A 230686-nucleotide genomic window follows, 5' to 3' on the forward strand; every position below is an offset into this window, starting at 1 on the left:
ATTATGTATGTCGTACGCTTATTTATGAAATAAATTCCGGAAATTCATCCATGTCCGATCATCAAGCGCTAGGAATGCTTCCGGCTGGACCGAATGACCTCTGCGCACAGCACAAACAAAGAAAAAGCCGGGCCGCAAGGGCACCGACTGCGTGAAAGGCTGCTTTACATAAGAAATTCCAGACTTTTCGTGAAAATGAAGGGCACAGTGAATCAAAGAGCTTCAAGAGCAGCCTTATATTTATTATAATCTTCTTCCGGAAGATCCCCGTTTAGCTGCACAAGAACATTACCATGAGCGATGGTCCAAGAAAACAATATGGCTGAACTTTTTCCTAGCTCATCATAGTAATTCTTCATTTCCTTCAAGTCTTTCTCTTTGTCGTAGATTAAAATACGACCGCCGGAGTCGTCACCTAAGGATGGAATGATGAATCGAACAGCTTCCTTTGGCTTCATTGGTGCTATACCGAAGTCATCTTTTGTCATTTTGCGCGGTTCATCGGCAGCAAGCCCCGCATCTTTAAAGGCTTTGATTACATCATCGGTAGATATAGCTTTCGTCGATGAATCCCCTGCACAACCAGTTAAACCAACAACTATGAGAATATAAAACAAAATAATCGATAAACGCTTCAAGCACATCTCTCCCCTTTTACATATCCTGCTATTCTACTATAGATGTCACCATTTGGAGATAGATAGTAATAGAGAACGATGAATATGATTCGATTATTGAAGCAAAATAAGATGTCTCTCCAAACAAATCCAAGGGAGTGTTGAATGTGCGCGAAGGATTGATTCCTGCTGTTCTTGGAACCGTGGTATCTGCTTCCGGTGCAACACTGCTTAAAAGCAAGTACAAACTTGTTGGTACTGGTGTTCTGGGCTTTGGTCTTGCCCACATTGTGCTCGGCACAATAGATTTGATCGAACATCGGTAGGTTTGGCGAGGCATTTGAGGGGGTATGGGTATGAGCCTCCCCTTCCCTAAGATTTGGAAGCTTTTCCGAGCAATGACTCATCCGATCCGATTTATCCATACCCGATTGCTACCTACCTCGCAATCTGAGGGATAATACAGCTGACAGCCAGCCGCTATCTGATGCATGTGTGCATATTGATGAAATTGTATGGACCACGCCGCTATAATGAGTTAAGGGACTGCTGCATGCAGTCCCTTTTCTAGTTCCATCAACTATGAAACGGGATGATTCTCGTCCTCATGTGTAAGGTAACGGGTCTTCATGATTCCATCCCATCTCAATTTTTCAATTATATGCAACAATATGGACAGTGTCTGCGTCTGAAGGGTACATACGTATGACAAACAATTCTAAGAGGTGATATCCATGAGAAAAAGACTGTTTCTCTCCGCCGTGATTATGCTGCTTGTACTTGCCGTCGGACAGAACGTTTGGGCGTTCTCGGATACGAAGAATGATCCGAATGAAGCGAAGATTAACGAGCTGCAGAAGCAGGGCATTGTAACCGGTGATAAGGACGGATCGTTCAAGCCGCAGGATAAGCTGACCTATGCCGCAGGCGTATCAATGATCGTTAAAGGTCTAGGTCTGAATATCGACAATCTGAGATTCATCAAGAAGCCGGAAGCTAGCGATTACTTCACAAAGGCTAAGGACGGCGCATGGTATTCCGATGCCTTCATCATCGCCTACCATAACAATCTGGATATCGATAAGGATGTCGATCCTTCAGCATTTATGACACGAGAGCAGTTTGCCCATCATTTATTCCAAGGGATCTTGAAGAAGGGCGATTATGCGTTCATCCAAATTTATATGGAGCTTAAGGATGAGGCTGATGTAACGCCTGCTTATATGGAAAGCATTCAAAAACTGCTCATTACAAAGATTGCTGAGCTCGATAAGAACAATAAGTTCTATCCGAAGGAAACCATTAAGCGCGGTGAAGCTGCAGCATGGCTCCATGATGCCATCTTGTTTGTGAAAGATCAGGCTTTGAAGCCGGATCCTGGCATTGAGCCAGAGCCATTCCCGTACACTGATATGAAGCTCACTACAAAAGCCGTGAATGATCAAATTCAAGAAGTAACCGTATCCGCTATGGCGCCGCATCCTGGCTACGGCATGCGGATTGCTTCCATCACATTTGACGGCGATCAGGCCATCATCCAGATTGAAGCCGTTCATCCGGAAGAAGATCGCATGTACCCGCAAGTCATCACCGAAGTCAAAGCGACGACTTATGTCGCCTCAAGCTACAAGCCGGTCCTCAGCCAGACCGGGGCCTCGACAGACGGTTCGGATGCGGTGGATAATTCTTCATCAGCGCCGGCAGTGATCGATCCTGGCATGAAAGCACAATAAGACAAACGAGAACCCTTAGAGCGCCGTATCGGCTTTCTCTAAGGGTTCTCGTTTGTCCAGGCACTCTTTCCCATTTATATCCGCTGGCGCCATTTCAGGCGGTATCAGCGCCGCGAGCACGGCTCTACGCCATATTCATCCTCCCGGCCCTTCCTTCTAGCGGTTACATAAGCGTTTAACGAACCTGTTATTCCAGATCCGCAGCCACTTCAAGGCTAGCCAGCGACGGGATACACCAATCGATTTCCGGGCTGCCGATCCGTCTTAAGAATGCGTTCGTTCGGGAGAACGGACGGCTGCCGAAGAAGCCTCGATGCGCGGCGAATGGACTCGGATGCGGTGAAGCAATGATACAATGGCGGTCCGTATCGATCGAAGCCGCTTTCTCCTGCGCATGCTTACCCCATAGTATGAAGACGACTGGCCGCTCCCGTTCGTTTAACGACATGACGACAGCATCCGTGAATCTCTCCCAGCCATTCCCCTGATGAGATGCCGCTAATCCTGCTTCTACGGTCAGCACATTGTTCAGCAGCAGAACGCCCTGCTTCGCCCATGGCAGCAGATGACCGTGATCCGGTATTGGACATCCTAAATCTTCTTTAAGCTCTTTAAATATATTTTGGAGCGACGGTGGAGACTTCACACCCGGTTGTACGGAGAAGCTAAATCCATGGGCTTGACCTGGACCATGATAGGGGTCCTGGCCCAATATGACAACACGCGTATCCTCATAGGACGTATAATGGAGCGCATTAAAAATATCATGCATATTAGGGTAAACTGTTTTATGACGATACTGTTCAGCCAAAAAAGCACGCAGTTCTTTATAATAAGTCTGCTCCAGTTCCTGGTTTAATACAGATGCCCAATCATTCTTAAAAATTACACTCATTATGTACCCTCCTGCAGCGGTGACGGCTTCCTTCCAACACAAAAAACGCTTTTCCGCCGGAACGGAAAAGAGTCGTGGACATGCACGTCTTATCTATAAAAGTATCATATCGCAATGGTGTTTCGATGTCACGCGATTAATCGCACACCTGAATACGCATTCTAAATTTGAACCGTTGAAAACTTGTCACATCTGCCAGGAAAGAGTAAAGTGAATAGTATTAAACCGATAGGAGTTCTGTAATGGCTAAAAAACACAAGAAACTGACACTCTGGGATTATTTTGTACGATTCTTTTTCATTACTCTCGGGGCTGTCATGATGGCAGTCGCACTCGAAGTTTTCCTTGTCCCCAACGAAGTTATCGACGGAGGTATCACAGGGATCTCCATCGTTGTATCGTCTGTAACCGGCCTGCCGTTAGGTCTATTCATCTTTATTCTTAACGTACCGTTCCTTCTGATTGGATACAAGCAGATCGGTAAAACCTTCGCCTTCTCTACCCTGTATGGGATTATTGTCATGTCTTCTATGACCGCTTACCTCCACCACGTTGAACCGTTTACGAACGAGAAAATATTAGCTGTATTATTCGGCGGACTAATACTTGGCTTCGGCATCGGCTTGGTGCTGCGATATGGCGGATCCCTGGATGGCTCCGAAATCGTAGCGATACTCATCTCCAAGAAAACCAGGATGCCCGTTGGTCAAATCATATTGATCTTCAATGTGTTTATCTTCGCAGTAGCAGGCTTCGTCTTCGGATGGGATTCGGCCATGTATTCCATCTTTACGTTCTACATTGCCTCTAAAGTGATGGATATCGTCGTCGAGGGCTTGAATGAATCCAAATCGGTCACGATTATATCCAGTGATTTTGAAGAAATATCCGAGACCATCATGGAGCGCTTGGGACGGAATACGACGTTTCTCCATGCAAGAGGCGGCTACAGCAAAGAGGATACGCAGGTCATCTACTGTGTCGTGACGCGTCTAGAGGTCGCCAAGCTGAAAGCCATCGTGCAGGAGATTGATGCCAACGCCTTTATTGCAATCGAGCATGTGTCCGATGTGCTCGGTGGTAACTTTGAGAAATCTTCTATTCATTAAGCCAGGTTGCACTCCAAACCAATGCGACCGCTAACGCTTCTCCAGAAACATTCTTCCATATCATATACGATTCTTAAGCAAGGAGGATGCTCGGTTCGAGCATCCTCTTTTGATGTACGCACATAATGGAGCTTCCATGCGCAGCACATACCCCAAGCCTCACGCCGCAGGGCTACATAAACTCTACTGGATGTATCTGTATTTGAGCACCAGGATCAGCCCGATCCAACTTGTTTCTGCTACTATACCCAACCGAGTTTATAAATACTTGAGCATGATACGTCCACCTCTGCGGGAGCCGATTATCCATCTGGCTCCTCTCACGCATTGTAGGAATCGGGGGATGCCGAGCATTGTATATTAGATCCTGCGATAATGAAAAAAAGCCCTGGAGGGCTTAATTACCTCAGGACTCTTTATGTACGTTGATTACATGCTAACACTTGCGTTATGTGTATAAAACGAGTAATGCCGAGGACGGGGGTCGAACCCGTACGGTAGTCACCTACCGCAGGATTTTAAGTCCTGTGCGTCTGCCAATTCCGCCACCCCGGCATGATGATGACGTTTGTGAGAATGGTGGGCCCTGAGGGACTCGAACCCCCGACCAATCGGTTATGAGCCGACCGCTCTAACCAACTGAGCTAAGGGCCCTAAAGAATGAATCGATAGGTTGGGTTGGTTGCGGGGGCAGGATTTGAACCTGCGGCCTTCGGGTTATGAGCCCGACGAGCTACCGGGCTGCTCCACCCCGCGAAAGTACCATTTCATCAACACGTCATTGAATGGCGACAAAATTAAATATACTACAGGTAGGATGCGAAAGTCAACCTGTTTTTTTAAAATTATGGCATAAATCTCACGCCGTACCGCCCCTTGCGAGATTGGAAGACTTCGATCTCCCGGGGGCATTCATAACCGTACACCCACCAATCGTTCTCCATTCGTTGCACCAGACAGCCCGCCTGAAATTTAGTTTCATACAATCTGACCCAATATACCCAATTCATGACGAATCCCTCCATCGCCGTTTTGCTTAGATTACCCCATTGATGGCAAATGCAAGCATTCCTCATGAAGAAAAAACTCTGCGTTATGCACATTCATGCATAACACAGAGCACTTAGGTTATTCAGCGTATACTTGGGTTGAAACATTGCCTTCTATCGGATTAAGCGTTCCATTCGGATTGTCTTTGATTTTCTTGAGGATTGCGTTACCCTTCGTTTCCCATTCCTTAAGAGCGTTCTCAGTCGTCTTCTTGCCCTCAATCACTTCTTGGAACAGCTGTTGACCGATATAACGGGCTTCATCAATACCCGGCTTCTCACGATACAGCTTCTCCGTATCCGTGCTGGAAGGCGGAACTGGCTTCAGCTTGTAGAATGCTTCGATGTTGAAATCTTGACCTTCTCTAAGCTTAAGCATCGATTTGCGCGATACCATCTCGTACATGCTGCGGGATTTCAGCTTCGCCCATTCCTTGCCATTGTTGAAGGCAATGAAATTCCACGCATCTTCGCTATTGGATGCTTTCGCATTAATGCCCATCAGGCTGCTCAAGTACACGTTCCCGCCGATACCTGGATTATCTGTATGCTGCGGCATTGTGACAACATCCCAATCGACGGAAGGAATTTTGCTGTTTTTCGCGTTCTGGTCCTTCGCCCGTGTCAGCTCCGTTACATAATCATAGCCGCCAATGGTCATGGCAACTCTGCCATTGATGAACAAATCGCCTTGGTACGGGTTAAACACACGCTTGCCGTTTCCGGGTTCATCCATCCCGCTGTTGATGTCTTGACTTGTAGGCACAATCTTTTCTTTATATATAGAAGACATCGTTGTAAATACTTTAGCCCACTGTGGCGAATTGACCGTCATTTTCTCGCCCTTGTCATCATAAACCTTCAGCTGGAGTGCTGGCAGGTAGCTGTTCTGCATATCCCAGAACGGATCTCCGCCCCAGCGGCCGAACGATAGGCCGAATGTACGCTTCGCGCCTTCACCCTTGGAAACCAGCTTAGCCTTGGCCAATACATCCTCCCACATCATGTCGTCTGTCGGAGGCGCAACGCCCATATCGGTAAAGATCTTCTTATTATAGTATAAGGCCGAGGAGTTAAAGGTCGGCGTCAGCGCATAGATCGAATTGTCGCCTGCTTCCTTGATGCCATCGATAACTGCAGGAACGAAATCCTCGATGTCGAACTCGTTCTCTTGTATAAGCGGATCCAGCTGTTTCAGCATATTATCCTGGACTAGACGCTTCAAATAGCTTGAGTTGGAATCCAGAACGACCACGTCAACCGGATTTTTGCCATTCAGCATCTCGGTCAGATTCTTGTAAGGATCGGGCTGCGTGTTCGGTTTGCCCTCCTCCTGCTCCTGGAAACGCATGTCGTCATAATTCACAGCGCCGACAATTTGAATATCCAGCTCAGGATGGAGCAGCTCATAGCCATCCGTATACAGCTGACGGAGATACTGCTCATTATCCGGGCTTGAATAAACAAAGCCGATGCGCAGCACGCGTTTCTCTGCGCTGCTATCGCCGTCTCCCTTGCTGCAGGCAGCCAGCAGCGATCCCATCAAAGTAAGCGACAAGCACAACGCAGCGCCCTTACGCATCATGGAACCAAATGTTGATTTCTTCTTCATACGGTTTTTACCCCTCCAATGATTTTGGCTGCGTAATAATAATACGCTCGCCGTCGAATTCCATTGACGCTTTATCTGTAATCTGTAAAGCGCTCAAGTAAACCTTTGGTATTTGCAGACGACCAACGCGGTCGACAACAACATATTCTTCGTGGGCGCTGTTGATTCCGGCTTGCAGCCCGCTGCCCTCCGCATCCAAATTCGGATTGCGTTTAATAAACTCGGTGCTGGTCAGTCCATCCCGAATGGCCACCACCCGGTCCACTTTCCCGGCTAAAGACAAATCATGCGTTACGATCACGATCGTAATTCCGATCTCTCTGTTAAGCCGGCGGAAGATGTCCATGATCATATCCGATGTCCGTGTATCGACTGAGCCCGTCGGCTCATCGGCTAGAAGCAGCTTAGGGCGATTGGAGAGCGAGATCGCAATGGCAACCCGCTGCTGCTCGCCACCCGAAAGCTGATGCAGCTTGTTATGCATGCGGTCCTTCAAGCCGACCCAATCCAGCAGCTGCTTGGCATATGCCCGGTCCAGCTTAGAGGAGAGCATCATCGGCATCTCAACATTCTCTAAAGCAGTCAAATAAGGAAGCAGGTTGCGCGCATTGTTCTGCCATATAAAACCGACCGTGTCACGCTTGTATTCGACAAGCTGCTCATCTGTAATCTTGAGCAGATCCCAGGGGCCGACACTCACGGTACCGGCGGAGGGGCGGTCCAGCCCCCCCAGGATGTTAAGCAAGGTCGATTTGCCGCTGCCGCTGTTGCCGATAATCGCCATCATCTCGCCATCCTGCACCGACAGGTTAAGTCCCTGCAGAGCAACGACCTCGAGATCGTCCGATTTGTATATTTTTACAAGTCCTTCGCATTCTATCATGACCGCTTAACGCTCCTCTCCCATCTTAACGGCTTGATGGACACGAAGTCTGCGGATATGAATCAACAGAAGCGACGCTCCCATCAGCATCATGCATCCTACGACGATGTACAGCTGCATCGTATCCTTAGAGTCGAAGACGACTCTAAACGGCGGAACGGAATTCGCTACATTATCGGTCGTTTGCAGGAATGGCAGGAACAGCAGACTTGTTATTTTACCTATGACAATCCCGAGTATAATCGAAAGACCGGCGGTAAAGATCTGTTCCAGGAGCAGCATGCCCGTCAACTGTCTACGGGATAGCCCCATCGCCCGCAGAACGCCGAACTGTACAATCCTGCCTGACAGGTTAAAGAACCAATAGAGCACGTAACCGACAAGCGAGACGATAATCGAGACGAAGAAGCCTAGACTGAGGATACCAAACACGCCTCCTCGGGTCGGATGCTTCGACTGCGTCAGCAGCTCCTGACGAACGTCCTCGACGGATGCAAGGTCTATGCCTTGCTTCTGCAGCTCGGTGATGAGAGGACCCGTCTTGGCATCTGGCTTCATCTTCAGCCATACATCATACTGCAGGAGCGGAACCTGATCATAGATATAGTCCAGGTTCGCAATGATGAATGGCGACTTGTCGGGATATTGGCTCGGCCAATAAGGCACGATCCCGACGACGACAAAGTCGATCATCCCGTCAGTTAACCCAACGGAAACCACATCGCCAAGCTTAAGCTGGTACCGTTCGGCAATCTTCGAAGGAATGACTGCCGCTTGTTCGTACAAGCCCATGTTGTTCAAATAATTGAACGGATGAGCCGGGAACAGGTCAGAACGGAACCAGGCGACCTTCGAGAAATCAACATTGTCGATTCCCATCAGCGTACCTTGGCCAATCGACCGGCCGGATACGACGACATTACCCTTAGCCTGAAGCACTCTAGCTGCGGCTTCAACACCGTCTAATTTGCGGAAAATCTCGAATGGCGGTTCCGTGTAGATCATACGCGTCGGAGTCGTACCTCCTCCTCCTCCACCGCTTCCGCCTCCGGAGCCTCCGCCTTGGCCGCCACCGCCGCCGCCTTGGCCGCCGCCATTGCCACCTTGACCGCCGCCATTGCCACCTTGACCGCCTTGGCTGCCATTATCGATGATTTCGGCTTGCCCTTCCCAGACCGTCTTGATCACAACGTCAGTTCCGTATTTATACAATGTCCGCTCCGTCGAGTTCAAATCGATCGTCCGGGCAGCAGACGCGTTATATACGCCAAGCCCGAGTGTCAGAATAAGTAAAATCATGAGCGGATAATAGCCTTTGGATGACCGGGACAGCTGCGTCAAGGTCAAGTAGACCGGAACGGGCAGCAGTCTCTTTCCAAGCCAGTTGCACAGCTTCAGCAGCCAAGGGAACACCCGCAAGAAGAACAGCCCCAGCGCGAATATCGCGATAGCCGGAACGAAGAATAGAAACGGCTGGACGTTCAACTGATCGGTTGTCATTCCGCTCTTGAACGAGATCATTTGGCGTTCGTTGAACAAATACCAGCCGTAGCCCGCTATGCCAAGCAGCACCACATCGAAAAACCAACGCTGCCAAACCGGCTTCCGGTCAGACCGGGCAAGCTGCTGCTTGTAATTGACGATCGATGCGCGAGCGTACATGATAGCCGGAATGATCGTTGCCAATAAAGCCAGCACTACGGCACCGACGCCTGCGATAATCGCTTCCGTCGAGAAGCCGATCGGAATCGATTTGCGGTTCACGAATGTGAGAAACCCGTTAGCGGAACCGATGCTCTTGGCCATAAACCAGCCAATTAAAGGCCCGATAACGAGTGCCACTGCACCGAGCAGGAGTCCTTCAAGCAGGTACATCCATATAATTTGCCTCGTCCCTGCCCCCCGGCTTCGAAGCACGGCAATATCGCTTCGCTGCTTATCGAGTGACTGGCGCGCATTCATCGCAATAAAATAGAACACCATCGCGATCATTGGAGCAGCCAATGTGAACAGCAGCATCTGCAGCTGCAGGCTCTGCTTGCGGAATTCATTCAATAGCTTCTGGAACGAAATCTCGACCTTCGTATCCTTGAGCTTCTGGTACAGCTCAATGTTCAGCCGGTCCAAGGTCCGTCCGAGCGGTGCCAGCTGACTGGTTTGAATGTTTTTCAGATCGAAGGCATAGTACCAGTTGGCGGTATGAACGGGAATCTTCCGATCCGTCACAAGCTCCTTCTGGAACGCTTGCTCGCCGATGACGAGCGTGTTCATAATGCCTTCCATTCCTTGATACCAATATGGATCCGTATCGCTGAGAGGCTTATAAGCGCCTACGATTTTGACGCGAAGCGTCAAGTTCAGGCCCCCATAAACCGGATATAAGAGAACATCGCCGATATGAAGATCGCTTCTGTACATGGCTTCTTCCATCATGACAGCTTCGAACGTTTCGTCGGCGCCGATTTCATCTTTAAACCAGCGGCCCTGCGAGATCTCGGACTTCTTGTCTAATCCGGATAACGTCATCAGCGACATCTGCCGCACGCGGCTTGGATCCACTTTACTTGGATCCTCCGGTGCGATTTCTGTACTGCGGATCATCATGTTCTGCACGAAAGTGGTGAACGGAAACCCGATGTCAGCCGGCACATCGTCCTTCACATACCGTGCGACTTCTTTCAATGACGCCGGATCCGTCTTCCCTCCCGTAGCCTGATAGCGCATCAGCAGGGAACCTGCGGGCAATCCCGTGCTTTCTTGCTTCAATGACTCTGCAACAACCCGCTTCAGCGCTCCGTCGGCATACATGGGGATGCTCGTCGCAAACGCCACTGCTATGATAAGTCCGGCTAACGAACTAAGCGTCAGCCAGCGGGTATTCCACATCTTGCGGAACAAAAAACGAAATAACGGCATACCCATCGACTATCGACCTACGACTTTCTGTCCCGGCGTCAAGCCTTTCAGGATTTCAATCTCCGTTGGCGTTTGCTCTCCGACCTCTACATCCACCTCACGCTTGCCTTCGCTGTCGACCACCTGCACATACGTGCGGGATCCGATTGTACGAAGCGTAGAAGGAGGAATCACGACGACGTTCTCCTTACGCTGCGTAATAATGTTGATCGAGAGCGGTGTTCCCCGGGATAGCCCCGCAGGCGTTTTGTCCAGCTGGACGATCAGGAAGTCTTCGGGACGCTCCGGCTTCTGGCTTCCGTTGCCGCCTCCCGGCATTCCGCCGTTGCCGTTTTCGTTCTCGTCCTCTTGAACGACTGGCAGCTGCTTCACCTTGCCCTTCACTTCGCCTACATTATTAATGTCGACGACGACAGGCATTCCCACTGCAACACCCTTCAGTTCGTCCAGCGTCATCTTTGCAGCCGCTGTCAAACTGCCGCTGTCTGCTATAACGCAAATCGGGTCATAAGCCTTAATCAAGTCCCCCTTAAGTACGTTCAGCGTTACGACTGTACCTGTGAACGGCGCTGTCAGCGTCGCCTTAGCGATCTCAGCCTCCTTGTCGACAAGATCCTGCCGCTTCTGTTCAAAGTCGATTACGGCCATCTCGAATTCAACGGGGTCCATTTCATCGCGCTTGCGAAGCTTTTCTTTCATTTGAACTTCAAGCGTCTTGAACGCGAGCTTCTCCGTCCGCAGTGCCTTCTGCAGATCCTCCACATCCAGCTGTCCAATGACCTGCCCGGCCGTTACCTTCTGTCCGACTTTGACATTCAAAGTCTTCAGGCGTTTGCCATCGAGAGTGTAGTATAACGTTTCTTCCTGCAAGGAGATGATCTTACCGATCGCTTGAACCTTCGTTTCCAGCGTTGTCGTCGTTACTTCATACTCCGGTTTCTTCGAGATAGCAGGCGGCGTAATCGACGGCAGTACTTCCTCCTCCTCCTCCTTGGGCAGCAGCGAGCAGCCGCTGGTGAATACCAGCGATACACCCAGAACTACTGCGGCCACTCGTTTAAATGAACCTTCCGTCAACCATTTCGTAAACATGATCGGCAACCTCCAAAATCGTAGGATCGTGCGTTGTCATACAGATTGTAACTTGTTCAGTTCGAATGATATCTTGGAATACCGACATAATTTGCGCGGCCATCTGCGAATCAAGCTCAGCGGTCGGTTCATCAGCAAGCAGCAGGCGAGGCTTGTGCGCAATTGACTTCGCGATTGCAACCCGCTGCTGCTCACCGCCCGACAGCTCGAATGGCCTGTGACTCATCCGCTTCGATAAGCCAACGAGATCCAGACAGTGCGTGACGCGTTCCTTCCATTGACTGCCCGGCACCCCGGCCATACGGAGCGATAGCTCGACATTCTCATAGGCGGATAACAGCGGCATTAATGCGAACGCTTGAAAAATAAAGCCCATTTGCTTGCGTCTTACAAGTGTCCGATCATTGTCTCCCATCGTATGAAACGGCAAGCCCTGAAAAAAAATATGTCCTTTCGTCGGCTGATCCAGACCGCCGATCATATTGAGCAGCGTCGTCTTACCGGAGCCTGACCGCCCGCGCAGCATAACAAGCTGTCTTGGCTTCAGTTCCATATCGATGCCTTTCAATACATGCAGCGGCTGCCCGCCAACCTGGAATGTCCGTTCAACAGACTCGACCGTGAGCAGCGGTTCGCCTTCTTGGATCGAGAGATCGACAGTAGGCTGAATAAGAGCAGCTGCCACCGGTTCAGCAGCGGCAGCCGACTCAAGAACGGCTTCTGTTTCGTCCTCAGCGACCTCCGTTTGTGCAGCATTACGTTTCCACCATGCCATGGCTGTTTATCTAGACCCCCTGCTCCATTAAAATTTTTTCATTTTTCCAATATACCGTATAGACGGCGCACGCAGTGAAAAAGTTACACATTATTTGGATCAAAAATATAAATATTTCATAAAGACAGTAACAAGAAAGCTCCGGACACAAGTATACGGAGAACCGTTATTCCTGCAGTCAGGAGCATTCTGACTCATGATTAATTCACTTTAAAGGTGGCTACCGATTTATCCAGCTCAAGAACGATAGAACGCAGCTGTTCGGAGGCACTCGCAATATCCTCCATCAAGGCCAGCTGCTCCTCCGTCGCCGCTGCAACGCTTTGTGTGCTGGCCATATTCGTCTGTGCCATGTGCGCTGACTGCTCCATCGTCGCGCTAATCTCCTCCGAGCTGGCCGACAATTGCTGCGCAATCGCCGAATTGTCATGAATTTGAGTCGTAATATGCTGGATCGAGCCTCGGATCGACGCAAAGCTCTCACTCGCATCCACCATCAGCCGGCTTCCCTGGTTAACTTCGTTCAGCGTCGTCTCCATAACCAGGGAGGCGTTCATCACCTCACCTTGCGTTTCGCTTACGAGCTGATTAATGACAATGGCGGACTGCAGGGATTGCGCAGCCAGCTTGCGTATTTCACTTGCCACCACGGTAAACCCGCGGCCATGCTCTCCTGCGCGGGCAGCTTCGATGGAAGCGTTCAGCGATAGTATATTAGTCTGATTCGAGAATGTCGTAATGTTCTCCGCGATCATGCCTATCTCATTTGACCGTTCGTTAAGCTTGGCAATGATCACCGATAATTGGCTGATGACCGCTTTTATTTCTTCCATTTGTTTGTCCAGCTGGTTGAGCTGATTCTGGCCTTGCTCGGCATTCACCGAGGTCGAGCTGGAATATTCAAATATCGACGTGGTGTTTACTGCGATGCGTCCAATACCGGCGGCCATCTCCTCCATCGAACGAGAGGTTTCCTCCGCAGCGCGGGCTTGGACTTCCATGCCATTGTTCACTTCCTGTATGTCGGCTGCAACATATGCTGCCGCTTCCACAGATTGCTGCGACGTATCCTGCATCTGGGCAGAGGCGGCACTAACTTGATTCGAATTATGGGAGATCGAGGAGACAAGCTGCCTTAGCCCGGCAATCATGGCTTCTATGGAGTAGGCAATCTGCCCGAGCTCATCCCGGCTGTGCCGGACGGCAGGCTGCTCCCGAAGATCGCCCTTCGCTGCGGCGGTCGCTAACGAGACGACATAACGTACCATCCTCGATATGCCACGAACGATAATGGCTGCAATCAGACAGACCGCAATCAGACAGAAAATGATGCCAATGATGCTCGTCTTCTTCATCACATCGGTTTCCTGGATAATTCGAGACGTTTGTGAATTCGCGTATTCATCCATAATCTCACCAATGACATTTAATTCCTCACGGGCTTCCTCGAACTGCGCCAATAAAGCCTCACTCTTGCTGCTTTGACCGTTGTTCATCTCTTGCTGGGCCTGATCGACCCAGATCGGGAACGCCCGGCGGAAGCCTGCGACAATCGCTCGTATGGAATCGCTGCCGGCCAGCTTCGTTAACTCGGACAATCCTTCCTTCTCAATATAGCCATAGGTTTCCTCGACCCGGCTGACCGCTTGCTCCGCATTCATGATCATGTCCGCTTTCATCTGCTTTGCGGCTTCTTCATCCAGCAAGCCGGATTCAACGAATTGAAAAGCGGTGAGGGATTGATACATGTCCCGATCCCCGTTCAGCACGAGAGTACTTACTTTATTAGTCGTTTCGAATAGCGTCTTCGACAGCAGCTTCACATCGGTTTCGTATCGGTTTATCCAATAGACCGAGCTAAATACATAAAGGGCAACTGGAAAAGAAATGAGAATCAGCAGTTTTGCGCGCAAAGATAAAGCCAACCTGTTATTAATCATGCGATCACCTTTTCTAAAGTCGTATAGGTTAGCCCGGATAGTGCACCCTAACTGCTTTATCGACCGTTACGCCTCAAAAATAAAGTGATTTCAATAAATAGATGAACGCCGCCGAAACGGACAAAAAATAATGGAACACCCGATTTCGGGTGTTCCATTATTGTTATATTATGGATTAATATCATCTAAGAAAAATCCCGCCTTGAACACGCACTTATCTGGCTGCAGCTGTCATCAGCCTCTCATGACAATGGCGTTGCCGGATGCATATCGCCTCAGACCGACATGAAACACAATGGTGCTGAATACGCCCATCCCAATCGTTACCGCTGCTGCGCCGGCAATAAAACCGGGATTTTGGTCACGCAGCAGCCCGATAGGCAAATAGCTAATATAGCCGGCAGGGACAATGGTGAATAAGAATACTCTTGCAGCACCACGGAATATATCTGCCGGGTAAGTGCTCAGCGAGACGAAGCTGTTGAAGACTTGCTGGACGATCCCTTCTGCGTTGCCGAAGAAGAAAGCAAGGCTGCCCGCTGCGATCATGAGAAACATGAAGATGCAGCCGCTAATAACCAGGCCAAGCGTGAACAGTAGAGCGCCTTGAATCGTATGATCACCGGCCCATCCATAGATCGCAAGCCCGAATGCGAAATCTCCGATTGCCGTTAAGGACATCCTGCTGGCGAGCAGATGAAGAAGTACCGGCTTCGGTTGCGTCAAATAAACATCCAGTTGTCCGGTAGCCGCAAGGGAGGGAATACGGTGAAAGTTGCCAAATAGCATATTCGCCCAGCCAAAGCCTCCAGCACTTACGGCCCACAGCATCATAATGTCGTTTAATTCCCATCCATTAATGACAGGGAAGCGGTGAAAGAACAGACTCCAGAAGAAGAGCCACATCAAGTTATTGATGAACATCATTCCAGCCATGAGCAGAAAGCTGATTCGATATTCCAACGACGAAGCCAGATTGACTTTCCATATCGTGAATAGAAAGCGGAGCATGATCCACACTCGTTTTCCCGAAATCCTACTTTCCTCAGCCTCCATTGACATGAAGTCTGGTCACCCCTCTCCGGTAAATCGTCCATATCCCTATACCCAGCACAACGATCCAAGCAGCCTGCACGGCAAAATATTGAAGCATCGACACTTCCTCATAAGCAACGGCCGTGCGGGCGGGGATGTACAGCACGGCCTGAAACGGCAGCCATGCGCAGATGCGCTGCAGCCATTCCGGCATCAGATCGATGGGCAGCAGCATTCCGCCCACAGTAAACTTCAGCTTTTGCAGCACAAATTCCAGTCCTCGCGTTTCTTCTATCCAGAATGCGCACATTGCGACGATTCCATTGAGCAGAAAAGCAATCGTAAGCGCACCAGCGCTAAGAGACAGCAGCCCCAGCCAACCGAATCCGAAGGTTGGAGGACCGACGAATAGCCATGCAATGAAGCTGCCGACGACCAGATGAATCCCAAACCGGAACACAGCCTCCGCCATATACGATGAGTAATGATAGCTCAAATAGGAGAGAGGACGAATGAGCCGTATCGCAATATCCCCGTTCTTCACCTCTTCCTCGATCCGCAGACTTAACTGGGGACTCGCCATCGTCAACGCTTCGGTGAAGACCAAGTACCATATGATCTGCTTTAACGAGAACCCTGCAATCAAACGTTCCGTATCGCCCTCATAGGCCGCGGACCACAGCTGGATGAAAACATACAGGATGAGCAGCAGGAAGGAAGCCCTTAGCATAAAATCGACTTTATAGGCCAGCTGCTGCCGAAGTGTGATTCGATAGATGGCCTCGATCTTCCTCCCCTTCGCTGACAAGAAGGACAGTCTTCCGTTCATAGACGCCGCCCACCTGCCCCGGCACCGGCTTGTCGTGATGCTTCGAGCCCGGATTCCGGACCTGCTCCGCCCGTTCTCATGCCATAGATATGCTTGATGATTTCTTCCAGCGGCGGATCTTCAACCGTTACATCCTCCAATCGAAATTTACCGACGAGCGCGCTAAGAACCAGATCGATATCTGTCTGGCTCAAATCCACGGACAGCTTCATTCTCCGCCCTTCGTTCGATACGATTTCGGTGCCGGCTATACGGGCTTGAATGGCTGAGGGAGAGTCTGGTTTCAAGGTGAGCGTGATCGTCTTCCGGTTTAAGATATCCCGCTTCAGCTGCTCAACCTTGGCATCCAACAGAATGCCTCCGTGATGAATGACGACTGCTCTTGTGCACAGTTCTTCTACATCGCCTGCATCATGAGAGGTTAAGAAGACCGTGGTTCCCTCCTTGCGGTTCAGCTCGCGAATGAGCTCGCGGATACGCTGCTTCACAAGGACATCGAGACCGATTGTCGGTTCATCGAGAAAGAGCAGCTGAGGTCTATGGAGGAAAGAAGCCGCGATTTCACAGCGCATGCGTTCACCAAGTGACAGCTTGCGAACCGGTGTATGCAAATAAGGCTCCAGCTCGAACCGTTCGATTAAATCCTTGCGTCGTGCCTTATAATCACTTTGCTTCAGCTCGTAAATCCGGCTTATTAAATCGAACGTGTCCATAGGCGGAAGGTGATACCACAGCTGGGACTTCTGTCCGAATACCGTGCCGATCCGGTAAGCAAGCTTCGTTCGATCACGCCAAGGGGTAAACCCCAGCACCTCGGCGTTACCGGAGGTTGGGTGCAGAATGCCGGTGAGCATCTTAATCGTCGTTGATTTCCCTGCGCCATTCGGCCCTAGAAAAGCAACCGTTTCTCCAGCGTGAACCGTTAGATTAATGTCGCTTACAGCCGTTCTCTCCTCCCATTCCGGCCGGAATAACGACCGGATGCTTCCGGATAGACCCGGCATCTTTCGTTTGACCCGGAATGATTTACATAAGCTCGCTGTCCGGAGTGCGATCATACTCCTGTCCCCCTTCTATGCTTTATGTTGGTAAAGCAAAAAAGCCTCCGGCAAGTCCCGCCATGTTAGGCGGAACTTGCCGGAGGTCTTTTATCCCCACGGTGTAGCATGACTATCGTCCACTGCCGGTTTCGCTTGGTTCGAGCCGATCACTCAACATATGCGAGTCATCCTCGGATCCCTAGAAACCCTTCCGTTTGATGTAATACTTTACCATCTTATCAATTCGTTAGCAAGACAATTCTAGTGATTTGTAACGCAATCTCCATTGTCCAACTATTGAAACAGACACGCTGAAAATAAAAAACGTCAGGACATAGCGCCCTGTCGTTCATTAAGACTGTTCGTATAGCCTTCTAAGATCGTCAACAGCTTGTATTCCATACGTCTTAGCCGATCGATCGTCCATTGCCGAAACAAATCGCTATCCTGCAGCCATTTCGCCTTGCTTATGACACTATAGGTTTCATTCATAGCCATGATCGATTCTCGGTGAATAGGATCCCGGTTGTACTTGCGAACGCGCTGCAGCAGGTCTCCTGTCGATTTGAAAAGCTGTTCCAGTGATCGTTGCATATTCGGATACCTCGCATTCATCTCGTGTAATTGTAACTATTCATAATTACCCCGCTCACCAGGTTTGAATCATCAAAAAAAGAGGCCACCGGCCATAATTGCCCGGATAGCCTCTTCCCACTCACCGTTATTGCATGAAGCTTATACGCCGAATGACTGTGGATTCTCTCGCCAGGACTGGAGCAGCGCAACATCCTCGCTCTGAACCACGCCATTCTCGACAGCGGCCTCGATAAGGGCCGTGTAATTGGACAAGGTGTCCAGCGGAATATGCTCCTCGGCAAACGCAGCTGCTGCGTGAGGGAATTGATAGGTGAAGATCGCCACAACGCCTTGGACCACGCATCCGGCTTCCCGTACAGCAACTGCAGCCTTCAGGGAGCTGCCTCCGGTGGAGATTAAATCCTCGATGAGGACCACTTTCTGTCCCTCTTTAAAGTGGCCTTCGATTTGGTTCGTTTTGCCGTGCCCTTTGGCTTTGTCCCGTACATACAGCATCGGCAGGTTCAGCTTCTGGGCAACCCAAGCAGCGTGCGGGATCCCGCCCGTTGCAATGCCTGCGACGGCTTCGCAATCGGGGTGGCGTTCCCGTATTACAGCAGCGAAGCCTTCCGCGATTAGCTCGCGAATTTCGGGATAGGACATCGTCAAACGGTTATCGCAATAAATCGGTGATTTCAACCCGGATGTCCAGGTAAACGGCTCATTCGGACGCAGCGCGACGGCCCCGATCTTCAGCAGCCCTGCCGCGATTTCGCGCGGCAATTGTTCCAATGCCGGTATACTCATATTAAATCAGCTCCTCAATGATAGATTCCAACGCCGACCTTGGGTCTGCGGCAGCGGTAATCGGTCTTCCGATAACCATATAATCGGTCCCTTGCATAAGCGCTTCACGAGGGGTCATAATCCGGGACTGGTCACCCACATCTGCACCGGCCGGCCGGATACCGGGGGTTACCGTCTTGAAGGTGCTTCCGCATGCCGCTTTGATCATCTGTACTTCCTGAGGCGAGGCTACAACACCGCCCAGCCCTGCTCGTTTGGCGAGTCTTGCATAACGGATGACGGCATCTTCTGTCGGACCGGTAATGCCGATTTCGTCATTAAGCACGGATTGGCTTGTGCTGGTCAACTGCGTGACGGCAATGACAGCCGGCTTGACTCCGCTTGAGGAAACCGCCGCATCTACCCCCTCCAGCGCCGCCTCCATCATGCGCAGTCCTCCGGCTGCATGAACGTTGAACAGATCTACACCGAGCTTCGTTATGCTGTTAGCGCCGCCCTTAACGGTGTTGGGAATATCATGCATCTTCAGATCGAGAAATACATTATAGCCCCGTTCCTTCAAGCCCGCCACGAATGCCGGACCAGCCGTATAGAACAGCTGCATACCGACTTTCATATAGCAAGGAATTCCTTGCAATGCGCTCAGCAGCGCTTCGGCTGCAGCTGCTTCCGGATAATCCAGCGCGACCATAATTCGGCCTGCCGCCTCTTCCCTTGTCAGCTTACCCATATCGACGCCTCCTTTATTGCTTGATTACATGGCGAAAGCCTGCTTGTGGGCAGGCTTCCGCAGCCGGTTAAGGCTATAACAGCGCTTCTTATATTACTTCTTCTGCAGTACCGGCATCGGACGCGAGGAGAAGTTGATGGTGATCAGCATGTTGAGCAACGCGCGGACCGTATCCAGCGAGGTCATGCAGACGACGCCGTTCTCGACCGCTTCGCGGCGAATCCGGAAGCCGTCCCGTTCAGGAGTCTTGCCCTTGGTCAGGGTGTTGACCACAAAGTGTGCTTGACCGTCGCGAATGAGATCAAGAATGTTCGGCGATCCTTCACTCAGCTTGTTGACGCGTTTTACGCGCAATCCAGCCTCTTCAAGCGAGTCGGCCGTTCCGCCCGTAGCGATGATGTTGTAGCCGAGCTCATAGAAGCCGCGCAGAATTTCTAGCGCTTCTGGCTTATCTTTATCCGCGACCGTGGCGATGATTGCGCCTGTCGGCGGAATGCGCATACCCGCGCCTACCAGACCTTTATAGAGTGCCTTCGCATATTGCATATCGCGGCCCATGACTTCGCCGGTCGATTTCATTTCCGGCGTCAGCGTTGGGTCTACGCGGCGAAGCTTCGCAAACGAGAAGACCGGCACTTTAACGGAGACGTAATCATCCTCCGGCCATAGACCCTCTGTATAGCCAAGCGATGCCAGCTTCGTGCCGAGTATCGCCTTCGTTGCCAAGTTCGCCATCGGAATGTTCGTTACTTTGCTCAGGAACGGAACGGTACGCGACGAACGCGGATTAACCTCGATGACGTATACTTGATCCTGGTAGATGACGAACTGGATATTGACCAGGCCGACTACTCTCAGTTCCTTCGCGATCTTGATGGTGATGTCGATCATCTGCTGCTTCAGCTCATCCGACAACGATTGCGGCGGATACACCGCAATGGAGTCGCCCGAGTGTACGCCCGCGCGCTCGACATGCTCCATGATGCCCGGGATGAGCACCGTCTCGCCGTCGCAAATCGCGTCAACCTCTGCTTCCTTGCCAAGCATGTAGCGGTCGATCAGAACCGGATGCTCCGGATTGATCTTCACTGCCTGCTCCATGTAGGTCAGAAGCTCCTCGTCGGAGTAGACAATTTCCATCGCGCGACCGCCAAGGACGTACGACGGACGGACAAGAACCGGATAGCCCAGGCTTTGCGCCGTCTCGACCGCCTCGCCTACCGAGATGACCGTTTTGCCTTTTGGCTGGGCAATGTCCAGCTTACGAAGCAGCGCCTCGAATTTTTTGCGGTCTTCGGCCGCATCGATGCTCTCCAGATCAGAGCCCAGAATGCGAATGCCGGCTTTCGTCAGCGGCGCGGCCAGGTTGATCGCCGTTTGGCCGCCGAACTGGACGATGACGCCGATCGGCTTCTCCTGCTCGATGACGTTCATGACGTCTTCGAAGAAGAGCGGCTCGAAGTACAGACGGTCGGACGTAGAGAAGTCCGTCGATACAGTTTCCGGGTTATTGTTAATGATAACCGCCTCATAACCCGCATTCTGAATCGCCCATACCGCGTGAACCGTTGAGTAGTCGAATTCGATGCCTTGACCGATCCGGATCGGTCCGGAGCCAAGCACGAGAACTTTCTCCTTCGCCGTCTCGGTTACTTCGTTCTCCGTCTCATAGGTCGAATAATAGTAAGGTGTCGTCGCTTCAAATTCAGCGGCGCAGGTGTCGACCATTTTGTAAACCGGCTTGAGCCCTTGCTCATGACGATAAGCACGGATGTCATGCTCGTTCGTTAGTGTCGAGTGGCCGCCTTCTTGGCGAATTTCTCCGATGGAGCGGTCAGAGAAGCCTTTGCGCTTCGCGCTGTAAAGCAGCTCATTCGTAAGGACAGCTGCACGGCGCAGCTCGTCTTCGAACCGGACAATGCCTTCGATCTTGTCGAGGAACCACCAGTCGATGCTTGTCAAATCTTGAACGTCCTGCAGCTGATAGCCGCGGCGGAACGCTTCCGCCACCAGGAACATCCGCTCGTCGTCCGGCTTTTGCAGACGGTGGCGCAATGTTTCATCGTCAAGTGAGGCCGCATCCTGCAAATGAATCCGGTGTGCGCCAATCTCGAGCGAGCGAACAGCTTTGTGAATGGACTCTTCGAAGGTACGGCCGATTGCCATAACTTCCCCTGTCGCTTTCATCTGCGTACCCAGCTTCCGGTTGGCGGAAATAAATTTATCGAACGGCCAGCGCGGAATCTTCGAAACGATATAATCCAGCGTCGGCTCGAAGCATGCATAGGTTTGTCCCGTTACCGGGTTGACGATCTCATCAAGCGTATAGCCAACGGCGATCTTCGCAGCCATCTTGGCAATCGGATAGCCTGTAGCTTTGGAAGCGAGCGCCGAAGAGCGGCTTACCCGCGGATTAACCTCGATTACATAATATTGATAGCTTTGCGGGTCGAGCGCGAACTGTACATTGCAGCCGCCTTCGATATTCAGCGCGCGAATGATCTTCAGCGAAGCCGAGCGCAGCATTTGGTATTCTCTGTCGGACAGCGTCTGGCTTGGCGCCACGACGATCGAATCGCCGGTATGAACGCCTACCGGGTCGAAGTTCTCCATGTTGCAGACCACGATACAGTTATCGTTCGCATCACGCATGACTTCGTATTCGACTTCCTTCATGCCCGCAATCGATTTCTCGATCAGACATTGGTTAATCGGGCTGTAACGGATACCCGAAGCAACGATTTCAAGCAGTTCCTCTTCGCTTGTGCAAATACCGCCGCCAGTTCCGCCAAGTGTGTAGGCTGGACGGACAATAATCGGGTAGCCAATCTCATTTGCGAATACAACCGCTTCTTCAACGGTAGTGACGATCACACTCTCTGGAACCGGCTGCTCAAGCTCGCGCATCAGGTCGCGGAACAAATCGCGATCCTCCGCTTTCTCGATGGCAGACAGCTGCGTACCGAGCAGCTTGACATTCTCACGCTCGAGCACGCCTGCACGTGCCAGCTCAACGGCCATGTTCAGGCCGGTTTGTCCGCCAAGCGTCGGCAGCAAGCCGTCCGGACGCTCCTGGCGAATAATTTGGGTAACGAATTCGAGCGTAATCGGCTCGATATATACTTTGTCAGCCATGTTCGTATCGGTCATGATCGTCGCTGGATTGCTGTTGATGAGGACGACCTCATAACCTTCTTCCTTCAACGCTTGGCATGCTTGTGTTCCTGCATAGTCGAACTCTGCTGCTTGTCCGATCACGATCGGGCCGGAGCCGATCACGAGAATTTTCTTAAGTTCATTATTTCTGGGCATACTGCAGCTCTCCTCTCAATGACTCTGCAAGCTGGGCTTGCCGCGGTTTCTGTGGATTATTCTTTTTGTATTCGCGGATCATCTCCAGGAATTCGTCGAACAGGTAGCTTGAGTCGAAAGGACCTGGCGCCGCTTCCGGGTGGTACTGCACCGAGAAGGCCGGATATTCGGTATGCTTCAGCCCTTCAATTGTACGGTCGTTATTGTTAATGTGCGTAACTTCGAGCTTCGTGCCCTTAACCGATTCCTCAAGAACCGTGTAACCATGATTCTGCGAGGTGATGTAGCAGCGGTTCGACTTCAATTCTTTAACCGGGTGGTTGCCGCCGCGGTGGCCGAACTTCAGCTTCGAGGTGTCAGCGCCGCAAGCTAGTGCGAACAGCTGATGGCCGAGGCAGATTCCGAAGATCGGATATTCACCGAGCAGCTCTTGAATCATCTTCACGGCATGCGGCACATCCTTCGGATCCCCAGGGCCGTTGGACAGCTGAATACCGTCCGGGTTCAGGCGGCGAATCTGCTCAGCCGTCGTATCGTGCGGAACCACGACAACGTCGCAGCCGCGTTTCGTCAGATCGCGCAGAATACCGCTCTTCGCGCCGTAATCGACGAGTACGATGCGTTCACGTTCGCCTGGGCTCGAGAAGATGCTTGGCGTGGAGGTGCGGGCAACTTGATCGCGCATGAGCGGCGAGGAAGACAGCCGTTCCTGCAGCTCTTCCACGCGCTCTGCTCCCGTTGTGAGAATGCCCTTCATCGTACCGTGATGGCGAAGGATGCGGGTTAGCATGCGCGTATCGATTTCGCTGATTCCGATAATGCCGTATTCCTTAAGCAGCCGATCCAGCGTGTATTCTGCACGCCAGTTGCTTGGCACCGGCTCGTGACGGCGTACGACAAAGCCGTGAATGAAGGGGCGCACGGATTCAAAATCATCGCGGGTTATTCCATAGTTCCCGATCAGCGGGTAAGTCATGGTTACGATCTGTCCGCAATAGGACGGGTCGGAGAGCACCTCCTGATAGCCTGTAATACCGGTGTTGAACACCACTTCACCGCTCGACTGTCCTTCCGCGCCAAAAGCGAGGCCTGTGAACAACGTTCCGTCTTCCAACAACAATCTTGCTTGCATCCGTCTCACTCCTTGTAAAAGTTTTCTGCGATTACTACTTGCGTGGACTACTGTGTGAGCAGAAAACTTGCCTCGGGAGCGTTACCCGTTTTCTGCGATTACTACTTGCATGGACTATTGTGTGAGCAGAAAACCTGCTTCGGGAGCGTTACCCGTTTTCTGCGATTACTTGCTTATATTGACTTCTTATCCGAGCAGAAAACTCAATTCAAGAGCGCTGCGCCTTTTCTGCGATAACTGGCCGGGTTGGATGACATCTACGTAAGTTAAACCTACCCTGTCTTTCTGTGAACAAACCCTGCGGCTGTCCTTTATTCCGACCAGACGACAGCGCCGTTAACCACCGTGAGTACCGGCCAGCCGTACAGCTTCCAGCCGCCGAACGGTGTATTCGTTCCTTTTGAAACAAAGGTTTCCGGCTTGACCTCGCGCTCGCCTTCCAAGTCGACGATCGTCAGATCCGCAGGCTTGCCGACAGCGATGCTGCCTTCCGCAAGGCGGAATACGCGTGCCGGATCCTCCGTCATTCGCTTCAGCAGGAAGCCAAGCGTCCACTTGCCCGTCCGTACAAACTTCGTGTATAAGAGCGGGAAGGCCGTCTCGAATCCGACGATGCCGAATGGTGCCAGATCCACGCCGCGCGCTTTCTCCTCCGCACTATGCGGTGCGTGGTCGGTGACGACCATATCGAGCGTGCCGTCTTCTAGTCCCTCAATGACCGCTTGCACATCGCGAGGCGTACGGAGCGGAGGATTCATTTTCCAATTGGCATCCATTCCCGGAATATCTTCATCGGACAAAATCAAGTGATGCGGGCAAACCTCAGCCGTCACATTGATTCCGATCTGCTTCGCCATCCGGATAAGCCGTACCGATTGTTCGGTGCTTACGTGGCAGACGTGGTAGTGAACCCCTGTCGCTTCCGAGAGCAGAATGTCGCGGCCGACATGAATGGCCTCCGATTCATTCGGTATTCCCTTCAAGCCGTGCTTCTGCGCAAACTTGCCTTCTGTCGCCCAAGCCCCTTTGACTAACGAATCGTCTTCACAATGGGCAATTACCGGCATGTCGAGGGAATGGGCCAGGTTCATGGCATCCTTCATCATTTGCGCATTCTGAACACCTACACCGTCATCCGTAAACCCGATCGCGCCCGCTTCCTTCAGACCGGCGAAATCCGTCAGCTCACGTCCAAGCTCGTTCTTCGTAATCGCCGCATAAGGCAGCACCTTCACGATTCCTTCGGTCGCCGCCTTGTCCAGTATGTACCGGATCATGTCAGGCGTATCAGCAACCGGCCGGGTATTCGGCATGCAGGCAATCGTCGTGAAACCGCCTTTAGCTGCCGAGCGTGTACCGCTCGCGATATCCTCTTTATATTCGAAACCAGGCTCGCGCAGATGAACGTGCATATCGATAAACCCTGCGGACACCAGTTTTCCTTCTGCATCTATCGTGTCATGTCCAGCCGTATCCGGTTGGCCGCTTTCTCCGTCCACGATCGCCTGAATAACCCCATCACCGACTTGTATATGCTTGGTTGCGAGGCTGCCCGCCGATTCGTCCCACAGCTTTCCATTCAAAATCCATAATGCCATAATCGTCATTCTCCCTTCGCTATCCAGCCTCCGGCCGAACACCGGCTTAGTAAGATCTTAGTTGAGTGCCCGCTCGATAACGGCCATTCGAATCGGTACGCCATTCTGCATCTGCGGGAAAATTCTCGATTGCGGATGCTCAACCAGCTCATCGTCGATCTCCACACCTCGGTTAATCGGCGCCGGGTGCATAATGATTGCATGCGGCGCAAGACGCTGCGCACGCTCCACAGTCAAACCATAATGTTCCCGATAATCCTCGGCCGATTTAATCATGCCATGCTCATGCCGTTCCAGCTGAACGCGCAGCATCATAACCACATCGGATTGGAGCGCTTCGTCCATGGAGATATAAGGTGCATCCAATTCATCGGAAGCCATATTGCCCGGCGCGCAAAATCTGACGTTGGCACCAAGCTTCCGCAGTGCCCACAGGTTTGAACGCGCTACGCGGCTATGCAGCACGTCGCCGATAATGGTGACGGTCAGGCCTCTCAGCTCGCCGAATTGCTTGCGCATTGTGTATAAGTCAAGCAGCGCCTGTGTCGGGTGCTCGTTATTGCCGTCTCCGGCATTAATGAGCGGAACTTTGATTTTCGTTGCCAGGTCGGCGAGAACGCCGATCGGCTTCAATCGGATCACGCCCACATCGATCCCCATGGATTCGAGTGTCCGTACCGTATCGTATATGGATTCGCCCTTCTGAACACTCGATACCGCTGCGGAGAAATTAAGCACCTCGGCGCCTAGCCGTTTCTCGGCAACCTCGAACGAGAAGCGCGTTCGTGTGCTGTTCTCGAAAAACATGTTGGCAACGAATTTTCCTGGAATGACGGGCTGAACTTTAGCCGGCTGTGCTTCCCAGTATGCTGCGCGGTCCAGAATCGAGATAATCTCTTCCTTGTCGAGCTCCTTCAGTCCGAGCAAACTCCGCTCTTTTAAGGTTGTGATGGTCATATCAACCTGCCCCCTTTAATGGATTATCGTTACTTTATCCTCATCGTCCACTTCGAGCAGCGATAATATAATTTGTTCCTGCTTGGAGGTCGGCACGTTCTTGCCGACATAATCCGGCCGGATCGGTAGCTCACGGTGACCGCGGTCTACCAGTACAGCCAGTTGAATCGATTGCGGCCTCCCGCAATCCATCAACGCATCCATGGCAGCCCTAATCGTGCGGCCTGTGAAGAGTACATCGTCGAACAGAATGACCCGCTTGTCCTGCACAAGGAGCTTTTGCCTGCCATCGTCTTTGCTGGCGCCTGATTCAACGCCCCGGTCATCCCGGTACAGCGTGATGTCGAGCTCATTCACTTCCACCGGCAAGCCTTCGATTTCTCGAATGCGCGCGGCGATTCTTTCTGCGATGTAGATGCCCCGCGTTCGGATGCCGACCAGGACACAGCCTTCAATCCCTTTGTTTTTTTCGACAATTTCATGCGCGATTCGCGTGAGTGCCCGGCGGATCGCCGTTTCGTCCATTATGATGCGGCCTTCATTCATGCGTGTCCTCCGCCTCCTTAACGTTTCCACTTGCTCCGAAGCCATAAAAAAAACTCCCTGCGGGATGCGCAAGGAGTGCGAGTACATGAACCGTTAGCCGTAATGGTGACAAGCCCAATATGAGCAGGTGCTGCTCATGGCGGTCTTCTCCCCCATACTGCCTGTAAGTTCAACTATTCACGCTACCTTGCCAGCCTCTCTGGACTGTCATTAAAGGTACTGTTGTTCATTAACAAGAATTATCCCACGTTCGACAATTGATGTCAAGACCACAGAAGGTGAATTGTCGGAATTACAGACTAAGCTTAGTGAAGCGTTCGACGGCTTTCTCCGTGTTCTCACGGCTGCCGAACGCCGTAAGGCGGAAATAGCCTTGGCCGCTTTGACCGAAACCGACGCCTGGCGTACCCACGATGTTCGCTTCGGAAAGCAGCTTATCGAAGAATGCCCAAGAGTCAAGCCCTTGCGGAGTTTTCAGCCAAATGTACGGCGCGTTCACGCCGCCATATACTTGAAGACCGAGCGACGCTAGTCCGTCACGGATGATGCCTGCGTTCGTCATATAATAATCAATGATGGACGCGATTTGTCCCTTGCCTTCCGGCGAATAGATCGCCTCTGCACCGCGCTGCGTCACGTAGGAAACCCCGTTAAACTTCGTTGTGTGCCGGCGGTTCCACAAATCGTTCACAAGAACGGCATTGCCGCTCTCGTCCTTCGCCTTCAGCTCGCGCGGAACGACCGTGTACGCACAGCGCAAGCCGGTGAATCCGGCCGTTTTGGAGAAGCTGCGGAACTCGATCGCCACTTCCTTGGCTCCTTCGATTTCATAGATGCTGCGCGGTACGTCTTCTTCTTGGATGAAGGCTTCGTATGCAGAATCATATAGAATGATGCAATCATTCTCCTTCGCATAATCGACCCAACGCTTCAACTCTTCCTTGGACAGCGTCATGCCGGTCGGGTTATTCGGATAGCAGAGGTAGATCAGATCCACTTTGCGATCCGGCAGGCTTGGCGTGAAGTTGTTCTCGGCACGGCATGGCAGATAGACGATGTTCTCGTACTGCTTCTTCTCGGCATTGAACTTGCCGGAGCGGCCTGCCATGACATTCGTGTCCACATAGACCGGATAAACAGGATCTTGAACAGCTACTACGGCATCTTGACTGAAGATTTCTTGAATGTTGCCCACATCGCATTTGGAACCGTCACTGACAAAAACTTCATTCATCCGGATGTCAATGCCGCGTGCCTTATAATCATTGTCGATAATCGCTTGAATGAGAAAATCATAGCCTTGCTCTGGGCCGTAGCCCCGGAACGTGCCGGGAACCGCAAGCTCATCCACTGCGCTGTGCATGGCTTTGATAACAGCTTCGGGAAGGCCGCGGGTAACGTCGCCGATTCCAAGGCTGATCATCTCGGCTGCAGGGTTGTCTTGCATGAATTTCGTACGCCGTTTGGCGATTTCAGAGAACAGGTAGCTGCCTTGCAGATTTGTATAGTTGGGGTTAATTAGTGTCATGGGCACAAACACTCACCTTTCGGAATTCATATGATGTTCAACAGTTGCCATAATCATAGCGTAAGTTGACCAATCAGCTTAATAAAGAAAATGGTGAAAAGTTTGCACTTTTCACCATCTTCGCTAAGATGTCTTCCTATTCGGTTAACTCAACATGCTCCAGGACGAATTATTGGCAGTCAGCGCTGCTGCAGAATCAATAATTCATGTGCCATGTCCCCGGGGATCGGCGCTTCAAACTCCAAATATTCACCGGTTCTCGGATGATCGAATCCGAGCACAGCCGCGTGAAGCGCTTGCCCCTTCATCCCGATCGGTTTGTTGCGTCCGTACAAGGGGTCGCCCGCAAGCGGATGTCCGATATATTTCATATGCACCCTGATCTGGTGGGTACGGCCGGTTTCCAGCTTAAGTTCCAGAAGCGTATAGTCCCCCAGCCGTTCTATAACCGCAAAATGCGTTACCGCATGCTTGCTCCCGCGCTCCGTTACCGTAAACAGCTTCCGGTCGTTCGGATCGCGTCCGATCGGCGCATCGACTGTGCCATGATCATGCGGCATATTGCCGTGAACAAGCGCGACATACTTCCGTGTCACGGTATGCGCCTTGAGCTGCGCGGCTAGTGATGCATGAGCAAGATCGTTCTTCGCTGCCATTAGAAGGCCGGACGTATCCTTGTCAATTCGGTGGACGATACCCGGTCTCATCACGCCATTAATGCCGGACAGGTCCTTACAATGATGCATGAGCGCATTCACCACCGTGCCCGATGCATGTCCCACGGCCGGATGAACGACCATTCCCCGCGGTTTGTTAATGACGATGACATCCGCATCCTCATAGACGATCGACAGAGGGATGTCCTCCGGCTCGATGATCGCATTCTCCGGCTCCGGCACCGTAACGCCAACGGTATCATTCTCGGCTAGCTTATAATTGGCCTTGGCCGGTTTTCCGTTGACCAGCACAGCAGCCGCTTTGATCCAATCCTGGATCTGGGTTCTCGAGAACGCACCGTCCTCCATGCTTTCCGTTACATACTTGTCCAAGCGTTCGCCTGCCTGTTCCATACCGACGACGAACTCGAATGAATCCTCATTATTGTTGTGCAGGCTGCTGAGGCTGCTGCCCGTCTTGTCCATTTGATTCATGCTTTTCTCCGTTCTCGTTCTTTATTGATCGAAGCGAGTCGATCAGAATTAACGCGACACCGCATACAATGCCGGAATCGGCTAAGTTGAAGATCGGATATACGTAAGTGCCGAACGTAAATTGCAGGAAGTCTACAACCTCGCCTTTTAAAGCCCGATCCAGGAAGTTGCCGAATGCGCCGCCCAGCACGAGCCCGAGGCCGATGAGCAGCAACGGCTTGCCGGTATGGCGGTTTTTCTGAATATACCAGACAATCCCGGCTACCACCAGAAGTGTGATGATGATAAAGAACGCGGTTTGCTCTTGAAGAATACCGAATGCTGCGCCCTTGTTCCTGTGCGAAGTAATGACAAAAAAACCGCCCAGTATTTTTATTTCCTGATAAAGTTCCATCTGGGTTTCAACGATTTTCTTGGTAACAAAATCGATTGCGAAAACAAATAATGCGATCCAATAGTAATAAAACCGCAACTCATCACTCCCCTTCATCCCAAACATTGTAGCACATCCGCCTTTTTCTTGACCAGCAAATCCCATGGCCGTGCCGTTAAGAGTTTCGCTTGTTAGCAATATTTGTAATCACTGCCTTGAACATGTTGATCCGGCGCTTTGTAAAATCGGACGAAGGAGCTCAAACTAACGGCATCGGCAACCATTTTGCACAGAAGGAAGGGACCCGCTCCAATGACAAACTTGACTAAGCAACAGCTTCACAAGCTTCGTAAGCAGCTTGAAGGGGAGAAGTCCGAAATCGAGCAGCGCCTGGCGGAGAGCGATCACTACGGGCTAGCCAGTTCTCAGCGCGAGGAGACAGGCGAGCTGTCCACGATTGATAATCACCCTGCTGATATGGCAACGGAGACGTTCGAGCGCGGCAAAGACATCGCCTTGCTCGAGCACGAGGACCTGCGGCTTAGCCGAATCGATTCTGCTCTGGACGCCATGGATAACGGCGAGTACGGACAATGCCTGACTTGCGGCAAGCCAATCCCGCTTGAGCGGCTTCAAGCTTTACCCGATACGTTGTATTGTGTGGATCATTCGCCCCGGCAGCAGGTTTCGGATCGCCGTCCTGTCGAAGAAGTGTTCTTAACTCCGCCATATGGCCGATCAAGCTTGGACGAGGAGGGTGGCTACAACGGCTTCGATGGAGAAGATGCCTGGCAAATTGTCGAGAGTTGGGGCAACTCGGATTCACCTGCCATGTCTGAGAATCCGGACGTTGAATCCTATGATTCAGTTGGTATTGAATCCGAGGAACCTGACGGCTATATCGAAGCGATCGAGAGCTTCCTGGCAACGGATATTACCGGCACCACCGTCAGTGTGATTAGAAACCGCGCTTATTATGATTATATGCATCAAGAAGAAGGCGACCATGAGCTGGAATCCTTATAAAAAGCCTTAGTCTTCTATTCCATGTGCCTGCCTTGACCTTGAGCCGCTAATAAGCTTTGCCCTCCAGCTGATGCTGGACAATCCGAACGATATCCGCGATGTAATCGCCGATAATAGGCAAATTAAGCGCACCGAGCAATTGAAGCACATAAAGAATGGTTGCGGCGAAGAAGGTAAAGCCGATCGCGATGCCGACGCCTCTTGCCGTTCCCGCTACCAAATTGCGCCAAATAAGCGACCAGGGACGGTTAAGCAAATCAACGTATTCTGCGATTTGCGAACGCTCCATGTCATCGGCTACTTTGCCCAGGCGGCGGTCCAGCATATCCATGGAACGCCGCAAGGCGCTTAAATCTTTCGTTTCCTCGCTCATGGTCTGGCCATTCCCTCCGGCAAGGCGATCAGCCCGGACGCTCTTAGGAAGAACTTGGGGCAGGTCGCGGAAAATAACGAAGCCCATGCTTCGCTGCAAAGAAAGCGGCCTCGCCGCTCGCCAGCAGCGTTTGCATGGGCGTTCGTTTTGTTGTTGTTGCTATTTACTATTCCCTTAATCGGCGAATAGAATCCCGATTTCCTTATCCCCCAGCGCAACCTGTTCCATTCCTTCGCGGCTGCCGTACTCAACGCCGCTCAGCAATACATTCTCGAACAGAACCGCTTCGAAGGCTTGAAGCGCGGAACGCAGATCTTCATCGACCTGTAGCACCAGATTAACGCGTTTCTCGATTGGCAGGTCCAGCTTCTTCCGCGTATCCTGCACGGCCCGAATCACTTCACGTACCAGACCCTCTTGCTCCAGCTCAGGCGTAATGTCCGTGTTCAGCGCGACAGTCAACTGATAGCCGGAAGCCGACGCGAAACCGGATTTGGCTTGTTTCTCGACAAGCAGCTCCTCGACGGCAATTGTCAGCTTCTCGCCATCCTGCGTTTCGAAGACGAGCTCGCCCTGACGGACGGCCTCACTCGTCTGCGCGGAAGTGAGCGACTTTAGATGAGTTTGGATTGGACCCACGTTCTTGCCAAATTTCTTGCCGGCCACCTTCAAATTCAGCTTGAAGGTCAAATCGACAAATCCGCTGTCCCCGCTTGCGATCGTAATCGACTTCACATTGATTTCTTCCTTAATGATGTCCTCATAGGAAGCGAGATCGAAATCACGGTCCAAGGCGATAATCAGTTCCGATAACGGCTGACGCGTCTTGATCCCGGTTTCGTTGCGTACGTTGCGGGCCAGCTCGACGATTTGCCGCGCGGTTTCCATATCGCGCTCCAGCGTCTCATCGATGGCTGCCTCATCACTCTTCGGATAATCGGCCAGATGCACGCTTCCGCTTCCGCCGAGATTAACGTACACATCTTCCGCAAGAAGCGGAGCGAACGGGGCAATGAGACGAGACAACGTCAACAGCACATGACGCAGAGTTCCGTATGCATCCAATTTGTCATCACTCAAGCCGCTTCCCCAGAACCGGTCGCGCGAACGGCGGATATACCAGTTGCTGAGCTCGTCAACGAACGTCTCAATCGCTTTGGCCGCATTCAGGAAATCGTTGACTTCCAACCCTTTGTTCACTTGACGAATCAGACTGTTCAAGCGGGATACGATCCACCGGTCAAGCTTGACATTGGATACGCGTTCCGGCTGCTGCTCAGGATCATAGCCGTCGATCGACGCATAAAGCGCGAAGAACGCATGCGTATTGACGATCGTATCGATAACCTTCGACTTGGCTTCGCCAACTATTCCGCGCGAGAACCGTTTACTGTTCCATGGCGCGCTGTCAGCCAGAAGCGCCCAGCGGAACGCATCCGTACCGTATTCGTTGATGATTTCCCAAGGATCGATGACATTGCCTTTCGACTTGGACATCTTCTGGCCGTTCTCATCGAGGATATGTCCCGTTGAGATGACGGCTTTATAGGGCGCTCTGCCGTTATACAGTGTCGATACGGCCAACAAGCTGAAGAACCAGCCGCGCGTTTGGTCAATTCCTTCGCAGATGATGTCTGCCGGATATTGATCGGCGAAAGTCGTTTCATTCTCGAAGGGATAATGATGCTGCGCGAACGGCATGGAGCCGCTGTCGAACCACACGTCGATGACTTCCGATGTCCGCGTCATGATGCCGCCATCGCAATGCGGGCAATTTAGCTTCACTTCATCGACATATGGCTTGTGCAGCTCGATATCCGGCGAGATCGGCTCTACCGATCTTGCGACCAGGTCGGCCCGGCTGCCCGGCGCATGCTGGCCGCCGCAGCTGTCGCATACCCAAACATTGAGCGGCGTTCCCCAGTAGCGGTTGCGGCTGATGTTCCAATCCACCAAATCCTCCAGAAATTTACCGAAGCGTCCTTCACGGATATGGCCCGGGTACCAATTGACCTCGCTATTGTTCGCGATCAACTGATCCTTCACGGCCGTCGTTTCGATAAACCAGCTGTCCGTCGCATAGTAGATTAGCGGCGATTTGCAGCGCCAGCAGAATGGGTAGCTGTGCTCGTAACGCTCTTTGGAGAAGAGCAGTCCCCGCTCGCTGAGCATTTTCACGATATCAATGTCGCAATCCTTCACGAACCGTCCCGCAAGATCAGTCACGGCGCTCACGTATTTACCCGCATTGTCGACAACGTTCAGGAAGCTAACGCCATTCTGGCGTGCCACCTTATAGTCGTCGTCACCATGAGCTGGCGCGATATGAACGATACCCGTACCGCTCGTATCACTGACGAAATCGCCGGGGATAATCATATGGCCTTTCTCGATGGACACGTAGCGGAACGGCGGCTCGTAGTTCAGGCCAACAAGCTCGGAGCCTTGAAGCGTCGATAGGATCTCGTACTCGCCCTTCATGACGCTCTCCACGAGTCCGGAAGCGATGATGTAGACTTCACCATCCTGCTTGACACGAGCATATTCCAGTGACGGATTAACGGCTAGCGCCGCATTGGCTGGAAGCGTCCACGGCGTGGTCGTCCAAGCCAGCACATAAGCATCATCGCTCACCAGCTTAAATTTGACCGTCGCGCTTAAATCTTTAACATCCTCGTAGCCCTGTGCCACCTCGTGAGAGCTTAGCGTCGTTTGGCAGCATGGGCAATACGGACTCACACGGTGACCGCGATACAACAGGCCTTTGCCGTGAATGGTCGATAGGATGTGCCATACGCTCTCGATATAGTCGTTGTTCAACGTAATATACGGATCGTCCATGTTCGTCCAATAGCCGATCGCTTCGGTTAATTCACGCCATTGCCGCTCGTATTCGAAGACACTGTCCTTACACTTGTTCACGAACGCTTCAATGCCATACTCCTCGATATCCTGCTTGCCCGAGATGCCTAGCTGCTTCTCAACGCCGAGCTCGACGGGCAATCCATGCGTATCCCATCCGGCCTTGCGGACGACACGGTATCCGTCCATCGTCTTGTAGCGGCAAATAAAGTCTTTAATAACCCGACCGAGTACATGGCCAATATGCGGAGCTCCGTTCGCCGTAGGCGGCCCTTCATAGAATACGAAATTCGGGCGGCCCTCCCGGTTCTCGATCGACTTCTTGAACGTCTCTTCCGTTCTCCACTTGTCAAGCACTCTCAGATCGCGGCTTCTCGCCTTTTCCTTCACATCTACACGCTGCATGGCTGCACACCCCTCTCGATAAATAAAAACAAAAAAAGCCGCATCCCTGTAAAGGGACGAGGCTTGGCTCGCGTTACCACCCTTGTTCCGCATCGTCAGCAGCAATCCCCTTTCACTTGCGAAAAGGTCTTATGCTTCCGGCCGAGCGGCACCTTGATCACAGATGCGGACATCTGCGTTCCCTGTAACGGTGGACATCCGGCAGCGCTTATCTCACCTGTGAGTTCGGCACTGCATCTCAGAGAGGATATTCGGCTAAGGTCTGTACACCGGCTTGCAGCAAAGCACCGGCTCTCTGGAGTACAAACGGCATCAGCTTACTCGTTCTCGTCAACGATGATACACAAATTATAATTATTATTTCTAGTTATACGCCAAACCTTATCAAAAGTCAATGCGAGCGAAAGCCCCTTGCTTTAAGATCCACGAACGATTTCACTCTTCACTTGCCCGCTGCCTTCCAGCGAGTCCCAGCCCTCTAAGCTGAGCAGATCGAGCTGCGCTTCGACCAGCGTTTTGAACCGTGCGCGGTAGATGGAGGCCTGCTTCTTCAATTCCTCTACTTCTAACGCGACTTTGCGTGATTTGGAGAGCGACTCGTTGATGATGCGGTCCGCGTTCTTCTCCGCTTCCTTCACGATCAGCTGCGCTTCCTTCTTCGCATTGTTCTTCAAGTCATCCGCCGCTTCCTGCGCAACGATGATGGTTTTGCTGAGCGTTTCTTCAATATTGGAGAAATGGTTCAGCTTCTCCTGAAGGGCCATCGCCTGATTCTGCATTTCTTTATTCTCGCGGATAAGCAGCTCGTAGTCCTTAATGACTTGATCGAGAAACTCATTCACCTCGTCTTCATCATAGCCACGAAGACGTCTGCCGAATTCCTTGTTGTGTATGTCCAATGGCGTTAACGGCATTGGCGCACCTCCTAAACGTTATAAGGCGAAGTAAAGATTTTATTTGTAAATTTCGACAGATTCGCTTAAATTCCTGCAATCCCTTATATAAATTTACCGATCTTTACGCGCATCCGGCCTTTCTTCGTCATTCCTTCGACGATTAACACTTTGAATCGGCCTAAACCCTGCATGGATACGACATCGCCTTCCTTGAGCGGCGTGGACGGATCTTCTTCCACCTTCCAATTGACTCTGCACCGTCCGGCACGGATGGGATCGACGATCTTGGTACGGCTGATCCGGTGAACGTCGCTGGCGATGCCGTCAAGACGCAAAGAAGCCACCGATAGGTTCATCTCCTCCAAATCCGCTTCGGCGATGCGCAAATCGGATAAAGGGATAATGTCCGTTAAGACGTGAACCCGGTGGACTTGCCGCAAATGAATATTCAGATAGTCGGCGATCTCCTCTGCTACCAGGCAGTGACAGAAATCTTCATGGATATGAAGATCGCCGATGCGGTCACGTTTAATGCCAAGCCCGAGAAGAGCGCCCAAATAATCGCCATGCTCCAGCTCCAGGTGGCCTTGCGACCCTCCGCTAATACGCAGAAGCGCAATGCCATCCGGCTCATCGTCAAGTATCCGGTATTCGGGTGCGATAAGAGCTCGCTTCCGCTCCGCACCTTCGTACCCGCCTGAAAGCTTCAGCTGCACTTCCGGCTGGCGGTTCGCCAAGCTGACGACAATCTCCGCTTGTCTGGGATCGAGAAAATCGGTCCGCTTCAGCTCATGCCCGTAGGCAGCACGTTCCAGCCATTCCGAAGCCCGGTCGACGAATGGCCGCTCGTCCGGATGAAAGTGAATATAAAGATTCTGCTTCATACGAAGACGTCGATGACCGCGATAATCCCGTATGCAACGAATTGGAGCGCAAATATCGCAACGATTGGCGAAATATCAAGCATCCCGCCAATCGGCGGGATAAACCGGCGGAATGGCGACAGATAAGGCTCGACCAGCTTGCCCAGCCATTCGCCAATGAAGCTTTCACGTGCGTTCGGCAGCCAAGAAAGCAGCACGTAACCGATAATCATGAAGGTGTAAATTTGTTCAATCATCCATATAAACCGCGAAATTTCCGCCAATCAAGGTCACCTCATTTTTTTGTAATCAGACTCTTCTGTCAGCATTTCCGAAATGGTGCCTTGAATTTCAACTGAATCCGGCGTGCACAAAAAGATATTCGGTCCTAGCTTCGAAATCCCGCCGCCCAATGCGTAAACAGTTCCACCCAAGAAATCGACAATCCGAACCGCGATGTCAAGCCGGACACGCTGTAAATTCACAACGACCGAACGACGGTTCTTTAGATGGTCGGCTATTTCCTGTGCCTCATCATAGGACCGCGGTTCATGCAGAATGACACGAATGTTCTTCTGTGAATGAATGCTGACAACATTGTTTGCTTTCGTTGTTTGTTTACGTGCTTCGAACGGAGAAGTTTCAACGTCCTGCTCTTCTTGCTGTTGACTCTGTGCTACCCGCTCGCGCTCGACGATCTCCTCTTCCTCCTGAAGCCCGAAAAAGTTCATGAATTTATTCATTACGCTCATCGTATTCGCCTCCTTCTCTAGCTCTGCTTCATACTTATCTTATCCATTACCCTTTTCCCACCAATATTGTACCCAACCGCAGCCAATTTGCGCCTTCTTCGACGGCAACCTCGAAATCTCCGGACATCCCCATCGACAGCCCGTTGACCGGCTTTCGCAGGATCGCTTGTTCATTCAGCTCATCCCGCAGATGGCGAAGTCCCCGAAACGTTGGCCTTGACTGCTCACCATCTGAATCAAGCGGGGCCATGGTCATAAGACCTACGGGCTCGATATGCGGCAGATCTGACAGCTCCCGTGCGAAAGACTTCAAGGATTCAGGGGCTAGTCCATGCTTGCTGTCCTCTCCCGATACATTAACCTGAATGAAGCATGGCACGACGATCCCGAGCTGCTCGGCACGCCGTTCAATAGCCTGAGCGAGCGAAGAACGGTCCAAAGCGTGAATGTATGTAAACTTTCCGATGACGTCCTTGACTTTATTCGTTTGGAGAGAGCCGATAAAGTGCCATACGGCCTGTCCTTCGGAAGAAGACCTTCCGGCCTCCTCGCCCGTGATTGCGTGCCACTTCTCAGCAGCGTTCTGCCAACGGTTCTCACCCAGGTGAACAAGTCCGTGCCGCAGCACGTTCTTCGTCTCCTCCGTGCCGACATACTTGGTTACCGCAATCAATTGAATTTCATCCCGCTGTCTGCCGCTTCGGCGGCATGCTTCAACGAGACGCTGCTCCACCGCTTCCATTCGTTCCGACAATGTCACGCGAGCGCTTCACCTCTTCCCATACCGATCCAGCTGACCATCCGTCCGGTTTGTCCCCCTTCCATGCGATGCGAGAAGAAGAGATCCGTCCGACAGCCTGTACACCACTCTGATAATTCGATACGTGTCGGCAAAATTCCTGCTTTTATCATAATCTGTCGGTTCAATTCTTTCAAGTTTATCCTTGCTTTACCTTCCGAGGCGGGCAGCACCACTTGCTCTCCAGCAAGTCCCCGCGTCTGCATGAGCTCATCGAGCTCCCGAACCAGCGGTTCAATCTTGCTCAGCACGACACCGTCGACCTCGTAACAGCATTGTCCGATCGAAGGTCCGATTCCGCCGCGTATATTCGCAGGCAAACAGCCATAGGCCTCTGACATAGCTTCTACGGTATGATGCGCAATCTCCAGCGCCGTCCCTTTCCAGCCGGCATGCGCCAGCGCGATTACCTCTTCTGCCGGATCGTAGAAATACAGCGGCACGCAGTCCGCATAAAAAGACGTCAGCAGCACATCCTTCTCCGCCGTCATGAGCGCATCGGCTTCCTGAATGGCAGATTCCCGGTCTAGCCTTCCTCTGCCCCGGTCTTCCCGTTTCACCTGATAGACCCGGTTCCCATGTACCTGTTCTCCGCATGTCCATGCTTCATAGGGCCATTGAAGCGCCTCTGCAAGGCGGCGCCGGTTGTCCAAGACCGCCGCGTTCTCATCCCCCACATGAAGGCCGCAGTTGAGCGACTCCCACGGCGTGGTACTCTCCCCGCCCTCGCGGCCAGTAAACCCAACCGTTAGCCCTTCCGAAATTTCCATCCATTCCGGCAACAAAAAAAGCGAAGGTCCCTTCGCCGTCTCGAATCGTTTAAACGGTTCCATCCGAAATTCACCTCGCCAACAGTGTACCACAGCAGTGGATCAGCATGCGAACACAGCAATGAATCCGAGGACGGGCTGAATGCTTTTTGACGCAAACCCAAACAGGCTGCCCGCAGTCTTGACCCTTGCGCAAGATCAGCGTCAGCGGGCAGCCTGTTCCTCTTCTTCCGCCCGGTAGGCTTTGGCGTCGTCGATGCGGACAAGCACGACGTCAGCACCAATCTTCACGATATTCCGCCAAGGGATAACGACATCTGTTCCGCCGCCGAACAGTCCGAAGAACTTCGTAAAATTGGGTACTACAATCGAATCGATCCGACCTTGGCGGAGATCAAGCTCAAGATCGCTCACTTGGCCGAGTTTGCGGCCATCGACGATATTAATGACGTCCTTCGTTTGAAAATCGGATATTTTCATACGCCGATCACCACTTTTCCATCGGGATTGTCGTCCAGTTAACCTTTATTCTTAGTATATGTTGATTTCGGGCAAAATGTCCTGATGCGCGGAAATTAACCCTTTGGGATAACCGCTCGATTGTTTTCACCGCCTATGGGTCCTGCCTGCCGCAGCAAATGAAAATAAAAAAACGGCGCTGGCTGCGCCGTTAGACTTTGACATGCTTTTGCATCTGTTGAATAGCCGACTTCTCGAGCCGCGAAACCTGTGCCTGTGAAATTCCGATTTCGTCCGCGACTTCCATTTGGGTCTTCCCTTCGAAGAAACGCATCGACAGGATCATTTTTTCCCTATCATTGAGCTTGTGCATGGCTTCCCGAAGCGCGATTTCCTCGATCCAGGAGACGTCCTTGTTCTTGTCATCGCTTATTTGATCCATCACATAGATCGGGTCGCCCCCATCGTGATAAATCGGCTCGAACAAGGATACAGGGTCCTGAATGGCATCAAGCGCAAAAACGACGTCTTCCTTCGGTACGTTAAGAGCTTCGGAAATCTCAAAAATCGTCGGTTCCCGTGAATTCTTGTTCGTTAAGCTGTCTCGTACCTGCAGCGCCTTATAGGCGATATCCCGCAGGCTGCGCGAGACCCGGATTGGATTGTTATCCCGCAAATACCGGCGGATCTCACCGATAATCATTGGCACGGCATATGTCGAAAATTTAACGTTCTGACCAAGATCGAAATTGTCGATCGCCTTCATCAGTCCGATGCAGCCGACTTGGAACAAATCGTCGACGAACTCACCACGGTTATTAAACCGTTGAATGACACTGAGCACTAGCCTCAGGTTGCCATTGACCAATTTCTCTCTGGCTGCCCATTCATTCTTCGTCTGCAGTGCGGTAAACAGCTCGCGCATCTCGGCATTCGTCAGAACAGGCAGTTTCGCGGTATCCACTCCACAAATCTCGACTTTGTTTCGGGTCAACGTGATTACCTCCCAAGGAGAAACATTAATGTTCATTATCTCCTCGAAGCCCCATTTTATTCCCCATAAAAAAACGGCCCCGTTCCCTCGCGAATGAAGGTCGAAGCCGTGTGTTGACGGGCAAAAATCAGGTTCTTGTCCCCTTTCAAGGGGGTGGTCTTGACAAAATATTTTCAGTTGTTCTCAGGCTCGGAACAGCCCTCAAACCATTTTGTTGAACTCTTTGCGCAGCCGTTTGATGATTCTTTTCTCGAGTCTCGAGATATACGATTGCGATATCCCGAGCAGATCCGCAACATCCTTCTGCGTCTTCTCCTCGCCATCCGCAAGACCGAACCGGAGCTCCATAATAATCCGTTCCCGCTCTGTCAGCTTGTCGAGCGCCTTGTGCAGCAGCTTACGGTCGACCTGCTCCTCGATGTTGCGGTAGATTGTATCGTTCTCGGTCCCGAGCACGTCGGACAGAAGGAGCTCGTTACCGTCCCAGTCGATATTCAGCGGCTCATCGAACGACACTTCCGTGCGGGTCTTGCTGTTGCGCCGCAAGTACATCAAGATTTCATTCTCGATGCAGCGCGATGCATACGTCGCCAGCTTGATCTTCTTCTCGGGATCGAACGTATTCACGGCTTTGATCAAACCGATCGCGCCGATCGACACGAGATCCTCAATATGGATGCCCGTGTTCTCGAATTTGCGGGCAATGTACACGACCAGCCTCAGATTGCGCTCGATGAGCATCGCACGGATCGCAGAATCGCCGGAGGGCAGCTTTTCCAGCAAATATTCTTCTTCCTCCCGCGTCAGAGGAGGAGGCAGCGCTTCGCTTCCGCCGATATAATAAATTTCTTCGCTCTTTAACCCGAATAAAAACAAAACGCGATAATAATATAACTGCAGGATCAATTTCCATTTGACGAGCATGATGCTCCATCCCTCCTCGGAGAACTGTGAACGGCTTCATTCGTGACGATCCGATTTTGCAGCAGCGACGGATGGATAATTGCCTGATAGGCCCCATCTGCGACAAGCTTTCCGGCATCGAGGCCGATGAGCACTTTCGTTGATTCGAATGTTTCACCTTCCCGGTCGATCACAACAAGGTCCGGTTTAATCGCGAGCATGAACTGCGCGCCGCGGTTTATTCCCCGGTAAGGAACCAGTCGAAGCCGATCCTGCCATGCGAACGTGCCAGCGTCCATATGAGCGATCAGCTTGTCGACCTGCGCTTCCTTGATGCCCTTCAACCAAGAGGGAGGCAAATCTGCCTGCCAAAGCGAGGCTTCCATCACCATAACTGGCGTTCTCGTTAGCGGTTCATAGAGCTGGTTGCCCGTATCGATCAGACCCGTGCATCGCAGCATTCGGTCGCCGATCGTCACGCACACCTCCGCAAGATGGCTCTCCACGAGCGTTTTCTCCTTGCGGAAGACCATGACCGATCGATAAATATACAAGCCGATACAGACAGAGGACAACAGAAATACGGAACTTAGCTTAAGCTCGGTGTGAATATTCCCATTGACCATCCACATGGAATCCCAGAGTCGATTAGAGCCGTTCATCAGCAAGTACTGCAGGCCGAATACGGTTCCTCCTGCCGCGAAGTTGACGGCATAGAAAGCGCCGACATAACGAAGGAAGACCTGTATACTTCCAAAACCGAAAGCTGCCAGAAGCATCATGATGGAGAAAAGCAATTTAAGCGGGATAGAAAATAACAGGGATAACGATGGAAACACGAGCATAACGGCGTAGCCGGCGCCTAGCGAAGCGGACAGCAAAACCCGCCACCACGTGGCACGAACGCCGCGAACCCAAGCGGTGAGCAGCAAGGTGGAGCCATTGATGAGCACGTTAATCATGAATAATACATCGACATAGACCGCATCCAGGGCGTTCACCCTCCTGCTGCAAAGCCCCAATGTCACCGGATCGGCGCCTTGCGCCAAGGGGTCCGGCGGCTTGTGTCTAGTATATTTAAATCCTATTACAATGTCTGTCTAAACATGCCGTCAGCAGCGATCTTTTTTTGTCGAGGGTGTCGATTGGGGATTAATCGGCAAGGGCCGGCTTCTGCCGCGTGTTCGCGTAATCCGTATGCTATTGCTGGATATCGAAAAAGGCTGTCCAACCGGTCTCTATTCGACCTTATCGGACAGCCTCGCAATTTCTATTCTTCTAATTGAATGACCAGAACTGTATCGGCTTGATCCGGAAGGCGATATGTGAAATGGGCCACCCACTAACAGCAGGTTCGGACATGTCGTACGCCATTCGTACAATCCGATACGAAAAAAAGAACCAATTGCTCCCTTACGGAAGCGGTTGGTTCCTTGATCGTTATCGGGTTCTAGCGGTCGTTGTTGCGGCGGTTACGCAGGAATGCCGGGATGTCCAGCTGGTCGCTCGCTACAGAGCCGCTGAATGTCTTCGGCGTGGAGCCTGCTGCCGATTGGCGCGTCTCACTCGTCTCGCCTGCTGCCTGAGTTCCAGGATTACGGATAATGCTCGGCGCGCTGCGATGCTCGAAGCCCGTGGCAATAACCGTTACCTTGATCTCTTCCTTCAGGTTCTCGTCGATGCTGGCGCCGAAAATCATGTTCACTTCCGGATCGGAGGCGGAGATGACGATCTCGGCTGCTTCATTGACTTCGTAGAGCGACAGATTCGATCCGCCGGTAATATTCATAATGATCCCGCGGGCGCCATCGATGGATGTTTCCAGCAATGGACTTTGAATGGCTTTGCGTGCCGCTTCCGCAGCGCGGTTCTCGCCTGTTGCCGCGCCGATACCCATCAAGGCAGAGCCGCGCTCTGTCATGATCGTTTTCACATCGGCAAAGTCGAGGTTGATCAGTCCAGGAACGGCGATCAAATCGGAAATGCCCTGTACAGCCTGCTTCAACACGTTATCGGCTTCCCGGAACGCCTCCAGCATAGGGGTTTTCTTATCGACAATTTCGAGGAGACGATCGTTAGGGATCACGATCAGGGTATCTACTTTCTCTTTCAGTGCTTCGATGCCCAGCTCAGCTTGTCCGGAACGCTTGCGCCCTTCGAACGTGAACGGACGCGTGACAACGCCGACCGTCAGCGCCCCGCACTCGCGTGCAATTTCAGCGATGACCGGAGCTGCCCCGGTACCCGTACCGCCGCCCATGCCGGCCGTGACGAACACCATATCCGCGCCCTTGAGCGTATTCATCACGCTGTCGCGTGATTCCTCCGCCGCTTTCTTACCGACTTCCGGATTGGCGCCGGCACCCAGTCCGCGGGTAAGCTTGTCCCCAATTTGCAATTTCTGCTCGGCTTTCGCCATATGGAGCGCTTGCGCGTCCGTGTTTACGGTTATAAATTCGACGCCCTTGACGCCGTTCTCAATCATTCGATTGACAGCATTGCTACCGCCGCCACCGACGCCAATGACCTTAATTTGCGCCAGCTGCTCCATTTCAAAATCAAACTCCAACATTCTGTTGTTTCCCCCGATCAAATAAATTCACTAAACATATTTTTCAGACGTTCGAATAGTCCTGGCTTAGTCGACGCAGTTGATCCCGCTTTCTTGTTCGTACTTTTCTTCGGAGCGCTGGCGGTGCGGTTACGCATATACTTCGAAACGTATTGGATCATTCCTACGCCGCTTGTGAATGCCGGATCTCGAACGCCGATGTAATCGGGTACGGCAATGCGTACTGATGATTCCAATTCGGCTTGCGCAAGCGCAAGCGTGCCTGGCATCGTAACGGAGCCTCCGGTGAGCACATAGCCGTTCACCTTGTCCCCGTACCCAAGCCGGCGCACTTCTTGACGGATGAGGTGAAAGATCTCCTGCATCCTGGGCTCAATAATATTAGCCAAGTCGACCTGCGAAAACTCCTTCTCGACATTGCTGCCCATACGCATCACTTTGAACTTCTGGTCTTCTGCGGCATCGTCTATAAGTGCGCAGCCAAACTTTTGTTTGATTTTCTCCGCTTGCTCCGTCTGTGTGCGAAGCCCGTAAGAAATATCGCTTGTTACGTACTCCCCGCCGATCGGCAGCGTCGCAGTGGCCGTTATGCTGCCCTGATCGAAGATCGCAATCGTGCACGATCCTGCGCCAATATCGGCAAGAACGGTGCCCATCATTTTCTCATCCTTGGTTAAACACATTCGACCGGAAGCAAGGGACATCAAGATGATTCCCGAAATGCGGAGATTCGCCTTCTCGACGCAGCGTACTAAGTTATGTATCGCTGTCTTCGCTCCCGTAACGACTGTTGCTTCTACTTCCAGGCGGACGCCGATCATCCCGCTTGGATCTGAAATTCCTTCGAGACCATCCACTAAAAATTGCTTCGGCACCAGATTGATAATTTCTCTCTCTGGCGGAAGCGCGACTACCTTAGCGGCTTGCAGCACTCTATCAATATCGTCTTCGCCGATTTCCCGGTCTTCATTAGACACGGCCACGACGCCATGATTCGTTTGTAATCCGATATGATTGCCTTGAATGCCGACGTAAACGTCGCTTATTTGAATGCCAACCATGCGTTCCGCATGATCCACCGCATTGCGGATGGATTGCACGGTTTGGTCAATATCCACGATGGCTCCTTTACGAATACCTTCCGAGTCGGCAGATCCAACTCCAATAATATTAATGGCTCCGTTCTGCACTTCGCCAATAATAGCACGAACTTTGGATGTACCGATGTCCAAACTGACGATGATGTCGTTGCTGCTCAACCCGTGGCACCTCCGTTTCAACGATAATGGGAATAGTCACCAATGCCATTCGCCTTGCATGCATCTCTACTTATTCAACGCTTTTTATATTTTCCCTCTTTTTCTACAAAATTTTCGCTATATGAAAATGTTCTCAGCCCTATATTTATCCAGTTCCAGAGCTGTTCTCAACGGAGCTCAAATGAAAAAAGAGTTACAAAAGCTACATAAATAAAATTCTATCATTCTTTGGGGCTATTGAGTAGTCTCTTTTTACTCAGAATCCTCATTTTCCGCCTCTTCCGGAACGAACGGAACATATGTGTCAGCCAGAAGCATGGTAATGATTCCCGGCTCCTGCGTTTCAATAACGGCATCAAGTGATGAAATCTTATCCTGCAGCACGGAGATGGCCGTTACGACCTCGAATCGGGTCCTCGTATAGATCTTGATCCGGTCGGGATATGCCTTCGAAGGCGACGGGATGATTTCAGAGAAATCAGAGAGCGACTCCGCAGGCAATTCCGCTAGCTTCTTGCTGAGCTCCACCTTATGCGGATCATCGGCCTTCCAGCCCGAGAGGATCGGCTTGTCCACAACGATATCGGATCCTGCCCGGACAATCGCGCCATTGGAGAGCATTGCGGTCAATTCACCCTTCGGAGACAGCTCGAAGGCGACGGTCGAATATTCGCTGACCACGATACTGACGCTTCCTGGAAACTTCTTCACAACCTCGACCTTCTCGACCGGCTTGATGGCCTTCACCCGATCTTCCACCGTCTTAGCCGACGTACTGAAGAAAGCATCGCCTACTTGGATGCCCGCAGCCTTCTGGATTTCCTCCCTGCTTGTGTACCGCTGGCCTTCGACGACGATAGAGGAAATTTTGCTGATAGAGGAATTAAAAAACAGGACACATAATATAACGATAAAAAGCAGTAAAAGGACAGCAAGCAGTTTTTTGCCGCCCCGTCGTTTTCGGACAGGTTCCCGCAGAACAGGCACTTTGTCTTGCATGGCTTGTCTCCTCTTCGTGCAAACGCAAAACGGCAAGCCGTCCTGCCGGGCAACCATTAGTCGCATGATATGCGGCTGAACGATTGCAAGCTAACATCGCCGTTTGCGGATATGATCATTCAATCTATTCGAACAGCTAAGGAATAATAATGGAATCATTAGGTACCGGAGAGTGCCGCTTTATTCGCGCTCCCAGGCGACCCAGCATCGATTCAATCCGGGCGTACCCGCGATCGATATGATGGACCTGCTCGACCACCGTCTTTCCGTGTGCGGCCAGGCCGGCAATGACGAGTGCAGCTCCCGCACGAAGATCGGTTGCTTCCACTGTCGCCCCGTACAAGCGGGGCACGCCGCGTACGATAGCCGCATTCAGATCGACCCGAATATCTGCACCCATACGGGATAATTCGTCGACATGCTTGAAGCGCCCTTCAAAAATCGTTTCCTTCATAATACTTACCCCGTCTGCGAGCGCTAGCAACACCATCACCTGCGATTGCAAATCAGTGGGGAAGGCCGGATAAGGCGATGTAACGATCCGGTCAATCGCTTTCGGCCGAATAGCGCTTCCTACCTTAATTATATCACCGTCAACCGTAATTTGAACACCTGCGCGTCTGAGGACATGAATGAGTGAGGTAAGATGGGCCGGGTTCGTATTCTGCAGCGTCACTTGGCCGCGCGTTGCCGCAGCGGCTACCATGACGGTGCCGGTCACAATGCGGTCTGGAATGACTTGGTACCGGCAGGGCGTCAGCCTCTCGACCCCTTCAATCGTAATCGTATCCGTGCCGGCGCCGATGATCTTCGCACCCATGGTATTAAGAAAACGCTGTAAATCTTGGATCTCAGGCTCGCGTGCGGCATTGCTGATGGTCGTAAAGCCTTCTGCCAGAACAGCGGCCATCATAATGTTCTCCGTCGCGCCAACGCTCGGGAAGTCCAAGTGAACTTCCGCTCCTCTAAGCCGTTTGGAATAACAGATGATGCGGCTTCCCTCTTCTTCGATTTGCGCGCCGAGCGCAATCAACCCTTGTAAGTGTAGATCGATTTTCCGCTCACCGATCGCACAGCCTCCCGGCTGATAAATCGTTACCTCACCGAATCTAGCCAGAAGCGGTCCCATAAGAAAGATAGATGAGCGCATTTGACGCATGAGCGCTTCCGGGACGTGCGACGAATTGGCGCCGGATGTATCCAGCATGACGGTTTCGCCTGTATGCTCCGCTCTGCAGCCGAGATCGCGTAGGATGTTTAGCATCACATCGATATCGAGCAGCCTTGGCACATGATCGATCGTCACTTTTCCATCCACCAGCAAGCTGGCGGCCAAAATCGGCAAAGCGGCATTTTTCGCTCCTTGGATAACAATGGTTCCTGAGAGAGGTTTCCCGCCTTCAATCACCAATTTGTCCAATGTATCACCTCCGAATTACCGCTCACCCACCACCAATACCTCTGGCACCAGATCAATTCCGAATCGGTCTTTCACGGTGCTTTTAATAGTTGCCATGAGGGTGAGGACGTCATCAGCTGTTGCCTGCCCGGTATTAACAATGAAATTGGCATGCTGCGTTGAAACCACGGCGCCTCCGGATCGAAGTCCTTTCAGGCCTGCTTCTTGTATGAGCCGCGCGGCAAAGTCATTCGGCGGATTGCGGAATGTACTGCCTGCGGTTGCCAGACTCAGCGGCTGGGTGCGCAGCCGCCGGGCTTTAAGTACGGCCATCGAAGCCGCGATTTCTTCCCGGTCACTTTCCTGGAGCTGGAACGTCGCACTAACGATGATTCCAGGCTGCTCGTGAAGCACCGAATGTCGGTAAGAGAATTTCATATCCTCTGGACCGTAGTGAACCAATTCCCCTGTTTCCAGTACAATCTCGGCTGATTTGAAAATACGAGACACATCCGACCCGTGGGCGCCGGCGTTCATATAGACGGCTCCTCCGACTGCTCCTGGAATCCCCCCTGCAAATTCCAGACCGGTCAGTCCTTCCTTGCCCGCCATAACAGACAGCTTGATGAAGGAATATGCGGCGCCTGCATGAACGAGCGTACCGTCGAACTGCACATAATCGAATTGTTTGCCCGGTTTGATAACGACTCCCCGAATCCCTTTGTCGCTAATGAGCATATTGGAGCCGCGGCCGATATTGGTCCATGGAACCCCATGTTTGCGCAGCAATCGGATGAGCGTGACGAGATGTTCCTTGCTGCCCGGAATAACGAGGACATCGGCCGGACCGCCAATTTTCCATGTCGTATATTCTGCGAGTGACTTCTGCAGGAAAACATCGCCGACTTCCGTCTGCTTCAATTCCGCTATAAACTGTTCCATCTGTCGTACCTCCTTATGCTACAGCGATTGTCAAGACCTTGGCCTCGTTGTCTTAACCGGGCAGCCCACCTGAATCCGTGCTTGCGGGCCCGCCGGGTGACGGTCACGATTATAGGGTATACTATGCCCTCTACCACAGGTGTGTGACAATCGCCTATATGATGATCTATCTGTTGTTGACAAGCTTGAGCAGCTCTGCGGCAATCAGCGATGAGGATTGCGGAATGCCCAGCGATAATGAAGCCTTCCCCATCTGTGAGAGCCGGCTCGAATCGTTCATGATCGCTTGGATCCGCTCGAACAGCATCTCCCCGTTCAGGTCCCGCTCCACGATCATTTCCGCTGCCCCGGCATCCGCTATGCTTCGCGCATTCGCCTCTTGATGGTTATTCGTCACATTGGGTGACGGTATGAGGATCGAAGGGATCCCCAGGGCCGTTACTTCCGCAAGTGAAGAAGCGCCTGAGCGGCTGACGACGAGCGTCGTCGCCGCCAGCACCTCCGGCATATTATGCAAATACGGCAGGATATGGATATAGTTGGATAATTTCGGTATAACCTTCTTCATCCGTTCCATCGTCTGCTCGTAGTAGCTTTCTCCCGTTACAAATACAAAATGGACGTTAGGCAGCCGCTGTAGCAGAGGCCCCATGTCCACCATTGCGTCATTCATAGCCTTCGCACCGCGGCTTCCGCCAACCATGAGCACGATGCGGCTTCCTTGCGGAAGACCAAGCGAGGCATAGCCTTTCTCTCTATTTGCGCGCACGACATTCGACGCGCAAGGATTGCCGGTGTGGACAATCCGCTTTGCTTTATTGAAGGAAGGAATCGATTCCTTGAAGCTGACTGCCACGCAATCTACATAACGGGCAAGAAATTTATTCGTCAATCCGGGATCCGCATTCTGCTCATGAATGATCGTTGGGATGCCAAGCTTCGCTGCGGCATATACGACCGGACCACACACATATCCGCCAGTCCCGACCACGACGTCCGGCTTGAAGCTGCGAAGCAGCTCCTTGGAGCGCCGGACGCCTCTTAGAAAACGCATGACCGTCTTGAAGTTCTCAACCGACAGCTTTCTTCTAAACCCGGTAATTTCAACCGATTCGAATTTGATTCCTTGCTCGGGCACGATGCGGCTCTCCATTCCCTTCGGCGTACCAATATAGAGGATGGACGTGCCTGGCTCCTCCTCCGCCGCCTGTTTGCCGATTGCTAATGCCGGATAAATGTGGCCGCCGGTTCCGCCGCCGGTCAATACAATTCGCATGAAAAGGTCACCTCGAATAACGGGATATATTAAGCAAAATTCCGAGCGATGTTAAGAGCAGCGTGAGCGATGATCCCCCATAGCTGACTAGCGGCAGGGTGATGCCCGTTACCGGCATCATGCCGATCACGACTCCAATATTAATGAATACCTGCACCGCCACAATGCCGACGATGCCAACAGCCAATAAACTGCCGAACGTATCGGGTGCCGCGATGGCCGTGCGCATTCCGCGCCAGACGAGAATCGCGAACAATATAATAATCGCCGCGCCGCCGATAAACCCGAGCTCCTCAGCCACGATGGAGAAGATGAAGTCGGTTTGCGGCTCGGGAAGATAATTGAATTTCTGACGGCTCATGCCAAGGCCGAGGCCGACGAGGCCCCCTGGGCCGATGGCATACAGCGATTGAATGGCCTGATAGCCTGCGCCGAGCGGGTCGGCCCACGGATCGAGAAAGGCGGTTATGCGCTGCAGCCGGTATGGAGCTGCGAGAATTAAACCGACTAATCCGGCAACGCCTATTAACGCCAATGAACCAAGATGCGCAAGACGCGCCCCGGCGGTGTAGATCACGAGCATCGATGCACCGACCATAACGGCACCGCTGCCCAGATCAGGCTGCAGCATTATCATGCCGAAGGCAACCCCGAGGATGCCTAGCGGCGGCAGCAGGCCCTTCATAAACAATGTCACCGTCTGCTGTTTCTCGGAGAGCATCTTCGCCAGAAAGACGACCATCGCCAGCTTCATGAATTCGGATGGCTGAATACCGAATGAGCTGATGCCCAGCCAGCTTCGCGCGCCGCCGCGAACGACCCCGATTCCGGGAACGAGTACCATGACAAGCAGGCAGAAGCATACGATTAGCCCAAGCTTCGACCATTTCTTCCACATCCAATAATCGGCGTTCATCGTGACGAACATGGCGCCGATTCCAAGCGCGGCAAACAGCAGCTGCCTTTTGACATAATAAAACTTATCGCCGAACTCATGGAACGCGAGCACCGCGCTCGCGCTGTAGACCATCACGAGTCCGATGGCAAGAATAAGAAAAATCGAGACAATCATCCAGACATCCGGAGCGGACCTGGCTTTAACCATAGCGCAAACACCTCTGCATCGGTAAGTAGGGACGAGCCCCCTACTTACAACGTATGCGCCGATTGTTTAAAAATGCGCCCCCGCTGCTCGTAAGACTTAAACATGTCCCAGCTCGCGCAGGCCGGAGACAACAGAACGGTATCTCCCGGCTCCGCAATGGAGGCTGCTTCGCGCACCGCTAGGCGCAGCGTCGCTTCGGCGTCCTCCTCAGGTTCGACGATTTTCACTGCCGTTAAACCTGCCAGCCTTGCCACGCCTGCAAGCTTCTCCCGGGTCTCGCCAATGGTCACGACCGCCTTTACTTGATCGCGCATATGCGGCACCAGTTCCATGAAGTCCAAGCCCCGGTCGCGACCGCCTGCGATGAGCACGATGCGGCCAGGGAACGACCGTAGTGCAATAACCGTCGCGATTGTATTGGTCGCCTTGGAATTGTTGTAATATTTAACCCCTCTCCGTTCACAGACGAATTCAAGGCGGTGCTCGACGCCGTTGAATTCACGGAGCGGCTGCAGCAGCGACTGCAGGTCGGCCCCTGCAGCGATGCAAGCCGCTATTGCAGCAAGCGCATTAGCCGCATTATGGCGTCCGGGAATGCCGAGCTCGTTCACAGGCATCAGCGTCTGCATCACACCATCCTGCTTCACCCATACGATCTGCCGGTCTACAGCGCCGTCCGGCTCCGTTAGATCGGGCGGGAACGGTGGTGAGACGAAGATGCCCTGCGAAAGCTCCTGCGTCGTGGAGAACGGCAGGATCGAAGCGCGAATTCCCCCTTTGTCCATCAATTGACGGCAAACCGGGTCGTCGGCGTTCAACACGGCGGTATCGGCCTCCGTTTGATTCGCGAATATCTTTGCTTTGGATGCGATATAATCGTCGAGGCTGCCATGATAGTCCAGATGCGTCTCGGCTAGATTCAGCAGCAGTGCAACACGCGGACGGAACGCTTGCGTGCCTTTGAGCTGAAACGAGCTGAGCTCGGCGACGATCCAATTGCCAGGCTCTGCGGTCTGTGCCGCTTCGCAGAGAGGCGTACCGATATTGCCTGCGACAATCGGCCTCATCTGCGCGGTATCGAGCATTTCGCCGATCCATGTCGTCGTTGTCGTCTTGCCATTCGAACCGGTTATGCCTATAATCGGCGCGGGCGACAGCCAATAGGCGACCTCCACTTCGGTCACCACATCGAGTCCAAGCTCCATCGCCCGTTGTACAGGCGCTGCCGTATACGGGATTCCCGGATTCTTGACGACCAATGCCGTTTCCTCTGTAATGAGTGAATCCGGATGTCCCCCGCATATGACAGAAACACCCAAAGCGTCCAGCTCGTCCGCTTCGGGGCATAGATGACGTTCCTGTTGATCGTTAACGGTCACCAGCGCGCCGAGCTTATGAAACAGCTTGGCAACGCTAACCCCGCTTCTGGCAAGACCGAGTACAACGACACGCCGGTCCTTATAAGATTTCGGGTCATTCATGGTGATTAAGTCCCCCTCGGTCTATCCATTTTCTACACTTGCAGGATACATTAGTAAATCTGCGCCCTACCATCGCAAAGGTAGACGCCTGTCATCCTTATCGTCCCAACAGCAGACCGATCGCGGCGAACAGTATACCTACCGCCCAGAATGTGATGACGACGCGCCATTCATTCCATCCGGAGAGCTCGAAGTGATGATGGATCGGACTCATCTTGAAAATACGCTTGCCTCTTAGTTTAAAGGAGCCTACCTGCAAAATAACCGATAACATCTCGATGACGAATACGCCCCCGATGATGACGAGTAAAAATTCAGTCTTCGTCAGGATCGCCACGGCCGCCATACCGCCGCCGATGCCCAGCGATCCGGTATCGCCCATGAAGACCTTCGCCGGGTGGGCATTGAATACAAGGAATCCTAGCAGTGCCCCGATCATCGCGGCGGAGAATATAGCCGATTCATGCTCGCTTGCATGCATGGCCAGCAGCGTGAATGCGCCGAAAGCGACAGCGCCCGTACCTGCCAGCAAGCCGTCAACGCCGTCCGTGAAGTTAACCGCGTTCGTTGTGCCGAACAGCATGATGACAACTAAAGGATAATAAAACCAGCCGAACTCCAGATCAATGGACGTACCCGGGATGTTGACCATCGTGCTGTGGTTCATCTGATAGAGAAGGAAGCATATAATAACCGCGAACAGAAATTGGCCGATCAGCTTCTGCTTGGCTGTCAGACCGAGCGACCGCTTAAATACGATTTTGATGTAATCATCCAAAAATCCGATAAGTCCAAACCCGAGCGACGCGATGAGCAGCACCCAAAATTCGGCCGTTTTATCCGAAAATTTAAGAAAGGCAAGTAGTGTCGCCAGCATTATGATGATGCCGCCCATTGTCGGCGTGCCCTTCTTCTTCAGATGGCTTTGCGGTCCGTCCGACCGGATTTGCTGGCCGAACTTCAGCCGTCTTAAGAGCGGAATGAACAACGGTCCGAGTAAAACCGCAAGCAGAAAGGAAGCGCCTATTGAGAGCAATATGACCTTGATGTCCATTTTCTCACCCCACTATACGCGCTGCAGCGCTTGGATGATCTCTTCCATGCGCATGCCACGCGAACCTTTCACAAGGACGAGATCCTCCGGTGCGAGCCTTGCCTGCAGCCATTCGATCAACGCGTTCTTATCTTCAAATGCGATAACCGGCTGGTCGCCGGCTTCACCAATTCCGAAATTTTTGGCAGCAGCTTCAGCCGTATGACGGGACAAGGCTCCATATGTGAGTACGGCATCCGCTTTATCCGGCAGTACATATTCCCCGATGCCGGCATGCAGCTCGGCCTCCTGAGGGCCAAGCTCCAGCATGTCGCCGAGAACCAGCCACTTGCGCCGGTAGCCCGATAAATGGGCGACCAGATCGACCGCTGCGCGAACCGCAGTTGGATTGGCGTTATACGCATCGCTTAGCAGCAGCGCTCCATTGGCTGCGCGTAACGGCTCAATGCGCATACCGGTCAGAGTCAATCCGCTGAGCCCTTCCTGAATGCGCACTTGCGGAACGCCGAGCAGCATTGCTGCGGCAATTGCCGCAAGGGCATTAGCTACATTATGCTGTCCGAGAACCGGAATGCGAAGCCCCTTTATCGATCTGCCCGGGTCCTGCTTCGAAACCATATCGAATCGTGAAGCGTCTGCACCTAGTTCCACGTTCTGCGCTGACCAGTCATTATCTGATCCGATACCGAATGTTTGCGTGGCGATTGACTCCGGCAAGCCTAATGCCTGTACGCCGCTTCGCAGCAGGGGTTCATCCCCGTTATACAGCAGGATGCCGCCAGGCGTAAGGCCGCTTGCAATTTCCAGCTTCGCCTTCGCGATTCCCTCGCGCGATCCCAGTTGAAGCAGATGCGCATCCCCAATATTCGTAATAATTGCGATATCCGGTTTTGCGATCCGGGTTAGAAGCTCAATCTCGCCGAAGTCGCTCATGCCCATTTCGATAACGGCGGCTTCGACGGTTTCATCCAGCTGCAGTACCGTCAGCGGCAGGCCGATGTGGTTGTTTAGGTTACCTTCCGTTTTGTGCACGCGAAAAACGCCGGCCAATACCGACGCCGCCATATCCTTGGTTGTCGTCTTCCCGTTGCTGCCGGTTACGCCTATGACCCGTACCTTTAATTCCTGTCTATAGGAAGATGCCAGCCGTTGAAGGGCAGTAAGTGTATCCTCAACGAAGATGAGCGAGGCTTCAGCCAGCTCTTTCGGAACTTCCCGGTCGGATTGCCACAGAGCGGCTCCCGCTCCAGAAGCAAATGCGCCTTGAACAAAATCATGTCCATCATAATGCTCTCCGACAAGCGGAATGAACAGCTGACCCTGCTGAACGCGGCGTGAATCCGTCGTCACGCCTACCAGTTCCGTCCCGGGGAGACTTGCCTTTGAATTCGTTCCGCCGCTCATGACGGCCATATCGCCTAACGTTCGTTTTATCACTTTTCCAGACTCCTTATCGCTTCTTTGGCCACTTCACGGTCATCGAAATCATGTGTAACACGGCCAATGATCTGATACGTTTCGTGTCCCTTACCCGCAATTAATACTACATCTTCATGGCTGGCCATTTCAACCGCTTTTTGAATCGCCAAGCGGCGGTCGGGCTGCAGCTCATACCTTTCCTGCGGCACGCCGTCGCTTTGCAGCCCGGCTTCAATGTCGGCCAGAATACGAATCGGATCCTCTGTACGAGGATTATCGGACGTGACGATGACGTAGTCCGAGTAAGCCGCGGCGATGCTGCCCATGATCGGCCGTTTCGTCTTATCGCGGTCGCCGCCGCAGCCGAAGACGGTAATAATCCGGCCATCGGCGATTTCTTTGACGGCTTTCAACACATTGTCCAAACCGTCGGGCGTATGTGCGTAGTCGACAATAACCGCGAATTGCTGTCCGGCATGCACGGCCTCAACCCGTCCCGGTACGCCTGGAACGGCCTCGAGGCTCAGCTTGATCCGCTCCAGCGGAATCTGCTCCACAAGCGCGGCGGTTATGGCGGCTAACGCATTATAGACGTTAAAGGTTCCGGCCATTCGCAATGTAATATCCGTTTCTCCCCGAAACGTCTTTACATGGAATGAGGTCCCGTGAGCGGTAACCTTGATGTTCGATGCACGTACGTCGGCTTCTTGCTTCACTCCGTAGGTCAGCACTTCGGCAGCCGTTAAGCGCGCGAAAGTCTCTGAAGCCGGATCATCTGCATTCAACACCGCGTACGACCGTTCTTCCTGCGTGGCCCCGAAATCATTACCGAGTCTCCCGAACAGAAGTCCCTTGGCAGCGGCGTATCGCTCCATCGTACCGTGATAATCAAGATGATCCTGCGTCAAGTTGGTAAATACGGCCGTCCGGTAGCGGCATCCCTTCACACGGCCCTGCTCCAGCGCATGCGAGGATACCTCCATCGCGCAGTAATCCGTTCCCTCTGCGACCATAGCCGCGAGGTAACGCTGCAGCTCAAGCGCTTCCGGCGTCGTCCCGGACATCGGGTAGGTCTTTCCGCCATAGCGCATTTCAACCGTGCCGATCACCGCTGGCCGATGCTCGGCATCAGCCAGTATCCGTTCGATCAAATAGGTCGTCGTCGTCTTGCCATTCGTTCCCGTAATTCCAATGAGCTTAAGTAAGCGGCTCGGATGTCCGAAATATTCGTCCGCTAAGACAGCCATGGCGAAACGGCTGTCCTTCACAATCAGTTGCGGAATATCGATGGCAAGCCTCCGCTCGACAACGAGCGCTTTGGCTCCGCGTTTCTGCGCTTCCCCGGCATAATCATGCCCATCCATATTATGGCCAACTAAACAGATGAACAAGTCGCCCTCCGTCACCTTCCGGGAATCCGTCTGAAGACCTGTTATCTCTGCATGGCCATCACCTGCGACTACCGCCGTTTCCAGCAGCGCCGCCAATTGATTCAGTCGCATGTGCCTATTCCTCCTACCGGGACCGCTCAAGCCTGCTGCTCAAAGCGTAACCCTATATCTGCTTGATGATATTCTCCATTATGGTCAATGATGATGGCTTTCATCATCTTCTTTGGCTAAATAAATGCGAATCGTCGATCCGCGTTCTACGCGCGTACCTGCAGCCGGCGCTTGACGAATGACCGTATTGCCGCTTCCGGCCGAGGTTAGGTTGAAGTTCATGTTCATATCTTCATAGATATCGGATACCGTTTTGCCAACGAGATTCGGTACCACAACGATCCGCGGCGCCGCATCTCCATATTTATACTCCCGTTCGATCTGCTTCGCACGCGGCGTAATTCCCATATATGGCAGCGCATCTGCCAAAATCGCTTGAACGATCGGCGCTGCGACGACACCGCCGAATTGAATGCCCTGCGGATTGTCTACAGCGACATACACGACGATCTTGGGATCGTCGGCCGGCGCGAATCCAACAAAAGAAACGATGTGCTCGCTTGGCGAATATCTGCCGTTAATGACCTTCTGCGCAGTCCCCGTCTTGCCTCCTACACGATAACCGTCGATAAAGGCGTTCTTGCCTGTGCCTTTGGCCACGACACTCTCGAGCGCCTCGCGAACCTGCTGGCTCGTCTTCTCCGACACCACCTGCCTAACCGCCTCCGGCTCAACCGTCTCCACGGTTTCCCCGTTCTCAGGATTGACCCATGACTTGGCAACATGCGGTTTATAGAGGACGCCGCCGTTGATTGCGGCCGATACGGCTGTAATTTGTTGAATCGGCGTCACAGAAACACCCTGGCCGAAAGCTGTAGTCGCCAGTTCCACCGGTCCTACCTGCTTTAGCTTGAACAGGATGCCATTCTCCTCGCCGCCCAGATCAATACCTGTTTTCGTGCCAAAGCCGAAGTCGCGAATATACCCGAACAGCTTTTCTTTTCCGAGGCGGTTGCCGAGTGCGACGAATCCGGGGTTGCATGAATTTTGCACAACCTCCAGGAATGTCTGGCTGCCATGTCCGCCCTTCTTCCAGCAGCGCAGCCGGGCACCGCCGATCTCAACTGCGCCAGGATCGAAGAAGTGCTCGTTCTTGAGGTTCACCTTGTTCTCTTCGAGCGCCGCGGCTAATGTAATGATCTTGAAGGTCGACCCGGGCTCGTAGGTCATCCATATAGGGAGGTTGCGGTTATAGACCTCGGGCTCCGCGTCCCTGAATTTATCCGGCTCGAAAGCCGGGCGGCTGGCCATGCCTAATATTTCACCGTTGGTTGGATCCATGGCGATCGCCATAATATTGTCCGCTTGGAACTTCACCATCGCCTGGTCAAGCTCCCGCTCCATGATCGACTGGATTTGTTTGTCGATCGTCAGCACCATGTTCAGCCCGTCCTTGGGCTTCAAATACGTATCGGACGAACCGGGCATCACTCTGCCCTTGGCATCGGATAAAAAAGAGACGTTCCCGTTTATGCCTTCCAGGAATGAATTGTATTTGGCTTCGACGCCTGTTAAACCGCCGTCCAGGCCAACGATTCCAAGCACATGCGATGCAAAATCCCCAAAGGGATAATAGCGTTTATTATCCTCGGCTACGACAACGCCGGCCAGATTCAAGTCTCTGACCTGCTGTGCCTTCTCTGTTGTTATTTTGCGGCCGCCGGGCTGGACATTGACGATCATCTGTTTCTTCGTAACGAATCCGTACAGCTTCTCTTCCGTCATCCCCAGCACGTTGGCCAGCTGCGCAGCCGTTCCTTTGGCATCCTTGATCTGCGCGGGAATCACCATAACGGTAGGTGAACTTATATTATACGCAAGCCGGACGCCGTTTCGGTCCCATATCTCGCCCCGTTTGGCTGAGAATGGAATTTCCCTGCGCCACGAATCCTCTGCTTTCGCGGCAAGCTCCTCACCTGTCAGCAGCTGGACATAACCGAGACGAACGGCAAGCAGCGAAAAAGCCAAGATAGACACGATCAGCGCGATAAAAAGTCTACGCCGGACGGTTACATTCGATACTTTCACTTGTCTTTCCCCCTCCACAAGGCGCTTGAACGAAGGAACATGTCCTTCATTCTATCTAATCCAAGCCTATTCGGAATAAAAAGGGGTTAGAACAAGCCTTCACTTGCTCCGGTGTACGAGCTGCCGCTATGCCGGGATGGATGCCGGCTCTGTAAAACCATAAACCGGCGTTACAGGCCGTTCCTTCGGCGCCTCATCCAGCTGTAACGCCGGTTTCCGGCTCTACAGCTGCTCCGTATGACGCCGGACTTGCGGTGCCGGCTCTGTAAGACCATAAAGTGGCGTTACAGGCCGTTCCTTCGGCGCATCATCCTGTTGTAACGCCGGTTTCCGGCGCTACAGCTGCTCTGTATGGACGCCGGTCTTGCGGTGACGGCTCTGTAAGACCATAAAGCGGCGTTACAGGCCGCAACTTCGGCGCCTCGACCTGCTGTAACGCCAGTTTCCGGCGTTACAGCTGCTCCTTATGACGCCGGACATGCGAAGTCGGCTCTGTAAGACCATAAACCGGCGTTACAGGCCGCACCCTCGGCGCATCATCCTGCTGTAACGCCAGTTTCCGGCGCTACAGCAGCTCCGTATGACGCCGATCTTACGAATCCAGCTCTGTAAGACCACAAACCGGCGTTACAGGCCGTTCCTTCGGTGCCTCATCCAGCTGTAACGCCGATTTCCGGCGCTACAGCTGCTCCGTATGACGCCGGTCTTGCGATGACAGCTCTGTAAGACCAAAAAGCGGCGTTACAGGCCGTTCCTTCGGTGCCTCATCCAGCTGTAACGCCGGTTTCCGGCGCTACAGCTGCTCAGCCCGAACCGCTGACGAGCGTATCCGGATCACCACTACGGCACCGGAACTCAAGCTGCTTCCTCTTACAGCAGCAGAGGAGCCATATCGACATAAATCCATTTCAGACATTACTCACGAGGACAAGGTCGAATCACTCACTTTTACCCTCTTCCGCTTTATTACCGGCATCGGAACCATCTCCACTTTCGGCGTTTGTATCCGGTCCCGGAGGCGTCAGCACCAGCTTCAGCACCCGCTCACCATTTTGCATCGCAGCGACTTGAGCCGTTACGAAGCCCTGTCCCTCTGTTACGCAGCGAATGTTCAGCAGCGTACAAATTTCAAGCGCGTCCCTCAGCGGCAGGCCTCTCATGTTCGGGATCGGCAGCTTGTCGCGATCCTCCGTGATGAGATACACCTTCTGATTCAAGCTCGTCTCCGTGCCCAGCTTCGGAATTTGCTGCTTGACCGCCGTACCGGAGCCCACGATCTCCGCAACGAGTGAACGCGATTTCAGCTCCGCCTTCGCTTGACTCAGGCCAAGACCGGACAGGTCGGGAACGGTAACTGTCATTTCCTTCTGCTTGGTCGTCGACTTCGATCCTGAATTGGCAGGCAGCACGGGCATGACATTCATCTTCCGCAAGCTCTGCTCCACGATCTTCTTGAATACCGGCGCCGCAACCGAGCCGCCGCCAGCATATCTGTCATTCGGTTCGTCCACGACAACGTAAACGATGATTTTGGGATTGCCAACCGGGGCGAACCCGATGAAGGACACGACGTATTTCTCGTCGGAATACCCTTTCCCGTCGGTAACCTTCTGTGCGGTACCGGTTTTGCCTGCTACCCGGTAGCCCGGGATGTACGCGTTCTTACCCGTACCGATCTTCTGATCGGAGACGACCTGCTCCAAATATTCGCTTACCTGCTTGGATGTCTCCTCAGAGATAACTTGACGGACCATCTTCGGCTGAACGACCTCTGTCTTATTCGTGACAGGGTCCTCGATCTCTTTGATAATATGCGGCTGCATGAGTTTACCGCCATTCGCAACCGCGGCTACAGCCGTAATTTGCTGGATTGGCGTGACCGAGACCGGCCCCTGCCCGAAGGATGCGGTAGCAACCTCTACTGCCCGGTTGGGGTTAATGTTCATAACCCCGTTAATTTCGCCTGGCAGCTCTATGCCGGTCTTCTGGCCGAACCCGAAATCTTTAATATACTGGATCAGCTTATCCGCCTTCAAGCGCTCGTACCCCATCTTAACAAAAGCAACGTTACTGGAACGCTTCAGCCCCTCCAGAAAACTAATCGAGCCCCAGCCCTCGCGCTTAACATCGCGCAACCAACTTTTTCCAACTTTTATTTTTCCCGACATGTATTCTTCATTGGGGTTAAACACGCCTTCTTCCACAGCGCCTGCCAACGTAACAATCTTAAACGTAGACCCCGGTTCGTAGCTCGACTTGGTGATATGGTTGTAGAAGTTGATCTGTGGAGCCTTCCCGAATTCGTTCGGGTTGAATGTCGGCATATTCGCCATCCCGAGAATTTCCATCGTCTGCGGATCTGCCGCTATGGCGGTAATGCTCTTCGGCTGATACTTATCGTACGCTTCTTGTATCGCTTCTTCAACATAATGCTGAATGTCAGCGTCAATCGTCAGCTTTACGTTCTTTCCATCGCGAGATGGCTTGAACTCCACCTTCTCATTCTCAAGTATGATGCCGTTGCCGTCGCGCTTGTACTGAATCTTGCCCTCTACGCCTTTGAGCTCGTTGTCGTAATAGGCTTCGAGACCTGTAATGGCCTTGCCGTCCTTATCTACATAGCCGATTAAATGCGCGGCCAGCTTATTCTTGGGATAATAGCGCTTTTGCTGGTCGATCAAATAGATGCCCACGTCAGTTTTCTTGGTTTGCTCCTTCAGCTCTTCCCGAAAGTTGATGATCCGGTCCCTGACCGACTTATCTATCTTCCAGCCTTCTTTCCTAACCTCCCGCTGCGTGAAGAAGGTTCCGTCATCCTTCTTCGCCGTTACGATTTCGCGAAGCTCCGATTCCGATTTTCCTAGGATCGTATGGAGTTTACTCACCACGAAATTTTCGATACCCAGCTCATGAATAACCTTCGGGTTCACAGCCACGGTATAGGCGGCCGTATCCATGGCAAGCACATTGCCCTCCCGGTCGCTTATCGTGCCGCGTACCGGTACGAGCGTCTCCGATTTGGACCACACGACACGCGCCTTCTCTGTCCAGTAATCAGCCTTGACGACCTGCACCCAGTAGATTTTGCCCACCAAAACAACAAAAAAGAGGGTGATAAGCCCTCCGACCAGCAACGTCCGTAATTTGATTCTCTTTGTCATCGCGGTCACCTTATTCCTTAGGAGCCGTATCGGTCGGTTGTTCTTTTTTGTCGACCATAACATCCTGCTTGGATGCCGACATGTTCATGCTCTTCGCAATTTTATTGATACGATCCGGGTCGCCCAAGATTTGAACCTGCTTCTGCAGCTCTTTCATCTCGACAGACATCTCGTTATACTCGTTGGTTAGATTCCGGATTTCGAGATTCATCTTGTACACCTCCGCATAGCGGAAGATGATGACCCCTGCAATCAGTACGCCGACGATGATCGTGAATAACCAGAGCAGTTTCTCCTGTACCGGAAGCGACTTCCGTTTAACGACGACCGTTCTTTTCTCCCGGTAGACTTGCTCCTCCGGTTTGCGTTTCGGTTGCAGCGCCAAATTGCCGTTTTGATATGCCAAATGTTTTCCCTCCCATGATTCGTTTATATAGGATAAAATTTGTTGTAATTGTCGAATGCTGCCTAGTTGTAGTTACACGGCTATAGCTTCTCTGCAACTCTTAATTTCGCCGATCTCGATCTCGGATTCAGCGCCAGTTCCTCTTCGCCGGGAACAATCGGCTTGCGGTTGACCAGCTTCAGCACACCTTTTGATCCGCATACACACATTGGAAAATCCGGCGGGCAGGTGCATCTTTCAACAAATTTCGCAAAAAATTGCTTGCAAATCCGGTCTTCCAAGGAATGAAAGGTGATCACGGATGCCCGGCCGCCTGGCTTCAACACTCGTACCGTCTGTTCAAGCGCCGCTTCCTCCGCACCCAGTTCATCGTTAACGGCGATCCGCAGCGCTTGAAAGGATCGTTTCGCCGGATGGGGTCCTGTCCGCCTTGCGGCAGCAGGAATGCCGGACTTGATGAGCTCTACGAGCTCTCCGGTCGTCTCGATCGGCTGTTCTTCCCTGGCTGCAATAATCTTACGGGCAATGTTCCTGGCGAAACGTTCCTCCCCGTAGTCCGCCAGAATGCGAGAGATCTCCCGCTCCTCCCACGTATTAATGATGTCATGTGCCGTTAACATGCCATGCTGATCCATCCGCATATCAAGCGGCGCATCGTGATTATAACTGAAGCCTCGTTCCGCCTCGTCCAGTTGAGGACTTGAAACGCCTAAATCAAACAACACACCGTCTACCTGCGTAACGCCGATCTCGCCCAGCATCCGCTCCAGATGGCGGAAATTGTTCTTAACGAGCGTTACCCGGTCCAGATATGGAGCCAGACGGACGCGCGCGTTATCATGCGCCCATTCATCCTGATCGAACGCGATCAGCCGTCCCTCGAGGCCAAGCCTTGACGCGATGAGCTCGCTGTGGCCGGCACCGCCTAACGTACAATCGACATAAATGCCATCCGGTCGGATGGCCAGCCCATCGACCGCTTCTTCCTTGAGCACCGTAACATGTTGAAACAAGCTGTAACCCTCCCGGCTCTATGGTCGACTGGCACGACCGGTAAACCGGTGGCCTGCGATCTAGAAATTAAAATCGAAATCAACCAATTTCTCGGCGATCTCGTTGAATGTTTCTTCGGATTGATTGAAGTACCCTTCCCATGTCTGTTTGCTCCATATTTCCACTCTGCTCGAAACCCCGAGCACGACACAATCTTTGTCCAGTTTGGCATAATCACACAAGGTGTTAGGCAAGTTTACCCTTCCCTGTTTGTCTAACTCGCATTCCGTTGCCCCCGAGAAGAAAAACCTCGAGAACGCACGGGCATCCGATTTCATGAGCGGCAATGACTTCAGCTTTTGTTCCAGAACGCTCCACTCGCTCATAGGGTAAACAAACAAACAGTTGTCGAGGCCCCGGGTAACGATAAACTTATCGCCCAGGCTGTCGCGGAATTTAGCTGGGATAATGATACGGCCTTTATCGTCGATGCTGTGTTGATATTCACCCATGAACATACGGCCGCTCCACCCCTTCCCTCTAAACCTCCACTTACCCCCACTTTTCACCACTAGTGTTGTTCAATTCGCCACCGAGAATGAAATTCCTGCATCATTGCAATGAATTTATAAATATTTCACGGGATTAATCTTGTAATACTTTTGAAACCTTTTCCTCATCCCATTCGTGTAAGCTAGGATTAACAGATACATACAGCAAGCTGCCTGCGCCTGTTCGGCTGGTGCCGGCAGCCAGATTATCGGATAAAGGAGAAAGCTATGAACGCCGTCGCCTCACATAAATTCGAGCTATTGCGTGCTGTCGAACAGCTCTGTTACCAGGTTGCTCACTACTTGCTCGGCAATGAACGCGATGCCGCGGCTGCCAGTGAGGACGCGCTGCTCGAGCTGTATCAAATGCCATCGTTTGTATCCGGCTCGGAGGAAGACCGCCGAAGACTAGCCAAGGCAGCCGCCATGCGATTCGCCATGCAGCGGGCAAGCTGCCAAATCGGCACGACAAAAAGAGCCGCATCCGGAAGCCTATCCTAAAGGCTTCAGACGCAGCTCTTGCGCTCACTCCTTCACCGTGCTCGCCCACGATTACATACACGCATAACCTTTTCAATGATCGGCTACAGTTCTTCCTCTTGATTGACCGACTCGGGTGCTTTATTCGCTAGCTGCCCGTTTTCCTTATTCTCTGCTTGCACCTGAATGCTTCTTCTCACAGGACGGCCCTTATGTCTTTGCCGGTAGGCAATGTATACCGGGATACCAAGCAGCGCAAGAACAATCAGGATCGGTAGCGCACCGGCAAGCAGAACTAACAGTCCTTGTGCAAATTCATACAGAAACGTCGTGCTTCCAGATAATGCATTCGTCAATCTCTCCTGAAAGAACGGCTTCTCTTTCGTTGCCGGAGCGACTGCTTCAATACGCTCATACATGCGCAGCTCTATAGTGGAGAAAGCCACATTCTGTTCCAGATAACGCATTCTCCCTTTAATCCGCTCGATTTCCATTTGAACCTCGCCCAGCTCTGTCGAAAACTTCAGCAGATCGTCGGCGCGGGTTGCTTTATCCATAAAGGCCAATAGTCTGGCTTCCACCACTTGACGCGCTTTCAGACGCGATTCCAGATCGACGTACTCCTCAGTTACATCCGTTCCCTGCATATTCGTCTCGTAGAAAAGATGCTTGATCTTCTCAATTTCACCCAAGAAAGACATGAAGCCCCCGGCCGGAACTTTAATTGTGTAGGTTCCGCCGAGCTCTGCTGTCGACTTCTGATCTGAGAACTGCAGAATGTATCCGCCCGAAAGATGAATAGCGTTTCTTAGCAGCGTCTGAGCTTTCGCGTACTCTTCCACCTCCATGGAAACATTCGCCCGGTAGATAACCTTGCGGCTGAAACCATCCGCTTCAGCACCGCTCTCCGCTACGGCCCCGCTGCCATACCCAGTGCCTGCTTGAAGTGCCTCGCTCGCCTGTGTAGTTTCGTTCTCGGCCGGACGTTCACCGGCTGCAGCCTTATCTTCCGCGGTTGCTTTGGAATAAGACGATATTTCTGTTGTAGCGGAACCTGCGTTGCTCTTCATGGCACTGTCGCTCGCGCTATTATTCGAGCTTCCCGAGCAGCCTGCTGCCGCTGCAAGAATCAACACACTGAAGAATAGCGTGTACAATCGGATCCAACCCTGTTTTTGTCTATATGCCCCCTTGATCACCCGCATAGCCCCCTTGTTTGTTTGCCTTTTCCTCTAGACGCAAACCTTTTGGAAGAAGTTGCAAGTAATGGGGCGATACGTATAATAAAAAGCCGTTTGAGCCATGGATTCATGTTGAATCCCGCTCAAACGGCTGCTATTTTAAGACCGGCGCATTAATGCTCCGTCCAGCTATCCAGATATGCTTTCTGTTCCTCGGTCAGACGGTCGATCCCGATACCGAGCGAAGACAATTTATAATGAGCGACTTGCTCATCCAGCTCATACGGCACGTTGACTACTTTCGCGCCGATCGTCTTGTAATTATCGTTCACATATTTGAGCGACATGGCTTGGAGAGCGAATGTCATATCCATAATTTCAGCCGGGTGGCCATCGCCCGCCGCCAGGTTTACAAGCCTGCCTTCGGCAAGCAGATAGATGCTGCGTCCATCCTTCAGCTGATATTCTTCAATGTTGCGGCGAACGACCCGTTTGCCGCTCGAGAGCGCCAGCAGCTCCGGCTTGTTGACCTCGATATCGAAGTGACCGGCATTCGACAAGATCGCTCCGTTCTTCATCACTTCGTAATGCTCGCCCCGGATCACATCGCGATTACCCGTCACGGTAACGAAGATATCACCAACTTTAGCCGCTTCGATCATCGGCAGAACCGTAAATCCGTCCATGTAGGCTTCTACCGCTCTAATCGCATCGATTTCCGTCACGACTACGTTCGCGCCAAGACCCTTCGCACGCATCGCCACACCTTTGCCGCACCAGCCATAGCCTACTACGACAACGGTTTTGCCTGCGGCAACCAGGTTTGTCGTCCTGTTAATGCCGTCCCATACCGATTGCCCGGTTCCATAACGATTATCGAACAGATATTTACAGAACGCATCATTGACGGCGACCATCGGAAATTTGATGGTGCCTTCCTTCTCCATCGACTTCAGGCGAAGAATACCAGTTGTGGTCTCTTCGGCACCGCCGCGGACCTGGGTCATTAGATCGGGCCGCTCCGCATGCAGAATCGATACGAGGTCGCCGCCGTCGTCGATAATCAGATCCGGTTTCGTTTCGAGCGTCTTGACCATCAGGTCCTTGTATTCCTTAGGCTCCGGGTTGTACTTGGCGAATACGGTAATTCCGTCTTCGACCAGTGCGGCGCACACGTCGTCCTGCGTCGATAACGGGTTACTGCCCGTAATCGTCACTTCCGCTCCGCCTGCTTGCACTACTTTCGCCAAGTAAGCCGTCTTGGCTTCCAAGTGCAAGGAGATTGCTACTTTCAAGCCTTTGAATGGCTGTTCCTTCTCGAACTGCTCGCGGATCCGGTTCAATACCGGCATGTGGGCTGCAACCCAACCAATTTTCAGATGGCCTTCCGGTGCTAACGCGAGATCGGTAACAATGCTATTTTCTTTTGCACTCATCTTCGTTTCCTCCTGTTGCTTACCTACATATTTTTTTATAAATAGATCAGACGGTGACTGCCCGAAGGGACGTACGGCACTTCTAACAATGTATCGATCCAGCCCGTTCCGTAACGGTTCCAATACACGGACATGTTGACCACCCGCTCCTGCGGCTTGCCGCCCGGCCAGAGTGACAGCGAGATGCGTTCGAGCTGGCGCAGGGCCGCATCGAACCGCGATGCATGCGCATCCTTCGTTCGCATCTCCATATAAGCGATCTGCTCAACGATCCTTCGTTTATTCTTCTCCCCAAGGTCGGCAAGCCCGGACTGGACTGATGCGGCCATCTCGATGAGCGGGTCATACAGCTGGGCGAACTTCTGCTTGATGTCCTCGAACCGCTCATCAATGGACAGCTCGTCCCGCTCCTTAAGCCACGCCTGCTTACGCGCTTCGAAGCGGAACACGACATCCTCAAACGTCAAGTCATACTTTAACATATGCTTGGCTATCGTGCCTTCGACCATGGTAAACGACATGCGGGGCACAATAATCGGCATTTGCATACCGAATGTGCGGAATGCCTCAGCCGTAAGCGCCCAGTATGCGATCTCGCCATGCCCGAGGACCGTGCCCAGGACAGGCAGGACATAATCCTGCATAAGCGGTCTGGTCAGCACATTGTTGCTGAATCGCTCAGGCGTCTTCTCGAGGATGCCAAGCAGCTCCTCACGCGACAAGGATACGGTTCCTTTACGGTTCTTAAATCGGCCGTTACGCTTGAACAGAAGCGTCCGTTCACCAGCCTGCTCTCCCTCTTCTGCAAGAAAGAGAAATAGATTGGCGCCGCCCTGAGCAACCTCGGCTTGCTCGACATACCCGAGCTCACGAACCGCAGCAGCTCCTCGTACATAGGCCTCCTCCAGCTCGTCGTTCTGCTCCACCATCCGATGGAACATCGGGGCTTCCAGACGGCGAATGGCCGGGTCATCGGAATCCAATAATACCAAGCCGTATTCGCCGAACAGTTCTCCCATGACAAAAGCAAACCATTCCGTCAGCGTTTCCGAGCCCGCCGCATGCTTCGTTAGCTGCTCGATCAGCCTCTGTTTGAATTCCGTATCCTCAAGCGAAACGCTAAGCTGCCGAATGGCCTCGCTCATCGCTTCTTTGGCCAGTTTGGTCTGGCTGACCGAGGTCCGGACTCCAGGGGGGCGCTCCACAGCGATCTTCATAAGCCCTTGCTCCGCGGTGACGACCAGAGCATGGTTCACTTCGTCCCAATCATGGTCCTCGCCTGCGATCCAGAACACGGGAACAACCGGTTCACCGATCGCTTCAGCCGCGAAACGTGCCGCTTGGATGACGGTAACCGCTTTATGAATGACGAGCAACGGTCCGGTCCACAAGCCTGCCTGCTGTCCGCCGACAATAACCGGTGCGCCTTCTCCGATCGCATCTATTCCTTTATGAACCTCTGTAGAATCATTGAAGCGCGCATTAAAGGCGCGCAACGTATCGGCAAGTGCCTTCGCAGGCACCCGGTTGCCCGTATTCCCGGCAAGCATAGCCGCTCTTTGGCGCCAGCTCTCTTCATTCTCGGGATGACTCCCGAATACGTTTATCACATTCCTGTCTGTGCGATTTACATAAGCATCCGCTAAGGGTTGACCGACAGGCAGCTGAAACATTTCGATATCCATGGGTAACTTTCAACCTCTCCAGAATCAGCAATAGGAGTTTTTCTCATTTTACACAACGATACGCGCACCGTCAAAACAAATCGGCCCTCCCTTGGAAGACCGATTCGGCTAGTCCATATGTAAGCGGTCCTAACGCTTCAAACCGTAAAAAAGCTTTTTCCAATTCCGATGCACATCAGTACAAAATAAAACACGCTCATTAGAATAAACCCAAGGCGCCAAATCGCGCGTAAAATTTTCTTGACGTCAATCATTCCTCTTACCCTATACTGGACGTTACCCAGCAGGCCTCCCCCGAGAAGGAGAATGAGCACGATGCCGTAAAGGCCGAAGGAACTGTTGAAGATATCATTAAATAACACGGCCACACAGCCGATCAGCAGCGCTGTCGTCACGTCCATGGCGGTCCGAAACGCTTTCTTCCGGTCTCCCGTATAGGCGCCGAGACCGAAATATACGAGCAGGAAAGGAATAATCGGAATAACGGCCAGAACCGCATAGAGGTGTTTTATGCTTTCCCAGAGCAATTGCATGACGGACCGCTCTCCTCGCAATTTATTTCGGATGTAGAGCCTTTATAATAATCGTGACGGCATCGTTCAGCGGGGAGGGCATCTTCATGCGCTGAGCCAAGGTAGCTATCCCTCCGTTAATCCAATCGATCTCCGTGGATCTTCCTTCGCGCACGTCCTTCAGCATCGACGATTCATTGCTTGCGGTGTGCTCGCATACCATAAGCAAGCGCTGCCAAGCTTCCCCATCGTCAAGCATTCCCGCCGCTGTTAATATCGTCAGACATTCGTCATGAAGAGCAGCCATCATGGTCATTCTGAGCGGATCCTTCGGCAGTTCTCCATTCTTAACGCCATACAAGGCGGTGAGTGGATTAATGACCGCATTGATCAGTAATTTCGTATAGGTGCGATTATCCATTTCATTCGACAGCGAAGCCTTTATTCCTGCCGACTGAAGCGCATGAAGCAACATTTTCTGCGATAATTCCTCTGCTTCGGTCTTATTCGGCAAAATTTCCGAATCATTCGTTCCGAAGGCTATTTCTCCCTTCCCCGTATAACGGATCGTGCGCGCATCCACCTTAAGCGCCCCTTCAGTCGTGATCGCCGCATACAAGGGATTACGGGGCAGCGCTGCTCGCAGCCGCGGCATATGACCGATTCCATTCTGCAGGCTTAGAACTGATGCCCCTTGCCCAGCCAGCTTGGCTACCCCGTCTATGAACGAGTCATCCATATGGGTTTGCTTGACGGTCAACCAAATCCAATCGCCCGGCGAGGCCGTAACCCGTCTATCCGATAACACGTCTGCCTGCAGACGCACGATAAAGGTCTGATCACCTTCTAATAATGCCGCCCCTTCAAGGTTTAATCGCTGCGCTTGCGCTGAGGTTCTGGTCAGCATCCTGACAGCAATTCCTGCCCTAGCCAAGCGTGTTCCATATAAAAGCCCGATAGCCCCGGCTCCGACGATTAGAATGCGCAATCGAAACTCTCCTTTATCTCTTGTTTCTTTCTTGATCTATTGTTTCTTATCGTAACAGAACGAGTCCGTCCTCGGATACACAATAAAAAGTCCCGGCCTCCTTATTAAGAAAGGTGGCGGGACTGTTTTATTTCAACCAGCGGAACGATCCATCCTACTCGATTCGTTCCAGATTACCGTTCGCATCCATTTTGAAGCGCGGCCTCGTTTCGTCTTCTTCTGTTAATACAGTTAGACGCCGTGCGCGATCCATGATTTGAATAAGCGTCTTGTAATCGTCGTTGACGGCCCGGTAATCGGTTTGGGCGCTGTTTACTTCATGCGAGAGCTTCTCATTTTGGCCCCGCAGAGTGAAGAGCTCTTCATCCCGATCCCGCAAATCGCGTTCCAGCGCTTTGATTTGCCGAGTCAACTCCTGATACGTCGCTTTCCACTGACGAAGGAAACGAATGACCGTATCGACCGAAAGAGACTCTTCCGTGATCGAATCATTTTTATAAGACCGTTCCTCGACATCCATTGTACTGACCGATGAAACTTGAGAAGTTGCGACAAAGGACTGTTTTTTCATATAGTTGCGTTTTTGCCGCTGTTGTTTTGCAATTTGAATCGCATCTTCATAACGCTTGCGGACACAACTGTTCCATCGAAACCCGCAAGCGGCGGAAGTCCGTCCGATTCGTTCACCGACTTCCTCGAATGCGGCGAGCTGTGTACTGCCCTCCCGAATATGCCGCAGGGTCACTTCGGCGAGGATGAGATCGTCATCCGGGCTCCACGCATCTTGTCTGACTGCTGTCATGCAACCAAAACCTCCTAACGTTAGGCGCTTACTTTATCTCTATGCCCTTGGTAGAGTTCATAGAATCTATCGGATACTAATTTGTATATCCATTTTTTTAAAGGCTCATACATATTTTCTTTTTCATCCGCACAAACTTGTATCAACGGCTTCAGAGCCGTCAAAAAGTTTGCCATTTCGTCACGTATGGCGGTTTACAGCAGTTTCCGTAAACGTTATAATGGGCAATAGTAATCGGGTCAAGACTGACGAGAGGGGGATGAAATTGTGGCACGCATGTTTCGGGTGCTCGGCTTTTGGACGCTTGTAATCGCGCTTATGGCGTTTGCTGGCGATATGATCGAGATGGCACTCTTGTTCTTTATCCAAACGGCCGTATTTGTCCTGTTAGGCTATTTGAACTTTTCCGAAAGAACATACATACTCATGTTCTGGGGATATATGGTGATCTCATTCGTTGGCTTCACCTATTGGACCGTTTTTGTAATGGGCAACCCGTTCTAAAACGGTATTTCAAGAACAAATCAAAAAAAGGCTGTTCCAGGCACGACTCGTGCTGGGGCAGCCTTTTCTCGATGGCAAAGGAAATTATCCCTTGCTCAAGATCATCACTTTGAAGGTCTCGCTCATCCCGTCGCTCAATAGCAATTGACGGATACTGCGGTTGCGTTTGGCCGCTTCGCTGAACGGATCCGAACCGTCATGGGCCATCAGATCACCTAAAATGCCCTGATCCACGAGAAATTGCTTCTGCGTGTTGTAATAGGCAACGTTCCAGCCGGAAGCTTCAGCGGCTCGTCTGCAGGCCGTAAAGTTGATATGGGCGGTGATGTCCTGCTCTCCCGGCTGCAGGAACGGATTGTCATGCGCACGATGCCCGTTGTAACAGAGAAGCGAACCGCGCATCCTGTGCGGTGCCGTCAATTCACGGGCCTCATGCCCGTAATCGATCAGCATCAGCGAGCCTCTGGTAACGAGCCCCCCCGCGTAAGCCAGCCAACGTTCAGCTTCTAAATTGACCTCCGTCTCTTGCCCTTCCAGCAGCGCAATGCCATCGGCTGCAAGCGAGCGTTCGATCTCGGGATCGCTGAGCGCCATATAAGCATATTGAAAGTCGGGTGTTTCCGTTGTATCCGAATGCTGGAGCGCCACACCCAGCTCATATAATTGCCCATCTTGACGGATCACACGATGAACAGGGAACGCATCAAGCAGCTCGTTGGCCACGATAATAAGCGGGTTATCGCCCCCCAGCTTACTTGAGTCGACCTCCTCCGGTTTAAGAAACAAGAGCTCGGGACCGTCTGGCCCCGAACTCAGCGTTGCCCGGGCCTCCTGCAAATGAACGGGACTGCTGTCGATAACGGCGTACGTCATGCGGGGCAGCCAGCCGCAGTCCAGCTTATGCCAAGCGGCGAGGATTTGAGCGGACATCTTCCCTGTCCCCGCACCCCATTCCGCGGCATCTACAGGCCCTTCGTAGGTTGAGATCAGCTCCGCCGCATAACTGGCTATCTTCTCCCCCATGACGGAACCTACCGATGAGCTCGTATAAAAATCGCCCGACTTGCCGATGCGAACCGAGCCTGCCCGATAGTAACCGTAATCGGGATCGTACAAACACATCGCCATATAATCGCGAAAGGAAATGCAGCCGACCTGCTTCTCCCCGCTTACTTGCGCTCTTACCTCTCCCACCGTGTTCACATCTCTAATGCGATCCGCAATTCGCCTCGCAAGTTGTCCCGAATGATTCATCGCATAGGCCTCCTATCGGAAGGACAAAATCCCCTTTTAAAGATATAATAGACTGATTGTGCGCATATAGTAGTGCTGCATAGATTGTCCGGGTAACGCGGACGGAACTAAGATTGACAGAAAGGAGCGCGAATGTGAAAGGAACGATGCGTCGCCGGATCGGTGCCGCCGCGCTGGTCGCATTAGCCGTATGGCTGTCCGTATATCCGGTACTTGCCCAATCGCCAGAAGACGAAGAAGTCAGACGGATTCTTGAGAAAAGCTTATCTGTGGTCGAGCTTGACAAGGAAATCGCCCACATCGCCGAGCAAAAAAAAACGGCCGGTAAGCAGCTTGATCGCTCCCGCACCGAGCTGCAGCAGCAGGAGCTCACCATCCAATCCAAGCGCGAGGATGCCGGCAACGTGCTCAGGGCTTACTATATGGGCGAGCGGGACATTCTGCTGACAGCCCTGCTCTCATCAAACTCTATAGGCGACTTGCTGGCCATGTTGGATTATTTCGATATCATCTTCGCCAATGACCAGCAGCTGCTGAATACATATGTCACACAATATCGCAGCATCAAAAAAACAGTCGCTAAGCTCGATGAAGAAGCCGCCCAGCTAACCCAGATCGAGAATCGGCTAAAGGAGCAGCGCGACCGTGTGCTCGCCCTTCAGCAGGATGTGGATGACCGAATAAACGGACGTTCCGATGAGGAGCGGCTTCGGCTCATGATTCAGGAAATGACCGACTTCTGGAGCAACGTTGGCTTCTACGAGGTGAAGCGGTATTTCAAGGCACTTGCCCAGGCGATGAAAGACATGCCGGATTGGGTTCAGAATAATAAAGATATGCTGAGCATCGACGGTCTTAACTACACGCTTACCATTCCGGAGGAGAAACTTAATGAATTCCTTCGGGAGCAGAACGAGATGTTCAACAACTTCGAATTCGTATTCGAAGACGATGCGGTATCCGTCTCCGGCAAACGAGATGGACTGGAAGTTGCCATCACCGGTCATTATACCATCGAAAATAATCCCAACAACGGCATCCTCTTCCATGTCGATGAGCTCAAATTTAATGGATTGGCTCTGCCTGACACAACGAGACGATCGCTTGAAGAAGAATTTGATCTCGGCTTTTATCCCCAGAAGATCGTATCGTTTCTGAAAGCCAACTCCGTCTCGGTCAAAGACGGTCAATTAACGGTCAAGCTTTCGGTCAGTTTATAAATTGCCAGCGGCGCCTTTAGCGCCGCTTTTTTGTGCCCCGTTCCACGCGCGGATCAGATTGTCAATCTCCTTGAGGCCAAGCGGCTTCGATGCCTCAAGTCCCTTCCATAAATCAGACCAGCGATTCCATCTGGCCGACCAGTCCGGATCCGGTGTAAACAACGGCTGATCCAGCACATCGAGCAGCCAATTCGGTGGTCTACTAGCGGAATACTCCCATTCAAATCCGCTTTGATAAACGGATTTGCGGGCAGGAAGCTTCCCAAGCTCCGTATATCTGGCCGACTGCATGTCGGGGAGCGTCATCGCGCTCATCCATTCCTTCGCTGCTTCCTGCTCCTTGGATTGTGCGGTTAGAACGAAGCTTCTTCCCCCGCTCCATGCCAGCGAGCTCGCACTGTCCGCAATCGCGAGCTGCTTACGGGCCGTATCGGGAAGTCCATTGTAGAACGACCAGGAGAACACCGCAGACAGCAGCTCCTGCTTCTTCAATCGTTCCACCCATGAATTTAATTCCCCTGCTGTATGTTGGACGGAGAGCTTCACGTCCTGCTCGGCAAGAAAGCGAAGCTGCTGCTGCGCCTGATCACTTAATACGGTCATATTGGAGGCATCTTTCGCATTCCCGCCAAACACCCCCAGCCAAGCCGTCCAATGCCTTCCATCCATTGGATTCAAATCAATCAGCTGCAGCGCCGGATTATTCGACTTCAGAGTTTCGATAACTGTTAGCAGTGTGGTCCAGCTGACGGGAGGCTTGTCCAATCCTGCTTTCCTCAGCAGCTCATCCTGCCAGACAACGAAAAGGGGGTCGCTATCAACCGGCACACCCCATAGAGACCCGTTCCATTTCAACGAATCTGTTAGCGCTTCCAATTGATCTGCAAGGGTGTCGCCCGCATAGAGGTCATCAACAGGAGATAAATAGCCCGTCACGGCGAACTCACGGATCATTGTATTATCCATGAGTATAATATCGATCGGCGACCCGACCTGCGACTGCCTGATCCACTCCGGATAAGCCTCAGCCTGCGGATAGTTCATCAGCTCAACATGAATTTCAGGATGCCTCGCGTTGAATTCATCATTCAATTTGCTCCAATATATAAATTCCGCATCGCTCATCGAGAGCGCAACATGTATCGTCGTAGTGGTATCTTGTCCATTGATAATTTCGGGAGTCTGCTGCGACCTCGGCTGTCCTCCGAACGACGGAACGGTCGTTCCTGGCTTGACCAGCTTCGGGAGCGTCAGCGCCATGCAAACCGTAAACACGCCAAGCAGCAGTATGACATATTTCCTGCGTGACATTTTACTTACCCCTCCAACTTTTGTCCTAAGTTCCATTGTAACAAGAATGCGGACCGTTGTCGCCTGTGAAATCCCAATCCTTGCTTAATCTGCTGTAAACCCAGCATAATGGATGTTAAGACCCGACACGTGAGGAGGAGGATCTCATTTGCGCCCTTTATTCAGCGTTGAGCTTCATCTGCCGCCCAATGATCATTACACAGATTTAGAACTCCTTATTCAAGAAATCGCCTCAACGGTTCCTCTGCTGGACTGCGATCATACGCTTCTCTTCCTATCGAGCCAAGCGGATGTTCATGCGGTAGAAGCCATAATTCACCCCCACAATATCCCATGCGAGCAAGGCAGCTGGCTAGCCCTGGAAGATTCCTGGGAAGCCGACCATAGGATCATGACGGATTACGGCGTCATTACTCCTGCTGGGCATTCCTATATCGATATGTCACTGTGCATGGTTGTTCAGCTAGCCGTCGTTGATGACACCTCCGAGCTGGAGCTTGCGGTGCTGCAGGCTGCGGAGCATGCAATCGCCGCTCGACGCGAAGACGGCCGACAGCTATTTGCCATCGACCGCCAGCAGGAAGAATTATTAGAAGGAATTGCACGGGCTTATCATTGCAGCTGCAACCGGATCATCTGACGTCGAGCTCTCTCTTAACCATTAGCGCTGCAGCATATCTGCCCGCTTATAATAGATCCGCCGCCAACTGTGCCAGCTTCGAGCGCTCTCCCTTCTCCAGCGTCATATGACCGCTGCTGCTCTCCTGCTTGAACCGTTCCACAATATGGGTCAGACCATTGCTGACGGCATCCAGATACGGATGATCGATTTGCTCCGGATCGCCCATGAGCACGATCTTGCTGCCCTCCCCGACCCGCGATACGATGGTTTTCACTTCATGCCTGCTTAAATTCTGCGCCTCGTCAATAATAATAAATTGCCCCGGAATGGAGCGGCCGCGGATATAGGTTAACGCTTCGACCTGGATGCTTCCGAGGCCCATCAATATTTTATCGATATCACCTGATTTTTTCGTATCGAATAAATATTCCAAATTATCATAGATCGGCTGCATCCATGGGCGGAGCTTTTCCTCTTTTTCCCCCGGCAAATAGCCGATATCTTTACCCATTGGCACGACCGGACGCGCTATAAGCAGCTTTTTATATTTATGCTCATCTTCGACCTTGGACAGCCCCGCTGCCAGCGCAAGCAGCGTCTTGCCTGTTCCCGCTTTTCCCGTCAAAGTCACGAGTGGAATGTCGTCATTCAGAAGCAGCTCTAGCGCCATGCGCTGCTGCGCGTTCCGGGCCGTGATCCCCCATACGGGCTCGTTGCTTAAGTACAACGGCTCCAGCCTCACCCCGTCCTGACTGACTTTCAGAAGGGCGGATTTCGACGTCCCCATCTCATCCCTCAGGATGACGAATTCATTCGGATGCAGCTTGGTATGCAGCTGCAGTGTCTTGATCGTCAAGAAACGATACGTATAAAATTCATCGATCACCGAGGGGTGAACGAATATGGTCATATAGCCTGCATAAACTTCCGATGGTCTCACGACGCGGTCAGATAAATAATCTTCTGCCATGATGCCGAGCACATCCGCCTTGATACGGACAAGCACATCCTTACTGACGATCACCACCGGCCGCGGCTCTTCCTTGCTCTGCTCCTCCAGGAAATAATTGAGCGCCACAGCTAATATTCGGTTATCGTTGGACATCTCTCCGAACATCTCCTGCACGCGCACGAAGCTGCGATGATTCAGCTCCACCTTAAGCAGCCCTCCGCCGCGCAGCGTGATTCCGGCATGCAAATGCCCATCCACCCTCATCCCGTCCAGCAGACGGGATACAGAGCGCGCGTTGCGGCCAATTTCATCGGCCAGCCTCTTCTTCGAGTCCATCTCTTCCAACACCACTGCAGGGATGATTACTTCGTTATCATCAAAGGCATAGATCGCTTGTGGATCATGAAGAAGCACATTGGTGTCGAGCACGAATATTTTTTTCATCGTGAGACCTCCCGGCGTTGGAATTTCGTTTGAACGGCATACATAGCCAAACCTGCCCTGAGACAAACTAGGATAGAAATGACGAAACGTGAAACAGGAAAGGTCAGGTGGGAATAATGGGTAAATGGCTGGTGTCGGCTATGATCCTTTGCTTGCTAGCGACAGGATGCGGTACCGTCGCCCGCAACGAGACATCACCCTCTCCGCAAAATGATGATCGCGTACGTGCGCAGCAAAGCGAACCGCGCAACAAAGAAATCCGAAGTTCGAAGCAAGTGGCATCGCATCTGGAAACACTGGCGAGCCAAATCCCTGGCGTTAAGGGCGCTAACTGCGTCGTATTTCAAAATACGGCTGTTGTTGGAATCGATGTTGACGGGAAGCTGGACCGCTCGCGCGTCGGCACCATCAAATATGCCGTAGCCGAAGCATTCCGCAAAGATCCCTACGGCGTAGACGCGATCGTCACAGCCGATATGGATCTGGCTGAACGCATTCGTGAAATTCGGAGCGATATTAACCGTGGCGATCCTATTACAGGATTCGCCAATGAGATGGCCGATATCATCGGGCGAATTGTTCCTCAGATGCCGCGTGATACGATGCCCGATGAGCCGGGCCGAACAAACCCGCGTTAACTAAGAAATTGTAAAGCATGCAGCCCTAAGAACACAAAAAGCCTAGTGTAGGTACACTAGGCTTTCTTCATGGCCGCAAACACTTGTCCATCCAGCTTGTCTGCAGCGCGTTTGTCGTATGTTTTCTCAAATGCCGGTAAAGCGGACAAGCGGGCACCGTAGAACATGGCATCGCGGATCGCTGCAATTTCAATATCATAGCAGGTCAACTTGAATGGCACATTCTCAAGAGCATCCACAATCAGCGTCACTTTGCCGTAAACCGTCTGCACGGTTCCTGAAGCAAATAATGTCACACTTACATCAGGGTTGGCAGCCATGTTGGCTACCAGCCGAGAACGGCCGTCGATTGCAAACCGAATCGAATCCTTCTTTACCGCATGTACCCACGATATGGCGCTTGAAGTCGGATAGCCGCCGTCCGCATCGACGGTATGCAGAAGCACGAATGGTTCGCTTTGTAATTGGTTGAACAAATCTTCAGACAATGCCGTGACGTGTTCGGGCATCCACATGGCCTCCTTACGCTAGTCTCGCGGATATTTGGGTGCCTCTATTATAGCATAGGTTAGGCCGACCGACCACTAGTCAATCCGCCAGTTTTGCTTGAAGCGCAGCACTGGCAGCTTGTAAGCTTTTGTCGCTCACCCGTATATAAGGGCTTCGCCATGAGCCTTCCAGCGGAACAAATTCGATGTCGCTTCGATCAGTTCTAAAATAGGTTTTGAGCAGATTCTCCACTTCGCTGCTTGGCATGTCCATTCTCATATTGCTGCCAACCGCACCGATCACGCCGGCAAGCTTGGTGACGCCGGAGAACGACTTCATCTTATCTGTTATCGCTCCGATAACTTCGCTCTGCCGTTTATTGCGGTCTAGATCATTGGACATATTCGTATTGTCGTTTGATTTGCGATATCGCACAAAATCGAGCGCCTCGTCACCATTCAGTTTATGGCGGCCTTTGGTCAGACTAATATCTGTACCATCGGCTTTATCGACATAACGCATATCCATATCGACGTCGACCTCTACACCGCCAAGAGCATCGACAACATCGGAGAACCCTTTGAAATTAATCGTAGCCGTATAAGAGATGTTTATGCCGAAGTATTTGCCCAGCATTTTCGCAAGATCCTGCTTGGCTTGCTTCTCCGCTGCCTTCACATCCAATTTCTGCTCATGAATGGCATTATAGCGGAATTTCGCATAATATGCATTTGCTTTGCGGCTTTTATAACCATCCAGCTCTATCTTCGAATCCCGCGGAATCGAGACGATTGTTACCTTCTTCGTCTTCGGGTTGAGCGCAGCTACCATCATGACATCCGTGTTCAAGGTGCTGGTTTCTTTCCGTGAATCGACGCCAAGCAGAAGGATACCGACCGGCTTGACAGATACCGATTGGTCCGCCGGCACGACCAGTCCTGGCTCTGCATCGGCCGTTGCCGCTTGCAGCGCATCCTTGGATTGCTTGTACAAGTAACCGAGATAACCCGCGATGCCGATCAGAATGACCAACACCAGCATCATAAATCGGCGCAGCCAGTATACGGTCCTCTTCTGCTTTTTCGGTTTTTTGGGCGAACCCGATCCTCGCGAGCCCGATCTGGACGGCAAAGAAGTTTGCCTGCTCATCAATTTCCACCTTCATCAGTTGTATTTCGGATTCGAGTTGATGTCGACCAGCAGCTGCTCCCCCACTTCGCGAGGGTACATCTTCAGCTTGGAACGACCTTCCTGCTCGTACCTGACATGAATCATCGTTTCATCGGTTTTCTCGATCCGCAGGCCGGCAATGTTGTGATCCTCCGTAAGCATCAGCTCAAAGAAATCGCGTGTGTCCGCAGCCGCTTGGTCATCCGGTCTTGCTTGTGCAACCACTTGGATCTGCAGCCAATTAAACAATGTGTCATCAAAGCGCATGACCCATCCTCCCCGCCAATGAAAACTGCCTCCAGCTTGTTCCATGCCCTTTCATGTATACGACGATCTTGCTTCCCAGAAAGTTTCACTGACTCGGTTGAATGAAACCTGCATTCTAGCTGGAAGGCGTTCCTGGCTCGGCTTCTGCGCTATCTTTACCTCTGCCCTTCCACTTATCGTACAATTGACGGCCGCGCAGCAGCAGCATCATCGCCACCGCTACCGACAAGCATTGAATAATGGGCAGCTTATCGATTTGGAGGATGAAGAGAACGAATGAACCGATCGCCATCACGAGATGGACGAGAATTTCTTTCAAGATGGGCAATCTCTGCACCCGGAATACGGCATTAAAAATATACAAAACTAAACAAAAGATTAAGATATACGCAATTAGGGGATGGTCCGAAAGCCAATCCTGCACGTTGCAACAACCTCACTTCCATGGTGAATATTCGGGCCCAATATGCAGCAAACGGGCTGTTAAACGTTATTATACTACTAACGTCAGCCCGATGCCTAATATTGATGTTACGATTAAACGCCTAATTGAGCCGTTTTGCGATGCTTCTCTGCCCGCTCGCGCTCGCTCTTATTCAAGATTTTCTTGCGAAGACGAATCGATTTCGGTGTGATTTCGCAATATTCATCGTCGTTCAAATACTCAAGTGCTTGCTCAAGAGAGAAAAGCACCGGTGTTTTCAGACGTGTCGTATCATCCTTACCCGCAGAGCGAATGTTCGTCAGCTGCTTCTCTTTACAGATGTTGACGATAATGTCCGTATCCCGGTTATGCTCGCCAACGATCATTCCCTCGTAGACTTCCGTACCCGGCTCCATGAATAGAAGACCTCGGTCTTCGACCGACATCATTCCGTAGAATGTGGAGGTACCGTTCTCACTAGAAACAAGAACGCCTTGATGACGTCCGCCGACTGAGGAACCTACAAGCGGTCCATAGCTGTCAAACGCATGGTTCATGATGCCATAACCGCGTGTTAGCGTCAGAAATTGCGTCCGGTATCCGATCAAGCCGCGAGCCGGGATAATGAACTCGAGACGGACTTGGCCATTCCCGTTGTTGATCATGTTGACCATCTCCGCTTTGCGCGTTCCGAGGCTTTCCATGACCGAACCCATGCTCTCTTCCGGCACATCGATGATCAGCCGCTCATAAGGCTCCTTCTTCGAGCCATCGACTTCCTTCACGATAACTTCCGGTTTCGAAACCTGCAGCTCAAAGCCTTCGCGGCGCATGTTCTCGATTAGAATACTAAGGTGAAGCTCTCCGCGTCCGGAAACGATGAAAGCATCCGGGCTGTCGGTTTCGTCTACGCGAAGGGCAACGTCAGTCTCCAATTCCTTGAATAGACGCTCACGCAGCTTGCGGGATGTCACCCACTTGCCTTCGCGGCCGGCGAACGGGCTGTTGTTCACGAGGAACGTCATCTGCAAGGTCGGCTCGTCGATCTTCAGTACCGGCAAAGCTTCCGGATTCGCCGGATCAGCGATTGTTTCTCCGATGTTAATCTCTCTAATGCCTGCGATTGCGACAATATCGCCTCCGCCCGCTTCTTCTACCTCAATCCGCTTAAGGCCCTGGAAGCCGAACAGCTTCTCGATCCGCGCTTGCTTCGTTGCCCCTTCGCGTGTTATAACGGCAACGCTTTGCCCTTGACGAATCTTGCCGCGATTAACGCGACCGACTGCGATACGTCCGAGATATTCGTTGTAGTCAAGCAGTGTCACAAGGAACTGCAGCGGCTCGTCAACGCTCTCTGTAGGCGATGGGATATGACTTACGATGGTTTCGTATAGGTCCTGCATATTGTCGGCTTGGACGTCTGGATCAAGGCTGGAGGTACCCATAAGGGCCGATGCGTATACAACTGGGAAGTCAAGCTGTTGATCGTTAGCGCCGAGTTCGATAAACAAATCGAGCACTTCGTCGATCACTTCGGAAGGGCGGGCATTCGGACGATCGATTTTGTTTACTACGACAATCGGGGTTAGCTGATGCTCAAGCGCTTTGCGAAGTACGAACTTTGTCTGAGGCATGCAGCCTTCGAATGCATCGACTACGAGGAGAACTCCGTCAACCATCTTCATAATCCGTTCTACTTCGCCGCCAAAGTCAGCATGGCCTGGCGTATCCACAATATTAATCAGGAAATCCTTGTACGTTATTGCGGTGTTCTTGGCCAAGATCGTAATACCGCGTTCGCGTTCCAGATCGTTTGAGTCCATCGCCCGCTCTTGAACGGCTTCGTGATCGCGATAGGTGCCTGATTGCTGCAGCAGCTTATCGACGAGCGTCGTTTTACCGTGGTCAACGTGGGCAATGATTGCGATATTACGTATGTTTTCTCTTGCTTGCATGATTCTAATCCACTCCAACTTGTTTTATAGTCTGTTTCCGTTTACCTAGGGTGCCTTGTCTTACCAACGTACCTTTCTGCCTGTAACCAGCCATGCCCCGATTGCGATTAATACCGCTGCAATCAGGTAAACTCCCCAACCCCACAAAATCATAATGATAAAAAACGATACCGCGACCAGCGCCAATATGATCGCCGCCGTAAGAATCTGCTTCGGATGAGGAATTTCGAACAAATGATATTCATACAGACCGACAGCGATCCCCAAAATAAAAAAGGGCCATAAGTACTGCAGTTTGTTCCATCCGAACGCGATACAGAAGAAAAAAATCAAGGCGTATATCGTCAAAATCGCTCCTGGAATCAAAACCGCCGCTGGCAGCAACCGGCCAAAAAACAGCACATGAAGCAAAATGCCCGGTATAAGGACGAAAAGCGGCCAGAAGTTTGTTCCAAGGAACGAAAACAATCCGAGCCTCCCCAGCATTATAACCACTCCGGCAAGCAAAAAAACGATTCCGATAGCGAATTGATTTTTCGACATGCAAAATTCCCTTCTCTCGACACTTTTTTATCATTACTAGTGTAAAGGAACGAAAGACAAAAAACCAGCAAGTTTTATGTCCTCCACAAAAAAAAAATACCGCCGCACGCTCATCTTCGCAGACGGAGCAGGGCGATAGCGATTACAAATGGAACAGAAAGGATCGGAACCGCTTCTTTAAATGTAGCGTAATGGTTCATCAGCAGCTTGATTATTCCCGGGTCGTGCACCAGCATTTCACCAGCTGCGTAGCCCAGAAGACCGCCTCCGATATATACAAGCGGAGGGAATTTCTGAAGCAGCCTGCTGAGCAGCTGGCTCCCCCAAATAATCATCGGTATGCTGATCGCAATGCCGAGCAGAATAAGAACTGGTTCACCTTCAGCAACCGCGGCGATGGCCAGCACGTTATCCAGACTCATGACGAAATCCGCCGCTATGATCGTTCGCACAGCTTGACCGAGCGTCCTTGCCTTGCGGACATGATGCGACTGCTGACCGCCTCCAGCCGCATCGGCTATAAGCTTGATGGCAATTATAAAGAGAAGCAGCGCTCCTGCTGCCTGAAGGTAGGGCACCTGCAGCAGCGTCAGGGCGATAAGCGTCAGCAAGCACCGGAGTCCAACCGCCAACGCCGCGCCCCACCAAATGGCTTTGCGCCGCTGCTCCTCCGGCAGTTGTTGGCTGGCTAATGCGATAACGACCGCATTATCGCCGCTGAGCAGCACATTGATAAACACAATTTCAAGAAAGGTAACCAAGCTATCCAAACTATCCCGCCTCCTAACCAAACAACCGCTTAAGAAACGGTATGATGGCGCGGGACGAGTTATGTGTCTAAAAAAAAATATGAATCCTTCTTCCGTTATCCGCGTAATTATTGTAGACTTTGTTGTGTTGTTTATAGAAAGGAGAGGACAAGCATGGATTTCTTTTCACTTGAATTTTTGTCCGCTCTTCTTACGATTGTTTTTATCGACTTAATTCTTGCAGGTGATAATGCGATTGTTATCGGCATGGCCTCGCGGAATTTGCCGAAGCATCTGCAGAAGAAAGCGGTCATACTGGGGACAGTTGGTGCGGTTGCGATTCGGGCTGTAGCCACCATCCTCGTCGTATATTTACTCGATATCCCTTGGCTGCTTCTTGCCGGCGGTATTCTGCTGCTGTGGATCGCATACAACCTGCTGACATCCAATGACGATCATGGGGACATTAGAGCAGGCAGTACACTGGGAGCAGCCGTCCGGACGATTATTATCGCAGATGCCGCGATGGGACTGGATAACGTCATTGCAGTGGCCGGTGCGGCACATGGGAATTACGTGCTGGTCATCCTGGGTCTAATCATTAGTATCCCGATCGTCGTATGGGGCAGCACCTTATTCATCAAGCTGATCGGCCGCTTTCCATGGATTGTCTACCTGGGTTCGGGCGTTCTGGCCTATACAGCAGCGAAAATGATCACCCATGAACAGAAAATTGCCAGTTTCTTCGACCAAAGCGAATTGGTCCGTTGGTCCTTCATGATGCTGGTCGTCATTTTGATTATTGCAGCAGGCCTGTGGACGAACATGATGAGAGCAAGAAGAACTGCAGCTGGAAAAAGCAGGGAAACCCACTAAGGGCCCCTGCTTTTTATTTTGTATGAGATCATCCGACCAGTCGGTCGCTGCTTCAGAACCAATCGTCCTTGCCGGCCTTTGCGGTTTCTGGAGACTCGCCAGGCGTAATGACGAGGGTTTCCGTCTGCGCGATCGCTTCCTCGATCATTTCATCCAGTCTTGGAACGAAGGATTCGACCTTCCGCACCACATTCAAATTTGGATTCGTGCTAGGCGATTTCGGAATGAACAAGGTGCAGCAATCCTCGAATGGCAGAATGGAGGTCTCATAGGTCCCGATCTGCTCTGCCATTCGTATGATGTCATTCTTGTCCGTCGTAATGAGCGGCCTCAGCAGCGGCAGCTCCACCGTTCTTCCGATGACGTTCATGCTCGGAAGCGTCTGGCTCGCCACTTGACCCAGGCTGTCGCCGGTAACGATGCCTATCGCTCCCGATCGCTCTGCCAGCCGCTCTGCGATTCGCAGCATCGCCCTTCTCATAAGCGTAATGATCAAATGATCCTGATTGCATTGCGTAAACGAGGTCTGGATCTCGGTGAAGGAAACCATATGCAGCTTGAACGGCACTCCATTCATCTCCGCCAGCATTTGCGCTAGCGTAATAACCTTCTGTTTGGCCTGTTCACTCGTAAACGGGAAGCTGTGAAAATGGATGGCTTCCAGCTCCAAGCCCTTGCGCATCGCTAAGTATCCGGCAACGGGGCTGTCGATTCCGCCCGACAGCAGCAGAACGGCTTTTCCGTTCGTACCGTAAGGAAATCCGCCGGCTGCAGGCACCACTTCACTGAATACGTACGTCCCTTCCGGCTGAATCTCAATTCGCAGCTCCACCTCCGGCTGCTTCACATTCACCTTCAAGTCCGGCATTGCGCGCAGCACATGACCGCCTACCAGATGATTCATTTCCTGTGAATCATGCGGAAACGATTTATCGACGCGCCGCATCGTAACCTTGAATGTGGACGGCTTTCTCGGCAGCGCGGCCATCACTTCAAGTGCCGTCTCGCGGATCGTCTCAAGCTCAGATGCGCATTTGCGGACCGGACTGAACGACATAATGCCGAATATATGCTTCAGCTTGGCGGAGATGAGCTCGTAAGACTCTCCGTTGAGCGTAATATAAATACGTCCAAACGCACGCGTAATTTGCAAGGCAACGAAGGGACGCAGCATTCTTCGCACCTGCTCCACGATCCGCTTCTCAAAGTGGCCGCGATTACGGCCCTTTATGGTGTATTCCCCGAACCGTACCATGATCATATCAACTTTCATTACTTTATTCCTTCCTCTCGAACGGCTTTAGCCTCGCAACGACCTCATTGAGCTTGCCGCATAAATAGTCTACATCCGCTTCCCCGTGCTCATCGCCAAAGCTGATCCGGATCCCGCTCGAAGCACGTTCTTTACCAAGCCCCATTGCGAGCAGTACTTGACTTGGTTTATCTTCCTTGGAAGAGCATGCCGATTTCGTCGAAGCAAGAATCCCGTTCTCTTCCAGCGTATGGATAAGCACTTCGGGTTTCATACCCGGGTAGGAGAAATTGACAATATGCGGAGCCATCACCGCCGTCATAGAGAGCTCTTCATCCGATACAGCCGCTCCATTCAGAACAAGCTCCGGAATTTCACCGATACAACGGACTAAACGGCGGCGCAAGCCAAACATCCTCGCGCTGCGAGCTTCTCTAGTCTCGAGCGCAAGCCGAAATGCTTTGGCGGATGCGACGATAGCGGCTACGTTCTCCGTTCCCGGCCGCAAGCCTTGCTCCTGTCCGCCTCCGGCAAGCAAGGGCTCCAACTGCACGCCATGGCGTGTGTACAGCAAGCCAACGCCGCGGGGCCCCCCTACTTTATGTGCAGATGCGCTAAATAAATCGATGCCCCATTCACGAAGAGCAATCGGCAGTTTGCCTACGCTTTGAATGCCGTCTACATGAAACAATACTTTTCTGTGTTTGTTTAGCATCGCACCAATTTCTGCAATCGGCTGTATGGACCCGACTTCATTATTGACATGCATCACGCTAACCATAACCGTATCTTCGGTAAGCGCGGCTGCAACATCTTGAGCTGCTACCGTCCCCTGTTCATTAACGGGTAAATAAGTAACCCGAAACCCTTCGTTGCTCAATCTTCGAAACGTATCGTAGACGGAAGGATGTTCGATTTGCGTCGTTATGAGGTGTTTTCCCTTATTGCGGTAACGTGCTGTTGCGCCAATGATCGCGGCATTATTACTCTCCGTCCCGCCGGAGGTAAAGGTCCACTCCGCTTGTGAGGTTCCGAATGCCGCTGCGACGACAGCACGGGATCGTTCCAGCAGCTTACCCGCTTCCACACCGCCCTGATGCAGCGATGACGGGTTAGCATAATGCTTAGCCATCACTTCCATCATGGTACGAATCACGTCTTCACGGGGCGGCGTGGAAGCGCAATGGTCAAAATATAACAACCTGATCCACTCCCCTTATAAATCAAATTATGAACAACAGAAAAAGATCATCGGATACAGCCCGTCCGCATACGGTGCAGAGCGTCCCCGTGATCTATTCGTTTAGTTGTTATTATCGGCCCAATCTTGATTATACAGACATGCTGTAGCTGCCGAGAGTGCCCAATACTTTGCCCACATAACGCTGTGTTTCCTTCGGAAGCTGCCCCATCAGTTCGTTGAAATCTGCATCCGTACGGATACCGGTACGATCCACACGCCCTGGTCCTGCATTATAGGCTGCAAGAGCGGCTTGTATGTTCCCGTCGTACTTCTCCAGCAGATGGGAGAGATATCGGGTGCCTCCCTCAATATTCTGCTGCGGGTCGAAGGAATTGCTGACTCCCAGCCCACGAGCCGTGCCATCCATCAGCTGCATAAGTCCCTTAGCCCCGGCTGAGGAAACCGCATTCGGATTAAACGAAGATTCCGTATCGATAACGGCTTTAATAAGTGCAGGCTCTACGCCATATCGGGCTGCAGCTTCGTTTATGTAGGCATCATAGTCTGTAGAGCTTCCATAGGAAAAATCCGTCTCGCTCATTAAGACTGGCCATGCCGTTTGCTGGCGGAACATTGAACTCGCCCCGGTTGTACCGGTTAACGGCATGATATCTGCCGCAGGAATAAGAGTCCCGTCACCCCCTGCAAGCAGCTGCTGCAGAAGTGAACCAAACATGGATGAGCCATCCTGATTGTCGGGTGAAAGAATATTAGAACCACTTCCGCTGCCTTCTAAACTAGGCATGAACTGTAATTGCAGCAATGTACTCATAATACGCGGATCGATGCTCATCATTTGCCCCCATACGTGTTAGAAATCCGTTCTTAATCGACATACTTTGCTTTTATTCTACATGGTTTAGGAAAGAATCGCCAGTGGGCCAATGGTCCTAATCATTGTTTGCTGCACGAACATAAGAGAAACCGGCGAACAATTCGCCGGTCTCCTCAATTGACTTGCTTCAGGTCACTGCGTAATAAAGTGGAATAAGCACCAAGTATGCTGCTGCGGCAATCAGCCCCAGCGTGATCGACCAGACGCCTAATCCGCGGCTTCCTTGACGGTAGGCCATAAAGCCAATTACAGCACCCGTTATCCCTAACAGAACGGGCCAGACAAACCATGACATAATTGAAATAATTAGAGCTGCCCATCCTGTCGCACGGCTGGCTGAGCGTATTTCCTGATCCGCATCATTGCGAACGTCTGAACGGCTGTTCACCGGATGTACCGGTACGGCTAACTCAGCTGCCGCTTCTTCCTTATAACGTTCCCGGTCCAGATCAGACGGCCTGGTTTCTGCCTCATCATGCAATTCGGAATCATGTTTCTTGCTCATCCTCATTACTCCTTTGGTTTAAAGGTATGGCAGCATGTGAAGGCAGAATCAGCAGCGGTATCCTTGTGCGAGTCCCCCAAGCTTTCCGAAGCGAACTCGTTATCGAGATTCTTGCTGGCATGACTGTCGATATCGATGTGAATCGCATTGGCATGGCATTCATTACCTTGTCCCCAGAAGGAACAGTTGGCTACACTGCAGCTTACGCCCTTTGGCATAAAAATCACCCCCGGTATCAAGTTGCCCGACCCGGGGGTGTGCTATGCCTGCCTTATTTTTGTCCTTGCATGCGGCGCTGTGTCATGTAGTCATTCTCGTAATAAGCGAGGTCATCGCGCAGCTCCTCGTACACTTTGGAGACGGTTAGCACGATATCGCGAGCCGAATTGATCGGCTTTCTGCGGAAACGGATAGCATCCTGACCTGTATATGCATAGCGGCCATCTTCCGAATAGCATTCATTTTTGGGGTAGAAAAATGCGTTCACACATTGATGATACACTTCGTACAAGATCCGTTCAGCAAATTCATTGTCGAAATTAGGTCGTCTAATCGCCACGCCCAGCTTCTCGTACGCCACTTCCGAGAACGCCAGCAAATGACGAAGATCGGACAGCAACCCTTTATAGAAAAGCTCCGTTTCTTGGCTTTGATCATCAACAGCAAGCATCGGGAGCGTATGCTGATTCAGAAAGGCTTCCAAGTGGCCAATTCCCTGTTTTAGTTTGTCCTTGGTCGATTCACTGAGCGCTTTCACGTTGGTCGATGGCATATAAATCCCCTTTCATCGTTACAAAACAAAAAAATTTCAAACCATGAACATCGTACCACAAAATGCTTGTCAGTGATACTCCAGATTGGGTCGAACAGGTGTATATTTTCACGGCGACGGCCTAATTCTAAGCGTGAGACAACCCGGCGTTATTTTTCAGAAAAAACGAAGACAAATCGTATACACACTCTTAAAGGAGGGGCTCTTCACGATGCGACGAAAATGGATCGGCTGGTTCGCGGCACTTGCGGTCGCCGCATTCCTCATCCCTTTTATGCCATGGTTTGGTTCAGGGCCACGGGTACCAGGCAAAACGGATGAAGGACAGCAGCAGCAAAATCAGATCGCCATGAAAAAGACAGCAGCTACGCAGGAGCACACGATGAAGCTGAGGTCGGTTGAACGGGATAAGAACGCCACAGCCAAGCTTTGTAAAACAGAATGTTCAAGAAACTTTCATAAACTGATGATGACACCATCCTCGACTTCCCGCACGAAAGAATCCAATCTGCGAAGCATGATGGATATGCACAAGCAAATGGTTTACGTCTATTGGAAGCACAATGGACAAGCCATTAAACGGGGGCAGGTTCCTTCCGGCGGCAACGCGAAATTAAACGAGCAGGTAGCCATTGCCAAAACGCACTTAAATAAAGGCAAATCTTATACATCCGAAACGCTCGAGTTTAACGGCCATCCCTATATCGTGCTGACTGTGCCCAACACTAAGAAGAAGGGCGACGGAATCGTCGGGGTCGTGGATCAGGACGTCGTCAATCATGTCGAGGCGCATCAGCGCCGTAACCTTCGTATCGTTCCTTATCCAAGTGAAGGCAAATACAAAATCGAATCCGTTCTGCCCAATACGATGAAGGATACGACGGTTACAAGCGGCAATGACAACGGCAATGCCAGCCATTACCACATCAATGAGGTCGTCGTTAAATTTCAACGCCAGCCATCCGAGCGGGATTTCAGCCAGATCAAGCACGCCATATCGGCTTTGTCGATTAGAAAGCTGGGAAAAACGGAAACTTATGTATTCCGTTCGAACCAAAAAGATGCCGAGAGCATGATGAATTACTTCAAAGTAAATTGGAATCCCTATTATGTTGAGCCGCATTATTTGTATCTCACCAACGATACGGCGCCAATCGTACCGAACGACGTCCTATATTCGGAGTATCAATGGAATCTGCCCTCCATTGAAACGGAAAAAGGCTGGAGCGTCTCGAAGGGAAGCGATAAAGTTCTTGTAGCCGTGCTGGATACAGGCGTGCAGGCTGATCATCCCGATCTGGCCGGCAAGCTTAACGCCGGCAACAATATCGTCACACCGAATACAGCACCTGAAGACGATGTCGGTCATGGCACTCACGTCGCCGGCATCATTGCGGCCGTTGTGAATAATGGCGAGGGCGTGGCTGGCTTGTCATGGTACAACAAAATAATGCCGGTAAAAGTGCTCGACAGCAGCGGCGCCGGATCCACCTACTCTGTTGCTGAAGGGATTATATGGGCGACGGATAACGGCGCGAAGGTTATTAACATGAGCCTTGGCAATTACGCGGAAGCCGAGTTCCTGCATGACGCGATCCGCTATGCGTATGACCGCGACGTCGTTCTCATCGCAGCCAGCGGCAACGATAATACAGAACGGCCCGGTTATCCTGCCGCCTATCCGGAAGTATTCGCTGTCGCTTCAACGGATCCCGATGGAGCCAAATCGTCGTTCTCCAATTATGGCGACTATATCGACGTTGCCGCACCCGGAGCAAGTATAGCCAGCACCTATCCTGGCAGCCAGTATGCCGCTTTATCAGGCACATCGATGGCCAGCCCGCATGTCGCGGCGCTCGCCGGGCTCATCCGTTCCATCAATCCCAAGCTGACTAATGTCCAAGTCATGGACATCATGCGCAAGTCAGCCACTGACCTCGGAACCGAGGGCAAGGACAAATATTTTGGACACGGACAGATCGATGTCGTTCGGGCCTTGGAGGCAGCTCGTAAATCGACCAACGTATCCCTTCAACGCTTTCAAGAGCAAGTCGAAAGCCGTCTTGCCGAAATAGCCAAGAAATACAACAATACTGCAGCGATGAAATAAAATCATGGCCAAATAAACGGAAGATAAGAAAGACGAAGAAAGGCTGTTCCCGCATCGATCCGCAAGTACGGATTCGAAGGCGAGAACAGCCTTTTGTAAATATAAGAAAGTATTGGTTCCGTCAAAATTTGCTTTTCTTAGAGAAGAAATTAACTACGCCGCCAAAGGATGGCATTAGCCGTTTCTTCTTGATTCATTGAAATCGTGTCGGAAAGTTTGCCGTAAGCCGGGTTCTGTACTTCTAGTGGTGCAATCGGGAACGACCCTCCCACGCATGAAGCGACAATCATCTATCTAGGCCGGCCATTGCTGGCAAGCTCAAGCGACCAACCCGAACGCGCCCCGGGCAAGGGTGCGGCTCGAAGCCGCTGCGTTCTCTTAGGTCTTGCTCCAGATGGGGTTTACCAGGACCGAAGTCACCAACGGTCCTCGTGGTCTCTTACACCACGGTTCCACCCTTGCCTGTGCCGGCGCGAAGCCGGCCATCGGCGGTCCATTTCTGTGGCACTATCCTTCGGCTCGCGCCGACTGGACGTTATCCAGCATCCCTGCCCTATGGAGCCCGGACTTTCCTCTCGCGGCTGTTAGGCCGCCAGCGATTGTCTGTCAAACTTTCCGGTGTATTAGCTAGTATACTAGGAAAGGCGGCAAAGCTCAAGTGAGAGATCTTCCCTGCTAAACGAATTGAAAAGGTTCTGTAGGTATGGCAGACGCTACCGCAACCGTGCCATATTTGCGTTCTGCCAGTTCACGGTTCAACCACTCTGCAACCCGAGGCTTCATTATCTTCTCGATGTTATGACCGGGATCAATAATCGTCATCCCTGCAGCGATGGCATCATGCGCGGTATGATAGTCAATATCGCCTGTGATAAGTACGTCAGCCCCTGCAAACGATGCATGGCGGACATATTTGGAGCCTGCACCTCCTAGTACGGCGGCTTTGCGGATCATTCGCTCCGTGTCGCCTACGACGCGTACGAACGGAACGTCGAAAACGTGTTTCACTTGCTGGGCGAGCTCGCCCAGCTTAACAGGCTCGTCAAGCTTGCCGACGCGCCCTAGACCGAAGGTGCGCCCCTTGAGATCGACAGGATAAAGGTCATAAGCGACTTCCTCATATGGATGCGCCTTTAACATCGCTTGAACGACACGCCGATGTACACTGTGCGGAACGATAATTTCAATTCGCATTTCCGCCACGCGCTCCAGCCTTCCCTTCTCTCCAATGAACGGCTGCGCATCTTCGCCGGGCAGGAATGTTCCTGTTCCTTCACTATTAAAGCTGCAGCAGCTGTAACCGCCGATACCGCCTGCGCCTGCGTTCCACAATGCCTGCAGAACTTGTTCATGATGGCTATGGGGTACAAACACGACAAGCTTGTACAGCTTGTCCGTGTGCACATCCTCCAGGCATGCACGTCCATTCTTGGCCATGCCTATCAAGTCGCCCATCCAATCATTAATGCCGCCTTCGGCAACATCCAGGTTCGTATGCGCGATATATACGGCAATATCATGCTTGATCAGCTTTTCATACAATTTCCCGGCAGGCGTGGATGTATCGAGCTTAGCGAGCGGGCGGTAAATAATGGCATGGTGAGCCACGATTAATTCCGCACCGGATGCGATCGCCTCGTCCACGACTTCATCTGTAACGTCCAGAGCAACTAGAACCTTCTTAATTTCTTTCTGCAGTGTGCCAAGCTGCAAGCCGATCTTGTCATTCTCTACCGCATAATGCTTCGGTGCTAGCTGCTCCATGATTTGAACGACGGTTTGTCCGTGGGCAAACATGCGAGCACCTCCTTTATTTGATTCATTTCTTCGCGGATCGCAGCTTCTTTCTCACGCGACTCCGGCGATTCCGATAATGAGACCTGATGACGGATTCGCTCCAGTTTCTGCAGCTCCAGCTCCCACTTCTTGATCAATAAACCGCAGGGCTTCCGCAGTAAATAAGGACCCATCCGATACAGCCAACCCGCCTTTTTGTGTGATTCCATAGGGAGAGGCAGCACAGTCAGATCGTATACCCCTATATTTCGGATTTCAGCATCCTCCGCGTACACGGCATGAAGCACTTCATAGATACGGCCATCCTCTTCAAGGATGGCTTCATCCGCAAGAACCCAGCCGCGCCGTACAAGCCACCTCCGAACGATGTCTTCCCCCACGTTAGGCTGCAGGACAAGCTCTTGCACGCCAGCCAGCTTACCGCTCTGCTGCCCGGATTCGAGTATATCGGCCATCAAGCTGCCGCCCATCCCCGCAATCGTAATCGCGTCCACCTCTCCAGGCTGTAAGACAGCCAATCCGTCACCTTGCCGAACCGCAATTTTGCCCGTCAATCCGGCATCTGCGGTCTGTTTCCGAGCGGCTTCACAAGGCCCCGAATTCAGCTCGCCGGCAACAGCGGACGGAATCCGGCCGGATTGTATAAGATAGACCGGCAATAACGCATGATCCGAGCCGATATCAGCAACTCGCGATCCAGCCGTTACCCGGTCCGCAATCGTTTGCAAACGTTTCGATAACTTAATCATATCAGGCAACCCACGCAATCCATTTTTTTCGCAGCGAAAAGAGTATAGCGCCTCCCGCCATAATTTTAACGATTAACTGCAGCTGCAGCCACAGCCAGTCTTCTACAAACAGCTTGGCATACAGCTCCGGCATGAACCAGATCAGCGCACCGGCAACAAATAATACAGCTGATATCGGCCTGGACCATCTGTGAAAGAACCAGCTGCACCAGCCGAATACGAACGAGGCCGGCAGCCAGTAGAGCTGCACCTCATACCATTCCGGGGATTGGGTGTTATTCGATAACAGCCAGGCATACACGAGAAACGAAGCGATCCAGCCGCAAAGATGAAGAATGGGAATCCGCGCTGCGATCCCGAATATGACCCAGAACAGCGCGCACACGGCAAGCAGTCCCGCCTTCCATCCCCAACGCTCGAGCTCGTGCAGCTGCAGCATGTACAGACCTGCCCCCAGCATGAGCAGCATGCCGCTTCCAATTAACGCCAGTCCGGCAGACTCGCTTTTGGCACGGTATCGTTGACCGAATAGGAGCAGCAGCAGTACCCCGGAGAGCGATACCGCGATTTGCAATACCGGATGAAAAGCGCTAAAATAAAGTATAACAAAACAAATCAAGGAAAAAATTCCAAAAGTAAGGAGCCAATGCTTCCATGTTGCAAGTTTGATCGCTTTAACCGCTTTGCCGCTCAAATTTGCCGGTTCACGCTCTTCCCCCGATTCCAGGTACAAATTCAACAAAAAATCACAGTATTGATCGGGAAGCAGCTTGCTTCGCTGCCAATGCTCGATCTCTTTAATAATTATTTTGCGTCGATCCTGATCCATGTCGGCCGTTCCTTTCGGTCGCGCGAGTAAGTTGATGGAAAAAAGACCTCGCCGCTCTCGCAGAAAGGTCCTTCCAGCTTATTCAAGGAAATCTTTAAGCCGTTTGCTTCGGCTTGGATGACGAAGTTTGCGCAGCGCCTTCGCTTCAATCTGGCGAATCCGCTCACGGGTAACACCGAACACTTTCCCTACTTCTTCCAGCGTCCGCGTGCGGCCATCGTCCAGCCCGAAACGAAGTCGAAGCACGTTCTCCTCGCGCTCGGTCAAGGTATCGAGCACATCCTCCAGCTGCTCCTTCAGCAGCTCGTAAGCCGCCGCGTCAGCTGGCGCGAGCGCCTCCTGATCCTCAATGAAATCACCCAAATGCGAATCGTCCTCTTCACCGATCGGTGTCTCGAGCGATACCGGCTCTTGTGCAATTTTCATGATTTCTCTTACTTTTTCGGTGCTCAAGTCCATCTCTGCCGCAATCTCTTCCGGGCTTGGTTCCCGTCCAAGTTCTTGCAGAAGCTGACGCGATACGCGTACCAGCTTATTGATCGTCTCTACCATATGAACCGGAATACGAATGGTGCGCGCTTGGTCGGCAATCGCGCGCGTGATCGCTTGACGAATCCACCATGTCGCATAGGTACTGAATTTATAGCCTTTGGTATGGTCGAATTTCTCAACCGCTTTAATAAGTCCCATGTTCCCCTCTTGGATGAGATCCAGGAACAGCATGCCGCGGCCAACATAACGCTTGGCAATACTGACGACCAGACGCAGGTTAGCTTCAGCTAGACGCCGCTTCGCTTCTTCGTCGCCTTGCTCGATCCGCTTCGCGAGTTCCACCTCGTCATCCGCCGACAAGAGCGGGACGCGTCCGATTTCTTTCAAATACATCCGTACCGGATCATTGATCTTTATGCCTGGCGGGAGTGCCAAATCATCATCGAAATTGAAGTCGTCATGCTCGCGTTCCTGATCATCCCTCCCCACCGGGTGATCGTCGCTTTCATTCACCACTTCAATGCCGTGATCGTCGAGCTGCTCGAAAAACTCGTCGATTTGTTCCGGATCCTGATCAAACGGCGAAAGCTTCTCCATAATCTCTTTGTACGTTAAGGAGGATCTTTTCTTCCCTTGTTCGATCAGCTGTTCTTTAACCAGATCCAGCTTCTGCTCGGCATCCAATTCAGTATGTTGATCATTCGCCATATTCCGACTCCCTCCTCCCTAGAAACGATCATCCTGCCGATCTTTAAGCTGTCTCTCTAGGGCGATAATCTCACTTGCAATTTGTGCAGCCAACATCATGTCGCCGGATCGCTCTGCGCGCACCATGTTCTCTCTCTTTTGTTCGATTTCACGAAATCTCGGCACTTTGCGTATTTCCCTCACATATTCACCCAGCAGGTGTTCATCGAAAGGAAAATCATCGTCCGTCATCAAAATCGAAGCGGTTGTCCGCTCAAGACGGTCGTCTTGGAGCGACGCGATAAACCGGCTTACATCCGGATCATGGCCTTGCGCGTAATAAGCGTATAAGTAAGCAGCAAGCGCTGCGTGATCCTCTACGTTAAAAGCTTCGCCGAGCTGATCATGTACCATCTGCGCCGTTTCCCCATCCTGCAGCATGCGCGCCAGCAGCCTGCGCTCAGCTACTTGGTATGCGGGCAATATTGGAGGCGTAGAAGGCATACGACGGTTTTCATTCCTACCATTATTCCACGAATTGTCGTTATTATCCCTTTGCGGTTTCGATTTATGCTTCTTCTCCCGCACCAGATAACAGTCCTGCTTCAATGACTCCAAGGAGAGATCAACCTCTCGGGACAGTTCCTTCAGATAAAACTCGCGTTCGGTTGGAGAATCGAGCTCTGCGATAATGGCAACAGCGTCGAGCGAGTAATTCTTCCGACCCTCTTCTTCTAGGAGTATATGGTTTTTCTTGGCATATATTAGTTTAAATTTCACTGACGATGCAGGATGCTCGATAATTTCGCGAATAAACGTCTGCGCACCGTTTCGTTCAATGAAATCATCGGGATCCATTCCCTTAGGGAGCATCGCAACCTGTGTGCGAAGACCCGCCTTCTCAAGCAAGGGAATCGTCTTCAATGCCGCGTCTTGCCCGGCGTTATCGCCATCGTAACAGATAACCGCTTCCTCCACATTACGCTGCAGCATCGTGGCATGCTCCTCTGTCAAGGCGGTTCCCATCGAAGCAACACCATTATGAACGCCAGCACTCCATGCTTTGATAACATCCATATATCCCTCGAACAGAACGACCCGTCTGCTCCGCCGCATGACGACGCGGGCTTGATGGAAGTTATAGAGGTTGCGGCTTTTGTTGAACAGCACCGTCTCCGGCGAATTGAGATATTTCGGTTGACCTTCTCCGAGAATACGGCCGGCGAAGGCGATCACTTTGCCGTCCCTATTCCAGATCGGAAACATAATACGGTCACGAAAACGGTCGATATGGCCGCTTCCATCCTGTTTCGCGATCAGAAGGCCGCCTTTCTCCATCCGATCCGCCTTAAACTCCCGCTTCTCCAGGAAACGTACGAGCGTATCCCATTCTGGAGGCGCATATCCGATCATGAATTGATCAATCTGCTTGTCCGTGACGCCTCTGGAACGCAAGTAGTCCATGGCGGGCTGTCCGTGCGTTGTGTTCTTCAGCAAATAATGATAGAACTTCGCGGTCAACTCATGAGCGGCAATCAGCTTCTCGCGCTCTCCATCTTCAGCAGAGGATCTGCCGGATGTTGGGGAGGTGAAAGGAATGCCCGCGTCTTCAGCCATAAGACGAACGGCCTCAGGAAACGAATATTCTTCGATTTCCTCCACGAATTTGATGGCGTTTCCGCCCTTACCGCATCCATAACAATAAAAAATTTGCTTTTCCGGCGTTACGGTGAATGATGGCGTCTTCTCCGAATGAAACGGACATAAGCCTTTCATATATTTGCCCTGCTTGGAAAGATGAACGTACTTACCGACTGTTTCTACAATGTCATGATGCCGAAGTACCGCTTCAATAACGGAATCCGGAATTTTATCGTAAGCCATCGAACCTTCACCTTCATCCTAATGACACGTAATACTATTCGCTAATGTTCACGATTCTCCTGCCGACTGTTCAAAACTTTTGTCAGCTTTTGCTGAAAACAGACGCGATCTTCACTGGTCATCGCTTTTGGACCTTTCGTCCTGCCCCCGCTTCGGCGGCGTTTCGCAAGCACATGTCTGCGTTCCATCAGGAAATCGATATTGTCGTCATCATACTGCTGGCCTCGCGGCGATAAGGCAATCGCCCCTTTGGCCAGCACAACCGTAGCCAGTCCAAAATCCTGGGTTACGACGATATCTCCCTTAGATACATGATTCGAGATGTACAGATCCACAGACTGATCGCTTCGATCGACTTGAATCACCTGCACGCCATCCTCAGGCTCGAGATAATGATCATACGAGGCGACCATCAGGACCGGGACGGACCATTTGCGGGCAGCTTCGATAATTTCGCGTTTTACCGGACAAGCATCAGCATCGACAACGATGGACCGCTGGTTCGATTTGATTATGCATCACCGCATTTTCTGGTAAAGTACCGTACTATTATATACGGCATATGACGAAAAAATCCTGCTTGTCAAGGTCTAAATTCTAAAGTTTCTTTTAAAAATCAAGGTTTGGCATGCCATGCCGGTATCCCGCTTGTTTGCTGATGTTTCTTAGCTTCTCCGCGTCACATACTCCATGATGAGACTGGCTGTCTCTTCGACGGCTTTGTGGGAGACATCGATGACGACGCAGCCCAGCTTGTCCATAATTTCCCCTGCATAGGTAAGCTCCTGCTCAATACGGGAAGTCGTTGCATAGGATGCGCTATCGGGCAGTCCCAGCGCCTTCAGCCGTTCTTTGCGAATGACGTTCAAATAATGCACACCGATCGTAAGGCCGATGATTTTGTCCTTCCGCAGCTGGAACAGCTCGGCAGGTGGCTTCAACTCCGGCATCAGCGGCACATTCGCCACCTTGAACTTCTTATGGGCCAAATACATCGACAAAGGTGTTTTGGAGGTGCGGGATACGCCGACAAGGACGATATCAGCTTTAAGTATCCCAGTCGTATCCCGCATATCATCGTATTTAACGGCAAATTCGACTGCCTCGACCTTACGGAAGTAATCTTCATCCAGGGCATGGTTGAGCCCGGGCTCCTGCCGCGATTTGCGGCCGGTCTTCTCTTCGAGGCTCGAGACGAGGGAACCCAGCAAATCGATCGTGACGACGCCCTTTTCCGCAGCTAAACGGGCTAAGCCGCTTCGAAGCTGCGGGAGAACAAGCGTATACAGGATGATCGCTCCCTGCTCCTTGGCCTGCTCGACCACTCGCTCGAGCGCCGGCTCATCCTGAATGAAGGGCGCTCGGCGGATGTCGGCATGAATGGGATGGAACTGGGCGACTGCCGCCCTTACAACCAGCTCGCCGGTGTCCCCGGCAGAATCCGAAACGACATAAATGATCACGTCTGAATGTGCAGCGGCTGTCATTGGCTCATCCTCCTGTTAGCTCAATAGAAGCTAGTCTTCTTGTACATCACGCGGCAATACCCATTACGAAGCCTAAGCCTACCACACCAATTTGGACAAATCAGCCAGGCGCTCTACGGAATCGGCGATGGCAGCTAACGTTGCCAGCCTGTTCGCACGCAGCGCTTCATCTTCCGCCATGACCATAACATGGTCAAAGTAAGCATTGATCACGTCCTTGAGCTCGGACAGCTTCGCGATTGCGCCAGCTGCATCCCCAGCCGCTATTGCGGCATCGATAGCCGGGCCAACGGATTGCCAAGCAGCATAGAGCTCTCCCTCCGCTTGCTCCACGAACCGTGCTGGATCGACATGCTTCGAGGTCGCTTTCGCAGCCAGATTGCCGACACGCGTGAGCGCGTCTACGACCAGCTTGAAATCGTCACGGCGTTCGCCCGCAGCCGAAGCCGTCAAGGCAGCCGCCCGATTAACGGTCTGGCTCAAATCATTGTAGCCTGCAGCCATTACCGCATCGACCACGTCGTACCGGATTCCTTGCTCGGACAGGACATTCTTCACACGCAGCGAGAAAAACTCATACAGATCCTTACGTATTTGCGAGGCATCGCGTTTCAAAGTTCTTCCACTATGCACATCGATTGCCAAGTCAAACAACACATCCAGCGGCAGTTTCATGCCATGGGCCAGAATGATCTGAACGATACCGGCCGCTTGACGGCGAAGCGCATAAGGATCCTGAGATCCGGTCGGAATAATTCCGATCGAGAAGCAGCCGACGATGGTGTCGATTTTATCCGCTAAGCTGACGACGGCGCCGATCAGCGAGGCCGGTGCGCGGTCTCCCGCGAACCGAGGCTGGTAATGTTCATTGATCGCCTCTGCCACGGATGGGCGTTCTCCTGCTTTACGGGCGTAATCTTCACCCATAATGCCTTGAAGCTCTGGGAACTCGTATACCATCTGAGTAACAAGGTCGAATTTGCAAATCGCGGCGGCGCGGGCAATTGCGTCTCCTGTCTCAGAGTCCGTATCCAACGCTTTAGCTAGCTTGCTTGCCGTAATTTGAATGCGGCGCACTTTGTCCGCCACCGTACCGAGCTCCTCATGGTATACGATGGTTTCCAGCTTCGCGAGCGCATCGGTTATGGCCAGCTTCTGGTCTTCCTGATAGAAAAATTTGGCATCCGACAGACGGGCACGAAGCACCTTCTCGTTACCTTTGGCTACCTGCTCGATCGATGTCCGGTCACCGTTACGAACGGTTACGAAGAACGGAAGCAGCTTGCCTTTGTCGTCCAGCACCGGGAAATACCGCTGATGCTCCCGCATGGAGGTGATCAGCACCTCTTGGGGAATGTTCAAGAAGGACGGATCAAACGTGCCGAACAGCACGCTCGGATATTCGACAAGGAAAAGCACTTCCTCGAGCAAATCTTCCTTCACGGCAATATGCCAGCCCTTCTCAGCTGCAAGTCCATCGATCTGCTCGACGATCAAGCGCTCGCGCTCGGCGACATCAACGATTACATTCTGCTCGCGCAGGCGTTCCTCATATTGGGAAGGACTTGTAATTTCGGTTTCGGAACCGAGAAAACGATGTCCGCGTGTCATCTTGCCGCTTGCCACATCTGTAATTTCGAGCGGAATGACATCATTCCCGAACAGCGCGACAAGCCAACGGATCGGCCGGACAAAACGCAGCTCGTGACTGCCCCAACGCATGTTCTTCGGGAAAGACATGGATGTGATCAGCGAGGTCAGACCTTCCGGCAGCACATCCATCGTTACCGTTCCGATACTGCTCTTGTTGGCATAGATATACTCCACGCCCCCGAGCTCCTTGAAATAGAACGACTCCGGCTCGACGCCTTGACTGCGCGCGAAGCCAAGAGCGGCTTTGCTCCAATTCCCCTGCTCATCGAGTGCGATTTTTCGCGATGGCCCCTTCACTTCCTCATTCAAATCGGTCTGCTTCTCTTCTACATCGCCGATGTGAAGCGCGATCCGGCGAGGCGTCGCGTAGGCTTTCACTTCACCATGGGAAATACGGGCCGTCTCCAGCCATTTCACGGTCTTATCCTTCAACTGATTCATCGCACCGCGTACAAAACGGGCGGGAACCTCTTCCAATCCGATTTCTAGCAGCAGATCCTTAGCCATTCGCGCTCACTCCTTTGTTCAGCAGTGGGAATCCAAGACGTTCACGTTCCTCCAAATACGTCGCCGCACAAGCGCGGGCCAGGTTACGGACACGCGTAATATAACCGGTTCTTTCCGTTACGCTGATTGCCCCGCGTGCATCCAGCAGGTTGAACGTATGGGAACACTTCAGCACGTAGTCGTATGCAGGGAAGACGAGCTTGTTATCCATCGTCTTCTTCGCTTCCTCCTCGTACATGTTAAACAGGGAGAACAGCATCGCCGCATCCGATGTTTCAAATGTATATTTCGAATGCTCGAATTCCGGCTGCAGAAATACATCGCCGTACGTAACGCCATCGACCCATTCCAGATCAAACACATTTTCTTTATCTTGAATGTAGGAAGCAAGGCGCTCCATGCCATACGTAATTTCTACCGCTACCGGGCTGACGTCGATGCCGCCAACCTGTTGGAAGTAGGTGAACTGTGTAATTTCCATGCCGTCGAGCCATACTTCCCAGCCAAGCCCCCACGCGCCGAGTGTCGGGGCTTCCCAGTTATCTTCGACAAATCGGATATCATGATGCTGCGGGTCCAGCCCCAGGCGCTTCAAGCTTTCCAGGTATAGTTCTTGAATGTTATCCGGTGAAGGCTTGAGAATGACTTGGAACTGATGGTGCTGGTACAACCGGTTCGGATTCTCCCCATAGCGGCCGTCAGCCGGGCGCCGGGATGGCTCGACATAAGCCACATTCCATGGCTCCGGACCGATCGTGCGGAGGAAAGTCATGGGATTCATCGTGCCTGCGCCCTTCTCGACATCGTAAGGCTGTACGAGAATGCAATTTTGTTCCGCCCAGAATTGCTGCAGCGTCAAAATCATGCCTTGAAAATTCATGGTTCACGTCTCTCCTTTAACTGAATAGGTTCATTCATCCGTCTCACCAGAAGTCGGGCAGGCAACAAAAAAAGCTCTCATCCCTACGTCTGCTGATACAGACATAGGGACGAGAGCGTATCTCCCGCGGTTCCACCCTACTTGGTTCCCGATCCGCCACCGCTAATGGGGCTGAGCGAAAAACCCACTTTCTGACTGCTGAACTCCGGAGCGCCTTTCAACGATCAGTCCGTCCGGGCTTTCACTGTCCCCGGAATCGCTAATGACAAGACATCTTGATCATTTACTCTCTCCATCATCATTCCTTATCTAATGTTATATCATAGCGTTTTTCCAACTTCATGTCAATGTTGTCCAACCACAGAGCTTCTCATTCATGAACGCTGCTTTTCCGTCACCTTACTTTTGTCCGGATAGATGGCTCCGCAGCGCCAGACTGGCCTTCACGGTCTGAATAATATCCGGAAGAAGAATGCAGGCTGGAGATTGTCCTCTGCATGCCGCTGCCCATGCTGCCAATTCACTTGTCAGGCTATCGGGATTGGTTCTGCCGAACGACTGCTTCCCATCCTTCGTAAAGACCTGTCCGTCCGTATGGTCCTGCTGCACCCTGATCGCGCCATGCGTGCCGATAACTTCAATCTCATTCGCGGGATACGGGTAGGAAACGTTGAACAGAACATCGAACGATCCGAGCGTTCCACCGGATAATTTGCAGACAGCCTTCAGAACGTCTGCATGCGGACTTTCATGGTCGACCGTGTTCCCGGCAACCCCAAAGATATCGCCGATTTCCTGATCGGAAAGCCAGCGCAGCAGATCAAGGCAGTACCAAGCCAAGAAATGCTCGATCCCGCCTTCAGCCTTCTCGTAATACCAGCTCTTGGCTGGCCAAAATTTCAACATGCCGTGCTGATGCAGCATACGGATCGCTGTAGGTGCACCGATTTCGCCTTTTCGGATTCGTTCGCGAGCTTGGACGAAAGCCGGTTCAAATCGTGCGGTCAAGCCGGCGGATACGATGGTTGAAGAAGGCTTCTCAATCGATTCAAGCAGCTGCAGCCCTTCTGCATTGACGGCTGCGGGTTTCGAAGCAAACACGTGAATGCCGGCTTCAGCCAACCGTTTCACGATGCCTGGAATCGTTGATGGACGAGTCGTAATGCAGACCGCTTCGACTTGTTCCTTCTCCAGAAGCTCTTCCAGCTGCGCATATACCGGAATATTGAATTTCACCGAGAATTCAGAAGCCGAAAATCCTGAATTATTCACGATCTCATCGTCGCTGACGCCCAGTGTAGTACAACCTGCGACTTCCACGTCAGGGATGGATTGCAGGGCTGCAGTATACATCTGACTGAAGAAGAAGCTGTCTAGTCCAGCTATGCCTACCCTCATTGGTCTAACGCCCCCTAACTTGCTTGTTCGATCGAATCACTCGGGAAAAATGCTTAAGGGTGTACGCGACACCACTCTCCGTCAATGCAGCAAGATCCGCCCCAGGAGGAGGCTCTATCTCCAAAGTATAAGGCAGATCCTCCACTTCCGGACAATACTTGGATAAAATATCGACGATCTGCGGAAAATCAACGTCCCCTTCTCCGATTCCACAGCCCTTCACTTTAATCCACTCCCCTTCGGTTAGCGGACGGACGGTCATATCTTTAATATGGGTCGATATGGTGTAGGGAGCCAATGTAAAGGCTGCGTCCAACGGATCTTCGGCAACCGAATAAGCATTGCCTGTATCCAGCTGCGCTCGCAGTGCCGGGTGATCCACCTGCCTAAACATTTGCACAAGGTCGCTCCCGCGATAATCGGCATGGTTTTCAACCGCCAGACGGACGCCGTATGGTTCCGCCGCTTCACATAGATTCCGCAGCGCGGAGCCCATCCGGTCCAGCTGCTGCGCAAGCGGCGGATCCTGTCGCCAGCGGTGATGCGTCGAAGCCGTCGGAATCCGCGTCACCTTCAGCGGCATACAGATCGTCTCGACGAGCCGGACGAACCGGTCTGTCGGCTGCTTATCGGCATGCTCAATGTAACGGTCGCCAAAACCAATTATTAATTCAATCCCCGAATCTTCGATAATGGCTTTCACCTCATCGAAATAAACCGGGTTCAGCAGCGGTTCCGTCCCGCATTGGAGCGCCATGATGCCCAGCTCCTGACAGCGGCGCAGCGCGCCGACAATGTCATGATGGGGCAGACCCAACGAATGAATAACGATACCCAGACGCATGATTAGCGCTCCTTCACGATTGGATTTGATACTTCAGAAGCTCGAACAACGGGTTATGCTCCTCCGCAAGCGGAAAATACACGATTTTCCGTTCCTGCGCCGATTGGTAGATACCGACAATGACCTCCAGTGCCGCCCGGCCTGATTGAGCCTGAAGCAGATGGGGCTTCCCTTCCTCCAAGCCTTGGATCAAATCCGTGATGACCCGTTCAATGGAGGAAATCGACTTAAACGGAATCTCGAAGCCCTCTACTTCATCCCCCCGGTGAATACGCACGATTGGCTGGCCGTTGACGACATCATCACCATCGATTTCAATTCGTCCGGTCGTTCCGTGCAGCACGATCCGGTGGTAGCCGGCTGGTGATACAAGGCTGCCTAACGATTCGGCATCAGGGGCTGGATAAGGGGCATGAGATTTAGAGAATCCCCCAGTCGTCAACGTCGCTCGAACACCATTATCGAAAGCAAACATGGCCAGGGAAGCGGCTTCATTCGGATGCCCGAAACGGAAGCTTCCACCCGAAGCATCAACCTGGCCAAGAACCCAAGAAACGGGGATATCGTTATTATAGAACCGCAGCAAATCTATGGAATGCGTGCCATCGACAAGTAAACTTGTCCACGGATGACCATAAGACTCCATCTGCGTCAGCTGCCCGATCTTCCCCTGCTCCAGCAGCTCCTTCGCTGCTGCGTACTGAGCGCCATATCTTCGTTGATGTCCGATAATTAACAGCACATTATTTTGCTGGCAGATCTCCGCCATCTCATTGGCTTCTGTCATCGTAAGGGCCATTGGTTTTTCGCAATAAATCGCTTTCGGTTGATAAGCCGCCAGCTCCATTGTTATCAGATGATGCAGATGATGATGTGTGCAAACGCTGACGATGTCCGGCCGCACCTGCTCCATCATCTCCTTATAGTCGGTATAGACATGAGGGATGCCAAATTGTTCCGAGAAGCTGTTCGCGGAATCCTGGTAAATATCCGCACAAGCCACTAAATCACATCGCCCTGTGTCTGCGTACCCGCGCGCATGCGCCCTGGCGATGCCTCCGCAGCCAACGATGGCCGCCTTATACGTGATGCTCATCGATATCACTCCACCCTTTTTAGTAAAATCCAGTAATTCATGGATTCAAGACTACTTCCCGGGGAATGCTTCTCTTCTCAATATGACTTGTTCTTGTGCCCGGAAACGTTACCTAAGCATGGACCTCCTCCCTTATATATAGTCGCAACACCTTCACTATATCTGCTTGCATATGAATTTGGAGTGAATTTCCGTTCCAGGCTATCCCGCTCTGGAACATTGCCGATCATGATCCGCAGACAGCAAAAAGCCAAGCCCATTGTTAGGGCTTGGCTGTCGGTCAGTTGGTCAGTCGATCGCGGGTCCGCGCGAATTATTCAGGCTTCTCTCGTTCAATGAGTGGTGTTGAAGCGTATTTATCCAGCTGATCCAAGAAAGCGCGTGATTTCAGCGGGAGCCCAATATGGGCGTCCATTAGCTGCCGCATGACCTGCTTCAGCTGTTTTTTCGTCTCGTCCTTCACCTGAATGCTGCCAAGTCGGCGCAAGTCCATCCTTCGGAATACGCGCAGCAGCTTCAGTGCCCCGTCGCTAAGCTCGAACGCCGACGGATCACGATGCTTGCAGCGGCTGCACAGCACGCCACCCGATCTTGCGCTAAGCCACATCGAGCCTGCAGCGTTCTCGCACACCGTGCATGCATCAAATTCAGGAGCATAGCCGGCGGTTTGCAGCATTTTTATTTCGTAGAGCTGAATCGTAATCTCGGGATCCTTGCCTTCTGATAAGGCCGTTAAGCACGCTTTCAGCTGTTCGAAAATATATCCGCTCGCTTCATCCTCGTGAAGTACCCGGTCGGTTAGCTCAGCCGCGTAGGAAGCATAGGCGACAAGCTCCAGCTGTTCACGCAAAACATGGTGAGATTCGATGATCTCACCATGTGTCAGTGTGCCTAATCCGCTATTCCGGAAAAAAATATATTCACCATGCGTAAACAGATGGGCCAGCGATCCGTGACGGCTTTTTATTTTTTTAGCGCCGCGTATAATGATGCCCACTTTGCCATGCGTACTCGTAAGCAGGGTCACGATTTTATTGCCTTCCCCATAATCCATGCTCCGGATAATAATCCCTTCGACCCGGTATTGCATCTCCAATCTCCCCTTACCCGCGGGAATGCCTGCCCGCACTTCCCTCCAGCTTGCACTCGCCGGTTACAATGGAATGTCATCCCCGTCGGAGTCCGCCGTTCCAAGACTCTCATCCCCATCTTGCATCGTATCGGAAGCAGCCATTTGATCCATTTCCTTATACAGCAAGAAGGCATCCACATCCCCGGTCAGCGTAAAATACTTCCACGAAAAATCTCGCACCCGTATTCATCCCTTTCCATCACTGACGAAATGATATCAGAGATAGGATGCGGAATTACGGGCACTCCTATGCTAAGCATAAACGGGTATTCTGTCCTGAATTTGGTTAATCGTTCCGGAAGCCGAGATCCTTCAAGGTCCGTTCATGATTCCGCCAATCCTTCTTCACCTTCACCCAGAGCTCTAGGAAGGAACGCGAGCCAAGAAGCAGCTCGATATCGCGCCGCGCCAGCTTGCCTACTTCCTTGAGCAGCGCCCCCTGCTTGCCGATCACAATCCCCTTCTGAGAATCGCGCTCTACATAGATGACGGCTCCGATATAGACGACGCCGTTCTCTTTCACGCGCATATCCTCGATGGCCACCGCAATGGAATGCGGCACCTCTTCGCGGGTGAGATGCAAGATTTTCTCGCGAATGAGCTCTGCGCAGACGAACTGCTCCGGGTGATCGGTGACTTGATCGGCAGGATAATATTGAGGTCCTTCCGGCAAATATCGGGTGAGCACATCCAGCAGCGTCTGAACATTGTTTCCCTTTAAGGCGGAGATCGGAATCACTTCAGTGAATTCATGCAGCTCCTTATACTGAGCGATCAGCGGCAGAAGCTCTTCAGGGTGAATCTTATCTATTTTGTTCATGATGAGAAACACAGGCGTCTGTACTTTCTTTAACTGTTCGATGATATAGCGGTCTCCGCCTCCGAGTCCTTCCGAAGCGTCGATTAGAAACAAGGCCGCATCAACTTCACCGAGGGTGCCAACGGCCGATTGGTTCATAAAATCACCGAGCTTGTGTTGAGGCTTATGAATGCCCGGCGTATCCAGGAAAACGATTTGGGCATCATCCGTTGTATACACGCCATGGATTTTGTTCCGGGTCGTCTGCGGCTTATCGGACATGATCGCAATCTTCTGTCCGATCATCTCGTTAATCAAGGTCGACTTGCCCACATTGGGACGGCCGATGATCGCCACGAATCCGGAGCGATAGGGTTGTTTCTTATTCGTTTGACTCATGCTGCTCGGTATGTCCCCTTCCTTCAATCAATGAAAAAGCGCCCGGCAGCAGCTCCGATACGGTCGAAACGCGCCAGTCGCCGTTTAAATTCCCCATAATGACAGGCATGTCGGGCTTGCATAGCTCAACCATTACCTGCCGGCATACCCCGCATGGTGTAATCGGGTCGCTAGTATCGCCGATAACTGCGATCGCCTGAAACGATCCCGGCTGCCTGCCGTCAGCAATCGCACGGAAGAATGCCGTACGTTCTGCGCAATTGGTCGGGCCGTATGCCCCATTCTCTACATTGCAGCCGTAATGGACAAGGCCTTCACTGTCCAGCAGTGCTGCTCCCACTTGAAAGTGGGAATAGGGCGTATAGGCACGCTTGCGTGCCTCCAGCGCCTCTGCCAGCAGTGTCTGCCATTGTTCAGGCAATCGTTCTAGAGATTTATTCATCGTCGCGCAATCCTCCAACTATGCCATAGTGTGCAGCTCTGGCTGCCTTTCAGCCTCCGCCTACAACTTCCCAGATACGGGGGCCGAACAACAGAAGTCCGGCCACCACAGCGGCGACTGCTGTTACCAGGACAGCTGCCGCTGCCGTGTCTTTGGCTGCCTTGGCTAACGGATGCCGATCCGGACTTGCCAGATCGACAACAGCCTCGACTGCCGTATTGAGCAGCTCAGCCGCAATGACCATTGCGATGACAAGAATGAGAATGATCCATTCCACCCGTGATAATTGACAGGCCGCCCCGGTTGTTAAAGCCACGGCCGCGGCTACGAGATGAAACTTCATATGCCGCTGCGTTTTGACCGCGTGTATGATCCCGGTCACTGCGTAACCAACGTTATGGAAAAACCGCTGCATTAGCGGGACAAGCCTGCCTTGCTCAGGACGGCTTCCTGTTTCTCCGTCATGACAGCTTCACTCGCCTCGTCTCCATGGTCGTAACCGATGAGATGCAGAAATCCGTGAACGAACAGAAATCCGATTTCACGCTCCAGTGAATGCCCGTATTCTTCACTCTGCGCTTTCGCCCGCTCAGCCGAAATAATAATGTCCCCAAGCATCCCTTCGAAGGGGAAAGCCTCGTCCTCGCTTTCCACCTCATACAAGATGTCCAGCTCCTCGTCGGTTTCCTCCTGCATCGCGAAGGAGAGAACGTCCGTCGGACGGTCGATCCCCCGGTACTCAAGGTTTAACTGATGAATGCCCGCGTCGTCGACGAATGTGAGCGCCACATCGCCTTTGGTAATCCCTTCCGCTTCAGCCGCTATATCGAGCAGCTGCTTTAGCCGCTCCATATAGGAATCCGGAATCGTGATTCGGTCTTGATCATTGCTCCATTCCAACTGCAAACTCATGCCAGCCGCTCCTTTGGTTTCACATCTTCCGGATACTCAATTCGGGAATGGAAGATGCCTATTACCGTTTCCTTTAAGATTTGTGCAATTTTGTTCAGTTCTTTCAAGGTCAAATCGCAATCGCTAAGCTGACCGTCGTCGAGCCGGTCCTTAATGATCTTGTTGATCATGGATTCGATTTGCTCCACGGTCGGATTGCGCAAGCTCCGGACTGCGGCCTCCACGCAATCGGAAATCCCGACAATGGCCGCTTCCTTGGATTGCGCTTTGGGTCCCGGATACCGGAAATCGTCTTCCGTGAAGTCCGGCTGCTCACCGGCTGCTTCCGCTTCTTTCAATGCTTTGTAATAGAAAAACTTCAAGAACGTCGTCCCATGATGCTGCTCGGCTATATCGCGGATCCGCTTCGGTATATTGTGGCTCTTCAGCATGTCCACGCCGTCGCGCGCATGTGCGACAATAATCGATTTGCTCAGCATCGGATCGATGGAATCATGCGGATTCTCCATATTGGACTGATTCTCAATGAAGTAGCTTGGGCGCTTCGTCTTGCCGATATCGTGATAGAACGATCCGACGCGGCATAGCAAACCGTTGGCACCGATCGCCTCCGCGGCAGCCTCGGATAAATTCCCGACCATTACACTGTGATGGTAGGTACCCGGCGTCTCCGTCAACAATTTGCGCAGCAGCGGGTGGTTCGGATTCGACAGCTCAACCAGCTTAAGCGCCGACAGGATCCCGAAGGAGACCTCGAAGAATGGCATCAAGCCAATGACGAGTATCGCCGTAAGCAAGCCTCCGGCGAATGCGAAAGCCACCGTTGCGATTATCTCAGTCTTGCCGGGCAGTTCGCCAATCAACAATATGGAGAGCACCGAAGCCGAGCCGAACAGGCTGACCATAATGCCGGCCTTGAGAATGGTGGACCGCTGACTCGCCCGATGAATGGCGAATATCGCAGCGAATGAGATGACAGCCGTCATAAAGCCGTAATTAAAATCGAATATACGACCTGAACTCATATTGAATATGATGCTGCTTAATATTGCAAACAGGAAGGAACAGACCATAGCCAGCTGAACGTCTAGCAGCATCACGATAAGCATCGTGCCCATTGCCGTTGGAGCCAGGTAGCCAACATAAGGCATCGATTCTGACTGTGTCAGCGCGACAATCTGCATCGCGAGCACATTAAGAAGGAAGATCACCCACAGCATGGCCAGCTGAGCGTTATTGTAGCGGTTCTTAGCGTCGTCGCTCATGCTGGACGCCTTCTCCAGATAGCTATAGATAACTAGCAGGAATAAGATCGATAGCAGCAGCAGACCGAGCTGCGGCAAATACGATCGTTTATCCTGCAGCAAACCCAGACCGGACAGCCTATCGTATACTTCCTTCGTTACCATATCGCCCTTATGCACGATCACATCGCCCTGCTTAATAACTACTGGCGGAGTATTCTCTCTTGCTTTGACGCGTGCTTCATTGGTCGCTTCTTTATCCAGAAATTTATTCGGCATTAAGGCGAACCTGGCGAGTTCCTGCACGATTTCCCGCGTCTTGCGTTCGGACAGCGAGCTGGCATTAACGAGCTCCGCCACCTTAGTTCGCGCGGTCTCCGCTTCACGAAGTGGATCGCCCATCAGTTTACGGACAATATCAACTCCAACCTTGCGCATGTCCGACAATTGTGTGCCGCTTAGCGATGGAAGCTTATAGAAGGTCTCCTCCGGGATTCGGTAGGCTTGAGCTTTGACCATATTGGATATTTCTTCGAGAAGCGTATCGTTGTAGGCCTCGTCTCCGCGATTGGCTTGAACGAAATTAGCAATGAAGTTCGTATAGGATTCCGGAATTTCATTCCGGTAAATATTGACCTTGCTCTGCTCTGTTACTTGGTCGTCTTGATTCAATTGCTCCAGTCTTGTAAAGAGCTGCTCCAGCAGCGATTCGGGGCGCAGGGCGACGATCGAATAAATCGGCTCAACCCGTTCGGCAGCCGCTTCCTGCGCTTCCAAGGTTGCTTTCTTATCTTCGCTGGGACCTTGCGCTGTAATGTCACGGTCGCTCGGCTTACCGGGCTCAATGTCATACGTCTTCGGCAGCAGGTGCGGCGCAAGACTGAAGTAAAATAATAAGACAAACAGAAGCAGCAGCACCCAGCGGACGGCTGGGCTGTGCTTCCATCCAGTTGACATGGTTATCATCCCCTCCTCCTGAGTCATCCCCTTCGCTTATCTGCAGCTGAATCCGGTGAATATCACGCCGGAACGATAAGGGGGGATGCCAAAGGTTACAGACTGCCCTATGGGTTACTCCTGATTATGCCAGGGCGAGTCCGCTTATGGATGTTACATTCAAAAGACCCCTGCTGCACCAAGGCTAGCATCAGCTGCCCAGGCTAGGGCCTTACTCACGCGTTTTCTTCAAAAGCGTTGTACGCCATAATAATTTTTTGAACCAACGAGTGACGGACGACGTCTTGCTCAGAGAATAATATGAATCCGATTTCCTCGATGTCCTTGAGAATCCGGCTAGCTTCGATAAGCCCGGATTTGCGTCCTCTGGGCAGATCGATCTGCGTGACATCGCCGGTAATAACCATCTTCGAGCCGAAGCCTAGACGGGTTAGGAACATCTTAATCTGCTCCGGCGTCGTATTCTGCGCTTCATCCAAAATGATGAAAGAATCGTCCAACGTCCTGCCCCGCATATAAGCCAGCGGTGCCACCTCAATCAGCCCGCGCTCGAAAGCCTTGGCTGTCTGATCCGGACCGAGCACGTCATGCAGCGCATCATACAGCGGGCGCAGGTAAGGATCCACCTTCTCCTGCAAATCGCCGGGCAGAAATCCGAGATTCTCCCCTGCCTCAACAGCCGGCCGCGTCAGCATGATCCGTTTCACGGAGCCTTCCTTCAAAGCCGCGATGGCAAGCACAACCGCTAGGTACGTTTTGCCCGTACCGGCCGGACCGATTCCGAATACAATGTCCTTCTTCTTAATCGTCTTCACATAGTGACGTTGGCCGATCGTCTTGACGCGGATCGGTTTTCCCTTGTACGTCGATGTGATCTCCGCCTTGAACAAATCCAGCAGCTGGTCTGCCTGAAGCGTCTTCGCCAGTTCAAGGGCATACATGACATCACGCTCGGTTGCCGTATAGCCGCCTCTGAATAATTGCTGCAAAACCGTGTACAGCTGTTCGAGGGAATCGACATCCCCGGCGGGTCCGGAAATCGTAATTTCCGCCTCCCTGGACATAATGTCCGCACTCATCTGTTCCTGTACAAGCCTCAAATACTTGTCCTGTGGACCGAACAGCGCCAGTCCTTCTGCACCGCTTTCCAGCGGAATCTTCACTACCTTCGTCTCATTGTGCAAAAATGTTCATTCTCCCTGCATATGAACTAACGGCCTTTCAGTCACGATGGACTGTTCCACTTCAAAAAGCACTTTCATATAAACTTTACCATTGTCCGTCTTTTCATGCAAAATGTTTTCCGCGCGGACGATCGTTTTAGGTCCGGTCTTGGCGATAATATCTGCCCGCGCCTGCAGTAAACCCGCTGCTTTCGCTTCTTCTGGAGTAACCGGTATGGTTTCTTCCCGAACCTCCCATATCGTCTCTTTCATTCGCCCGACCGGCAGCTTTCGCGTACGCCAGGTCGTCTGTTCCATATGACGGATCGTCTCAAACTTCTCGTAAGGAGGCTTTCCGAATCCGCTTACCTTCAGCGCCCTTCCGCCGATTACCGCATACCAGCGAGTACGCGTTTCTCCGGTATACACCTTAACCTTCCTCTCTAGAGGGGAGACGATATTGTACTCATGCCACACCAGCCCCTTGACATCCCCCTTGGCAACGACGGTGCGGGTATTGTTCGCATCGCCTAGAATGCCGGAGATGAGCACATCGCCCATCTTCACCCTTGTGTTGCGCTTGACGACAGGCCTCCCCGTCTCGGCCTGTATATCCGTAACGACCGCGTCCGTAGATGCCACGAGATGACGGGGGCTGAGCAGGGGCTGTGGCGCCGGCTTGGTCGTTTCCACGACCTGAATCGTAATTTTGGTCCCCCGCTTCTCCACGCCAACCCATGCGGCACCGGGCAGCTGCTGCGCCAACCGCTTGGACAGCTCTTCTGTGGGTGTTAAGCGAAATGACCACTGAAACGGATACAGCCCCTCCTGCTTGGCCACCTGTAAAATCCGTTCTTCAGACAGCAAATCATTCCCCTTCACCTCAATCGTCCAAATGAGCGAAGAGAGCATGTACATGCCGATGAAAAAAAGAATAAGACCTACCCCAAAGAAGACACGCTTCTCCAGCTTTTTGAACCAGAAAGGCATTCCGCGGCGCGATACGATACGCAGGCGGCAGCCTGTCTCCTTTAGCAGCGGCCGAAGGAGAAAGAAGTCGCCTACAGCCACATTGCAAACAAGCCCGCCCTCGCTTGTCCGGCTAATGGACCACAGCTGCAGTCCGCTCGCCAGCGCCCGGTTTACGAGCTCCTCCAGTCTTTCACCCTGCACCCGAATCGTGACGATTCCGCGTACCCATTGCAACCACGAGGCATTCATGCCTTCTCCCCCTTATACAGTAACGAATGTCCCTTATTCACGGACCTCGATATGCTTGATTTGACCTTCTACAAACACTTCTTCTGTCCATATCGTACGGATGATGAGCCCGTCCCCCGTGATTTCCAGCTCTCCCTTGCTTAACGCCAGCCGGAGCTTGTCGCTGGAGAAATGCAGCACGCCGCGATGGTTCTCAATGTATAGCTGGCGGTCTCCAATCATCGTCAGCCTTGGCAAATCGAATACGACGTCCTGCGGCAAGTCGAACAAATCGGCTGCCATTTTGCGCAGTCTGCGGTTTATGCGGCCCATATGAGCAGAAGCCCCCTTCCCGTACTGTACCAAACTATGCGGGAAACTCTGGAAATATGAGACACTGCAGATTCGGGTGATGAATTTACAAGTCAGGAGCGGATTTCACCTCAAGCAAAGCTGCAAGGTAAGACAAAAAAGCCGATGAAGCAGTTATAACTGCTTCATCGGCTTTGACCCAACAGGTATTCGTTTATCGGCGGTTTAACGGTTTCTTAGCTCTTGGCGGCCCAAGTACTTCGGCCATTAGAACGGCCCTGGCCAGCTCGTCTCGGCTCGAGAGTTTCAGGGAGTGTACTCCCTGCTCACGCGAGCCCTCCGCGTTTCTGACCGCGGCAGACGGGATGGATCTTGCTGACGCGGGCTTAGCAGGAGCACGTTCAGCCGCATAGGATGTCTGAAACGAATACTCCGAATCACGGTCAACCGGCTTCGCATCTTGGAATGAAGTGGTGTAAACCGGACGCTCCGGTTCCAGTTGTTCCTCACTGCGCTGTACTTCGGCAGCAGCCGGTCGAGGACGGTTCAAGCCGGGAGTTCCCGCTCCGCCGAAATCCGGCATTCTGCGGTTAGGCTCGCCCTTTTTCATTTTGGAAAATAACGAGAATATAAAACCAACCACGAGGATTACGAAAAAGAAATTATTCGTAATAAACTCGATAAACTCACGCATGCTTTCACCTCCTGGCAACAATCATGCTCACGTGCGACCCGAGATGAATTAATGATCCTCTTTGTCCACAGAGCCTTCCGGTTTACTAATCGAGCTGCGCATTTGAGTATCCGCTTCGATATTCTTCAGGTTCATATAATCCATTACGCCAAGCTTACCGCTCTTCAGAGCATCAGCCATGGCAAGAGGTACCTGCGACTCGGATTCGACGACAAGCGCACGCATTTCCACAACACGCGCCTTCATCTCTTGCTCCTGGGCTACAGCCATCGCTCTGCGTTCCTCGGCTTTTGCCTGTGCAATCCGCTTGTCGGCTTCCGCCTGCTCGGTTTGCAGGTGGGCGCCAATGTTCTTGCCTACATCGACATCCGCGATATCGATGGATAAGATTTCGAATGCTGTACCGGCATCCAGACCTTTACCAAGCACGGTGCGGGAGATCATATCCGGATTCTCCAGGACATCCTTATGGGAATTCGAGGAACCTACCGTCGTAACAATGCCTTCCCCGACGCGCGCGATAATTGTTTCTTCACCGGCACCCCCGACGAGACGTTCAATATTGGCACGTACCGTAACCCGTGCCTTTACTTTTACTTCAATACCGTCCTTAGCTACTGCTGCAACGATTGGCGTTTCAATAACACGCGGGTTAACGCTCATCTGAACCGCCAGAAGCACGTCACGCCCTGCCAGATCGATGGCTGCAGCGCGTTCGAACACGAGTGCGATATTCGCGCGCTGAGCGGCGATCAGGGCATTAACGACACGATCGACGTTACCGCCGGCCAAGAAGTGGCTCTCAAGCTGGTTAATCGTCAGCCCAAGTCCGGCCTTGGTCGCTTTAATGAGCGGATTCACGATCCGGCTCGGAACGACTCGACGCAGGCGCATGGCGACAAGTGTAATAATCCCTACACGTACGCCCGACGCCAGCGCGGAAATCCAGAGCATGATCGGGAAGAAACTTAAAAACACAGACAAGATGATTATGGCAAGAACTGCAATAATCAAGATGGATATCATTGGATCCAAAGTCATCTAAACCCCTCCAGCAATTGTTTGTCTTCCTAATTCTAACATTGTCTCACAACAACACGTGTTCCTTCAACCATTACAACCTCAACCTGTATGCCGGCAGCGATAAATTCACCGTTGGTGACGACATCGATCCGTTCTTCATCGATTCGAACGGTACCTGCTGGTCGAAGAGGCGTCAATGTTTCGCCGACTTTACCGAGAAGCTCAGATTTGTTGCTGCTCGATACGTAGCCTTCCTCCGTCGTCATCCTGTCCTTCAATATGAATTTGTTCCACACGCCTAGATGCTTGAATCGTCTCGCAATGAAGAAAACGATGATCCCCGCCGCTACTAGAGCAACGACCAGCGACAGCAGAGCACTCTCGGCATTAGGCGAAGCCATGACAATTCCCGCAATCAGCGACACGGTTCCTAATATGCCGAGAATACCAAAGCTCGGTACGAATAGCTCGCTGACCAGCAGGGCAATCCCCAGCACGAACAGAATAACGTCCTCCATGCCGGCAAAGCCTGCGATGTAATGGCCGAAGAAATAGAGACCGAAGCCAATCACGCCAATAATACCCGGCAGCCCGAATCCAGGGACGATCAGTTCAATGGCCACTCCAGCGATGCCAATGATGAGCAGCAGCGTCTTCATGACCGGAGAAGTCAAAAATTCTGCTATCCGCTCCATTGCGGTTTGTTTCACTTCAATGACGGTTCGTTCCGACAAGCCTGCCTGCTTCAGCAGATCTTCTACTGAGTTCGCCGTATACTCGGCATAACCCACCTTCACCGCCTCAGTTGCGGACAACGTCAGGATGTCACCCTTTTCCTTCGTTCGTCCGATCTCCTTCATCTCAACCACTACGTCGGTATTGACCATCGCGGCGGCAATGTCCTGGTTTCTGCCGTTCAATTCTGCCGCTGTCATCATAGTTGTGGTCCAATACGATATGGTCTTGGGGTTATCGATCAGCGTGCCAGACCCGTCCACAACGGCTGCCGCTCCGATCGTGCTGCCTGGTTCCATCACCAGTTCCTTCGCGTTTAGCGCGATATAGGTGCCGGCTGAGACAGCTTTCCCTTGAACATAAGCAATCGTCGGCACTTTGCTTGACCGCACCAGTTCGCCGATTTCCTCCGCACTGTCAACACGTCCCCCGAAGGTATTCAGCACCAACACGATTCGTTCGGCCTTAGCCTCCTCCGCTTCCGCATACGCTCGTTCCAGATGAGACTGGAGACCGGATTCAACCGTCTGCTCGGCCCGGATGATATACACTGCCGGTCCAACCTCGCCTGGTTGCTCAGCCGCCGCTGACACCGCTGGAATCGCCGCAAACATCACATTGACCATTAAAAATAAGGCCGCCAGCCAACCCCTTAAAGCCTTTGTTCCTGCTCGCTTCACATCTGCCCCTCCTTATCTGTTTTTGTGGAGCATTCTCTTACGAATTCTCGTACAAACTTTGCCGGTCTGCTAACGGCCCAGCCCGTTCACAGATCAGCCACAATCCTATATACGTTAGTATAACACGCTACGTTTCAATTACTGTCTTATTCAGAAAAAAACCGCCCATCACGGGCGGTCGGATACTTCAGAGATCGATTGTTTAGCCGAAGGCCTTACACCTGTAATCTCATAATACATCACGGCATGCGGCGCCAGCGTCGGCGTAAAGCGAAGCTGATTATCCTTGATTACTGCTGTCGTTTCATCAGGTTCCAGCTTCGCGAGCCCTTGATATTCCTTCACATGGTCATACCAGTATTGCCTCAGCTTCTCATCCGTTAAATTGCTGCCAGCGGTCCATGAGTCTACTGACCAATTGCCGAATTGATTCGAGGTTGCACCCTGCTCCTCCAGATAGGCTTGCCATGCAGGCCAGAAGTTGCCGTGCTCATCGTCGATAATCCATTGCTTCACCGCTACCTTATCTCCGCTTACGGCTTCAACATTATCGAGAATAATGGTGACCGGCTCGCTAACATCTGCTTTCTGGTCAAGATTGTAATTGTATATCAGAAACTGGGCGGTATTGGACGATGCTTGATAGCCTCCAATGCCGTCTACTTCATTGGATGTATTCACCGTTGAGCCGGAGACCTGAACCGCAGCTCTGCTGGCCCCTTCCATCCGGTAGACCAGATTGGCCAAGTGGGTCCCCACTGGATCAACGCCTGCAGACTCTCCCCAAATCCGTTCCGTGTTCAAATACCAGGTCGAGAAATAATCGAGATCAATGTCATGCATATGCTTAAACAGCTTTGCATCGCTGGAAGACTGGAAGCTTGAAGCGACGGTTCTTGGGAAGAGCTCCTTTCGGTCAGAGCCTGCCAGGATCCTCCCTTCTTCCACCCCGTACTTCAAATCGGACAGCCCGTTTGCCTCCGCCCGGTCACGCAGAAGCCGCATGTTTTGCTCAAGGCTGTTTCCGGACAACATGCCCGGAAAATTATCGTAATACGAAAAGGACAAGAAATCGAGCTGGGTTCCCTTCTTGCCGGTATAATAATTCGTTCCGGAAGCAACATGGTCGATAAACGACCGTTCATCCCATAAGCCCTCTCCATTGGTCATGCTATGAGCACCGATATACAGATTCTCTGCACCAATTGAGGCCTCCAGAGCAGCCACCGTGTAGTCATACAGTTTGAAATAAGCCTCCATAGAACTTTCAGGGCTTAAGTTGTTGAACCAATCCCCATTCTCGTATTCGGTCAGAACCCGCCAGGTCCAGGTGCGGACCTCGTTCAAGCCGAAGCGGGATACGATTTCATCTGCCATTGCTTTCATATACCGATAATAAACGTCATAGTCTTGCGGCGGACGCACATTGACGCCAAAGCTTCCGATATGAGGCACCGAGCTATATTTGAGCGGTACATTGCCCGTCACAATATAGGGCTTCAAACCTTGATCGATCACATGCTGCAAGGCATCGGTCAGCCGGCTAAAGTTATAATCGGTCAGATTCTCCCGGTCAGCCGGATCCTCGAACAGATCGATATTGTCCGTGCCTCCAGTCGCGGTCATAAACTGCACGCGCTTGACGAACGGATAGTGCGTCCTGATATAGTCGCTAGGACGTCCCTTTGCAGAGTCTGCCCAGTCCATCTGTAAATCCCACTGGTTCAAATCCGTAAATTTGTTTTCCAGCGGATCCCCAAGCTTAGACAGATCGATTCGCACCGCTGCCTTATCCTGCGGCGGATCGGCAGGCTTGGTTCCGCTAGCATCCTCCGGTGCTTGCACAGGTGCTTTTTTAGGTGCTTCCATGGATTTGTCGCCTCCAGCTCTGAAATTAATAGCTGCTACCACAGTTGAAATAATGATAATAACAGCCGCTATCCCCAGTGAAATCTGTTTAAATCCCCACATGCAATAGACTCCTTTGTCAGCTTTGACCTTACTTGCTTCTCGAATCCGAAACCGCTTTCATTTCTCTTGGCGGTATGAAGACATCTCTGCAGGTCAGTGTTTCTAACATTAATTAGTATAAAGGGGATTGGAGTGACATTTCTTACCTTTCATCGGAAAAAGCTAGCTTTAATTCAGCCGCCGCTTGACGACATCGTACATCTAATGGCTCGGTCGCCGTACAACAAGCTGCATATAACCGAAAAAACACTCCCCGGACAGGGAGTGTTTGGCTGTCAGCCTATGTTATTGCAGAAATTGCTGCACGAGCGTGTTTACTAGTTTACCATCAGCTCGCCCTTTGACTTTCGGCATCAGGGCGGTCATGACTTTTCCCATCTCGGCTTTCGAAGAAGCACCGGTTTCCTGGATGGTCTGCTGAACAATCTCTTTGATCTCTTCTTCGGTCAGCTGTACGGGCAGGTATACACTAATAATTTCAATTTCTGCGGCGATATCTTTCGCAAGATCGTCGCGGCCGGCTTTTTCAAATTCTTGGAGGGAATCTTTACGTTGTTTGATTTCACGACTTAGAATATCAAGGACTTCGTTGTCATCAAGAGGACGCTTCAAATCAATTTCCTGATTCTTGATAGATGAACGTATCATCCGAATCACGGACAATTTGAACTTCTCCCGATCCTTCATCGCTTGCTTCATATCGTCGTTCAATCGTTCGCTAAGGTTCATTGTGGAAGGATCCTCCTAAAACTTTCTCTTACGCGCAGCCTCGGACTTTTTCTTGCGCTTGACACTAGGCTTTTCATAATGCTTGCGTTTCTTCACCTCGGCCAATACGCCATCCTTCGCGATGGAACGCTTGAAGCGGCGGAGTGCAGAATCGATTGTCTCGTTTTTCTTAACTTTTGTTTCAGACACCAGTTTTCCCTCCCTCCGAAACAGACCGTCCAAGAAGTACATACACGGTTTATCAAACTACATTATATGTCATAACGAAAGGCAGTGTCAACTTGGACACGGCACTCGTTTCAACCATTTTTTTATCATCCGACGAGCGTAGACAGTTTCTTGCCTCCAAGCAGGTGGATATGCAGATGGTAAACGACTTGTCCGCCTTCCGAGTTGCAATTATTGACAAGACGGTAGCCCGTTTCGTCAATTCCTTGTTCCTTCGCAATCTGACGTGCGACGGTGAAGATCTCTGCGACAAGTGCGTCGTCCTCAGCGGCAACATCGTTCATCGTTGGAATATGCTTCTTCGGTATGATCAGAATGTGTACGGGCGCAGCGGGCTGAATATCATGAAACGCGATAATTCGCTCGTTCTCGAACACCTTCTTAGAAGGAATGCTGCCCTCGATGATTTTACAAAAAATACAATCCATCCTCTTATCCTCCCAAACGATGCCTCCGTAAAAACGTCAGCTCATGTAATGATGATTACTATCATCATAACGAAAAACAAAGGGCTCGTCCAACTGTAAAAGAAGCCGGCAATCTAGCTTGGCCGGCGTCAGTAATTGGAACAGATGAATTCAATAGAAGGAAAGCAATGTCAAACCGAGAAGGGCAGCAAGCGGAAACGCCTGTCGCACAAAGCGGCGGCGAGGGAAATAAGGATAAGGATAGAGCGGCGGATAAGGATGGATAGGCGTAAATGGCGAAAATCCGCGAGGATCCCATCCAGGACAGCAAGGAACGGCGATGCAGACCATCTCATCGTCGATGTGCTCTACGAATCCATCGCAGCACCAACCATCTTTCGTGTGGGCGAGCACATAACGATGCATATGATCCCTGCACCATTTTTTTAACTCATGCTTATCCATGGGTTGGTTGGCCATTGGGCCGGTAGGCATCGGACTATTGACCATTGGACTATTCGGCATCGGACTATTGGCCGCTGGACTATTCGGCATGGCGCTATTAGGCATAGCGCTATTCGCCATTGGGCTGTTCGCGGCTGGACTGTTTGCTATTGAATTGTTTGCCGCTGGCTGCAAGGCCGCGTTTGGCGTTGCTGTCATTTTGGCAACCGGAGATGTATGGACTTTTTTCTCCAAAGCAGGTACCTCCTATGAATAATTAGTAAACTCGTCACCTCTTCTTGGTGACTCACACCGTAAGATGAAGTTGTGCGGCGTTCTCTCGTTTCTCTTTCTTCTCTTTTCATGATATTCGCCTGTGGGCGAATGGCGCCTGGCCGCATAAAAAATAGGCTGCTGCCCTCTTCCGAGCCTGCTATTCAGAAATTTGACCAAACCCATCCCATTACTTATATGGGTTGTCTTGATACATAGTTCCGCATAATGAGGGAAAGTGTATAGGGGGATAAATGTACGGTGGAATAACTTTTTGCAGGGGTAAATTAACTATTATTTTACAAGGAAATTGGTTTATTAACCCATTCTCATAAAGAACGAAACTAAAATGAGAGTATTCTAATGAAAATCTCATAAATTGCTGCAACCTTTTGCTCTCCCTCACTTTTCACTCTTTGTGGAAATAAAAAGGGAATTTTACCATGCTATACTAGACTCAAATCGATTCAGTAACAAGCAAACGGAGGGACAACAAGGACATATGCGAATTAAAAACCTTCTTCGGAAATTTGTCATCACGAGCCTGTGTACAACAATCGGCTTCTCGGCCTTAGCCTTTGGAGCTTCCCACAAAACGGAAGCAGCGACCGAACAAACAGTCAAACTTCTATCCACCGGAAAAGAATACATAGGAACACCCTATAAGTTAGGCTCCCAAAGCGGTGTAACGTCTTCGTTCGACTGTTCCTCTTTCAGCCAGTACATCTTTAAGCTAAACGGTGTGAAGCTTCCACGGACGGCCTCCGCGCAAGCGAAAGTCGGCAAGCCAGTAGCCAAAGGTTATTTAAGCGTTGGCGATCTTGTATTCTTCAAGACGAATGGGAAGAGCATCAGTCATGTCGCTATTTATGCCGGCAACAGTAAAATTCTTCACAGCTCCAGCAGCAAGGGCGTTATTGTCGCCAATATGAACTCTTCGTACTGGAAAACGAAATACGTCACCGCCCGCCGCGTTTCCTTATAGTCCCCATTCACTATCCTCTTTCATGATTAAGCAACGTGCCCCCTCAATTGAGAGGGCACTTTTTGCTGCCTTTCTTCGGATCCCCTTGCACACATCTACCGAATGCGGGAATCGGGAATGGCGGCGTTAGGTGAATATATAGAAAAGAAGCTGAGCCCCCAAAATGGAGGCCTCAGCTTCTTTCTGTTCCCCTGCAGAATCTTCTTACTTCTCTCCTTTGAACACCACGTTCTCCGGTTCATTCATAATTTCGAACAGCTTGGTGCCGATCTCGACCCACGTCCCTCCGGCTTGTATCGTCATCGCCGCGGGTTTGGTTACCTCCCCGAAATCAATCGGATCGGATGCTTCCTTCAGTTTCGCATATACCGCATCCAATTGTTGCAAATACCGGCGTTCCGCCTCATTCAGCGCCCCTTCATGATTGCCAAGCTGCTGCAGAGACAGCTCGACCTGCGAAGTGAACGTCGCGGCATCACGTTTGGCGGCGGTGAATGGTTGTCCGCTGGTGGTTTCCGCCTCATGGAGGAATGAAGCTACATCTGCCGCATGATGGAATGCTGCAGACACTTCACTTTTTGCGGCTAGTCGGCTGGCCATATCGCTCCCGGCAAGCAAGGCTTGGACTCCTGCATGAACAGACTGAAAATGAAGCTTCGCGTTATTCCCCATGCTGGCGATCGCCAGACCTCTCTGTACCCGGTCTTCCTGCGCACGCGATATTGACTTGCTGTACAGAATAACATTGACGGTTACACTTATTACAATTAAAAGAAGAAGGGCCGGAACGAAAAACGAACGTTTCGGCTGCTGCTGCTGCTCCACAAACAATTCCCTCCATAGAATGGGAAGCAAGCTGCTCCCCGGACAATGATGATCATATTGATCTTGAACTTGGCTTGACTAGTATTAAAGTTACCGTTTTTTATGCGAAGAAGCAATGTCGATATTCGTACAATTGCCCTTGGTCTACCTATTGCATTCTGTAATAGGCCTTTACATCGTCTCCAACGCCACGACGCTCCCGAGTCCTGATGGCTCGGCAGCGGTGACGATCAAGCGGCGGGGAAGCCTGGCGCGCAGCTCCGGCACGTGGGAAATGACGCCGACGGAGAGGCGGTCCGTATGCAGCTTCTCCAATGCGGTAATGACCGTGTCCAGCAGCTCCGGATCGAGCGTGCCGAACCCTTCGTCAAGAAAAAAGAATTGCAGCGGGTACTTGCCCCGCAGTTGAATTTGACCGGATAACGCAAGCGCCAGCGCCAGAGAAGCCAGGAAGGTTTCTCCCCCTGACAATGTCGATACGGGACGGCGAATACCGCCATTCGCATCGTCGCGGATGACGAATCCTCCACCAGAATCTACTTCCAGCGCATAGCGGCGCTTCGTCAAATAACCCAGCCGCTCGGATGCAGCATGGCATACCTGGACAAGCTGTTCTTCCGCAACATATTCTACGAACGCATTGCCCCGGAATACGGTTTGCAGCGACTTGAGACGGCCGCAAAGGGCATCCATCGACGTCCGTTTGGTTTCCAGCTGCATCCATCGCTCTTGCTTCGTCTTCAGCTCTTCTAGATCCCGATCCGCTCTAGCGGCCGTCTGAAGCGCCGTTTCGTTGAGCTCGCGGGCCTGCGTAAATCCATTCAAGCATTGCTCCCACTGATCGTCCGTAACCGTGCGACCGGCTAGCTGGTCGCGCAGCAGCTCGATTTGAGCCGTCAATTGCTGTTCCTCTTCACGGAAACGGGCAATTTCAGCCGCGATCGCCTCCTGCTGTGCCAGCAAGATCCGCAACGACGCCACTTCTGCCCCCGATGTGAATGGCGATGCTTCCAGCGCGGCTATCCAACTGGCAGCCGTCTCGTTCTGCCGCTCTGTGGCTGAACGTTCGCCTTCCACGGCGGCGCTTCGCAGCTCAGCCGCTTCTTGCAGCGCTGCTTGCGCGGACTCGCTGCCGGTCTTCAGACGCTGTAGACGCGTTCGAAGCTCCTCCAGCTCCTTCTCGGCTGCTGCCAGCAGCTCACTTGCCGGCAAACCGCCGGTTAATGCATGCAGCTGCACCCTTTTCTCGGCTAGCTGCTCCTTCTGGCTGTCCAGCTTGGCAGCTAGCTCGACTACAGCCAACTGAGCCGTTTGCTGCTCTAACCGGTGGCCTGCGATAAGCTTGTTCGTGTCATCGATAAACGTCACGCTTTTGTCCAGCCTTACGCGCAGCTCATGCGCGGCATTCTCACGCCGCTCATATTCGTCTAAGGTTTGCTGTGCCAGCTCGGGGAGCAGCTCCTCGCCGAATTGCTGTTTCCATTGCAACAGTTCATCGGCCTCTGCAGCTTGAAGCTGAACAGCCTTGTCATGTGCGCTGCGTTCGACCGCCGTCTGTGAACGCAGCTCGCCGGCCGCTGACTCGCAGCTTCGCTGTGCCTCCAAGAAGCTTGTGCGCAAACGGCCGATTCCCGATTCTAATCCAGCAAAGGATTGCTCGAGTGCGGTATATGTATAGAGCGAGGTGTCAAGCAAGGTATCAAAAGCCGTTAATGCGCGGTTGTCCAGATCCTGCTCCTGTTCATCCCGGCCCTTAATCGCAAGAGCCGATTCTTCCCTTCCGGCTGCGGCTTCCAGCTGCCATGCCTCTTCTGCACCCAGCCCTTGCTTCATTGGATCCATGGCCGATAACGATTCGATTAATCGTTCGTAAGCAGCGTCTGCCTTGCTCCGGAGCGGCGATAGCTTCAGCAGCAGCCCTTGAGTCCGCTGCTGAAGCTTCTCCCAGTCCGTCATGGTATCTGCACTGACAAGACGCTGCTTCTCTTCCTCATCGCTGCCGCGATGCAGCCGCGTATGCTCGCATGAGCCGCATACCGGGCATGGGGTGCCATCCTCCAGCCCCTCTGACAGCTGCGCGGCAAGCAGCATCCGCTGCTGCTCGCGATACTCGATTCGAGCCTGCTCTATTCGCGCAGGTAGTCTGTCCCCAGCTCTTTGGAGGGAATGCTCCAGAACGCGCAGGTCCTGCCGGATCGGGTTCAGCGAATTCAATGCGGAGAGCAGTGCCGTCGCGGCATCCGCTCTAGCTGAATCCGCCTTTGCGTGAGCATCGCGGATGCGGGCTAAAGCCGCCTTCTGCCCAGAAGCTTCATGATCCGCATTCACTCGCTGCTCGCGGAGCGAGCCGAGCTGGATCAGACGCTTAGCGAGCGCAGAGCGCCGCTCTCTCTCATCCACGGCAAGCTCGGTCTTCTTCAGCTCTGCCTTCAGTTCGCCTTGCTTGGCCTGGGCACGGCCGAGCGTCTCCTCCGCTTTGGCCGCTTGCTCGCCAAAGCTAAGCTGCCGGCTGGCGGCGTCCGCGTGGCGGCGCTCGCCGCCCTCCACGCTTGAGGCAAGCGCGGCGGCTTCGCCTTCGAGCCGCTGCGCGCCCGCAAGCTGTTCGAGCCGCTGCGCCAAGCGCGGCTCGGCCGCGGCCGCTTCAGCGCTCGCCGCAGCCAATGCGGCGGCGGCCCCGGCGGCCGCCTCCTGCAGGGCGGCATGCGCCCGCCCTGCTGCTTCGCGGCGGGAAGCGGCAGCGCGCAGCGCCGCTTCGGCCGCTTCGGCGGCGTCCATCGCGGGCACCAGCCGCTCGGCCGCCGACAGGCGCTGCAGCTCCCGCTCGCGCTCCGCAATGCGCGGCGCATCCGCGAGCAGCTTCGCCTGCAGCGCTTCCTTCGCGCGCAGCGCCTCCTGACGCTCGCGCACGTGCAGCCGCTCCGCGTGCAGCCGCTCGGCTTCCGCGAGCGCAGCACGCGCGGCCGCTGCCGCGGCTGCCGCTTCGCGGTGGCGCTCCGCCGCCGCATCGACCGCGGCGGCAGAAGCGTCGCCGAGGCCGTGCTGCTCGGCCACGGCCTCATTCAAGGCGGCTTCCGCCGCCTTCATGCGCTGGTTCAGCTTCAGCGCCAGTCCATCGCCGAACCGCTCCAGACGGAACAGCCGCTGGAGCATCTGCCGCCGGTCCTTGCCCGTCAGCGACAGAAATTCCGCAAATTTCCCCTGCGGCAGGACGACAGCACGCGTAAAGTCCTGCATGTTCAGCCCGATCCGGTCCTCCACGCAGCGGGTTACATCGGACAGCTTGTCGGCCAATACGATTTCACCGTCACCCGTAACCTCGACGAATCGGCTCAGCGTATTGCTGACCGAAACGTCGCCGCCTCGCTTGAATTGGCGCTCGACCCGATAGCGCCGATGCTCCCCGGAGCCGGACAGCTCGAAGGTAAAGCCAACGGACAGCTGCTTCTCCGCATGGTTCATAATGCCCTGCGTCCCATTCGCAGCCCGCTCCACCTTGCCGTACAAGGCTAGGGTCACCGCGTCGAGAATGCTTGATTTGCCGCTCCCGGTCGATCCGAATATGCCAAACACGCCAGCCTCGCATAGCCGCCCAAAGTCGACCTCCTGCATCGCACGGTAGCTCTGCAATCCGCTTAAACGCAGTAAAATAGGTTTCATTCGCCTTCCCCTCCTTCCGCCGTCTCATAGGTCGCCGCGGATTCACCCGTTTCCTCCGCAATCAGCTCCAGAAACAGCTGCACCGTCTCCGCATCGGGCTCCGCTCCTCCGGTCTGCTTGGCGAAGAAGCGGCGGAACAGCTCTTCTGCAGGCAGCTCCTCGCGGGGCCGTCCGCCCTCCTCGTCATTCTTCGCCATCTCCGGATAAACGGGGCGAATATGGATAAGACCCTCGTGAAGCTTCCGGAGCTGTTGAATATGCGACAGCGTCATCGTCTCCTTCATCCAGATGTCCAGATCAATCCAGCCTCTGGCATCGCGGCCTTCGTCGATCCAGCGGTATACCTCCTCCAAGCCGCCCTTCGCCTGCCAGCGGACAAGCGGACGTCCGCTCGCGAGCAGAATTTCACGCGGAGCGACCTGCTGCCCCGGCTGCGCGTCGAATACGGTAACCGATTTCGCCTGGCCTGCTTCGGAGAAGCTGTAAGCAAGCGGCGAGCCGCTATATCGCATCGAATCGTCGCCTGCGACCCGCTGCGGTCGATGCAGATGGCCAAGCGCTACATATTGAGCGCCGCAGCGCAGCGCCGACGGATCGACCGTATAGGCGCCGCCCACCTGGATCGGACGTTCCGAGTCGGTCTCTAAGCCTCCGAGCACATAGATATGGCTCATCGCCAAATTGATCGTGTCTGGCCGGAAGGATCCGCCCAGCCGCGTCATCAGGGCACCCACACGCTCCGAATACGCGCTGCGCAGCGCCGCTTCATCCGTCTCCTCGCTCAGCAGCTCGCGCAGCCGCGACTCGGAAGGGTACGGAAGGGCCGCAATAATCGCGCGCTCACCGGTCCGGGCACAATCAACCACTAAGGTCTCATCCGTCGGCAAGCCAACGAGCCGTATGCCGCTGCGGGCTGCGAGCGGAGCAGACGCCGCTACCCGTTCAGGATGGTCATGATTGCCCGCAATGACCGCAACCGTCCTCTTGCCGCCATCGGCAAGCCGTGACAAGGCCTCATAGAATAACTGCTCTGCGGCTGCGGGCGGATTCACCGAATCGTAGACGTCGCCGGCCAGGAGCACCAGATCAATTGCTTCGTCCCTTACGATGGACGTTAGCTCATCCACGAAGGCAGCCTGCTCTTCCAATCGGCTTCTACCCTCGAGGCTCCGCCCGAAATGCCAATCTGCCGTATGTAAAATACGCACTTGCTTTCCCCCCATACCGCGCGGACGGCTCGCTATTGTACACGAACCGCCCCGGGCTTTGATCGGCTAGAACAATTGAACTGCTCGTCCGCCATCAAAAAAATAGACATAGCAAGCATCCACCGGCTCGCCCAAAATACGCATAACCGCTTCGGCATATAGTGTCAATTGGAATCGATGGCGCTCTGCCGCTTTATCCCACTGCTTCATCGTAATCCGGTCTGTCTTGTAATCGAGCAGCACGAGGCCTTGTTCATCCCGGAAGAGACAGTCAATGACCCCTTGAATCAAAATCGGTTCACCGCTGAGCGATTCAACCGCATCCGGGTAGACCCGTTCTGCCGGAAAGGTGCAGCTGAACGGTGTTTCACGCCTTACCCAACCTGCCTTCAACAGCCGCTTACCAACCGCTTCGCGGAAGAATGCCGCTACAGACTCGGGATCAACGGCTCCCGCCTGGAGCGCCGTTAACATCCTGCGCTCCTGCAAGCTGTGTACCGTCTCGAGCACTGTCTGTTGATCCACTTGGCCCTGCAGCGGAATATGCTGCATGACAAGATGGCTGACCGTTCCCCGTTCGGCGGCCGTGAGCGCCGCTTCCTCCATAAATTTCGGCCGGCGAAGGCGGAACGTATATTCACCGCCCCCTGACGCCGTGACGAAAGGCACGCTCTTGGAGATCGCCTCCGTCTCCGATGCAGCCGCTGACTCGAAGCTCTCACCGAACAGAAACTCCACCTGTTCAACCTGCTCGACTGGCAGATCCGGCCCCGCATAAAGGTCTTGATGATCCTGCCAACTGTTCGCTGCGTCGTTGGATTCCCTCGCAGGTGTACCGGCAGCAGGGAAATCCGGCTGCAGGAACTCTGCCTGTTCGTCTATATCCGCCTGCGCATGAAGCCGTTTCATCTCCGTTACGGAGGTCTTCGCCGGAATCACAGTCGCCGTTCGATAAGGGTACTGCCAGGTTAACCGGCGCTCGATCTCCTCGGCCTCCTCCGGTGATTCGAATATGGGCACCAGCTCGTGAACCGCCTGCAGCCTATCGGCGAATTCGGCTTCCGCCGCTTCATCCGTCTGTACTGCCGCCGCAGCTTCCAATCCCAGAAGTGAGGCTGGGACGACCCCTTTCTTCCACTCGTGGAACGGGTCGGATGGAGCCAGAGGCACGACATTACCGGCTGCCGGCAAATCTATTCCTTCATCCTCGCCAGTCGATCCGTCTTCCCCTGCATGGGATATACTCCCATCGTAGGTTCGTGCTCGCTCTGCTTCCGATATCTCGCTCTCATCATTCATCTCATAGATTGCTAGCGGGATGCCTTCCCTCATCGCGAGCGGTCCGATCCAGTCCAGAAACCGCTTCGCCTGCGCAAGCCGGAAGTCGGGCAGCTCTCCCTCTGCATCCAGGGAGGATTGCCAGCGCTGCAGCTGCTTCGCGGCATCTGCCGCCGTGCCGACGAGAAACATCTTTTCCTTCGGCCTGGTAAGGGCTACATACAGAATTCGCATTTCTTCAGCAAGCGTCTCCATACGCAATCGTTCCCTGATCGCCAAATACGGCAGGGTCGGATAGCTGACCCGAAGGTCCGTATCCACGAAGCGCGGACCGAAGCCCAGCTGCTTGTGCATCAAGAACGGACTGTTCAAGTCCTGCCGGTTGAACAGCTTGCCGAGTCCGGCGATAAAGACGACCGGGAACTCCAGCCCCTTGCTCTTATGGATGGACATGATCCGGACAACGTCCTCCTGCTCGCCCAGCGCCCTGGCCGTGCCCAAGTCGCCGCCGCTCTCGCGCATGCGGTCAATGAAGCGAAGAAAACGAAATAATCCGCGCAGGGAGGTCGCCTCGTATTGCCGCGCCCGGTCGTGCAGAGCGCGAAGGTTCGCCTGCCGCTGCAGCCCGCCCGGCATACCGCCGACCAAATCGTAGTAGCCCGTTTCCCGGAAGATTCGCCACATCAGCTCCGCCAATGCCCCTTGCCGGGCTTCTTCGCGCCAGCGCTCCAAGCGGATTAGAAAGTCCGACAGCTTGCGTCGTGTTTCCAGCGGCAACGACGGATCACCTTCGGCCTTGCATACAGCATCGTAATAGGACAAGCGTCCAGCCGCGATCCGGATAAGCGCGAGCTCCTCCCCCGTCAATCCCACGATCGGCGAGCGGAGCGCCCCCGCAAGCGGGATATCCTGGTAGGGATTATCGATTACGCGGAGCAGCGACAGCATCGTCTCTACCTCCGTCGCTTCGAAGTAACCGCTGCTGAGCTCGGCATATGCGGGTATGCCACTCGCTTGCAGCTCCTCAATGATGACAGGAGCCCATTGCTTATCCGCACGCAGCAGAATAACGATATCCCGCCAAGCGAGCGCACGTTTACGCCCGCGCTTCCCGTCATACGGCTCAAAGGGCGCTTCCGCGCTGGCCGTAAGCGGCGTCTCCATCCCTTTCAGCTGCAGGATTCGATTCGCAATCCAGCGCGCTTCAAGCTGCACGGATTGCAGATCCTCCACGGGCTCCGGCTGTTCGTCATGGAGTGAATCAGCCGTTTCTTGTTCCGCAGAAGGCTCATCGCTGCCGCTTCCTCGGTCGAGCAGAGCAAATTCTATCGCATACCGGGCGGGTGATCCGCCTTCGCCGGCAGGAGGATAGGCCGCGCCGCACACAAGCTCAGCCCTCCGGTCATAATCCATCTCCGCTACCGTCTCGCGCATGATCGCCCGAAAGACCCCGTTCGTTCCCTCCACGACTTCTTTGCGACTGCGGAAATTGCGCGCCAGATCAATACGGATGCCTTTCTCGTCGTCTCCAGGCGCATCGGTAGAGCCTCCATGGGCTGCCTGAGCGCTAGCTTCGGAATTTCCCGCTGCACCATCCATAACTGCCTCATCAAGATTCGTCTTAGCCAGCCGGTTATTGTCTTGCGTTCCATAGGCTTTATATTTGCGAAGAAATAGATTCGGCTCGGCCAGACGGAACCTATAGATGCTCTGCTTCACGTCCCCTACCATGAAGCGGTTGCCGGCACCGGAACGCGCAATGAGCGTTACGATCGCTTCCTGGACCATATTCGTATCCTGGTACTCATCGAGCAATATTTCGTCGAACTGCGCTTGGTATTCAAGGGCTGCCGCCGAAGGTACGGCGCTGCCGGGCGTCGAGGCCGGATCGCGCAGAATGCGCAGGCAATAATGCTCCATGTCGCCGAAATCGATTAGACCCTTCTCACGTTTGGCGGCCTCGAAGCGAAGCCCGAATTCGCGGGCAAGGCCGGCCAGGGTATGCATCAGCGGCGCCATTTCGCGCAGCTCAGCGGCGAACTCCTCGGGTGAACGGACGAATAATTCATCCTGCAGATTCGCGATGACCTCCTTGGCCATATCGCGAAGCGCCTTCGCCTGCTCCTGCAGCGCTTTATCGACGCTATCCCCGCGCTGGCTCTTCAGCTTACCGAAGCCAGCCGCTGCGAAAGCTTCATGCCATAGTTCCCAGGGAGCGCTATTGACGCGGTTAATCAATGCCCGTACAACCGTCAAATCCTCCTCGAGAGTGACGGCGTAAGCGTCCGGTCCGCCCGGCAGCATGGTGACGTCCAGCGCTTGCCGGAGCAATCGCTCTGCCCCGTCCAAGGCAAGCCTAACATTGCCGGCCAAGCTGGCGACCCACTCGGTTCTGCCCAGCTCGGCAGCATCCGCCACTTCGAACGAGGCCGCTGTTTCCTCCAGCCATACGGCTGGCCAAGGGTGGCTCTGCGAGAAGAGATACAGCCTCATTACAAGCGCATATAGGGGTTCATCTCCCCGTTCACCGCCGAACCGTTCGACCAATTCCGTAAAACCGGTGTCATGCTCCTCAGCTTCTGCATAGCGCTCCTCGAACAGAGCGTCCAGCACGTCCATCCGCAGCAGCTCGGCTTCCGTCTGATTGGCAATGCGGAAGCCCGGATCAAGACCGATCAATGAATAATATTTGCGGATGACGTCCAGACAGAAGGAATGCAGCGTCGTAATCGAAGCTCTGCCCATGAGCGCAAGCTGACGGCGCAGATGCTCCGATTCCGGTTGCTTGTCCAGTTCCTTCTCGAGCGCGATCCGAATCCGCTCTTTCATCTCGGCCGCAGCCGCCTTCGTGAAGGTCGCCACCAGCAACCTGTCCACATCCGTGTCTGCCGTGATCTTGCGGATGATACGCTCGACGAGGACCGCTGTCTTCCCAGACCCGGCTGCTGCAGCGACCAGAATGTTGCTGCCGTCCGTTACAATCGCCTTCCATTGATCATCCGTCCATGTGCTGCCTTCCGGCTTTTTCGGATAGCCCGCAGTGATCATCGCCTTGTCTCCTCCCTATTACGAATGCCGCGTGACTGAAGGCCCTGCACTTCACTCCATTGCTTCCGCAGCATCCTCATCGCTTCCTGCAGCTAATAGCTCCCACACTTCATCTTTGCGCGGCTTGTTCAGCTTCGTGTAGCCATTGCCTTCAATCAGCGGATCGAACTGGCAGACCGGCTTATACGCGCAGAATTGGCAGGGTGTTTTTCCTCCAAGCCGGTACGGTGCGATTGATACATCGCCGTCTGCGATCCGTTCACCGATCCGCTTGAGGGTCGAACGAACCGAGCTCCGCAGCGTGTCCCACTGTTCATCCGATGCCACAGACGATGTACTATAGAAACCGCCGTCCCGTTTGAGCGCAAGCGGCAGCAGCTCGGAATAACCCGTATCAAGCGATCCATCCATCAGCCTCACTGTTTCTTCATCGGCCAGCACAAGCCCCTTGAGCTTGAACCGCTTCAGCAGTTCACCTTGGGCTTTATCACGCGGCAACGAATTGGAGGCCGACAACATCGGATTATGTACATGAAAATAGAGCACACCCGCAGCCTTCGCAGGCTGTCCGAGCCAATCGGGCGCGCTTGTAAGAAGAACATCCAGATAGGTCAGCATTTGCAGGGCAAGACCATAGGCGATTTCCTCGAGCCGCAGCTGCTTCGCACCGGACTTGTAGTCGATGACGCGCAGCAGCAGACCATCGTCCGTCTGCGCGGCGTCGACACGGTCAATACGCCCGACCATCTCCAGCATCCTGCCCTTGGACAGCGGTATTTGGACTGGCGGTAGAGGTCCCTCCGGCCCAAAGCCGATCTCAAGTCCAACCGGCTGGAATTGCGCCCTGCGCGCATGTTCGCCTAGAATGACGGCAGCTTGGCCAATAATGTCCCGCAGCTTGCGTGCGACATACTGATGACGGCTGCTGCTGAACAAAATCTGCGACTGGAGCCTCACTGCCAGCTCGCCGACTACACCGGCTGTCGCTTCGCGGATTTCTTCCGGTGTCAGCTCGCCCCATCTTTCGCCAAGCTCTTCCGTCAGGCGTGTCAGCGCCGCATGGAAGAGCTGGCCAATATCCGGTGCGGCCAGCTTGAACAGTTCCCGCTCACGAAGACGCAGGCCGTGGATGGCAAAATGCTGGAACGGACACGACACGAACCGTTCCATCCGCGATACGCTTCCCCGAAGCAGTTTCCCGTAGAGCAGGTCGGCCGTCTCCGTCGATAGGAACGGCTCTTGATTCGTATAGTCCAGCGACTGAACGAGCCGCTGCAGCTTGTCCTGCCACTGGGGCCTGACTGCATACCAGTTGAACGCCTCCCACCACATAGGAGCGATCGCGCCGCCTTGTCTCCACGACCGGAGCTGCGTAATCAAGTAGGAGAGCGTGCGCCCGGGGTGCGCGATGAATGAACGCTGCTCTGCTGCTGGTGCGCCAGGGGATGGTTCACCCATGATCATCCGCTCCGGGATCCCCGGAAACAGCTGCTTTATGTGCCGGATCACCTCGGACGGATGCAAGCTTTTGCCCTCTTCATCTGACATCGGCCAGCTGATCCACAGGTGGCGGCTCGGCGTCGTCAGCGCATTATAGATGAGGAATCTTTCGTCGAGCAGACGCCGGCGAACGCCTGGAGCCATAATAAGGCCGCCATTCTCCAGCTTCTCCCGCTCATGCTCGGTCAATATGCCGTCCTCTTGAATCCGCTGGGGCATGATCCCGTCGTTCGCGCCAAGTAAATAGCAGACGCGCACCTTACCCGAGCGTGTCCTGTCGATGCTGCCGATGAGCACCTGATCAAGAGAAGGAGGGACAGATGCAAGCTTCAAGCTTTCTAAACCGGTTTCTACCATGCCTGCGAACAGCTCCGCCGGCATCGTCTCGTCCCCTGTCATCTCAGTCAATTGATCGAGCAAGTCCATCACGCCGTCCCACAGCTGCCTGTGCTCGCGTGCACGCAGCGTTTGGCCGCCTGCGGCAGCTTGGCGGCTCCACCGCTCCAACCGGTCAGGCGCTTCGATATTCATAAGCAGCGTGTACAAAGCTTCGCACATCTGGCGAACGTTCGCAGCCTTCTTGAGCTCCCGTCCGAATTTGCGCAAAGTCGGGACAACCGCTTCCCTTGCGGTCATGATGGCCTGAAACAGACGCAGCTCCTGTTCACCCGCTTGCACCGGATCTCCCTCGAGCGTATCGCGCATTAGCGGCTTCCACTGGCTCTTGGTCAGCCACCGGTTGCCGTCGATGCCTGCGGCAAGCGCGTAATTCTCAAGCAGATCGAATGTTTCACGCGTCACATATCCATCTTCAGGCATGAGCAGCTCCGTCTTGATGCAGCGGAATACCGCCTCATACCGCCACCCATGAACGGAGATTTCCAGCGCCGAACGAATAAACTCAGCAAGCGGATGATGCAAAGCCGCATTCTTCTGATCCAAGAAATAAGGGATATCGTAGTCAGCGAACACTGACGTTATGTAATCGTCATAATCCGGTCCATTTCTCACCATAACCGCAAGGTCGCGGTAGCGGAGGCCTTCGTCCCTCACTCTGCGGATGATATCGCGTGCGACAGCTTCCACTTCCGCCCGCCGTCCCGATGCCGAATGCAGGGAAACAGCGCCATTCTCAAGCTCATTGGTCTCAAGATGCAGCGCTTTACGCCCGCCATAATACCGCTCGGTATGAGCAAGCATCGGGCTGTTCCGGAACCGGTACGGAGTCTCATCCAGCAGAAGTACCGGGTTCTCGATCTCGACCCCGCTGCGCTCCGCCAGCTCTCTGAGCTTGATGTACGTCTCCGCCGTCGGCCGGAACAAATCCAGCTCATGCGGCTGTTCGCCCGACTCATAGAGCTTGTCCAGGCACAGCGTGACCGTCACGTCAGCTGCATGTCTCATCAGCGCTTCTAATGCCTCGAACTCCTTCGGCGTAAAGCCGTTGAAGCCGTCGACCCATATTTGCGCCTGCCGCATCGCAGGCGATTCTCCGAAGCCTTGCACGAGCCAGCTTAAATAATCCTCGGCATCCACATACAGCCCCTCAAGCTCTCGCTCGAGCACCGAGCCGATCCGCTCCAGATCGCGCAGCTTGCGGGCAAGCAGCGGACTGCCCGCTCCAGGGCGGATGTCGTCCGTGAACTGCTTGACGAGCGTGGCATCGATGCCATACCGCTTCCACTCGGTCATCAGCTCTCCCAGCCGCTCGATAAATCCGCGCTGCGACTCTCCGCCTTGGAATAGCTCAAGCTCATCGCTGAGCCGGTTGACGATTTTGTACAGGAGCATGTTCTTCCCGTTATCGTTGATCGGAACAAGCGCCGTACCTCCGGTTTCCTGCATGATCCGGAAGGAAAGACGCCTGAAGCTTAATGCTTGCGCCCGAATGGTGCCTGTCAATTCCGAGCTGCCCAGCAGCGCATATTCGGTTTGAAACGTCGCTTGCTCCGGTACGAGCATGATTAGCGGGGGCCCATCGGGCTGCGACGCCACTCTATCCATAATTTGATGCAAGCAATGATGGGTCTTTCCCGCACCTGACCGGCCAATGACAAAACGGAGCGCCATACGCCCACCTCTTCTTTAGTTTTCGATTCTACTATTCTATCATAGAGAGGCGTCATTATCACCCCTAAATCCAAACATATGTTCGATTTCATGGCAGGTAAATAGTTCTTATTTCACAGCCTAGCCCTTTGTATAACTATGTTTAGCGAGATAGGTTTTATTTGGAAGATGAATCTTTTTACCCCTCCAGCGCTGCTTCTTCTTAAGCCCAAGATTACGGCTGAGACTATTTCATAATCCGTAAAAAACAATTATAGTCATTCTTTCGCTTGTTGCGGCACACCGTTCTATGCGTAAATAAAGGTGTCGGGCCGACAAATATTTACGGAAGGAGGCTGATCGTTTTGATCCACAACCATGAGGTGATTTCCGTTTAGGCGGAAATCAATTACGGGGAGGCCGCAAGGCCTCCCTTCCTACTTTCACAGATAACCGCGCCACCTAAAATAATAATTGGGAATTATGATATTTTTTTCTTTCCATTGTGAAACGTTTTCATTATACTTGGGATGTCAGACACATTCATACATAAGGGAGGTTAAACCATGCTGAATATCGCGGAAGCAAGGCAACGAGAACGCAACTGAATAGCCTCTGCTCCCAATCGTTACTCCATGAATAGAGAATACGATGCTTGGACACGGTTTTTGGCTAATCGTGTTTTTTTTGACTTCAAAATTAGAAAAGGAGGCGGAAGGCAATGATTCAATCAACAAATTTGAATGAATTAGGTAACGCATACCGGTTTGAGGAGGATGTTTATCGTGATCTACAAAAATGGAAAAGATGTGCTTCCCCCTAGTTTGCTGAAGGAGCTGCAATCCTATATCCAAGGCGAACTAGTCTATATTCCTAAGCTTCAGAGTGAACGGGCCGGCTGGGGTGAGAAAAGCGGCACCCGTTCGATGATTGCTAAACGAAATGAAGAAATTTATCACTCTTATACAAGCGGAAGCTCCGTTTCGGAGCTTGAACGGCAGTTTCATCTGTCTACCGAAAGCATTCGAAAAATTATCGTGAAATTGCGCGGAACGAAAAAATTCCAGTTTGCAGATCGAGAGAAGGAAATCGCGCATGCCGATACTTGATCAGCTTCCGGGAGCCATCCGCTCCGCTCTTCCAACCGAGCCGCTGTTCAGCGCCCGAACGGATTTATTGATTGACGGCTTGTTCGGCGAGCAATGGCTCACGGTAACGGAGACGGAGATTACCGTATGGAACGAGAGCGGCTCGCCGCTTACGGCGATAGCGGTAGAGGAACTGAAAGATGCCCGTGCAGTCAGCGGCATTGGCGGAGGCACTTTACTGGCCGATACGGCAAGCGGTCCGGTCGTCGTTGTCCGCTATACCGCGGCTCTAACTTCTATATTCGGCTTTGCGGCCAAGCTGCTCAGCTCCATGGCCAAGGGCGAGGAGCGCCCCATGCTGTCGGAGAAGGAGCTGCCGCAGCAATGTCCCAAGTGCCGCAATCCGCTGCAGGAAGGCACGCAGACCTGCCCGGTATGTAAGAACAACGGTAAGGTCATCCTTCGCATGCTCGGGTATGCGAAGCCTTATAAGCTTCAAATGGCGGCGGCCGCAATCATGCTCGTGATTACGACATTAGTAGAGCTCGTCCCGCCTTACCTAACCAAGATTATACTCGATGACGTCCTTCAGCCGAAAGATACGGGTTCTAAGCTGTTGTGGATCGTTATCGGGCTCGCCGCTACCTCTGTCACCATGGCCGTCATGCAGACGCTCCGGGGCCTGATCGGCGTCTGGGTTGGCTCCAAGCTGATGGGCGACCTGCGCCGCGATATCTACGACGCATTGATGCGGTTATCGCTCGCCTTCTTCGACAGACGCCAGACCTCGCAGTTCATCGGCCGGGTCAACAGCGATTCCGAAGCCATGCGGCAGTTTATGACCGATGGTATCATTTGGGTGACTGGTGAGTCGCTGAAGATGATTGCGATCTTCGCCATCATGTTTAACTTAAGTTGGAAATTGACGCTGCTGGCCCTCCTGCCGATGCCGCTGATGGTTGTCTTTTCGTTAACGCTGTGGCCCATGATCGGACGCCGCTGGTACCAGCAATGGCGATCGATCTTCCGGCTCAACGTGCTCGTCGGCGACTCCCTTCAAGGTATTCGGGTCGTCAAGGCATTCGGTCAGGAATCGACCGAAATATCTCGATACCAGACAGCCAACCAGGACGTCGTACGGAACAATATCCGTATTGAAGGCCTATGGCAGGGCATGTTTCCCCTCTTCTCCCTCGTAGCTGGCGCAGGCACGCTGCTGATCTGGTATTACGGCGGCTGGTCCGTGCTGAAGGGTGAAATCTCGATCGGGCTATTAATCGCGCTGATTACGTATTTGGGCATGCTGCTCGGTCCGCTTCAATGGGTAAGCCAAATGATCAACTGGGCCAGCCATGCGATTTCCGCGGCTGACCGGGTTTTCGAAATTATGGATACCCCTTCTGAGGTGCCGGATACGCGAGATCCGGCTGTAATCGGGCGCGTGAGAGGCGCAGTCGAGTTTAGCAACGTAACCTATGGGTACGAGAAGCATCATCCGGTATTGAAAAATATCGATTTGAACGTAGCCGAGGGCGAGATGATCGGATTGGTCGGCCACTCCGGTGCAGGCAAGTCCACCTTCATTAATATGATCTGCCGCTTCTACGATACCGATACCGGCCATATTACGATCGATGGTGTCGATCTCCGGAATATCAGCCAGACAGATCTGCGCAAGCAGATCGGAGTCGTGCTGCAGGAAACCTTCCTGTTCGACGGCACGATTGCCGAGAACATCGCCTATTCGAAACCGGACGCGACGCCGGAAGAGATTATGCGGGCAGCGAAAATCGCCAATGCCCACGACTTTATCGTACGGCTTCCGGACGGATACGACACACGAGTCGGCGAGCGCGGTCATCGGCTCTCGGGAGGCGAGAAGCAGCGGGTTTCTATTGCCCGGGCAATTATTCACGATCCGCGCATTCTGATATTGGATGAAGCAACCGCTTCGGTAGACACAGAGACGGAGCGGCAAATTCAAGAAGCCATATCTCGCCTTGTAAAGGGGCGTACGACATTCGCAATCGCCCACCGCCTCTCCACGCTGCGCAACGCCAACCGGCTCGTCGTGCTGGAGCGCGGCAAGATCGTCGAGGTCGGTACGCATGAGGACCTGCTCGAGAAGGAAGGCATCTACTTCAAGCTTGTCGAGGCGCAGAAAGAAATGTCCCAAATTAAGGGGGTTGAAAGCGCATGAAGGACCCCTATGAAATTTATATGCTGGAGCCGGAGCGCATTTCATTCAGCCGAGGCCCAGGCGGCGTATTCCAAGGTGTCATCGACGGAAAAGAATACGAAGAAATTATCGTTCATCGGGCATTTCCGTTTCTGTATACCTCGCAATTCATTTCTGTTCGCGACGCCAAGGAAGAGGAAATCGGTGTCATTCGCGATATTGCAGAGCTCGATGAGGAGAGCCGAGCGGAGATGGAGCGTGAGCTGCAGTTCCGCTACTTCCTTCCGCGCGTAACGCGGGTGGACAGTGTCAAGCACCGGACGGATCTATGGATCTGGGAGCTGCAAACCAATCTCGGCCCCACCCGGCTCGTCATGCGAAATTTGCACGAGCATATGCAATTTCCCGGCGGAAGCCGTATCGTCTTGACCGATATGAACGGCAAGCGCTGTGAAATCGGAGACTGGAAAGCACTCGATAGTCACAGCCGTAAACAGCTTCGTGACGTGGTCTAGGAGCCCCGTCATTCAAGCAGCCCGACCGAATCTATCCGACTTGGATAAATTCGGTCGGGCGTTTTAATTATCAGGACAGCTCCCTATCCCGCTTGCCCTCCGCTCACATCCTATTCCTATCTATTTATCGAGCATTCATGACGTGGTATAGTTAAATGCGTGTATCATGAATTGACGCCCTATCAGCTTCTTTATGTGATGCCTCAAGGCGAAACGGGAAAATCCAATCTGCATTCCCCATGTTCAAATAAATAAGGCAGGTGATCGTATGTATCCATCCGCAGCCTATCAGGGCACCCGGGATGAAAACATCGCGCTTTTGCTGCAGCAGTTACAAGCGCTTATCGAGGACGAACCGAACCCTGTCGCCAATCTTGCCAATGCTTCCGCATTGCTCGCTCAGTTTCTGGACGAAATCAATTGGGTCGGCTTTTATATGGCGGAAGGCGATGAGCTGGTTCTGGGACCGTTCCAAGGCTTGCCGGCATGCGTCAGAATTCCGTTCGGCAAAGGCGTCTGCGGTACCGCAGCGGCTAGCGGACAGACGGTTATCGTCCCGGATGTACACAAGTTTCCAGGCCATATCGCATGCGATGCAGCATCGCAATCGGAGATTGTCTTGCCGCTGATCAAAGATGGCCGCCTGCTCGGAGTACTGGATATCGATAGTCCAATCACGAATCGGTTCAATGAAACGGACCGGATCGAGCTTGAACGCTTCGTTCAAGCCTTAGTCACCTACTTGAACGTATCGAGTTCGTTATGAAGTTCGAATGCCCGATCATGCGGTTCGGCAGCGACAAGCACGTCTAATTAACAAGAACCTTCGAGCCGCTTGAACGGGTCGAAGGTTCTTTGTTTAGAATTGATCTCCAAGCTGCCAGCGGCTATAGTCGTCTCTATCGGCTATCTGCCCTGTGCTCGCTTAGCGTTCAGCTCTTATCTTCTTGACGCTCGCCAATTGCACGCACAGACATAGCACATCTATGGCCGTCTCCAGCTCATTCAACGCCGGAAATGTCGGGGCTATGCGAATATTGCGGTCCCGATGATCTTTTCCGTAAGGGAAGGTTGCGCCCGCAGGAGTCAGCGTAACGCCGGCTTGGGCTGCCAGACGCACGACCTCTTGAGCACAGCCGTCTAATGTATTCAGGCTAATGAAATAACCGCCGTTCGGTTTATTCCAAGACGCTATGTTCTTACCGCCCAGCTCTGCCTCAAGCTTGTTTAAGACCAGCTCGAATTTGGGATTAATAATGGCTGCGTGTTTGTTCATATGTTCGCTAATCTGTTCCATATTGCTCAGAAAGCGAACATGCCGAAGCTGATTTATTTTATCGGGACCAATGGTTTGGACCGAAATCTGTTTTCGGATCACATTCAAATTTTCTTCGCTTGCGGCCAGAACGGCAACACCCGAACCCGGTAATGTAATTTTGGAGGTCGAGCTGAACATAAAAGCGCGGTGGGGATTTCCGGCTGACTTGCAGGCGGCAAGCATATTCTTAAGCGGATCGGGACGGCTCGTTAAATGATGTACCGTATACGCATCGTCCCAGAATATACGAAAGTCCTTTGCTTTCGTCGTCATCCGTGCAAGCCGGTCAACCGTTTCATCCGAGTAGGTTATTCCGTCAGGATTGCTATATTTGGGCACGCACCATATGCCTTTGATCGAATCGTCTTCACGGACAAGCTGCTCAACCGCATCCATCTCCGGACCATCCTTCAGCAGATCAACGACGATCATCTCGATATTGAAGAGCTCGCATATTGCAAAATGTCTGTCGTACCCCGGACTTGGGCACAAGAATTTGACGGTCTGCTGTTTTCCCCATGGTGATTCGCTGCCGTATACACCATGCAGCATGGCTCTTGATATAGCATCATGCATCATATTCAAGCTTGAATTGCCGCCGATGATGACTTCACTGGTTCCAACCTCGAGCATCTGAGCGAATAATTCCTTCGCTTCAGGAATCCCGTCAACCCCTCCGTAGTTAAGGCAATCCGAGCCGTCCACTGTCTTTAAGGTATCGTCAGACCGCAGAATATCGAGCATTCCCACAGAAAGCTCAAGCTGTTCTGAGCAGGGCTTCCCTCTAGACATATCTAATTTCAACTTCCGATTCTTATACGCCCCGTACCGTTCTTCCAATTGCAGAACCTGGTTGTTCAATTGATTCTCGTCTAAACGCTGGTAATCGGTATGACGATCCATTCTCCTACTCCTCCTTAAAGACATTCGACCAAATTATAACATACATTTCGGTTTGAGCTTCCTTCTTCGCAGCAATTCAGGACGTGTAAACCAAATACGCAAAAAAGCCTTCCCGGAATAGCTTCATTCCGGAAAGGCTTGCTTGTTATCTACCGGCTGCGCACCTCAAAGATGCCAAATTTCAAATAGTGGCCTTCGCTCACGCCCACGATTTGGGGATGATCCTTGCCGGCTGCACGCCATTCGATCAGCCGCAGCACTTTGCCGGCATCAACCGCCGCAGCCTGAATCGTCTCCAGAAACAGATCAGGCCGCATATGATACGAGCAGCTTGCCGTGACCAGGTAGCCGCCCTCATTGACGAGCTTCAAGCCTTGGAGATTAATATCCTTATATCCGCGAATCGCGCCTTGGACCGCGCTCTTCGTCTTGGCGAACGCCGGCGGGTCGAGGATGACAACGTCCCACGTCCTGCCTGCCGCGCCCAGCGGCTTGGAGGTATCTGTCTTGGAAGCGCCGCTTCCTCCAGCCTTGCCCCGTTCGATCCGGTCCGAGAGTCCCTTCGCTTGGACTCGCAAATAGTCGAACGCATCCGCGACGACAAATTCAACACGGTCCTCGAAGCCGTTGCGGGCGACATTGCGGCGAGCCGTCTCGATCGCATGCTCGGAAACATCCAGGCAGGTGACCTTCTTGGCTCCGTACTTGCAAGCATGCAGGGTGAAGCTGCCCGTATGCGCAAAGCATTCCAGTACAGTAGCCCCATCCCAATAGGGATACGTCACGATATTGCCATTCGCATTCACCGGGACAAGCACACTCTGCTGCAGCGTCTGCAGCGCTCCCGTATCATCGCCAGCAATATCCGTCTCGACCACAGCTGCATCGTCAGGAGAAGCACTGCCCGGGCTGTCTGTTGGCCAACCTTCAGGCAGCTCCTCCTGAAGGCGCTCCATCAATCCAATTCCGCTTCGCGCCCCCCACCCGTTCATGAGCGGCGCAATGGAAGCCCGATTCTCGCGTTGGTCGAAAAAATAGCCCGTTTTCTGCCCTTCCACGATATCGACTTCCATGAGCAGGCCGTTCTCCCGTATATCGACGATTCGCGGGCACTCTCCATATAAGACACCCGTTCTTTCCTCCAACCCTTCAAGCGCTCTCACAGATACATCGCTGCGCTCGTAGATGCCCTGAGGTGAGAACACCTCGATAAGCATGCGAACGATCGTATCACGGTTGACATCCATGCCTAGAGTCAGCAGCTGGATAACGAGAACTTCACCGAACCGATCCACAATCAGACCAGGCAGAAAATCCGCTTCTCCATAGACTAGCCGGCAGTCCGAGCCGTCTACGAATCGCCGGCGGTGCCGGGCACAATGCTCGAATCGTTCCCGGAAGAATTCCTCGTCCATCGTTTGGAGCTCCGTATAGGCAACAATTCTCACCGTAATTTGCGATTGCGGATTCCAGTAGCCTGTTGCCAAATAGCGTCCCTGATGGTTAACGATGTCCACGAGCGCCCCTGGCACTGCCGTCCCGTCCATACGATCGATTTCACTTGCAAACAGCCAAGGATGTCCTTGCTCCAGCCTCTTCTTTCGATCACGCTTCAATATTATTTTTGCACGTTCCATCATCTTTCCGCCCTTTCCTATCCTTAAGCCGCCCCGCCTGGAGCATGGCTTGTCATGCCTGTCCGCAAACAAGCATATGTATATCGTTACAGCGTTCAATTGGATATATAAAGGAGATCTGCCCCATGCTTCAATCCATTGCCTTTCCGATGCTCATCGGCTTTGCCATCTTTATGACCGGCATGAAAACGATGGAGCTTGCTCTGCATCGATCAGTCGGCCGGCATCTGGATACTGTGCTTCAGCGATCAACCGCAACCCCGCTGCACGGCCTGGTTGTCGGCACAACAGCAACGGCCGTTCTGCAGAGCAGCACGGCCGTTACGGTCATGACGATCGGTCTCGTCAACGCCGGCCTGCTCACATTTCCGCGGACGCTCGGCATTGTGCTCGGCACGAATATCGGGACTTGTCTGACGACCGAGCTCATTGGCATGAATATCAGCCGGTTCAGCTGGCCCATTCTATTAGTATCGCTGGCACTATGGCTGCTGACTGCTCTGCTCGGCGAGCTCGGACTGCTCCCCTCTCGCCGGTCGGTGAGCAGAATCGGAAGTCCTGAAATCCGATGGCTGCAGCCGCTGCGAAGTACCTCTGTCATAATGGGCGGATTCGCCCTGCTGTTAGTCGGCATGGGCATGATGCAATCGGTCGGGCCAGCCGTTCAGTCCAGCGGCTTATTCAGCGCGTTTCTAACCCGCGCAGAGGATAGTGTATTGTGGGGATTAGCAGCAGGGGTTGTATTGAGTGCCGCAGTTCACAGCAGCGCGGCAGTCATTGCCATCATAATGGGACTCGCAGCAAGCTTTGCCATGCCCGTTCCCATTGGGATCGCCATCGTGCTGGGCGCAAACGTGGGTACCTGCGTCACAGCCGTGCTCGCCTCCCTCGGGGGCTCCAAATCAGGCCGTTTCGTCGCTTGGGCTCATGTGCTGTTAAATGTGGGCGGGGCCATATTGTTTGTCCCCTTCGTCCATCAGCTTCAGTTGATTACGGGGTGGCTAACAACCTCGCCAGCCGCGCAGATCGCCCATGCTCAAACGATATTCAATATGGCGAGCTCGCTGCTGGCCCTTCCTCTGTGTTACCTGCCGGTGCTGCAGCGGATGCAGCCCCGTTAACGATTGCGAGGCCAGCACTCGTACCGAGCCGATTGGCCCCGGCAAGCAGCATCTTCACCGCTGCTTGCGCATCGCGGATTCCACCTGATGCCTTGACGCCGATCCCTTTCGTTACTGAAGTACGCATCAACCGTACATCGGCTTCCGTCGCACCTCCGGGCCCGAAGCCCGTCGAGGTCTTGACGTAATGTGCTCCCGCCGCTTCCGCAACCCGGCACACCTCCGCTTTATGGACATCACCTAACAAACCGGATTCGATGATGACCTTCACGATGGCTTGTCCTTCAACCGCACGAACGATAGCAGAAATATCATAAGCCACCGTCCCATAGCGGCCTTCCATCACTGCGCCGATCGGAACAACCATGTCGATTTCGGATGCACCGTCCAAAGCGGCTGTTTCGGCTTCGAAGACCTTCACCTTCGTAGCCATTGCACCGAGTGGAAAACCTACGACTGACGCAATGTGGACGCCCGTTCCCGACAGCTGCTCCCGGCATAGCGGCACCCACGAGCCGTGGACACATACACTGTAAAACTGGTGCGCAGCGGCTTCCTCGCAGAGCTTTATAATATCCTGCTCTGTTGCAGCCGGCTTCAGCAGTGTATGATCGATAAACCGTGCAAGCGGCATACCCGGCACATAGGTTTCAACCATACGGCTCACACCTCCACGTCGAGCAGCTTCAGTGCTCCCGACAGGATGCGGTCATTGTTGCTGTACCCAGACTGGCGCTGACGCCGCCAAGCTTCGGAAGGATCGAACCATTCCACCCCGCGAATTTCCTCAACCTGCGCCTGCAGCTTGCCGCCGACGGCTTCGACCAGATAATAATGAACTTCTTTATCTACAGCGCCTTTAGTCTCATGATTATACTTATATTTAATTTGGTCAATCGGCGCAATGATCTTACCTTCCATTCCCGTTTCTTCGACGATTTCACGAAGAGCGGTCTGTTCCACGGTCTCACCGGCCTCCATCTTCCCTTTCGGAAGCGAGATCTTACCGTATCGGTCCTGAATGAGTTGAATTTGCAGCTTGCCATCCACTCGTCGGAAGACGACGCCTCCTGCCGAAATTTCTTTCATGCCATCCCCTCCAAATCAAAATTCTCCAGCCTCCTATCTCTTTTGAACGAAAGCTGGTTTCTTATAGCTGTTTTTTATGGACAACAAGGATTCTTGCCCGTCCCCGGGGCGACCCAGGTATCGGCAGAATCCTCGCTTTGTTTCAACCTATCTGAGTGTTATTACCCGCTGCGGTTAGGCTTGCATCGCTTTCGGGTAATCAGATGCGCCGTCTGCATCTGCGTCGCGCGCTGCCGATGCCCCTGCATCAAGCACGCGAACCAGCTGCCCATAGCACTCATTGACGCCAGCTTGCGTAATTTTCACCCGGCACAGCTGGCCTATGAGTGATTCCGTGCCCTCGAACACAACCTGAAGGTAGTTATCCGAATACCCCATCAACCGGCCGCTGCCAGGAGCTCCTTTATAATCACGCTCAGGAATAACGTCCGTCACTTCACCAACGAATTTACTGCCGTAGGCGAGCTGCATCTTCTCAGAGAGATCGATAAGCTTATGAACCCGCTCGTTCTTCACTTCGTCGTCTACCTGTTCTTCCATGCGGGCAGCCGGTGTCCCGGTGCGCTTGGAATACGGGAATACGTGCATCTCGGCAAAGCCCAGCTCCTCCATGAACCGGAAGCCGTTCTCGAACATTTCGTCGGTCTCGCCAGGGAAACCAACGATGACGTCGGTCGTAATGGCCACACCCGGCATCGCCCGGTGGAGAAGCCGAACCTTCTCAGCGAATTCCTCAGTCGTGTACTTGCGGCGCATCCGGGCAAGCACGGCATTATCTCCGGCCTGCAGGGGAATGTGCAGGTGGCGGCACATCTTGCTGGAACGGTTCAACACATCAATCATCTTGTCGTCAATTTGGCTGGCCTCGATCGAGCTGATGCGAATACGCTCCAAGCCTTCGATTTTGTCCAAGTCCCACAGCAAATCAGACAATCCGTAATGATCAAGATCATCCCCATAACCACCGGTATGAATACCTGTCAGTACAATCTCTTTATAGCCGGATTCAACCAGCTGGCGCGCCTGATTCAGAACGCTTTGCGGATCGCGGCTGCGGGAAAGACCACGTGACCATGGAATGATGCAGAAGGTGCAGAAATTATTGCAGCCTTCCTGAATTTTCAAGAACGCCCGTGTGCGTTCCGCGAAATCAGGCACGTCCATCTCTTCAAAATCGCGTGTCTTCATAATGTTGCGCACCGCATTCACCGGAGCGCGGTCAGCTTGAATCTGGCCGATGTAATCCATCAGCTTCTCCCGATCCTGCGTGCCAATAACCAAATCTACGCCTTCGATTGCCATGATCTCTGCGGGTGATGTCTGCGCATAGCAGCCCGTAACCGCAATCACGGCATCCGGATTGCGACGGATGGCGCGGCGGATAATTTGCCGGCTCTTCTTGTCGCCTGTATTCGTTACCGTGCACGTATTGATAAGATATACGTCAGCGGTTGTCGTTTCGAAGTCAACCTGTTCATAGCCATTATTCTTGAACAGCTGCCAGATGGCTTCCGTATCATAGAAGTTTACTTTACAGCCTAATGTATAAAAAGCAACTGACGGCATAGTCGTCAAACGCCTCCCATTTCTCCGGATTCGTACATGAGGCAAGCGAGTCCGACCATTGCTGCCGTTTCAGTACGTAAAATACGCTGGCCGAGACCAACAATGACGGCTCCGGCAGCTTGTGCTTCGGCCGCTTCGCGCTCTGTGAATCCGCCTTCCGGACCGACGATGAGCAAGATCTTCGTCTGCTCGTCTTCCGTCCTAAGACGACCCTCATTGTCGCGTACGGCGCCGCGCAAGCCTGTGCCTACCGCTCCGCCTTCCTTCTCATAACAAAACAACGCCAAATCATAGGTCGCAATCGATGCGATCAATTCCCGCCACGAACGGACCGGTTCGACGGCCGGAATCCGGCTGCGGTGCGCTTGCTCCGCCGCCTCCTTGGCGATCTTCCCCCAACGCTCCAGGCGCTTTGCTTCCTTCTTACCGTCATACTGAACGATAATCCGCTCAGACTGGAAAGGCACGAACGAAGCTGCGCCTATTTCCGTTCCCTTCTGTATGACCAATTCCATCTTATCGCCTTTCGGCAAGCTCTGTGCCACCGTGACCGACCAGGCTGGCTCGCCGCTCAAGGGCAGCCACTCCCTAACCTGGGCCTGTACCTCTGCAGGAGATACCGCAGTGACAGACGCAAGCGCGACGCGCGCGACGCCGTCGCTTACAATCATCTCATCGCCTGGTTCCATTCGCATAACGCGCGCCGCATGATGGGCATCGTCGCCGGTCAGCACTACTGTATGGTCGCTAAGCTTATCAGGCGCTACAAAATATCGCTGCATATCGTTAATACCCTTCGTCAAAAAGTCCGTCTTAAAACTCCAACCTTCATCATACACGTTTTATTCCCGGCGCGCTACCTCTTTAAACCCGGGTATGACTAGGATGTCCAGTCTTAGCTGGCAAAGTCTCTTACGAACTTGCTCCAATCGAATGGGGAGAAGAAATTCTCGTAAAAGCTTTGCAGCGCCCAGATAATCTGGCTTGAATTCGAAAATAATGGATCCAGCGTAACTGCCCGAAGCTGAGGTATAAACACAATAAGCAGAAAAACAAACATCCCCCACTGGACATTCTGATCCATCTTGATACGCACGCTAACGGGCACGAGATCCTGAATGATCCGGTATCCATCCAGCGGCGGCAGCGGGATGAGGTTAAATATGAGCAGCATGACATTAATCGATATCAAATAATTAAAAAAGTGGATGAGCGCTTTATATACGCCAACTGAGCTTGCGGCCAGAATCCCTGTCTCATTGAGTACATATAAAGCCAGAATGCCTAGAGCCGCAATGAGCAGATTGCTAAGCGGACCGACTGCGGAGACGATAATTCCCATCAGACGCGGATATTTGAAGCGTCCCCTGTTAACCGGCACGGGCTTCGCCCACCCGAAGCCGGCAATCAGAATTAGTATTGTACCTAATACATCCAGATGCACACGCGGGTTCAACGTAACACGGCCGGCATCATACGCGGTCATGTCTCCGAACTTATATGCACTATAAGCATGGGCGAATTCATGAACCGTGAAAGCAATCATAATGACCAGAAATACAAAGGGCAGATCTTCCAGCGGGTACCAAAGAAAGGACAAGAACTCACCTCCTATTACGAACTGCCATCTGAATATTTGTCATATTTCTTACATGCAGATCTGCCTGATTAACAAAGGCTATTCCGGCTTTTTGGCAACGAATGCGATCCAGTCTTGGTCGCGCTGCGTGTCTGTAATCATAAATCCGGCATCCGTCAGCCCTTTAATCACATCGTCTTCCTTGTTCTTGTAGATACCGGACGCGATATAAATACCGCCTGGCTTCAGAGCTGCGTAAACGTCTTCGACGAAGAGCAGAATAATTTCGGCCAATATATTCGCAACCACGAGATCCACCGGGACGGAAACGTTAATCGCCTGGGCATCCGGTGCTTGTCCCTGCAGAACGCCCAGCAAATCGCTGAGCTGTACTTGAATCCGCTCATCGAGAAGGCCATTCAGCTTGGCATTTTCTTTGGCCGATGATACCGCAACGGGATCAAGGTCAAGCGCCAGCACGCGTTCTGCTCCAAGCTGGATTGCCCCAATCGCTAAAATACCGGAGCCCGTACCGACATCGATGACTTCTTCTCCGCCGCGAATGACCGATTCCAGCGTACGCAAGCATAAGGCAGTCGTCGGATGCGTTCCCGTTCCGAACGCCATTCCCGGATCCAGCTCAATGATTCTCTCTTCCGGTGAAGGGGTATAGTCCTCCCAAGTCGGCTTAATCGTCAGGCGGTCGGATACGCGTATCGGCTTGAAGTATTGCTTCCACGCATTGGCCCAATCCTCGTCATCGACAACGACGCTAACCATCGTATAGTCTCCTGGATCGATATCGAATTCCCGGAGCTGATCGATGCGCGGACGAATGTGTTCCATGACTTCCTCAGGATCCGTACCTTCCGCAAAATATCCTTTAATCACCGCATGCCCTTCGGGAATATCATTCAAGGGGTGGTCATACCATTGACCCAGCGAAGTGTCCCGAGGTTTGTTCAACGTCCCCGATTCTTCAATGGATACGCCTCCCGCTCCCATTTCATGCAAAAAGTTCGAAATCATCTCCGTCGCTTCTTCCATTGTATCAACCGTTATTTCATGCCATTTCACGATTAATTGCCCCCTCATCGATAATAACCCGTTCATAATTGCTGCACAGCTGGATGCTCTGCAATCTTTGTATAACAGCTGCACGGCTGCATACACTGACATCTATTTTACACCAGAAGCCGTCCCCGCACAAAAAAGAGCTTTGGCAGCGCACCCGCTGTCAAAGCTCCGAAAACGATGCATCGTTATGGCGTATCCGACATGCCGCCTGTTTGCTGGATCAAATGGAGGGCGCGATCGATTAAATCATCACCGATCGTTACCGTTAAGGAGCCGTCGCCCCCGTCTGTGACACGTACGGCACGAAGAGCTTGAAGCTTTAATTCCGCTTCTCTAGCTCCTGTGCCATCCGGGAAGGTGGCATGGATTTCAACCGTCATCGGCGGCTAGCCTCCTTACTCCCGCTCTTCGCGCGCATCCGCTTCGAATGCACGCCGCTGAGCTTCTTTGTCATCGTCATCGGCCAACGACTCCGAAAATTCGACGTCTTCATTTTTTCCAATAGGCATGTTGAACAGGTTCTTGTCCTCTAGGCTCTTATGTTCCATCGTTCATCCTCCTTGAGTAGCCGATTCAGTTAACACATCGAATAGGATGTTCCTCTGGAAACAAAAGTATGCCTAATCTCTTAATCGCCGCGAAACGCCTTTTTCATCCGCTCGAAGATGGAGTTGTGATGCTCCTCCTGGGTAGACTCACCGTCAATGCCGGCAAACTGGCGGAGTAAATCCTTCTGATCCTCGGACAAGCTTGTCGGCGTGACAAGCGTGACCTTCACATGCTGATCGCCTTGACCATAGCCGCGAAGACGCGGGACGCCCTTCCCTTTCAAGCGGAAATAGGTTCCGGTCTGCGTGCCCGCCGGAATTTTCAGCTTCACTTTCTCGTTAAGCGTAGGAATCTCGATCTCATCCCCAAGCGCCGCCTGAACGAACGTAAGCGGTACCTCGCAGTAAATATCGTCCCCTTCGCGCTCGAAGAATTCATGCGACTTCACGCGGATCACGATATAGAGGTCTCCTGCCGGGCCTCCGCGCTGTCCAGCCTCGCCTTCGCCGCTTAAACGGATTTGTGCGCCATCGTCTACACCAGCAGGGATACGCACGTTCAGCTTACGCTGACGCTTGACTTTGCCTGCACCGTGACAGGTGCCGCATTTTTCTTTAATGATGCGTCCCGTACCACTGCAATTCGAGCATGCACGGCGGTTAACCATCCGGCCGAACGGCGTATTCTGGACAACCTCTTGCTGTCCGGTGCCGCGGCATACGGAACAGGTTTCCGGCTTCGTGCCGGGCTTGGCGCCCGAACCGGTACAGGTATCGCAGGTCTCCGTACGAGGAATCGTGACTTCGGTCTCTTTGCCGAATACCGCTTCCTTGAACTCAATGGTCATCGTGTACTGCAGATCATTGCCGCGCTGCGGCGCGTTCGGGTCACGGCGTCCGCCATTCCCCCCGAAAAACATATCGAATATGTCGCCGAAGCCTCCAAAATCCGCTCCGCCGGCACCAGCGCCTTGGTTCGGATCTACGTGGCCAAAGCGATCATAGGTTTCGCGTTTGCCTTCGTCGCTTAGGACGTCATAGGCTTCCTTCACTTCTTTGAACTTCACTTCCGCATCCGGCGCCTTGTTCACGTCTGGATGGTATTGGCGTGCCAGCTTCCGGTACGCCTTCTTCATATCCTCATCCGAGGCGTCCTTCCCGACGCCAAGCACTTCGTAATAATCCCGCTTATCTGCCAAATCCGTCACCCCGTCTCCTATTAAAACCCCTCCCCCATTGGAGGGTGAGAGCTATTGCTCCCTGAATTTCTCTGACTGCCGTGCCTAGACACACGAAAAACGGCTGCGCCGTCCTTATTTTTTCGGACGGCGCACCGTTTGCGCTCGCGATCTTATTTCTTATCGTCGACGACTTCGTAATCCGCATCTACGACGTTATCTTTGCCCTTCGCTTCGCCGCCTTGGTCTGCACCTTCAGCCGCTTGCTGTTCTTGAGCTGCTTGCTCATAGAGCTTCACGGACAATTGCTGTACAATTTGTGTCAGCTCTTCTACAGCAGCATTGATTTCTTCCAGGTTATCGCTCTCAAGCGCTGTTTTCACTTTTTCTTTCGCTTCATTCGCTTTTTCGATCTCGCCCGCATCGACTTTGTCGCCCAGGTCTTTGATCGTTTTGTCTACGGAGTAGACCAGCTGGTCAGCGTTGTTCTTCGCTTCAACAAGCTCACGGCGCTTGCGGTCATCCTCAGCGTTAAGCTCCGCATCCTTCATCATGCGCTCGATCTCTTCGTCGGACAAACCGCTCGAAGACGTAATCGTGATCTTCTGGCTCTTGCCTGTGCCTTTATCAAGCGCCGACACGTTCACGATCCCGTTCGCATCGATATCGAAGGTAACTTCGATTTGCGGTACGCCGCGCGGTGCCAATGGAATATCGCCAAGCGTGAAACGTCCGAGCGTTTTGTTGCCGGCTGCCATTTGGCGCTCGCCTTGCAGGACATGAATTTCAACGCTAGGCTGGTTGTCTGCATAGGTCGAGTATACTTGCGATTTGCTTGTCGGGATGGTCGTGTTGCGGTCGATCATCTTCGTGAACACGCCGCCTGCAGTCTCGATACCAAGCGACAATGGCGTTACATCAAGCAGAACCACGTCTTTCACATCGCCGGTCAGTACGCCCGCTTGAACAGCGGCGCCCAGTGCAACGACTTCATCCGGGTTAACGCCTTTATGCGGCTCTTTACCTGTCAGCTTCTTGATCGCCTCTTGAACGGCAGGTATACGTGTAGAACCGCCGACGAGTACGATTTTGTGTAAATCAGAAGGTGTCATTCCCGCATCGCTTAGCGCTTGACGCGTAGGTCCGAGCGTACGCTCAACGAGTGCCGCGGACAGCTCTTCGAACTTCGCGCGAGTCAGGTTCATCTCCAAATGCTGAGGAACGCCATCGACCATCGTAATGAATGGAAGCGAAATCGTCGTCGTCATAACGCCGGACAGCTCTTTCTTCGCTTTCTCAGCCGCGTCCTTCAGACGTTGAACGGCTCCTTTGTCTTTCGAAAGGTCGATTCCATGCTCTTTCTTGAAATCTGCTGCCATGTAATCGATGATGACTTGGTCAAAATCGTCACCGCCGAGACGGTTATCGCCGCTCGTCGCTTTAACTTCGAAGAAACCATCGCCCAGCTCAAGAATGGATACGTCGAACGTACCGCCGCCCAAGTCGTAGACGAGGATCGTTTGGTCTTCGGATTTCTCCAGGCCGTATGCCAGAGCTGCCGCAGTAGGCTCGTTAACGATACGCAGAACTTCGAGTCCGGCGATTTTACCCGCGTCCTTGGTTGCTTGACGCTGGCTGTCATTGAAATATGCAGGTACAGTGATGACGGCTTGCGTAACCGATTGGCCGAGGTAAGCTTCAGCATCGGATTTCAGTTTTTGCAGGATAATAGCGGAAATTTCTTGCGGCGAGAAGTCTTTGCCGTCAATCGTTTCTTTGTGGCTTGTGCCCATATGGCGCTTGATGGAGCTGATGGTGCGGTCCGGATTCGTGATCGCTTGGCGCTTTGCCGCTTCACCGACGATCCGCTCGCCGTCTTTCTTGAAACCTACGATCGAAGGCGTCGTGCGGTTGCCTTCCGGATTCGGAATAACGACGGCTTCGCCGCCTTCCATAACTGCTACGCAGGAGTTTGTTGTTCCCAAGTCAATACCGATAACTTTGCTCATTGTTCAGTTCCTCCTTAGATTGTCACTCTATTTCGTCAGCTTAGATCAGCCGCTTACTTTCACCATTGCGGGGCGCAGTACTTTATCTTTCAGCATATAGCCCTTCTGCACCTCTTCAACGACGATTCCTTCTTCATGCTCCTCTGACTCCACCTGCATGATGGCTTGATGGAATTCAGGATTGAAAGGCTGTCCGACAACTTCCATCGGCTTGACGCCTTCCTGCTCCAAGACGGACTCGAGCTGACGGAAGATCATGTCTACGCCCTTAGCGAATGCTTCTACTTCTCCACCGGTCTTGGCAGCATCCAGCGCACGGCCGAAATTATCCACAACAGGAAGCAGCTGCGTTATCAGCTTCATGGAAGCATATTGGGCAAGCTCTTCTTTCTCCTTCTGCGTACGTCTGCGGAAATTATCAAAGTCCGCTTGAGCGCGTAAGAACCGTTGTTGATTCTCGTCGGCCTGTTTGACCAATTCAGCGATCATAGGATCCTCGGTGATTTGTTCCGTATCCGTTGGCACCTGCTCATCGCGGGGCTGCTCCGAAGCGTCTACCGTAGTATCGTTCTTAATTTCTTCTGTCGTCGGTTGATCATTCACGCTCACGGGTCGCTTCACCTCCTGAAAGTAATGTTATTTGTACCAGCGGCCCAGCAGTAAGGCCATATCCTTAGAAAGCACATCCAGCAGGCTAATCACCTTGCCATAATCCATGCGGGTTGGTCCAAGTATACCAACCGTGCCAAGCGATTGCCCGTCAATCGAATAAGTAGCTGTAATTAGGCTGCAGTTGTTAATAGCTGCATGCGAATTTTCTGTCCCGATCCGCACCCCGATACCGCTCGGCAGAGCGGAAAACATACGCATCAGCGTTGGTGTTTCATCAAGCAGATCGAGCAGCGTCTTCACCTTGTCAACGTCCTTGAATTCTGGCTGGGTCAGCATATTCGTCGTTCCGCCAAGAAAGACCCGGTTCTCTTCGTCACTGTTGAGCGCTTGATCAAGCACATTCAGCAGCCGCTCGCATTGGTCTACATAACGGCCAAGCTCTTGACCGACTTCCGAATGAAGCTTCGATTTCAACCGGATTAGCGGGACGCCGATAAGCTTCGTATTCAGAATATTGACAGCTCTCTCCATGTCCGACATGCTCATGTCCGGCGGAATGGAAATGGTGCGATTCTCGACGTGACCCGTATTGGTCACGACGATCGCTACCGCCGTGTCATCGCTAATCGGTACAAGTTGAAAGTGCTTAAGCGAGTTCGAAAAGGTTTCCGGTCCGAGTACAATGGACGTGTAGTTCGTCAAATTGGAAAGGATCGTGGCCGCGTGCTGGACGACATCCTCCATTTGATTCATTTTCTCAGCAAAGAAGGAACGGATCGTGGTCAGATCCTGGTCGTTCACTTCCCCTAGCTTCACCAGATGATCGACATAATACCGGTAACCTTTAATGGAAGGAATTCGGCCTGCCGATGTATGAGGCTGTTCTAGAAATCCCAGCTCCTCCAGGTCGGCCATCTCATTGCGAATCGTCGCCGGGCTATATCCGACGTCGCCTCGCTTGGATATGCTGCGCGAGCCAATCGGCTCGGCTGAGCGGATGTAATCGTCTATGATCGCATTCAATATCATTCGTTGCCGTTCTGTCAACATCGCAGCCCCTCCTATCATCCATTCCGGTACTATTCGTTATCGCGAAGCCGTCATCGTTAGCACTCAATCATGACGAGTGCTAATCATTACTACAAAAATACCAAACCAACTCGACGATTGTCAAGTCAGTTCGGCATATTGAGCACCGCTATTTCATCTCCGTATTCTGCTTCTGACAGCTGACGCAGCCGTTCCATGCTTTCTCAGCGAAATTAATGGGCTTGCGGTGAATCAATAAATCCGTCAAGCGTCTTTACGAATACGGCTACGAATTGAATTTATTTTATTTGCTTCAATAATACGCTGTAATTAGGATTAGCTCTGTACTTTATTTTAGAACATCGAAGTTACGTTCCCTGTGTATTTATCAACCGTGTACCAGCCGAATGTTGCCGTGTGGCCTACGCCTGTCTTTCTATCATCAAGAACAAACTCGTACACTTGAATATGATAATTACCTTCCTCATCTAGACTGTCCAGACTATAGGTATAGCCTGAAGGAACTTTATACTTATCCTTGATCAGCTGTTTTGCTTTCTCCAGGCTAATGCCTTTATTGGTTGGCAGCTTACCCAGGTACAGATCGTTCCGGGTAAAGTCGGCATTAATGGGTTTCCCCACTGCAGTAGACAATGCTCTAACCGGAGCGTAGGTTGTCCCTTCATAAATAATCACTTGAGTTGTAGCTTTCCTTGATCCGTCGACGAACAGATTGATATCCTTGAAATCAACAAACACTTTCATTCCATAATCAGCAAATGCCGTTGTCACCGCGAACATAGATCCAATGGCCAATCCGATTATGATCCCCTTTGTCTTGTCCTTCATGATGCCCCTCCTAAATTGAACTATCAATTCATCCATACCAGGCAAATAGTACCACGATCCAAGTCGCAGAGGAAGGCATAGTTCTGGTTTAAGCCTTCAAACATTATGCATAAACAAAGAACAGCTGATGTTGATCCAGCATTCGCCATTGGAAGAGAGCAGTTTGTTGTATAGACTGAATTGCTGCATGGGCTGATCCCCCAAGCAGCCCGCATATCTCCCGGATGGCTCCCATCATCGGATAACGATAAATAGGCCAACCCGACATTGTCAGGTTGGCCTATTACTACGAAGACCACTCTTCATTCATACGGAGGTCTGATGAATAGAATGTGACTCTCGTTCATGCATGTCCGATCCAAAACCAAACCAGCCCGACGATTGCCGGTCAGCTCAGCATTTTGAGTACCGCTATTTCGTCGCAGCATTCCTGCTTCGGACAGTTCACGCAATCGGTCCATACTTTCTCGGGGAAAATCTCCTTGTCGACGACCGCAAAGCCGTTCTTCTTAAAGAACGTCACCTCGTACGTTAGTGCCATCACTTTCGGAATATGCTGTTCTCTTGCCATCTCAATTAGAAAATCGACGAGCTTGCTGCCGATCCCAAGCCCTTTATATCCATCAGAAATGCCGAGCGAGCGAATTTCCACAAGATCCGCCCCGAGCTTACAAAGCGATCCGCAGCCGACAACCTCGCCATTCACTTCCGCTACGACGAACGTATCGATTTGACGCTCCAGCGCGTGACGCGAGCGCGGCAGCATAATACCTTTCTCTGCATAACCTTGAATTAATGTATATAATGTCTCGATGTCTTCCAGCATCGCATTCCTACATACCGCCTGCATCTCGCCCTCGCCTCCACCTAGATGTAAACCAAACATTGATGTGTATAAATATACATCAGGCCGCATGAGTACACAAGAGATTTTTATCACGATGATAAAAACAATTCACTGTCCCCTTGGTACTTCTCGAGGTATGATACTGGAATAAGGGAGCGTGATACCATGACAGATTCATACAAGGCCAAGCAGGAACGAAACCTTGCCGAGCATGTGCTCGCGTTATCGCTGCAGGACTTCCGCGGCCAGAAGAAGCTCGGTGACAAAGCGCTTGAGCAGCTCACGGATGAAGGTTTTTACTATGTGCCGGAACCGGAATCAAACAGCGCCGCCATTATCGTAAACCATATGCATGGCAACATGCTGTCGCGATGGACTGATTTTCTGACGAGCGACGGCGAGAAACCCACCCGCAACCGCGACTCCGAATTCAACGATGACACCGCCTCTAAGGAAGAACTGCTGCAGAGATGGGAAACGGGCTGGAACGCCCTGTTCACTGCACTGGAAAGCTTGACGCCCGATGATCTGCTGCGCACGGTTCCGATTCGCGGTGAAGCTCACACGGTGATTCAAGCGATTCATAGACAAATATCCCACTACGGCTACCATGTCGGTCAGCTGGTCTATGTCGCCAAAGCCTTCCGATCAGCGGAATGGAAGACGCTCAGCATTCCCAAAGGCGGCTCCGCCTCCTTCAACAGCCGGATGCTCGGGAAACACGCAGCAGAGCAATAATAATTGTAAAAAAATCCGGGAACAAAGGCGACCCTAGCGCTTCTCCAGAATCATTCTTCCTGCTTTGTAACTTTCTTTGGTTCAACTTATATAGACCCATTCCGATCGAACCAAATAAAACAAGCGACCGGCTGCCGGTCGCTTGTTCTCATTCATAGGAGGCAGATCCCAAGGGAAGATTAGTCGGCAGGTACGCTAATAAACGCACCGAACACTTCGTTTCCAAGCGGTATACCTTTGTCCGACAGCTTATATCCCCCATCGAGGCCGTCACCGCCCGTACGTTCCAGCAATCCTTCGGCCAGCAGCTTACGAAGCGGCTCCCCGAATTGCTCCTCAATTAAACGGCCACCGAACTGTGCCGCGAAATCTGCATCGGTTACGCCGCGGAGCAAGCGGAGGCCTACCATCATGAAGTCTTCCATCGCTTCTTCTTCCGATACGGTTGAGGTTTCCAAACGCGGAAGGCCGGCAAGCGACGCTTCCATATAAGGCTTGACCCCTTTAACGTTGATATGCCGCTGATCGGCTGCGTACCCGTGTGCACCGGCCCCAACGCCATAATAGGGCTCATTCCGCCAATACATCGTGTTATGACGGCTCTCGAAGCCGGGCTTAGCGAAATTGCTTATTTCATAATGAGCATAGCCTGCTGATTTTAGTCGTTCGATGAGCAGCAGATACATCGCAAGCTCATCCTCCTCCGGAGGCAGCGTAAGCTCGTTGCGTTCGTACAGAACGTGGAACAGCGTATTCTCCTCCACCTTCAACCCGTAGAGGGAATAATGCGGAAGGTCAAGCGCAAGAGCGCGGCTGACACTGTCCGAGAGTGTTTCAACGGACTGCCCGGGCAACCCGAACATTAAGTCGATCGATAAATTATCGAAACCGACGCTGCGCGCATTCTGGATGCTCCGGTACACATCGTCCACGTTATGGATCCGTCCGATTTTCTCGAGCAGACCGTTATCGAAGGATTGGACGCCGAAGCTGATCCGGTTCACACCGCCCGCCTTCATCGCCGCAAGCTTATCGATGTCAGTCGTTCCGGGATTGGCTTCCATCGTAAACTCGGCTTCAGGCAGAATGGGAAAATAACGCTTGACCGATGCCAGAAACCGTTCCATCTGGGGAGGCGTGAGCACCGTTGGCGTGCCGCCTCCGACAAATACGGTACGAATTTCATCCGTCGGCATTGCAGCCGCGGTCATGGCCATCTCCCGCTCCAGAGCGTCCAAATATTCATCGACCGGCTGGCCCTTCAGCACATAAGAGTTAAAGTCGCAATAATGACATTTGTTGGTGCAGAAGGGAATGTGTATATATAATGCGCGAGGCGCATGATGCAGCATAAACCTTTACCTCTTTTCATGAGAAAGGGGTCACGTGATGTGACCCCTCCCCTTAATATCCGCCTATAGCGAATCGGATACGTTAATCCTCGTTGATTTTGAGAACGGCCATGAAGGCTTCCTGCGGCACTTCAACGTTGCCGACCTGCTTCATCCGCTTCTTGCCTTCCTTCTGCTTCTCAAGAAGCTTCCGTTTCCGGCTGATGTCGCCGCCGTAGCACTTCGCCAAGACGTTCTTGCGCATCGCTTTGACTGTCTCGCGCGCAATAACCTTCGTACCGATCGACGCCTGAATAGGCACCTCGAACATTTGGCGGGGAATCAGTTCCTTCAGCTTCTCGCAGATGATGCGTCCGCGTTGATACGAACGGTCGCGGTGGACAATGACGGAGAGTGCATCGACTTGCTCGTTGTTGAGCATAATGTCCAGCTTCACCAGCTTCGACTGGCGGTAGCCCGTCAGTTCATAGTCGAAGGAGGCATAGCCTTTCGTGCTCGACTTCAGCTGATCGAAGAAGTCATAGACGATTTCGGATAACGGGACCTCGTAGATGATCGTAACGCGGTTCGTATCCAAATACTCCATATTCACGAACTCGCCGCGCTTGTTCTGGCATAGCTCCATAATTGCACCGACATAATCATTCGGTACGATAATGGACGCTTTGACATACGGCTCTTCGACGAACTCGATTTTGCCGACCTCCGGGTAATTGGACGGGTTATCGATCTCGATCGTTTCCCCATTCGTAAGCGTTACGCGGTAAATAACGCTCGGCGCTGTTGTGATGAGCGGAATGTTGAATTCCCGTTCGATCCGCTCTTGAATGATTTCCATATGAAGCAAGCCAAGAAAGCCGCAGCGGAAACCGAAGCCTAATGCTGTTGAAGTCTCCGGCTCATAACGAAGTGATGCATCGTTAAGCTCCAGCTTCTCCAGCGCTTCGCGCAAATCGTTATAATCCTGCGTCTCGATCGGATAGAGGCCGCAGAATACCATCGGATTGCTCTTCCGGTAACCAGGCAGCGGCTCCGGCGCTTGGTTCTTCGCACCCGTTACCGTATCCCCTACACGCGTATCCTTCACGTTCTTGATGCCCGCGATGATGAAACCAACATCGCCGACCGCGAGTTCATCCACGATTCCCATACGCGGCATGAACGCTCCGACCTCGATGACCTCCGCCTCTGCGGCAGTCGCCATGAAGTGGATCTTGTCGCCGGCTTTAATACTGCCATCCACGACGCGCACATAGACGATAACGCCCTTGTATGCATCGTAGTGCGAATCAAAAATAAGCGCCTTGAGCGGTTTATCCGGGTCTCCTGTCGGCGCGGGCATCTTGGCCACGACCTGCTCCAGGATTTCCTTGATCCCGATACCGGCCTTGGCCGAAGCCAGCACCGCGTCGCTTGCATCCAATCCAATGACGTCCTCGATCTCCTGTTTAACCCGTTCGGGCTCTGCGCTTGGCAGATCGATCTTGTTAATAACAGGTACGATCTCCAGGTTATTATCCAGCGCCAGATAGACGTTCGCCAGCGTTTGCGCTTCGATGCCCTGTGCTGCATCGACGACCAGCAGAGCGCCTTCGCATGCCGCAAGGCTTCGGGACACCTCATACGTAAAGTCGACATGTCCAGGCGTATCAATCAGATTCAAAATATACTCGACACCGTCATCCGCTTTATAAGCGAGCCGAACGGCCTGCAGCTTGATCGTAATCCCGCGTTCCCGCTCCAAATCCATCTGGTCGAGAACCTGAGCTTGCATCTCACGAGAGGAAAGCGCCCCGGTATATTCCAAGATCCGGTCCGCTAAAGTCGATTTGCCATGATCAATATGGGCAATAATTGAAAAATTTCGTATTTTCTTTTGTCGGTCACGTACGTCCGCCATGCTTAACCCCCACATAGTGCTCTTTTACCAGCCATTCCATTATTATATCAGTTTGGGGGTTGACCATCAATCCGTAACCGATTCGAAGAAAGAAACGACGAACCGAATCCCTTGACTCGATAGGGATTGGAGGATACCTGCGGTTCCGTCAGCCAGCTTGTTTACCGTCGAATCCTCCCTCATATCGGGAATGCCGGGCAGCCGCTCATTATCTAGCTCGGCCATATAATCGTCTTCATAGGCCCCCTGACGATCACGCAATCTCGCTGCTTCCTCGACGCTCCGTGCAGACCGGCTCGTTGTCAGGTCACGTTCCTCCGGCAGGAGGTCGCCGGCATCGTATTCATCCCTATAGGGTTCCGAATCCACTTGGCTTCTGCCGGACTCCACGTCGTCGTATGTCAGACGGCCGACGCTTGTTCCGCTCCCTCTATCCATCGGTCCGTAAATCCGTTCCACTCCGCTCGAGGCGAGATCGATTCCGAACATGACGACAAGTACGACCATCCCGCCGACTAAAGCCCATTTCATAGGTTGACGCCGCATATGCCTGCTCCTCCTTCCGGGCATGCCCGTTTATTTATAGGATCTTTCTATCAGCTTGCGATCGGCTTGCTAACCTTCTCTGCATCCCAGTAAAGCTCCGATATGACCTTGGCCAGCGCATCAATTGTCCGGTATGATTCCTCCAAAGTATTATCCACACCGCCGATTTCAATCAGGATGCTGCCCGGCGAAATCGATTGATTATATTCCCCGTTCCCACTGGCCGTCGTCTTGCCCAATATGCCTTTCGAAAGCCCCGGATAATCCTTCTCTAGCGCATCATGAATGCGGTTTGCGAAGCTCTCGTTCTTGCGCCAATTCGGATTCGCGTGACCGATGACAAAATATACGCGCGCATACGGCAAGCCCTTTATCGTAATGGTCGTGTTTTTCTTACGAAGCGAATCGCGGTGAAGATCGAAGAAAAACTTCAGCTGATCGTTAGATGCCATAGCCTCCGTAACGGTCTGTTTCGAATATTTATAGGATAGCGCCCAATTGTATTTTTTAATCGCCGTCGGATAATCAGCGGAAGAAGTAGTGGCTCCAACGCCTTCCTCCTCCAGCTTCTGCTTCAGTCGTTTGCCGAGCAGAGTGACATTCTTCGTTGCGGAAGAAGGATCCTTCGCACCGCTCTTGAGCTCCGGATACCAGGATTCGCGATTATGAGAATGGTAGATAAAGACCACTTTCTTCTTCCCAGTCGTCGGTTTTGCGGCTGTGTCCGGCTTAACCGGTTTATCGGCCGGCGGTGCGGCAGTCCCTCCATCCTCTGGAGAGAAGTCTTCTCCTGCGCCGGGATCCGGTCGCCCTGAGCCGTCCCCAGTCCCGTTATCCGGGCTTGTACCGGATTCGCTTGGAAGGACTTCGTTCTCGTCAACCGCCGCGATCGGGCCGTGATCCCCTGGGTCGATAAACGTCTCATCCACGGATCCAGGACGCAGCAGCACGGTATCGTCTGATTTCAAGCCAGGATACTCCCCTGCAAGCAGGCTCTTTGGATCATCTGGATTGATATCCGTCAGCAGCCGAACGAGGAAAGAGCTGATCTGCTTGCCCGATATCGAAGCCTCCGTGTCCTCTGTGCCGGTCCCAGGCATTTCCATCGCCAGCATATCCGAGAACAGCCCTCCCGAAACGTTAGCTGCGAATCCTTTCATCGAAGAAACGGGCGAGGATGCCGCTTTCTGCTGCACAATGGCACCAACCCCAATGACAAGAACCATCACCATAGATCCGAGCGACAACAACGCGAACATCCGACCTGTCACAAGCAACTTGCGCAGCTGCCTGCTCCCTTTGCCCAAGTTCCAAGTCACGACAATCTGTTTCATCATGCTTCGTCCTCCCAACCATAAGCGATCGCTGCTACCTGCCTACTACTAACCTATGGGACGAAGGGAATTCATAGAACCACAAATTTGCTAGAAAGCTAGTTTTCCTTCCTGGATCTGCTAGCTGCTAGTTTCGCCGCGGCAAAAAAGCCGCACTACCCTGGCGGCAAGGATATGCCAAGCAGGCGTGCAGCCCAGATAAACATCAATCGATATCTGGCTTAGTGCGTATAAGCAGCCACGTTCGAAGTATCTACGGCATCGTGCAAGCCCGCATTCAGCCCGCTCGCAATAATGTTCGCAATGTCCTCGATGAATTGATCGATTTCCTTCGGCGTGACAAGCAGATCATGACCGAGCGGCCCCAAGGCTTCGCGTACGAGCTGCAGCCGGTCCTTCTCTTCCATCTTGTTGATCAGCCCGAAGATGTGATCCGTATTGCCATTCTGCGCTTGAACATGGTTCCGCATCAGCTCAATGGTATTGTTAACAATGGTGGAGGCATACACGACCGTCGGCACGCCGATCGCAATGACGGGTATGCCCAATATTTCCTTCGTGAGCCCGCGGCGCTTATTGCCGATACCGGAGCCTGGATGGATGCCTGTATCTGCAATTTGAATCGTCGTATTCACACGCTCAAGCGCCTTCGAGGCAAGCGCATCAATGGCAATGATGACTTCCGGCTTCGCCCGTTCGACAATGCCCTGTACAATTTCGCTCGATTCAATCCCCGTTATTCCCAGAACTCCGGGAGCAACGGCACTAACACTCCGGTATCCAGGAGACACTTGATCCGGCATCAACTCGAAGAAATGCCGCGTCACCATCACATTCTCCACCACGAGCGGACCCAGTGCATCGGGTGTGACATTCCAGTTTCCAAGCCCGACGATGAGGATATTCGCCTTTTTGCCGATGCCTATCCGGGCAAGGAAGGACTCGAATTCCTGGGCCAGCTTGGTTGCAACGCGATCCTGCAGCCCTGTATCCAGCTTGCGCAGATCCGGTACCTCGAAGGTCACGTAATGACCGGGCATCTTCCCGAGCGCACGCGCCCCTTCATCATTTTGAACCTGCAAACGCGTAATCTTGATTCCCTCTTCATCCGTGATCTCCGAGAGAACGCCCGGAATAGGTCCATGACCCCCGGATTCCGCCAACTCTTTTGCTTCCAGCGCCAAGTCAATCCCTACTGCAAACTGCTGCAAATCAAGTTCATCCATATTCGCAAAGGCGCTCCTTCCATAACGTTTGCGTTAGTTTGCGGAAGCAACCGCCGATTTATTCGGTCATCCATCAGCGTCAAGAAAGTAGAGTGGCCGAGGGCTATTGCAATTTGGGCTTTCACGTGATAAAATGTTTCAAGTTATGTTGTTACAATGGGGTTTTTCCTTTTACGGGAGGTGAATGCAATGCCAAACATTAAATCCGCTGTGAAACGCGTTAAAACGATTGAAAAGCGTCGCGCTTTGAACGCTTCGCAAAAATCCGCGCTCCGCTCGGCCGTTAAAGCTGCTGACCAAGCTGTAGTTGCAACTGATGTAGAAGCTGCTAAAGCAGCTCTGACTCTCGCAACGAAGAAGCTCGACAAAGCGGTTACTAAAGGTCTGGTTCATAAGAATGCGGCTGCACGCAAAAAGTCACGTCTAGCGAAAAAGCTGAATGCTCTTTCGGCTCAAGCCTAATGACATAAAAGTCCTGTCCCCCGCAATTGCGGACGACAGGACTTTTTTTAGTATATGCTGATGGAAGCACCGCTTAAGAAGCGGCAAGGGATAGCAGAAACAGCTCTAACCCCAATGTCTTATCGATTTGTCCGGTCTTCATCCGGTAATCCAGATCCGCAACCCTGTTCAAGTGGCTGCCCAGCGCCGGGACCGAGAATTTACGCGCCTTCTCGGCGGCCAGCTTAACCGCGTAAGGATGCAGGCCAATCTGTCCGGCCATTTGCTGCGGCGTATACCGATGCTGCTCCAGCTCCTTCACCTGCAGCATAATGCGCAGCTGGCGGGCGATGAGTGCCGTAATCTTGATCGGCTCCTCGCGACGGAGCAGAAGCTCGTTATACAGCTTCAGCGCTCTCTCTACCTGCAGTGAGGCCATGGCATCGATGAGCGCGAAGACGTCCTCCTCGACGGTTGTCGCAATCAGCTTGTCGACCGTCAGCTCTCCGATGGTCCCGCCGTGTCCGGCATGCAAGCACAGCTTGTCCACCTCAAGTGCGAGCTGCTGCATGCTGGTCCCCGTTCGTGTCAGCAGCATCTCGGCGGCCTCCCGCCGGAGTGTTCTCCCCTGCTCCTCAGCCCGTTTCATCGTCCACAGCAGCAGCTCATTCTCCGTCAGCTCCTGAAAGGCAAGCAGCACGTGCCGATCCTTAAGCAGCTTGACCGCTTTGCGGCGCTCATCCAGCTTCTCGGCATAAACGAGAAATACGATCACGCTGCTCTCGCACGGCTGCTGCAGATAGGCCAGCAGCTGGTCGGTTTGATGATCGATTTTGCCGCCTTCCTTATTGCTTGAAGCCGCGGCTAATACCGACTGGTCGCGTATGATCACTAGCTTGCGGGAAGCGAAGAACGGCAATGTTTCCGCTTCGGCTATCGCTTCTCCGATCGGGGATTCGGCCATGTCGAACTTGACGACGCCGAGCTCTTGCTCCTCCGCTGGCAGCAGCTTGTCCGTCAACGCCGCGACAAATTGCCTCATCCGGTACCGGTCTTTGCCATACAGCACATAGACAGGCCGGAACTGGCCTGCTTTCCATTCCTTCATCGCGTCCTTCATATCCATCTGCAGCTCTCCTATATCCGTTACATGATTTGTCTATCATACCATGTACAGCACCGCCTTCACATCCCGTGCCCGCCCCTTAAACCGCGCAACAAAGGGATGAAGCAATGGCTGCTTCATCCCTTTGTCCCTGAACATCTATATAAACATCCGCAAGCAGACAGTCCATGGTACTATCTGCGGATGATCATACGACGTTAAGGCATCGCCCTAAGACGCTTTCCGATACTTCACTATACGCAAGTATCCATTCATGTGTGACAAAAGTCTTGCCCAATTATGGGCTCTGGACCTGCGACGTTCCCGCTTCAGGGTCAACAACAACCATTTGGACAGTCCCATTGTCGGACCGTGCCTCGTAGGTTAGCGTCTTGCTGTCGGCAGCCCATACTATGGCTCCAACCCCGCCGGAGACCGGATCGCTTATAAACAGGAGCTTGTTGTCTGCAACATGGTAGACATGAAGTTCATTCTGGACAACTACGGCCTTATAGTTCTCGTCCGGGGAGAGACTCTCGTCCTGAGGATTCTTCGTTTCACCAAGAATGCCTTGTTTATGGATCGCATCCATCTGTTCCTCTACATTCCCGTTGTTGCCCGCCGACTCGGACTCCTGGGAGGGGTCCTTTGTGATATTGAAATTATAATTCGGCGAGTTGCCTTTGCCTTGGCTTGGCTCGGCTTCGGCTTCGGCTTCCGGATCCTTCTCCTGCTTTTCTCCGACGTAATAGGTATCGGATTCAACACTGCCCTTGTCCGTGCTGCCGCTGCCGCCGCTGTCGTTGCCAGCTATACTCTTCGACCGGGGCTCGATTGCTCTTTCTTCCGGCTCTGAGGTGTTCCGGTCCGCGGACGACGTGCTTACCTCTTCGTCAGCATTCTGCTCGCTGTCATCCGGCGCAGATTGAGATTCACTGCTAGACGATTGTTTCCCGCTATCCATCGCCATATTTGCAGATGACGCATCGAACAGACTGGCGTCGTTCTTAGCGGCGCCGTCCGGTTGATAGGTTACTAGAAACAAGCCAACTACGACGCCAGCTGCCAGGACACCGCCAAATGCGCGCATCGAGAACCGATCTGTCCAACGCTTGACGGGCACGACCCGCTCCGCTTGCTTCTGCGTTCTCTCGCCAACAGGCGCACGCACGGCTTCGGCAGCAGGGAGCTCTGCAAGGCGGGGCAGGATGGCATCGACTAAGCTGTATGGCGGTGTGACCTTCGGCAGATTCTCCAATCCCGCAGAAAGCAGCTGCAGACGCTCAAACATCGCCGCGCACTGTTGGCAATGCCTCGTATGACTTATCAAGGCTTCGCTTTCCCGCTCGTCGAGATCGCCGTCCAGCTGTCTTTGCATATATTCCATCCCCTCTTGACAATTCATCCTCGGACACCACCTTTCTGATAGTCATGTAAGTACGTTTGAAGCTGCTGCCGCGCCCGGAATAAATATGACTTTACGGTATTCAACGGCAAATCAAGAGAGTCCGCTATCTCGTTATACGAAAAATCCTGCAAATATCGCAGTACAACGACTGCGCGATGATGTTCAGGCAGTTTATCGATCGCCTTCCGGATATCCTGAACGGCATAAGCGGAAAGCACTTCCTCCTCAACCGTGTGAGAGTCCCTGAACACCATATCGTGTTCGTCAATGGAAATCGTCGGTTTATTGCGGCGGAATTTATCGATGCATATATTCGTTACGATTCGTTGAACCCATGTTTTAAACTGCGCCTTCTCTTCGTAAGATCCGATTTTGGTATAAATGCGGATAAGTGCCTCCTGAGCGGCATCCAACGCATCTTGTTCATTGTTTAGTATATAGTAGGCTGTCCGGTAAACATGATTTTCAATCTCACGCAATAGAGAAATCAGAGCGTCGCCGTCGCCCGCTTGTGCGGCTTTGATTAGGCCGGGCTCCACCACGGAGGATCCCCCTCTCTTGCAACCTTTCAGACGGAAAGGAAGTCAATAATGTTGCACGCATAGGTAAAAAGTCTTTAATAAATTTTTAGGTAGGTCATGACGGAATAGAAAGTCCCAAAATAAAGCATATCAGAAAATACTAAAACCGTATAGACTGAGACTACACGCGGAAGCAGGCATATAACCAGTGGTAAATATAGACAAAGAGACGTCTCTTGAAAAGGTGCCCAACCCTCCTTCTAAGAACGTCTCTCCGGTATAAAAAGTTTTCAATGACGCGCTGTCGCTTGCAGCCCGTTTTCACAACGATAGCCCCCATACCATGAATACAAAAAAGAGCTTAAGACTCGTTAGGATTATGGAGCATCGTTCGAATAAGCATACCGTTCTTCCCGGTAACCCGAATTTGCACTTCACCATCGCGATCCGTACGCAAAATTTGCGTACCCGCGTTATGCAGACGGGTGAGAACATCCGCATTCGGATGCCCGTACACGTTCGTGCGGCCCACAGAAATTACCGCGGTCTTCGGCTGCCAGTAGGCGAGCCATTCTGCAGTCGTCGACGTTTTGCTGCCGTGATGGGATACCTTCATCACATCAATCGGAGCCAATTGTTGTTTATGCTGAAGCTGTTGATGGTTTACCCGATCCGCCCGCTCAATAAGCGTCCGCTCCTCCTTGGCATCCGCATCACCAGCGAACAAGAACGTCCGGTCGTACAGATGAAGAAGGAATGCGACGCTCTGCCCGTTCTGCTCCTCGACATGCGGCACATCCGGCATCATATCCCCCGTACCCTCTACCGCTTTAAACCATTCTTCGTCCGAACTGCCGATTACCGTCATACGAGTGCTCCCGTCGATCTCCCAGCGCTGCCCTTCGTCTGCCCGGTAAAGCGGGATGCCTCGCACCACAGCGGTTAGCAGCAGCGTGCGCGCATCGTCCGATGCTTTGAACGTCCCATTCCATAAGATTCGTTTCACCGGGATACTCGATATAATGGCATGCAGCCCTCTTATATGGTCGCTATCCAGATGGGAGATCACCAGCAGATCAATCGCTTGCACGCCCCGCTGCTGCAGGAGCGGCACGACCGTCTTCCGTCCTACCTCGAATGGATCGCGCCGATTCTTCCATTCATCCCCCTTCTTACGAAAGCTTACGATCCCGCCCCCGTCGATAAGAAGATGCTTGCCTTCTGCTGTGCGCACGAGTATTGAATCGCCTTGACCCACATCAATGAAGCTGACCAGCGCATCACGATTGTTCCAATCCGGATGATAGGCCCAGAGCAAAGGCAGCAGCAGTGTAACTATGGCTCCTGCAGCGGTGCTATGCCGAAGAAGCCTGCTCGCTCTCGCCTTGCTATCCCGTCCATCCCCGGCTGTCGGGAATCCGTCTCCATGACCCCGCAGATTGAAGCTTGCACCTGAACCCAAGAGCGGCTGCGTATCCTCGATAAGATTCTGTACCGCCGCATCCTCCTGTTCCGGATTGGGCGGAGCAGCGGAACGTCTATTCAGGCAGAAGACTATTAGCCCCAATGCCGCGTAGATGACAACCACCCACCAGAGCGGCGGCTTCGCCCAAATGAACCGGAACCGGTCAACCTCGCTCAATCGCAGCACAAAGCCGAAGGTAAGGTCATTGCCGATCTCCGCTCCCTTCGCCAACAGGGAGGCGGCAGGATGCCAGATGTCCGCCAGCAGCAGCGATGCGCCGCCAAGCGGCATGACGATGAAGCTAATGAATGGCACTAACGCAAAGTTAGCCGGAAGCGACAGCAGGTGGAATTGATTGAAATAATAGACGGTCAGTGGAAACGAAACCGCTTGGGCCACGATCGTTACCGCTGCCAAATCGTACAGCGCCTTCCAACGCTTCGATTCCGGCATTCGCCTGCGAACAGGCTGAACGCCGATAATAAGCCCTGCCGTTACGATAAACGATAGCTGAAAGCCGACATCCTCCAGCAAGTAAGGATCATAGACAAGCATCAGTAGCGCCGCCGCCGCAAGTAGATGCAGCCCGTCCTTCAGCTTGCCGAGGCGGGCTGCCGTCAAGCCCAGCATCGCCATGATGCCGGCCCGAATAACCGATGGCGAGCCGCCAGCCAGCAGGACATAGAGCGGCACGGCGACGATCATGACCAGCAGCAACCGTTCGCGCGTCATGCGCAGCAGCTTGAGCAGGCCTCCGAGCACGTATAGAAATACGGCGACATGGAGGCCGGAGATGGCCAGAATGTGCGTCAGTCCGAGTTGGGAAAACTGACGGAAGCGGTCGGGATCGAGATCCTCGCGTATGCCGAGGACGAGGCCTTTCATGTACCCGGCCTGCTCCGCCGGGTACATGTCCTCCATCCGCGAGCCAAGGGCATCGCGAATGGCATCGATGCGGCCCAGCAGCGATGCCTTGCTCAGGGCCGGGCCCGCGGCGGTTTGCACGGAGGCGACTCCCTTCGCCTTGAGCAGCCCGTGCATGCGCTGGCCGCTCAAGTAGCGGCGGTAATCGAAGCCGCCGAAGTTGGTCGCCACGGCCGGCAGCTCCAGCACGCCGGCCACGCGAACCCGGTCGCCGCGCTGCCAGCGGGCGGCGACCGCCTGGTCAGGCTGCTCCTCCAGCCTGACCTGCACGAGCAGGCGCTCGGCGCTAAGCTTGCGCGGCGCCTGCTCGCCCTCGACGCGGACGGTATGCGCCGTCACGCGGAACTGCACGCGGTCGCCGTCGATCTCGACCGCGGAGATAATCGTTCCTTCCGCTTCCACGGCTGGGGAAGCGGAAGGAACGGCAGCCGCTGCGGCGGCGAGCAGGTCTTGGAGCGCCGTCACATTGCGGGCATCCGCCCACATGCGCTCCCCTGCTGCGACGCCGAACGCGGCGAGGCAAGCGGCGGCGAGCGGCCAGGCTTCCCGCCGCCGCATCGCCATAGCAAGCAGCGCGGCAGCGAGCGCGCCGCCGGCCAGCAGAATGCCGCGGTTGGTCAACCCGGCCGCCGCGGCGCTGCCAATGATCCAACAGATCGTGAACAGGACGATGGGTCTTCTGGTCAACGTTAGCGCTCCTTTCAAAGCAGGTCTTGTCAATGGTTTAATTGCTGCTTATCGGCATCTGAGGACTCCCCCGTACCGCGTCCCCTCTTCCAATCCCGTTCGAACAGAACACAAAAGAACCTCCGGCTGCACCGTTATCGGCACGTCCGGAGGTTCTTCCTCACAGATATTAACTTGAATGATTACCGCACTATGAAATCACGCTCATTCCCGCCTGCGCGGGCGGCTCGTATTCAGCTAAATTCCGGAATACGATTCCTTTCTGCGTCATCAGCGTGTTCACTTTCTCGCTATCCTTCGGATAGTTGCGGTGGTAGACGATCTCTTTGACACCACTGTTTGCCAGCATGTTGGCACAGGTCCAGCAGGGTTGATCCGTCACGTAGACCGTCGACCCTTCACGGTCGATCCGGTCGGTGAACATAAGGAGATTCTGCTCCGCATGAATCGTACGGATGCAGCGCTGCTTCTTCACCATGCGCTCCTCCGAATCGACCAGCGTCAGCTCGACCTCCTCTACGATCATGCAGCCGGCTTCCGAGCAATCGGCCACCCCCATCGGGGCGCCGTTATAGGCGGTTCCGAGCAGCTTCTTCCCTTGAACCAAGACAGCACCGACATGTCTGCGCGGACAACGTGAACGTGTCGAGACCATATAGGCGATATCCATGAAGTAGGTGTCCCAATCTTTGCGCACGCTGTCTTGCGGTGACGTTTCCATCGTCTTCATTCTTCCCTTCGTTCTTCTATAATTAAGACTGGCTCGCTTTGAGCGCTTGGCTCAGATCGGCCAGAATGTCGTCGATACCTTCCGTACCAACAGACAGACGAATCATCCCCGGGCTTACGCCTGCAGCAATCTGTCCTTCTTCGGACAACTGCTGATGCGTCGTGCTTGCCGGATGAATAATAAGCGACTTGGAGTCCCCTACGTTAGCCAGGTGAGAGAACAACTGAACCGCATTGATGACCTTCTTGCCTGCTTCGCGTCCGCCTTTGATGCCGAAGGTCAGAATCGCGCCTTGGCCTTTAGGCAAATACTTCTGCGCGAGGTCATAAGAAGGATGGCTCTTCAGACCCGGGTAGTTTACCCACTCAACCGCATCGTTTGCTTCCAAGAATTGCGCAACTGCAAGCGCATTGGAGCAGTGGCGCTCCATACGAAGATGAAGCGTCTCCAGTCCTTGAAGCAGGAGGAAGGAATTGAATGGAGACAGCGCCGCGCCCATGTCGCGGAGCAGCTGTACGCGCATCTTAATAATGTAGGCTACAGGACCTACTGCATCCGTGTAAACAACGCCGTGATAGCTCGGATCCGGCTCGGTAAGGCCCGGGAATCTGCCGCTTGCTTTCCAGTCGAATTTGCCGCTGTCCACAACGATACCGCCGATCGACGTTCCATGGCCGCCAATAAACTTCGTAGCCGAGTGAACGACGATATCCGCGCCGTGCTCAATCGGACGGCACAAGAATGGGCTCGGGAACGTATTGTCCACGATAAGAGGAACGCCATGCTTATGCGCGATCGCCGCTACGGCCTCAATATCGATCAGATCGCCTTTCGGGTTACCGATCGTTTCTGCGAATACCGCTTTCGTCTTCTCGGTAATCGCCGCTTCGAAATTGCTTGGATCGGACGGATCAACGAACTTCACGTTGATGCCGAGCTTCGGAAGCGTGATCGCGAATAAATTATACGTTCCGCCATACAAGCTTGTCGAAGAAACGATTTCATCGCCCGCACCGGCAATATTCAAGATCGAGTACGTGATGGCAGCTTGTCCGGAGGCAACGGCCAGTGCAGCTGGCGCTCCCTCAAGAGCCGCAACGCGCTTCTCGAACACATCGCTTGTCGGATTCATGATACGTGTATAAATATTCCCGAATTCTTTCAATGCAAACAGATCAGCTGCGTGATCCGTATCACGAAAACCGTATGAAGACGTTTGATAAATCGGCACTGCCCGGGACAGTGTCGTAGGATCGATTTCCTGGCCCCCATGGACAGCCAGAGTTTCTAAAGATAATTTCTGTTGATCTGACATTTGAACTATTCCTCCTCGACTTAAATGGGCGACAGGCCCATTTTTGCCTGTCCCACTTATTTTCGCACAATCAAGACCCGGCGACAATGAGCGGATTCATTTTTTCGAGCAATTTCGTCCCGATTCCTTTGACGCGCAGCAAATCTTTTGTCGATTGGAACGGACCATTCTTCTCGCGGTCGGCTATAATCGCCTTCGCCTTGGCCGCGCCGATCCCCGGAAGCTCGTCCAGCTGCTCGGCGGTTGCGCGGTTAATGTCGATTTTTCCAGAGCTGTCCGCTTCATCCTTGACGATCGGCGGCTTGCCTTCCGATTGCTCGGCAGACGTTCCCCTAGAAGAAGCTTCGCTTGGAGCCACTTGGTCAGCTTGGTCAGCTTGAGGTTCCTTAACCGCTGCTGCCTCCGCCCCATTATCCGCTTTAACCGCAGCTCCCTTCTCAACGGCGCTGGTACCCTTCTCTTGATTGTTAGCCTGCTCCTCTTCCTTTGCCTGCGAAGCCAGAACGGCCTCGACCTGTTCATTCATCGCCACCCACCCAGGCGGTTCCTTAGCGGTCGTTTCTCTCAAAGCAAAGCCGAGCATCACCGCACCGGCCAGTATTAACGCTCCCATCAGCCAAGTCTCCCTCGAAACCAAACGTATGAATCGTTTCCGCATACCGCACACTCCTATCGTCTCTTTGATAACTAAACTTTTTAAGACTGGCGAATCGCTGCCGGTCATTCTTTTTAAGAAAAAAATGGTCATCATAACCAGGCTTCCGCGCATAACCTAGTGAGAGCAGCATAACGACCGCGCTTGAGGTCCGGTGTATATCGACGCAGCCGCCCTAATCGGGCCTTTCCCTGTACAGCTGCAGATCTCATCGGATCGCATGAACATGATTCGCCTTAGCAGCACGAAGCTTCGCGTATTCATGCATTATAGCCGCATTTAGCATCTTCCCATTGGGTGGATTCGAATGCGGCGCTACGGCAGCTCTGCTATTCCTAATGGAGAGCGCCTTGGGAGGGACTAACGATGAATGTCGGTTTTATTGGAATCGGAAGCATGGGCAGCCTGCTTATCGATGCGTTTATCGGTTCGGGCGCGCTCGATCCAACGCAAATTACCGCGAGCAACCGCACCTATGCCAAGGCAGAAGCCATGGCGCTCCGGTACCCCGGGCTTCGTGCCGTTCGCGAGAATAGTGAAGCGGCAGCCGGGAGCGATATCGTCTTTCTATGCATTAAGCCGCATGAATATAAAACTATCATTCATGAGCTTCGTAACGTCATTCAGCCTCATCAAATTATCGTATCTATTACCAGTCCCGTCATGCTGGCACAGCTGGAGGATTGGCTGCCGTGCAAAATCGCCAAAGTGATCCCCAGCATCACAAACTATGTCTGCTGCGGCGCAACCTTATGCATGTATGGCCAGCGTATGGCGCAGAGGGACAGGGAGCGTTTGAACAGCCTCCTTGCTCATATCAGCGAGCCCCTTCATATTGATGAGCGGCATACCCGCATCGTCTCCGATCTCTCTTCGTGCGGCCCTGCCTTCATGGCCTTCGTGCTGCAAAAATTTATCGATGCCGCCGTAGAAGAGACAGGCATCGAACGGGAAGAAGCTCAGGCCATTGCCAGCACGATGCTGGCAGGCACGGGACATCTCCTGACCGAAGGGGGCATGACGCCTGAGCAGCTGCAAGCCCGTGTTTCCGTTCCAGGAGGGATTACTGCCCAGGCGCTGGACCTGCTCAACCGCGAGATGAATGGCGTATTCAATGCCGTTATTCGCACGACACATGCCAAATATCGCGATGATCTGGCCAAAGTGAGCATCTCGTTATACGGCGAAGAGGTGAACGGCTCTTAACGCATGCTTTGCGTTAAGAGGCCATCCACCTCTTCGTTCATGTTCATTTAGTTGGCAACGATATTAACAAGCTTCCCTTTGACCGCGATCACTTTGCGAATGGTCTTCCCTTCAATCGCCTCAGCCACTTTCTCCGACTGCTTCGCGATCTGTTCCATATTCGACTCGTTCGTATCCGCGGCGATCGATAGACGATCGATAATTTTCCCGTTCACTTGAACGACAATTTCGACTTCCTGATCAATCGTCCAAGCTTCGTTATGGGACGGCCACTCCGCGTAGGTGACCGATTCGGTGTGACCCAGCCTCGACCACAATTCTTCTGCGATATGCGGCGACAATGGCGACAGCAGCTGCACGAAGTTTTCCATCGCTTGTCTTGGCAGTTTCTCAGCTTTATAGGCGTCATTGACGAAGATCATCAGCTGGCTGATCGCCGTATTAAACCGCAGGTTCTCGTAATCGTCTCCGACTTTCTTGATCGTGCGGTGCCAGGTCCGCTTGAATGCATCTGAAGCATCCTCGTCCGTAATCTTTGCATTCAGCTCGCCGTCATCGCCGACAAACAGGCGCCATACCCGGCTTAGGAAACGGTTCATGCCCTCAACGCCGTTTGTGATCCAAGGCTTCGTCGCCTCCAGCGGGCCCATGAACATCTCATACATACGAAGCGTATCCGCACCGAACTCATTCACGATATCGTCCGGATTAATGACGTTCCCGCGTGATTTGGACATTTTCTCATTGTTCGTGCCCAGAATCATTCCTTGATTGACGAGCTTGTGGAACGGCTCTTTCGTTGCCACAACGCCCAGATCGTACAATACTTTATGCCAGAATCTGGCATAGAGCAGATGAAGCACCGCATGCTCCGCTCCTCCGATGTACAGATCGACCGGCAGCCATTCCTTCTGCTTCTCCGGCGAGCAGATCTCATTCTCGTTATGCGGATCGATAAACCGGAGGTAATACCAGCAGCTTCCCGCCCATTGCGGCATTGTGTTCGTTTCGCGGCGCGCCTTCATTCCGGTTTCCGGATCAATCGTCTCTACCCATTCGGTTACATTCGCAAGCGGAGATTCACCTGTACCCGATGGTTTAATTTGTTCCACATCCGGCAGCAGCAGCGGAAGCTGGTCCACAGGCACCGGCTTCATCGTTCCGTCCTCCAGATGAAGAATCGGAATCGGCTCGCCCCAATAGCGCTGGCGGCTAAACAGCCAATCGCGCAGACGGTACGTCACTTTCCCTTGTCCTTTGCCCGAGGCCTCCAGCTTCTCGATCATCCGTGCAATCGCCTGCTCATTGTTCAATCCGTTCAAGATATCGGAATTGACATGCGGTCCGTCCCCGGCATATGCCTCCACGGAAATGTCGCCGCCCTGCACGACTTCTATGATCGGCAGCTCGAACTGCTTCGCAAATTCCCAGTCGCGCTGGTCATGGCCTGGAACAGCCATGATCGCGCCCGTTCCGTAGCCGGCCAGGACATAATCGGCGATCCAAATCGGCACTTTTGCACCGTTAACCGGGTTTACCGCATAAGCGCCAGTAAATACGCCGGACTTGTCTTTCGCCAAATCGGTACGCTCCAGATCGCTCTTGCGTGCTGCCGCTTCCTGATAAGCACTGACAGCTGATTGCTGCTCGCTTGTCGTGATCCGCTCTACCAGCTCATGCTCCGGAGCAAGTACGCAGTAGGTCGCGCCGAACAGTGTATCCGGCCGTGTTGTAAAGACAACAAGTGCATCGTCGTGTCCGTCGATCGCGAACGTGACTTCCGCCCCTGTAGATTTGCCGATCCAGTTGCGCTGCATATCCTTAATGCTCTCGGACCAGTCCAGCTCCTCCAAGTCATCCAGCAGACGCTCGGCATATTCCGTAATCTTCAGTACCCATTGGCGCATTGGCTTGCGGACAACCGGATGGTTGCCGCGCTCGCTCAGACCGTTAATGACCTCTTCGTTGGCAAGTACCGTTCCCAGTGCCGGACACCAGTTCACAGGCACTTCTGCTACATAAGCCAGCCCTTTATTGTACAGCTGGATAAAAATCCACTGCGTCCACTTGTAATAATCGGGATCAGTCGTGCTAAATTCGCGGTCCCAATCATAGGAGAAGCCGAGCGATTTAATTTGGCGGCGGAAGTTGTTGATGTTCTTAACCGTAATATCGCGCGGATGCTCGCCCGTATCGAGTGCATGCTGTTCCGCGGGAAGTCCGAACGCATCCCAGCCCATAGGGTGCAGCACGTTATAACCGCGCATCCGTTTGTAACGGGATACGATATCCGTCGCCGTATAGCCTTCCGGATGGCCGACATGCAAGCCCGCACCAGAAGGATATGGAAACATATCAAGCGCATAAAACTTTGGTTTATCCGCATCTTCTGTCGTTCTGAACGTTTTGTTGTCGTCCCAATACTTCTGCCACTTCGGCTCGATAGCCTGTGGATTGTATCCCTGCAGCTCTTGGCGTTCTTGTGCCATGTTTGTTGCCTCCTAAAAGTTTTGTGCAGCATTTGCTTCTCGAATCTGCATCGCAACAAAACTTGCTTCGTAAGCATATGCTTTGTTTTGTGCAGCTTTAACTTCTTGATTCTGCTACGCAACAAAACTTGCTTCGTAAGCATATGCTTTGTTTCATGCAGTTTCGTAACTTGCAAGGGTCCCCATTTCAGAAATGGGCATAAAAAAACCTCCCATCCCCAGCGACAAACGCTAGGGACGAGAGGTATTAATTCCCGTGGTACCACCCTAGTTAGCGGAAAACATGCTTTGCATCCGCTCACTCGACACCCTTAACGCGGGAGATACGGCATGCTTCACGACCGGCTGATCCAGCTTGGTCGACTGGGCATGCGGCTCCAAGGCGAGTTCGTTAACGTGTCACTCCGGCTTGCACCAACCGCCGGCTCTCTGAATCTGACTACGTGAAACTACTGCTCCTTATCAACGCCTTACAAAAAAATGATTAGTTCGATTATAATGAAGCCGATTCCCGCTGTCAAGCGATGGCCGCTTATTTCACCGCCACGAAAAATATCCGTTCCGCTTGTGGTCCAGGCAATTCAAGCTTAAAGTCCGCAAATTGCTCAACTTTCGCAAAGCCTGCTCTGCTAAGCGCTCCACTGATCCAAGCAGGATCGTAAGCGCGCTGCACATGAACCTCTTCAAATCGGCGGAAGCTGGCATCGCGCTGCTCCCCCTCGCGGGCGAATATCGTCAGACGATGCTCGATCTCGAGCCGTTCTACATCGTAGTCGCTTGTCCAGATGTAAGCAATATCGCGTTCGTCCAACACGAACGGCTGCTCCTCCGCATAACGCTCAAGCTGACGTGGAGCATGGACATCGAACAGGAAGATGCCTCCTTGCTTCAAACCGTTCCAGGTTGCGCGGAAGGCGGCTTCAACATCTTCTTGTTCAGTCAAATAATTGATGCAATCGCAGAAGGATATCACCGAATCGACCGGCTCCGGCAGCTCCCAATCGCGCATATCCTGTTGAAGCCAGCGAATCGATCCACCGTCCGAACGGATCGACCGCCGCTGACCTTCATCCCACTTGCTGCGTCCGATCGTTAGCATGTCCGCTGACAAATCGATGGCGAACACCTGAAACCCGGAGTGCGCTAACGGGATCGACACGCTTCCTGTACCGCAGCCCAGATCAGCGACAGTAACCGGAATGTCGTCGTGCCGCTCCCAGCATTCGCGCGCAAAGCGGAGCCAGTCCGGATAAGGCATATCCTCCATCAGCCGATCGTATACGGTTGCAAATTGGCGGTACGCTCGCATCCTTTGATCCCTCCAAACGTCTATTCCTTAGTCGGAGCTTCGCTTTGGCGATCAGCGGCATTTCCTTCGGCAAGACGTGTCCAGCTTCCTTGCTGCGTCACGAGACCATCGCGCATAAGCTTCCCGACCGCCCGCTTAAAGGCGGATTTGCTAATTCCGAATTTCTGCTTAATAATATCTGCCTGCGTTTCATCCGAATAAGGCATGGCACCGCCCGGACGCTCCTGCAGGAAGGCAAGAATCCGATCCGCGTCTTCGACACGTCCGACTTCTTTAATGGGCGACATGGACAGATTAACACGGCCGTCCTCGCGGATGAACGTCACTCTGGCGCGAACGCGCTCACCCAGCCGTAGAGGCTCCAGCCGCTCTTCGGCTGGAATAAAGCCAAATACACCGAACCCGACAACGCCGCCGTCAACGAGGACGAATGAACCGATCTTAAGAGTCTTCGTCACCCAGCCCTCCACCCATGTGTTGCGCCACGATTCAGGTGCAGGGAATACAAGCTTCATGAAATCTTCCTCGGCAGCTACCTTCGCTACGAGCCGGCCGATTTTATCATGCTCAAGCCGGACAAACACCTCATCGCCGCGCCGAGGGCGAAGCGACTTCAATTCCGGCTGCTCCGACATTGGCAGCAGCAGCTGGCGGCCGAGCCCCATTTCGAGAAACACTCCGATTCTCGGATGCATATCTGCCACTGCGAGCCTGGCGACCTCGCCCAATTGGATGAGCGGACGCTTCATGGTAGCCGCGATACGATCCTCCGAATCGAAGAATAAGAAGACTTCGACTTCGGCGCCTGGATTCGGACGACTGCCTACAAGCTCCGTATAGTGCATCAGCACCTCATCTGTACCGTCTGTCAAAAAATAACCATAGGGCGACACTTCACGCGCCACCCTTAGAGTCACAATCGTTCCCGCGACAAGACTCATGCGAATTCCACGACTTTCGCGTCGGACCATAGACGTTCGATGTTGTAATATTCACGCTCATCACGATGGAAGACATGCACGATGACATCCCCGATATCGATGAGTACCCAACGGCCGGAGTCCATGCCTTCGATTCCGCGCACTCTGGCACCTTTTTGTTCGGCCTGCTTGCGAATCTCTGTTGTGATGGACTGGACTTGGGTATCCGAATTACCGTGACAAATGACAAAATAATCAGCTATCAACGATATTCCCTTTAAGTCGAGCGCCACGATTTGGTGTGCCTTCTTATCTTCAGCAGCCGCTACTACAAGCTGCATAAGTTCGTCCGATTGTACCGTCATTGCTCAGCCTCCCGTACTGTTAGTATTAAATCATTCCTCGCCGCCACCGTGAGTGGATAGATCCTCTTGCCGCGCTCCAGCAAAAAAGAAATCGTCGAGTCAAAACCGGCAATGAGCGCTTTCTCCACATTATGCTCAGCTAATTCGCGAATTTTATGTACGCCAGGGAAATCTCGGCCAGGCTCCATATAATCGGCAAGACACACGATCTTGTCCATTAGCTTCATCTGCTCGCGGCCGGATGTGTGGTAGCGGATCGCATCCAATATCGAGACATCCGTCACGCCATAATCGCGTTCGGCCACGAAAGCGCCGACGGGCGCATGCCACAGCTCTTTATCAAAGACAAGCAAATCAGACGGGAGCCCTTGCTCTCGAATGATCAGCTCCATTCTGGTCGTCGGCCAGTATTTGGCGACATCATGTAAAATCGCCGCCGTTTCCGCGACTTCAGGGTCTGCTCCAAACCGTTTGGCCAGTATAACCGCTGTTTCCATAACGCCAACGGTATGGATCCATCTGCGTTCGGGCATCTGTGCGCGCACACTTTCGATCATCGTATTACGATTCATATAAACCGTTCCTCATTATAAAGGAGTATACTTTCTCTGGGACCATGAAGCGAATCGAACGATCTTCAGAGCGCCGCTTTCGGATATCCGTTGAAGAAATTTCAATGAGGGGCATCTCAACGATTGTCAGCCTTTCGCGAATATAGCTTGGCAGCCCCGATTGGTCGATCGGCTCACCCGGGCGTTCCACGCCGATAAAGCTGACAAGCTTGGCGAGTTCCTCGCTTCGATGCCATGAGGACAAATCGTTGACTCGATCTGACCCGATGATATAAGAAAAAGCACGGCCGGGATAGAGCGCTTGAAGCTCCATAACCGTATCGATAGAGTAGCTGATGCCGCCTCGTTCGAGTTCAACATCCATCGCGCGAAAATGCGGCTGAAAATCGATGGCCCGATAGACCATTTCCAGACGCACATCCCCGCCTGCTCCCGGTTCATTCGGCTTCAGCGGGGGAACGTAAGAAGGGACGAACCAAATCTCGTCCAGCCCGCAAGCTTCCCGGGCCGTCTCCGCTGCGAGCAAATGCCCATAATGAATCGGGTCAAATGTGCCACCCATTAATCCGACTTTTATCATCGAAACGCTCCTTTCAACTGCAACCGCTGACGTGAGATCTACCACGGCTCGGTTGTCAGTCAACTGCAACCGCTGACGTGAGATCTACCACGGCTAGGTTGTCAGTCAACTGCAACCGCTGACGTATGGTCTACCACGACTCGGTTGTAAGTCAACTGCAACCGCTGACGTGAGGTCTACCACGGCTCGGTTGTTAGTCAATTGCAACCGCTGACGTATGGTCTACCACGGCTCAGTTGTCAGTCAACTGCCAACCGACCTTCTATGGTAATTCGATTGTCTTGTTCTCTTTGGATTCCTTGTATAAGATGATCGTTTTGCCGATCACCTGTACAAGCTCGGCGCCGGCTTCCTCCGAAATCCACTGGCCGACTTCCTTCGGATCGTCGAGGCAGTTGTTCAGAACGGATACTTTAATAAGCTCCCGAACTTCCAACGCCTCCGTCACATGACGAACCAAATGGTCGTTCGTTCCGCCTTTGCCTACTTGAAAGATGGGCTGCAAATGGTGTCCCATTGAGCGCAAATATCTTTTTTGTTTCCCTGTTAACATCGTCGTGCATCCTTCTTTCGTAAATGAATCTAATCATTGTGATGAGCTTCTTCGCCATGAACGAAGGGATTTATTGACCTAAAGCCTCCAGCACGGTTTCACGCATCGCTTCTACCGGTGCCGGTACCCCGGTCCAATATTCGAAGGCATAGGCGCCTTGATAAATAAACATCCCCAACCCGCCGTGAATCCGGCATCCGCGCCGTTCCGCCTCTTCGAGATAACGGGTCTTCAGCGGATTGTACAAAATATCGCTCGCAATCGCTTCCGGCTGCAGCCATGAAGCATCGATCGGCGTTTCATCCACATTCGGATACATCCCGACAGGTGTAGTATGAATCACAATCTCGGCGCTCGCGCAAGCTTCCCGGATGGCATCGCTGCCGATTGCCCGAATATCGGCAGACCCGCCGAATGTATCGGCCAGCTCTTGCGCCCGCTCGACCCGGCGATTCGAGATCGTAATCTCCGATACGCCTTCACGCAGCAAAGCGTACACGATTCCCCGTGTAGCACCGCCTGCGCCCAGGATTAGGATACGCTTCCCTGCAAGCTCCGGCTCTACCTCTTCCTTCAACGATCTCACGTAACCCAGACCGTCCGTGTTGTAGCCCGTAAGCTTGCCATTATCGTTAACGATCGTATTGACCGCACCGATGACCTGCGCGCTCTCGTCGATGACATCCAGAAACGGCATGACCTCGAGCTTATGAGGGATCGTGACATTAACGCCGCGGATTCCCATCGCCCTAACACCGGCTATGAAATCTCCTAAGCGCTCGCCCTGAACGTGGAAGGCGGTATAGATCCCGTTAATTCCGCGCTCCCGGAAAGCACGGTTCATCATAATCGGCGACTTGGAATGCCGCACCGGGTCACCGATTACACTGAACAGTACGGTATGGCTGTCAACCGCATTGCCAGCTTGCGGCAGCCGCTGTATATCGTTCATATTTGCCGTCAAATCCGTTCACTCTCCCATTAAATCAAGCGTGAGTCCGCTTAGATCAGCGCATCGCGCATCAGTACGCGAATACCCTTCGGCGCATACACGTCTACTAAGGCCCCGGTCGTGCCGTTCACATGAATCCAGCCCAAGCCGGATATGAACACATCCGTCTCGGTTCCCCGGCGAATGGTCAGCCGGTGACGGGTCCATGCCGGAATTTCCTCCAGCTGCTCCTTGTTCGGAGGGGACAGCAGCTCGCCTTTATGATCGTTATACAGCTCATCTGCCCGCTCCAGCTTCGTCCGGTGAACGGTCAACCCGCTCGAAATATACAGCGTAAAGGACTGCCGGTCGCCTTCCACAAAATCAAACCGCGCCAGTGCTCCGATAAAGAGCGTTTGTTTGGCGTTCAGCTGATAAACGAGCGGCTTGATCTCTTTCTCCGGCAGCAATGCCTGAAGAACGCCCCGTGGTACGACTTCGGTCATCCGGTGCGGATACACGATCCCCGGCGTATCAATGATCACATTCCCGTCATCCAGCGGAATGTGGACGGCATCCAGCGTCGTTCCCGGATAACGAGATGTCGTCAACTCACGTTCCAAATCGCTGTAATCGTGAATGAGCCGATTGATTAGCGTTGACTTGCCCACGTTGGTAGCGCCTACGACGTATACGTCCCGATTGCCTCTGTATTCACCAAGTGCTTCAATGACACGATCGAAGCCGATGTTCTTCTTCGCGCTGCACAGCACGACATCCACTGTACGAAGTCCTTGCGATTTGGCCTGTTTCTGAACCCAATTGCGAAGCCTGTTATGGTTCGCACCCTTAGGCAGCAGGTCCATCTTATTGACGACAAGCAATACCGGATTGTTCCCTACAAATCGCTGCAACCCGGATATAAGGCTGCCTTCAAAATCAAATAAATCGACGATATGCACAACAAGACTGTCCGTAGCGGCAATGCCGCCGAGCAGCCTCAAGAACTCGTCATGGTCGATTGCGACCGAAGCCGCTTCATTATAGTTCTTAATTCGGAAGCAGCGCTGGCATATCGCTGGATCCTTGTCTATCGCGGCGGCCGGGATAAAGCCCGGCTTGTCCGTCGATTCCGTCTGCAGCCGAATGCCGCAACCGGCGCATGCGCCTTGCTCTTGTTGCAATTTCGTCACTTGCGATCCTCCTCGGGCCATAGCCCTTTTTTGCGAAGGCGAAATAGGGCGATTTTTTCCAGTCTTCGATTGAAACGAGTCATGATACCTTCGTCGCCCGGCGAGATCGGACTAACTAGAATCGTATGAAGTCCCATTCTCCGTCCGCCTAATACATCCGTCATCATCTGATCCCCGATGACAGCTGTCTGTTCAGCCGGCAAATCGAGTACGGTAAGCGCTCCTCGGAAAGCTCTGTTAGCCGGCTTGCGGGCTGCATGGATATAAGGTATATCGAGCGGCTCCGCAAACGCAGACACACGTGTCTTGTTATTGTTCGAGACGATGACGACTTTAAATCCCAGATCCCGTACAACGTTAAGCCAATCGACAAGCTCCGGCGTGGCCAGTTTTTCCTTGGCGCCGACGAGCGTATTATCCAGATCCGTAATGATGCCTCTCATGCCGCGCTCTTTGAGGGCATTCAAATCAATATCATAAATGGTATTGACGCGCATATGCGGCAACAGCCGTTCAAACATGGTTTCGACTCCCCTGCTATCGCTATCATCGAAACTATACCATACAAAGGGAATTCCATGCAAAGCTTGTCTCATGGCAAACGGCTGTATCTGAACCGGAAGAAAAGATGCATCACTCCTTCTTTATCCTCTGATCCTTTCAAGAAAAAAAACCGGAAACGGGCCATATTTCTCCCGTTCCGGTTTCATTCGTTAAGTCAATCGCTCCCGAACCGAACGCACATGCGATTCGAACCGGGCGATTTCATCTTCCGTTATCGGTTGGCTGCTGTACATCGCCTTCTCGAACGTCAGCTGAATCGCGCGGAAATCGGTCTGAAGAAAGGTCAATCGCCCTGACCACCGGGACATCGTCTCGCGAACGGTCTCGTGCTCCGCCCGGTCAAGACCTTTGCGCCGGCAGTGTTTAATCAAGCGCTCCGTCTCTTTCACGATACGCTCATTGGCCGTTCTTGCGCGGTCGCGGTACTGTTTCCAGGCAGCCCGGATGGAGCGGTACCGGAAAGCGGCGACTACGCCTAGCAGCACAACGATTGCCGCAGCGATCGTCCAGCCAGGAATCGTGAAGCCTTTCTCCTCGACCTCGGTTTTGGTCGGAGCCGTATCGGACTCGATCTCAGGTACAGCCACCGGCTCATCGCTGGGCATGGCGTAGGGAAAGGAGAACCCGGCCGTAGGCTCGAAAGGCAGCCATCCATAACCCTCGAAGTAAACCTCTACCCAAGAATGCGCATCCGCATTACGAACGGTATACGTTCCGGCGCCGTCTGGATTGATTTCCATGCCGCCCGGGCCCTGCGGACGAGAAAATTCGGCGTCCATCGGCAAGGATCCCGGCGAATATCCCTTTACCCAGCGAGCGGGAATACCAATCGAACGGGTCAGGACAGCCATGGACGTGGAGAAATAATCACAATACCCTTCCTGCATCTCGAACAGAAAAGCATCCACAAAGTCATTGCTTGAGCGGGCAGATAAATCCGGTTGATTGTTATACTTGAAATTCGTCTGCAGATAGCTTTCAATCGCTTTGACCTTATCGTAAGGCGTACCCGCCTCTGCCGTAATGTCGGCAGCAAGCGTGCGCACGCGTTCCGGAAGCTCATCCGGCAGCTGCAGATAGATAGAATTCAAGCTGTCGCCGGTTCCCGAAACCGTAATATTGCGAAGCGCCGCCTCGTCAAGAACAGCGGTGTCCGACACGATGGAATACGTTTCCGGATAATCGGCCGATTCACCCCTCGGCAGCCGAAGCTCCCAAGATTGCGGAAGCCATCTCATCGACGGAAAAGGCTGGTCGACAGCTCCCATATAGACAATGGAGGATATCGGTCCCGCTCCGAATAAAACAGGATAACGATCCTTGCGGATCATCGTGAAGGTCTGTTCCACCTGAACCGTTTCGACTGAAGCACGGTCCGTTCCAAGAGGCAGCGCCTCATTGGGCGATATTGACGTGACCGCCTCTTCCCGCAATTCGACTCTGCTGTCTTCCCAGCCGGCTCCGTTATATAATGCTTTCGTCTCTCCCCGCCAGTAACTCCGCCGAGTAGTCGTCACCGTCATGACCGGTGAATAATCGAAGGTAAAGCCGTTGCCCAGCGACTCGTCATTGCGGCTGTAACCGGAACGGCTGTCGCCCGCATTCTTGGGAGCGACGGTTTCGGTGCCAATCTTGCTGCCGATGTACGACGGGACCGCCTCACCGCGCGATTCCTTCCAGACTGTATAGGGATCCTTCAGAATCGGATCGATGGACGGCACGAACAAGCCGGCTCCCATCACCAGAGCTATGATGAGCAGTACGGGAAGGAATAAGCTGAGCGGATATTCAAGCAGATGCCGCCAGCTGTCCGGATGCTTTTGCTTAAAATTCGCAAAGTGGCTGGCTACCAGCCATCCTAGCCCGACAAATACGATACCTGCGATTTCTTCCCATAAATAAATCGGCGTTAACAGCGAGTCCGCCACAGCCAAGGACAGCAGCGCCGCTGAAACAAGAAGAATAATAGCCGTTCTCTTCGTGCGCAGCATGACGGCCGCTTGAACGGCGAGCCATACCCCCAAGCTGATCCAGATGTAAGGGGTAAGCTGCTCCATATGAAGACTCCCCCACTGCCGCCATTCGGCCCATGTATCGATCTCGGAAGTGGCCGGAATCCAGTGGAAGTCCGTGTAGATGCCGTTAATAATAATAATCGCCATGAGTTGAAGACCCACGGAGATTTTCTTCCATGGAATGACAATCATAATAAGTACGGATGAGACCAGAAGGCTATGAACGATTGTAAATGTCGTTTCCCACCAATAATCGGACAGGCATCGTATCCATATGATGGCTAAAAGAGTGGCATAGACGGCAGATAGCTTATAATACCAATCTCCGAGAAAATTAAAGCCGGTTGTGCGAGGTCCTGCCATTATGCACTCCCTCCTTCCAACGCTGCAGGAAGCTCCTGTAGGCTGCCGATGGAATATACCGTATACCCTCCGCGGCGCAGCAGACGGAGCCATTCCGAACCTGACCGGTCCGTCCCGTACATGAGATCCCCCGATCCCTTCATATGAACGAGCAGGGGAACAACGCCTCGGCGTGAAAGCCATTCCATCGATCGAACGGCTTCTTCGCCGCCTTGCGGACTAAGGATCACGACGAACGAACCATAGGGCAGCATGGCTTCCGATTGGCGCAGCATTCGATAAAGCGGCGTGTCGCCATCCGACTGGACGCGAACCAGATGATTCATCATAAGCTCCAGCTGGTCCTGAGCCGCCTGAGGAGCGAAGCCTTCTTTCTTATCGCCGACAGACAAGAGTCCAATTGAGGTAGAACGCCGGTACGCGAATTGGGCTAGGGAAGCCACAGATGAAACGGCCAGCTCGAACTGCTCCTGGCGTTCATAGACACCGCTGTACCGGTCCAGCACAAAGATCGTTCGCGGCAAAGATTCCCGCTCGAACTCTTTGGATTTCCACTGCCCCGTCCTGGCCGTCGCATTCCAATGAATGCGAGAAAGCCGGTCACCATATATATACTCTCTGACGCCGTTGATTTGGGTCGTTTCCTTCGCTGCCCGCTGTGTAGCTGACGTCGAATAAGGACCTTTTACGCCGCGCTTCAGCTGATGCCATTGACGAATGGGCACCGTCTGCGGATAAACGCTGAATGGTTCCGGATGCTCGAATGTGCCTGTGTGCTCAAACAGTCCAAATATATCGCGCGTCGAGCATGTCGTCGGCGCGAAACGGTACACGCCCCGCTCCAGCGGCGGCGTCGTATACGTTACTTCACCATATCTCCGGTAGCTGGGCACGAAAGAAGCTTCGAACGGAAGCTCGCTGCCGTTCTGGCGTATAACCCGGTCACGGACAAGAACATAGGGGATCGGCCACATACCGGGTACATGAACCGTCACTTGAACATCGAGCCGCGCCCCGGCCGTTAGCGATTTCTCCAATGCAGCTGCTCCCGAAGATCCATGCGACAGCCTTCTAGTCCCGGTCACGCTGCCGATCCCGCTCCACCTGCCTAGCACAAGGTAGATGAGCAATACGTTAAAAATACAAAAGAGCATCAAGGATGTCTTCCCGCCTTGAAACAGTAGAAACAGAAGGGAAATGGCATACACCATGCCGATGACCCGCCAACGCATCATCGTTCTGTCTGCCGTCAACATAGGCGTTATCGCTCCATCCGGACAGGAACGCTCGTCTGACGGACAATCGTATCGATAACATCCTCCGCTGTTGAGCCGTTCATCCGGGCTTCGGTATGCAGAACCATACGATGACATAAGACCGATTGGATCAAGACTTTAATATCGTCAGGGATGACGTAATCCCGTTCCTGAAGAAAAGCATTAGCCTTGGCGGCTGCCATTAATGATATGGCTGCACGAGGACTTGCACCCAGCAGAATGCTGCTGTGCTCGCGCGTTGCGCGGACAATGCGAATTAAATAATCGCCGACCGCTTCGTCTACGTGGACCTGATGGACCGCTTGCATCAGCTGGGCTACCTGCTCAATATTCGCGACCGGCAGCAGCTTGTCCGCCGGGGAAGTGGAATCCGGGGCGAGGACCATCTGGCGCTCCGTCGATGCGTCCGGATAGCCAAGCGTGAGCTTCATCATGAACCGGTCAAGCTGTGCTTCAGGGAGTGTATAGGTACCCTCGAACTCTATCGGATTCTGTGTTGCGATTAATATAAACGGCTGCGGAAGCTCAAAAGAATCTCCATCTACCGTGACATGCCGTTCCTCCATCGCTTCGAGCAGCGCCGACTGTGTCTTCGTCGTCGCGCGGTTGATCTCGTCAACGAGCAGTAAATTCGTCATAACCGGACCCGGACGATAAATAAACGTCTCATCTCTAGGGTGATAAATCGCGACGCCCGTAATATCTGTAGGCAGCAAATCCGGGTTGCACTGCACCCGCCGAAACTGTCCGTCGATTGTTTTAGCCAATGCTTTAACCAGCTGTGTTTTGCCTGTGCCAGGTACATCCTCAAGCAGGACATGGCCGCCTGCAAGAAGTGCTGTTAACAAACGTTCTATTTCGACCCTTTTTCCCAGGATACATCGTTCCAAATTGCTGCGAATTGCGCTGCATAGCGAATAGTTAGCATTACGAATTTCCATGGTACAACCTCCCGGAAGATAAAAATATGACAGCATACTAGTATTTTACAGAAAATAAAACCTATCGTACAGCAGACAACTTAATAAAAAAAATTGGAGAATCCCACAGAGGGATTCTCCAATTGCTAAGTCCGGTTCATTCCCGCATCGAGGTTAACCGCCATCACCCTTTGGGTCTGACGACAAGCGCTGCCAGAAAGGAGAAGATGATCGCGGCCGAGATGCCCGCGCTCGTCAAATCAAAGATGCCTGTGATGACCCCAATCCAGCCGTCCCGGTAATATTCGGTTAGCGCCCCATGCACGAGCGCATTGCCGAAGCTGGTGATCGGCACGGTAGCTCCTGCGCCGGCAAAATCGACGAGAGGCTCATATAAGCCCACGCCATCCACGATCGCCCCGGCCACCACAAGTGCCGCCATTGTATGTGCCGGTGTCAGCTTCATGACGTCAAACATGAGCTGACCAATAACACATATGGCTCCCCCGATAATAAAAGCCCAAACGAAATGCATACTGCTTATCCTCCTTCGTCCGCTTAATGTTGACTCTCGATCGATACGGCATGGGCGATGCATGGAATGCTCTCCCCCTGCTGATAGGAAAGCGGGGACAGCAATGCGCCGGTCGCAACCACGAGAATACGCTTGAACTCACCCTGCCTCATCCGTTTAAGCAGATGCCCATAAGTAACGACGGCTGAGCAGCCGCAGCCGCTCCCGCCTGCCTGCACCTTCTGGCGTCCGACATCATAAACCATGAGGCCGCAATCCTTAAATACGGTATCCTCCATCGGAACGCCATCCCGCGTCAGCAGATCCTTGGCTATTTCATGGCCGACGCTCGCGAGATCTCCAGTCACGATAAGATCGTAGTCCTTCGGCTCCCGGCCCGTATCATTAAAGTGAGCTTGGATCGTATCCACAGCCGCAGGCGCCATCGCAGCACCCATGTTGAACGGATCCTTGATACCCAGATCGACGATTTTACCGATCGTCGCGCTCGTTACAACCGGCCCTACGCCTTCCGCGGCCAGGACGGCCGCTCCCGCTCCCGTTACCGTATACTGTGCGGTCGGCGGCTTCTGCGAGCCATACTCCGTCGGATAGCGGAACTGTTTCTCCGCCGTACAATTATGGCTGCAGGTGCCGGCCAGCACATACTCCCCGGAACCGGAATTAACGATGAGCGAAGCGATCGCAAGCGATTCCATCGAGGTCGAGCAAGCTCCGAACACGCCAAGATAGGGGGCTCCGATCGTTCTGGCGGCAAAGGAATTGCTAATAATCTGGTTCATCAGATCCCCGCCGACATAGAATTGAAGCTGCTGTTTGTTGACTCTCGCATGCTTCAGCGCGAAATCAGAGGCCTGTTCCAGCAGCAGGCGTTCCGCCTTTTCCCAGCTCTTCTGCTGCATATCAAGCTCGGGATGAACCAGATCGAAATCGGATGCAAGCGGGCCGTCCCCTTCGTCCGGACCGACAACAGTCGCGGATCCAATGATGACCGGCTTCTTATCGAACCACCAAGTTTGTTTACCCTGCAGCATCGTTAATGTCCCTCCACGCCAAGCACCATATAGACGATGCCGACAAAAAATGCCGCCACGGCACCGAATACGATAACAGAGCCGGCCAGCTTAAACATGTTGCCGCCAACGCCGAGCACCAACCCTTCGCTGCGATGCTCCAGAGCGGCGGAACACATGGAATTGGCGAAGCCGGTAACGGGAACAGCCGTCCCCGCGCCGGCCCACTGGGCGATCTTGTCATACACGCCCAGACAAGTAAGCACGATTGAGATCAGAATCAGAACCGCGACTGTCGGATTGCTCGCCTCCGTCTTACTCATTTGGAAGGCATAAACGAAAAAATCCTGTATGACTTGTCCCAGCAGGCAGATTAATCCTCCGACCAAGAATGCGCGGACACAATTTCCAAAGATCGAACGGGAAGGCTCCCGGTTTTTGGCATAGGTTTGATATTCTTTCGGAGACATCGTCATTTTCTTATATTTGGCGCCTGTTTTCGTTGCCATGAGCTGCTCATCCCCTGCTGTATTTTTGGTGGAATAGTGGATCTTCTTCAAAGTATTCGTCAAAAAGGGAATCATTATGCTATACGCAGCAGTCCATCGATACTGCTAATGATGATCAGCCGGACTATAAATGCAATGCAAACAGCACCCTCCCGATCTTGAATGACCGGTGAGGGTGCTGATGGTCTGAATGTAGCGTTACAGCATCGCGACAAGCAGCAAAACGACTAGCAGTACATATAATACGAGTACCAACAGCAGTAAGGTCCGCCGCATGAAACAAGCAGCTCCTCTCGCGCGGGATAGGCTTATGTTCCATTCTATGCGGGCGAATGCGGATGCGGAGCTTGCCATAACATATTTCACACGGCTGACGATGGTATGTTAGTCGATCCAGACCGTCTTGGAAGCCGCGCTTTCCCGGCGGCCTGCCGGCGACGTCCCTTCAGGATGGCCAAGATAGATAAGACCAAGAACGCGGTCCTGCGGTCTAAGCTCGAAGGCCTCGTTCATGAATGGGTGATAGCAAGGTTCCCCGGTGCGCCATATGGCGCCCAAACCAAGCGCATGGCTCGCTAGAAGCATGTTCTGGACGGCTGCGAATACGGCGCCGTATTCTTCAATCTCAATGACCATCTTCTTGTCGCTTGGAGCTACAGCAACGGCGATAACGACCGGTGCGCGCAGCGCTTTCTTCTTGGCACCCTCTGCAGCGGCAATGCTCTCAGGGGAGCCTGGATCGGCAGCGCCTTCCATCGCGATCCGGTAATAAGCCTCGCCAAGCTTGCCGCGTCCTTCACCGGACATCACGAAGAAACGCCAAGGCTCCGTTAACCGGTGATTAGGTGCCCAAATGCCAGCTTCCAATATTTGATCAATCGCTTCTCTTGATACAGCGTCTTCCTTCACTCTAACGACAGATCTTCTTGTGGCAATCGCCTCGAATAGTTCCATGATCGACTCCTGACTCTCGTGAAAGGTTTTGTCTCCTCTCTATTCTATCATAAAGTGTAGGGATGCAAGTAGAGCCATGTGCGGCAGTCAAGTAAATGAAAGCTGCCCTGCATGCACAAGAACTCGCATGGGGCAGCCTATCTTTTTTCAAAGAATGACGAAGATCAAGTTCCGTACTTCAAATCTGCCATTTCTTCCGGCTTCATCGCCTTCAGCTGCTGTTCATACAGCTTCCGGTATAATCCATCCTCGCGGAGCAGCTGCTTATGTGGACCGCGCTGTACAATGCGTCCATTATCGATGACGAGAATCTGATCGGCGCGTACGACCGTTGCAAGCCGATGCGCGATGACGAAGGTTGTACGGCCTTCCATTAATCGTTCCAGCGCTTCCGTAACGAGTGCCTCGGATTCCGAATCCAGCGCGGAGGTCGCTTCATCCAATATCAAGATTTGGGGATCCTTCAGCAATGCTCTAGCGATCGCGAGCCGCTGCTTCTGGCCGCCCGACAAGCGCATCCCTCTCTCTCCAATTATGGAATCATAGCCGTCCTTGAAGCTCTCGATGAACTCATGCGCGTTGGCAGATCGCGCAGCCGCGACGATCTCGGCCGCCGTAGCATCTGGACGTCCGTAGACCAGATTATCACGAATCGATCCGGAGAATAAGATGTTATCCTGGAGGACGATCGCAATATGTCTGCGCAGATCCTCCAGCACGTAGTCCCGCACATCCACGCCGTCAATGAACACACGCCCCTTCTCCGCATCATAGAACCGCGGAATAAAGTTAATGAGCGTCGATTTACCCGCACCGCTCGGCCCTACCAAGGCAATGACCTGACCAGGCTTCGCCTCGAAGGAGATGTCATGCATCGCCTCGCGCTCCTCCAATTCAATGACGGGCTTGGGCGGATTCACATTGGTCGGCAGCCAGAAGAATTTCTTCGGCGTTGCTTCCCTCTCCACGAGGTCCGGATCCTTCCAGTTTACCGCATGCTGCGGAACAGGCGTGCGTATTACATATTTAAACGATACATCTTGAAACCGGACCTGCCCCCTGCATACCGGCATCGGACGGGCATCCGGGGAACTCTGCACATCGGGCTGTTCATCGAACAGCTCAAAGATTCGCTCGATGTTCGTGACTGAATTTTGGATCGTGACGTTAACGTCGGCAAAACGTTGAATCGGACCATAGAGATTGCCCAGCAGCATCTGGAATGCGATGATTTCGCCTGCGGTCATTTTGCCATTCAGCGCGAATGTACCGCCGACGAGCCAGATGACGATACTGCCGGCATTGGCCAGCGTTTCACTCATTCGGCCAAGCAGATTGGAAACCAGATGAGCCGACATCGTGTGCTGAAAGTGCTGCTGCGTCTGCTTGTTGAACCTATGCTTCTCGATCTTTTCTCCGTTGAACGCCTGCACGACGCGAATCCCCGACATCCGTTCCACAAGCGTACCCGAGATACGTTCCATCTGCCTGTGGACCGAACGCCACGCAAGACGGATTCGGACATTCAAATTTGTAAACGATAAATAATAGAGCGGCAGAATGGACAGCGCGATGAAAGCCAGCGTCGCGTCCATCTGGAATAGCATCGCCCCGGCAAACAGGACGAGAAACAGATCCATCACCAGATTGATGACACCGCCGCCGATCAGGTTCTGAGCCCCGCCGATATCATGCAAAATTCGCGATGACAACCCGCCTACATGCCGCTGCTCGTAAAACCCGACTGACATTCGCTGCAAATGATCATACAGCTGATCCCTTAAATCCCGCATCATCCGGTTGCCAAGGCCTGCCGTCAAATAACCGCGAATGAAATTAATCGCGATCCCGCAGACGGTAATCACTGCCATCAACGTAACGACTTCGTATAACCCCCAGCTGCCTGCTCCCTTCAGTACTTCGTCGACGATGATTTTCGTCAGCCACGGATTGGCCAGCGGCTGTACGAATTGAATGATGCCCAGCGTAATGATTACGCCGATCATTGGCCAGTATGGCCTTGCCCAAAGCAAATAGCGTCGTACCGGACTCATCGGCCCTTTCTCCCTCCCTTTATTAACAAAAAATCCATTTGTAAACAAAATGAATATAACGGTTTCCAGTGGCGCTGTCATATGGGGAGCGAGCCGCTATACCCGGGTATCGGGGCATTACCGGCGCCTCACGCCAGCCTCGCTCCCCCCTTCTTATAAATCCACCAATTTCCTCCAGAAATCATTATCTCAACAACAAAAAAGGCGCCAACAACGGCGCCTTGCGGCTCTTGTTATATCTCACATAGGATGTAAGATTTAATTAAAAATCCACACTAATCCCGCTTCTCTGCATACTACATTCCTTCTCATCAGGTACTGGTGCTTCAAGCCCTATTCGCTTCAACGCTTATGGGAGGGGAATTTTTACTGCAAATTGCTGCAGCGGCTTCTCTGAATAGGCCTCGCCCTTGTCCGTCTTCGGATAGGTCATCAGGACGGGTACGACCGTCACCGATTCGACCCCTTTGGGTACAGGCTCGGTGAACATGCGTATATCCTTTACTTCTACCCAGTGATCCTCCGGCAAGCTCCGGTCCGCGATCCTGCTGGACCCTGATGAGGTAATCACGCCCAGCTTCAGCTCGTTTCCATAGCTAACCTCATATTTAAGCCCATACGAGTAATGCTCATCCTCCATGTGCGCAGCATACAGCTTTCGCGGGAGCTCCAGATGGAAGTTCCATACGGCCGCATTGGCTGACGTACGGGATTGGGTGACTCCGAACTGTACATCGTCTTGCTTGACGGTGTAGCTGTCATCATAGGTTTTCTCCGCAATGGTTCCGGATTTGACCGCCTCGATCTCGAAGCTCCAATTGCCGGAAACCATCTCCTTCATAATCGCGTCAGAACCGCTGACCGCAATCTGGGGCACGTTAATTTGGAGGGGAAGCCGATCCGGAACAGGCCGGTCAAAAAAGTAGTTGACGATCCCGATCTTATTGTCCCCCCATAATGCGCCTGAATCGGAATTCAGTACGCCAGGGGCCATTTTCTTCATGGAGTTGTCCAGCTGAAAAGCAGGTTTTACGTAATATTCCTGCGGTATACCGTCCTTATGGGAGAGCGAATAACTGAATGAGAGGCGCAGCCCGTCATATTGAACCTCATGAATCCGTAACGTATAGCCTTTATCTTCCTTGCTTGCCAATATAGGCAGCTCCTTCTGATCGGCGCGTTCGGATACACCCTTGTCCCCCATCGAAGCGAAGATGGATTGCAGCAACGGTTTCATGGCGTCTGCGAAGGTGCTGCTGCTTGCTGCCAGGACGGAGCCCGATACCAGCATAATTCCGGCCAGCCATGCCCATTTGTAGAAAGAGATGCTTGAACGCTTCTTGCGCCTTCTCTCTTGGGGCAGCCCTTCCAGCGTTTGTTCGATCCGGGCCTTCACTTCCCCTGGAATCTGACTTCCTTGAACGCCCAGCCTCTCCTTTATGCGGATATCCAGCATCGTTCGTTTCATTGCAGCACCACCCCCGGTTCCGTTTCTTTGAGCAGAATAGCCAGCTTCAATCTCGCCCGATAGAGACGCGACTTGACAGTGCCCTCGGAAATATCGAGCGACTGCGCAATCTCCTTCACAGACATATCTTCCATATAGTAGAGCACGACAATTTCCTTATGTTCCAGATCCAGCTCGCCAAGCAGCTCGTCGACCTCCATACTCGACTCAAAGCCATGAACGTCTTCCCTTTCGACGACGCCGGTCATCGGAATAAACTTGCTGTTATGTCTTGCGATTTGCCTGCACTCATTAATTAGAATACGAATAAGCCACGTCCGAAAATAAGCCGGTTCCCGAAGTCCGCGAATTCCGTTATAGGCCTTAAGAATCGTCTCCTGAATGGCATCGGCTGCATCGGAGTCCGACTTCAATATACCGCGGGCAACCGCGTACATCGATTGCTCGTTGGCGCGAATTAATTGTATGAAGGCATCCCGCGCTCCATTGACCGCTTCTTGTACCTTTATCGACACGTCCACAATCGTGCAGCTCCTCTCTCTTTGCCTATTAGATGGACGAGCAGGGCGTTTGGTTCCCGCTTGGGTGAAATTATTTTATCTCTCTCATATCGTCGGACTCTATTCTAGCACTCCCTCTTGAATTTAATGTAGCGCAAAGGCTGCCCATTCTTCAGCACCCGGCTGCTTGAAGGGACAGCCCTTCTCCCAATTTGAGAGGGAAGCGCAAGATGTACAACACAAAAAGCGATACAGGTTTGAGGACCTGTATCGCTTTCAAGAGAAATGACGCTGTTATTCCTTAACGCTGCCCAGCACGATGCCCTTCATGAAGAACCGCTGCAGGAACGGGTACACGAGCAGAATCGGCAGCGCCCCGAGAAAGATTTGCGCCGCTTTCGCCGTCCTATCGTTCACTTCCGCCAGTGATTTCATATCCGACGAAGAGATGAGACTGAGATCCCGGTTAATGACTACGGTCTGCAAATAGCTCTGAAGCGGATAGTGAGAAGGTGAATCCATGAAGATCAGTCCGTCAAACCACGAGTTCCAATGTCCAACGGTTGCGAACAGCGTCAGCGTTGCGAGAGCCGGAGCCGACAGCGGCACGATGATCTGCCATAGTGTCCGCCAATGCCCCGCGCCATCCATAAAAGCGGCTTCCTCCAGCTCTTTGGGCAGCCCGCGGAAAAAGTTAAGCAGGAGGACGACATTGAATACCGGTACCGCGTTTGGCAGCACAAGCGCCCATATCGTGTCCATAATTCCCGTATACTTAACGGTCATATACAGCGGAATTAATCCGCCCTGAAACAAGATCGTGACCACAAAAATCCATACATAGACCGTGCGCATCGGAAATTTGTTGACTTCCTTTGAGAGCGGGTAGGCGACCAATATCGTCAGCACCATATTGATCGTCAAGCCGATTGCGACTCTCTGCAGCGTGACACCGATCGAGGTTAGGAAGGCTGGCTTAGCGAGAACGAATTGATAGGAGCTGATTGTAAACTCCACGGGCCACAGCTTGACCAGGCCGGCTGTAGCCGCCGCACTTGAGCTGAACGATACAGCCAGTACATGTATCAAGGGTACAAGACAAAGTATGGATAGCAAGGCCAACACGACATAGTTCGTGCCAACAAACAATCTTCTTCCCAAGGTGAGCTGCTCGACCATGCTTCTCCCTCCTTCAACGTTACTAGAAAATGCGATAGTTCGCGAGACGATAGGCCAAGTAATAGGAAACGGAAATAAAGGTGAAGGAGACGATCGACTTGAACAAGCCAACCGCTGTCGCTACGCCATACTGCGCATCGACCAGCCCGATCCGGTAGACGAACGTATCGATGATATCTCCCGATTCGTATACTTGTGGGCTGTATAAATTAAACACTTGATCGAAGCCGGCATTCAGTACGTTGCCGATCGCAAGTGTCATCGTCAGCACGATAATGGGCATCATCCCAGGCAGCGTAATATGCATCGTCTGCTTCCAGCGCCCCGCTCCATCGACAATTGCAGCTTCGTATAAGGCTGGGTTGATACTGGTTAAAGCGGCTAGATAAACAATCGTGTTGAAACCGAACTCTTTCCATACATCCGTTATGACGAGCACCGGCCGAAACCAGGAATTGTCCCCTAGAAAATAAATCGATTCAATGCCAAACATACCTAGAAATTGGTTCAGAATTCCGCTGGAGGGCGACAGCACGTCGATCAGAATGCCCCCAAGAATAATCCAAGACAGGAAATGAGGTAAATAAATCAAGGTTTGTACGCCGCGCTTGAATACCTCTTTGCGAACTTCATTGAGCAGAAGCGACACGACAACCGGCACAATAAAACCGATCACGATTTTGAAAACAGCGATGATAATCGTATTCTTGAGAATCCGCATAGAATCAGGCATATCGAGAACATACCGGAAATTATCGAGACCCGCCCAAGGGGAATCAAAGAGACCGCCTCTAGCCGGCATAAACTTCTGGAACGCAATGACGATGCCGATCATGGGACCATAGCTGTAGATGAGAACCAGAATTAGGCCCGGCAGCAGCATGAGATGCAGCGGCCAATTAGGCGATTTCAGTTTTTGAAGCATCCTGCCGCCTCCCTGCGATTTCTTCGGATTGTTAGGCCAAGAATGCAAGAGAGGGAAGAGTGTTCCTTCTTCCTCCCTCTGCATGCTAAGTCATACTTATTTGGCTGCGTACCATGCGTTAACTTCTTCTGTAATCTTGTCTCCGCCGAGCTTCTTCCAATCGGTTACGAACTTGTCGAAGTTATCGATTGAATCACCCATGATGATCTTCGAGAACACTTCCAGCTCCATCTTCTGCAGTGTAGCATCCTTCTCTACCATGGTCTGAGTCGGCGCACCGTAAAACTCACTCATGAGAATGCTGTTATCGTTTACATATTGGTTAATCGTTTTGAACGATCCGTCTATGCCGAATATCCGCTCGTAGCCCCATCCGAGCTCGGTGCCTTCCTTGCCTGACAAGAAAGCTTCGATTTGGGAGAGATTATCGGTTTCCTCCGGATTCAGCTTCGACTTATCTCCGGACTTGATCGCTTCGCTAACATGCAGATGAATGTCTAGATTTTTACGTGCCGGCCACGTTTGGAATGGAATATATTTATGCCGTTCATATCCGCCTTTTGTAAAGTGCTCCGCATAATTTTCTGGCGTTGTCGTCTCTCCCCAGCCCGTTTCTACGAACAGGTTAATGACTTTGAGCAGCGCCTCCGGATTCTTCGTTTCTTTCAACACAGCGTAATAAGTGCCTACTGCAAGGCCGACCCGCGGCTGTGCCGGCTTATCGTCTACCGATACGATCGGGTAGGATTGCCACTGTGCATTCTTGTCATTCTTCTTGTTGTCTACGAGCGGCCAGAGCGGATTAGACATGGTGCCAAAATGGAGCCCGACTCTTCCTGCTGCAGCGAATTCCGCCGCTTTCCCGCCGTCCTTAACGCCAAACTCCCGATCGATCTGACCTTTCTTATAAAGCTCCTGCAGCTTGGCAAGCGCTTGCTTCATCTCCGGTTGAACGCTTCCGAAAACAAGCTTGCCTGAGCTGTCCTTGATCCACTGACGCGGATAGGCATGATATCCGTTCAAGAAGCCGTCAATACTGGCATAACCGCCATATAGATCCTTGTTCAGTGAAATACCGATGGTATCCGGTTTACCGTTACCGTCCGGATCCTGGGTCGTGAACGCTTCGGATATCTTAAACACATCGTCCATCGTTTTCGGCTCCGGCAGGTTCAGCTTCTTCAGCCAATCGGTACGAATCCATATCATCGCTGCTCCATCCATAGCCGAGCCCGTGTTTGGTATGGCCATCAGCTTACCGTCGAAGGTTGCGGAGGCTAATGCGTTCGGACCATCCTGATTCATGATTTCTTTCGTGAACGGCGAAGCATATTTCTCGTATACATCGGTTAGATCCATCAACAGATCCGCTTCAACCAGCTGCTTCAGCTGTCTGGAATTGACTGGTATGAAGTCCGGCAGATCACCGGAGGCGATCGAAACGTTCATCTTCTGCTCGCCCTGTCCGCCGGGTCCGTCACCGCTAACGACCCATTTGTTCTTCAGCGTGATGCCCAGCTTCTCTTGCAGCGTACGCGTCCAGGCGTTGTTCTCGATACTTTCGCCTTCGGCATACTTGTACGTATCATTGACGATACGGACGGTTGATATTTCAATCGGCGGATCATATTTACCAAGCGGATCGATAGGCCCTTCTGTTTTTTCCTCGTTGCCTGTGCCCCCGCTTCCTTCCGACCCTTGCGTATTTGCGTTCTTGTTGCCGCCCTCTTCCTTCTTCTCACCGGAATTTCCGCAAGCGCTCACAACAACCATCAACATAACAAGCAATACCGTGACCCATGTCCTGCCTCTCATCTTTTTCATGGACTTCCTCCTAAAAGTTTTGTGAAGTGCTGCTTCCTCGAGTTTCTTCGTAACAAAACTTGCTTCGGAAGCATTAGCTTCGTTTGGTGAAGTGCCGCCTCCTATGTTACTTCGCAACAAAACTCGCTTCGGAAGCATTAGCTTCGTTTGGTGGAGCGCTGCTTTGGGAGCTATAAACCTTGTTTTGCGGGAGTTTGCAGCTGCTTTGAATCTTCTAACCAAGAGTCTTGCTTCACGTCTAGGATGTAACCGCTGCCATGTTCGTCAGGAAGCATATTTAGGTTGGTCATCTTGCTTGGCTTAAGTATAGATCGAGTCATCCGTGCATGAAATGGAACATCCTTTAGATTCGTTCTCTTTTGTTTTGTTCTGTTCCATTTATGGATGCACTGTAGAAGAAGGTCATTTTATATGCCAGCCTGGTCCCGGTATTCTTGCGGTCCGATCCCGGCATTCTTGCGGAAGAAGCGGGTGAAGTAACCGGCGTTATCGAAGCCGATCGCTGCCGCCACCTCGTGAATTTTGTATTGGGAGTCCTGAAGCAGCTCCTTGGCCTTCTCTAACCGGACGCTGATGATATACTCGGATATATTTTGACCCGTCGTCTGTTTATATAGGACGGAGAGATAGGCCGGATTTAGAAAAACGAGCTCTGCCAAAGCCGTCAGTGACAGATCTCCACTGATTCCTTCGCGGATATACCGGTTTATTCTCTCGACAATCCGCTCGGTTCGCTCATCCTGTACCCCCTGCTTGAACGTGATCAGACGTTCAGCCACGGTTAGCAAATACTCGACCGCCTGCTCACGGGAGGAATGGCTTTGCACATTCATTAACTGTTCCAGCCGGATTTCACCGTCCTGCTCCAGTTGTTCCGCCCATCCCCAACGGTTGATCAAGCTAATCAATTGGTTGGCCACCGTATAATACGCCTCCAAGTAACGGGCATACTCCCCTGTATTGGCGAAGCAAACATGGATTGCCGTACGGGCCTCTTCGGAACGCCCGCTCTCCAGCGCCACATCCAGCTGTTCCCTCAGGCGGGATGGCATCATAGCCGCACCGCTGTCGACCTTGCTGAGTCCCCTTCCTGTGAGAAGCATCATATTCTCACCCTTGCCTACGCCAAGCACGAGTTTTTGACGCATCCGAAAATAGGTGTCGGCGATCTGCTCCCAGCTGACAAAGGCGCGACCGCATATCACCGACACCGGAAGCTGAAGCAGCTGCGTACACGTAGACTGTACCGTTTCCAGCATCCCCTGAACGAATCTAATCGCGCCAGCCTGATCACTTTCTCCAGCATGGCATCCTCCCCGGTGCTGGGTCTGTATCATGATCATCAGATAGGAGTCGTCGATAATAACGGACTGGGCGTTCATCTCACCCAGCATTTCCTGCACGATATTCTCTATTGCGAATAGAAGCAGCGGACGATCCGTGCCCGTTATATGCTCCGGCCATCGATCCACCCTGGCCAGCACGGGCAGCAGCGGGGCAGACGAGCTGAGGGGACTCTCCATCTCGGCTAGTCTTGATTGAGTCAGGCCCACATGATCAATTCCATGCTGCAGCAGCTGCATGAACCAACCGTTGCGAAGACCTGGAAGCGCCTGTTGAATTCGTGCCTTGGCATGCTGCAAATAACGGTCGCTCTTCAGCTCTTCCTCCAATGCATCGATCGCGCTTCGAACGCTCCTGAGAATAGGTTCGTCGCCTTCCGTCTTCAGAATATAATCGATACTGCCATCCCGAAGCGCCTGTTGAATATAGGTCATCTCATTCATTCCGGTAAGGAAAATAACCTTGCAGCGCGGCCATCTTGCTTTAATCTGACGCTGCAGCTGAAGCCCGTCCATACCCGGCATACGGATATCACTGAGCACAATGTCGATTTTCACCCGATTCAACCACTCGATCGCCTCATTAGCCGAATAAGCCTTATACAAATCGAGCCCAAGCATTTCGGTCTCCTGCAGCAATTCGAATAAGCCATCGACGGTATACGGCTCATCATCCACGATCAACAATCGGTACATTCGCATTCTCATTTTCCTCCCAAATCAGCGGCAGCCGAAGCTCCGCCCTCAGTCCTCCGCTCTCACCCTTCGATAAAGACAGACCGCTTTCATGCCCGTATTTGATCTGTATCCTTCGATGAACATTGATAAGGCCCGTGCTTTCAGCAGATTCTTCTGCCGATAACAGACGCATGCGCAGAGAGTGAAGCTTGCTCTCATCCAGTTCGTCACCATTGTCTTCCACGGCAATCACCAGCGTATCGTGCTGCTGCTCGAATGAAACACAGATCCAGCCGTCCTTCAATTTGTTTTCCAACCCGTGATTGTAGGCGTTCTCAATTAGAGGCTGCAAAATCAGGCGCGGTACCAGCAGCTGCTCCATTCCAGGCGGAAGCTCGCCAAACTCCGTGTGTATGCGGTTGCCGAAGCGGAACGCCTGAATTTCCGTGTACGTACGCGCATATTTCACTTCCATCTCCAGCGCCATTTCATCCATGCCGTCACGGGTAATGAATTGAAAATATTCGCCTAAATATTTGGTGAACCGAATGATATTGTCATTATCGTGCAGCTTTGCCATCCGGTGGAGAATAAAAAAGCTGTTGTACAAAAAGTGAGGATTGATCTGAGACTGCAGCTGTCTCAACTCCGCTAACCGTACACGATACTTATGTTCATAGACTTCGTGAACGAGAACGTTCAACTCCCTTACCATGGCGTTGAAACGGTCGAACAGAAACCCGAATTCATCCTTCAACGGATACTGCACAACCAGATTCAGATTGCCCTGCTCCACCTTATTGAAGGAACGAAGCAGTGTATGCATGGGCCGCTGGATAATGCGGTATATGCTTAAGGCGAAGAAGACAATAATGACTATCGACGACAAGGTCAGCCAGAGCATCCACCACCGGTAATGGCTAAGCGAACCGAAAATTTCTTCTTCGGGCACAAAGATGGACAAGGTGGAATCCAGCATACTGGAGGATTTGGCTATGACAAGATGCCGTTCTCCATTAATCGTGATCGATTTCTGAATTTGCCGGTCAGGCGGCATCGCACCTTCTTCACTCTCCTGTTTGGATCCAGTCGATGCCACCAGCTCGGGAACGGCAGCTTCCGCCTCCTCTGAACCGTTATTACTCGTAACGGTGTAGGACAGATGATTGCCGGATAATACAGCCGTCTCCCCATTATTCGTAAATGTGCGCATCGCGCTGCGAAGAGCTGGCTGGGATACCTCAACCGTCAATAGAAAGACGGGCTTGCGTCCTCCCGATGTCGCAGGATCGGGATAGGGGACACTAATGAATAAACGGTCGTTCCAGATTACATACGGCGTCTCATATCGGTTGGTCGTCACCGAGAGCGCTTTGAACTGCGCTTCATCGAAAGCAGTGATCGCGTCATCATTGGAGGTCACGCTCCGGTCCAGCTCCGGTATGAAGGCCGTAACATTGTGTACGAAGCTGCTGGACGTTTTGACCAAATTCAATTTATTCTTCAAGGCTAGAATGGCATCTGTTCGGTCAATATCCGACATGATCGCGGTCGAGGTGCTTAATTTCATGAGATCGTCATCATTGACGTATGTTTCAATCAGCTTAATGACCCGCTGTATATCGGATTCGATCAAATTAACATAGAGCTCGACCTTGGTGTTCATGGATTGTACGATCTCCGAACGGACCGTCTGCTGTCCGGATTCGTTCATATATAAGTTGAGGGCATAGAGAGGGGCTAGCACCCCTAGAAAGGTTAGAACGATCTTCATAAAGATGGAGCTGCGAGGCGACTGCGTGAGTAGCTTCATTTTCAATTCCCCTTCTGATGCAAGAAGACTCTTCCGCCGATGGCAAAAGAGTCCTCTTGTTCATTTCTCTCCAGCATCTCATGGTGTCAGTCGTTCTACAAACCTGCTGCTGTATAAACCTTGTTGAAGCCTTTTTGGGAGCGCTGTAGCAGACTTTCGGGAGATTCCGCAGAACGGGATGCGGTTAAAATTTCTTGAGCCACGACGCCCTTATAGCCGATAGCATGGAGTGCTCTCAGGAATCCTGCTAAGTCGATCACACCCTCACCCGGATAGAGACGTCCGTTATCCAGTACGTCCTCTACAGGCAAATCCGGCGCGTCATTAATGTGCGCATGAACGATTTGTTCCGGGCGAAGACGCTCGATATCCGCAACTGTCAGCTCGTTCGTGTACCAATGGTAAGCGTCAAACAGCAGGCCTACATTGCTTTCACCGATGGCGTCGATCCAATCCAACGTCTCGTCCAGCGTCCAGATGAACGGATGCTTCCATTGTGTCCGCAGGTGATGCGGTCCCACGAACTCCAAGCCAAGCCGGATTCCGTAAGCGCCTAGAATTTGTGCGCATATGCGCAATCTCTTCGTGGCCACTGTCATGAAATGTGCGGGCTTCATATCCGTGGATGGCAGAATATATGTACAGCAGCTCGTGCATCCCAGCGCCGATGCCGCTGCAGCCGATTTAGCCAGCTTCTCCAAGCCTTGGAGGAAAGCTTCATCCGTCGTTCTCCATTCAACGGGTAGACCGATTGAACCGATGACGATTCCATGTTTCTGGAGCAGCTCGCGCGCCTGATCCAGGCCGAGACGCTCGACTAGCGAAAGCGCATCCACATCCACCGCTTGAAAGCCGTATTCCGCTGCGGACTCTATGAGCCGTTCATCACTTTCCATACCGATTCCAGCTTGCGTTAAACCTCTGAGCATTACACAACCTCCATATACATAAGTAGTGATATAAACGTTCTGAAATATGAATCCAGGAATACGCGAAAGCCCAAACATTATGCGCACTTGCTTGACCAAGCCTGCCTCAGCAGATGTGGCGTACAAGCTAACTAGAATATACCTTCCCCTCCCGATACCGTCAAGAAAGAAAAGGTGGAATCTATCACTCGAATTATAGTTTGTGAGCATGCCTGCAAGGATGATGCTGTTAGCCATGCTAGCTAAAGAATATGCTGCGAAAGAGCCTGTTTGCTTGCTGGCCGGCGATTCACTCGGAATGGGTGCGAGTTCGCTCCTACTTCTCATACCTCGGTCGCTGTAAGTCCAGAAAACGGACTTACAGGCTCCTCCTCCAGCTGCACTTGTTGCTGTAACGCCGTTTTTCGGCCTTATGGCTGCGAGTTCGCTCCCACTTCTCATACCTCGGTCGCTGTAAGTCCAGAAAACGGACTTACAGGCTCCGCCTCTAGGTGCACTTGATGCTGTAACGCCGTTTTTCGGCCTTATCGTTGCGAGTTCACTCTTATTAATCATGCCTCGGTCGCTGTAAGTCCAGAAAACGGACTTCCCACCCCCCAAGCACTCGGCGCCGCTTAGGAGGCTGAGTCTGCGCGGGGCGGGTGGCCGCCTCCATTAGCTGAACTTGATGCTGTAACGCCGTTTTCGGTCTTATGGCTGCGAGTTCACTCCCACTTCTCAAACCCCAGTCGCTGTAAGTCCAGAAAACGGACTTACAGGCACCTCCCCCAGCTGCACTTGATGCTGTAACGCCGTTTTCCGGCCTTATCGTTGCGAGTTCGCTCCTATTAATCATACCTCGGCCGCTGTAAGTCCAGAAAACGGTCTTACAGGCTCCTCCTCCAGCTGCGCTTGTTGTTGTAACGCCGTTTTTCGGCCTTATCGTTGCGAGTTCGCTCCCACTTCTCATGCCTCGGTTGCTGTAAGTCCAGAAAACGGACTTACAGGCGCCTCCTCCAGCTGCGCTTGTTGTTGTAACGCCGTTTTTCGGCCTTATGAGTGCGAGTTCGCTCCTACTTCTCATATCTCGGTCGCTGTAAGTCCAGAAAACGGACTTACAGGCTCCGCCTCTAGGTGCACTTGATGCTGTAACGCCGTTTTTCGGCCTTATGGGTGCGAGCTCGCTCCTACTTCTCATACCTCGGTCGCTGTAAGTCCAGAAAACGGACTTACAGGCGCCTCTTCCAGCTAGACTTGATGCTGTAACGCAGTTTTTCGGCCTTATGACTGTGAGTTCGCTCCCACTTCTCATACCTCGGTCGCTGTAAGTCCAGAAAACGGACTTCCCACCCCCAAGCACTCGGCGCCGCTTAGGTGGCTGAGTCTGTGCGGGGCAGGTGGCCCTCCCTTAGCTGAACTTGTTGCTGTAACGCCGTTTTCGGCCTTATGGTTGCGAGTTCGCTCCCACTTCTCAAACCCCAGTCGCTGTAAGTCCAGAAAGCGGACTTACAGGCACCTCCCCCAGCTGAACTTGATGCTGTAACGCCGTTTTTCGGCCTTATCGTTGCGAGTTCGCTCCCACTTCTCAAACCCCAGTCGCTGTAAGTCCAGAAAGCGGACTTACAGGCACCTCCCCCAGCTGCACTTGATGCTGTAACGCCGTTTTTCGGCCTTATGGCTGCGAGTTCGATCCTACTTCTCATACCTCGGTCGCTGTAAGTCCAGAAAACGGACTTACAGGCTCCTCCTCCAGCTGAACTTGTTGCTGTAACGCCGTTTTTCGGCCTTATCGTTGCGAGTTCGCTCCCACTTCTCAAACCCCAGTCGCTGTAAGTCCAGAAAGCGGACTTCCCACCCCCCAAGCACTCGGCGCCGCTTAGGAGGCTGAGTCTGCGCGGGGCGGGTGGCCGCCTCCATCAGCACACCTTAATGCCGTACAAATCCCGGGCTAGCATATTAACCACTATATAAACGCAGAAGCAGGCCCCTTCAGACCAGACGCAGCGTTCACTCCACCCATTCACGCTGCTCCTGGTCTGTAGGAGCCCTCTTTTCCCGCGCAGCGCAACCACAGCTTCACGAGAGTCTTCAAAGATATAGCAAAACTGCAGCCCCGCGTGCCTAGCAGGGCACTATACAGCGGCGGTCTAGCACATGATGATAAGCAGATGACAGCACCTGTCAAGGAACCAGCTGCAGCAGTCCCTCCCGCAGATCATCCACCAACAACCGCAGCGCCGACTCACCATATTCACGGTTAGCATGCGTACGCGGATCAGGACCCAACGCCACACCGGCTAGCGGTTTCGAAAGGTCGGAGTCGAGACGTCCGAGATCTACCGTCTCCGGTTGAATCGCCATCATCAGCGATGTCTCATAGGCCGCAGCATGATCGCCCTTCCCGTCACGGGCATACCGTTCATCGTTCACCGTAATTATGCTGCACCGGCCGCCATCTTGCTTGTATGTCTCAATGGCGCGTGCCAACGGATCCATTAGCGGATAATGTCCGGGAATCGCGATGATCGTTGCGAATCCATAGCTTTCCATTTGGAAGAAGGCATGGACCGCCAACTCCTCCCATAGTCTCCAGCCGCCATTGCGGACGGATCTAGCTGCATTGCGTTCGTACGAATCACGTGGAACCTCTAACGCGCCGCACATCGTATCGCCCGGGTTCCAGAGCGTTCCATCCTGCTCGGATATGGGCATTTGCCCATCCAGATGACGTTCGCAAATTTCACCGCGATGGTCTCCCCAGTACATAGGCGGCATCGCCAATCCGCCCAGTTCCTCAGCCAGCCTCACCGCGATACCGTGCGCCTTCAGGCCGTCGAGGCCATAGGGATTATGCAATCCGTGCCACTCCAGAATGCCGAAAGCTAAGTATGCGACGGACCGCTCACGTTTACGCGCTGCGATCTGCTCCGGCCGCAATTCATGAAAAGCGACATTAGGGCGGGTATTCCCTTGGTTCACAAAGGCTCATTCCTCTCCGGCAGTGTGATAATTTCTCGGCCATTGATAGGCGCGGAAAGCTTCTAACAGATCGGCTTGCAGCGGCTCGCCGTCGGATACCGCCACGTTCAAATCAACCTCTACCGGCGATTTCATGCCGGGAATAACAACACTTACAGCCGGATCGGACAAACAGTACCTCAGCGCCGCTTCCGCCAAGGTCGCGTACCGGTCACCGGCAACCTGCTGCATCGTCTGCTTCAGCTGTTCGACCTTGCGGAACGTCTTCATATACCGCTCGCCGCGGAAATACCGCTTGCGCACGTCTCCCTCTTCCCACTCGTCGTACGTATCCAGCGTCCAATTGCCGATTAGGGCGCCTTCATCAAAAGGCACGCGCGCAATAACACCTACGCCATTCTTCTGGCAAGCGGGGAGGAGACGCTCCGCAGGGCGCTGCTCGAAGATATTGAAGACAACCTGCTCGGAGGACACCCAGCCTGTCTCGGCAAGCTCGATGCCATCTTCCGGGCGATAATCGCGGATTGAAACGCCAATCTCGCGGATCTTCCCTTCCTGCTGAAGCTGTAATAGTGTATCATACCACTCGGTATGCTGGATACCGCTGGGAAACCAGCCATGCAGCTGGTACAAGTCAATAGCTTCGACGCCTAGTCGGCGCAAGCTTCCTTCGCATTGCTCGCGCAGATGCGCAGCAGGGTAGCGCCCTTCCATCGCCGGCGCTCCATCCGAAGCATCCGGCCAAGCTACCGGCTGTACTTTGGTTGCGATATAGAGCGGGCCGCTTCCCTTCCACTCCCGCAGCGCCTTACCGATCACTTCCTCGGACCGGCCGCGGCCGTACATCTGTGCGGTATCTACGAAATTGATACCACGATCCCATGCATGGTGAAGTGTTCGAATGGATTCACCTTCGTCCACCTTGCCAAAATCACCGCCCAGCTGCCACCCTCCAAAACCGATTTCGGACACACTCCAGCCCGTTTTGCCAAACGTTCTATACTTCACCCGACAATCCTCCCCTTCTTAGGCCAGCTTCGGGAACATCCCGCCGCGGAGCACTTGGTCTTTCTCAAAGTTCTGACCATCTGTACAAGCATGCATCGCACCGCTGAAGGTTGTCCCGTCCGGCATGAAGATAATGGCAAGTGCCCGCCGCGGCTTATCCGTTTGATTCGCATGTGCATAATGGAAGGTCAGCCCGTCATGGAACGTGCAGCTTCCGGCCTTCATCCGAACGATTGCGGCTTTGTTGCGATCGAGCTCGGATGCGCCTTCTTCCGAGAAAATATCATGCGGCGTAACCAGATCAACATGCTTCAGATTTTTAATTTTTTGCGATTTCGGCACGAACATCATGCAGCCGTTATTCTCGTCCACATCGTCTAATGCGATCCAGATCGACAGCGCGCCGGTCTCATTCATCGGCCAATAAGGCCAATCCTGATGCCATGGCGTTGCCTTCGAATCCTGCGGCATTTTGAACAAGGCATGGTCATGAAATAAGCGAATTCCTTGGGCGCCGCACAATTGCTTCGCCATATCGGCAAATCGGTTAGACAAGACGAACCGTGCCATGCCCCCATGATCGCGCCATGTATTCACCCGTTGGTTTAATACGTTGAAATAAGCATTCCCTTTCTGGGACGTCTGCACGGAACGCCCGCCTTCCTGTGCGCCCATGACTTCGCCCAAATGCTCGCGAAGCTCCTCCAGCTCCTCGGATGACAATATATTATCTACCTGGACGAATCCATTCTCACGGTAATATTGAATTTGTTCTTCTGTTAGTTGAATCGTTGAATCGATCATGCTGCACGCTCCCTTAATAATGATGTTGTTCTGTATCTAATGTAAACGATCTCTAACCCTATTTCTTGGGGGATTCATTCGAAAACTAAGGCGATTTTCCAATCTCGCATCGCTTGGAGTCCAGTAAGCACCTTAGACTTAGGTCTTGGTCGATACCCATCGCGGGTTCATTACGAAGATCTTTCTCATTCGTTAAGCTAGAACTGAATGTATCCCGGGGCAAATGATCCCAATAAGTTAAATGAAAGAAGTGGACAATGATGCCCCCTATCGAACATTGGTTTGAGCAATTTGGTTATTTCGTTTTGTTTATCGGACTGATCGTCGATTTCGTGCTTCCGTTTCCTGCGGAGCCCGTCATGGCTTATGCAGGCTACTTATCGTACATGGGGAGCATGCAGTGGCTGTACTCCGTGCTTGTATCCTTTCTAGGAGCCACGGTCGCGATTACGGCGTCCTACGGGATCGGCTATTGGGCGGGAATGCCCTTCATTAAGCGTTATGGAAAATGGCTCATGCTGAACCCCCGCAGAATGGATAAGGTGAAGCAATGGTTCGATCGATACGGGAATAAGCTGCTGCTGATCAGCTTCTTTATCCCCGCCGGCCGGCAGTTCTCCGGTTACTTCGCCGGAATCGTTCGCATTCCATTCCGCTCCTTCGCTTTATATTCCTATACCAGCGCTTTTCTGTGGGTCGTTGTTTATGTCGGCGTCGGCCATTTGGTCGGTCCTCACTGGAAGGATGTTCTACATACGGTAAAAAGCTATGCGGGGTTGATTGCGCTTGGAGGCTGCCTTCTGGTCGCCGCATATATGCTTATCAGAAGAATCAGACGGCTGCACAGAACAGGGGGCAACCCTTCCGCAAACGGGAACATAGAGTCTGAGAAAACGCTATGACCGGCCGTCAGGTTGCCCGTTTACGACTAACAGACACCGCTACGATGAACAGAGAGGCTGTCGGATCTGAACAAGGAGCATCTTCATGAAGCTATTGGAATATATTGAACAATTGTTTTCAGCTTACGGATACTTGGTGCTGCTCATCGGTCTGCCCTTGGATGCCATTGCGCTGCCGATTCCTCCAGGCAATATGACGCTGGCCTATACCGGATATTTATCTTATAAAGGTGTGCTTGAATGGTTCCCTGCAGCAGCGGCTGCATATGCAGGCTCTATTCTGGGGATGACGGTCACGTATTGGATGGGCTATAGGCTGGGAGCTCCCTTGATTGAGCGCTACGGCAAATGGCTCTTTGTGAAGCCCAAACATGTGGAGAGAGCAAGAAGCTATTACGGGAAATATGGGAATAAACTGCTACTCTTCAGTTATTTCATTCCCGGCATCAGGCAATTCATCGGCTATTTTGTAGGGATTATACACATTCCATTCCGCACGTTCGCTCTATACGCCTACACAGGTTCGCTTCTTTGGGTCATGGTGTTTATCTCGATCGGTTATTTGTTCGGAGATCAATGGCCATTCATCTTGATGGCGGTCGAACGGTTCTTAAAGGTCTTTATAATCGCAATTATCGCTCTGCTCGTTGTATTCCTGCTTCATAAGCGGCGCAGCCGGGGGAAGAAGGAAGTGTGCAGGCAAGAAGCCCTTCCTTCTCGCTTGCCGGATGAATCATAAACGTCATTTGCTAAAAAGTGCTATAATGTAAGTATGCGATGGATGTAATCATACAGGATTGGAGATGAAGGTATGACAATAGGTCAATGGGTACGCAATCTCTCCGCCGGACTGCTCTTCGGCATCTTGGCTATCGGATTATTACCGTTCCTGCTCGTCTACAATTGCGCCGATCTGTTAGGTATCATTGAATTAGAATCTTCCCCGATCGCTTTGCTGCTCACGAAAATTATCGGTATTCCCCAGAAAGTAGAACACGGTGATGCCGAGCAGCAGGAAGCCAATCATGTAAATAACCGCGATGAATAGCCAGCTTCATGCTTCTTAACAGAAGGAGCTGTAATAAAGTAAACACCGCCCGGGCCACGGGCGGTGTTTCACTGTGTACGTCTAGCTTCCAGCCTTCACATACCCCACATAATCCAACTGGAACTCGGGATTCCAGGCCAAGTCATTGCCTACTGCCCGGAAGGAAACCTCCATGCGGGTTACCTCATTGCGCAGCGCCCAGTCTCCGACTTGAATACCGGCCCGATTCCATTGATCGGGATTCATTGGAGAAGTCGACGAGATACTCTCCGTACCGCTGAACAACGTCACTCTTGTCTCATAAGTTGCTCCCGGCACACCACCGTACGAATCGATATGGTAGAACAGCTCGGAGGCTTCACTTAAATCGAGTGGCGATTCAGGCGTTACCGCCAGCGTCTTCCATGCGGTCGCGGCGACGGCATCCGCTCTGGCCGACAGCGCGTACGAGCCTAGTGCAGGCGTAGTCGGACCATTAGGAAATTGCTCGACCGCGTTAAGACTCACTACATTTTCTTTGCCCTTCCATCCTTGATCGGAGCCCTCGAAGTTGAAGAGCAGCTTTTCATTCTCTGGGATATTGCCTTCGCCCGTACTCTTAACCGTATCCAATACTTTATCGAAGGAACGGTCTCCGTATACAAATTTAACGCTGACCGCTCCATCCGCCGGAGGCGTGTATGCCGTTACGGTCATCACAAACGTCTTGCTTTCCCCCGTTTTGATACCGTTTATCTTAAGTTCGGAACGGTCAAATTTTATTTGCCCGCCGCCATTAATGGCGATCTTCCCGTTCAACTTCTTGTCATCGTAATTCGTTACCTTTACTTGAACTTGCGAACCGATCTCCAACTGCGGTGACAGCAGCGTTGCCGTGATGTCAACATTCGCAAAGTCACGGATCACAGCAGCATCCTTCTGGAACCCTACATCATCAATAAGGAATGAACCGGCCCATGCTTGAGAGCCTGGCGAGCTCACCCATACCTTGATGCGGTCAATAGCGTTTAGGCCGCCCCAGCCTTTCAAATTCAAGGCAATATGATTCCAGCCCTGCTGTGGATCGACCGCTACTGTGCCTTCCGCGATTTCTGTACCGCTGTATACCTTCACTTTGGCAAAGTAAGTCTGGTCCGCTGCGGCATCAGGGATTTTCACGGCCATAGTTAATTGTTGAGCTTTGGAAGCATTAACCGGCTGTGTGAAGCGCACATCCGCTCCCTTCCAATTAAGCGCGGCATAATCGCTGAAGTTGATCTTCAAGGACTGCGAGCCCGTATAGGCATCGCCGTCCGTCAGCTCAACGGAATTCGCATTGTCCGCAGCCTGCCACCCGCCAAGCCCATTCTCGAAGCTTTCCAGCGGAAGCGGCTTTTTGCTGCTGTCCCCGTTGTTTCCTTGATTCTTATCCTTTACGAAGGAGATGCCTTTAACGGCAGGCTCCTCCCGATCAGCCAGCTTGGTAGGATCGAAGCCTGGGATAACATCCTGCCAATTATCAATGCCAATGATCGACTTCGCAAAGTCGGTTACGGCAAGCGATTGATCGGTATCGATATATTTGAACACATCGTAGATCGCTTTATGCTCGAATGGTGTAGAAATGGAGTTTTTGGCATATGTCCACAGTCCGAGATTCAATCCGCCTTCTTGCGCGTGATCGACATGGCGGTGAAGGATGAAGGAATCGATCCCTTCCAAAAACTTAATTTTATAAAAGGCATAGGCGTAAGCTGCGGCTTGAACCAGCTGATCGTTCTCCGAGTTGCTTAAGCTGTTCAATCCCTGCTCGGATAGAATAATCCGGCGCATATTGCCTTCATACAACAAGCTTTGCTGCTGCAAGTATTCTACTAGCACCTGCAGGTTCTTGAACGTGATCCGAACGGTGTTGAAGTCATTCGTAGGCGTAGCGTCATTCCAGAATTTCGGATCGAATAAATTTTCCGGATACGGATGGAAGGCTACGTTCCAAGAGAAATCGCCTTCCGTATGCGACAGATCGTTCAGCATATCAACAATGACTTTATTATCGTACTTCCAGATCGCCTCTGCAGGGAGCTCTTCATTCCAGAAGTGATCCAAGGAAATATACGTGCGTGCATTCGCATAGCGGCTCTTCACGATCGTATCGACCAGACGGACCGTTTGCGTATATTCTCTCACATACTCGCCGACTGGCTTAGGGCCCATATTGTTCCAAACTTGATTTTGACCCACTTCGTTGCCGACGATGAAGTTCACAGCTTTACCGTACTTCTCATCCGCCATCGAGTAGCGGTCTGCCAGGAAAGCCGTGATGGCCTTGACATATTTGACACCGAGCTCGTTCTTCGTGTTTAGGGCGTATACCGTTCCGCCAGGCTGTGAATCCGGATGGATAAGATGCTCATTCGGCGTCCCCGGCGTCATGATGTTGTACATCAACAGAATCAAGCTGACGATTGTATCGTTGTCGGATAGGCTTTTAATTTGCGAGTCCAGATGGCTGACATAATTTTTCTGGAAATAGAACGTTTCACCATCAACCTCATAAGGGATCGTATTGTCCGGGTTGCTGTTTGTTGAATAGAGCATGCTGTTGTACGAGACATTGATTGCCGCATGGCTGATGCCCAGCTCTTCAGCATCATCTGTCATTTGTACTTGCAGGCCTTTGATGCTCTTCGCTTCCGGGAAAGGCTGCCGGTTCGAAGCCAGCTTGTCGGCATTCGTAATATAATGCGGGGCATCCGCAAGTGTATATTCACCTGCAGCATTCCGGAAGGCTACAACAAATTTGGAATACAGACGATTATGCGCGCCGTCCTTCAGGCTAATATCGAATGTAAACTGATCGGCAATCTGCTGCTCGGCAAGCGGTGTTAAACCTGCCAGATCAGCAGGGTTGCCATAGGTTGGCAGCTCGAAGAGAACGAGATCTTCATCCGCATGCTGCTCTAGATACGCGGCCGTTACAGTACCTGCGATCGTAATGCCGCTGTTATCATTGACCGCTGATGTCGTTATCTTGCCGTCATACGGCTTCTGAATCGGCGGGTATTTCTTGAACCGGATATCGTCGATCACAAGCGTGCCGTTGTCAGACTGTGCAGCGATACGGAACTGTTTAATCGTACCCGCCCAGTTAGCTTGATCCGACATGTTGGCTGTGAGCGTCTGACCATCGGCTTGAGGCGTTAGGTCAAACGTCTTGGATTTGGTATCATCCCAAGCCGAATCGGCATCCGTAATCCAGGATATCTTCACTTGGGATGCAGCAGTCTGATTGTCCAGCACGACCGCAAGGCCGTTCCTGGCACTAGCATCGACTTGAAGCTGCGGCGATTCGAGATAGGCTCCCTCTCCTTCGATACCAAGCGAAGCTTTTCCTCCAGCGACCTGAAGCGAGCTTTGATGGGCCGTGAAGCCTTCCGAATCACCGTCGCGGGAGAACAACATATCAATTGTGTTTGTGGCGATAATATAATCCAGCTGGAATCGGCCGTCCCAGAAGTCATAGCCAGGGGCTCCCGGACTTATTCCTTCCAGATCGAAGTTTTGCATGAAGGACAATTCCATCTTCGTAATGGCATTGCGCTGCTCCCATGCAGACATATCGATGAAGACGCGGTTCCATCTGTCGTTGGATATTTTCGCAACGGATTCGAATACGTTATCTCCGCTGTATAGACGGACTTTCATGAAGTAGCCGACAGGCTGCCATCCCCACGAGTTCGCTGCAAAAGCAAGGTAACGTTCGCCGGACAAGTCGAGCGGGGTGGAGAAATCGCGATAGATCGTTCTCCAATCATACACCTTCACTTTCTCAGGCGTCTGCTCCAAGCTTCCTTCGCCCTCCAAAGGACCGCCGGGTCCGTTTAGAAGACTGGTGACATGGTTTATCTCCTTCGTGTTGGCACCCTTCTGCCAGGTGGCTACATCCTCGGGAGTATTGAAGGAGTTAATGACTTTGCTCGGGTAAAATTCTTGTCCGCTGAATACGTGGCCGGACTGTTGAAGATCAGGCTCATAGGGTCCGGCGAAAGCGGTTACAGCACTGAATATGAGCTGGAGCAGAAGGGCTGCAGCAAGAGCCCCCGATGTGACTGAGACACGTTTCATTCTCTAATAACCTCCGTTTTTACTTGATGAATTGCAATGAATGGATAAATGCGTAACTGCATCATAATAAAGAATACTTTAATAAGATTTAGCTTAAAAATAATTGATTTATCCTTTAATCACCTCATTTATTCAATTATTTCTAAATTACGTATACATAATATACTGAAAAATATACGAAAACAATCCGCATATTTACCCGGTGCATATTGACTATATGGTTATAAAAAACGCACAGCCCCACCAGTGGGCTGTGCGCTGCTCAAACTTTACCTCTCGAATGGTTGAGATTTGATTTCTCCACCTGAATCGTCGCATGTAGAATGCGAAACTTCTGTTCAATCTGCTGTATTGCCTGCTGCAAAATAATCTGGCTGTCTGCGTCATCTTCGATCACGATGTGGCAAGTGAGCGAATCGAGGCCCGATGATACGGTCCATATGTGCAAATCATGCACCTCCATGACCCCGTCTATCTGAAGCAAAGACTCCTCTACGCGGCCTGAGTCAATGGTAGGCGGCGTCCCTTCCATTAGAATGTGGACAGCCGATTTCATGATTCCCCATGCGCTTTTCAAGATCAGCAGCGAGACCACGACACTTATAATGGGATCCGCAATATACCATTCGAACACCAGCATGAGCAGACCGGCAATGATTGCACCTACCGAGCCCAAAGCATCTCCGATGACATGAAGATAGGCGCTGCGTACATTAATGTTGTCCTTCACATCGCTCTTCTTCATTAAGAACCACGCGCTAATGATATTGGCCAGAAGTCCAATCGCTGCAATGATCATCATCGATCCGCTTGCGACCGTCGGCGGCTCAATAAAGCGTTCATAGGCTTCCCGGATGATGAATGCGGAGATGATGAATAGCGTGACTCCATTAAATAGCGCCGCCAGAATTTCAAAGCGGTAATAGCCATACGATTTATGTGGCGACGGCGGTCTGGACGCGAGCCCCATTGCAACTAGACTAAGCGCGAGCGCGCCGACATCGCTTAACATATGTCCCGAATCCGACAGTAAGGCCAAACTGTTCGTAACCAGTCCACCAAAGAATTCCAGAAGCATAATGACCGATGTGATGACAAGTGCGATGGTTAATCCGGCTTTGTTGTCAGGAGCATGGGAATGACTGTGCCCATGATGATTGTGCTTGTGTCCATGGTCGTGTTCATGGTCGTTATGCTCATCGCGGCCATGAAAGTGTTTTTCCTTGTCGTGGTTGCCCATTTCGAATACCCCGCTTCCCTATTCTCATCCTGATAACAGCATTTCCATATCCATGAACTCCAATGAGGAGAATAACATATGAATATATGCTCATATGTATTATATGATGAAATCAGCAAAACAGCAATCCTTACCAGCCTGCTATGGTAATAAAAAAGAGACATCCTAGGATGTCTCGGATGTCTCTTTTTTAGGCTGCTGGGCAGTACTTGCGAGAATGGCCTTAGAGGAACTTCTAGAGAAGCTAATTCTAAATGCAGTGCCCTTTCCCAGCTCGCTCGTCGTTTCGATCTCACCGGCCATGGTCCGAATAATCGAGAATGCCACCATTGTGCCAAGTCCGGTTCCCTTCTCCTTCGTGGAGTAGAAAGGCGTGCCTAGCCGGTTTAATTGCTCTTTCGTCATCCCTACACCAGTATCCTTGATGTAGATAACCGGATTTATTTTGTCAAGACCCGTTTCTAACGTCAACGTTCCGCCCTCCGGCATCGCTTCAATGCTATTCTTGCACAGATTGATCAGCGCTTGCCGGAATTTCGTTTGATCTCCAACGATCTGAATATCCTGCTCGCACCGCTCCACGTCGATCCGGACATTCTGCATATTCGCATACGAGGACAACACATTGGCCGCGTATCGAATTTCGGTCACAATATCGATAGATTCGATCCTTTCCGGATCCGGTTTGGCAAGAGTCAAATAATCCGAGATGATTTGCTGAGCACGGTCCAGCTCCTCCAGGCAGATCTTCTGATAATAGCTTCGATTGCGCTGGCTAAGCCCCTCTTTGCCGAGCAATTGAATAAACCCTCGAACCGTCGTTAACGGATTTCGGACTTCATGGGCAACCGAGGCTGCAATGCTGGTGACCAGCTTCATTTTCTCCGTCTTTCTGATTTCTTCTTGAAACCGGAGAAGCCTCTCCATAAATTCCAGAAGGTAAGTAAAAGCGCCGGTAAGCAAGCTTTGGAGGACGATTAATGTCAATGTCCAGGGGAAGCTGGGGTTCATGAAAAATTCGGCATTATCCGTGAGGAGTTGGTAGGTAGCTAAGGTTAGCATCCGAATAATGAAGTAAGTTGCCATGGATGTCAGGACTTTCTGCCCTACGGTCATTGCGGCGTACTTGGAAATGATCCAAGCCACGATCAATAAGGTGGGGAGGATGGATAGGATATATTCCAATTGATTGACGTTACCCATAATGTGGCGGTATACGATCAAGATAAGGCATAGCACGATCGATACAGGCACACCGCCATAGAGAGAGCCAAGGGTCAATGGAATCGCGCGAAAATCGTAGATGAGTCCATTAATCGTTACAGGAAGTGACATACTCGAAACGAGCGAGACCGCATAAATAACACAAATCGAAATCCGGTAAAGCCACTTTCTATCCCTGATTCTGCGAGTAATTACGAAGAACACCGCGGGGATGAAGAAAATATAAAAAAAGTTCAACGTAAAATCCTTATAAATGGCGACCATAGCGACCTCGCTTTACAAATTGCTTATTCATAAGTACCGGATTGCCGCTGTATGAACGCTATGAACTATTCTTCTATTTCATTTTCGTGTTTAAACGGTTATTTCCTCCAGTCACACCCAGGTTTTTGAAAATAAATCGTCAGCCGCTAAAGACGGCTGACGATTCACTTCCCCCGGAACAACTCACGGTATTTGCCGGGCGGCATACCGAAATAATCTTTAAACACGCGGTTGAAGAAGCTTAAATCTTCATACCCGACCTCAAGCGCGATTGCAACCGTCTTCTCGTCCGTCTTGGTCAGCCATTCCTTGGCCACCTCGATACGGATTTCATTCCGGTATTCGATGAACGTCTTGCCCGAATACTGCTTGAATTTGGAGGTGAACGAGGACTGGCTCATGCCGCACAGCCCGCTCAATTGCTTGAGGGTGAGCGGCTGCGCATAATGTGCCGCGATAAACTCGCGTACATGGCGGAACATCGTCTCCTCCTCCGCCGCGGCGAAGGACACTTTATGCAGCATCCGATCATAGCAGCGGCTCAAGTGAATGAACAACTGGATCATCGCGGTTTTGATAAAAAATTGATAGCCCATCTCCCGCTTCCGATCCTCCTCGATCAGCCGCTCGATCATCTGCTTCAGCTCCAGCCGCTCCCGCCCCTTCAAATTGAGATGAGGCCTGTGGCTCGCCGTGCTTCTCAGAAATGGTTCGATATAGAAGAAATCGATAAACGAGTTGAAACGCGACATCACCTCAAGCTCCCCGGCAAAGACCGAGGGCTGAAAGATGACGTTGTACACGAGAATCGGACTGTCTGTCTGAAGCCGATAGCCATGCGTCGTCTGCGGTGAAATCATATAGACGTCCCCTTCCGTAATCGGGGAGAAATGATGATTATACTCGTGCTCACCCTTCCCTTCGACGACAAAAACAAGCTCGACAAATTCGTGGGAATGGCTTTCGATGCTTTCGGACACCGGAGCGGGGAAAGCGCGGAATGGGAACGAATCATCGTCCATAAACTCTTCGTTCGTATACCTTCTCATTGCGGGTCGCCCTCCTTTGCCCAACAACAACATATTCTCCCGCAGCCCTCCCGTTTCCTCCCTCTGTCTCGGCGGATTATCCAATCGGCTTGGCATATCCCCCAATCGGGCAAGACGTTAATCTGCTACTTTAATAGGCAAGTATCCGATGTCTGATTATAAGGAGTGTCGTAAGCGATGCGGCCGATACAGGAGCATGTGGATGAATTCAACAAGCAAGGCTTTACTGTAATAAGGGGCGCCCTGCAGGCAGATGAGGCCGATGCGCTGAAGGACGGCGTGCTGGATGCCTTTCAAGGGCCGGACGACGGCTACGGGCCGACGATTCGCACGCTCATGTTCGAGAAGGGGGAACGGTTCCAGCGCCTGATCATGCAGCCCGGCGTAGTGGATTTTGCGGAAGCGCTGCTCGGTCCTGGTTGTCATATGTTCGCAATGAACGCTCTGCGGACGCCGCGAAATCAAGGCATCGACCAGTGGCATGTGGACGAGGAGCTGTTCTTCCCACTGCCGGAGGGAGTGGAATTCGATCCCCGAATTCAGCTGCCCACATTCCTGGTTACCTGTATTTATTACCTGGTCGACGTGACGGAGACGATGGGACCGACGCAGCTCATTCCCGGCAGTCACCGCAGCGGCCAAGAGCCCGATCCGTCGCACAACCCTCCCCAGTACAAAGGGCAGGGTCCCGTATCGATCATCGCCAAGAAAGGCGACTGCCTGATCTTCTCGGGGCAGACCTGGCACCGCGGCGCACGCAATGAAAGTGACGAGAACCGGATTGTACAGCAGGTCATGTATGGGAAACGGTGGATTTCGCAGCGTTTCTACCCATTTATCAATTACACCATGCCGCAGGAAATCATCGAGCGATGGAAGGATCATCCCCGGATGAGCCGGCTTCTGGGCATGCACCGAAGAGGACCCTACGGGTAACAGCATGAAGGAGGAAACGAGAGCTATGTACATGGACAACAGACCGGTTGCGGCGCTTCGTATGGAAGCGCGTGACCATGGAATCATTCTAAGGTACGGCGAAGGTCCGGGACAGTGCGATCGCAATGGCATGCGGGAAGCAATTCTGTTCGAGGAGAACGGAGTCTATCACTTGTTCTATGACGGATGCGGACCCGACGGATGGCTGGCCTGCCTTGCGACCAGCACGGATCTGAACCATTGGGAGAGGCTCGGTCCGGTACTGGATTTCGGCGGGCCGGGGGATCTGGACGAAGGTACGGCCACATCGCCTTGGTTCTATCGCGATGGCGATATGTGGCATATGTATTATGTTGGATCAAGGGAAGCAACGCCGCTTCCGGACCGGATTCCGATGATGCCCTACTTTACAATGAAGGCGATCGCCCCTGCATTGAGCGGGCCATGGAGGAAGCAGCCGGAGATCATCCCCTTCCGCACTGTACCCGGAACGTATTATTCCGATACCGCCAGCCCTGGTCACATCATTGACCATGGCGGCGAATATGTGCAATTTTTCAGCGCGGCGAAATCAGAGGATGGACTGGTGACGCGGACGATCGGCATCGCCCGGACCCAGAATTTGAATGGCTCCTGGACCGTCGATCCGGATCCGACCGTACCGCTCACGGAGCAGATTGAGAACAGCTCGGTCTACTACGAGAAGGAGAACGACACCTGGTTTCTGTTCACGAATCACATTGGAATCGACGAAGCCGGCGGCGAATATACGGATGCGATATGGGTGTATTGGTCGCATGATCCAAACCGATGGAATCCCGAGAACAAAGCCGTCGTTCTCGATGGGCGCAACTGCAGCTGGTCCAAGGCATGCATTGGGCTTCCGACTGTTGTCCCGGTTGGCGACCGGCTTGCCATGGTGTACGACGCGCCTGGTGGAGACAGCAAGAGCCACATGCGCCGAGATATCGGACTTGCCTGGCTGGACCTGCCGCTTACGCCGCCAAAATAAATGCCAAGGCTGCCCCTTCATTCAAATACTAATGAAGGGGCAGCCTTTATTCATACCTCACTGTCCGGTGTTCAAATCGTATTGAACAGCCGCTCCAGCTCGTTGGCCACGGTATACAGATTGGCTCTATGCTCGAATTCAGATCTCGATTCCGGTAGAGGCAGACGCTTGTGATAATCCCGGATACTGCGCAGCCGCCCGTACAACGCATCATGATCCGCCGCCGTCTGCTTGCGCGTGTCCCCCATATAATGGGCCAGCTCTTCGATAAAATCCGCAATCCGGATGCCTTGTTCAATCTTGACATTCATCTGGGAGACAGAAGGCAGCATTCGCTCGAGCAGATCATACTGCTTCTGCTTCGCTTCGAAGAACGACCGGTAGTTTGCCCCCGCGCTTCCGCGCCGGTAATTCTCCTCGTTCAGCCTAGCCATATCGATCGCCTGCTGCAATACTTCCCCCAATCGCAGCAGCTCGTTCCCGTCCCATACCGTATAGCCATTCTTCAAATATGCCGCGTATTCATTCAGAATGGCTGCGATCAGTTGATCCGCTTCAGCCTTGTAACGATCCAATTGCTTAGCGATATTGGGCATATACCAGTTAACCAGCAGCGCTACGCCTAGCCCGATGACAACAACGAGGAACTCATTCCAGAAGAAGGACAACTCAATCTGACGATGCGTGTATACATGCATGATGATAACCGCGCTGCTCGCGATCCCCTCCTGGATGTTCAGCTTCACGCAGAAGGGGATGAACAGCAGAAACAGGACGATGAAAGCATACGGCCGGTAGCCAATCAGCTCGAACAGCGCAGCGGAGAAGAACATCCCGCCCATGCAGGCGATAAAGCGGCTCAGCACGACTTGGTAGGACTGCTTGATCGTTTTCTGTATGCAAAGCAATGTCAGAATGCCTGCTGAAACATAAAATTCCAGTTGGAGCGATTGTGCAAGCAGGACGGCAATGCTGACGCCGATGGCAGTTTTGATCGTGCGAAATCCGATTTTCATTCTCCCCACCGCTCTCTATGTTAGTTTATATTACTCATAAGGTGAGTTATGTGTAATTTTATTCGACAACTTTCACCATTATCCTTCAATAGCATCGAAAAATCTTCAATGCGCCCTACGGTTGGAAGTCTTCCTCTCACCGTACTACTTGTACTTTTGGATCATCGCTCAAGCCCGCACAAGTGGATATAAACACACAAATAAGCCGATCCGCCAGGATCAGCTTGCAGTCAAATATCGCTAAAAGCGGCTATGCATTCTCTCCGTTCACAGATTGATGAAGGGGATAGGAATACGTTTATGCATCTGCTATAGTGAAAGCGTGCAACACATTTTTCGGACGAAGAGGACTGATTCGATGAACAAGGAGCTGCTGGAGGAGAAGAAGATGCATGGTGATGCTTCCTTCCCGCTTCAGGTTTATTTGGCCGAGCATCGCGCTGGAGAAATATTCGAACCCCATTGGCATGAAAGCTTGGAAATCATATATATCTTAAGCGGCTCGGCAACCTTTACAATCGATGATGACAAACACGAGCTTCAAGCAGGCGACTATCTGTTCGTGAACAGCGATAAGATTCATGGCGCCACCTTCTCGGAAACCTGCCGCTTCCATGCCATCGTATTTGATCTGAAGATGTGCCTTGGCACCGGCCTGGATATATGCAATCATAAGTACTTTAACCGGATGCTGGAGCGCCAGATGCTGCTTCCCAACGTCATTGACAAGAATAGCGCCATATACCCGGACATTCAGCAGTGGATCCGGCAGCTGTACGGCAAATACGAGCAGAAGAGCGACGGATACGAGTTGTATGCCAAAGGGCTCTTGACGCTTATAATGGCCAGTCTGTTCGAGCACGGCCAGATGATTGAACCGGATAAGAACCGGCTCAATAAGACGAATCAGATGAACAGGCTTAAGCTGGCTCTCAACTATATGACAAGCCACTATCCGGACACCATCCCCGTCAAAAGCCTGGCCGACTTGTCCAATATGAGCTTGTACTACTTCTGCCGCTACTTTAAATCGGTTACCGGCTGCACCCCGGTGGAATACCTCAACCGGCTGCGGATCTCCAAGGCGGAGACGCTGCTGGCTACCACGGATAAGCGGGTCATTGATATCGCGTTCGAAGTGGGCTTCAACAGCTTGAATTATTTCTCCGAGATGTACCGCCGTACGAAAGGAATCAGCCCTTCGGAGGCCAGAGAGCGCGCCCGGATCGCTGCGCAGAACCGGATCGGCGTCTGATAGCAGTTAAAGAAAGGCAGCATACGGATGCATAGCATCTGTCGTATGCTGCCTTTCTTGTTCTCGTTCTCGCCCGCTACTGTTTCCGCTAACGGCTACAGCACATCTCCCCGGCCGATTTCCTGCCATACTTGACGGGCGTAAGCTACCGCTTCATCTGAGAGAGTCATCGGGCCTTGCGTGGCGGGATATGGCTGGCCAGGACCGCGATCCTCGTAGAATGGGGACCAATGGTCGTTCTCATATCGCACCCGCACCGCTTCGTCGCGCATATCCGGCACTTCGAACGGAGCGCCGCCCGCAAGCGCGGAGCGGTACGCCTGAATGCCGACGATCGTCATATCAAGCGCCCGGTATACGTTCAAATACGGCTGCTCATTATTCCGAATCGCTTCGGCAAAGTGATAGTTCGTAAAGAAATCGCCTCCGCCATGCCCCGCTCGCTGTGCCAATTCGGGACTTACAGGGAATTCCGGCAAATAGATCATCTCCGCCTCTTCCCCTTCAAGCAGATCGTAATGCTCATGACGCAGCCGCACGCGATGCGGATCGCCCGTGCGCATGTTCTCCATCTGCCCGCGCGTGCCGTGAATCCGGTACCAGTTGCCATGCCCGCGCAATACTACCCCGTTCAACGTTACGACCGCCTCATTGTCCATGCGGCACATAATCGTAGAAGCCTGATCCGCAACACGGGCATGCAGCCGTTCTTTATCCGCGCTCGACTGCGGAATACACAATGCATTCACACTTGTGGGACGGCGATCCGTAATATACATGATCGGTGCCAGGGCATGCGTGCAATAATAGGTTGCCGGGATGTTGTTCCGCCAATGATCCAGGCCAGGACTGATCGAATTATGTTCCTGAGAAGAAAACGGATGGATATATTCCCCTTCGCCGAACTGCAGCTCGCCGACAGCTCCCTCTTGATATAGACGGCGCATCTCTTGATTGTACACAAAATATGGATAGTTCTCGGCGATCATATAGATCTTGCCGCTCTTCTCGACCGCTCGCGCTAATGCAGCCGCTTCCGCCAGCGTCTTGCAGGCGCTGACCTCGCTCATGACATGCTTGCCCGCTTCAAGAGCCCGAATGGCAAACGGGGCATGCTGATGAAAGAAGTTCGCCAGGATCACGGCATCCAGGTCATGCTCCAGAAACCGGTCATAATCCGTGTAAGTGGCGACCCCCAGCTCACTGCCGAGCTGCAAGAGCCGCTCCTCCCATACATCACATATCGCTACAAGCTCCATCCCAACAACCTGCGCTCCTCCGTAGAAGGAAGAGCCGCGGCCTACGCCGACTACACCAACACGAATTTTCCCAGTAGTCATGATAGAACATCCTCTCTTCCGATACGCTTCCATACCGACCGAGCGTAAGCAACCGCTTCTTCAGATGGCTTCTTCTCGCCTTGATAGCTTGGGAACGGCTGTCCCGGCCCGCGATCCTCGAAGAACGGCGACCAGTCGTCATTCTCGTATTTCACCCGCACCGATTCGTCGCGAAGATCCGGAATCTCGAAGGGTGCGCCATTAGCCAGCGCCGAACGATAAGCTTGGATCCCGACAATCGTCATATCCAGCGCACGATATACATCCAAATAAGGCTGCTCGTTCTTGCGAATCGCTTCAGCAAAATGATAGTTCGTAAAGAAGTCGCCTCCGCCATGACCTGCTTTCTGCGCTAGATCCGGATGGACGGGGAATTCCGGCAAATAAATCTTCTCGAGCTCTTCCCCATCAAGCAGGTCGTAGCTTTCGTGACGCAGCCGCACGCGGTTCGGATCGCCTGTACGCATGTTTTCCATTTGGCCGCGCGTGCCGTGAATGCGATACCAGTTGCCATGTCCGCGAAGCGTGACGCCGTTCAACGTGACGACAGCTTCATTATCCATGCGCAGCATAATCGTTGCCGCGGAATCGTTATGGCGAACAAGCAGCTTCTGCGAATCGCTCTCCATGAATGGAATACAGAGCGCATTCACGCTCGTCGGACGCCGGTCGGTAATAAACATAATCGGAGCAAGAGCATGCGTACAGTAATACGTCGCCGCCCGATGATTGCGCCAATGGGCCAAGCCGGGGCCGAGCACAGCCATTTCTTCGGCCGAGCATGGATGAATGTATTCGCCCTCGCCGAATTGCAGCTCCCCGACTTGGCCTTCTTGATATAAACGGCGCATTTCCTGGTTGTATACGAAATACGGATAGTTCTCGGCCATCATGTAAATCTTTCCGCTCTTCTCGACAGCACGCGCAAGCGCAACGCCTTCCTTCAATGTTTTGCAGGCGCTGGTCTCGCTCATCACATGCTTGCCAGCCTCTAGAGCACGAACTGCGAACGGTGCATGCTCATGGAAGTAATTCGCCAGAATGACCGCATCCATATCATGCTGCAGGAATTGGTCATAATCCGTATAAGCGGCTACGCCAAACTCCTGGCCCAGCTGCTGGACCCGCTCTTCCCATACATCGCAGATTGCGACTAGCTCCATCCCAACGGCCTGCGCTCCTCCATAGAATGATGAACCGCGGCCTACACCGACAACGCCCACTCGAATTTTGCGTTCCTGTATCGCTTCAGACATATTTGATCGCTCCTATCAATAGTCACTCTTCCACTTTATGACTTTATTGTACAGGGGATCATCTCATCTTTCACCAGCCATTCTTGCCATCAAGTTAAACAAATTTGCGCTATAGGGTCGGATTACTGGCTGCTCTTGCCGAATGCCGGATGAAGATTACGCCATCTATTTTCCTCCCAGCTGCGGTGTTGGGGTGAAATGAACAACAGCCCCGCAGAAAGCACTGCGAGGGCTGTTCGTTTATATTTTATGTAACCTATTCAATCTGCTTCACCGGCTCGTCCAGCACGTCCAGCTGCAGAGCGGCAAGCTCCTTCTTTAACTGAGCAGCCAGATCTGCATATTCCGGATTTCCATACATATTGTTCATTTCGAAACGATCCTGCTCCAGATCGAACAGCTCCCATTCCGGCGGTCTGGTCTCCTCCTTCGAGCCCATCGTACCCAGCGCTTCCGCATAGTAGTAGATCAGCTTGTATCGATGCGTCCGGATGCCGTAATGCGAATACACGTTATGATGGTCATCCAGGTGCATCCAATACCGGTAATACATCGATGTCCGCCAATCTTGCGGCGTATCGCCCTGCAGAACATTTCGCAAGCTTCGTCCCTGCATATCGGAAGGAGCCGGAATTCCGGCATAGTCCAGGAATGTCTGGGCAAAATCCACATTCAGGCTCATCGCATCCGTCACGGAACCCTGCCTGATCTCACGCGGATACTTGACCACGAACGGCATGCGAAGCGACTCCTCATACATGAACCGCTTGTCGAACCACCCGTGATCACCCAGGAAGAAGCCTTGATCGGACGTATAGATAACAATCGTATCCTCTGCAAGACCTTCGTCCTCCAAATAGTCCAGCAATCTACCAACATTATCATCAATAGAAGCCACGCAGCGAAGGTAATCCTTCATATAGCGCTGATATTTCCATTTCTTCTCCTCCAGCGGTGTTAAACCATCAGGAGTTTTCCCTTTGACATCGCTCTCCCGCAAGTCTTCAATGCGCATATTGGCTTGGACCGCGGCTTGGGAGCGCGTTGCATAATCATCATAGAATGTCTCAGGCTCAGGGATATCGACATCCTCATACATATTCTTATGCTTGTTATCCGGCACCCACGGCCTGTGCGGAGCCTTGTGATGGCACATCAGCATGAATGGCTTGCTCTGATCACGCTTCTCCAGCCAGTCCAAGCAGTGATCCGTAATCACATTCGTCACGTAGCCATTATATTGCTTCTGCTCTCCCATCTCAATGAACGTAGGATTATAGTAGTCGCCTTGACCGATGATAACATTCCAGTAGTCAAAACCGGTGGGATCTGCGTCCCCTCCGTGCCCCAAATGCCATTTGCCTACCATCGCCGTCTGATAACCGCCCTCTTGAAGCAATTTCGGGAATGTCGTCTGTTTCCCGTCGAAAGGCTCATCGATGGACTTCACCCCGTTCAGGTGATTATATTTGCCAGTCAATATAGCAGCTCTGCTGGGGGAACAGATCGAGTTGGTGCAAAAGCAGTTCTCGAAAAGCATGCCCTCGCTTGCAATACGGTCGATATGCGGCGTGGCGTTTATTTTACTGCCATAACAGCTCATGGCGTGTGAAGCGTGATCATCCGACATGATAAATAGAATATTAGGTTGTTTCATTATGAAATTCCTCCTGCCTTTCAATATAAAAGTAATGCGGACACAAGCCGCCGCTTGGTTCCTTCTTTAGGTAGATAGAACATACCCCTATGATATACGATCATTCTATGAAGCACAAAGAAGAAGTGAAGAATTCATTCGTTTTTATAACGAAGGCAGCTAGCAACGAAAATTAAACAAGCTGACTCCTGTCGAGTACAGGAATCAGCTTGTAGGCTAGGTATTTTTCAATGTTTACTAATGGAGTCTTGACCAAAACCTTATTGGCTCAAATAAACCTCTAAAGCTGATAATGTCGGACACCATCTTGACTCCGTAATCGTCAGCCGTATAAACCGAGATGTAACGGCGGAGAAACGGAATATTCGTTTATGTCCGACAACCGTACCGGCATATAATGGCTTCCAGTCGCCCGCCTCTTGATATTCCAACTTGAATCGTTCTATCCTTTGTCCGTACCGGTATTCTTGCAGGATGATGTGGTCGAACGCGACTTCGCGCAGCAGGTCAACCTCCAGTATAGCTTGCTCCGTTCCTTCTTCCGGAGTCCAGTATGTGTCTTTATTTCCGTCCAAAATATGGCCTGCATCGTAGCCGTCCTTTTGTTCGGAAGCCGACGCCGATGTATTCATGGCCAAATTATGCTTGAATGTATGGCGAATCCTGTCTCCAAGCTCCCGCAGCCGCATCACATCGTTCTTGTGAATAAGTCCTCTCCGGTCCGGAGGAATATTTAACAGAAATGTGGCATTCCCGCCGACAGCGCCGTAATAGATATCCAGCAGTTCATCTACTGATTTGATCTGATCATCCTCCGAGGCATGGTAAAACCACCCCGGCCGAATGGACGTATTGACTTCTGCCGGATACCAAACCAACTCAGGCTCATGCGCAATGATGTCTCTGCTCCCGAGATCCTGATCCTGCGAATCGTAGCGCTTGGCGAACTCGCGCTCATCCGCTTGCTGCGATTTTTCCTGAATCTTCTCGTTATTCCGCAGTGAGGCCGGCACGACGCTCCATTCCGATTCCCGGCAGCGTCCCGCTTCATTTCCGCACCAGCGAATATCCGGACCGCATACCGAGATGACGGCATCCGGCTGCAGCTCACGGATTAACGCGTAATAAGCATCCCAATCGTTCACCTGGCGTTTTCCATTCGGTCCTTCGCCGCAGGCTCCGTCAAACCATACGCAAAAAATGTCCCCATACCGAGTCAGCAGCTCTCTCAACTGGCTCAGAAAAAACTCGTTATAACGCGGTGAATCCCCATACGTACGCTCGTGCCGGTCCCATGGCGACAAGTAAATGCCGAATTTCATCTCGCCTTTTCGGCACGCATCGGCAACCTCCTTCACGATGTCGCCTTCGCCGTTTTTCCAGGGACTGTTCTTGACCGAATGCTCCGTATACCGGCTTGGCCATAAGCAGAATCCATCATGATGCTTGCAGGTAAGGATAAGCCCCCGCATTCCTGCAGCCTTACAGGCTTCCACCCATTGATTAGCATCGAATTCAGCCGGGTTGAATATTGCCGGATCCTCGCTTCCTGTTCCCCATTCCTTATCCGTATACGTATTAACAGTAAAATGAATGAACGAATAAAATTCCATCTCTTGCAGCGCCAGCTGACGTTCCGAAGGATGTATTTGCGCAGCGTATCGAATGAAACTTTCCATAAATGCTTCCTCCTGTGCGACGATATGTACCCCGGCGGACCTCAAAGTCCCACCCGGCAAACGTGCGGGCGGGACTCTGCCAAACGATTTCATTTATTATGCAGTCCGTCGAAGATGGCTTCAACTATGAATTTCTTTTCGTTGAATTACCCCTTTTTCTTTGCATCATAGGCTTCCTGATAGATTTGTATAAACCGTTTGAGGTTCATACCGTCCAGTTTTTTCAAGTACCCGTCCCACTCTTTCTCAACATCGATATCGCCGGTTACCGCTCTGGCCATAAATTCTTTCTTGTAGTCCGTTATCGTTTTAGTCAAGCCGGCAAGTTCTTCCGACTGATCTTTGGTAAAAAACAATGGCGGGACAACTTTATCGACATCGAGCTTCGAAGACTCATATTTTTGTTTCGTCTCTTCGTACAGGATCGTTTCCTGTGTGCCAGGCTCCGCCGCTTCACTTAAGCGGAATGCGCTGGTGCGCAGTGACGGTCCCGTTTGCGACCATCCATAATTTTGGAGGCCCGTTAAAGTGACTACCCGTTTCCATTTGGCAGGTTCACTTGCTATGGAAACGTCGCCTGCGCTTCCCTTAACCCATTCCTGATCCGGACGGCCGAAAATAGCTCTCATTGTGGCTTCTTCGCTATACATGAAGTCGGCCAGACGGAAGGCTGCCTCGGGGTTTTCAGCCTTGTTGGTAATGATATAAACTCCTTGTGAAAGCCCATAAGGATTGAGGGAAACGGATTTCATTCCGCTCGGACCTGTCAGAGGAGGAACGGCTGCATAGTCCTTCACACGATCGGAGCTTGGCAAGAAGGAGCCTGAAAAGTTGGACGGAGCCGATCCAAGGATCATTTCCGGATTACCCGACAACTTCTTTATGCCGTTCAAGTCTTGCGTAAACGTTTCAGGCGCAAGCAAACCTTCCGCATACAACTTACGCATATACGTGAGCCCCTCCTTCCACCTCGGCTGAGTGAATGCAACATCAATTTTCCCATTTTGTACGATCATATCGTTCATGTCTTTCTCGACAAAAGCGGACATCAGAAACATTTCAGGACCGGAATTCACATATCCAGCTAACGGAATTTCATCTTTCTTGCCGTTACCGTTCGGATCGTTCTCTTTAAAAGCCTTCAAGACTTCATAATATTCATCTGTGGTCGTCGGCATTTGAAGTCCGAGCTTCGTCAGCCACCCTTGATTGATCCACATTTTTTGGGACATGGTGCAATGATAGCATTCGTTGACCTGCGGCAGTCCGTAAATATTACCATCCGGTGCCGTAATCGTTTCTTTAGCATACGAAACCTCATTAAACATCTTTTTTGTTTCCACGCCATATTTATCGATCAAATTGTTCAAGGGGATAAAGACGCCGTCTTTTCCGTAGAGTGACATCTGCACCGGAGATACGTTGAAGCCCATGATGACGTCCGGATAATCTCCCCCTGCCAGGGTTATATTCAGTTTTTCTTGCGCCGATTTTTCAGGTGCTACCTCCCATACGATATGAATATTGGTTTTCTCCTCCAACCACTTGGTATATTCATTCGTAGCGAAATTTTCTACCAGGCTGTTGCCGTACATCAGTACCGTAAGGGTCGTTTTCTCTTGTGTAATCGGCAAACTTCCGGCTTCCGTCACAATAGAGGGACTTGCAGCCTCAGGCGTTTCTTCTTGTTGAGAACAAGCGCCAAGTATCAGGGATAAACTTAATAATGAACTAAGTATGATGCTCATCTTTTTCTTCATAAGACAATCTCCCTTTCAATTAGCGATGAATTACCCTTTCAGCGATCCGATCATCATGCCTTTGACAAAATGTTTTTGTATGAACGGATAAATGATAAGTACAGGAAATGTTGAAACGACAATCAAGGAATACTTCAGCAGCTCCCTGAGCCCTTCCCGCGCCATAGCCTCCTCTACATCGACGATCATCGAGGAATCTACCTGGTTCTGCACCAATATTTCTCTAAGCACAAGCTGCAGCGGATACATGCTCTGATCCTTCAAGTAAAGCATCGCGTTGAAGAACGAGTTCCAGTGTCCTACTGCATAAAAAAGCGTCGTAACCGCAATGATCGGCCCCGACAACGGCAGCACAATACGCCTTACGAACATGAAATCCGAGCAGCCGTCTATTTGCGCAGC

Annotated in this window: 203 protein-coding genes, 3 tRNA genes, 1 other RNA gene and 2 other annotated features (2 of these 209 cut by a window edge); of the genes, 28 read left to right on the forward strand and 179 right to left on the reverse strand. The window is 52.5% G+C overall.

Going from position 1 to position 230686, the window contains the following annotated elements:
- Nucleotides 1–33 carry the end of a DUF2905 domain-containing protein gene (locus tag NNL21_RS05800; protein WP_204816461.1) on the forward strand. The gene continues 189 nt to the left of window position 1, outside the view, so 33 of the gene's 222 nt are visible here — the last part of the coding sequence; its start codon lies beyond the left edge, outside the window; its stop codon occupies nt 31–33.
- A 179-nt stretch (nt 34–212) separates the two neighbouring features.
- On the opposite strand, the gene NNL21_RS05805 is transcribed toward NNL21_RS05800, so the two are convergent.
- Nucleotides 213–638 carry a stress protein gene (locus NNL21_RS05805; protein WP_204816462.1) on the reverse strand — a complete coding sequence of 142 codons (426 nt, stop codon included), beginning with the start codon at nt 636–638 and terminating at the stop codon, nt 213–215.
- 146 nt (nt 639–784) lie between these two features.
- Here NNL21_RS05805 and NNL21_RS05810 point away from each other — a divergent pair, with 146 nt between their 5' ends.
- A complete protein-coding gene (locus NNL21_RS05810; protein WP_204816463.1) occupies nt 785–943 on the forward strand; it encodes an asparagine synthase in 159 nt (52 codons plus the stop codon).
- Between the two features lie 408 nt (nt 944–1351).
- Nucleotides 1352–2350, forward strand: coding sequence for an S-layer homology domain-containing protein (locus tag NNL21_RS05815; RefSeq protein WP_256555062.1), 999 nt, complete (start codon nt 1352–1354; stop codon nt 2348–2350).
- Between the two features lie 187 nt (nt 2351–2537).
- Here the strand turns inward: NNL21_RS05815 and NNL21_RS05820 are convergent, their stop codons facing one another.
- The gene (locus NNL21_RS05820; protein WP_204816464.1) at nt 2538–3245 is read right to left on the reverse strand and encodes a uracil-DNA glycosylase; all 708 of its coding nucleotides are present in this window, start codon (nt 3243–3245) and stop codon (nt 2538–2540) included.
- Between the two features lie 242 nt (nt 3246–3487).
- On the opposite strand from NNL21_RS05820, the gene NNL21_RS05825 reads away from it, so the two are divergent.
- Nucleotides 3488–4354: a YitT family protein gene (locus NNL21_RS05825; protein ID WP_204816465.1), complete on the forward strand. Its 867-nt coding sequence runs from the start codon at nt 3488–3490 to the stop codon at nt 4352–4354.
- Nucleotides 4355–4823: 469 nt separating this feature from the next.
- Here the strand turns inward: NNL21_RS05825 and NNL21_RS05830 are convergent.
- The 24 genes from NNL21_RS05830 to lspA form a co-directional block, all read right to left on the reverse strand.
- Nucleotides 4824–4909, reverse strand: a tRNA-Leu gene (locus NNL21_RS05830).
- Nucleotides 4910–4931: 22 nt separating this feature from the next.
- Nucleotides 4932–5008: transfer RNA gene (locus NNL21_RS05835), tRNA-Ile, on the reverse strand.
- A 25-nt stretch (nt 5009–5033) separates the two neighbouring features.
- Nucleotides 5034–5110 (reverse strand) — tRNA-Met (locus tag NNL21_RS05840).
- Nucleotides 5111–5199: 89 nt separating this feature from the next.
- Complete coding sequence (locus NNL21_RS05845; protein WP_204816466.1) at nt 5200–5364, reverse strand: hypothetical protein; 165 nt, start codon at nt 5362–5364, stop codon at nt 5200–5202.
- Between the two features lie 118 nt (nt 5365–5482).
- On the reverse strand, nt 5483–7015 hold the full coding sequence (locus NNL21_RS05850; protein WP_204816467.1) for an ABC transporter substrate-binding protein: 1533 nt from the start codon (nt 7013–7015) through the stop codon (nt 5483–5485).
- A gap of 7 nt (nt 7016–7022) precedes the next feature.
- Nucleotides 7023–7898, reverse strand: a complete 876-nt coding sequence (locus NNL21_RS05855; protein WP_204816468.1) for an ABC transporter ATP-binding protein — start codon at nt 7896–7898, stop codon at nt 7023–7025.
- Between the two features lie 6 nt (nt 7899–7904).
- Complete coding sequence (locus NNL21_RS05860; protein WP_204816469.1) at nt 7905–10820, reverse strand: ABC transporter permease; 2916 nt, start codon at nt 10818–10820, stop codon at nt 7905–7907.
- A 3-nt stretch (nt 10821–10823) separates the two neighbouring features.
- A complete protein-coding gene (locus NNL21_RS05865) occupies nt 10824–11906 on the reverse strand; it encodes an efflux RND transporter periplasmic adaptor subunit (RefSeq protein WP_204816470.1) in 1083 nt (360 codons plus the stop codon).
- Nucleotides 11872–12681 (reverse strand): ABC transporter ATP-binding protein, encoded by an 810-nt coding sequence (locus NNL21_RS05870; RefSeq protein WP_204816471.1) that lies wholly within the window; start codon nt 12679–12681, stop codon nt 11872–11874. Before NNL21_RS05870 ends, NNL21_RS05865 begins: the two co-directional genes overlap by 35 nt.
- Nucleotides 12682–12881: 200 nt before the next feature.
- Complete coding sequence (locus NNL21_RS05875) at nt 12882–14594, reverse strand: methyl-accepting chemotaxis protein (RefSeq protein ID WP_204816472.1); 1713 nt, start codon at nt 14592–14594, stop codon at nt 12882–12884.
- Nucleotides 14595–14855: 261 nt separating this feature from the next.
- Nucleotides 14856–15683, reverse strand: coding sequence for an ABC transporter permease (locus NNL21_RS05880; protein ID WP_256555063.1), 828 nt, complete (start codon nt 15681–15683; stop codon nt 14856–14858).
- A complete protein-coding gene (locus NNL21_RS05885; RefSeq protein WP_204816473.1) occupies nt 15667–16485 on the reverse strand; it encodes an ABC transporter permease in 819 nt (272 codons plus the stop codon). The genes NNL21_RS05880 and NNL21_RS05885 overlap by 17 nt, the downstream gene beginning before the upstream one ends.
- A complete protein-coding gene (locus tag NNL21_RS05890) occupies nt 16482–17543 on the reverse strand; it encodes an ABC transporter ATP-binding protein (protein WP_204816474.1) in 1062 nt (353 codons plus the stop codon). The genes NNL21_RS05885 and NNL21_RS05890 overlap by 4 nt, the downstream gene beginning before the upstream one ends.
- 309 nt (nt 17544–17852) lie before the next feature.
- Entirely contained in the window at nt 17853–18119 is a 267-nt protein-coding gene (locus tag NNL21_RS05895; RefSeq protein WP_204816475.1) for a hypothetical protein, read from the reverse strand.
- A 141-nt stretch (nt 18120–18260) separates the two neighbouring features.
- Nucleotides 18261–18908, reverse strand: a complete 648-nt coding sequence (gene pyrE / locus NNL21_RS05900) for an orotate phosphoribosyltransferase (protein ID WP_305880629.1) — start codon at nt 18906–18908, stop codon at nt 18261–18263.
- Nucleotide 18909: 1 nt separating this feature from the next.
- Nucleotides 18910–19638, reverse strand: coding sequence for an orotidine-5'-phosphate decarboxylase (gene pyrF, locus NNL21_RS05905; protein ID WP_204816476.1), 729 nt, complete (start codon nt 19636–19638; stop codon nt 18910–18912).
- 93 nt (nt 19639–19731) lie between these two features.
- Nucleotides 19732–22950: a carbamoyl-phosphate synthase large subunit gene (gene carB / locus NNL21_RS05910; protein WP_204816477.1), complete on the reverse strand. Its 3219-nt coding sequence runs from the start codon at nt 22948–22950 to the stop codon at nt 19732–19734.
- Nucleotides 22937–24082 (reverse strand): glutamine-hydrolyzing carbamoyl-phosphate synthase small subunit, encoded by a 1146-nt coding sequence (gene carA, locus NNL21_RS05915; protein ID WP_204816478.1) that lies wholly within the window; start codon nt 24080–24082, stop codon nt 22937–22939. Before carA ends, carB begins: the two co-directional genes overlap by 14 nt.
- A 311-nt stretch (nt 24083–24393) precedes the next feature.
- Nucleotides 24394–25680 carry a dihydroorotase gene (gene pyrC / locus NNL21_RS05920; protein ID WP_204816479.1) on the reverse strand — a complete coding sequence of 429 codons (1287 nt, stop codon included), beginning with the start codon at nt 25678–25680 and terminating at the stop codon, nt 24394–24396.
- A gap of 57 nt (nt 25681–25737) precedes the next feature.
- Complete coding sequence (locus NNL21_RS05925) at nt 25738–26637, reverse strand: aspartate carbamoyltransferase catalytic subunit (RefSeq protein WP_204816480.1); 900 nt, start codon at nt 26635–26637, stop codon at nt 25738–25740.
- Between the two features lie 15 nt (nt 26638–26652).
- Nucleotides 26653–27183: a bifunctional pyr operon transcriptional regulator/uracil phosphoribosyltransferase PyrR gene (pyrR, locus tag NNL21_RS05930; RefSeq protein ID WP_204816481.1), complete on the reverse strand. Its 531-nt coding sequence runs from the start codon at nt 27181–27183 to the stop codon at nt 26653–26655.
- A 292-nt stretch (nt 27184–27475) separates the two neighbouring features.
- Nucleotides 27476–28711, reverse strand: coding sequence for an LL-diaminopimelate aminotransferase (locus NNL21_RS05935; RefSeq protein WP_204816482.1), 1236 nt, complete (start codon nt 28709–28711; stop codon nt 27476–27478).
- Between the two features lie 179 nt (nt 28712–28890).
- Nucleotides 28891–29781 (reverse strand): RluA family pseudouridine synthase, encoded by an 891-nt coding sequence (locus NNL21_RS05940; protein ID WP_373567534.1) that lies wholly within the window; start codon nt 29779–29781, stop codon nt 28891–28893.
- A gap of 28 nt (nt 29782–29809) precedes the next feature.
- On the reverse strand, nt 29810–30352 hold the full coding sequence (lspA, locus tag NNL21_RS05945) for a signal peptidase II (RefSeq protein ID WP_204816799.1): 543 nt from the start codon (nt 30350–30352) through the stop codon (nt 29810–29812).
- A gap of 195 nt (nt 30353–30547) precedes the next feature.
- Here lspA and NNL21_RS05950 point away from each other — a divergent pair, with 195 nt between their 5' ends.
- Nucleotides 30548–31261 carry a TraR/DksA C4-type zinc finger protein gene (locus tag NNL21_RS05950; protein ID WP_204816484.1) on the forward strand — a complete coding sequence of 238 codons (714 nt, stop codon included), beginning with the start codon at nt 30548–30550 and terminating at the stop codon, nt 31259–31261.
- 46 nt (nt 31262–31307) lie between these two features.
- Here the strand turns inward: NNL21_RS05950 and NNL21_RS05955 are convergent, their stop codons facing one another.
- The 28 genes from NNL21_RS05955 to mraZ all read right to left on the reverse strand — a co-directional run bounded on the left by NNL21_RS05955 (nt 31308) and on the right by mraZ (nt 63451).
- Complete coding sequence (locus NNL21_RS05955; RefSeq protein WP_373567523.1) at nt 31308–31733, reverse strand: DUF5665 domain-containing protein; 426 nt, start codon at nt 31731–31733, stop codon at nt 31308–31310.
- 75 nt (nt 31734–31808) lie between these two features.
- Nucleotides 31809–34901 (reverse strand): isoleucine--tRNA ligase, encoded by a 3093-nt coding sequence (gene ileS / locus NNL21_RS05960; RefSeq protein WP_204816485.1) that lies wholly within the window; start codon nt 34899–34901, stop codon nt 31809–31811.
- 49 nt (nt 34902–34950) lie between these two features.
- Nucleotides 34951–35244, reverse strand: a binding site (T-box leader).
- A gap of 73 nt (nt 35245–35317) precedes the next feature.
- Nucleotides 35318–35815, reverse strand: a complete 498-nt coding sequence (locus NNL21_RS05965) for a DivIVA domain-containing protein (RefSeq protein WP_204816486.1) — start codon at nt 35813–35815, stop codon at nt 35318–35320.
- A gap of 83 nt (nt 35816–35898) precedes the next feature.
- Entirely contained in the window at nt 35899–36681 is a 783-nt protein-coding gene (locus NNL21_RS05970; RefSeq protein WP_204816487.1) for a YlmH family RNA-binding protein, read from the reverse strand.
- Nucleotides 36678–36935: a YggT family protein gene (locus NNL21_RS05975; protein WP_507176556.1), complete on the reverse strand. Its 258-nt coding sequence runs from the start codon at nt 36933–36935 to the stop codon at nt 36678–36680. Before NNL21_RS05975 ends, NNL21_RS05970 begins: the two co-directional genes overlap by 4 nt.
- A gap of 15 nt (nt 36936–36950) precedes the next feature.
- Nucleotides 36951–37412: a cell division protein SepF gene (locus NNL21_RS05980; protein WP_204816488.1), complete on the reverse strand. Its 462-nt coding sequence runs from the start codon at nt 37410–37412 to the stop codon at nt 36951–36953.
- 46 nt (nt 37413–37458) lie between these two features.
- On the reverse strand, nt 37459–38172 hold the full coding sequence (locus tag NNL21_RS05985; RefSeq protein ID WP_204816489.1) for a YggS family pyridoxal phosphate-dependent enzyme: 714 nt from the start codon (nt 38170–38172) through the stop codon (nt 37459–37461).
- The gene (gene pgeF, locus NNL21_RS05990) at nt 38169–39044 is read right to left on the reverse strand and encodes a peptidoglycan editing factor PgeF (protein WP_204816490.1); all 876 of its coding nucleotides are present in this window, start codon (nt 39042–39044) and stop codon (nt 38169–38171) included. Before pgeF ends, NNL21_RS05985 begins: the two co-directional genes overlap by 4 nt.
- 141 nt (nt 39045–39185) lie before the next feature.
- Entirely contained in the window at nt 39186–39461 is a 276-nt protein-coding gene (locus NNL21_RS05995) for a YlmC/YmxH family sporulation protein (RefSeq protein WP_204816491.1), read from the reverse strand.
- Between the two features lie 190 nt (nt 39462–39651).
- On the reverse strand, nt 39652–40434 hold the full coding sequence (sigG, locus tag NNL21_RS06000) for an RNA polymerase sporulation sigma factor SigG (protein ID WP_204816492.1): 783 nt from the start codon (nt 40432–40434) through the stop codon (nt 39652–39654).
- 201 nt (nt 40435–40635) lie between these two features.
- Nucleotides 40636–41358, reverse strand: coding sequence for an RNA polymerase sporulation sigma factor SigE (gene sigE, locus NNL21_RS06005; RefSeq protein ID WP_090638315.1), 723 nt, complete (start codon nt 41356–41358; stop codon nt 40636–40638).
- Entirely contained in the window at nt 41337–42338 is a 1002-nt protein-coding gene (gene spoIIGA, locus NNL21_RS06010) for a sigma-E processing peptidase SpoIIGA (protein WP_204816493.1), read from the reverse strand. The genes sigE and spoIIGA overlap by 22 nt, the downstream gene beginning before the upstream one ends.
- A 449-nt stretch (nt 42339–42787) precedes the next feature.
- A complete protein-coding gene (gene ftsZ / locus NNL21_RS06015) occupies nt 42788–43909 on the reverse strand; it encodes a cell division protein FtsZ (protein WP_204816494.1) in 1122 nt (373 codons plus the stop codon).
- A gap of 17 nt (nt 43910–43926) precedes the next feature.
- A complete protein-coding gene (ftsA, locus tag NNL21_RS06020) occupies nt 43927–45168 on the reverse strand; it encodes a cell division protein FtsA (RefSeq protein WP_204816495.1) in 1242 nt (413 codons plus the stop codon).
- Nucleotides 45169–45420: 252 nt separating this feature from the next.
- Nucleotides 45421–46167 carry a cell division protein FtsQ/DivIB gene (locus NNL21_RS06025; RefSeq protein WP_204816496.1) on the reverse strand — a complete coding sequence of 249 codons (747 nt, stop codon included), beginning with the start codon at nt 46165–46167 and terminating at the stop codon, nt 45421–45423.
- Between the two features lie 136 nt (nt 46168–46303).
- Entirely contained in the window at nt 46304–47587 is a 1284-nt protein-coding gene (gene murA / locus NNL21_RS06030; RefSeq protein ID WP_204816497.1) for a UDP-N-acetylglucosamine 1-carboxyvinyltransferase, read from the reverse strand.
- A 15-nt stretch (nt 47588–47602) separates the two neighbouring features.
- On the reverse strand, nt 47603–48508 hold the full coding sequence (murB, locus tag NNL21_RS06035; RefSeq protein ID WP_204816498.1) for a UDP-N-acetylmuramate dehydrogenase: 906 nt from the start codon (nt 48506–48508) through the stop codon (nt 47603–47605).
- Between the two features lie 166 nt (nt 48509–48674).
- On the reverse strand, nt 48675–49784 hold the full coding sequence (gene murG / locus NNL21_RS06040) for an undecaprenyldiphospho-muramoylpentapeptide beta-N-acetylglucosaminyltransferase (protein WP_204816499.1): 1110 nt from the start codon (nt 49782–49784) through the stop codon (nt 48675–48677).
- Nucleotides 49785–49791: 7 nt separating this feature from the next.
- The gene (gene spoVE / locus NNL21_RS06045; protein WP_204816500.1) at nt 49792–50889 is read right to left on the reverse strand and encodes a stage V sporulation protein E; all 1098 of its coding nucleotides are present in this window, start codon (nt 50887–50889) and stop codon (nt 49792–49794) included.
- Nucleotides 50890–50933: 44 nt separating this feature from the next.
- On the reverse strand, nt 50934–52370 hold the full coding sequence (gene murD / locus NNL21_RS06050) for a UDP-N-acetylmuramoyl-L-alanine--D-glutamate ligase (RefSeq protein WP_204816501.1): 1437 nt from the start codon (nt 52368–52370) through the stop codon (nt 50934–50936).
- 97 nt (nt 52371–52467) lie between these two features.
- On the reverse strand, nt 52468–53424 hold the full coding sequence (mraY, locus tag NNL21_RS06055) for a phospho-N-acetylmuramoyl-pentapeptide-transferase (protein ID WP_204816502.1): 957 nt from the start codon (nt 53422–53424) through the stop codon (nt 52468–52470).
- A gap of 12 nt (nt 53425–53436) precedes the next feature.
- On the reverse strand, nt 53437–54861 hold the full coding sequence (locus NNL21_RS06060; protein WP_204816503.1) for a UDP-N-acetylmuramoyl-tripeptide--D-alanyl-D-alanine ligase: 1425 nt from the start codon (nt 54859–54861) through the stop codon (nt 53437–53439).
- Entirely contained in the window at nt 54858–56345 is a 1488-nt protein-coding gene (locus tag NNL21_RS06065; protein ID WP_204816504.1) for a UDP-N-acetylmuramoyl-L-alanyl-D-glutamate--2,6-diaminopimelate ligase, read from the reverse strand. Before NNL21_RS06065 ends, NNL21_RS06060 begins: the two co-directional genes overlap by 4 nt.
- An 84-nt stretch (nt 56346–56429) precedes the next feature.
- Nucleotides 56430–58373, reverse strand: coding sequence for a stage V sporulation protein D (locus NNL21_RS06070; protein ID WP_204816505.1), 1944 nt, complete (start codon nt 58371–58373; stop codon nt 56430–56432).
- A gap of 938 nt (nt 58374–59311) precedes the next feature.
- Nucleotides 59312–61534, reverse strand: a complete 2223-nt coding sequence (locus NNL21_RS06075) for a penicillin-binding transpeptidase domain-containing protein (RefSeq protein WP_204816506.1) — start codon at nt 61532–61534, stop codon at nt 59312–59314.
- Between the two features lie 10 nt (nt 61535–61544).
- A complete protein-coding gene (locus NNL21_RS06080; protein ID WP_204816507.1) occupies nt 61545–61940 on the reverse strand; it encodes a septum formation initiator family protein in 396 nt (131 codons plus the stop codon).
- 80 nt (nt 61941–62020) lie between these two features.
- Nucleotides 62021–62953, reverse strand: coding sequence for a 16S rRNA (cytosine(1402)-N(4))-methyltransferase RsmH (gene rsmH / locus NNL21_RS06085; protein ID WP_204816508.1), 933 nt, complete (start codon nt 62951–62953; stop codon nt 62021–62023).
- A 60-nt stretch (nt 62954–63013) separates the two neighbouring features.
- Nucleotides 63014–63451, reverse strand: a complete 438-nt coding sequence (mraZ, locus tag NNL21_RS06090; protein WP_204816509.1) for a division/cell wall cluster transcriptional repressor MraZ — start codon at nt 63449–63451, stop codon at nt 63014–63016.
- A 261-nt stretch (nt 63452–63712) separates the two neighbouring features.
- On the opposite strand from mraZ, the gene NNL21_RS06095 reads away from it, so the two are divergent.
- Entirely contained in the window at nt 63713–63985 is a 273-nt protein-coding gene (locus NNL21_RS06095) for a hypothetical protein (RefSeq protein ID WP_204816510.1), read from the forward strand.
- 83 nt (nt 63986–64068) lie between these two features.
- Here NNL21_RS06095 and NNL21_RS06100 read toward each other — a convergent pair whose 3' ends face one another.
- The 6 genes from NNL21_RS06100 to NNL21_RS06125 all read right to left on the reverse strand — a co-directional run bounded on the left by NNL21_RS06100 (nt 64069) and on the right by NNL21_RS06125 (nt 70568).
- Nucleotides 64069–65163: a DUF4349 domain-containing protein gene (locus tag NNL21_RS06100; RefSeq protein WP_204816511.1), complete on the reverse strand. Its 1095-nt coding sequence runs from the start codon at nt 65161–65163 to the stop codon at nt 64069–64071.
- 155 nt (nt 65164–65318) lie between these two features.
- Nucleotides 65319–66581: an adenosylhomocysteinase gene (locus NNL21_RS06105; RefSeq protein WP_204816512.1), complete on the reverse strand. Its 1263-nt coding sequence runs from the start codon at nt 66579–66581 to the stop codon at nt 65319–65321.
- A 35-nt stretch (nt 66582–66616) separates the two neighbouring features.
- A complete protein-coding gene (gene bshC / locus NNL21_RS06110) occupies nt 66617–68266 on the reverse strand; it encodes a bacillithiol biosynthesis cysteine-adding enzyme BshC (protein ID WP_204816513.1) in 1650 nt (549 codons plus the stop codon).
- 137 nt (nt 68267–68403) lie between these two features.
- Nucleotides 68404–68799, reverse strand: a complete 396-nt coding sequence (locus NNL21_RS06115) for a DUF3397 domain-containing protein (RefSeq protein ID WP_204816514.1) — start codon at nt 68797–68799, stop codon at nt 68404–68406.
- A gap of 22 nt (nt 68800–68821) precedes the next feature.
- Complete coding sequence (locus NNL21_RS06120; RefSeq protein ID WP_204816515.1) at nt 68822–69766, reverse strand: ketopantoate reductase family protein; 945 nt, start codon at nt 69764–69766, stop codon at nt 68822–68824.
- 154 nt (nt 69767–69920) lie between these two features.
- Complete coding sequence (locus NNL21_RS06125; protein ID WP_204816516.1) at nt 69921–70568, reverse strand: RsfA family transcriptional regulator; 648 nt, start codon at nt 70566–70568, stop codon at nt 69921–69923.
- Between the two features lie 267 nt (nt 70569–70835).
- On the opposite strand from NNL21_RS06125, the gene NNL21_RS06130 reads away from it, so the two are divergent.
- Nucleotides 70836–71072 (forward strand): DUF2626 domain-containing protein, encoded by a 237-nt coding sequence (locus NNL21_RS06130; protein WP_204816517.1) that lies wholly within the window; start codon nt 70836–70838, stop codon nt 71070–71072.
- Between the two features lie 84 nt (nt 71073–71156).
- Here NNL21_RS06130 and NNL21_RS06135 read toward each other — a convergent pair whose 3' ends face one another.
- Nucleotides 71157–72326, reverse strand: coding sequence for a class I SAM-dependent methyltransferase (locus NNL21_RS06135; protein WP_204816518.1), 1170 nt, complete (start codon nt 72324–72326; stop codon nt 71157–71159).
- Between the two features lie 134 nt (nt 72327–72460).
- On the opposite strand from NNL21_RS06135, the gene NNL21_RS06140 reads away from it, so the two are divergent.
- Nucleotides 72461–73546 carry a coiled-coil domain-containing protein gene (locus NNL21_RS06140; protein ID WP_204816519.1) on the forward strand — a complete coding sequence of 362 codons (1086 nt, stop codon included), beginning with the start codon at nt 72461–72463 and terminating at the stop codon, nt 73544–73546.
- Here NNL21_RS06140 and NNL21_RS06145 read toward each other — a convergent pair.
- Nucleotides 73541–74857, reverse strand: a complete 1317-nt coding sequence (locus NNL21_RS06145; RefSeq protein ID WP_204816520.1) for an ABC transporter substrate-binding protein — start codon at nt 74855–74857, stop codon at nt 73541–73543. The two genes, NNL21_RS06140 and NNL21_RS06145, sit on opposite strands and share 6 nt — an antisense overlap.
- A 148-nt stretch (nt 74858–75005) precedes the next feature.
- Here NNL21_RS06145 and NNL21_RS06150 point away from each other — a divergent pair, with 148 nt between their 5' ends.
- Nucleotides 75006–75497, forward strand: coding sequence for a hypothetical protein (locus NNL21_RS06150; RefSeq protein WP_204816521.1), 492 nt, complete (start codon nt 75006–75008; stop codon nt 75495–75497).
- 46 nt (nt 75498–75543) lie between these two features.
- Here NNL21_RS06150 and NNL21_RS06155 read toward each other — a convergent pair whose 3' ends face one another.
- A complete protein-coding gene (locus NNL21_RS06155) occupies nt 75544–76875 on the reverse strand; it encodes a PhoH family protein (RefSeq protein WP_204816522.1) in 1332 nt (443 codons plus the stop codon).
- 116 nt (nt 76876–76991) lie between these two features.
- On the opposite strand from NNL21_RS06155, the gene NNL21_RS06160 reads away from it, so the two are divergent.
- Nucleotides 76992–77513 (forward strand): YhcN/YlaJ family sporulation lipoprotein, encoded by a 522-nt coding sequence (locus tag NNL21_RS06160; RefSeq protein ID WP_204816523.1) that lies wholly within the window; start codon nt 76992–76994, stop codon nt 77511–77513.
- A gap of 56 nt (nt 77514–77569) precedes the next feature.
- On the opposite strand, the gene NNL21_RS06165 is transcribed toward NNL21_RS06160, so the two are convergent.
- The 7 genes from NNL21_RS06165 to NNL21_RS06195 form a co-directional block, all read right to left on the reverse strand.
- Complete coding sequence (locus NNL21_RS06165) at nt 77570–78022, reverse strand: pyridoxamine 5'-phosphate oxidase family protein (RefSeq protein WP_204816524.1); 453 nt, start codon at nt 78020–78022, stop codon at nt 77570–77572.
- Nucleotides 78023–78101: 79 nt separating this feature from the next.
- Nucleotides 78102–79151 (reverse strand): LCP family protein, encoded by a 1050-nt coding sequence (locus NNL21_RS06170; RefSeq protein WP_204816525.1) that lies wholly within the window; start codon nt 79149–79151, stop codon nt 78102–78104.
- 15 nt (nt 79152–79166) lie between these two features.
- Nucleotides 79167–79439 (reverse strand): hypothetical protein, encoded by a 273-nt coding sequence (locus NNL21_RS06175; RefSeq protein WP_204816526.1) that lies wholly within the window; start codon nt 79437–79439, stop codon nt 79167–79169.
- Nucleotides 79440–79554: 115 nt separating this feature from the next.
- Nucleotides 79555–79863 carry a YlaH-like family protein gene (locus NNL21_RS06180; RefSeq protein WP_204816527.1) on the reverse strand — a complete coding sequence of 103 codons (309 nt, stop codon included), beginning with the start codon at nt 79861–79863 and terminating at the stop codon, nt 79555–79557.
- A gap of 113 nt (nt 79864–79976) precedes the next feature.
- Complete coding sequence (gene typA, locus NNL21_RS06185) at nt 79977–81818, reverse strand: translational GTPase TypA (RefSeq protein ID WP_204816528.1); 1842 nt, start codon at nt 81816–81818, stop codon at nt 79977–79979.
- Nucleotides 81819–81878: 60 nt separating this feature from the next.
- On the reverse strand, nt 81879–82361 hold the full coding sequence (locus NNL21_RS06190) for a hypothetical protein (RefSeq protein WP_204816529.1): 483 nt from the start codon (nt 82359–82361) through the stop codon (nt 81879–81881).
- A gap of 110 nt (nt 82362–82471) precedes the next feature.
- Nucleotides 82472–83131, reverse strand: coding sequence for a TerC family protein (locus NNL21_RS06195; RefSeq protein ID WP_204816530.1), 660 nt, complete (start codon nt 83129–83131; stop codon nt 82472–82474).
- Between the two features lie 153 nt (nt 83132–83284).
- On the opposite strand from NNL21_RS06195, the gene NNL21_RS06200 reads away from it, so the two are divergent.
- Nucleotides 83285–83986, forward strand: coding sequence for a TerC family protein (locus NNL21_RS06200; RefSeq protein WP_204816531.1), 702 nt, complete (start codon nt 83285–83287; stop codon nt 83984–83986).
- A gap of 52 nt (nt 83987–84038) precedes the next feature.
- Here NNL21_RS06200 and thiI read toward each other — a convergent pair whose 3' ends face one another.
- The 6 genes from thiI to NNL21_RS06230 form a co-directional block, all read right to left on the reverse strand.
- Complete coding sequence (gene thiI, locus NNL21_RS06205; RefSeq protein ID WP_204816532.1) at nt 84039–85259, reverse strand: tRNA uracil 4-sulfurtransferase ThiI; 1221 nt, start codon at nt 85257–85259, stop codon at nt 84039–84041.
- A gap of 4 nt (nt 85260–85263) precedes the next feature.
- A complete protein-coding gene (locus NNL21_RS06210; protein ID WP_305880631.1) occupies nt 85264–86439 on the reverse strand; it encodes a cysteine desulfurase family protein in 1176 nt (391 codons plus the stop codon).
- Between the two features lie 130 nt (nt 86440–86569).
- Entirely contained in the window at nt 86570–87277 is a 708-nt protein-coding gene (locus NNL21_RS06215) for a lytic transglycosylase domain-containing protein (protein WP_309145306.1), read from the reverse strand.
- 166 nt (nt 87278–87443) lie between these two features.
- Nucleotides 87444–87821 carry a DUF4190 domain-containing protein gene (locus NNL21_RS06220; protein ID WP_204816533.1) on the reverse strand — a complete coding sequence of 126 codons (378 nt, stop codon included), beginning with the start codon at nt 87819–87821 and terminating at the stop codon, nt 87444–87446.
- Nucleotides 87822–87826: 5 nt separating this feature from the next.
- Complete coding sequence (locus NNL21_RS06225) at nt 87827–88039, reverse strand: DUF1540 domain-containing protein (RefSeq protein ID WP_204816534.1); 213 nt, start codon at nt 88037–88039, stop codon at nt 87827–87829.
- 53 nt (nt 88040–88092) lie between these two features.
- Nucleotides 88093–88593: a YpuI family protein gene (locus tag NNL21_RS06230; protein WP_204816535.1), complete on the reverse strand. Its 501-nt coding sequence runs from the start codon at nt 88591–88593 to the stop codon at nt 88093–88095.
- Nucleotides 88594–88804: 211 nt separating this feature from the next.
- On the opposite strand from NNL21_RS06230, the gene NNL21_RS06235 reads away from it, so the two are divergent.
- Nucleotides 88805–90703, forward strand: a complete 1899-nt coding sequence (locus NNL21_RS06235) for a S8 family peptidase (RefSeq protein WP_204816536.1) — start codon at nt 88805–88807, stop codon at nt 90701–90703.
- 207 nt (nt 90704–90910) lie between these two features.
- On the opposite strand, the gene rnpB is transcribed toward NNL21_RS06235, so the two are convergent.
- From rnpB to NNL21_RS06385, 30 genes are all read right to left on the reverse strand, one after another.
- An RNA gene (gene rnpB / locus NNL21_RS06240) (RNase P RNA component class A) lies at nt 90911–91318 on the reverse strand.
- A 60-nt stretch (nt 91319–91378) separates the two neighbouring features.
- Nucleotides 91379–92500, reverse strand: a complete 1122-nt coding sequence (locus NNL21_RS06245) for a Nif3-like dinuclear metal center hexameric protein (RefSeq protein ID WP_204816537.1) — start codon at nt 92498–92500, stop codon at nt 91379–91381.
- Nucleotides 92455–93249: a tRNA (adenine(22)-N(1))-methyltransferase gene (locus NNL21_RS06250; RefSeq protein WP_204816538.1), complete on the reverse strand. Its 795-nt coding sequence runs from the start codon at nt 93247–93249 to the stop codon at nt 92455–92457. The genes NNL21_RS06245 and NNL21_RS06250 overlap by 46 nt, the downstream gene beginning before the upstream one ends.
- A 1-nt stretch (nt 93250) precedes the next feature.
- On the reverse strand, nt 93251–94078 hold the full coding sequence (locus tag NNL21_RS06255) for a hypothetical protein (RefSeq protein WP_204816539.1): 828 nt from the start codon (nt 94076–94078) through the stop codon (nt 93251–93253).
- 78 nt (nt 94079–94156) lie between these two features.
- The gene (gene rpoD, locus NNL21_RS06260; RefSeq protein ID WP_204816540.1) at nt 94157–95278 is read right to left on the reverse strand and encodes an RNA polymerase sigma factor RpoD; all 1122 of its coding nucleotides are present in this window, start codon (nt 95276–95278) and stop codon (nt 94157–94159) included.
- 18 nt (nt 95279–95296) lie between these two features.
- On the reverse strand, nt 95297–97141 hold the full coding sequence (gene dnaG / locus NNL21_RS06265) for a DNA primase (protein WP_204816541.1): 1845 nt from the start codon (nt 97139–97141) through the stop codon (nt 95297–95299).
- A gap of 41 nt (nt 97142–97182) precedes the next feature.
- Complete coding sequence (locus NNL21_RS06270; RefSeq protein ID WP_204816806.1) at nt 97183–97653, reverse strand: YaiI/YqxD family protein; 471 nt, start codon at nt 97651–97653, stop codon at nt 97183–97185.
- Between the two features lie 153 nt (nt 97654–97806).
- On the reverse strand, nt 97807–98628 hold the full coding sequence (locus NNL21_RS06275) for a pyruvate, water dikinase regulatory protein (protein WP_204816542.1): 822 nt from the start codon (nt 98626–98628) through the stop codon (nt 97807–97809).
- A gap of 78 nt (nt 98629–98706) precedes the next feature.
- Nucleotides 98707–100788, reverse strand: a complete 2082-nt coding sequence (gene glyS, locus NNL21_RS06280; RefSeq protein WP_204816543.1) for a glycine--tRNA ligase subunit beta — start codon at nt 100786–100788, stop codon at nt 98707–98709.
- Nucleotides 100781–101668: a glycine--tRNA ligase subunit alpha gene (gene glyQ / locus NNL21_RS06285; RefSeq protein WP_204816544.1), complete on the reverse strand. Its 888-nt coding sequence runs from the start codon at nt 101666–101668 to the stop codon at nt 100781–100783. The genes glyS and glyQ overlap by 8 nt, the downstream gene beginning before the upstream one ends.
- Nucleotides 101669–102067: 399 nt before the next feature.
- A complete protein-coding gene (locus tag NNL21_RS06290; RefSeq protein ID WP_204816545.1) occupies nt 102068–103066 on the reverse strand; it encodes a Gfo/Idh/MocA family protein in 999 nt (332 codons plus the stop codon).
- 4 nt (nt 103067–103070) lie between these two features.
- Nucleotides 103071–103910, reverse strand: a complete 840-nt coding sequence (locus NNL21_RS06295; protein ID WP_204816546.1) for a sugar phosphate isomerase/epimerase family protein — start codon at nt 103908–103910, stop codon at nt 103071–103073.
- Between the two features lie 13 nt (nt 103911–103923).
- Nucleotides 103924–105006, reverse strand: coding sequence for a Gfo/Idh/MocA family protein (locus NNL21_RS06300; protein ID WP_204816547.1), 1083 nt, complete (start codon nt 105004–105006; stop codon nt 103924–103926).
- 313 nt (nt 105007–105319) lie between these two features.
- Complete coding sequence (gene recO / locus NNL21_RS06305) at nt 105320–106096, reverse strand: DNA repair protein RecO (RefSeq protein WP_204816548.1); 777 nt, start codon at nt 106094–106096, stop codon at nt 105320–105322.
- A 63-nt stretch (nt 106097–106159) separates the two neighbouring features.
- Nucleotides 106160–106318, reverse strand: coding sequence for a YqzL family protein (locus tag NNL21_RS06310; RefSeq protein ID WP_204816549.1), 159 nt, complete (start codon nt 106316–106318; stop codon nt 106160–106162).
- Between the two features lie 106 nt (nt 106319–106424).
- The gene (era, locus tag NNL21_RS06315; protein WP_204816550.1) at nt 106425–107336 is read right to left on the reverse strand and encodes a GTPase Era; all 912 of its coding nucleotides are present in this window, start codon (nt 107334–107336) and stop codon (nt 106425–106427) included.
- A complete protein-coding gene (cdd, locus tag NNL21_RS06320; protein WP_204816551.1) occupies nt 107320–107778 on the reverse strand; it encodes a cytidine deaminase in 459 nt (152 codons plus the stop codon). Before cdd ends, era begins: the two co-directional genes overlap by 17 nt.
- Before the next feature lie 49 nt (nt 107779–107827).
- Entirely contained in the window at nt 107828–108193 is a 366-nt protein-coding gene (locus tag NNL21_RS06325; protein WP_204816552.1) for a diacylglycerol kinase, read from the reverse strand.
- Entirely contained in the window at nt 108193–108690 is a 498-nt protein-coding gene (ybeY, locus tag NNL21_RS06330) for an rRNA maturation RNase YbeY (RefSeq protein ID WP_204816553.1), read from the reverse strand. Before ybeY ends, NNL21_RS06325 begins: the two co-directional genes overlap by 1 nt.
- On the reverse strand, nt 108687–110891 hold the full coding sequence (locus NNL21_RS06335; protein WP_256555064.1) for an HD family phosphohydrolase: 2205 nt from the start codon (nt 110889–110891) through the stop codon (nt 108687–108689). The genes ybeY and NNL21_RS06335 overlap by 4 nt, the downstream gene beginning before the upstream one ends.
- A gap of 215 nt (nt 110892–111106) precedes the next feature.
- Nucleotides 111107–112075 (reverse strand): PhoH family protein, encoded by a 969-nt coding sequence (locus tag NNL21_RS06340; RefSeq protein WP_204816555.1) that lies wholly within the window; start codon nt 112073–112075, stop codon nt 111107–111109.
- 6 nt (nt 112076–112081) lie between these two features.
- Nucleotides 112082–113275, reverse strand: coding sequence for a sporulation protein YqfD (gene yqfD / locus NNL21_RS06345; RefSeq protein WP_204816556.1), 1194 nt, complete (start codon nt 113273–113275; stop codon nt 112082–112084).
- 33 nt (nt 113276–113308) lie between these two features.
- Nucleotides 113309–113587, reverse strand: a complete 279-nt coding sequence (yqfC, locus tag NNL21_RS06350; RefSeq protein ID WP_204816557.1) for a sporulation protein YqfC — start codon at nt 113585–113587, stop codon at nt 113309–113311.
- A gap of 193 nt (nt 113588–113780) precedes the next feature.
- The gene (locus tag NNL21_RS06355; protein ID WP_204816558.1) at nt 113781–114260 is read right to left on the reverse strand and encodes a YqfB family membrane protein; all 480 of its coding nucleotides are present in this window, start codon (nt 114258–114260) and stop codon (nt 113781–113783) included.
- 48 nt (nt 114261–114308) lie between these two features.
- Nucleotides 114309–115301, reverse strand: coding sequence for a flotillin-like protein FloA (gene floA, locus NNL21_RS06360; protein WP_305880632.1), 993 nt, complete (start codon nt 115299–115301; stop codon nt 114309–114311).
- Nucleotides 115302–115336: 35 nt separating this feature from the next.
- Nucleotides 115337–116698 carry an NfeD family protein gene (locus tag NNL21_RS06365; protein WP_256555065.1) on the reverse strand — a complete coding sequence of 454 codons (1362 nt, stop codon included), beginning with the start codon at nt 116696–116698 and terminating at the stop codon, nt 115337–115339.
- Between the two features lie 168 nt (nt 116699–116866).
- Nucleotides 116867–118669, reverse strand: coding sequence for a GH39 family glycosyl hydrolase (locus NNL21_RS06370; RefSeq protein ID WP_204816559.1), 1803 nt, complete (start codon nt 118667–118669; stop codon nt 116867–116869).
- Nucleotides 118670–118954: 285 nt separating this feature from the next.
- Nucleotides 118955–119398 carry a GatB/YqeY domain-containing protein gene (locus tag NNL21_RS06375; RefSeq protein WP_204816560.1) on the reverse strand — a complete coding sequence of 148 codons (444 nt, stop codon included), beginning with the start codon at nt 119396–119398 and terminating at the stop codon, nt 118955–118957.
- A 15-nt stretch (nt 119399–119413) separates the two neighbouring features.
- Entirely contained in the window at nt 119414–119587 is a 174-nt protein-coding gene (gene rpsU / locus NNL21_RS06380) for a 30S ribosomal protein S21 (RefSeq protein ID WP_046230300.1), read from the reverse strand.
- Nucleotides 119588–119712: 125 nt separating this feature from the next.
- Nucleotides 119713–120054 carry a histidine triad nucleotide-binding protein gene (locus NNL21_RS06385; RefSeq protein WP_204816561.1) on the reverse strand — a complete coding sequence of 114 codons (342 nt, stop codon included), beginning with the start codon at nt 120052–120054 and terminating at the stop codon, nt 119713–119715.
- Between the two features lie 442 nt (nt 120055–120496).
- On the opposite strand from NNL21_RS06385, the gene NNL21_RS06390 reads away from it, so the two are divergent.
- On the forward strand, nt 120497–120754 hold the full coding sequence (locus tag NNL21_RS06390) for a hypothetical protein (protein WP_204816562.1): 258 nt from the start codon (nt 120497–120499) through the stop codon (nt 120752–120754).
- 498 nt (nt 120755–121252) lie between these two features.
- Nucleotides 121253–121735 carry a C40 family peptidase gene (locus NNL21_RS06395; RefSeq protein WP_204816563.1) on the forward strand — a complete coding sequence of 161 codons (483 nt, stop codon included), beginning with the start codon at nt 121253–121255 and terminating at the stop codon, nt 121733–121735.
- A 204-nt stretch (nt 121736–121939) separates the two neighbouring features.
- Here NNL21_RS06395 and NNL21_RS06400 read toward each other — a convergent pair whose 3' ends face one another.
- The 5 genes from NNL21_RS06400 to addB form a co-directional block, all read right to left on the reverse strand.
- Nucleotides 121940–122560, reverse strand: coding sequence for a hypothetical protein (locus NNL21_RS06400; RefSeq protein ID WP_204816564.1), 621 nt, complete (start codon nt 122558–122560; stop codon nt 121940–121942).
- A gap of 171 nt (nt 122561–122731) precedes the next feature.
- The gene (locus NNL21_RS06405; protein ID WP_204816565.1) at nt 122732–126217 is read right to left on the reverse strand and encodes an AAA family ATPase; all 3486 of its coding nucleotides are present in this window, start codon (nt 126215–126217) and stop codon (nt 122732–122734) included.
- Nucleotides 126214–127425, reverse strand: coding sequence for an exonuclease SbcCD subunit D (locus tag NNL21_RS06410; RefSeq protein WP_204816566.1), 1212 nt, complete (start codon nt 127423–127425; stop codon nt 126214–126216). The genes NNL21_RS06405 and NNL21_RS06410 overlap by 4 nt, the downstream gene beginning before the upstream one ends.
- A gap of 66 nt (nt 127426–127491) precedes the next feature.
- The gene (locus tag NNL21_RS06415; RefSeq protein WP_256555066.1) at nt 127492–131751 is read right to left on the reverse strand and encodes a UvrD-helicase domain-containing protein; all 4260 of its coding nucleotides are present in this window, start codon (nt 131749–131751) and stop codon (nt 127492–127494) included.
- 51 nt (nt 131752–131802) lie between these two features.
- Entirely contained in the window at nt 131803–135321 is a 3519-nt protein-coding gene (gene addB, locus NNL21_RS06420) for a helicase-exonuclease AddAB subunit AddB (RefSeq protein ID WP_204816567.1), read from the reverse strand.
- Between the two features lie 764 nt (nt 135322–136085).
- Here addB and NNL21_RS06425 point away from each other — a divergent pair.
- The 4 genes from NNL21_RS06425 (at nt 136086) to msrC (ending at nt 139848) form a co-directional block, all read left to right on the forward strand.
- Entirely contained in the window at nt 136086–136409 is a 324-nt protein-coding gene (locus tag NNL21_RS06425; protein WP_204816568.1) for a CD3324 family protein, read from the forward strand.
- Nucleotides 136396–138588 carry an ABC transporter ATP-binding protein gene (locus NNL21_RS06430; RefSeq protein ID WP_204816569.1) on the forward strand — a complete coding sequence of 731 codons (2193 nt, stop codon included), beginning with the start codon at nt 136396–136398 and terminating at the stop codon, nt 138586–138588. The genes NNL21_RS06425 and NNL21_RS06430 overlap by 14 nt, the downstream gene beginning before the upstream one ends.
- Complete coding sequence (locus NNL21_RS06435; protein WP_204816570.1) at nt 138585–139082, forward strand: DUF1854 domain-containing protein; 498 nt, start codon at nt 138585–138587, stop codon at nt 139080–139082. Before NNL21_RS06430 ends, NNL21_RS06435 begins: the two co-directional genes overlap by 4 nt.
- A 268-nt stretch (nt 139083–139350) precedes the next feature.
- Entirely contained in the window at nt 139351–139848 is a 498-nt protein-coding gene (gene msrC / locus NNL21_RS06440) for a free L-methionine (R)-S-oxide reductase MsrC (RefSeq protein ID WP_204816571.1), read from the forward strand.
- A 159-nt stretch (nt 139849–140007) separates the two neighbouring features.
- Here msrC and NNL21_RS06445 read toward each other — a convergent pair whose 3' ends face one another.
- The gene (locus NNL21_RS06445; RefSeq protein ID WP_204816572.1) at nt 140008–141303 is read right to left on the reverse strand and encodes an aspartate aminotransferase type Ic; all 1296 of its coding nucleotides are present in this window, start codon (nt 141301–141303) and stop codon (nt 140008–140010) included.
- 149 nt (nt 141304–141452) lie between these two features.
- Nucleotides 141453–142940 (reverse strand): class I SAM-dependent rRNA methyltransferase, encoded by a 1488-nt coding sequence (locus NNL21_RS06450; RefSeq protein ID WP_204816813.1) that lies wholly within the window; start codon nt 142938–142940, stop codon nt 141453–141455.
- A gap of 125 nt (nt 142941–143065) precedes the next feature.
- Here NNL21_RS06450 and NNL21_RS06455 point away from each other — a divergent pair, with 125 nt between their 5' ends.
- Nucleotides 143066–144061 (forward strand): Na/Pi cotransporter family protein, encoded by a 996-nt coding sequence (locus NNL21_RS06455; RefSeq protein ID WP_204816573.1) that lies wholly within the window; start codon nt 143066–143068, stop codon nt 144059–144061.
- On the opposite strand, the gene deoC is transcribed toward NNL21_RS06455, so the two are convergent.
- From deoC to NNL21_RS06525, 14 genes are all read right to left on the reverse strand, one after another.
- Nucleotides 143988–144719, reverse strand: a complete 732-nt coding sequence (gene deoC, locus NNL21_RS06460) for a deoxyribose-phosphate aldolase (protein WP_204816574.1) — start codon at nt 144717–144719, stop codon at nt 143988–143990. The two genes, NNL21_RS06455 and deoC, sit on opposite strands and share 74 nt — an antisense overlap.
- A 5-nt stretch (nt 144720–144724) precedes the next feature.
- Nucleotides 144725–145150 carry an NUDIX hydrolase gene (locus NNL21_RS06465; RefSeq protein WP_204816575.1) on the reverse strand — a complete coding sequence of 142 codons (426 nt, stop codon included), beginning with the start codon at nt 145148–145150 and terminating at the stop codon, nt 144725–144727.
- A 174-nt stretch (nt 145151–145324) separates the two neighbouring features.
- Nucleotides 145325–146716, reverse strand: coding sequence for a tRNA (N(6)-L-threonylcarbamoyladenosine(37)-C(2))-methylthiotransferase MtaB (gene mtaB, locus NNL21_RS06470; RefSeq protein ID WP_204816576.1), 1392 nt, complete (start codon nt 146714–146716; stop codon nt 145325–145327).
- 5 nt (nt 146717–146721) lie between these two features.
- Complete coding sequence (locus tag NNL21_RS06475; RefSeq protein ID WP_204816814.1) at nt 146722–147498, reverse strand: 16S rRNA (uracil(1498)-N(3))-methyltransferase; 777 nt, start codon at nt 147496–147498, stop codon at nt 146722–146724.
- Between the two features lie 113 nt (nt 147499–147611).
- A complete protein-coding gene (locus NNL21_RS06480) occupies nt 147612–148262 on the reverse strand; it encodes a site-2 protease family protein (RefSeq protein WP_204816815.1) in 651 nt (216 codons plus the stop codon).
- A gap of 132 nt (nt 148263–148394) precedes the next feature.
- Nucleotides 148395–149372, reverse strand: coding sequence for a 50S ribosomal protein L11 methyltransferase (prmA, locus tag NNL21_RS06485; RefSeq protein ID WP_204816577.1), 978 nt, complete (start codon nt 149370–149372; stop codon nt 148395–148397).
- 185 nt (nt 149373–149557) lie between these two features.
- A complete protein-coding gene (locus NNL21_RS06490; protein ID WP_204816578.1) occupies nt 149558–149752 on the reverse strand; it encodes a hypothetical protein in 195 nt (64 codons plus the stop codon).
- 15 nt (nt 149753–149767) lie between these two features.
- Entirely contained in the window at nt 149768–149920 is a 153-nt protein-coding gene (locus NNL21_RS06495; protein ID WP_204816579.1) for a YfhD family protein, read from the reverse strand.
- 80 nt (nt 149921–150000) lie between these two features.
- On the reverse strand, nt 150001–151119 hold the full coding sequence (dnaJ, locus tag NNL21_RS06500; RefSeq protein ID WP_204816816.1) for a molecular chaperone DnaJ: 1119 nt from the start codon (nt 151117–151119) through the stop codon (nt 150001–150003).
- Between the two features lie 152 nt (nt 151120–151271).
- The gene (dnaK, locus tag NNL21_RS06505) at nt 151272–153107 is read right to left on the reverse strand and encodes a molecular chaperone DnaK (RefSeq protein ID WP_204816580.1); all 1836 of its coding nucleotides are present in this window, start codon (nt 153105–153107) and stop codon (nt 151272–151274) included.
- 45 nt (nt 153108–153152) lie between these two features.
- Nucleotides 153153–153716, reverse strand: a complete 564-nt coding sequence (grpE, locus tag NNL21_RS06510; RefSeq protein ID WP_204816581.1) for a nucleotide exchange factor GrpE — start codon at nt 153714–153716, stop codon at nt 153153–153155.
- Between the two features lie 27 nt (nt 153717–153743).
- Nucleotides 153744–154769, reverse strand: a complete 1026-nt coding sequence (gene hrcA / locus NNL21_RS06515) for a heat-inducible transcriptional repressor HrcA (protein ID WP_204816582.1) — start codon at nt 154767–154769, stop codon at nt 153744–153746.
- A gap of 333 nt (nt 154770–155102) precedes the next feature.
- Entirely contained in the window at nt 155103–155597 is a 495-nt protein-coding gene (locus NNL21_RS06520) for a hypothetical protein (RefSeq protein ID WP_204816583.1), read from the reverse strand.
- Nucleotides 155598–155985: 388 nt separating this feature from the next.
- The gene (locus NNL21_RS06525) at nt 155986–156447 is read right to left on the reverse strand and encodes an N-acetyltransferase (RefSeq protein ID WP_204816584.1); all 462 of its coding nucleotides are present in this window, start codon (nt 156445–156447) and stop codon (nt 155986–155988) included.
- Nucleotides 156448–156609: 162 nt separating this feature from the next.
- Between NNL21_RS06525 and NNL21_RS06530 the strand changes: the two genes are divergently transcribed.
- Nucleotides 156610–157182: a DUF1572 family protein gene (locus tag NNL21_RS06530; RefSeq protein WP_204816585.1), complete on the forward strand. Its 573-nt coding sequence runs from the start codon at nt 156610–156612 to the stop codon at nt 157180–157182.
- Between the two features lie 179 nt (nt 157183–157361).
- Here the strand turns inward: NNL21_RS06530 and hemW are convergent, their stop codons facing one another.
- From hemW to gpr, 5 genes are all read right to left on the reverse strand, one after another.
- Nucleotides 157362–158534, reverse strand: coding sequence for a radical SAM family heme chaperone HemW (hemW, locus tag NNL21_RS06535; RefSeq protein ID WP_204816586.1), 1173 nt, complete (start codon nt 158532–158534; stop codon nt 157362–157364).
- A gap of 82 nt (nt 158535–158616) precedes the next feature.
- Complete coding sequence (lepA, locus tag NNL21_RS06540) at nt 158617–160434, reverse strand: translation elongation factor 4 (RefSeq protein ID WP_204816587.1); 1818 nt, start codon at nt 160432–160434, stop codon at nt 158617–158619.
- A gap of 66 nt (nt 160435–160500) precedes the next feature.
- Entirely contained in the window at nt 160501–160980 is a 480-nt protein-coding gene (locus tag NNL21_RS06545; protein ID WP_204816588.1) for a hypothetical protein, read from the reverse strand.
- A 50-nt stretch (nt 160981–161030) separates the two neighbouring features.
- A complete protein-coding gene (locus NNL21_RS06550) occupies nt 161031–162317 on the reverse strand; it encodes a stage II sporulation protein P (RefSeq protein WP_256555067.1) in 1287 nt (428 codons plus the stop codon).
- Nucleotides 162318–162535: 218 nt separating this feature from the next.
- Nucleotides 162536–163540, reverse strand: coding sequence for a GPR endopeptidase (gpr, locus tag NNL21_RS06555; protein ID WP_204816589.1), 1005 nt, complete (start codon nt 163538–163540; stop codon nt 162536–162538).
- Nucleotides 163541–163729: 189 nt separating this feature from the next.
- Between gpr and rpsT the strand changes: the two genes are divergently transcribed.
- On the forward strand, nt 163730–164002 hold the full coding sequence (gene rpsT, locus NNL21_RS06560) for a 30S ribosomal protein S20 (RefSeq protein WP_204816590.1): 273 nt from the start codon (nt 163730–163732) through the stop codon (nt 164000–164002).
- Between the two features lie 73 nt (nt 164003–164075).
- Here the strand turns inward: rpsT and holA are convergent, their stop codons facing one another.
- From holA to NNL21_RS06595, 7 genes are all read right to left on the reverse strand, one after another.
- Nucleotides 164076–165107: a DNA polymerase III subunit delta gene (holA, locus tag NNL21_RS06565; protein WP_204816591.1), complete on the reverse strand. Its 1032-nt coding sequence runs from the start codon at nt 165105–165107 to the stop codon at nt 164076–164078.
- A 277-nt stretch (nt 165108–165384) separates the two neighbouring features.
- Entirely contained in the window at nt 165385–166491 is a 1107-nt protein-coding gene (locus NNL21_RS06570) for an anti-sigma factor (protein ID WP_204816592.1), read from the reverse strand.
- Nucleotides 166488–167036, reverse strand: a complete 549-nt coding sequence (locus NNL21_RS06575) for an RNA polymerase sigma factor (RefSeq protein WP_204816593.1) — start codon at nt 167034–167036, stop codon at nt 166488–166490. The genes NNL21_RS06570 and NNL21_RS06575 overlap by 4 nt, the downstream gene beginning before the upstream one ends.
- A 340-nt stretch (nt 167037–167376) precedes the next feature.
- Complete coding sequence (locus NNL21_RS06580; protein WP_204816594.1) at nt 167377–170091, reverse strand: ComEC/Rec2 family competence protein; 2715 nt, start codon at nt 170089–170091, stop codon at nt 167377–167379.
- Between the two features lie 190 nt (nt 170092–170281).
- The gene (locus NNL21_RS06585) at nt 170282–170821 is read right to left on the reverse strand and encodes a deoxycytidylate deaminase (protein ID WP_256555068.1); all 540 of its coding nucleotides are present in this window, start codon (nt 170819–170821) and stop codon (nt 170282–170284) included.
- Nucleotides 170822–170843: 22 nt separating this feature from the next.
- Complete coding sequence (locus NNL21_RS06590) at nt 170844–172136, reverse strand: homocysteine synthase (RefSeq protein ID WP_204816595.1); 1293 nt, start codon at nt 172134–172136, stop codon at nt 170844–170846.
- 70 nt (nt 172137–172206) lie between these two features.
- Entirely contained in the window at nt 172207–172794 is a 588-nt protein-coding gene (locus tag NNL21_RS06595; RefSeq protein ID WP_204816596.1) for a ComEA family DNA-binding protein, read from the reverse strand.
- 363 nt (nt 172795–173157) lie between these two features.
- Here NNL21_RS06595 and comER point away from each other — a divergent pair, with 363 nt between their 5' ends.
- On the forward strand, nt 173158–173997 hold the full coding sequence (comER, locus tag NNL21_RS06600) for a late competence protein ComER (protein ID WP_204816597.1): 840 nt from the start codon (nt 173158–173160) through the stop codon (nt 173995–173997).
- A 47-nt stretch (nt 173998–174044) separates the two neighbouring features.
- Here the strand turns inward: comER and leuS are convergent, their stop codons facing one another.
- The 29 genes from leuS to NNL21_RS06745 form a co-directional block, all read right to left on the reverse strand.
- Nucleotides 174045–176486 (reverse strand): leucine--tRNA ligase, encoded by a 2442-nt coding sequence (gene leuS, locus NNL21_RS06605; protein WP_204816598.1) that lies wholly within the window; start codon nt 176484–176486, stop codon nt 174045–174047.
- Nucleotides 176487–176716: 230 nt separating this feature from the next.
- Nucleotides 176717–176961: a binding site (T-box leader), on the reverse strand.
- Between the two features lie 57 nt (nt 176962–177018).
- The gene (locus NNL21_RS06610) at nt 177019–177795 is read right to left on the reverse strand and encodes a class I SAM-dependent DNA methyltransferase (protein WP_204816599.1); all 777 of its coding nucleotides are present in this window, start codon (nt 177793–177795) and stop codon (nt 177019–177021) included.
- A 20-nt stretch (nt 177796–177815) separates the two neighbouring features.
- Nucleotides 177816–178736 carry a CvfB family protein gene (locus NNL21_RS06615; RefSeq protein WP_204816600.1) on the reverse strand — a complete coding sequence of 307 codons (921 nt, stop codon included), beginning with the start codon at nt 178734–178736 and terminating at the stop codon, nt 177816–177818.
- Complete coding sequence (rsfS, locus tag NNL21_RS06620; protein WP_204816601.1) at nt 178733–179080, reverse strand: ribosome silencing factor; 348 nt, start codon at nt 179078–179080, stop codon at nt 178733–178735. The genes NNL21_RS06615 and rsfS overlap by 4 nt, the downstream gene beginning before the upstream one ends.
- On the reverse strand, nt 179077–179652 hold the full coding sequence (yqeK, locus tag NNL21_RS06625) for a bis(5'-nucleosyl)-tetraphosphatase (symmetrical) YqeK (RefSeq protein ID WP_204816602.1): 576 nt from the start codon (nt 179650–179652) through the stop codon (nt 179077–179079). The genes rsfS and yqeK overlap by 4 nt, the downstream gene beginning before the upstream one ends.
- Nucleotides 179642–180232 carry a nicotinate-nucleotide adenylyltransferase gene (gene nadD / locus NNL21_RS06630; RefSeq protein WP_204816603.1) on the reverse strand — a complete coding sequence of 197 codons (591 nt, stop codon included), beginning with the start codon at nt 180230–180232 and terminating at the stop codon, nt 179642–179644. The genes yqeK and nadD overlap by 11 nt, the downstream gene beginning before the upstream one ends.
- A gap of 262 nt (nt 180233–180494) precedes the next feature.
- On the reverse strand, nt 180495–180785 hold the full coding sequence (gene yhbY, locus NNL21_RS06635) for a ribosome assembly RNA-binding protein YhbY (RefSeq protein WP_204816604.1): 291 nt from the start codon (nt 180783–180785) through the stop codon (nt 180495–180497).
- Between the two features lie 70 nt (nt 180786–180855).
- The gene (locus NNL21_RS06640; protein ID WP_204816819.1) at nt 180856–181737 is read right to left on the reverse strand and encodes a shikimate dehydrogenase; all 882 of its coding nucleotides are present in this window, start codon (nt 181735–181737) and stop codon (nt 180856–180858) included.
- Nucleotides 181738–181787: 50 nt separating this feature from the next.
- Nucleotides 181788–182909 (reverse strand): ribosome biogenesis GTPase YqeH, encoded by a 1122-nt coding sequence (gene yqeH, locus NNL21_RS06645; RefSeq protein WP_373567525.1) that lies wholly within the window; start codon nt 182907–182909, stop codon nt 181788–181790.
- Complete coding sequence (locus NNL21_RS06650; RefSeq protein WP_373567526.1) at nt 182906–183505, reverse strand: YqeG family HAD IIIA-type phosphatase; 600 nt, start codon at nt 183503–183505, stop codon at nt 182906–182908. The genes yqeH and NNL21_RS06650 overlap by 4 nt, the downstream gene beginning before the upstream one ends.
- 117 nt (nt 183506–183622) lie before the next feature.
- Nucleotides 183623–185851, reverse strand: coding sequence for a DUF4129 domain-containing transglutaminase family protein (locus NNL21_RS06655; protein WP_204816607.1), 2229 nt, complete (start codon nt 185849–185851; stop codon nt 183623–183625).
- Entirely contained in the window at nt 185851–187107 is a 1257-nt protein-coding gene (locus NNL21_RS06660; protein ID WP_204816608.1) for a DUF58 domain-containing protein, read from the reverse strand. The genes NNL21_RS06655 and NNL21_RS06660 overlap by 1 nt, the downstream gene beginning before the upstream one ends.
- Nucleotides 187108–187112: 5 nt before the next feature.
- Entirely contained in the window at nt 187113–188069 is a 957-nt protein-coding gene (locus NNL21_RS06665; protein WP_204816609.1) for an AAA family ATPase, read from the reverse strand.
- A gap of 163 nt (nt 188070–188232) precedes the next feature.
- Nucleotides 188233–188583, reverse strand: a complete 351-nt coding sequence (gene spoVAE, locus NNL21_RS06670) for a stage V sporulation protein AE (RefSeq protein WP_204816610.1) — start codon at nt 188581–188583, stop codon at nt 188233–188235.
- Between the two features lie 23 nt (nt 188584–188606).
- The gene (gene spoVAD, locus NNL21_RS06675) at nt 188607–189617 is read right to left on the reverse strand and encodes a stage V sporulation protein AD (protein ID WP_204816611.1); all 1011 of its coding nucleotides are present in this window, start codon (nt 189615–189617) and stop codon (nt 188607–188609) included.
- A 2-nt stretch (nt 189618–189619) separates the two neighbouring features.
- Nucleotides 189620–190105: a stage V sporulation protein AC gene (spoVAC, locus tag NNL21_RS06680; RefSeq protein ID WP_204816612.1), complete on the reverse strand. Its 486-nt coding sequence runs from the start codon at nt 190103–190105 to the stop codon at nt 189620–189622.
- A gap of 384 nt (nt 190106–190489) precedes the next feature.
- Nucleotides 190490–191059 (reverse strand): nitroreductase family protein, encoded by a 570-nt coding sequence (locus tag NNL21_RS06685; protein WP_204816613.1) that lies wholly within the window; start codon nt 191057–191059, stop codon nt 190490–190492.
- A 164-nt stretch (nt 191060–191223) separates the two neighbouring features.
- On the reverse strand, nt 191224–193113 hold the full coding sequence (locus NNL21_RS06690) for an ABC transporter ATP-binding protein (protein ID WP_256555069.1): 1890 nt from the start codon (nt 193111–193113) through the stop codon (nt 191224–191226).
- Nucleotides 193114–193462: 349 nt separating this feature from the next.
- Nucleotides 193463–194581 carry a DUF4179 domain-containing protein gene (locus tag NNL21_RS06695; RefSeq protein WP_204816614.1) on the reverse strand — a complete coding sequence of 373 codons (1119 nt, stop codon included), beginning with the start codon at nt 194579–194581 and terminating at the stop codon, nt 193463–193465.
- Nucleotides 194578–195102, reverse strand: a complete 525-nt coding sequence (locus tag NNL21_RS06700) for an RNA polymerase sigma factor (RefSeq protein WP_256555070.1) — start codon at nt 195100–195102, stop codon at nt 194578–194580. The genes NNL21_RS06695 and NNL21_RS06700 overlap by 4 nt, the downstream gene beginning before the upstream one ends.
- A gap of 273 nt (nt 195103–195375) precedes the next feature.
- Nucleotides 195376–196260: a carbohydrate ABC transporter permease gene (locus NNL21_RS06705; protein ID WP_204816615.1), complete on the reverse strand. Its 885-nt coding sequence runs from the start codon at nt 196258–196260 to the stop codon at nt 195376–195378.
- Between the two features lie 22 nt (nt 196261–196282).
- Nucleotides 196283–197185: an ABC transporter permease gene (locus NNL21_RS06710; protein WP_204816616.1), complete on the reverse strand. Its 903-nt coding sequence runs from the start codon at nt 197183–197185 to the stop codon at nt 196283–196285.
- Between the two features lie 96 nt (nt 197186–197281).
- Complete coding sequence (locus NNL21_RS06715) at nt 197282–199009, reverse strand: extracellular solute-binding protein (protein WP_204816617.1); 1728 nt, start codon at nt 199007–199009, stop codon at nt 197282–197284.
- Nucleotides 199010–199416: 407 nt separating this feature from the next.
- Nucleotides 199417–201054, reverse strand: coding sequence for a response regulator (locus NNL21_RS06720; protein ID WP_204816618.1), 1638 nt, complete (start codon nt 201052–201054; stop codon nt 199417–199419).
- Nucleotides 201023–202843, reverse strand: a complete 1821-nt coding sequence (locus NNL21_RS06725; RefSeq protein ID WP_204816619.1) for a sensor histidine kinase — start codon at nt 202841–202843, stop codon at nt 201023–201025. The genes NNL21_RS06720 and NNL21_RS06725 overlap by 32 nt, the downstream gene beginning before the upstream one ends.
- A 95-nt stretch (nt 202844–202938) precedes the next feature.
- Nucleotides 202939–203772: a sugar phosphate isomerase/epimerase family protein gene (locus NNL21_RS06730; RefSeq protein WP_204816620.1), complete on the reverse strand. Its 834-nt coding sequence runs from the start codon at nt 203770–203772 to the stop codon at nt 202939–202941.
- Nucleotides 203773–205932: 2160 nt separating this feature from the next.
- A complete protein-coding gene (locus NNL21_RS06735) occupies nt 205933–206730 on the reverse strand; it encodes a creatininase family protein (protein WP_204816621.1) in 798 nt (265 codons plus the stop codon).
- Nucleotides 206731–206736: 6 nt separating this feature from the next.
- Nucleotides 206737–207738: an aldo/keto reductase gene (locus NNL21_RS06740; RefSeq protein WP_204816622.1), complete on the reverse strand. Its 1002-nt coding sequence runs from the start codon at nt 207736–207738 to the stop codon at nt 206737–206739.
- A gap of 18 nt (nt 207739–207756) precedes the next feature.
- Nucleotides 207757–208542 carry a phytanoyl-CoA dioxygenase family protein gene (locus NNL21_RS06745; protein WP_204816623.1) on the reverse strand — a complete coding sequence of 262 codons (786 nt, stop codon included), beginning with the start codon at nt 208540–208542 and terminating at the stop codon, nt 207757–207759.
- A 257-nt stretch (nt 208543–208799) separates the two neighbouring features.
- On the opposite strand from NNL21_RS06745, the gene NNL21_RS06750 reads away from it, so the two are divergent.
- From NNL21_RS06750 to NNL21_RS06760, 3 genes are all read left to right on the forward strand, one after another.
- On the forward strand, nt 208800–209444 hold the full coding sequence (locus tag NNL21_RS06750) for a DedA family protein (RefSeq protein ID WP_204816624.1): 645 nt from the start codon (nt 208800–208802) through the stop codon (nt 209442–209444).
- A gap of 85 nt (nt 209445–209529) precedes the next feature.
- Nucleotides 209530–210183, forward strand: coding sequence for a DedA family protein (locus NNL21_RS06755; RefSeq protein ID WP_204816625.1), 654 nt, complete (start codon nt 209530–209532; stop codon nt 210181–210183).
- A 72-nt stretch (nt 210184–210255) separates the two neighbouring features.
- Nucleotides 210256–210492, forward strand: coding sequence for a hypothetical protein (locus NNL21_RS06760; RefSeq protein ID WP_204816626.1), 237 nt, complete (start codon nt 210256–210258; stop codon nt 210490–210492).
- Between the two features lie 81 nt (nt 210493–210573).
- Here NNL21_RS06760 and NNL21_RS06765 read toward each other — a convergent pair whose 3' ends face one another.
- The 4 genes from NNL21_RS06765 to NNL21_RS06780 form a co-directional block, all read right to left on the reverse strand.
- Complete coding sequence (locus tag NNL21_RS06765) at nt 210574–214596, reverse strand: DUF5722 domain-containing protein (RefSeq protein WP_204816627.1); 4023 nt, start codon at nt 214594–214596, stop codon at nt 210574–210576.
- Nucleotides 214597–214858: 262 nt separating this feature from the next.
- Nucleotides 214859–215836 (reverse strand): cation diffusion facilitator family transporter, encoded by a 978-nt coding sequence (locus NNL21_RS06770; protein WP_204816628.1) that lies wholly within the window; start codon nt 215834–215836, stop codon nt 214859–214861.
- A gap of 165 nt (nt 215837–216001) precedes the next feature.
- Nucleotides 216002–217324, reverse strand: coding sequence for an ATP-binding protein (locus NNL21_RS06775; protein ID WP_204816629.1), 1323 nt, complete (start codon nt 217322–217324; stop codon nt 216002–216004).
- 164 nt (nt 217325–217488) lie between these two features.
- On the reverse strand, nt 217489–218373 hold the full coding sequence (locus NNL21_RS06780; RefSeq protein WP_204816630.1) for an AraC family transcriptional regulator: 885 nt from the start codon (nt 218371–218373) through the stop codon (nt 217489–217491).
- A gap of 177 nt (nt 218374–218550) precedes the next feature.
- Between NNL21_RS06780 and NNL21_RS06785 the strand changes: the two genes are divergently transcribed.
- On the forward strand, nt 218551–219309 hold the full coding sequence (locus tag NNL21_RS06785; protein ID WP_204816631.1) for a phytanoyl-CoA dioxygenase family protein: 759 nt from the start codon (nt 218551–218553) through the stop codon (nt 219307–219309).
- 25 nt (nt 219310–219334) lie between these two features.
- Complete coding sequence (locus tag NNL21_RS06790; RefSeq protein WP_204816632.1) at nt 219335–220321, forward strand: glycoside hydrolase family protein; 987 nt, start codon at nt 219335–219337, stop codon at nt 220319–220321.
- Nucleotides 220322–220392: 71 nt separating this feature from the next.
- Here the strand turns inward: NNL21_RS06790 and NNL21_RS06795 are convergent, their stop codons facing one another.
- Nucleotides 220393–221337: an aromatic acid exporter family protein gene (locus tag NNL21_RS06795; protein ID WP_204816633.1), complete on the reverse strand. Its 945-nt coding sequence runs from the start codon at nt 221335–221337 to the stop codon at nt 220393–220395.
- Nucleotides 221338–221695: 358 nt separating this feature from the next.
- On the opposite strand from NNL21_RS06795, the gene NNL21_RS06800 reads away from it, so the two are divergent.
- Nucleotides 221696–222592: an AraC family transcriptional regulator gene (locus NNL21_RS06800; RefSeq protein WP_204816634.1), complete on the forward strand. Its 897-nt coding sequence runs from the start codon at nt 221696–221698 to the stop codon at nt 222590–222592.
- A gap of 95 nt (nt 222593–222687) precedes the next feature.
- Here NNL21_RS06800 and NNL21_RS06805 read toward each other — a convergent pair whose 3' ends face one another.
- The 6 genes from NNL21_RS06805 to NNL21_RS06830 form a co-directional block, all read right to left on the reverse strand.
- Nucleotides 222688–223932 (reverse strand): Gfo/Idh/MocA family protein, encoded by a 1245-nt coding sequence (locus NNL21_RS06805; protein ID WP_204816635.1) that lies wholly within the window; start codon nt 223930–223932, stop codon nt 222688–222690.
- Nucleotides 223929–225188 (reverse strand): Gfo/Idh/MocA family protein, encoded by a 1260-nt coding sequence (locus NNL21_RS06810; protein WP_204816636.1) that lies wholly within the window; start codon nt 225186–225188, stop codon nt 223929–223931. Before NNL21_RS06810 ends, NNL21_RS06805 begins: the two co-directional genes overlap by 4 nt.
- Nucleotides 225189–225444: 256 nt before the next feature.
- Entirely contained in the window at nt 225445–226845 is a 1401-nt protein-coding gene (locus NNL21_RS06815) for a sulfatase family protein (protein WP_204816637.1), read from the reverse strand.
- A 260-nt stretch (nt 226846–227105) separates the two neighbouring features.
- Nucleotides 227106–228524 (reverse strand): alpha-L-fucosidase, encoded by a 1419-nt coding sequence (locus NNL21_RS06820; protein WP_204816638.1) that lies wholly within the window; start codon nt 228522–228524, stop codon nt 227106–227108.
- 146 nt (nt 228525–228670) lie between these two features.
- Nucleotides 228671–230284, reverse strand: coding sequence for an extracellular solute-binding protein (locus NNL21_RS06825; RefSeq protein WP_204816639.1), 1614 nt, complete (start codon nt 230282–230284; stop codon nt 228671–228673).
- 30 nt (nt 230285–230314) lie between these two features.
- A protein-coding gene (locus NNL21_RS06830) for a carbohydrate ABC transporter permease (RefSeq protein ID WP_204816640.1) crosses the window boundary here: on the reverse strand, nt 230315–230686 show its 3' end. 525 nt of this gene lie beyond the right edge of the window; only the last 372 of its 897 coding nucleotides appear in the window; its start codon lies beyond the right edge, outside the window; its stop codon occupies nt 230315–230317.

This window comes from Paenibacillus mendelii (assembly GCF_024498075.1).
Classification (GTDB): domain Bacteria; phylum Bacillota; class Bacilli; order Paenibacillales; family Paenibacillaceae; genus Paenibacillus_Z; species Paenibacillus_Z mendelii.

What these genes read in the sequence shown, in the direction of transcription:
- NNL21_RS05815 (WP_256555062.1), top strand. Translation starts at nt 1,352, where the DNA reads ATGAGAAAAAGACTGTTTCTCTCCGCCGTGATTATGCTGCTTGTACTT.
- NNL21_RS05820 (WP_204816464.1), bottom strand. Translation starts at nt 3,245, where the DNA reads ATGAGTGTAATTTTTAAGAATGATTGGGCATCTGTATTAAACCAGGAA.
- NNL21_RS05825 (WP_204816465.1), top strand. Translation starts at nt 3,488, where the DNA reads ATGGCTAAAAAACACAAGAAACTGACACTCTGGGATTATTTTGTACGA.
- NNL21_RS05845 (WP_204816466.1), bottom strand. Translation starts at nt 5,364, where the DNA reads ATGAATTGGGTATATTGGGTCAGATTGTATGAAACTAAATTTCAGGCG.
- NNL21_RS05850 (WP_204816467.1), bottom strand. Translation starts at nt 7,015, where the DNA reads ATGAAGAAGAAATCAACATTTGGTTCCATGATGCGTAAGGGCGCTGCG.
- NNL21_RS05855 (WP_204816468.1), bottom strand. Translation starts at nt 7,898, where the DNA reads ATGATAGAATGCGAAGGACTTGTAAAAATATACAAATCGGACGATCTC.
- NNL21_RS05860 (WP_204816469.1), bottom strand. Translation starts at nt 10,820, where the DNA reads ATGGGTATGCCGTTATTTCGTTTTTTGTTCCGCAAGATGTGGAATACC.
- NNL21_RS05865 (WP_204816470.1), bottom strand. Translation starts at nt 11,906, where the DNA reads ATGTTTACGAAATGGTTGACGGAAGGTTCATTTAAACGAGTGGCCGCA.
- NNL21_RS05870 (WP_204816471.1), bottom strand. Translation starts at nt 12,681, where the DNA reads ATGGCATGGTGGAAACGTAATGCTGCACAAACGGAGGTCGCTGAGGAC.
- NNL21_RS05880 (WP_256555063.1), bottom strand. Translation starts at nt 15,683, where the DNA reads ATGTCAATGGAGGCTGAGGAAAGTAGGATTTCGGGAAAACGAGTGTGG.
- NNL21_RS05885 (WP_204816473.1), bottom strand. Translation starts at nt 16,485, where the DNA reads ATGAACGGAAGACTGTCCTTCTTGTCAGCGAAGGGGAGGAAGATCGAG.
- NNL21_RS05890 (WP_204816474.1), bottom strand. Translation starts at nt 17,543, where the DNA reads ATGATCGCACTCCGGACAGCGAGCTTATGTAAATCATTCCGGGTCAAA.
- NNL21_RS05895 (WP_204816475.1), bottom strand. Translation starts at nt 18,119, where the DNA reads ATGCAACGATCACTGGAACAGCTTTTCAAATCGACAGGAGACCTGCTG.
- pyrE (WP_305880629.1), bottom strand. Translation starts at nt 18,908, where the DNA reads ATGAGTATACCGGCATTGGAACAATTGCCGCGCGAAATCGCGGCAGGG.
- pyrF (WP_204816476.1), bottom strand. Translation starts at nt 19,638, where the DNA reads ATGGGTAAGCTGACAAGGGAAGAGGCGGCAGGCCGAATTATGGTCGCG.
- carB (WP_204816477.1), bottom strand. Translation starts at nt 22,950, where the DNA reads ATGCCCAGAAATAATGAACTTAAGAAAATTCTCGTGATCGGCTCCGGC.
- carA (WP_204816478.1), bottom strand. Translation starts at nt 24,082, where the DNA reads ATGCAAGCAAGATTGTTGTTGGAAGACGGAACGTTGTTCACAGGCCTC.
- pyrC (WP_204816479.1), bottom strand. Translation starts at nt 25,680, where the DNA reads ATGGCATTATGGATTTTGAATGGAAAGCTGTGGGACGAATCGGCGGGC.
- NNL21_RS05925 (WP_204816480.1), bottom strand. Translation starts at nt 26,637, where the DNA reads ATGACCATCACAACCTTAAAAGAGCGGAGTTTGCTCGGACTGAAGGAG.
- pyrR (WP_204816481.1), bottom strand. Translation starts at nt 27,183, where the DNA reads ATGAATGAAGGCCGCATCATAATGGACGAAACGGCGATCCGCCGGGCA.
- NNL21_RS05935 (WP_204816482.1), bottom strand. Translation starts at nt 28,711, where the DNA reads ATGACACTAATTAACCCCAACTATACAAATCTGCAAGGCAGCTACCTG.
- NNL21_RS05940 (WP_373567534.1), bottom strand. Translation starts at nt 29,781, where the DNA reads ATGGAACAGGCAGGCGAACGCTTGGACAAGTATGTAACGGAAAGCATG.
- lspA (WP_204816799.1), bottom strand. Translation starts at nt 30,352, where the DNA reads ATGAAGGGGAGTGATGAGTTGCGGTTTTATTACTATTGGATCGCATTA.
- NNL21_RS05950 (WP_204816484.1), top strand. Translation starts at nt 30,548, where the DNA reads ATGACAAACTTGACTAAGCAACAGCTTCACAAGCTTCGTAAGCAGCTT.
- ileS (WP_204816485.1), bottom strand. Translation starts at nt 34,901, where the DNA reads ATGCAGCGTGTAGATGTGAAGGAAAAGGCGAGAAGCCGCGATCTGAGA.
- NNL21_RS05965 (WP_204816486.1), bottom strand. Translation starts at nt 35,815, where the DNA reads ATGCCGTTAACGCCATTGGACATACACAACAAGGAATTCGGCAGACGT.
- NNL21_RS05970 (WP_204816487.1), bottom strand. Translation starts at nt 36,681, where the DNA reads ATGAAGCAGAATCTTTATATTCACTTTCATCCGGACGAGCGGCCATTC.
- NNL21_RS05980 (WP_204816488.1), bottom strand. Translation starts at nt 37,412, where the DNA reads ATGAGCGTAATGAATAAATTCATGAACTTTTTCGGGCTTCAGGAGGAA.
- pgeF (WP_204816490.1), bottom strand. Translation starts at nt 39,044, where the DNA reads ATGGAACCGTTTAAACGATTCGAGACGGCGAAGGGACCTTCGCTTTTT.
- NNL21_RS05995 (WP_204816491.1), bottom strand. Translation starts at nt 39,461, where the DNA reads ATGAAAATATCCGATTTTCAAACGAAGGACGTCATTAATATCGTCGAT.
- sigE (WP_090638315.1), bottom strand. Translation starts at nt 41,358, where the DNA reads ATGCTCGTCAAATGGAAATTGATCCTGCAGTTATATTATTATCGCGTT.
- ftsZ (WP_204816494.1), bottom strand. Translation starts at nt 43,909, where the DNA reads ATGTTGGAGTTTGATTTTGAAATGGAGCAGCTGGCGCAAATTAAGGTC.
- NNL21_RS06025 (WP_204816496.1), bottom strand. Translation starts at nt 46,167, where the DNA reads ATGCAAGACAAAGTGCCTGTTCTGCGGGAACCTGTCCGAAAACGACGG.
- murB (WP_204816498.1), bottom strand. Translation starts at nt 48,508, where the DNA reads ATGGAACAGTTTATAGCGGAATTGAAGCAGACGGAAGTCGGCGATGTT.
- murG (WP_204816499.1), bottom strand. Translation starts at nt 49,784, where the DNA reads ATGCGAATTGTATTGACCGGCGGCGGAACCGGCGGCCACATTTATCCG.
- spoVE (WP_204816500.1), bottom strand. Translation starts at nt 50,889, where the DNA reads ATGGTTAAAGCCAGGTCCGCTCCGGATGTCTGGATGATTGTCTCGATT.
- murD (WP_204816501.1), bottom strand. Translation starts at nt 52,370, where the DNA reads ATGAATGACCCGAAATCTTATAAGGACCGGCGTGTCGTTGTACTCGGT.
- mraY (WP_204816502.1), bottom strand. Translation starts at nt 53,424, where the DNA reads ATGGACATCAAGGTCATATTGCTCTCAATAGGCGCTTCCTTTCTGCTT.
- NNL21_RS06065 (WP_204816504.1), bottom strand. Translation starts at nt 56,345, where the DNA reads ATGCGACTGAATCAATTGGCGGCGCTGCTGGAAACGGCGGTAGTCGCA.
- NNL21_RS06075 (WP_204816506.1), bottom strand. Translation starts at nt 61,534, where the DNA reads ATGACAAAGAGAATCAAATTACGGACGTTGCTGGTCGGAGGGCTTATC.
- mraZ (WP_204816509.1), bottom strand. Translation starts at nt 63,451, where the DNA reads ATGTTCATGGGTGAATATCAACACAGCATCGACGATAAAGGCCGTATC.
- NNL21_RS06095 (WP_204816510.1), top strand. Translation starts at nt 63,713, where the DNA reads ATGAACGCCGTCGCCTCACATAAATTCGAGCTATTGCGTGCTGTCGAA.
- NNL21_RS06105 (WP_204816512.1), bottom strand. Translation starts at nt 66,581, where the DNA reads ATGAGTGCAAAAGAAAATAGCATTGTTACCGATCTCGCGTTAGCACCG.
- bshC (WP_204816513.1), bottom strand. Translation starts at nt 68,266, where the DNA reads ATGGATATCGAAATGTTTCAGCTGCCTGTCGGTCAACCCTTAGCGGAT.
- NNL21_RS06115 (WP_204816514.1), bottom strand. Translation starts at nt 68,799, where the DNA reads ATGCAATTGCTCTGGGAAAGCATAAAACACCTCTATGCGGTTCTGGCC.
- NNL21_RS06125 (WP_204816516.1), bottom strand. Translation starts at nt 70,568, where the DNA reads ATGACAGCAGTCAGACAAGATGCGTGGAGCCCGGATGACGATCTCATC.
- NNL21_RS06135 (WP_204816518.1), bottom strand. Translation starts at nt 72,326, where the DNA reads ATGAATCATTCGGGACAACTTGCGAGGCGAATTGCGGATCGCATTAGA.
- NNL21_RS06145 (WP_204816520.1), bottom strand. Translation starts at nt 74,857, where the DNA reads ATGTCACGCAGGAAATATGTCATACTGCTGCTTGGCGTGTTTACGGTT.
- NNL21_RS06155 (WP_204816522.1), bottom strand. Translation starts at nt 76,875, where the DNA reads ATGAAAAAAATATTCGTGCTCGACACCAATGTGCTTCTTCATGATCCA.
- NNL21_RS06160 (WP_204816523.1), top strand. Translation starts at nt 76,992, where the DNA reads ATGGGTAAATGGCTGGTGTCGGCTATGATCCTTTGCTTGCTAGCGACA.
- NNL21_RS06165 (WP_204816524.1), bottom strand. Translation starts at nt 78,022, where the DNA reads ATGCCCGAACACGTCACGGCATTGTCTGAAGATTTGTTCAACCAATTA.
- NNL21_RS06170 (WP_204816525.1), bottom strand. Translation starts at nt 79,151, where the DNA reads ATGAGCAGGCAAACTTCTTTGCCGTCCAGATCGGGCTCGCGAGGATCG.
- NNL21_RS06175 (WP_204816526.1), bottom strand. Translation starts at nt 79,439, where the DNA reads ATGCGCTTTGATGACACATTGTTTAATTGGCTGCAGATCCAAGTGGTT.
- typA (WP_204816528.1), bottom strand. Translation starts at nt 81,818, where the DNA reads ATGCAAGCAAGAGAAAACATACGTAATATCGCAATCATTGCCCACGTT.
- NNL21_RS06190 (WP_204816529.1), bottom strand. Translation starts at nt 82,361, where the DNA reads ATGTCGAAAAATCAATTCGCTATCGGAATCGTTTTTTTGCTTGCCGGA.
- NNL21_RS06200 (WP_204816531.1), top strand. Translation starts at nt 83,285, where the DNA reads ATGGATTTCTTTTCACTTGAATTTTTGTCCGCTCTTCTTACGATTGTT.
- thiI (WP_204816532.1), bottom strand. Translation starts at nt 85,259, where the DNA reads ATGAAAGTTGATATGATCATGGTACGGTTCGGGGAATACACCATAAAG.
- NNL21_RS06215 (WP_309145306.1), bottom strand. Translation starts at nt 87,277, where the DNA reads ATGATGAGCATCGATCCGCGTATTATGAGTACATTGCTGCAATTACAG.
- NNL21_RS06220 (WP_204816533.1), bottom strand. Translation starts at nt 87,821, where the DNA reads ATGAGCAAGAAACATGATTCCGAATTGCATGATGAGGCAGAAACCAGG.
- NNL21_RS06225 (WP_204816534.1), bottom strand. Translation starts at nt 88,039, where the DNA reads ATGCCAAAGGGCGTAAGCTGCAGTGTAGCCAACTGTTCCTTCTGGGGA.
- NNL21_RS06230 (WP_204816535.1), bottom strand. Translation starts at nt 88,593, where the DNA reads ATGCCATCGACCAACGTGAAAGCGCTCAGTGAATCGACCAAGGACAAA.
- NNL21_RS06235 (WP_204816536.1), top strand. Translation starts at nt 88,805, where the DNA reads ATGCGACGAAAATGGATCGGCTGGTTCGCGGCACTTGCGGTCGCCGCA.
- NNL21_RS06245 (WP_204816537.1), bottom strand. Translation starts at nt 92,500, where the DNA reads ATGTTTGCCCACGGACAAACCGTCGTTCAAATCATGGAGCAGCTAGCA.
- NNL21_RS06250 (WP_204816538.1), bottom strand. Translation starts at nt 93,249, where the DNA reads ATGATTAAGTTATCGAAACGTTTGCAAACGATTGCGGACCGGGTAACG.
- NNL21_RS06255 (WP_204816539.1), bottom strand. Translation starts at nt 94,078, where the DNA reads ATGGATCAGGATCGACGCAAAATAATTATTAAAGAGATCGAGCATTGG.
- rpoD (WP_204816540.1), bottom strand. Translation starts at nt 95,278, where the DNA reads ATGGCGAATGATCAACATACTGAATTGGATGCCGAGCAGAAGCTGGAT.
- dnaG (WP_204816541.1), bottom strand. Translation starts at nt 97,141, where the DNA reads ATGGCTTACGATAAAATTCCGGATTCCGTTATTGAAGCGGTACTTCGG.
- NNL21_RS06275 (WP_204816542.1), bottom strand. Translation starts at nt 98,628, where the DNA reads ATGACAGCCGCTGCACATTCAGACGTGATCATTTATGTCGTTTCGGAT.
- glyS (WP_204816543.1), bottom strand. Translation starts at nt 100,788, where the DNA reads ATGGCTAAGGATCTGCTGCTAGAAATCGGATTGGAAGAGGTTCCCGCC.
- glyQ (WP_204816544.1), bottom strand. Translation starts at nt 101,668, where the DNA reads ATGAATTTTCAAGGCATGATTTTGACGCTGCAGCAATTCTGGGCGGAA.
- NNL21_RS06290 (WP_204816545.1), bottom strand. Translation starts at nt 103,066, where the DNA reads ATGAGGGTAGGCATAGCTGGACTAGACAGCTTCTTCTTCAGTCAGATG.
- NNL21_RS06295 (WP_204816546.1), bottom strand. Translation starts at nt 103,910, where the DNA reads ATGCGTCTGGGTATCGTTATTCATTCGTTGGGTCTGCCCCATCATGAC.
- NNL21_RS06300 (WP_204816547.1), bottom strand. Translation starts at nt 105,006, where the DNA reads ATGAGCATCACGTATAAGGCGGCCATCGTTGGCTGCGGAGGCATCGCC.
- recO (WP_204816548.1), bottom strand. Translation starts at nt 106,096, where the DNA reads ATGCAATACCGGGTCGAAGGGATTATTATCCGGAGCATGGATTATGGG.
- era (WP_204816550.1), bottom strand. Translation starts at nt 107,336, where the DNA reads ATGAGTCAAACGAATAAGAAACAACCCTATCGCTCCGGATTCGTGGCG.
- cdd (WP_204816551.1), bottom strand. Translation starts at nt 107,778, where the DNA reads ATGAATAAATCTCTAGAACGATTGCCTGAACAATGGCAGACACTGCTG.
- NNL21_RS06325 (WP_204816552.1), bottom strand. Translation starts at nt 108,193, where the DNA reads ATGCAGCGGTTTTTCCATAACGTTGGTTACGCAGTGACCGGGATCATA.
- ybeY (WP_204816553.1), bottom strand. Translation starts at nt 108,690, where the DNA reads ATGAGTTTGCAGTTGGAATGGAGCAATGATCAAGACCGAATCACGATT.
- NNL21_RS06335 (WP_256555064.1), bottom strand. Translation starts at nt 110,891, where the DNA reads ATGTCAACTGGATGGAAGCACAGCCCAGCCGTCCGCTGGGTGCTGCTG.
- yqfD (WP_204816556.1), bottom strand. Translation starts at nt 113,275, where the DNA reads ATGAATGCCTCGTGGTTGCAATGGGTACGCGGAATCGTCACGATTCGG.
- yqfC (WP_204816557.1), bottom strand. Translation starts at nt 113,587, where the DNA reads ATGGGCCGCATAAACCGCAGACTGCGCAAAATGGCAGCCGATTTGTTC.
- NNL21_RS06355 (WP_204816558.1), bottom strand. Translation starts at nt 114,260, where the DNA reads ATGCGTGAGTTTATCGAGTTTATTACGAATAATTTCTTTTTCGTAATC.
- floA (WP_305880632.1), bottom strand. Translation starts at nt 115,301, where the DNA reads ATGACTTTGGATCCAATGATATCCATCTTGATTATTGCAGTTCTTGCC.
- NNL21_RS06370 (WP_204816559.1), bottom strand. Translation starts at nt 118,669, where the DNA reads ATGTGGGGATTTAAACAGATTTCACTGGGGATAGCGGCTGTTATTATC.
- NNL21_RS06375 (WP_204816560.1), bottom strand. Translation starts at nt 119,398, where the DNA reads ATGAACCTTAGCGAACGATTGAACGACGATATGAAGCAAGCGATGAAG.
- NNL21_RS06385 (WP_204816561.1), bottom strand. Translation starts at nt 120,054, where the DNA reads ATGGATTGTATTTTTTGTAAAATCATCGAGGGCAGCATTCCTTCTAAG.
- NNL21_RS06390 (WP_204816562.1), top strand. Translation starts at nt 120,497, where the DNA reads ATGGGTTGGTTGGCCATTGGGCCGGTAGGCATCGGACTATTGACCATT.
- NNL21_RS06395 (WP_204816563.1), top strand. Translation starts at nt 121,253, where the DNA reads ATGCGAATTAAAAACCTTCTTCGGAAATTTGTCATCACGAGCCTGTGT.
- NNL21_RS06405 (WP_204816565.1), bottom strand. Translation starts at nt 126,217, where the DNA reads ATGAAACCTATTTTACTGCGTTTAAGCGGATTGCAGAGCTACCGTGCG.
- NNL21_RS06415 (WP_256555066.1), bottom strand. Translation starts at nt 131,751, where the DNA reads ATGATCACTGCGGGCTATCCGAAAAAGCCGGAAGGCAGCACATGGACG.
- addB (WP_204816567.1), bottom strand. Translation starts at nt 135,321, where the DNA reads ATGGCGCTCCGTTTTGTCATTGGCCGGTCAGGTGCGGGAAAGACCCAT.
- NNL21_RS06430 (WP_204816569.1), top strand. Translation starts at nt 136,396, where the DNA reads ATGCCGATACTTGATCAGCTTCCGGGAGCCATCCGCTCCGCTCTTCCA.
- NNL21_RS06435 (WP_204816570.1), top strand. Translation starts at nt 138,585, where the DNA reads ATGAAGGACCCCTATGAAATTTATATGCTGGAGCCGGAGCGCATTTCA.
- msrC (WP_204816571.1), top strand. Translation starts at nt 139,351, where the DNA reads ATGTATCCATCCGCAGCCTATCAGGGCACCCGGGATGAAAACATCGCG.
- NNL21_RS06445 (WP_204816572.1), bottom strand. Translation starts at nt 141,303, where the DNA reads ATGGATCGTCATACCGATTACCAGCGTTTAGACGAGAATCAATTGAAC.
- NNL21_RS06450 (WP_204816813.1), bottom strand. Translation starts at nt 142,940, where the DNA reads ATGGAACGTGCAAAAATAATATTGAAGCGTGATCGAAAGAAGAGGCTG.
- NNL21_RS06455 (WP_204816573.1), top strand. Translation starts at nt 143,066, where the DNA reads ATGCTTCAATCCATTGCCTTTCCGATGCTCATCGGCTTTGCCATCTTT.
- deoC (WP_204816574.1), bottom strand. Translation starts at nt 144,719, where the DNA reads ATGGTTGAAACCTATGTGCCGGGTATGCCGCTTGCACGGTTTATCGAT.
- NNL21_RS06465 (WP_204816575.1), bottom strand. Translation starts at nt 145,150, where the DNA reads ATGAAAGAAATTTCGGCAGGAGGCGTCGTCTTCCGACGAGTGGATGGC.
- mtaB (WP_204816576.1), bottom strand. Translation starts at nt 146,716, where the DNA reads ATGCCGTCAGTTGCTTTTTATACATTAGGCTGTAAAGTAAACTTCTAT.
- NNL21_RS06475 (WP_204816814.1), bottom strand. Translation starts at nt 147,498, where the DNA reads ATGCAGCGATATTTTGTAGCGCCTGATAAGCTTAGCGACCATACAGTA.
- NNL21_RS06480 (WP_204816815.1), bottom strand. Translation starts at nt 148,262, where the DNA reads ATGATTGCTTTCACGGTTCATGAATTCGCCCATGCTTATAGTGCATAT.
- NNL21_RS06490 (WP_204816578.1), bottom strand. Translation starts at nt 149,752, where the DNA reads ATGACGGTTGAAATCCATGCCACCTTCCCGGATGGCACAGGAGCTAGA.
- NNL21_RS06495 (WP_204816579.1), bottom strand. Translation starts at nt 149,920, where the DNA reads ATGGAACATAAGAGCCTAGAGGACAAGAACCTGTTCAACATGCCTATT.
- dnaK (WP_204816580.1), bottom strand. Translation starts at nt 153,107, where the DNA reads ATGAGCAAAGTTATCGGTATTGACTTGGGAACAACAAACTCCTGCGTA.
- hrcA (WP_204816582.1), bottom strand. Translation starts at nt 154,769, where the DNA reads ATGTTGACAGAACGGCAACGAATGATATTGAATGCGATCATAGACGAT.
- NNL21_RS06520 (WP_204816583.1), bottom strand. Translation starts at nt 155,597, where the DNA reads ATGAAGGACAAGACAAAGGGGATCATAATCGGATTGGCCATTGGATCT.
- NNL21_RS06525 (WP_204816584.1), bottom strand. Translation starts at nt 156,447, where the DNA reads ATGCAGGCGGTATGTAGGAATGCGATGCTGGAAGACATCGAGACATTA.
- NNL21_RS06530 (WP_204816585.1), top strand. Translation starts at nt 156,610, where the DNA reads ATGACAGATTCATACAAGGCCAAGCAGGAACGAAACCTTGCCGAGCAT.
- hemW (WP_204816586.1), bottom strand. Translation starts at nt 158,534, where the DNA reads ATGCTGCATCATGCGCCTCGCGCATTATATATACACATTCCCTTCTGC.
- lepA (WP_204816587.1), bottom strand. Translation starts at nt 160,434, where the DNA reads ATGGCGGACGTACGTGACCGACAAAAGAAAATACGAAATTTTTCAATT.
- NNL21_RS06545 (WP_204816588.1), bottom strand. Translation starts at nt 160,980, where the DNA reads ATGCGGCGTCAACCTATGAAATGGGCTTTAGTCGGCGGGATGGTCGTA.
- NNL21_RS06550 (WP_256555067.1), bottom strand. Translation starts at nt 162,317, where the DNA reads ATGATGAAACAGATTGTCGTGACTTGGAACTTGGGCAAAGGGAGCAGG.
- gpr (WP_204816589.1), bottom strand. Translation starts at nt 163,540, where the DNA reads ATGGATGAACTTGATTTGCAGCAGTTTGCAGTAGGGATTGACTTGGCG.
- rpsT (WP_204816590.1), top strand. Translation starts at nt 163,730, where the DNA reads ATGCCAAACATTAAATCCGCTGTGAAACGCGTTAAAACGATTGAAAAG.
- holA (WP_204816591.1), bottom strand. Translation starts at nt 165,107, where the DNA reads ATGGATATGAAGGACGCGATGAAGGAATGGAAAGCAGGCCAGTTCCGG.
- NNL21_RS06570 (WP_204816592.1), bottom strand. Translation starts at nt 166,491, where the DNA reads ATGAATTGTCAAGAGGGGATGGAATATATGCAAAGACAGCTGGACGGC.
- NNL21_RS06585 (WP_256555068.1), bottom strand. Translation starts at nt 170,821, where the DNA reads ATGAAGACGATGGAAACGTCACCGCAAGACAGCGTGCGCAAAGATTGG.
- NNL21_RS06590 (WP_204816595.1), bottom strand. Translation starts at nt 172,136, where the DNA reads ATGTCAGATCAACAGAAATTATCTTTAGAAACTCTGGCTGTCCATGGG.
- NNL21_RS06595 (WP_204816596.1), bottom strand. Translation starts at nt 172,794, where the DNA reads ATGCGGAAACGATTCATACGTTTGGTTTCGAGGGAGACTTGGCTGATG.
- comER (WP_204816597.1), top strand. Translation starts at nt 173,158, where the DNA reads ATGAATGTCGGTTTTATTGGAATCGGAAGCATGGGCAGCCTGCTTATC.
- leuS (WP_204816598.1), bottom strand. Translation starts at nt 176,486, where the DNA reads ATGGCACAAGAACGCCAAGAGCTGCAGGGATACAATCCACAGGCTATC.
- NNL21_RS06610 (WP_204816599.1), bottom strand. Translation starts at nt 177,795, where the DNA reads ATGCGAGCGTACCGCCAATTTGCAACCGTATACGATCGGCTGATGGAG.
- NNL21_RS06615 (WP_204816600.1), bottom strand. Translation starts at nt 178,736, where the DNA reads ATGAGTCTTGTCGCGGGAACGATTGTGACTCTAAGGGTGGCGCGTGAA.
- rsfS (WP_204816601.1), bottom strand. Translation starts at nt 179,080, where the DNA reads ATGACGGTACAATCGGACGAACTTATGCAGCTTGTAGTAGCGGCTGCT.
- yqeK (WP_204816602.1), bottom strand. Translation starts at nt 179,652, where the DNA reads ATGAATCGTAATACGATGATCGAAAGTGTGCGCGCACAGATGCCCGAA.
- nadD (WP_204816603.1), bottom strand. Translation starts at nt 180,232, where the DNA reads ATGATAAAAGTCGGATTAATGGGTGGCACATTTGACCCGATTCATTAT.
- yhbY (WP_204816604.1), bottom strand. Translation starts at nt 180,785, where the DNA reads ATGTTAACAGGGAAACAAAAAAGATATTTGCGCTCAATGGGACACCAT.
- NNL21_RS06640 (WP_204816819.1), bottom strand. Translation starts at nt 181,737, where the DNA reads ATGAACGATATACAGCGGCTGCCGCAAGCTGGCAATGCGGTTGACAGC.
- NNL21_RS06650 (WP_373567526.1), bottom strand. Translation starts at nt 183,505, where the DNA reads ATGAGACAAGCTTTGCATGGAATTCCCTTTGTATGGTATAGTTTCGAT.
- NNL21_RS06655 (WP_204816607.1), bottom strand. Translation starts at nt 185,851, where the DNA reads ATGGCAGGACCTCGCACAACCGGCTTTAATTTTCTCGGAGATTGGTAT.
- NNL21_RS06660 (WP_204816608.1), bottom strand. Translation starts at nt 187,107, where the DNA reads ATGTTGACGGCAGACAGAACGATGATGCGTTGGCGGGTCATCGGCATG.
- NNL21_RS06665 (WP_204816609.1), bottom strand. Translation starts at nt 188,069, where the DNA reads ATGGAAATTCGTAATGCTAACTATTCGCTATGCAGCGCAATTCGCAGC.
- spoVAE (WP_204816610.1), bottom strand. Translation starts at nt 188,583, where the DNA reads ATGCATTTCGTTTGGGCTTTTATTATCGGGGGAGCCATATGTGTTATT.
- spoVAD (WP_204816611.1), bottom strand. Translation starts at nt 189,617, where the DNA reads ATGCTGCAGGGTAAACAAACTTGGTGGTTCGATAAGAAGCCGGTCATC.
- spoVAC (WP_204816612.1), bottom strand. Translation starts at nt 190,105, where the DNA reads ATGGCAACGAAAACAGGCGCCAAATATAAGAAAATGACGATGTCTCCG.
- NNL21_RS06685 (WP_204816613.1), bottom strand. Translation starts at nt 191,059, where the DNA reads ATGGAACTATTCGAGGCGATTGCCACAAGAAGATCTGTCGTTAGAGTG.
- NNL21_RS06690 (WP_256555069.1), bottom strand. Translation starts at nt 193,113, where the DNA reads ATGAGTCCGGTACGACGCTATTTGCTTTGGGCAAGGCCATACTGGCCA.
- NNL21_RS06695 (WP_204816614.1), bottom strand. Translation starts at nt 194,581, where the DNA reads ATGAAACGAACGATGCTGGATATCCGCATAAAGGAGAGGCTGGGCGTT.
- NNL21_RS06705 (WP_204816615.1), bottom strand. Translation starts at nt 196,260, where the DNA reads ATGGTCGAGCAGCTCACCTTGGGAAGAAGATTGTTTGTTGGCACGAAC.
- NNL21_RS06710 (WP_204816616.1), bottom strand. Translation starts at nt 197,185, where the DNA reads ATGCTTCAAAAACTGAAATCGCCTAATTGGCCGCTGCATCTCATGCTG.
- NNL21_RS06715 (WP_204816617.1), bottom strand. Translation starts at nt 199,009, where the DNA reads ATGAAAAAGATGAGAGGCAGGACATGGGTCACGGTATTGCTTGTTATG.
- NNL21_RS06720 (WP_204816618.1), bottom strand. Translation starts at nt 201,054, where the DNA reads ATGCGAATGTACCGATTGTTGATCGTGGATGATGAGCCGTATACCGTC.
- NNL21_RS06725 (WP_204816619.1), bottom strand. Translation starts at nt 202,843, where the DNA reads ATGAAGCTACTCACGCAGTCGCCTCGCAGCTCCATCTTTATGAAGATC.
- NNL21_RS06730 (WP_204816620.1), bottom strand. Translation starts at nt 203,772, where the DNA reads ATGCTCAGAGGTTTAACGCAAGCTGGAATCGGTATGGAAAGTGATGAA.
- NNL21_RS06745 (WP_204816623.1), bottom strand. Translation starts at nt 208,542, where the DNA reads ATGATCGATTCAACGATTCAACTAACAGAAGAACAAATTCAATATTAC.
- NNL21_RS06750 (WP_204816624.1), top strand. Translation starts at nt 208,800, where the DNA reads ATGATGCCCCCTATCGAACATTGGTTTGAGCAATTTGGTTATTTCGTT.
- NNL21_RS06755 (WP_204816625.1), top strand. Translation starts at nt 209,530, where the DNA reads ATGAAGCTATTGGAATATATTGAACAATTGTTTTCAGCTTACGGATAC.
- NNL21_RS06760 (WP_204816626.1), top strand. Translation starts at nt 210,256, where the DNA reads ATGACAATAGGTCAATGGGTACGCAATCTCTCCGCCGGACTGCTCTTC.
- NNL21_RS06765 (WP_204816627.1), bottom strand. Translation starts at nt 214,596, where the DNA reads ATGAAACGTGTCTCAGTCACATCGGGGGCTCTTGCTGCAGCCCTTCTG.
- NNL21_RS06770 (WP_204816628.1), bottom strand. Translation starts at nt 215,836, where the DNA reads ATGGGCAACCACGACAAGGAAAAACACTTTCATGGCCGCGATGAGCAT.
- NNL21_RS06775 (WP_204816629.1), bottom strand. Translation starts at nt 217,324, where the DNA reads ATGGTCGCCATTTATAAGGATTTTACGTTGAACTTTTTTTATATTTTC.
- NNL21_RS06780 (WP_204816630.1), bottom strand. Translation starts at nt 218,373, where the DNA reads ATGAGAAGGTATACGAACGAAGAGTTTATGGACGATGATTCGTTCCCA.
- NNL21_RS06785 (WP_204816631.1), top strand. Translation starts at nt 218,551, where the DNA reads ATGCGGCCGATACAGGAGCATGTGGATGAATTCAACAAGCAAGGCTTT.
- NNL21_RS06790 (WP_204816632.1), top strand. Translation starts at nt 219,335, where the DNA reads ATGTACATGGACAACAGACCGGTTGCGGCGCTTCGTATGGAAGCGCGT.
- NNL21_RS06795 (WP_204816633.1), bottom strand. Translation starts at nt 221,337, where the DNA reads ATGAAAATCGGATTTCGCACGATCAAAACTGCCATCGGCGTCAGCATT.
- NNL21_RS06800 (WP_204816634.1), top strand. Translation starts at nt 221,696, where the DNA reads ATGAACAAGGAGCTGCTGGAGGAGAAGAAGATGCATGGTGATGCTTCC.
- NNL21_RS06805 (WP_204816635.1), bottom strand. Translation starts at nt 223,932, where the DNA reads ATGACTACTGGGAAAATTCGTGTTGGTGTAGTCGGCGTAGGCCGCGGC.
- NNL21_RS06810 (WP_204816636.1), bottom strand. Translation starts at nt 225,188, where the DNA reads ATGTCTGAAGCGATACAGGAACGCAAAATTCGAGTGGGCGTTGTCGGT.
- NNL21_RS06815 (WP_204816637.1), bottom strand. Translation starts at nt 226,845, where the DNA reads ATGAAACAACCTAATATTCTATTTATCATGTCGGATGATCACGCTTCA.
- NNL21_RS06820 (WP_204816638.1), bottom strand. Translation starts at nt 228,524, where the DNA reads ATGGAAAGTTTCATTCGATACGCTGCGCAAATACATCCTTCGGAACGT.
- NNL21_RS06825 (WP_204816639.1), bottom strand. Translation starts at nt 230,284, where the DNA reads ATGAAGAAAAAGATGAGCATCATACTTAGTTCATTATTAAGTTTATCC.